Here is a 230,686-nt window from a genome sequence, read left to right as displayed (position 1 = left end):
AAAATCCGGATGGATGTAATTCAGATCGCGTTGCTGACAAAGAGCCGCGAGATCATCCTTTTGTGCATAATCCCCGCTCCAGGTGTGCAGCGAAATGATCAGGGGTTGCGGGCGCCCCGATCGGGTCTTGGAGAAATACGCTTTCTGAACCTGTCCATCCGCCGTAGACGGAATGCCGACCACTTCAAAATCGGCTGGCCAGGTGGCAGTCCGGGTGTCGTCGAACCGGATGTAGGGTTCTGGATTTCCCGGTTTTTGGGCGAACGAAGTGTGGCAATACCCTAGCAGGAGGAAACTCGTGACGACTCGGCAGAAAACCTTCATACGAAAACAAAATGAATGGAAAACGTTGCGATCGGGTCAGCCTTGCCCGGGCAGGAAACCGGTTTTTAACCCGTATGCAAGAAACACCAGCGCGGGTAAAATCCCAAGTTCTTACGGCCTCCAAAAGCCAATCTGCAGAAATACGATTTTGCATTGGGTAGCGCACGCCCGGCCATGGCTTTTACCGTTACCGAGCGGGAGTTGAAGCAAACGATCCGTATTCCCTTAACCGGGCCGTTCGGAGCGCCTTAATCCGATCAACCCATGACCTTTCTCTCTACCTCCGACAACGGTTTCTGTGTATTCCGGCGCCAGCGGTTTTTGCTGCTTTTGCTGGTGCTGACGATTGGGCTTGTCCAGGCCCAGCCACCAACGGACAAAGCGTCCTTCCCCGGCCAGTTGCCGCTGGACAAACGCCAGGGCAATGCCGTCCCGGCATTGCGGTCGGGCGACATCATCGCGTTTGCGGGGGGAGCCAACATAGCCGCCATGCGCAAAGACGGTATTCTGGAAACGCTGCTGTATGCAGCCCACCCCACGACTCAACTCCGCATCTGGAACCTGGGTTGGGAAGGCGACACGGTGTACGAACAATTCCGCGATGTTGGTTTTGGCAGCTGGAGCAAAAACCTCGACAGCCTGGGTGCTAACGTTGTATTTGCGCAATTTGGGCAAATGGAATCGCTGGAGGGTGAAAAGTCGATTCCCCAATTTATCGACGCCTACCGGCAACTGCTCGACAGCATCCGGAAACCGGATCGGCAGATTGTGCTGCTTTCGCCCGTTCCGTTCGAACCCGATCAACTAAATCGCACTCCGCTGGGAAAATCGGAAAATCCAATGAGTCGCGCGCCGGTCGAGAAATACGCCGAGGCCATCAAAACGCTGGCCGAAACCGAAGGGTATGGTTATATCGATCTGTATCACCCAATACGCACATCCTCTTCCGTTGGCTCATTGACCAATGACGGTTTGCATCTGAACCAGGTCGGACAGCAAGTAATGGCCAGCCTAATCCTGAAAACCCTGAATTTACCTGAACATTTTTCCCAGCAACTAACTACGCTTCAGCGGGAAGTGCTGAATAAAAACGTCCTGTGGTTTAACTACTGGCGGCCCAGCAACTGGGCGTTTCTGAACGGCGACCGGACAACGCAGCCGTTCAGCCACGACTGGCAGGACAAAACCCGCCGGATTTTTCCCGAAGAAATGAAAGCCTTCGAACCCCTGATCCGGGGCGCTGAACAACGAATTATGAATGAACAGCGCAAGCTGGCGCCGGTTCGATAAAACCGCTGCGTTGCGCAAGAATTATTTCCTACTCCCTGAATTTTGTGTCTGATGAGTCCTGTTCATAAAACCGTTATTTTCCCGTTAGCCATCTTCCTTTTTGTCGGCCAAATCAATTGGGGTCGGGCTCAGACCATTAACCCAATGTCGGTTTCTCCGGCGGAAAGCGATAATTCGGTGGCCGCCGAACTCAAATCCTTCCAGCTTGCCGATGGCTATAAAATCGAGCTGTTTGCGTCCGAAGAACTCGGCATTGCCGATCCCTGCGCCATGCGGTGGGACGAAAAGGGCCGCTTGTGGGTGCTGACCATTCCCTCCTATCCGCAACTGGAACCCGGCAAAAAACCGTTTGACAAGCTGATCATCCTCGAAGACCGTAACCGCGATGGGAAGGCCGACACGTCGTACGTTTTTGCGGACAATCTGATGATGCCCCTCGGTTTTGAACTTGGTCACGGCGGGGTTTATCTGGGTGAGCAAACCGAACTGGTGTTCCTGAAAGATACCGACGGCGATGGCAAAGCCGACACGCGGGAGGTGCTGATGTCGGGTTTTGGGACGCACGATTCCCACCAGACCATCAATTCGTTTCTCTGGAGCCCGGGCGGTGAGCTGTTTTTTTCACAGGGCCACAGCATTTACAGCCGGGTCGAAACCGCCTGGGGCGTCCAGAAAGCCGACCGGGCGGCCATCTGGCGGTATCGGCCGCTGCGCCGTCAGCTCGACAATTTTCTGGACGGTTCGACGGCCAGTGTCAATCCGTGGGGCATGAACTTCGGCGAGTGGGGCGAAATGTTCCACAAAGCCAACGACCCCGAATTGTTTTATACGGTTCCGGGCCTGGTCAAAACCGCCCACCGCGCCCTGCTCCCGCCCATCGGTAAGCTGGTGATCAAAGGCTCTATCATCGAAATGATCCGCACCAAACACCTGCCCGACGATCTAAAAGGCGATTTCATTCTGGCCGGTTATTACAACAACAAGATCGAGCGCATGCGGATAACGGATGATTCGTCGGGGTATGTGGCCCGGCAACTCGATCCCATCCTGAGTTCGGGCAGCCGCAGTTTTCGGCCCATCGACATTAAAGTCGGTCCCGACGGGGCGCTTTATGTGCTGGACTGGTACAACCCGATTATCGGCCACTACCAGGCTTCCATGCGCCACCCGGACCGGGATAAAATGCACGGACGCATCTGGCGCATCACGGCCACCGGTCGCCCGTTGGTTCAACCGCCGAAACTGGCCGGACAACCCGCTGCGGCTTTGCTGGATTACCTGAAATCTGACGAGCACTGGATACGGTATCAGGTGAAGCGGCTGCTGGCCGAAAAACCGCTCACGGAAGTTCGACCGGCTTTAGCCGAATGGGTTGAAAAACTAAACCGGAACGAGCCGAATTACGAGCATCATCTGATGGAAGCGCTCGGCGTTTTTGAAAGCCACGAACTGGTCCATGAAGCCCTGCTTCGGCAGTTGGCAACCGGAAAAGAACCGGGCGCGCGGGCCTATGCCGCCCACGTTGCCGGGCGCTGGGGCGACCGACTGCCGAATCCGCTGGCCGTGCTGGAACCGTTGATTCAGGACGAAAACGCGCGGGTTCGGCTGGAAGCTCTGGTAGCCGTCAGCAACGTACCCAAACCGGAAGCGATGGCGCTGGCAACGCAGGTATTAGACCATCCGATGGACAAGTTTCTGCGGTATGCGCTCAACAAAACCGCTTATGCGTTGCAGGAAGCCTGGGAACCGGCTTTGCAAACCGGTAAACTCATCTTTAAAAAACCGGCTCATCTGGCGTGGCTCGTAAGCGTTTTACCGCCGACGTGGTATGCTGCCGAACAATACCGGAAGCTGGCTGATATTGCCAATCTGGAACCGGATGTCCGGCGCAGTCTGCTGCTCAGTCTGGCCACCATTGGTAAAACACCCGATATCGAGTTTGTGCTGAGCCAGCCTTCGGCTCAGGCCGATGCGCGGCTGCTCGAAAGCCTGAGCAAACTGGACGCGCGAACCGTAACGCCCTTAGCCGCCAGTTACCTCCGGAAAAGCCTCTTGTCAAAAACCGCCGAGGTCACGATAGCTGCCATTCAGCTCGTCAAAACGTGGAAAATTCAATCCGTCGCGCCCACCATTCACACGCTGACGATGAACAGCCAGCAAAATTCGCGCGTCCGGGCCGAGGGGTTGAAAGCACTGGTTGAACTGAAAGGTCGCCCGGTTTTGCCTTTGCTGCAAAAGCTGGTTACTACGTCCGAAACCCCCACCCTGATCCGACTGGCCGCCTTACAGGGCATGAGCGAACTGGATGTGACGCAAGCCGCCGTTGCGACCGTGAATGCAATGCAGCGCACCGACCTGACCACCAACACCATGCGGGATGTCCTCACGCCACTCATCGATCAGCGGGGCGGAATTAAAGCGCTGGCGGCTCAACTGGGCAAAACCACGCTTTCAAAACCACAGGCCCGGCTGGCCCTGGAAGCCCTGGCGATCAAAGGCATCGACGCGCCCGAACTCAGCAACCGGCTGAATAAAATGGCCGAAGAACGAACGGTTCTTTCGCGGCCATACAGTCCGGAATACGTCGAAAAACTAGCCAAAGCCGTTCTGGAACGGGGCGACGCCAAACGCGGGGAGCTGATCTACCGCGCGAATCCAAGCTGTGCAGCCTGCCACGCGCTCAACGGAAAGGGCGGCACCATCGGCCCGAACCTGTCGGCGGTGGGCCGGGGGCTCTCGTCGCGGGAGCTGATTACGGAGGTGCTGTGGCCGAACCAGAACATCAAGGAGGGCTACAACCGGGTGCAGGTCGAAACAAAAAAAGGCGAACTGATTCAGGGCATCAAGGTATTCGAAACGCCGGAAGTGGTGCATATCAAAACCACGGATTCGCCCAAAACCCGGATCATTCCAAAGAAAGAGCTGGCGAAACAAACTGAAACCGGGTCACTGATGCCCACGGGGTTGCTGGATGCCTATTCGGAGGACGATGTACGGGATTTGATCCGGTTTTTGAGCGAACTCGGGAGTCAGTAGCCCGGCTTTCCAGCACGGTAACTCGCACAACATCAGGGCGGATTCAGCCGGCTTTTTGACCCGGCTTTTCCGTACCTTTGTTTTACGGTTCTCTGTTTTGCCTAAAAACGTCCGTCACCGTGCACTACCTGAAAAATCACTGGATCCGTTTGGCAGGCATTCTCTTCCTGACGCTGCTGAGCATCAGTTCGAGTGGGTATTTGCGCCCGCCAATCACGCCGTTGAAGCTGACCAAAATAGGTATTGCCCTGACCTTTATGACCGTCATTTGGGAAAGCAATCGTCTCTTGATTGGTTATTTTCTAAAACGGTATCCGAAACGCCAGCAGGTTGTCAAACGAATCGGGTGGACGGTTCTCAGCGGTTTACTGATAACCATCTGCCTTTTAGTGTTTGTGAGCGGTTTTGCGTCGTTGCTGTTCACGGGCCAGCTTTCGGTTCCGATCCGACAGCATCCTGTCCAGTGCCGCCACCTTAACATTTTGCATTTTAGGCATTTACGAAGCATTTCGCATTTCAACCCTTCTCCGTCAATCGGAAAAGGAAAAAGAGCAATTACAGATTGCCAACCTGCAAAGCCAACTGGAAGCGCTCAAGCAGCAGGTTAATCCGCATTTCCTGTTCAACAGCCTCAATTCGCTGGGGGCGTTGATCGAGGAAAATCCGAAACAGGCCGGCCAGTTTCTGGAAGAACTCAGTAGCGTCTACCGGTATTTGCTGCGTTCCAACGAACAGGACCTGATTCCCCTGACGACGGAACTGGATTTTATCCGTTCCTATTTCCACCTGCTGAAAACCCGGCATGGCGACGGGCTGGAACTCCAGCTGCGGGTCGATGACCAGTACCACACCCACCAGCTTCCTCCGCTGACGCTGCAACTGCTGGTCGAAAATGCCGTGAAACACAATATCGTGCTCCCCGACCAGCCGCTGATCATTGAAATTATCACGACTTCCGACGGCCAGGTGCAGGTCACGAATAATCTCCAGCGGAAAGCCTCGCGTGTGCTGTCCAACGGGGTTGGCATTTCCAATATTCTGCGGAAATACCAGATGCTGAGCCAGCCCAGCCCAACAGTTCGGGAAGTCGACGGTCATTTTTTAGTCACCTTACCGCTGATTCGGCAACCCTCCTGACTTTTTTTACGCTCATTCGCCCCGGCGGCTGAGCGATTATTTCCGGATGACCTGCCTATTTTTCACTCGTTATTTCCGTCCATCCATCCGGTTTTACCGACCATCCATCACCCCGGGCTTGTATCCTGCCAATTTGTCCTGTTCCTTGCAAATCAGAGAAGAGTTGTGGGGTAGGATTGATTTTTGCAGGGTCCTAAAACATTGGCATTAACTTTTTTATTATCAGTAAATAGTTAGTTGCCAACCTCCTAAACCCTTGATTGTATGTAACATTGCTACTCGTACCGCATCCATTTGGATGAAGCCTACGAAAAAAATGGATGCCTTTTCATTTTCATTTGTAATTTTATGACGACGATGCCCGAAATTATGTCAGATACGCAACTCCAAGGGTATACCGACGAACAGAAGTACCAAGTCTTCAACAAGGAGTTCATGCCCCACATCGACTCCATGTACAACTTTGCCTTCCGCCTGACGATGGACGAAGATGACGCGAACGATCTGGTGCAGGATACCTATTTAAAAGCATTCCGCTTTATCTCTTCCTTCGAACAGGGAACTAACGCGAAAGCGTGGTTGTTCCGCATTCTGAAGAACAGCTTCATTAATGACTATCGCAAGAAAAGCAAAGAGCCTGCGAAAGTTGATTACCAGGATGTTGAGACCACCTACAACTCCGATGAAGCATCAGAAACCGAACACACCACGGATCTGAGGTTCGAAACGGTGCAGGATATGATTGGTGACGAGGTGGCCTCCGCGCTCAACTCGCTGCCGGTCGATTTCCGGACGGTTATTATCCTCTGTGATATCGAAGGATTTACATACGAGGAAATGGCCAAGATCCTGGATATTCCGATTGGAACGGTCCGCTCACGGTTGCACCGCGCCCGGAATCTGTTGAAAGATAAGCTGAAAGAGTACGCAGCGTCAATGGGTTACAACAAAAATGATGAGTAATTGAAACTTTTTGGGATTGATCGTTGGTTATCAGGGCAAGACACAAATCATAGTATAATATTTTCTGGAATAAATTAAATTTTTCCAATGTCAGGCACATTGCATTCATCGACTACGGTTGGTATGGAGGGTAGGCAGAAGACTGCCCCTACGAAAGAATCCTGCGAACACCAGGCCAAATGCCTGAAGCGAATTCAGGCGATTCTGGACGGGGGAGCCACCGATGAAGAAAAAGAGTATTTTAAGCAGCATATCGAAATCTGCCAACCCTGCATCGATATGTATAACCTGGAAAAGTGCATCAAAGAAGCACTGCAGGGAAAAGTTGAAAAGAAGTGTTGCCCGGATAAAATTGCAGCCGCTATTCAGGCAGAAATCAATAAATAAGTAACATTGGAAGGCAAACTGATTATTTTTTCGGCCCCCTCCGGTTCAGGCAAAACCACCATCGTCAGACATCTGCTGGCTGCTAATTCAAATCTCGGTTTTTCCATCTCCGCCTGCACCCGCGACCGCCGGGGCCGCTCCGAACAAAACGGTAAAGATTACTACTTTTTGACTCCCGAAGATTTTAAGGAAAAAATTGATAACGACGAGTTCGTCGAATGGGAAGAGGTGTATGTCGGTGCCTTTTACGGAACGTTAAAGACTGAGATTCAGCGCGTCTGGGACAGTGGCAAACATGTGTTGTTCGACGTGGACGTGCAGGGCGGTTTAAAACTGAAAAAGTACTACGGCGACAAAGCCCTGGCGATTTTTGTAAAAGTACCGGACGAGGCAACCCTGCGGGAGCGCCTGCTAGGACGTGGCACGGAAACCGAAGACAGTTTGTCGAAACGACTCTTTAAGGTCCATTTTGAAATGAGCTTTCAGGACCAGTTTGATGTCATTCTGGTTAACGACGATCTCGACGAAGCGCTCAAAAAAGCGCAGAAACTGACGGATGACTTCCTGCAACACGGTCTTATTCCGGACAAAGCAACCGTCATCTAAGGGATACCGGCGCGTATGAAAATCGGCTTATTTTTCGGTTCCTTCAATCCGGTTCATATTGGCCACCTGATCATTGCCAACACCATGGCCACCACCACCGATCTGGAGCAGGTCTGGTTTGTGGTTTCGCCCCAGAATCCATTCAAGAAAAACAAAAGCCTGTTGCACGAATTCGATCGCATCGATTTGGTGGAACGCGCCATTGCCGACAATGCGAAGCTGAAAACGACAGACATCGAATTTTCGATGCCGCGCCCCAGCTACACGATCGACACCCTAATCCGGCTCCAGGAAAAATACCCGCAGCACCAGTTCAAACTCATCATCGGCGGTGACAATCTGGCCCAGTTTCCGAACTGGAAGAACTACGAAAAAATTCTGGAGTTCTACGGCCTTTATGTATATCCCCGACCCAATAGCGCGCCCAGCCCACTGGAGCAGCACCCCAACGTAAAATTTATTCAGGCTCCTTTATTGGACATTTCCGCGACATTCATCCGGGATTCGATTAAACAAAACCGGTCGATTCGCTACCTGGTGCCGGACGTGGTCGAAGAGATTATCGAGCGGAAGAAATTTTACATCTGATCTTTTCCCGGCATCAACAGAAGAAAACCACGGATCATTTTCCCGACGGGGAGTTACGCCCAGCCCGGAGACCAGCTACTGCAACGAAAAGAATTACGGCCGTCCCCGCTGAAACGTAATTTCCGTTACCAAACCGATGGCGCTCAGGCGCAGCGCAATGGAACGGCTGCCGGTTTTCACTTTTGGGTCCTGGCAGTGCGGGCCGCTTTCGAGGAAATAAATGTAAAATTTCTGGTTCCGGTCGTCGAGTTGTTCGCTGTCCGGCCGACCGAGTATTTTACCCACCTCATTCGCTGATTTCCCTTTTAGTTCCGACCGAATGGCTTTAAAATCATCAACCAGCGTCGTCCGAACGCCCTGGCAACCGCCCCGGTCCGCGCGCCATTTCACCAGATCCAGCGTTCCCAGCCGATCCGGCGGAGCGGAACAACTTTGCAGGAAAAATAAACCGTAAAAAAGGCTCGCAGACAGAAATAAACAACGGATTTTTCGCCAAATCGATCCCGCTGGCTGTCCATTTTTCATTCGGGGCCTCCCCTGCGGTTCATGCAGAAAATTACTGTTCATTATACAACGTTTGCAGCAGCACCTGACCGACGGCTTTGAGCGTGCTGCGGTCGATGTTTTCCATGCCGTCGCCGGTGGTATGCCAGCCGTCGAAGAAGCTCCCCGAGCTTACGTTCAGGTGAATAATGTCGATCATCGGAATTTTCGCGACCCGGTTGACCGGCAGGTGGTCGTCCGTGATGGCCGGTCCTGACTGGCCCGTATCGACAAAATACTGGTTGTAGCCCATGCGACTGGCGGTTTCCCAAATCGTGTTGACCACCGTGGGCGCATACTGCATCGAATTCCCTTCTTTCAGGAACGTGGCCCCTTTGGCACCGACCATATCCAGCAAAACACCGTAATAAGCCGTATAACCCGGTTTGTGTTTATTGGCCGCCCAATACTGCGATCCCAGACAAAAACCGCCATATTCGTCCCGGGCCAGTTCCGAATTTCCCCAGTCCTCGGCGTCGAAGAAAATAAAGTCGATGCCAACCTCCGGTTTGGTACCGGCGTTTTGAATGGTCCGGGCCATTTCGAGCAGAACCCCCACCCCACTGGCACCGTCGTTGGCACCCAGCACCGGTTTGGTTTTGGCCGTGGCCGTGCTATCCTGATCGGCAAACGGGCGTGAATCCCAGTGCGACGCCAGCAAAATCCGCTTGCTCGCCTGCGGATTAATGCTGCCGATGATGTTCCGGGCATTCAGCTTCAGGTTATCGTAGGTTGTTGCCGTAAAATCCTGTACGGTTACCTCACAACCGAATGCTTTCAGGGCCGCCACCAGGTAATCCCCGCAACGGCGGTGCGCATCGGTATTGGGCACCCGCGGGCCAAACGAAACCTGCCTGGCAACGTAAGCGTAGGCCGAATCGGCGTTAAACGACGGCGCCGTAACGGTTTTGACCTCGGTGGCCTGATTTTCCTGCTGGTCCTGTTTTTTACTTTTGCAGGCGCTAACGGTGATGACCGCAGCCAGCCAAAAAAGAATGAGTTTCCGATTCAGGTGCATGTTCTGACTAATAGATTACTCCTCGTAAGCCCAGTCGATCCGGTGCTTCATATCTTTGATGACCAGACCCTGTGCCTTGAAATAGGAACGGACCTGATCCACTTTATCGTATTGCTTCTGTTCTTTATACTCGCGGTATAAGGTCAGCATGCCGTCCAAAACCGCCTGGCTTTCAGACTTCTCTTCGCGCAGCCCCAGCACCTGTTCCATAAACTGCAGGAAGGAATCCTTCAGCAGGTTAAAAACGTCTTCGCCCAATGCCGCCGGCTGAAGCTGGTTCAGGTACAGCATATTCACGTACTTCAGCAAGGTAAACAACTGGGCAATGCCAACCGCCGTGTTCAAATCATCGTTCAGAGCGCCGTAAAAATCGTCAACGGCCTTCCGGATTTCCTGTTGTTTTTTCTCCTCCGCCGGGACATCCTCAAGGGCAGTATAATGCAGGGTCCGAACAATCCGCAAACCGTTCACGAGTCGTTTGTATCCTTTTTGCGCGGCCTTGAGAGCTTCGTTCGAAAAGTCGAGCGTACTCCGGTAATGCGATTGTAACATGAAAAACCGCACCGTCATGGGGCTATACGCCTGCTCGAGCAAATGGTGCGTCCCCGTCACCAGTTCGGAAGGCAGGAACGAATTGCCCAGCGATTTCGACATTTTCTGCCCGTTGACCGTTAGCATGTTCGAGTGCATCCAGTAGCGGGCCGGTTCTTCGCCGTAAATGCTTTTACCCTGCGCCACTTCGCATTCGTGGTGAGGGAACTTTAGGTCCATTCCCCCGCCGTGAATGTCGAACTGCTTACCTAAATACTTGGTACTCATACACGTACATTCCAAATGCCAGCCCGGAAAACCGTTGCTCCAGGGCGATGGCCAGCGCATCAGGTGGTCGGGGGCGGCTTTTTTCCAGAGCGCGAAATCCAGCGGATTCCGCTTTTCCGACTGCCCATCCAGATCGCGGGTTTCGTTCAGCAAATCTTCCAGCACGCGGCCCGATAACTTGCCGTAGTTACCGCCTTCCTGGTTGTACTGGGCAATGTCGAAATAAACCGACCCGTTCGATTCGTACGCCAGTCCCTTGTCGATCAAGGTACGAACGGCTTCAATCTGCTCGACCATGTGGCCGGTTGCCGTGGGTTCGATGCTGGGCGACCACATGTTGAACATCGTCGTCACCGAATGAAAATCATTGGTGTAGCGCTGCACAATTTCCATGGGTTCAACTTTCTCCAGCTTCGCCATCCGCCCGATTTTGTCCTCCCCTTCGTCGCCATCGCCGACCAAATGCCCAACATCCGTGATGTTCCGCACGTACCGAACTTTATAACCGATGTGCGTTAAATAGCGGAACAGCGTATCGAACGTCAGGAACGTCCGGACATTCCCTAAATGCACAAAATTATAAACCGTTGGCCCACAGACGTATAATCCAACATACGGCGAAACAATCGGCTCGAACAGTTCTTTCCGGCGGGTAAGCGTATTGTATAACTTCAGCGGCTGTGTCGGTGTTGTCATTCTTCAATCGGTCGATCCAACAATGCGGTTATTTGCAGCCACAAATCTACATAATGTTCGGCGGAAGTCAGCGAAATTATAATCAGCGGCAAATGCGGTACTTTTCCTATCTTCGCAACCCCCGGGCGACGCAACGGTTTGTCCGGCTGATTCATTGTTCACTTAGTATCCCTACGGCATGCAGCTGATCGAGGTTGGTGATAATCCTGCTTATCAGAAAGAATTTTTACAATTACCGGTTCGATTATACCGCAACAATCCGTGCTGGATTCGCCCGCTCGACAACGACATCGAAGACGTGTTCGATCCGGTCAAAAACAAATACTTCCAGCACGGCGAGTGCATTCGCTGGCTCTTGCTGGACGATCAGAAGCAGGTTATTGGCCGGATCGCGGCTTTTATCAACCGCGAAACCGCCAACCGCAACAACGACCAGCCCACGGGCGGACTCGGTTTTTTCGAATGCATCAACAATCAAACGGCGGCTTTTGCCCTTTTTGATGCGGCCAAAGACTGGCTCCAGCGCAAAGGGATGGAAGCGATGGACGGCCCGATCAATTTTGGCGAACGCGACCGCTGGTGGGGCTTGCTGGTCGACGGTTTTGACAAGGAACCCACCTACGGCATGCCCTACACCCAGCCGTATTACGTGCCCTTGTTCGAGCAATACGGTTTTCTGGATTACTTCCAACAACTGACGTTTCTGTTACCCATGCGGGAAGACCGGGTTCGGCAACTCATTCACCCGTCCATCTTTGAACGGTCGGTTCGGACGCTGAACGACCCCACCTACGATTTCCGGCACGTCACCAAACCCGAACTGGAGAAATACGCGGATGATTTTCGGTATATCTACAACAAAGCCTGGGCGCGGCACCTGAGCGTCGGCGAAATGTCGGAGGAACAATCCCGGGCGCTCATGCTGCGGATGAAACCGATTCTGGAAGAAGAACTCATCTGGTTTGGCTACCACAAAGGCGAACCGATTGCCTTCTTTATCACCCTCCCCGAATTGAATCAGATTTTTAAACACGTTAATGGGAAACTCAATCTCATCGGGAAATTGAAAGTGTTGTACCACAAGGTCATGAAAACCAATAAAAAAGCCTTTGGGGTCATTTTTGGTATCATTCCTGAATACCAGGGTCGGGGCATCGAATCGGCCATTGCGCTGGCATTTACGCGGGTTGCCTGGCGACCGGGCTACCAGTACGAGGAACTGGAGTTGAACTGGGTGGGCGATTTTAATCCGAGAATGATTCGGTTTGCCAAAATGCTGGGGGGCGTCGCCCATAAGAAGCACATCACGTACCGGTACCTTTTCGACCGGACGCGGGCGTTCAAGCGACACCCGGTTATTTGAAAAATCCAAAATTTTGCAGACTTTTGAGCCGTTAATGGCTTCACTTTTCTTTCGAATTCATTTCATCACCCTGTATTTATCCAATCAGCATGAGTTTGTTATCCGTTGGTTCCGTTGCGTTCGATGCACTGGAAACCCCTTTCGGCAAAACCGATAAAATCATTGGCGGAGCCGCTACCTATATCACGCTATCGGCTTCGTATTTCACGAATAAAAATAACCTGGTTGCGGTGGTTGGCGACGACTTCCCACAGGAAATGATCGACATTCTGAAAGGGCGTGCCATCGATACGACGGGGTTGCAAATCCGCCCCGGCGAAAAAACGTTTTTCTGGTCGGGGAAATACCATAACGACATGAACACGCGCGACACGGTGGACGTGCAGCTCAATGTCATGGGCGATTTCGACCCGATTCTTCCGACCGTCTACAATGACTGTGAATTCCTGATGCTGGGCAATATCTCCCCTTCGGTTCAGAAAAAAGTGATCGAGCGGCTGCCGAAACGCCCGAAACTGATCATGCTCGATACCATGAACTTCTGGATGGACACGGCCTGGGATGATCTGATGGATGTCATCAAGCTGGTGGATGTGCTGACGGTGAACGACGAAGAAGCGCGGCAATTGTCCGGTCAGTATTCGCTGGTGAAAGCGGCTGCCGCCATTCAGGCGATGGGTCCCCAAACCGTCATCATCAAGAAAGGCGAGCACGGCGCCCTGCTTTTCCACGGCGGCAGCATCTTTTTTGCACCGGCACTCCCGCTCGAAGAAGTCTTTGACCCCACCGGCGCGGGCGATACGTTCGCGGGCGGTTTTATCGGCTACCTGGCCAGCACCGGCGATGTGTCGTTCAACAACATGAAGCGGGGCATTATTTACGGTTCAGCAATGGCCTCGTTCTGCGTGGAGAAATTCGGGGCCGAACGGCTTTTCAACCTGACGATCGACGAAATCAACGAGCGCGTCGCGCAATTCGTGAAACTGGCAGCGTTCGAGATTGTATAGCCTTGAACGGGGATTACGCCGATTCAGGGATTAATAGCCCCTGTAATCCTTCCATCAGCGTAATCCCCGTTCAAAAACCGTTTCACTTCCCTCCCACAACCACTTCGATCAACGAGCCGTCGGGTAGATAGCGATGGGCCATTTCCTGCACCTGCCCGGCCGTCACGGCCCGGATTCGCTCGATGTAGGAATGGATGAAATCCGTGGGCAAGCCGTCGAACAGCATGGTTTTGTAGCGATCGGCGATTTCAAACGGGGTGTTAAGCGAGCCGACGTACGACCCCGCCATGTAGTTTTTTACCGTCTTCAATTCATCGGCCGGAACCAGTTCGTTCTGCAGCCGCCGGATTTCCTTGCCAATTTCGTCCAGTGTTTCCTGCGTATTTTCCCGCTTGACATCGGTGCCGATCAGCAGATACCCCTGACTTGGAAACATGGACAGATTCGACCAGATGCCGTACGTAAATCCTTTTTCTTCCCGAATGTTTTTCATCAACCGGGACCCGAAATAACCGCCCAGCACCTCATTGAACACGAGCATCGGGAAATAGTCCGGATGTTTGCGGTTGAACAGGAGCCGCCCCAGCCGGATCGACGATTGCAGGCTGTCTTCTTTTTCTACCAACACCGGGGTTGGATCGGTCGCTATGGTTTTTTCCGCTCCGTGGGCCGAAACCGCCACCTCAACGTTCTGCTGGCCAAAAAACTTATTAAGTAAAGCAATTTCCAGCTCGGTAACGTGGCCGGCCGCCACCACCCGGAACGGCCGCTGCCGGATGTGCTGATGGTAAAACTGTTCCACCATTTCCCGCTGAATGGCTTCCACGGTTTCCGGTTTCTGATTCGATCCGTACGGGTGATTCTTCCCGAACACTTTTTCCCGGATCAGTCGCCCGGCAACGAAATTGTTTTTCTCCAGATTGACGCGCAGGTGCTGGACCGTCATGTTTTTCTGGTGGTTCAGTTCTTTTTGCGGAATCACCGAATCCAGCACCATCTCCTGAATCATCGGCAAGAGGGCGGGCAAGTGTTTCGTCAGGCCGTAGACCATCAGGCTGGCCCGGTTGGTTCCGCTATGCTGCTCCAGAAAAGCCCCGTAGCGATCGAAGTATTCACTGATCTGCGCCGAGGTATGCGATCGGGTTCCCTCCGTCAGCATTTTCAGCGTCAACGCCGACACGCCCGGCATCGGTTCGTACCAGGCACCGGCATCGAAAACGATTTCCAGCCGGATAACGGGTTGCTGGCCGGCATTGACCCAATAAACAGGCTGGCCATTATCCAGGGTTTGCGTGGCTATAGCCGGAATTCTTACTTCTTCAATAAGCTTGTATTCAGGGGCTTCTGTTCGGTCTATCAGGTCCATTGGGCGGTCAGGCGGTAAAAAAGAATGGCACGCCCGAAGGGTGCCATTATCACTATACTAGTTATCGGAGTCTATTCGCGGTCGTCGCTCTCGTCATCTTCGGCCGAACGGGCCTTTTTATCCAGATCAATCACCAGCGAAATCCGGAACGTTTGCGCCAGCGGACTGCCCTGCGTGGTCGGAATCAGATACGCAAAGTCAATACCGTATTTCTCCTGCAGTCGGATTCCCAAACCGGTCGTAAAGAATTTCCGGTCGCCTTTCACGCGGGGTTCGTGGTAATACCCGATCCGCGCAGCGAACTGTTCGTTATACCAGTATTCGATCCCGGTGGCAATGTTGATTTCTTTTACTTCTTCCGAAAAACCGTCCGGTGCATCGGAGAACGAGCCAAAAATAGAGCTGAGCGTGGCCCGGTTCGGGTTTTTCCCCTGCGCAATTACCGGAACCCCGTTATTGTACTGAACAACGCCCCCGTTGGTTTTATACACCGGCGGAGTTGGTACCATCAGTTTGTTCAGATCGAGCGCAAAATTGAATTTGTTGAATTTATCGGTATACAGCGTCAGGGCCGTTCCCAGTTTCAGGTTGGTCGGAATGGGCGACCGTTCCGGCGTTCCGTAGGTTACTTTACCGCCAATGTTGGAAATAATCCCACCGAAGGCCCATTTGAAGCCCTTGCCGGTGATATCGTCACGTACTTCGTTCTGGTAGAACGCGCTGATGTCGAAAGCCGCCGTCGAAGCCGGTTTCAAGGACATGCCGTTCACGGAGTAATTGCCGGAGAGGTTCGAGTTGATGTACCGCAGGTTGACCCCCATCGAGAAGTTCTGAAACAACCGGCGCGAATAGGAGGCCGTGGCGGCATACTCCCGGGAATTGAACGAACCGGCGGGTTGCCCCAGAATGGTCGTAAAGTCAATCGTCCCCATGTCGAAATACAGGAGCGACAAACCGATCACGTCGTTTTTGCTGACCTTTTTATACCCGGATAAGTAGGTAAAAAACATATCGTCAACCCCTATACTCCGCAGCCAGGGCGTATACGATAACGCCAGTCCCTGGTCTTTCTGGGCAAATACCAGCTTGGCCGGATTCCAGAAAACCGCATTGGCGTCAGCACTCAGGGCAACGCCCGCGTCACCCAGCGCGGCACTCCGGGCATCCGGCGTAAAGTTCAGGAAGGGCACCGCCGTTTGCGGAATCCGAAACGCAACGGTGTCCTGTCCCGTCAACGCTCCGCCCGGACTCTGGGCGTTTGACAAAAGAGGAAGTGACAGGCAACCAAGTAAACAAATTGACGATAACGTACGTGTCATAAAAGAGGTTTATTAACTCCTAATCAGCGCGTTCGCCGGGGAATTACCGAGAGAACGCCAAAGGTACAATGTTTAAAAGAGAATATAAAAGGTCGTTTGGAATATATTTATATAACTATCTAACATAGAGTAACTTGCCCGACTGCATTACCACAGATCCGTCCGATTTTGACCGCAGTATAAGCCGGTATATATACATTCCGTGCGAGACGGCCGCTCCGCTGGCCATGGTTCCGTTCCAGCTCAGGCCGGTCAGCAGCGTTTCGCAACGGAGACACGGATAAACTCGTTCGTTCAAAATTCGGCCGCTCAAATCAGCTATCATTAGTGTGGCTTCCAACTCGTCGCCCGGGCGATTGTGCTGAACCCGGAAGTTGGCTTGTTCCTGAAATGGGTTGGGTGTTATCTCAACCGACTGAATAACCAGGGCCGGTTGCTCGGAAACTACAAAATTCAACGTCGTTTCCGCCGGATTATTGTAAACATCCCACGCTTTTAGCTTTACGGTATACGCCCCCGGTTTCAAATTCTCCCACATAAACTGCACCGTTCCGCTACGGTAGGTATTGAGATCCGGCGTGAAATACTCGTTCACGACCACCGCCGGATCGCTGTTTAACTGGACGGTTAGTTCGTGTCCAATACCATTCCGGGCAATATTGATGCCATTTTCGTCTTTTAATTTGGCAATCAGGGTCGTAACGGGTCCCAAAACCGTTCCACCGTTCACAAACGTGGTATCATTGATGAACAGCCGAATCGTCGGGGGGGTGGTATCCGCGACCGGATTCGGCACGCTAGTACCGATTAATAAATTGTTATAACTTCCGGCGGCTTCCACCAGACTATCCGCCCGAACGGCATAAAGATAGATTTTTCCCGCCCCAATCCGATAGTCCAGATCCTTGGGCATCACAAACTGGCACACAAATTTCCCGTTCTGCACCTGGGCTTTTCCGGTATACAACGGATTCCGGTATTCCGTATAACGCATCGGCGGGCTGTACTCCGTTCCGTTGGTTGCCAAGGTGTCCGCCTTATCGAAGATTGTTATTTTTACTTGTCCATTAAATGGATGCAGCAACAATCCCTGCTGCTGAATTTCACCTTCCAGCCGGACGGTTTCCAGCGCCCGGAGCGTATCCGGTTTGTCGCCGGCGGTTTTTCCATTGATACGGGTCAACATCGCTTTGGCCGACGGGAACGCCAGCTGCATCGACGGATCGCCCAGCAAGGTAAAGTTGCGGTTCAGGCTGCCACTCAGGCTATTGTTTTTCGTCAGCCGGATCAGATCGCCCAGCCGGGGCGCCGATTCGGCGGTCTGTTCGGCCAGCGCCTGGTAAAACGCGTTATTCAGCAAATAGTTGGTACTGGCATAAACCGGGCGCGCCGTGGTCAGCAACGCAATACCGCCCCCTTTCGGATTGAGGAGCGCAATTTCGGCCCCGGACGTCAGCCCCGGATCATCGTAGCGCCCAAACTGGCAGGTCGCCGTGACAAAAACCGGCAACCGCTGGTTGGTCCAGCCCAGAATATCCTGCAAGGTGACAATCTGCTCTTCCGCCCAGCCCGACTCGCCACCGTGACCGGTATAATTGACAATCAGACGTCCGTCGTTCAACGCCTTCGTAATAGCCTGATTAACAACCGGCGCTTTCTGACCGCTGGCGCTCGGCTCCTGCACAAAACTGTCCAGGTAGAGTTTTTCGGCCCGAAACGGTGGGCGTAATCCCGAAATAAGCTGGGCCAGTTTATCGGCATCGGTCTGGTGAATGTTCGGAAAATCCCGGTCGCCATCGTCGGCGACAAACGCTATTTTGGTCTGCCAGTCGCCGGGCAGGGTGCCCGTTGTCGAATACCGGATCAGTTTATCGACCATCGTGCGGGCTTCGGCCACCGACTTCACCGGCAAGCGGCCGACGCCGATATCCAGCGTATGATCGCCCGAAAAATCCTCCACCCATTCGCCCTCAGCGGTTTCCAGAAAACCAAAATAATCGTCGGAACTGTAACTCAATACCGGATGCAGCGATTCCCGGCTTTCGTAGGTGGGCAGCGTGGCGGCCAGTTGGGCGGGTGTCAGCAACTTGCCATAGTTTTTATAATCGAAGGTCGCATCACCCAGCAGCAGCAGGTATTTCAGTTTCCCGGGTGTCTGGGTATTCAAAAACCGGGACAGGTCCCGTATAGCCGTCGGATCGGGCTGTCCGGAGGCAAATTCATTATACACTTCCTGCGAACTGGCGACCAAAACCGCTAGTCCATCGGTTTTCCGGCGAAACTCCGCCAGCCGCTCGGCTTCGGATCGCCAGGGCGCGGAGGTCACAATCAGTAAGTCGGGCGTGGCACTCGCGTGTAGATTCTGATTCCCAATGGCGGTAACGGTTTCGGGCGTCAGGGCCTGTTCCGGCGAAAAAACGACGTATTCACGCAGACGGTTTCCTTCGGCTGCCACGCTTCCTTCCTGCCGGTCATTAACCGTGACCGCCATCTGTACGGGCGTCGGGCGGTTGGTTACGTCCCACACCTGCATCGAAGCGGTGGCCTGCTGAATAACGTACCGAACCGTCGCGTACCGGGCAGCGTCCAGCGAACGGAACAGCAAGGGTTCGCCGTACTGCCGGAGCGTCCGGCGGGTTTGAAGCGCCAGCGCCTGCAGGTAACCCTGTCCGGTTTTATCGTACGTCAGCGACAGCCGAACGGGGCTTTCAACGGAAGCCGGTTTTACGGTAAACGTCTGGCTGTTCAGTCGGCCCTTCCGGTCGTAGGTGTAGTCCGTTACGCTTTCAATCGGTTGCGTTCCGATGGTTTGTGTTCCCCACTTCAACTGAAACTGGGTGTTCACCAGCGCCCGGCCGACCACCTCGGACGTCACAAAGGCCGTCGAACCGGCCACCACCCCCGGCAGATTGAACGAAATCACTTTTTCCGTACCGGCACCGAGGTATTCCAGCCACTCCCGGCCCGACCGAATCGGATTGATCATTTCGCCGGCCGGTTTGTAATAGGCGTAATCGTCAAATTCGGTGATGACCGTGCCCGACGCCGGAACCGGCGGCTGGGGAGCAATGCGCTTGCCGGTTTTTTGCCCAATGGTCAGAAAATAATAGGTGGTATCGGTATACGGATTAATCCGGTTGGTCAATCGGCGGGTGGTCGAATCGTACGAAACCGGGTGCGGACTTTCGGCGAAGAAATAAACCGCATCGCCCGCATCGAAGCGGCCATCGGTTTCGCCGGTTACCCAAATCGCATTCTCGGTCAGGTCACGTGGGCGGTTTTTCTGGTTGGCCTGTGGCAGTGGAGCGCCCCCGTTGCCAAACAGCCGGATTGTCCGGGGATCGAGGGTGGCCGCATTGAGGCCCGCCTTAGTGAAAAAAGCCGCATCCAGCTTGTAAATACCGGTTTTTGTCAGTCCGATTTTCACCCACCTGCCTTCCGCCAACACCGACGGTTGCGCCCGTACGGTCAGGCCCCATCCGATTAGCATCAGGCAGATGACCCATCCGAATTTATTCCTCTTTTTCCACCCAAACATGCGCCCAGATCGACACTTTCAAGCCTGTAGTTTTCTCTGTACAAACGACGCGGGTCCGTCGTTTCATGCCCCGGATGTATTCTTTCTGCAAAAACCGGAACGTTTCGCCTTCCGGCATTTCAATCAGTAGCCGTTTCCCGGCCGGTTGTTCGTCCAGCTGGCGTAATGCACGGGTCAGGGCCGGGTGTGCGCCCGTCGATGCCGCCGGATTTTTCAGGTAATCTTTCAGCGGAGCCAATACCGACGCGGGAAAAACCGCTTCGTACAAGACGGGCTGCATGACGGTCCGGAAGGCTTTTTTCCAGGCCGGGCCATGTGGTCGCCCAAACCAGCGACTTTGCTGGTACACCAGCAGGTGAGCCACTTCGTGCAGATAAGTAATCAGAAAGGCGCACGGATTCAGGTCGTTGTTGACAGTAATGGTAAAGCCTTTGCCCGGTTCGGCCCGAAAATCCCCCAGTTTGGTATGCCGGGGGCGCGAAATCAGAAACGTAAAAGAATGGGTTTTCCACAAATCATAGCAATACGCAACAGCCGGTTCCGGCAGGTGTTTTTCAAACATTTGACGTACATCCATTCTCTGAGTCAGCAAACAAAAAAAGCCCTATCATAAAGATAGGGCTTTTTCGTCAGTTTCAGCGTATCTGATTACTTCGTGGTATCAGCAGCTGCGCTGTCGGCCGGAGCAGCGGTAGTGCTGTCGGTAACCGTTGCGCTATCCGCTGACATTACCGAAGTACTGTCAGTCGTGGTAGTTTCTTCTGTTTTCGGTTTGCTTTGGCAGGCAGCGAACGTCAGCATGCTGCCGACAAACAAAAGAGCGAATACTTTTTTCATTTTGTTCCGGGGCGTTTAAGGTTTGAGTGACAAATTTAACACAAAAACAAATAATACAATACTATCCTACCTTTCAACTAAGAAATTATAGGGCAGACTTCTAAATTTCACATTCGGGATGGGATTTATTCGGTACTTCGGTTCGGCCGGGGCCAGAATCGTTCATACATGCCGGTGCTGCGGAAGGTCAGCAGTTTGTGACCGAAATAATTCGCCAGAAAACTAAAACCCATACCCACCACGTGGGAGGTTTTTTCGCGCCAGAACAACGACGCGGTGGGGAAATGCGGATTGGCAACCCATTGGAGCGTCGCCACCGCCACGCCCACTTGTACGCCCCAGGCCACCAGCGCAATGGCCAGAAACTTTACCATTTCGCGGCCGGTATTGCCGGTTGCTTTGGCCGAAAAGGCATAGTTTTTTGTTGGCATGAAACTCACCACGGTTGCGGTGAGGTAACCCAGTAAGACGCTGGTATCGAAATTGAAGAATTTTCGGTAAATAATTTGTGAAATAAAGTTCACCGTAGCCCCCAAAAGTGCCGTTAAAAAGAATGTAAAGAAGCTTTTTACCTCCTTTTCGCTTTTTACTTCTTTCGTTTTCGGTTCGCTGCTATTCACACTGATCACCTGACGCAGGGAGTTTGGTTATCTGAAAAATCAAAGGTAAATAACTGCGTCTTTTATCCCCTTATTCACCAGTGGTTTATGAGCCTACGGCCTAAAGGACTACATCAAGCCCTGAAACAAACCGGGTACCAGGCCCAGAACAATCGTTAAAACCGTGGCCGCAATCAGCACAAACCGGTAAAACGGTGCCACCTGAATCCGGGTTGCCGAGCCTTCCCGGAAATACATGGCAATCACCACCCGGAAGTAATAGTAAATCCCTACCGCTGACATCAAAACTGCCAGAATCAGAATCCAGACCATGCCTTTATCGACAGCCGCCGAGAAAACCATGAATTTGCCCCAAAAACCGGCTGTCAGCGGAATACCGGCCAGTGATAACATTGAGACGGCCAGAATGAAGGCAAGTAACGGATTCTGACGCGATAATCCGTTAAAGGCCGTGTAGCTATCGTCCGGGCGGCCATCCACGGAGCGCTGTTTGGCCACCACCAGCAGAATACCGAAGGCCGCAATGGTGGCCACGGAATAAGCCAGCGAATAGAAAACCAGCGCCTGTTTCGACTGCTGGCCCAGCGCGGCCAGACCAATGAGCAGATAGCCCGCGTGCGAGATGCTGGAGTAGGCCATCATGCGTTTAAAACTGTTCTGGTAAGCCGCTGTCAGGTTACCAATCAAGAGCGTCAGCACCGTAATGACCGCCAGGATGATCCACCAGAAACCGATGATCGCGCTAAACGAAACCGACAGCAACTGGAGCAGGGCCGCAAAACCGGCGGTTTTCACCACCGTCGACATGAACGCCGTAAACAGCGTGGGTGCCCCTTCGTATACATCGGGCGTCCAGAAATGAAAAGGAGCCGCCGAAACCTTGAACAACATACCCACCAGCACCAGCAAGACCCCCATATAAAGCAACAGGGAAGGACGCCCCTGCGCCAGACTAATATATCCCTGAATATCGGTTAGCGTAAAAGAACCGGTTGCTCCGTAGAGCAGGGCCATTCCAAAAAGCATAATGCCGGTGGCAAACGACCCCATCAGCAGGTACTTCAGGGCGGCTTCGTTGGAACGCAGATTCCGCTTGTCACTGCCCGTCAGGATGTACATGGAAACCGACAGAATTTCGACCCCGACAAACAACATGATCAGGTTTTCGTACGCAATCATCATGATCGCGCCGACAATCGAGAAGAGCAGAATACCGTAGTATTCAGCCGGTTGTGCATCTTCATCATCCAGAAAATCACCCGAGAGTGCCACAACCATGAAGGCCGAAATCAGGACGATGCCCGTGAAAAGAATGGCGGTATTACTCATCAGCAACATATCGCCAAAATAGAGGTACGATTTGTTCCACTCCGTAAAACCGGCTCCCAGCGCAATGAGGATAGACAGCAAGGTTGCCGGTAATAGAACCGCCCGGGATTTCAGAAAGCCCAGATACAGGAGGACGATTCCAAAGACAGACAGGAGGATAATCGAAAGCATATAGTTTCTCGTTTGAGGAATCAGGTTTAAGGGGTACCGTTTCGTCTCTTTTCGGTTCTCTTAAACCTCAAACTGGTTTATTTTATAAACTGCAACAGATTTGTAACGGCCGGTTCGGTCAGTTTTAGAAACGAATTAGGCACCAGACCAATCCAGAAAACCATCACGCAAAGCGGAATGAACACCCAGCTTTCGCTGCCCGAAACGTCGTTGAAACCGGTCGTAAAATCGCTGGTTTTTCCAAACATGGTCTTCTGAAACATCCGAAGCATATAAACCGCCCCAAAAATGATGGTCAGCCCAGCCACGGCGCCCAGAATGTTGTGGTGCTCGAACACACCCGCCAGCAGCAGAAATTCCCCGACAAACCCGTTGGTCAGCGGCAGGGCCACACTCCCCAGCAGCAAAATCATGAAATAAACCGTCAATTTCGGCGTGTAGCGCGTAATACCGCCCAATTGGTCGAGCAGCCGCGTGTTGGTGCGGGCCAGAATAATGTCCGCGACGAAGAACAGACCGACGACGTTGATCCCGTGGGCCAGCATTTGCACCAGCGCACCCTGAATCCCGTACGACGTTTGCGAGAAAACCCCCGCGGCCATCAATCCCACGTGCGAGAAGGACGAGTAGGCGATGAGCCGCTTGATGTCCCGCTGCCGGATGGCAATGATGGCTCCGTAGACAATTCCGATGACCGACAGCACGATCGCCGTGGTGCCCCACTGATCAACGCCCTGCGGAACAACGGGCAGCAACAGGCGAATAACGCCGTAAACCCCCATTTTCAGCATGATGCCGGCCAGCAGCATGGTGGCCGGGGTGGGCGATTCCACGTAGGTGTCAGGTTGCCAGGTATGGAAAGGGAAAACCGGCATTTTGATGGCAAAAGCCACGAAAAAAGCCCAGAAAATCCAGGTCTGTTCGGTTGAACTAAGGTTCAGGTTATAGAGATCGACAATGGCCGCCGAATGCAGGCCCGTTGCGGGGGACGTTTTGAAATACAGATACACCAGCGCCACCAGCATGAACAAACTGCCGAAGATGGTGTACAGGAAAAACTTGAACGTCACCGCAATCCGGTTATCGCCCCCCCACGAAGCCGCCAGGAAGTAAATGGGAATCAGGGCTGCTTCGAAAAACAGGTAGAACAAAAACGCGTCCCGTGCGGTGAAAACGCCCATCAAAGCCGCCTGCATGAACAGAATCAGGGAATAAAAAACCGCCGGACGGTCGTAGGTCCGCTGGAAGGTCGACAGAATGATCAGGGGCGTCAGCAAACCGGTCAGCACCACCAGCAGCAGGCTAACGCCGTCGATCCCGGCACTGAAACGAATACCGCCCCCTGCCAGCCACGGATAATCAAAACTGAACTGCGAGGTCGCGTCGGGAACAAAGTTAAAGAAGGCAAAGCCCGACAGACCCAGTTCGACCAGCGCCCCGATAAAAGCAATTTGTTTCGCCTGTTTTCCTCCAATAGCCAGCACCAGCAAAGCCGCCAGAATCGGGAAGAGCAGAATAGAAAGTGTAAGCATCTACAAACTTAGAATAAGTGATTGATGATCAATCCGCCCATTAACTAAAACCGGATAAAAAACCGCAACCACAAAATTGCGGCAATACTGACAACCATCGCGAAGACGTAGAACCCGATGGAACCTGTCTGCAATTTGCGTAACTGTCCCGACGTTTCCTTCACGCCCCAGGCCGTTACATTCACAATGCCGTCGATGATGAATTCACCGAAACTGTAGAACGCATCCGACAGACCCCGGATCGGTTTCACAATAATCGCATCGTACAGTTCGTCGATATAGTACTTGTTGTACAGCACTTTCGCAACCACCGGCCGTTCGACGGTATCCGCTTCGGGCAAACTCACGCGCTGGATGTAAAGGACGTAAGCGACCACCAGCGACAGAATCGCAACTCCCGATGAAATACCCATCAGCATGTATTCTTCGCTATGGGTCAGCAGGGTTTCGCCAAACGCAGCCGGGTTTACTTTCCGGGATAAATCAAAAATCGGGCTTAGGAACTCCGCCAGATGGGCATTGCCGCCCAGCGCTTCCGGAACGTTGAAAAAACCGCCAATGACCGACAAAACCGCCAGCACCAGCAACGGAATCGTCATGGTCGCGGGCGATTCGTGCAGGTGTTCGCGGGTGTGTTCGCTCCCCCGGAACCGTCCGAAGAAGGTCAGGAACAGCAGGCGGAACATGTAGAACGACGTCATGGCCGAGCCAATGACCCCCAGCACCCAGAGCAGTTTGTTATGCTCGTAGACGTGCATCAGAATCTCATCTTTCGAGAAGAAACCGGCAAAGGGCGGAATCCCGGAAATGGCAATGGTGGCAATCAGGAATGTCCAGTACGTAACTGGCAGGTACTTGCGCAAACCGCCCATTTTCCGGATATCCTGCTCGTCGGCCATGGCGTGAATCACGCTCCCGGCCCCGAGGAACAGCAGGGCTTTGAAGAACGCGTGCGTCATGACGTGGAACATCCCGGAGGTATACCCCATCACGCTCAAGCCCAGGAACATATACCCCAGCTGGCTCACTGTTGAATAGGCCAGCACTTTCTTGATGTCGTTCTGGACCAGACCAATCGAAGCCGCCAGCAGGGCCGTGGCGATGGCAATACCGCCCATAATTTCCAGCGTAACCGGAGAAAGCGTGTACAGGACATTCGAGCGAACGACCATGTAAATGCCGGCGGTCACCATCGTGGCCGCGTGGATCAGGGCCGAAACCGGTGTTGGCCCGGCCATGGCGTCGGGCAGCCAGGTATACAGCGGAATCTGGGCGGATTTTCCCATCGCGCCCACAAACAGCAGCAGCGTAATGGCCACTACCGTAGGATCACCGATCGGAAAACCGGCGGCCTGTTCGAACACATCATGGTATTCGACAGAACCGAACGCGCCCATGATCATGAAAATCCCGAGCAGAAAACCGAGGTCTCCGATGCGGTTCATGACGAAGGCTTTCCGGGCCGCGTTGTTGTAATTCGTATTCTTATTCCAGAAACCGATCAGCAGGTACGAACACAGTCCCACGCCTTCCCAGCCGATGAACATGACGACGTAGTTGGAGCCCATCACCAGCAGGAGCATGAAAAACAAAAACAGGTTCAGGAAAGCCATGAACTTTCCGTACCCGTCGTCGTGCTTCATGTAGCCGATGGAATAAATATGGATCAGCGAGCCGACGCCGGTCACGATCAGCAGCATAATCAGCGAAAGCTGATCGATCTGGAACGCAAAGGGAATGTTGAAAGGCCCGACGGTAATCCAGTCGAACAAAACCGTCCGAACGGGCCCCGTAAAATTATTGAATAAGAGCAGGACGCAGGCAAAAGCGGCTAAAGGGCCTGCGGTGGCCAGCATTCCGACCAGACCGGTGGGTACCTTCCGAAACCCAATTCCGTTGATAATGAATCCGATTAAAGGCAACAGCGGAATCAGGAGTATCAGTAAATCCGTCTGCATGTTTGAGCTATAGCGTTGTTATGAATTATGAGTTATGAATTATGAGTTATGAATGGGCTGACGCATGTAATTCATAATTCATCATCGTGGTAGTTACCACTTCAGTTTATTGAGCAATCCGACGTCAATCGAACGGGTATTGCGGTAAATCATCACAATGATCGCCAGCCCGACGGCGACTTCGGCAGCGGCAACGGCCATGATGAAAAAGACAAAAACCTGGCCTGCCGGGTCGGACCGGTAGGACGAGAAAGCAATCAACATCAAATTGACGGAATTGAGCATCAACTCAATGGACATGAAAATGATGATGGCGTTGCGCCGGGTCAGAACGCCGATGATACCGATAACGAAGAGCGCCGTGCTGATGATGAGGTAATATTTCAAGTCGATCAGTTGGATGACTTCGGGAACTTGAAGCGGCACTTGGGTTGGCTGCATACGGTTCTGGGATTCGATGAGTACTGAATTACGGCTTTCGGCAGGAATGCCGGAAAAGACCCGACAAAGTTAAGTATTATTCCCGCTTACTCAAATGGTTTCCTAATTTGGCATCCATCCAGGTTCCGGGCAACGGTCTTTGGACTTCACCGCTTGTTGAACATCCGCAGTTTGATCTCCGTCAGCTTCCGTTTGGTGTCGAGCGGAAAGTCGCTTTTCAGAATCCAGTCGTAAAACGACGGCTCTTTTTGCAGTACATCGACCACCAGGGTGCCTTTGTGTTTCCCAAAATTGACCACTTCCTTGCCGTCTTTGTTGTACACCATATGCCCCCGCAAATCGACGTTATTGTTCAGCATGAGTTTGTTAAGCGTCTCAATATCGTTTCCGATGATGACTTCGTTGCCTTTTTCATCGGCCGCGATAGCCCCATCGTACCGCACCACCATCGACTCCAGTACTTCGAAGGTCGCCAGCGTATCGGCTTCGGCGCTATGGGCGTTAACCAGTTCTTTGCCGCAGTAGAATTTATAGGCGGCTTTCAGCGTTCGGGGTTCCATGACGTGAAAAATCCGCTGCACGTCGATGAGTCGGCGGTTTTTAAGATCAAAATCGACATTGGCCCGCAGAAATTCCTCGACCAGCAGGGGAATATCGAAGCGGTTGCAGTTGTACCCGCCCAAGTCGCACCCGTCCAGAAACTGGGCCAAGGTGCGGGCTACGGTTTTAAACGTAGGTTCGTTCTGAATGTCTTCGTCGTAAATACCGTGAATCAGACTCGTTTCGATCGGAATCGGAATCGTCGGGTTAATGCGCTGGGTTTTAACAATCACTTCGCCGTTGGGCAGTGCTTTGGCAATACTGATTTCCACGATCCGGTCCTTCATGGGTTCGATGCCCGTGGTTTCCAGATCGAAGAAAGCTATCGGTTTTTTCAGAATAAGCGTATGCGTCATAGCCGGTTTACGTACATCGTACGGGAATACGGCGACAAAAGTACGCAGGAGTAGGGGTTATGCCTTCCTGTGCAGACCGAATTAATTCAGCGCCAACCGCCCGGCTTACTGATTTTCCCAGCCAAAAGACCGTTCGACGGCTTTTTGCCAGCCGTGATACAGCCGCTGCTGATCGGTTTCCGGCATCACCGGCTCGAAGGTTCGGTCGATGCCCCAGTTCTGCCGGAGGTCGTCAAAATTACTCCAGTAGCCAACGGCCAGCCCGGCGGCATAAGCGGCTCCCAACGCCGTGGTTTCGGTCATTTTGGGCCGGATGACCGGCACGCCCAGCATGTCGGCCTGAAACTGCATCAGCAACTCGTTGATGGTCATCCCGCCATCGACCCGCAACGAACTCAGTTGAATAGCCGCGTCTTTTTCCATGGCCTTTACGACATCGAGCGTCTGGTAGGCCGTTGCTTCCAGAACCGCCCGCGCCAGGTGGCCTTTGTTGACAAACCGCGTCAAACCGGCAATAACGCCCCGCGCATCGGCTTTCCAGTACGGCGCGTATAAACCCGAAAACGCCGGAACGAAGTAGGCCCCGCCATTATCGGCGACCGTCCGGGCGAGCGAATCGATCTCGGCGCTGGTGGAAATAATGCCCAGGTTATCGCGCAACCACTGCACCAGCGCTCCAGCAATGGCGACACTGCCTTCCAGGGCGTACTGAACGGGCTGGTTACCAAACCGGTAGGCCACCGTCGTGAGCAAACCGCAGGTCGAATGGCGGAGTTCGGCGCCGGTATTCATCAGTAAAAAGCAGCCGGTACCGTACGTATTTTTGGCTTGCCCAGGTTCAAAACAGGTCTGGCCGACGAGGGCCGCCTGCTGATCGCCCAGAATACCGGCAATGGCAACGCCCGGCAATACTTCCGAACTAACGGTGCCGTACACTTCACTGCTCGAACGGATTTGCGGCAGCATGGCCCGCGGAATATCAAAAGCCTGCAGCAGGTCGTCGTCCCAGTCGAGGGTTGCCAGGTTCATCAACTGCGTCCGGCTGGCGTTGGTCACATCGGTAATGTGCTGCCCGTTGTAGGTGCCGCCCGTCAGGTGCCAGATCAGAAACGTGTCCATGTTGCCAAACAAGGCCAGTCCACGCTCGGCATCCTCGCGTACGCCCGGCACGTTATCCAAGATCCACTTGATTTTCAGACTGCTGAAATAGGTAGCGAGTGGCAAACCGGTTTGGGCCCGGAAACGATCCTGACCGCCGGCTTCGGCAAACTGGGCCACCAGATCGCCGGTGCGGGTGTCCTGCCAGACGAGGGCATTATAATACGGTTTGCCGGTTTTGCGGTTCCAGACCACAGTCGTTTCGCGCTGGTTGGTGATGCCGACCGCAGCAATGTCGCTGGCCTGGATCTGCGCCTTGATGCGCGCCAGGGCAATAACTTCCTGCGTATTGCGCCAGATTTCTTCCGGATCATGTTCCACCCAGCCGGGTTGCGGATAAATCTGGGAATGCTCTTTCTGACCAACGGAAACACTATTTCCCTGACGGTCGAAAATGATGCAACGCGAACTGGTTGTACCTTGATCAATAGCGGCAATGTAGGAGGGCATAGGGAACTTACCTTTTAAAATTCCCTGCAAAGGTCAAAATTTTCTGTATAAAAGGCAGAGACTCCCCGTTAATTCCGCGAAAAATACTGGACCAGCATGATCGTCACGGAGGTAAACAGCGTACTGGCGAGGATTTTGACCATCGCCGGCAAAAACAGCATAATGTTGTTGGCTTCGATCAGGAAGAGGGCAAAGTGATGAATGAACGTCAGAATCAGGACGTAATAAAAGAAGTTCCGCGAACCCATTTCGTGAATGGAGAAAACAAGCCGGTTTTCGAACCCGCGCTGGGCCGCCTGCAATCGCACCACCACCGGCCGGATGTAGGCCATCAAAACCGTTGCGGCTGCGTGCATTCCGAGGGTATTGTAGAAGGTATCCACCACAATACCGACCCCAAAAGCCGTCAGTAAAGTAGCCGACAGGCCCATTTCAACCGGTAATAGCAAAATGCAGGCTACGTAAATGAAGCAAAACGCAACGTCGAACAACACCAGATTCCGCACGATCAGAATCTGCAACGCCAAGTACAGGAAAAACAGGAAGGTGATGTTCAGTATTTCACGTAACGTCATGGGCTGGACTGGGGCTTTTCGGGCGGTTTTGGTGATTGACTCGGTTTCCGGCCCGGCTTATTTTCGTTCCGGTTCGGTGGCTTTTTCCAGCTTATCCTGTTCGCCCTGCAATTTATTCTCGACCACGTAAACGAAAGACAGGCTACTGAAATCGGTGCCAACGGATAGCGTTATGTCGTGAAACGTCTGATCCGGCATTTCGCGCACACCGATTACCCGGCCCACCAGAATCCCCGACGGAAAGATGGAATTAAATTCCGAGGTAACGACCGAGTCGCCCCGGTACATTTTCGTATTCCGCGAAATGTACAGCATCTTCATCCGGTTCGGGTTGATGCCATCCCATTTGACAGGACCGATATCATTTGCTTTCAGCAGCCGGGACGAAACCATAAAATCCGAGTGCAGAATGGACGTTACGATGGACATGTTTTCGGAACACTGCTTTACCTTCCCGACCACACCCGTTGGCGAAATCACCCCCATCCCGGGCTTGATACCGTCGGCGGTGCCTTTATCGAGCGTGATGTAATTGTTGGGATGCTGCGTCGTATTGTTAATCACCCGCGCAACCGTATACTGAAACCGGGTCGCAAAAATGGAGTCGGTTTTATAACTGGTTGGTGCCTGCGGTTTTAGCTGCTGGAGCTGCGTCAGCAGCGTGTGCAGCTGGCGGTTTTCTTCGGCCAGATCGGTGTTGACCTGCCGCAGCTGCGCGTATTCTTTCGCTTTGTTCGACCAATCCAGAATTTTGGCCGCGTAATAATTCGACGTATTGAAAAACCGGACGCTCCAGTAGTTGTTGGTATTGATAATAAAATAAAAGCTCAGCACCTCCAGCAGAACAAACAAAATGAAGTTCCGGCTTTTGATGATGAACTGAAATAACTCAAGCATACAGGAGTTAAAAGTTAAAAGTTAAAAATTAAAAGTAAGCTGCCGCATTCGCTCTTAATTTTTAACTTTTAACCGCACGGGCGGCCCCGTTTTAATTTTTAACTGATCAGAACGGATTTGTACATGTCGAGATTTTTGATCACCTCGCCGGTGCCTTTGACGACGGCTTTCAGCGGATCGTCGGCGACGTGGATCGGGAGCTTGGTTTTGGCACCAATCCGCTTGTCCAGACCGTGCAGCAACGCCCCGCCACCCGTCAGGTGAATACCGTTCGTATAAATATCGGCCGAAAGCTCCGGCGGTGAAATTTCGAGCGCCTTCATTACGGCTTCTTCAATCTTGGAAATCGATTTGTCGAGCGCGTAGGCGATTTCGCTGTACGTCACCTTGATTTCTTTCGGAATCCCGGTCATCAAATCCCGGCCCCGGATTTCGTAGTCGGCCGGCGGATTATCGAGTTCCGGCAGGGCCGAACCGACTTCCATCTTGATTTGTTCCGCCGAACGCTCCCCGATCAGCAGGTTGTGTTCCCGGCGCATGTAATCGACAATGTCGCGGGTAAACACGTCCCCGGCAATCCGGATCGACTGCTCACAGACGATGCCCGACAGGGCAATGACAGCAATTTCGGTGGTTCCTCCCCCGATATCGACAATCATCGTGCCATTGGGTTGCGTAATGTCGATTCCGATCCCGATGGCAGCCGCAATCGGTTCGTGCACCATGTATACTTCTTTGGCCCCGGCGTGTTCGGCCGAGTCCTTGACGGCCCGTTTTTCCACCTCCGTAATCCCCGATGGAATACAGATCACCATCCGGTGCGAAGGCGAAAACAGGCGGCTACCCGTATCTATCATCTTGATCAACCCGCGAATCATCAGTTCGGCAGCCGTAAAGTCGGCAATTACACCGTCTTTCAGCGGGCGGATTGTCTTGATATTTTCGTTCGTTTTTTCGTGCATTTGCATCGCCTTGTGACCGATCGCCAGGACTTTTCCGTTGATTTTGTCCATGGCGATGATCGAGGGCTCATCCACCACAATCCGATCCTTGTGAATAATCAGCGTATTGGCGGTACCGAGGTCAATCGCAATATCGCTGGAGAGAAAGTTAAATAGTGCCATTCGTTATTTTCGTGCAAGCACGGTAGCATCTGTTTTTTGAGGTGCAAAAATATAGATAATTTGAGATAACTTCCGCCACGTAAGTGCGTTTTTGTTACTTTTTATAGATGCAACTTCGTTAATAAATGACTTGAAGGCCACCGGGTCGCTCATCGGAATCAGCCGGTTTTCCGGAAGTGAGCGACCTGTCGCCCCGTACAGGCTACATTCGCATAAAACTTGTTAACTTTGCAGGCTATGGGAATCCGATCAGTTTTGAGCAAGCCGCTCGCGCAGTTTGTCGTTCAGCGGCAACAGGAATGGATGCACCGGCCCGGCGAAACCCAGCAACGGTGGTTCCGGGCGCTGCTCGACAGGGCAAAAGATACGGCTTTTGGCCGTGATCACCGGTTCAAAGACATTCATTCGTACCCTGAATTCCGACAGGCGGTTCCCGTCCGCGACTACGAAGAGTTAAAACCGTATATCGAGCGAATCCGGGAAGGTGAGCAGAATGTGCTCTGGCCCGGAAAACCGGTTTATTTCGCCAAAACCTCCGGGACTACGTCGGGGACGAAATACATTCCAATCACGCAGGAATCGATTCCCAACCACATCAATTCGGCCCGCGATGCGCTGCTGAACTACATTCACGAAACCGGCAAGGCGGGTTTTCTGGACAAGAAGCTGATTTTTCTGTCGGGTAGCCCGGAGCTGGTGGTCAAGAACGGCATTAACATCGGGCGGCTTTCGGGCATTTCGAATCACCACGTTCCGGCCTACCTCCGCACCAACCAGTTGCCGTCGTATGAGACAAACGTCATCGAGGACTGGGAAACCAAGCTCGATAAAATCATCGACGAAACGCTGACGCAGCCGATGTCGCTGATCTCGGGCATTCCGCCCTGGGTGCAGATGTATTTCGACCGGATTCAGGCCCGCACCGGCCGGAAAATCAAGGACGTTTTCCCGGATTTTTCGCTGTTCGTCTACGGCGGGGTCAACTTTGAACCGTACCGGGCCAAATTATACGAATCCATCGGCAAGAAAATCGACAGCATCGAAACCTACCCGGCTTCGGAGGGCTTCATTGCCTACCAGGATACGCAGACGGAAGAAGGCCTGCTGATGATGCTCAACAGCGGTATTTTCTTCGAATTCATTCCGGCCGACGATTATTTCTCCAAAAACCCCCGCCGACTGACCATCGAGCAGGTCGAGCTGGGCAAAAATTACGCGGTGGTTGTCAACAACAACGCCGGTTTGTGGAGTTATTCGCTGGGCGACACCGTCAAATTTGTCTCGAATGACCCGTACCGGCTCGTCGTCACGGGACGGGTCAAGCATTTTATCTCGGCTTTTGGCGAACACGTGATTGGCGAGGAAGTTGAAAAGGCGCTGCACTACGCGATGGACCTGCATCCGGAAACCGAAGTCGTCGAGTTCACCGTCGCGCCCATGGTAGCACCGGCCGAAGGCCTGCCCTACCACGAGTGGTTCATTGAATTCGCGACGCCCCCCCACGACCCGGATGCCTTCGCCCGCGACATCGATCAGCGTCTGACGAAATTAAACGTCTATTATGACGACCTGATTTCGGGGAGTATTTTGCGCCCCCTGAAGCTGACGGTTTTGCCCCGCGACACCTTCCGCAACTACATGAAAGCGCAGGGCAAGCTGGGCGGCCAGAACAAAGTGCCGCGCCTGGCGAATGATCGGGTGATTGGCGAAGGATTATTGCAAACCATGCAAACGGTGTAAGCGGTGTTCAAACTATATTCATCGACCACCTAACCAGAATAACCGCTGACAACCAGGCACTGGCAGGCCCGAATTGCCCTATCTTTGCTCTTTACAAAGTGAATTAAATGACTAACCCCAAAAAACGCCATATCGCCATTCTCGGCTCGACGGGCTCCATCGGAACGCAGGCTATCGACGTGGTCCGGGCGCATCCCGATGCGTTTGAAGTCGAGGTGCTGGTGGCGAACACCAACGCCGAACTGCTCATCGAACAAGCCGCGCTGGTGCGGCCGAACGTGGTGGTCATTTGCGATGAAAACCGCTACGATACGGTTTTTTCGGCCCTCGATCCCCTCGGTATCAAAGTTTACGCCGGGGCGAAAGCCGTGGCCTCGGTCGTGCAGATGGACCGCATCGACATCGTGCTGACGGCCATGGTCGGTTATGCCGGTTTGCTGCCGACCATCAAGGCCATCGAAGCGGGCAAACACATCGCCCTGGCCAACAAGGAAACGCTCGTCGTGGCCGGTGAACTGATCACGAAACTGGCGCAGGAAAAAGGCGTCAGCATTTTGCCGGTCGATTCGGAACACTCGGCCATCTTCCAGTGCCTGGCGGGCGAATTTCACAATCCGATCGAAAAAATCATTCTGACAGCCTCGGGCGGTCCGTTCCGGGGCAAGTCGCGGGATTTTCTGAAAACCGTCACGAAAGACCAAGCCCTGAAACACCCAAACTGGTCGATGGGCGCCAAAATCACCATTGACTCGGCGACGCTGATGAACAAGGGTCTGGAGGTGATCGAGGCCAAATGGCTGTTCGGACTGGAACCGGCACAAATCGAGGTGATCGTCCACCCGCAAAGCATCATTCATTCGATGGTGCAGTTTCGGGACGGCAGCATCAAGGCGCAGATGGGTTTGCCCGACATGCGGCTGCCGATTCAGTACGCGCTGGCCTATCCAAACCGGTTATCCGCCGATTTTCCGCGTTTCGACTTCGCAAAGTATCCGTCGCTCACATTCGAACAGGCTGATCTTGAAACATTTCGTAACTTGCAACTCGCTTTCGATGCGCTGGAGCGGGGCGGCAACGCTCCGTGTATCATCAATGCGGCCAACGAAGTAGCGGTCGACGCCTTTTTGCACGACGAAATCGGGTTTCTGGAAATCTCCGACATCATCGCGGAAGGCATGCAGAAAGTGGCGTTTGTGGCCCGGCCAACGTACGAGGACTACGTCCGGACCGATGAAGAAACCCGGCGCATTGCCACCGCCCGAATTAAAAGTTTCGTTTAATTGTTTCCCGGTAAACCCGCAATAAATTCGTGGGACCCCGGAAGTTTTTGCAGGAGTCGTCGTTATGGACATACGGACGTTAGAATCGGGTTCGGCGGTTTAAAACGGTTTTCGGGACGGCACCCCGGTTTTTGTTGAAGAAACAACAACGCAACAAATTATAATCAGTTAAAAAAAGCGCCGGTGCATCGGTGCAACCAGTTTAGACGAATGGAAATAGCAATCATGGCAGGGCAGCTCATTTTGGGCCTGTCAATTTTAGTGGGTTTGCACGAGTTGGGTCACTTGCTGGCGGCCAAGGCCTTCGGGATGCGGGTCGAACAGTATTTCATCGGGTTTCCGCCCAAAATTTGGAGCATCAAGCGGGGCGAAACCGAATACGGTTTGGGAGCCATTCCGCTCGGCGGTTTTGTCAAAATCTCCGGAATGATCGACGAATCGCTCGATACCAAATCCATACAGCAGGAGCCCCAACCCTGGGAGTTTCGCTCGAAACCGGCCTGGCAGCGTCTGATTGTCATGCTGGGCGGAATCATTATTAACGTCATTACCGGTATTGTCATTTTTGTGGCCCTGACCTATAAAAACGGCGAAACCTACCTTTCCGCCAAAGATGCCAAATACGGCATTGTGGCCTACGATCTGGCGAAGCAGATTGGCCTGAAAACCGGCGATAAAATTGTCAAAATCAACGGCAAACCGTTCGACGATTTCAGTGACATCCGTAGTTCGGACGTTTTCCTGGGCTCCGATAGTTTTTATACGGTCGAACGGACGGGTGCCGATGGAAAAACCGAGGAACTTACCATCGACATTCCGAACGATTTCATTGATAAACTCTCCGACAAAAAGAACGCCGGTCAGTTTCTCGAACCCATACAACCCTTCCGGGTGGGAGAGGTCGTACCGGGCATGCCCGCCGAGAAAGCGGGGCTGAAAAAAGGCGATCGGATTACCGCCGTCAACGGCCGGCCGACGCAGTTTTACCACGAGTTTCAGGAAGTAGTCAAAGCCAACGTCAACAAGCCCATCACGCTGACGGTACAACGGCCCAGCGTCCCGCAGCCGGTCGCACTGAAAACCACGGTGACGGACAAGGGCCAGATCGGTTTTGGTGCCGAAACGCTGCTGAAGAAAACCCATATCGACTATACGTTCGGGCAGGCCCTGACGAAAGGAACGGAACAGGCGTTCAGCGTCGTGTATGACAACATCAAGGGATTTCGTAAAATCTTCCAGGGTGACGTTTCAGCCTCGAAAGCCCTGAGTGGCCCGATTGGCATTGCGCAGAACTTATTCGGTGGCGTCTGGATGTGGGAACGGTTCTGGTTTGTGACGGGGCTGCTGTCCATGGCACTTGCCTTTTTTAACATTCTGCCGATTCCGGCACTGGATGGTGGTCACTCGACCCTGTTGCTGTACGAAATTGTATCGGGCCGCAAACCGTCGGACCGGTTTCTGGAAGGAGCACAACGTGTTGGAATGGTGATCCTGCTCGGATTGATGGCGTTTGCAATCTTCAATGATGTCTTCAAAGCGGTTTTTTAAGAAATTGTTAGGGTTATATCGCGGAGATAAGCGGAGTTTAAAGGAGTTAAGCGGAGGGGTTCTCGGTTTAACTCGGCCTTTCTCGGCTCACCTCCGCGGTATAACGTTTTTTCTCCTCCTTGTCCTCAGCCTTACCGCCAGCCGTCCGGCGCATCCGGTTCATACCAGTGTAACCCAGATGCAGTACAATGTGGCAGAAAAAACGTTTGAAGTGAGTTTGCGGATTTTCACGGATGATCTGGAAGAAGCCCTGACGAAGGAAAACAATAACCAGCGGGTTCATCTGAGCGACAAAGACACCAACGGCCCGCTGATAGAACGGTACCTCCGCAAGCATTTCGGTTTGACGACCCCCGGCCGGCAGCGAAAGCCGTTTAAGTATCTCGGCAAGGAAGCGGAAGTCGACGCTACCTGGATTTACGTGGAAATCCCTTACAGTGAACCCGTTCAGGGAAGTTCCCTGCAGCAATCGGTGCTGCTGGACCTCTTCGATGATCAGATCAATTTAGTCAATGTGTCATACCTTTCCGAAAAGAAAACCGTTTTATTCCGAAAAAACACTACGCAGCAGGTGCTGTCCTGGTAGACTACCCACGCATTGATTCCCCGCACGTTTTGAGTTTCATTTCCTTTTTTGTTACTTGTAATCGATACGGACCATGCAGCCTTTTTTTCCGTTGTCAACCGTTTGGCACACCCCTTGCTCGTTTATAAATCTTTGTTTTTCAGTACCCATTTAAGCCTGTATATTTCGATAAGACTGTCAGTTTGACAGGCACTTCACTATGAGTGTAACCAATAAATACGATACCCAACTATGGCTGGCGGAGTCGGATCTGGACAATCTGGAAATTGTTCCGCTGGGATCAGCGGATGATGCCGACGACGACTACATTGTGCCGAACGATCTGTCGATCCTGCCCGTGCGAAATACCGTACTGTTTCCCGGTATGGTCATTCCCGTAACGGTGGGGCGGCAGAAGTCCATCAAATTAGTAAAGAAAGCCTACAAAGGAAACCGCATCATCGGGGTGGTGGCCCAGTCAAATCAGCAGAAAGACGAGCCGACCGCCGATGATCTCTACCGCCTGGGAACGGTTGCGTACATTATCAAGATGATTACGCTGCCCGACGGCAATATCACCATCATCATTCAGGGCAAAAAACGGTTTGAAATTGTCAACTTCCTCCAGGAAGAACCGTACCTGACCGCCAACGTCCGCCAGATTGACGATCACTTCCCGAATCCGAACCGGAAAGAATCCAAGGCCCTGATTCAGTCGCTGAAAGAATCGGCGTATAAAATTCTGCGTCTGAATCCGGAAATTCCGCAGGAAGCCCGGATTGCCCTGGACAATATAGAAAATCCGATGTTCCTGATGCACTTCCTGTCATCGAATATCGAAGGCGAAGTGTCGGATAAACAGAAATTACTGGAAACCACCGAAGGCGCTCAGCAGGGAACCTTGCTGCTCGAATTCATGCTCCGCCAGATCCAGTTGCTGGAACTGAAACGCGAAATCCAGACCAAAGCCAGCTCGGACATCGATCAGCAACAGCGTGACTATTTTCTGCGTCAGCAGATCAAGGTGTTGCAGGACGAACTTGGCATGGACAGCCCCGACCGGGATCTGGAAGAAATCCGGCTGCGGGCCGCCCGCAAAAAATGGCCGCCCAATGTGCAGGCGCATTTCGAGAAGGAACTCAATAAACTCCAGCGGATCAACCCGATGGCACCGGAATATCCGGTGACGATGAACTACATCGAGTTGATGGTCGATCTGCCCTGGAACGAATTTTCCAAGGATAATTTCGACCTCAAGCGGGCGCAGAAAGTGCTCGACAGTGACCACTTCGGCCTGGAGAAAGTGAAAGAACGGATGATCGAATACCTGGCCGTTCTGAAACTGAAAAACGACCGCGCTTTCGAAGGCATGAAGGCCCCGATTCTGTGCCTCTACGGCCCTCCGGGCGTGGGGAAAACCTCGCTTGGTCGCTCGGTGGCCAAAGCCCTGGGCCGGAAATACATCCGGATGGCGTTGGGCGGGGTACACGACGAGGCCGAAATTCGCGGCCACCGCAAAACCTACATCGGCGCCATGCCCGGCAAAATCATTCAGAATATCAAAAAATCGGACTCGTCAAACCCGGTTTTTATTTTGGACGAAATCGATAAAGTCAGTTCCGATTTTCGCGGAGATCCGTCGTCGGCACTGCTCGAAGTACTCGACCCGGAACAGAACTCGACTTTCATCGACAACTACCTTGAGGTTGAATACGATTTGTCGAAAGTCCTGTTCATTGCTACCGCCAACTCGCTCGACACCATTCACCCCGCCCTGCGCGACCGGATGGAAATCATCGAATTGTCGGGGTATACGGTCGAAGAAAAAATTCAGATCGCCAAAAAGTACCTGATTCCGAAACAACGGAAAGAACACGGTTTGAAACCCAAGGATCTGATGGTGGACGACAAAGCCATCCAGCGGATTGTGGAAGGCTATACCCGCGAATCGGGCGTTCGGACCCTGGAACAGAAAATCGGGGCGCTGGTGCGGAAAATCGCCAAATCCATTGCGCTGGAAGAAGACTATCCGAAAACCATCAAACCGGCCGATGTGCTGAAACTGCTGGGGGCTGAGATCTTCGACCGGGATCTGTATTCCGACGATGATATCGCAGGCATCGTAACGGGTCTGGCCTGGACGCAGGTTGGGGGCGAGATTCTGTTTATCGAATCGAGCCTGAGCCGCGGAAAAGGCGGGTTGACGCTTTCCGGCCAATTGGGCGATGTCATGAAGGAATCCGCCGTCACGGCCTTGTCGTACCTGAAAGCCCATTCCGACCAGTTGGGCATCGATTACAACATCTTTAATTACTACGATCTGCACGTGCACGTACCGGCCGGTGCGGTCCCGAAAGACGGGCCGTCGGCGGGGATTACGATGCTGACGTCGATGGCGTCGATTTTCACCCAGCGCAAAGTACGGCCTTACCTGGCGATGACGGGCGAGATCACGCTGCGTGGCAAAGTACTGCCAGTCGGTGGTATTAAAGAGAAAATTCTGGCGGCCAACCGGGCGGGTGTCAAGGAAATTCTGCTCTGCTCGAAAAACCGGAAAGACGTAGAAGAAATCAACCGCGAATACATCAAGGACCTGACCATCCACTATGTCGATACCGTCGATCAGGTACTGGAAACTGCATTGCTTCCGCAGCAGGTTTCCAAACCGATGAAATTTGTGTTCCCGAAAGACAAAGAAAAGGACCCGCAGCCCAGCGCCGAGCAAGTGACGGTTCTGTAAACCGGGCCGATTCTACCCCATACAAAAGCCGCCGGTTTTCGAAAACCGGCGGCTTTTTTGTTGGTCTTTTCAGGCAGGAACGGTCACCACCAGCGGTGACCGTTCCTGGTGACAAAACTTAGTCAACGTCCCAGAACAAACGCGTCGTGAAGACGTCAACCGTACCTTGTGCGGTGACGTTGGCGCTGTTCGAACCGGCTTCCGTGTTGGGGTAAAACAGCCGCACCGGGCGTTTGTTATCCGGCACCTGAATGCTCTGGGGCGTCACCGGCAGATTGGTCCGGCGGTATTCCGTCCAGGCCTCAAAACCGCTGAAGTTGGTCAACGCAATCCATTTCTGGGTGGCAATGGCCGTCAGCTTATTGGTCGAAGCATCCCAGTCGTAGTTGTCGATTTTACTGCCAATATAAGCCGCAGCCCCGGCGGTATTGGCCCCGAACGTGCGGAATGACTGCGCAATACCGGCTTCAAAATACGCTTTGGCCGTATTCGGCAAGCTAACATCGCTGTACCGTTGTTTGGCTTCAGCGAGCAGAAACTGGATTTCGGCCGCCGTCATGATGATATATGGGCGGTTGTATTCGCCTTTCACGATCAGGCTGGGGCCCAGCGAGGTGGTATTGGCCGGGAGGTAGCCCGAGCTAACCCCAAACGGCGTTCCCGTATAATTCGCCGAAACTTCTTTCAGCGTACTGGTGCCCGGCGTTGTGCTGCTTTCTCCGCTGTTGGCGTAGGCAATCCGCTTCATCCGGAGCGTGTCGCCCGCGGTTTTCAGGCTATTGATCAGGAATTGGGTCAGACGTGGGTAGTTGTTCAACGCCCGTTTGGCACCGTTCGCATCGTAGCCCCAGCGGTCATAGACCGGGTTCAATTTACCGGCCGTAGCCAGGTAGAAGAAGGCCCCCCCGGCGCCCACATCTTCCCCCGTGATGAAACCGGATCCTTCGGTTACAATCTTGTTGATTTCCGTTTTGATGTACGCATCCCGGCCCGCGACTTTCGACTGACGAATCAGAATCCGCATCTTCAACGAGTTGGCGAACTGCGCCCATTTGGTAATATTGCCCCGGAAAACAATGTCAGAACCGGTAAAAGCACTGGCGAACGGATTGGCTTTGATCTCTCCGATGGCTTCGTCCAGCATCATAATCAGCGATTCGTAGATGGTTTTCTGGTCATCGAATTTGGGGGCTAAAACCGTACCGCCTTTCAGCGCTTCGGTGTAGGGAATATTTCCATACATATCCACCAGTTGCTGAAACATTAGGGCTTTCATCACCTTCGCCGGCCCTTTCAGGTACTTCTGGTTGTTGGCATCGGCGTTGTCGATCACATACTGATAATCCTGCAGGTTATCGTAGTAGCTGTCCCAGTAGTTGAAATCCCCGTTGGTAAACTGGTAGGCAAAGGTGGTGGTTGAAATAATGTAACCATTCCCCTGCGTCCAGTGGCCCGACCAGTATTCTCCGGTTTCGTTGATACCGAGCATGTTGGTTGTCGTGGTGTTCAGGGCATTGGTAAACACAAAGCTCGGTGAGGCCGTTGGCAGCGTGTTCGGGTTGGTATTGATGTCCAGAAAAGATTCTTTACAGGCACTCCCTACCAGGGCCACAAAGGCGAATATGAATAATGATTTGAATTTCATGTCAAAACAGTTTCGGTCCTATTAGAAAGTAATGTTAAGGTTAACCCCATACTGCCGAACGGGCGGAGTCTGGCCAGTCGAGTTGATCCCGATCCCAATGGCGGAATTCATCGTCGGCGTTGCCGTACTACCCGGCGACTGGTTGCCCTGGTAGCTGAATTCCGGGTCGGTGTAGTAGTTGAGCTTATCAACGATCGTGAACAGGTTCCGTCCGTAGACCGCGATGCTGGCGCCCGAAATGAATTTCGTTTTTGTCAGCAGGCCCTGCGGCAACCGGTACGACAGGTTTACATCCCGCAGTTTGATGAACCAGGCCGGGGCCACGAAGTTTTCGGAGATCAGCCGGTAGTTGTCTACCCACAGGGCGTATTCCGGTTCGCGCACCTGAACCGAGGTGTTCGGAACGACGGTTTTGCCGTCGGTGTCCAGATAAGCCGAGTTCGGGAAGATCTGCGGAGCCCGGTTTTCGGTCCATTTACCCGTTCCGGTGAAGGTCATCTGGCGGCCCAGGTCACTGAACATATAGTTGCCACCCCGGTATTCAAAGTTGAACGTAAAGGCCAAATCGCCGTATTCGACTTTAGAGCCCAGACCGGCAATGTGCCGTGGCAATACGCCCCCACGCGGAGACAGCGTCGTCTCACGCAGCGGATAGCCCGTCGTGGCGTTTACCAGCACCCGGCCCGATCCATCCGGTGCGTACTGATAGCCATCGGTTTTCAGAATCGGGAAACGTGAACCCTTGATTACGTTCGTGTTGGCATAGGCGTAACCGCCGTACTGGAACTCCGTAATGCCCGGATACAGGTCAATTACTTTGTTGTCGTTGTAGGAGTAGCGAACGCTGGCATCCCAGGAGAACTTGCCACCGCGGGCAATCAGGTATTTCAACTCGGCCTCATAGCCCCAGTTCTTGGTTTCTCCCACGTTGATCAGCAGGTTGTTAAAACCGGTCGAGTTCGGGATTTTAACCGTAATAACCTGGCCTTTCGAGGTTTGGGTATACGCCGATACATCGAGGTTGATGCGGTTGTTCAGCAACTGGAACTCGCCCCCGATTTCGTACGAATACACCGTCTCGGGTTTCAGGTTGGCATCCGGCAGGACGTTCCCCACCGTCAGACCGACCGTGTTGCCGTAGGGAAAGTTGGCACCGTTACCGTACACCAGATCCAGACCGTACAGCGGAATATTGTCGTTGGCGTTTTTGTTGGCATTCAACCGGATTTTCGCGTAGTTCAGGAACGAGCTCCGAATGGTCGGGAAGGCATCGGTCGGAATGAAGGACAAAGCCGCCCCGTAGTACGGATACGACCAGGTGTTGGCCGGGCGATCCGGTTTATAAAACCGGGAAGTGGCATCGAAGCGGAAGGTGCCGTTCAGAATCAACCAGTTTTTATAGTTGGTTGTCAAGTCGGCATAGTAGCCAAACCGGCGCTCCTGCGTGCTGATTTCGCCCCCCTGTAATTCACCCTGGCGGTTGGCCACGTTATACACATCGGGCACGACGATGGAGGTAGAACCCACGGCCATGCTCTTGGTGGTGCGCTGGTACACGCTGTTTCCCAGAATCAACTTATTCGAGAGCGGACCAAAGTCTTTCGTCAACTGAAGCTGAAATTCGTTGTTGATTACGTTTTCCGTACCGGAATAATCCAGGACCGAACCAAGAATATCCGTAATGGCCCGGTAGATGCCCGTTCCGTCGCCCTCCCGGAAGAAGGGAGCTGGAATAAACGATTTGGTTTTCGCCCAGTCTGAATACAGAAACTTACCGGTGGTATTTTTGCCCGTCCGCGAGTTGTTCATTACCCCCAGGCGGTTGGTCAGCGTCATCCAGGGGAGCGGCCGGAAATTCAGGTTCAGGTTCCCGTTCAGGTTGGCATCCTTGTATTTCATCCGGTTGTTGTCGGCATTGAAATACGGGTTGTTGTAGTAGTCGTTATAGTACCCGTTCGGATTCGCAAACTTGTTGGTCTGCCAGTCGCGCAAATCCGCCAGCGGCATGTTGGCGGGCTGGTTCAGGACGTCGTTGTAAAAATCCGAGGACGTCCGGTCGTAAGCGGCCTGGGTATAGGCGGCATTGAAGCTGGCCGTCACCTTGCCGTATTCTTTCGTGGCCGACAGCCGGGCACCGGTTCGCTCGCTTTTATCGCGGGGGACAATGCCGTTAATCTTCTGGTTTTCCAGCGACATGTAGAATGAACTGTTTTCGTCCCCCCCCTGGAAACTGATCTGGTTATTCATCGAAACCCCCGTGTTGAAAGCTTTCCGACGGGCATTTTCAATCGCGGCATACGGCAGCATCAACTGACCGCCATCTTCCGTCGTCCGGCCCTGCATCCGGGTTGAACCGTCGAACTGATCGCCATACTGCTGGTTTTCGTAGGAGCGCCAGTTGTCTTTCATCCGTTCCAGGTAGTCGGTTTTGTAGCCAGCCGCTCCGAACGAGGTTGAATAGTGGGAGCCCGAACCGAATTTATCCTGAAGCTGGGGCAGGAAACTGATCTGCTCGAAGTTCGTACTGTTCGAGTAGGCAATCTTCAGTTTGCCCTGCGCGCCTTTTTTGGTAGTAATAATAATGGCCCCGTTGATACCGGCCGATCCGTACAGGGTAGCGGCCTGACCACCTTTCAGAATGGAGACGCTTTCGATATCGTTCGGGTTAATCATCGCCAGCACCGTAGACGTCGTTTGCATCCCGTCCAAGACCACGAGGGCTTCGTTGTTACCCGTCAACGAGCGGAACCCGCGCAGGACGACCTTCACCGCCGGATCGACGCTGTTGTTAACGTTGTAGACCGCCAGACCCGTAACTTTTCCCGAAAGCGCCTGGGCGAGTTGGGGGGACCGGCCTACCGTAACGTCGTCGGTGTTTACCTTCGAGTAGGCATAACCGATTTCCCGCTGGTTTTTCCGAATACCCTGGGCGGTTACCACGATTTCCTGCAACTGCGACGCGTCGGCTTTCATGGAAATATCCACTTTGGCCTGGCTGCCGACGGTGACACTCTGGTTAGCAAAACCGATAAAGCTAAATTGCAAAACCGTTCCTTTCGGGACCGTGATCTGATAAACCCCGTCGGAGCTACTAGTGGTCCCTTTGGAGGTCCCTTTCACCACCACATTGACCCCCGGAAGCGGAGAGCCATCTTCGGCGGCTGTTATCCGGCCCGATACGGTAAGGTCCTGCGCCAGCAACGGCAGACAGAACACCAATGACAGTAGCCAGCTACTGAATAGAAATTTTTTCATGATAGAATAATCATTAATTAGTTTGATTAATACACGAATTGATTCATCGCTCATCCCTGAGCGTGCGTTCATTATTAATTTCTTATCACCCTGTATTCAACCCGGAGAGAAGGCTACAGTGTGATTTACTAGTGGATAGGATAGGATGGATAGGATAATACAGCATCCCGACGAAACGCTTAGGCGAATCATCGGCGTAATTTTCCTTGTGTGGAAATGGTACTACATACGACAGCCAGGGACCCGGAAATTCCAGGAACTATTCGGGTTGGCCGGAGCAAGACGGCGGGCCAAAGCCAGTAAAGAAAGGCGGAGCACCCGGTCCTTCAGGCGACGTCATCTGTGCCGGAAGATTATTGATCCGAAAATGCTCTTACTTGGGGAGGAGACGCTGATGCTGTACCGATGGGGCACAATACAGTAAGGAGTAAATGTTTCTTCATTGTTTAGCGTAGGTTAAAAAAGTTTGTGAATATACTGAAATACTATATTCATAAAAAAGCAAAACACTACTATTTTATTTGTTAATATGTAAAATTCACAGTACATAATACCCAAAAAAACCTAAAAACAAGAATTTATTGCACAATAACAGTACACTTGGTTGATCAGGGCGGTTTGGGGCGGAAAAAACCGCCCCGGTAAAAAACAAAAAAGCTTCTTCCCGAACGGATCGGAAAGAAGCTTCTCAGTATTAGCTGGTTATAGACCGTGCTTACGGTTTATCCCACCAGACGCGGGTATACGGAGTATCCGGGCCCTGGCTGGCAATGACAGCATTGTAGTTCGTCGTGTTCAGGGTTCCTTCGGTCGAAACCGGATACGCTAGACGACGCGGAATGGCGGTACCACCGTTTAGCGGAGCGGCTGCCGGTTTCAGCACCGGGAAACCGGTCCGGCGCCAGGAGTTCCAGGCGGAAGTTCCCTGGAAGAACAGCGCAATCCAGCGTTGGGTAGCAATCAACTCAATCGCTTTTGCATCGCTATACGCAACATCCGGTTGAGCAATGTAGGCCGTATAAGCCGCATCCGTGTAAGCCGCACCCATCCACTGTTGCAACGAAGCTTTGATCGCCGACTCGTACAGGGCTTTCGCATCGCCGGTGGTCCAGCCCAGTTTAGCGGCTTCGGCCTGTGCGAATAATACTTCTGCGTAGGTTACAATATTAACCGGTGCGTTCTGGGCAGACAGCGTTGAAGCCGCCAGTGAGAAGTTTTGCGACGGGCCAGTCGCCGGGAAAACCGCATAGGGAACACCGGCATACTCACCCCGCTGGTTGGTGGCCGCGATATAAGGCAAGCGCGGATCACTAACTTTCTTCAGGTAGTTCACAAACACATCACTGACCGCGAAATCCTTCCGGTTGCTGGTGATATAATTGTTATACAACGGGTTTTCGTTGTTAGCATCGGCCAGGAAAGAATACCGGACATTGTCGGCATTCGACGCCAAGACGCCATCGGCCAGAGCCGCAGCAAACTCGGTTTTCCCTTTCGCCGGATCTACCTTCGACAATTGCAGAGCTGCCAACAGACGTTGCGTAGCGGCAAATTTTTTCCAGCGGGCCGCATTCCCACTCAGCAGAATGTCCCCTTTTACCGTCGTACCGGCATCGAACTGGGCCGCAGCTTCTTTATATTCTTTAAACAGATCGTTGTAAATATCCTGCTGTTTATCGAAAGCCGGAGAGAAGTTCTGACTCCCTTTCAGGGCCTGCGAATACGGAATATCCCCCCAACGGTCGGTCATCCACTGGAAGATATACGCTTTCAGAATCCGGGCAATCGCAATCTGGTTGTTGTTCGACCCGGAAACCGCTACCGCATTTTTGGTAGCGTCATTGCTGTTCTGATCGATGATCGCCTGAAGGTTCACCAGCGGACCGGTATACAAGCCGTTATAACTGAAGTTAATCGTCTTATAGCGCGAATCCTCAATGTAGGTGACATCACCGAATTGCTGGACGTACAAAGCCGGAACAATATTAAAACCGCCCGGACCTACCTGGCTGTTCATCGCGCCTACGGTCCGGATAGCGCCCGTAAACATACTGGCGGTGTTGGACTGTGACGGGCTATTCGGACTGACGTTCATCTCCTCGAAATCGCTGCAAGCCACCGACGTCAGCATCAGCCCGGCAAAAAGAATGGACTTATATAGTTTCATGAGTGTCTGTTTTTGAAATGTTTTTTAGAGACCAAGACGCAAATTCACCCCAAACGAACGCACCGGTGGCAACTGACCACCTTCATACCAAAGCGTCTCGGATTCTGAAATGTCGATACCTCCACCGATGGCGCTGTAGATCAGCAGCGGGTTCCGTGCGATGAGCGAAATGTTGGCCGACTTGATAAATTTGCCCAGTACGCTTTTCGGCAAATTATACCCCAGCGATACTTCCCGCAGCTTGATATACGACTTGTTATAAATCCAGTATTCATTCAGGGCAAACAACCAGTTTTCATACAGGTTTTGGGCATCGACCCGCGTTGCGTTCGGTTTGCCATCTTCCGTCACCCCGTCGAGCAGAATACCACCACCCGTTGCCGGATCATCCCGCTTCGGTTTACCCAGTTCATTCAGACCAGCGGTTTCTGCACCCAGGCCGGAATAGTTGTTGAACATTTTGGTCGTCGAGAAGAATTTACCACCGGCAATGAAGTCGGCATTCACCCGTAACGACAGGCCTTTATACGTAAAGGTGTTCAACCAGCCCCCTTTGAATTTCGGCAGTACCGAACCCAGCGGTACGTTTTCTTCTTTGATGTACAAACCGGCATTGGGCCCACTTGCGTACACGAGCCGGTTGCCATTGGCATCTTTCTTGATACCCTGACCAACCAGCAAGCCCCAGTCTTCTCCTTCGCGGGCATTCAGGGTCAGCGTCCGCCACTGTGCTCCGTCAATCTGGTAGTTTTTCAGACCGTCCTGCAGTTTAACCACTTTCGAGCTGTTGCGGTCGAGGTTGATGTCGAATTCCCAGGTAAAACCGGACGCCGAACGAACCGGCACGACGTTGATGTGCAGTTCCAGCCCTTTGGTTTGAATCAGACCGGCGTTGATAACGGCATTACTATAGCCACTGGTGGGCGTAACCGGAATCGGAATGATCTGGTTTTTGTTGTCATTCTGATACGCCGTGAATTCCAGCCCTAAGCGGTTGTTCAGGAATTTCAGGTCAATCCCACCTTCGTACGATGACGACAAACCGGGTTGCAGATTGGCATTGGGCAGTGTTCCCGGCAAATACAAGGTCGCATCGCTTCCGTAAGGCGTACCGGAACTGTAGGTCAGCCCCGTCTGATACGGGCCGACGTCGGTACCCACCTGCGCATAACCGGCCCGGATTTTACCATAAGACAGAATGTTGTTCTGCGGAATCAGCTCGGAGAAGACCAAACCGGCCGACACAGAGGGATACAGGTACGAGTTGTTGGCTTTCGGCAGTGTAGAGGCCCAGTCATTCCGGATCGACGCTTCCACGAAGACAAAATCCTTGTAACCTACGCTCACGTTTCCGAAAAGGCTGTTCACCTGCCGTTCGTACAGATAGTTGTTAGACAGCGGACGGTTGATCGAAGCCGCAATGTTGTAGAAGTTCGGGGCCGAAAGACCACCTACCGTTGCCTGGAACGTAGCCTCAGTGCGGTTATAACGGATGTTCCCCCCGGCGTTGGCCACCAGTGACAGGTCACCCAGCTCCTGGTTATAGCTTACCAAGGCTTCGTAGTTATTTTCGCGGGCGTTGGCGCCCAGTACTGCGTAAGCACCCAGACCACCGGCGTTCAGGGTTCCCTGCGCTACGCGTGATTCCTGGTTAAAATAGTTCTGATCCCGACGAATGGTCGCTGAGGCTTTCAGGAAAGGCGTGAATTCGTACGTCAGACCAATATCCCCGAACAGCCTGTCACTCCGGTTGGTGTTGGTGTTTTCGTACACCTGCGTATACGGGCTATCCCAGTATTTCGGACGGGCGTCGGTTGGGCTTCCGATGTTCCAGCTCCGGTACGTTCCGTCCGGGTTTTTGTAATTGCGCAGGTCATCCATGCTCAGCTGACGCTGGAACCACTGGTTAAACATCCCGGCCGTTTGGTTATATCCATTCAGCGTAGCGTTCGAAATACCGATCGGGCTGTTGGTTGGCGTTGTTCCGCCCGATGATCCGTAGCGGTCGGCCGGCAGGTTGTTCGTTTTAAAGGCCGTATAATTAACGTTCAGGTTCGCCGACAATTTGTTCCCAAACTTGATCGTGTTTTTAGAACTAACGAAATCCCGAGTCTGGGATGAGTTCGGCACAATACCGTTATTAATAATATGCGTATACGAAATCCGGCTCTGGAATGCATCGGTTCCGCGAGAGAAAGCAATGTTCGTGTTGTTGCTGATAGGCTTTTCGAAGAAATCACGCACGTTATTCGGGTTGGCCGAATACGGCGTTAACTGACCGAAGCCTGGTCCCTGCTGCCACGAAGCGGCCGAGCGGTGCGGTTGGTTATCCAATCGGGGTCCCCAGCTTTCATCAGCCGAATAATCCAGAATGCGCTGACCGTCAAACGACGCCCAGGAGGTCGGGTGCAGTTTAGGATCATATTTAAAGGTCATCCATTCCTGCGAGTAGCCCCCGCCGTACTCATTCTGGTAATCAGGCAACATACCCACCATATCCAGCGTGGTGCTGTGGTTGATGTCCAGCTTGGTTTCACCCGATTTGGCGCGCTTGGTCGTAATGACGATAACCCCGGCGGAAGCCCGGTTACCGTACAGAGCGGTCGCCGAAGGCCCTTTCAGAACCGACAGGTTTTCGACATCGTCCATGTTGACCTGGCTCACATCCGTCGGGGTTCCATCTACGACGTAGAGCGGATCGCCACCGGTCAGCGAGTTGACCCCCCGAATCCGGATGCTCGGGCTACCGAATTTCGCAGCCGACTGACCCAGGATCTGCACCCCGGCAATTTTACCGGCCAGTGCGTTGGCCACGTTCTGATCGCGAGCGATGTTCAGTTTTTCCTGCTTGAGTTCCTGAACAGAATAGTTCAGGGCTTTCTTTTCCCGCGAAATACCGAGTGCCGTTACCACAATTTCCTGCAGCGTTGACGCATCCGGTTGCAGCACGAGGTCGATGACCGAACGATTGCCAATAGAAACGTCGGTGGTTTTAAAACCGATGAAGGAGAATGTTAGAGTTCCGGCATTATCGGGGACACTCAGGGTGTATTCGCCGTTCGTGTTGGTAGTAGCTCCGCGGGAGGTTCCTTTTACCACAATGTTAACGCCGGGAAGTGGAGAGCTATCCTCGGCCGAAGTCACTTTGCCCGTTATAGTACGCGACTGAGCAAAGGAGAAACTTACTGCGCCGAATAGGCACAATAAGCCAATCAGTAAACGTTTTAACATGTTTTTAGCTTAGGTTAATGAACTATGTAATCCATTTAAAAACGAAGTTACTACAAAATTTTCTTTTGTCAATAATCAATAAAACAGTAGTCTACTCCACAACATTTGCCAAAAGACCATACAATAGGCATAAAAGCATAGGCAAAAATAGTTAAGATACTGATTAACAGAATATTAACCTCAAATCAGGAGGGTTTACAAAATGATAAAATTCTGCGTATAAAAATCGAATTAAAAGGGTTAGCAACTTAGCTAAATTATATTTGTAGGATGATCGAGCTTTCTTTCCCCGCGAAATTCCGTTGGCAGATGGAGCACCAACTGGGTGCCAGTTATCCGGCCTTTATTGACGCGTTGCAACAACCGCTGCCCGTCAGCATTCGGGTTAATCCGCAGAAAAATGGGTTGCCAACCACGGCCCTTGAACCGGTTTTGTGGTGTGATACCGGTTTTTATTTGCCCGAACGCCCGGTTTTCACCCTTGATCCACGGTTTCAGGCCGGTGCCTATTACGTACAGGAAGCCTCGTCGATGCTGCTGGCTGAAGCCTTGCGGCAAACGGCCCGGCTGGAACGCCCGCTGCGGGTGCTGGATTTGTGTGCGGCACCGGGCGGCAAAAGCACCCTGATCGCGTCGCTGCTGACTTCGGAGAGCTTGCTGGTCTGTAATGAAGTGATTCGCAGCCGTGTGCCGGTTTTGAAAGAAAATCTGGAGAAATGGGGCTTGCCGAACGTCGTCGTCAGCAACCACGACCCGGAGGATTTCCGGGCGCTGCACGGTTTTTTCGATCTGGTGCTGGTCGATGCGCCCTGCTCCGGCGAGGGCCTGTTCCGGAAAGATCCGGAAGCTGTACTCGAATGGTCGGAGGAAAACGTCCGGATTTGTGCCGCCCGGCAGCAACGCATTCTGACGGCGGCCGCTCCGCTCCTGTGCGATGATGGCCTGCTGCTCTACAGCACCTGTACGTATAATGACGACGAAAACCGGCAGAACGCCCAATGGCTCGGCGAACATGGTTTTGAATACCTGCCACTCAATCTGCCGGAAGCCTGGGGCGTGGTCGATAAAACCGTAGGCTACCAGTGTTACCCGCACCGCGTCAAAGGCGAAGGTTTTTTTCTGAGCGTTTTCAAAAAGAAACAACGGTCGAGCCCGGAGATGGCGGTGCCGCGCGCCTTCCGGTCGCTGAAACCGGTGCGGAACTGGCAGATCAAGACGCTGCAACCGTTCCTGCAACAGCCCGACGACTTTTCGTTTTACGTCAAACCCAACGGCGACGTTTTTGCCATCCCGGAAGCCCTTTCGGCCGACCTGCGCGTGGTGGATGCGGCTCTGCAGAATAAAGGTTTTGGGCTGGAGATGGGCACGTTCAAGGGCGACGATTTCATTCCGTCGCACGCCCTGGCGTTAAGCACGGCGGTTTCCCGTCAGCTTCCCGGGATTGAATTGACGAAAGAAGATGCCATGCGGTTTTTCAAAAAAGAAAATCTGGTGCTGAACGAATCGGTAAAAGGCTGGTTGCTGGCCCGTTACGATGGCCTGAACCTGGGCTGGCTGAAAGGGGTTGGCAACCGGGTGAACAACTACCTGCCGAAAGAATGGCGCATCCGCATGGATATCAAAGAGTATTGACACCGGATAAACGGATTGGCATTCCAGCAAAAAAGTAGTTACTTTGCCCCCTTCTGAATCGACACGATCATCGAAAAAGCAACTCAATTCATGGCTTACGGATTATTGAAAGGCAAGCGAGGAATCATCACCGGAGCATTGGATGAAAAATCCATTGCCTGGAAAGTAGCACTGAAAGCAAAGGAAGAAGGCGCGACATTCACGCTTTCCAACGCCCCGATTGCAATGCGGATGGGGGCTATCAAGCAACTGGCGGAGCAGTGCGAAGCCGAAATCATTCCGGCGGATGCCACCTCGCTGGAAGATATTGAACATCTCTACACCAAATCAATGGACGTTTTGGGTGGCAAAATCGACTTCGTGCTGCACTCGATTGGCATGAGCCCGAACATTCGTAAAAACCGCCCCTACGGCGACCTGAATTACGAATGGTACCAGAAGAGTCTGGACGTGTCGGCGCTGTCGTTTCATAAAATGATGCAAACCGCCGAGAAACTGGACGCCATCAACGAATGGGGTTCGTTTGTCGCCCTGAGCTATATCGCAGCCCAGCGGACGTTCCCGTTCTATACCGACATGGCCGACGCCAAAGCGGTGCTGGAGTCGATCGCGCGGGGGTACGGATACCGGTACGGAAAACTCAAAAATGTGCGGGTCAATACCGTGTCGCAATCGCCGACGATTACCACGGCGGGTTCCGGCGTGGGCGGTTTTGATGTCTTCCACGAATACGCTCACCTGATGTCTCCGCTGGGAAATGCCAACGCCGAAGATTGCGCCAACTACGTGGTCACGCTCTTCAGCGACCTGACCCGCATGGTGACGATGCAGAACCTCTACCACGACGGCGGTTTTTCCAGCGTCGGTATTTCCGAAGAAATTGCCACGAAGCTGACCGAACTGCATCAGTCCTGACTTGGCTCTCACCGATTAAAGGATTAGCTGCCGCCGTGTTTCCTTTTATAACCGGGCTAATCCTTTAATCGGTGGAATCCCGGTTCTGAACCCTCAGAGTTCCAGAACCTTAATCTTACTTTTCCCGTCCATTCCCTTTTCCACCTGAATCTGCACGCTGATCCGCTCCTTGATCTCGTGCCGGTGGGAAATAATGCCGATCATTTTCTGGCTGTCGTGTTGCAGTTTTTCCAGCATCGCAATGGCCGTATCGAGGGCGTCGGGGTCGAGTGTTCCGAACCCTTCGTCGATGAACAGGCTGTCGATCTGCACGTTCCGGGATGCCAGATCGGATAACCCCAGCGCCAGCGCCAGACTGAGCGTAAACGTTTCGCCCCCCGACAAACTGGAAACCGTGCGTTCCGTGCTGCCCTGGTATAGATCCACCACGTATAGTTCATCCTGGCCATCGCGCGGTTTCAGCAACAGATACCGGTCTGACAACTCTTTCAAGCGCCGGTTCGCCAGGCCGATCAGCTGAACCAGCGTCAGGCCCTGCGCAAACTTGCTGTAATCGTCCCCTTTGGCGCTGCCGATCAGCCGATCCAGTTCGCGCCAGGGCCGGGCTTCGGCTTCGAGTTTTTCCAGTTCTTTCGTCAGTTGCTGGAAATTCCGGCGTTTCTCCTTATCTTCTTCCAGTTGCCGTTTGTAGTACCCGATATTTTCCCGCTCGCGGGCTTCTTCTTTCTGGGCTTCCCGCAGCTTTGTCGTCACCTCCTCCAGCGACCACTCGGTTTGGCAAGCAGCGACGGCCTGCTGGCGTTTCTGCGTTTCGTCGGCCTGTCGGCGGAGGATTTCGTTGGCTTCTTTTTCCAGGGCGGTTTTTAACTCCTGTAAGTACCGAACTTTCGAAGTTTCGAGCAAACCGGCGCGGGCGTCGGCCAGAGTTGCAAAACCGCGTTCGATCAAAACCGGCTGTAATTCGGCGGTCAGTGTTTGGTAGTTTCTATCCGAATCTGCATAGCTGGAGGTCGCTTTTTCGAGCAAACTCTGTTGCGTACTCATCCTGGCCTGAACCGTATTAAACTGATGGGCGAGCTGTTCGCAAGCCGCCCGGACATCGTCGCCCGGAAACAACTGTTCTTTTTGCGCTTTCAGAACATCGGCCTGTACCTTACTTTCCTGCACGGTTTTCAGATCGTCCGACAGCCGGCGCAGAACCGTCTCGTGCTCCCAGAGCATCCGGATCTCGTTGAGTTCTTCCCGCTGCTTCTGAATGAGTTGCTGGGCATCGGTAATCTCCTCCGGCGACAGTTCGGGGTCCAGCGCGAGCGTCGAGAGCCGGTTGGAAATCATCGTTTTCTTTTCCGAATACGCTCTCCGAAGCTGGTTCCGCTGCTCCGAATACGTTTCCAGTTCCGACTGAATTTTCAACAGCCTGCCGTGCAGGGCTTCGTACGCTTTTTTCTTTTTCTCCCAATCGTCCGTTACGAGTCGTAACTCCACTTCCAGCGTGCCGACCTGATTGATGTAATGCTGGGCGTAGGGATGGTCGAGAGAACCGCATAACGGGCAGGGCTCACCGTCTTTTAGCGCCTTCCGGAGTTCTTCCAGATCCGCTTCTTCGGCCAGCCGCCGTTTTTTGTGTTGCAGCTGGTCCATTCTCTGCTGAAGCTCCGCGATCCCGGCGACCAGGTCATTCAGCGGTTTTTGCTGCTGGTTCAAAAAAGCCGTATGGTCGTTAATTTTGCCGTTCAGGGCCGTGCCATCGAGCAGGCGTTCCTGCTGCTGAACCAGCAAGGTGCGCAGTTCGGCCAGGCTGCTATCCTGGTCCAGCAGCCGGTTTAGTTCGTACTGAATGGACGCTGGGGTTAGCGCCGGGTAATCCTGTTCGATCTGCACCAGTTGCAGGTTCACTTCGTGCAGCCGTTGGTTCACCCGCTCCGTCATGCCATCGACATCCCGTACATCGAGGGCCTTGAACCACGTCAGTTTGGTGGTTTCCAGCTCTTTTTTGATGGAGGTGTACGCCGGTTTGGCCTTATCCCGCTCCGCATTGTATTGGCTGATCAACGCCAGCACGGTTTCCCGAAAGTCGTTCAAATCTTTCCCGAACGTTTTTTCGGTCAATGCCGGATGCTGCGTCAACATCTGGGCTTTCCCGATCAAAACCGCCTGTTGCCGGGCCAGCTGGGCCAGCATCTCGCGGGCGGTTTGCTGTTCGGCTTTGGCGGTTTTTTGGCTGTTTTCAACATGGGCGATGTCGGCGAAGGTTCCGGCCAGATCGGCCACCAGTTCGTGCTGCTGTAGCCGCAGCGCATCCGGCACAAACGCCCGTTGTCGGGCTTCCAACGACGCCTGCCGTTTGGCCAGTTCCGTCAATTGCCGGTCGGCTTCGTCCCGCTGGCGCCGGTAGTTTTCTTCGTTCGTATAAAACAGAATCTCTTTCGCGAGTTCGTCCAGGCGGCTGCTGATGGCTTTCCGGCGACTTTTAAGTTCGTCGACCTGTTCGTCGCTCAAGAGTTTGATGAGGTCGGAGCCCTTCCGCTTATCCGCAATTTTCAGTTCGTAATCCCGGTTTACCTGGTGCGCCCGCTGCCCGAGCTGCCGGTAAATTTCGGTGCCCGTAATCCGTTCGAGCATCTTGCTCCGTTCGGCCGCCCGGGCTTTCAGGAACTGGTCAAATGCCCCCTGCGCCAGCACAATCGACCGGATAAACTGGTCGTAGGTCAGGCCAATGAGTTCTTCGTTCTTCTTTGGAAATTCGCTTAAGCCTTTGATCGGTAACAACTGGCCTTCGGTTTGCCCCTCGGGGAGAAAAGCAATTTCCATTTCGTAGTTGTTCCAGTTGCCGTTGCGGTTTTTCTTGATCGACCAGCGCGAGCGGTAGGCTTTGCCGCCCACTTCGTACTCAATCTCGGCATAAGCCGCCGTACCCGGTTCCAAAGCCGCCTGCTGGTTTACCAGAAGACCTTCGTCGATGATGCTGGTATTGGAAATGGCTCCCGAAATCCGGGGCACGCGGTTGAACAGCGCCAGCGTAATCACATCCAGCAGGGTCGATTTACCGGCACCGGTCGGGCCGGAAATAACAAATAAACCGGTGCTGCTCAACAAGCCTTCGTTGAACGGGATCGGCGGGTGTTCTCCGTAAAAGGAATTGATGTTACGAAAGCGTATTTGTCGGATTTTCATGCAGTTGTACGGGATGGAGCGCCTGTTCCGTCACCAATCGATACAATTCTTTATAAGCTTCTACCAGCTTCGTCCGCTCCTCCCCTTCCACCTGCGAAGCATCCAGCCGCCGACCGAACACATCGAGGTACGAAAGGTCTTGCAGGTTGGTATCGGCCACGTACAGCGCATCCAGCCCTTTGAGTTTATTGCGGAACGTCAGCCGGGTTTTGGCGATCTGAAAAGGCGCGTTGGTGTAGTCGCGTTGCAGTTTTTCAAATTGCTGCCGCACCACCAGGCTCTCCTGTTCTTCTTCTACCAGAATCTCTACCAGCGTGGTCAGATCGTCGGTTTCCTCCAGCTTTTCCAGCAACTCCTGTACCGTTTCGAGGGGGCCGGCGACCTGCCGCAAGGACCGGAAGCGCGGTACCGGAACGGATTCGACGGTTGTGATCTTCCCGTTTTCGACCGTCAGTTCCAGCACCTGATGCCGGTTGTTGCGCTCACCAAAACTCAGCGGCAGCGGAGAACCGCAATACCGCACGGTTTCGACCGCGCCGATGATCTGCGGAACGTGAATATGCCCCAGCGCCACGTAATCAAAACCGGGCGGAAAATGCTCGGACGAAAAAGCCGCCTGACCGCCCACGGCATGAATCTCGCGTTCGCTTTCGGGCGAAACCGTCGCCCCATTGACGTATAAATGCCCCATCGCCAAAACCGGCACATTCCGGTATTGCGTCTGGCAATGGTCGATGATGCGTTCGTAATGATTGCGAATACCCATCCGCACGGCTTCGATGCGCTCCTCGTACGTCTGCCCGGAAATCGACTGCCGCAAATCGCTGTCGCGCAGGTACGGAACGGCGGCCACCAACAGATCGCCCGCGCCGGTAGACAGCCGGATGATTTCGTCGGTGCAATCGCCGGTTGTGCAGCCGACCACGTGCATGTTCAGGTGCCGGAGCAGTTCGCGGGGCGCATTGAGTTTGCTGGGAGAATCGTGGTTGCCGCCGGTGATGATGATCTTTCGTTCCAGCGGAAGCATCCGGGTCAGAAACTGGTAATACAGCTGCATCGACCCGTCGTTGGGGTTGGTCGTATCAAAGACATCCCCCGAAATCAGCAGGACATCGATTTCGCGGCTTTCCACCGTTTCGGCCAGCCAGTCCAGAAACCGGACGTGGTCGTCGCGCAGATCGTGTTTGTAAAGTCGTTTGCCGAGGTGCCAGTCTGCGGTATGCAGAATTTTCATAATTGCCAGTGCTTCTCAACCGGAAGTTAACGAAAAATACCGGAAGCTGGCAAGTTCTTTTGCGGGGAAAATACGGGCTCAGGCGTGATGCAGTGCGGGCATCGACCCGGCTTTTTCGAGTTCGGTGCTATAATACAGGAGGTTCCAGTGCCCGTCGTGATCTTCGACCAGGGCGCTCAAGGATTCCACCCAGTCGCCGGAATTCATGTAAACGAACGCGCCAACTGGCCGGATCGCCGGGTGGTGAATGTGGCCGCAAATCACGCCGTCGCAGTTGCGGGCGTTAGCCAGTTCGGTCAGTTTTTCTTCAAAATCCGAAATATACCTGACTGCCTGCTTCACCCGGTGTTTGATTTTCTGCGACAGTGAGTAATACGGCAGGCCCCGCCAGGCGCGGTAGGTGTTGTAAAACCTGTTGAACCAGAGCAGAAACCTGTAGCCCATGTCGCCCAGATGGGCCAGCCATTTCATCCGGGTATTGATCGTATCGAAGACGTCGCCGTGGGTGATATAAAACCGCTTGTCGCCCGACGTTAACACATAGTCTTTCCGGATGGAAAAGAATTTACCCAGCCGGAGCGGCATGATCTGATCCAGAAAATCATCGTGGTTGCCGCGCAGGTAAATGACCCGCGTATTGTGCTTGTCCATGGCCTTCAACACCGCTCGCCAGAACGCCGTATGTTTCTTTTTCCATTCGCTCCCCCGGCGCAGTTGCCAGCCGTCGATGATATCACCGTTCAGAATTAATTTCTGACAACTGTAGTACTTTAAGAAGTCGGTTACTTCCTTTGCTTTCGAACCGCTCGTTCCCAAATGCACATCCGAAATGACGATCGTTCGGAAATGAGTGTTGTGTTTCATGTCCGAAAATACCGTTTACCTGTGAAGCGGTTATTGTCGCAATTTTACCGGAATGCAAACTTTTTCGGGCGCTTGGGCGGTTTGTTAACAATACCCTAATGTAATTCTTGACTATGGAGAATCCGGTACTCATTTTCGGAGCAGGCAGTTTAGGCGTCACGGCCCTGGATATTTTTCAGCGGAACGGCGTCGTCGTCTACGGTTTGCTGGATGACGATAAAAAATTACACGGCAAGGAGTTCGGCGATGTGTCGGTGCTGGGCGAAACCGACGACGACGGTTTTCTGAAACTGATCGGTCAGAAGTGTGAAGCGTTCGTGGCCGTGGATGATACGCGGGTCCGGAAAAAGCTCGTCAAGCTGCTCAACGACCGGCGGCACGTGCAGCCCGTCAACGCCATTCACGATACCGCTACGGTTTCGGCTTTAGCCAGCATTGGCCACGGTAACCTGATTGCTGCCCGGGTGGTGGTGAATCCGTTTGCCGAAATCGGGCAGCATTGCATCATCCAGTCGGGCGCGGTGATTGACGCTCAGGCCAAACTCGGCGACTACGTACACATCGGAACGGGAGGTTTCATCAATCCCGGTGTGACCATCGAAGAAGGAGCGTTCATCGGCACGGGCGTCACGGTTGTAGCCGGCGTCACGATTGGGAAGAACGCCCGGATCGGAGCGGGTTCCGTCGTGATCGAAAACGTCGAAGCCGGCACGACGGTTTTTGGGAATCCGGCAAAGAAAGTAGGGTAACGTTATTACACAGGGTTGATCAGGGATTTCTCTGATCAACCCTGTGTAATAACGAAATCTCACTCCACATACAGCTCCTCGTTCGCCAGGAAATCCTGGTAGGTCAGTTCCAGGCCGTCTTTCAGCGAAGTCGTGTGTTTCCAGCCCAGGGCGTGCAGTCGCGACACGTCCATGAGTTTGCGGGGGGTGCCATCGGGTTTATCGGTATTCCAGTGAACTTCGCCTTCGTAGCCCACCACCTGCTGCACCTGATCGACCAGTTCGCGGATGGTTTCGTCTACGCCGGTACCGATGTTCACAAACAGTTCGTCGTCGTAGTGTTCCATCAGGAAGAAACAGGCGTCGGCCAGGTCGTCGGCGTGCAGGAATTCCCGGCGCGGTGAACCCGTCCCCCAGACTTCGACCGCTGGCTGGTTGTTGACTTTCGCTTCGTGGAATTTCCGGATCAAAGCGGGCAACACGTGCGAATTCTGCAAATCGTAATTGTCGTTCGGGCCGTAGAGGTTGGTCGGCATGGCCGAAATAAAGTTGCAGCCGTATTGCCGCCGGTACGATTCGCAGAGCTTGATGCCGGTAATTTTGGCGATGGCGTAGGGCTCGTTGGTCTGTTCCAGAAAACCGCTCAGCAAATATTCTTCCTTCAGCGGCTGCGGAGCCAGTTTGGGGTAAATACAGGACGAACCCAGAAACAGCAGCTTTTTAACGCCCGTCCGGTACGACTGGTGGATGATGTTGGCTTCGATCAGCAGGTTGTCGTACAGAAAATCGGCCCGGTACGTATTGTTGGCCACAATACCGCCCACTTTAGCGGCTGCCAGAAACACATACTCCGGTTTTTCGGTGGCAAAAAAATCCTCCACGGCGGCCTGATTCCGCAGATCCAGTTCGGAAGAGGTCCGAACCAGTAGGTTTTCAAATCCTTCCGCCTGTAGTTTTCGAACAATCGCCGAACCGACCATGCCGCGGTGGCCCGCTACGTATATCTTCGCGTTTTTTTCCACAATTCGTTATTTTTGAACGAAGTTATGCACGGTTTTTGAGAAAATAAAACCCGATAAAAAGCGTTAAAGGAAAGGATTATTCCGTTCAGGCTGTTTAAGCTGATTTGATTGTTTCATGAAACGAATTGCGTTAACAGGGTTATTACTGGGAAGCGGTCTGCTGGGAATGGCGCAAACAACCACCTCGCCGGTCCAGAACTCGTTTACAACCGCCCAGGCGCCGGTTACCGAAAAATCGGCGAAAGACGACAAATCCGGGCCGTCGCTGGTCCCATCCGGTGTCGAAACGCTGGTGAGCGAAACGCTGCCGGATCTGGGCCTGAAAGTGAAGCAATTCAAGAAAGAACAGAAAGACAAAGCCGAACGCAAGAAAAAACAACGACTCGCCAAGACGGAATACGAAGGCCTGCCGATTGTGGAACAGTACACCAAGTTTGGCAGCGGGGACCGGACGATCATCGAGAAGTTCACGGTTTTGCGGCAATACCGGCAACCCAATCCGTACGTCCGCGAAACCTACTGGTTCGACCCCAAAGCCGGGCGTGTTTCGTCGGCGCTGATCAAAGACAAGGACAAGGTAATGATCCTGCACGGGCCGTATAAACGCTACCAGAACGGTATTTTGCTCGAAGAAGGTTTTTATTACGTCGGGGCCAAAGATGGTCGCTGGGAGAAATACGACGCCAATTTCATGCTGCTCGACAAGCAGAAATGGGACCGCGGTTTCCCGGCCGAAGCCGAAATCACCTACTACGATTCGGCGCATACGAAAGTGAAAGAAGTCGTGCCGAAAGAATACGGGAAAATTCACGGGCAATATATGGCCTTTTACGAAGGCGGCCAGCTGGCCGCCGAAGGCAAGTACGACCAGGGCGTAAAAGTCGGCCGCTGGACCGAATATTACCAGTTTCGGCGGCAACGCAAAAAAATCACGCAGTATGGCCGCGACCGCTGGACGGACGATTTTGAACCGTACGTCATCAGCGAGTGGGACGACAAAGGCAAAATCACCTACGAACGCCCGAAAGAAAAAGTAGTTGCCGAGGACGACGATCAATAACTTACCCCGCCCGACCCGGTTTTCGATCAAAAATCGCCGGAATAAAACGGGCTGAAGACGTAATAACTGCTGTCGCGCCGGGCGCGTTTCGGCGCAGTCTGGATGTAGAGTACGTACCGGGCCTCGCGTTTTCCGGCCCGCAGCCAGGCCGTATACGGTCGTTCCCGGGTATAGAGCCGATCGATCTCGCGGACGTGGACGGTTTCCACCTCTTTCACCGCCACCGGAAGGCCATTGATGTAAACGTCGATGTCGTTGATAAACTCGTCCTGCACCTTCAGATGCTGGTTCTTCAGTCGCTTGACGAACACATTTTTATACCCGAAAAAAGTCGCTTCCAGCACTTTATTCATCGTAAACGTATTGGAAGCGCCCAGCGGATGGTCGGAAAGGATGGCGGCTTCCAGCAGGTTGACCAACTCCTGCCGACCGGGTAAGAAGGCAATCGGCTGATCGCTGATCTGAAGCAGAACACGGTACGGTTTCGGATCGTACTCGTCGGCCCCCTCAAACTGGTGCAGCACAAACAGCTCTTCAATGTAATCGACCTTCAGGTTCGCCAGCAAATCTGCCGATGCTTCTTTGCCGTTCAGGTAAACCAGCGTCTGCTCGCGGTAGGGTTCGGTCAGCGTCAGCACCCCGTCTTTCAACCCCAGAATAAACGGTTCGCCGTATTGCAGCACGGATTCGGCTTTTCGCTTGCTTTTCGTTTGATGGTACGTCAGCAGCCGGCCCCAATGCACACTCGATTCAAGGTTGTCGACCATCACGCGCGTAGGGTTCGACAGCGGAATCGAAGGAGGTGCAACGACGGCCCGCTCCTCCTGCCGCCAGTTCTGACAAGCCATCACCAGCCCGACCGTGACGATCCAGAGCAGGAAATACCGCCACCAGCCCGCACCGGACGGAGTACTGTTCATCATCTGAATCCGGCTCTTCAAACCGGCATATTCAAAATGATTCGTGAACGAATAATGGTATTGGCGAGGCTTCATACGGTTAAAAAGGAACGATCCTGTCCCGACTTACGGGTTCAGAAAAAGCTGCACGTACCGTTTCTGCCGACCCGGGCCGGCGGTTTCGTCCCGAACGTCTTTCACAATAACGGTATGCAAATGCTCCGGCTGCACGCCATCTATTTCACTGGCATTCACCTCCTTGCCGTTGATCAAGAGCGTAACATTGTCCGGGTGGTAAAGCTGAACCCGGTTTTCGGCATTGATGAAAACGCCCATGCCTTCATTCCGGCGGCCCCGGTTTTCGAGTAGCCACTGGCCGGTGATTGTCCGGCTGCCGCCCGGGCCGGCTTTCTGATTTTTCAGGATGAAATACGCCATCCGGTTTTCGGCCACCCGCCCGGCAACGGCTTTTTCATCTAAAGCCGCTCCCCTTTCCGCATGGCGTACCGGCCCCGTTTTTCCGTCCCAATCACCGTAATTTCGGCCAGATCCTTCACCGAGTCCCCGGCAGCCACCGGTTCGGAAGCCAGCGCCAGCGCTGGGGCGGTTTTGCCGCCGGTTTTTGAATCGACGCTCGGAACGGTGCGTTTTCGGACCGTCGTGGGCCGGACTACGGCCGGTTTCGGCGCCGGTTCTTGTGTTTTCCAGATCAGGGGCGCGTTTTTGTGTTTTTCCACGGCGGCCATCGTCGTTACGAGAGCCGTCACCGCGAGAAGAAAGGTATACACCGGCCACGACCGGTGGTATTTCGTTACCTGATTCATCATCCGAATGCGGTTTTTCAGAAACCGGGAACCAAACCGGTTGACGAACCGAAACTGTTCGGGTTGTTGCGAAAAGGAAGGTCTGGGCTTCATACGCGTCGGAGAAAAGCGGTTATTGGGCCAGCAACTGGCGTTTTGTTGTGACAACGACCAGGACTTCGGTCTTGAAAAGCGGTTTGATCATTCCGATTTGATCCCGGTCAAAAACCGCAACCGCCAGCTTCTCGGTTGGGGCCAACTGGCGGAACTGGGCGTACGTTCCCGGCAGGCCATCGATCAAAAACGTTACGTCTTGCTGCTGGCTCACGGTCAGCGGCTGTTGCTCCCAGAGTCGACGCCCGAGTGCAAGAACAGGCGGCTTGACCGAGAAAATAGCATCGACAATTTTGCCATCGAGGGTCGTGGCTCCGTATTTCCCGGCCGGTCCAAAGCGCCGGATCGCTTCCTGCGCCGTCAGGGAACTGCGCTTAAAATCAGGGCGTGTTCCGAAACCGAAGGGCTGCCCGGGGCGCATTTTCAACAGCCGTCCGTTCAAGACGACAACCGGTTTTTCGCGTTCCCAAAGTGCGTACAGGGTATCGGGCAAGAGCATGGGCTGTTGGGTGGTTTCCACCACAAACGGTTGCGACGGATGGGCCTGATGAGCCGACAGCACGAAGGGTGGAAGTTGCCGGCTTGTTTTGGTGATCACGTTGTTGCCCCTTTTCACTTCCACCGAAATATAGTCGATCAAACCCGCCCGATTCCGATCCGCCCGATACTGCATCGTCATGCCTTTATCGGCAAAAGCGGCCTGCATTACTTCCAGATCCTGCGCTGTCGTCACCGAAGTGATCAGGCCAAAAACGCCAAACGGACCATCTACGACGTACTTGGACACGGTTTTGGGCACGTTGAAGGCGGTGCAGAAAAACAGCACCATCCCCCCGAAAAGCAGGTACAACCCGCCAACGCCCCGCGACCGCGACCGGTTCATCATCCGAATCCGGTTTTTCAACTGGTGCTGATTGAACGGGTTGGTAGCCGGCCGCACCGGCATCTGGCCGGACAGGCTCGCTTTCAGCAAATAATACTGGTACGCTTTTTTCTCGACCCCCTCCTCCAGCACTTCCCGGTCCACCAGGTATTCCAGATTTTCCTGCACCAGCTGCTGGTGCCACCACGCAAACGGGTTGAACCAGAAAACGATGCGCAGCACTTCTGCCGACAACATATCCAGACTGTGCCACTGGCGGCTATGCACCCGTTCGTGGTGCAGAATCTGCTCGAGTTCGTCCGGTTCGTACAAAACCGGGTTCAGCACAACCCAGCGAAAAAACGAAAATGGCGAACCGATTTTCGCATTGGTAACCAAGCAAATACCCTTGTCCCACGAGCGTTCCGACCGCATAATCAGCCGGGTCAGCGACGCGAGTTGAAGCCCTAACCGTCCCGCCAGAAAAATGCCCCCCGCCAGGTAGACCCACAACGCCAGCTTCGGCCAGTCGAACGGCGTTTCGACCGGTTCCGTGGTGATGAACTCATCGGGTACCCGGTTTTGCGGTTGCTGCCCCCCTGGAGCCACCTGCGCCGGTTTCAGCCGCGACCAGTCCAGAACGCTCCAGTCCGACACCCGCAGGTTCGGCACGGTTTGCTGAACCAGGTTCCGGACGGGCGCGGGCCGGAAATCGGGCAGCTCGACCAGCGGCAGCAGGAGCGCCAGCGCCACGTTCAACACCAGCAGATACCGGTTCAGGCCAAACCAGGTGGCCCGGCGGAGCAACAGCCGGTAGCAGAGCGTCAACACCGCCAGGATCAGGCCCGCTTGCAGGAGATAAATCAACAGGCTCATGGCTACTGCCCCTTCTCGATCATCGTAATGATTTCTTTCAGCTCATCCACCGAAATCTTATCCTTTTTGGCAAAATAACTCACCAGATTCTTGTAGGAATCATCGAAATAATCGGACACGACTTTCTTCAGCACGAAGCGGTTCTGGTAATCTTCCTTGCTGATGATCGGGTAGTATTCGTGCGTGTTGCCATACGCCTGATGGCCCACATACCCTTTTTCTTCGAGGTTGCGAATGATGGTTGAAACGGTATTGTAATGCAGCGGAGGATCGGTAAAGTAGGGCAGCATGTCTTTGACAAACGACTGCTCGACTTTCCATAACACCTGCATAATTTCTTCTTCTTTAGCCGTTAACTTTTCCATTGTGCTTGTTTTAGGTTATTTCGAAAGCAAATTAGTGTCCCGATGACGAATATAAAATGGTTTGGGTAGTTTGCAAACTATTTTCATAGTTTTTTATCATACTCAATCACCCCGGCGTTTCGTTTGAAACTTATCAGGACGGTCGTAGCTTTGTACAAAACCGTTTCTATTCCATGAAGAAATTAACGATAGGGTTACTGGCGGGTCTGGCGCTGTGGCTGGCTGGCTGCGATGAGAAGGCGGTTTACAAGGGAATTGACGACATCAAAGACGGCACCTGGTACATCAACAATGCGCCGGAATTCACGTTTGAGATTGCGGATACGACCCTGGCCTACAATATTTATTACAACATCCGCAACAGCGTTTCCTATCCGTACTATAACCTGTACATCCGTCGTTATCTGCTGGACGGCGACGGGAAAATGCTGGAATCGAAACAGGATGAACTGACGCTCCTCGACCCGAAAACCGGAAAACCGTACGGCGACGGCCTGGGCGATTTGTTCGATCACCGGATTAGTATGATCAAGAAATACCGGTTTCCGCGCAGCGGCAAATACACCATCCGCCTGCGCCAATACATGCGCCAGAACCCCCTGCCGGAGATTTACAGCGTGGGGGTGTCGGTGGAAAAAGATTTGTAGTATGGACATTTATTTGCCTTTATTCCCCCTGAACCTGGTTGTTTACCCCAACGAAGACCTCAACCTGCACATTTTCGAAGAACGGTACCGGCAACTGATCAACGAATGCCTGGAAACCGGCCAGACCTTCGGCATTCCGGCTTTTATCAACAACAAACTGCGCGGCTACGGCACGGAAATGAGCGTTACCACCCTGCATAAACGCTACGACGACGGCCGGATGGACATCAAATCGAAAGGGCACCGGATTTTTAAAATTGCCCACTTCGAAAACCCGGCGCCGGGCAAGCTCTATGCAGGTGGCAACGTGGAACTTGTGGAAACCGAGCCCGAAACCGGCAACCACCTGAACGAGCTGATCGTGAAACTAACCCGGCTTTACCGGCTGCTCCAGATCAAATCCGACCTTGACGAAGAAACGCCCCTGCTGTCGTTCCGGGTGGCGCACAAGATTGGCCTGTCGGTGGAAGAAGAATACGAGTTATTGACCTTTCCGCGCGAAAATGAACGCCAGCGGTTTCTGATCCGACATCTGGACCGGGTGTTGCCCGTGGTGGCCGAAATGGAACGGACCAAAGACCGCATCAAGATGAATGGGCATTTCAAAAACCTGGACCCATTGAAGTTTTGAGGGTCCGGGGCCGGATTAATCCACCAAATCTTTCACCTTCTTCGGCAATTTGTCCGTTAGCTCTTTTACGTTTAATGGCCTGGTTTTCTGCCGTTCGGCTTCACCAAGCAGATAACCGTACGGTTTGAGCGGCTCAATGGCGTCAAAAACCACCTTGAGAATGGCCGTCATCGGCAGCGCCAGAATCAGCCCGGTAACGCCCCATAACTGGCCCCACAGCAACAGGACGATGATGGCCGCCAGAGGGTTGATACTGACTTTCGAGCCGACAATGTACGGTGTAATGAAATTCCCTTCCAGAATCTGGACAAACGAAAATACCCCGATCACGCCCAGTGCGACCAGCGGATTGTCGTTGGTCAGCAGCGTAAACAGGGCCGGCAGCAAGGATCCGATCAAAATCCCGATGTACGGAATCAGGATCATGAACGCGCCCAGAAACCCGAAAAAGACGGCGTAATCGATGCCAAGAATCAGCAGCCCCACCGTGTTCAGGATACCGACAATAAGGATCACCGATACCAGCCCGACCAGGTAATCTTTCACAACATTATAAATCCGGGAAAAGATAACGTCGATTTTCGCCCGCTTCGTGCTCCGGAATACTTTATAGAAAAACGCCCGGAAAAAGTCGCGGTACAGCATCAAAAAGAAAATGTACAGCGGAACAATCGAGATCGTGGACAGGGTGTTGGTTGTAGCCAGCAGCGTGGAAGTCAGGAAGGACCCGCTCTCCCGAATCAGGTTGTTGAAGTATGTACGGGCCTCTTCGGCGATTCTGGTCCGTTCGATATGAAACCGGTCTTCGCCGAACGTTTGCAGCCGGTCCAGAATCTGATTTCCGCGTTCGATCAGCCGGGGCGCTTCGGCGGTAAAGCTGGCAATTTGCAGCGAAACCAGGTAGAAAAGCAGGTACAGAAAACCGATCACAATCACCAGACACACCAGAATGGCTGGTACGCGCGGCACCCGCCAGCGTTCGAGCCGGTGGTTGATCGGGTACAGAATCATGGCAAACAGTACGGAAAAAACCAGCGGTACCAGCAGTTCCTGCATGGCCGACAACCAGTAAACCAGAATGGTCGTGATGATCAGCACGCAGGCCAGCCGGACGTACGATGGTAAATTGACCTCAGGAACTTTGTTTTCCATATTTTTGACGACGGTATTCGGTTTACAGTATTCAGTTTACGGTTTTCGGTATACGGTTCACGCCGGGGCCTCGCGACGGTAGCTGACGTATTCCGGTTAGCGTATTGTGATTCACGAATCCGTCAGAAACAGAATTCCGTACCCCGAATACCTAAACCGTATACTGTCAATGAACTCCTTTCTTCTCTTCCTGTTCTCGCTGAAAGTAACGCTTTGCTCCTGCCACGCGGAAAACAAACGCAGCGGTTTTCGCAGCGGCCGTTCGCAGTACGCGGTTTCGCGGGTTGGTCGACTGGCTGCGGTCGTCAACGAAAGTTCGGGTCTGGTCTATCGGCCCAATCGCCGGACGTTCTGGACGCATAATGATAGCGGAGGCCGCCCCACGCTCTACGAGGTTTCCGGCGACGGATCGCTGGTTGATTCGCTGGCCCTGCCGATGCTCAAAAACCAGGATTGGGAAGCCCTGACGAGCCAGGACACGACCGTTCTGTTCATCGGCGATATCGGCAACAACGCCAACGCCCGGCGGCAGCTCAGCATTTACCGAATCAATCTCCACCATCCTAACGATTTTCAGCCCATAACGTTTCAGTATGCCCGCCAGCAAACGTTTCCCGCATCGAAAGATACACGTAATTTCGACAGTGAAGCCCTGTTTTTTGCCAACGACAGCCTGTTTCTGGTTTCTAAAAACCGTTCGAAGCCCCGGCGGCTGGTCAGCCTGTACGGTTTTCCCGCCCAAACCGGAAACCATACGCTGGAGCCCGTTGACAGTGTTTTCCTGAAAAGCATGGTGACCGATGCCACCCTCAGCCCCGACGGCCGGACGCTGGCGGTTTTGACTTACGGCAAGATTTTTCTCTTCGAACAAAAATCCAGTCGGATCAGTTTTCAGAATCCAACCCACTGCCTGCGAATTCCGCGCGGCCAGACAGAGGGCCTTACGTTCGTGAACAACACGGACCTGATAATGACCAACGAAAGCGGAAAGATGTATTTCATCAAAAAACGAACGAAGCATTCTGAATGAAAATCTATTCCCTGAAAACCTACGCTCCGGCTGCGGCTCCCCCTTTGGATGCGGAGCCGAAACCGGATTTTATCGCGTATTTGTATCGAAAGTTAGTTTTCGGTTAGCAAGAGGGGCAGAGCGTGTCGGATGTCATGCCACTAGACGCCGGTTACGGTTTCTGTCTGTCATGATTTAAAGGATTGTTTGACTGATTTAAAGATGTTAAATAAACTATGTTGTCCTGCAAAATAAACAGACAACCCTGGCATCCGTTTTGCTCGCGCAACTATCAGACAATTAAAGAAATAACTAAGCCGAAAGCACCAGAAAACCGCCTTTGACGGACTGGATTTTGTCTCAAAGCAAACCCTCCGTTCAGGATCGCAATCCTATTCACCACCGCTCCTTCAGTACCAACATTATGGGAGCTTAACTTTACTCAGGTTATGCTAATTCGAGGTTACTACTGTACCGAAAAAAAATGTCAGGTTTGGCTAAAGCATACGCCCCAGCCGGATTTAACGATTATTCCCGCTCACGTTCGCTCCCAATTGGGAGCCTTGGAAAAAATTGGCTCCGCCGAATTGATTGACGATTCCAATTTTGCCCGGACGATCGAAAAACAAGGGTACTGCCTGACAAAAAACACCGTCATTTTCGAAGCCGAGCGAAAGGCATTGGCCAGTGCTTACGCTTCATAGACTACGCCCTCGTAGCGTTGATTATAACCGAAAGGTCGTTTCACTTTATTCTTCTTTCTGAAAGCCGGGAATGTATGCAAAACCGTATGCTTCCCGGCTTTTTCAGGCATCAGCAATCGGCTACCAGCTCGCTTTAAACTCTAACCCATTTCCCCGAAACACAAAACCGGTTTTTCATTCCTCGATGGCTGGTTACTAATTGTTCGTATTTTTTATATTTGTACAACACACTCTTGTCTGTCTTTTTGAAGCCCTTATGAATCCTGTCGTAAACGGTCGGTTATCATGAAAAACAGCTTCTACTTTTTTCTGGCGCTTGTCGGATTGTTGAGCAGCCAGTGTACGCGCCACGAGATCGCAGCTCCCAATCCACGCACTCCTCGCATTGATTACGATCAGGTCAGTACGCAGCTCATGCAGGATCTGGCAACGAAAATCACCGGTACGTGGATCCTCCAGAAAGTGCTGGTTAAACACAATCCCAGGATTTACAACCGTACCTTCGTCAAGCTCACCCGCGACAGTACGTTTATCAATCTGGCCCGGTTGACCATCCGGCCGGCGGCTGTTCCCCGCAGTTCGCCCCGGGACCTGCGACGGGGAGAATACGACGGAGCGATTGAATACGGTGGCAAAACCTACCCGGTTCAGTTTGATATCCGGGCGCACCATACCTGGCTGGTCAATAAACAAGGGCCGCAGGGACTCTTTTTGTTTCAATACCGGTTTCCCGACGGTTCCTCGCATACCGTCGAGCCGGAAGAAGCCTTTCTGGCAGACCTGGGGTTGATCAACGACAATTTCTCGCTGGAGGTCGGCAACGAACAGTCTAAAATGGTCTGGCGGGGTCTGAACCGGGGCGTTGAACAAATTGACCTGGTGCGGCAGTAACCGCTTCGTTTTCGGCCGGCTGCCGGCCTTCTTTTCAGGCTCTCCGAATAGCAGGTCTACTACCGTCTTTTTGTATTAAGTTTTTGTTAACAATGCCGTTACGTTCGTAAAATTGCTGACATAGCACTTACCTTCGGGTCTGAATACACCAACAAACCTACGAATGAGTGCCGCCAAAACCGCTCAGCAACTTCACCGTGTGCTGGTTGTCGACGACGATCCGGACATTGTCGAGATGCTGCAATACAATCTGGAAAAAGAAGGCTACGACGTTCGCACCGCGCCCGATGGCCGCAAAGCCCTCGACATGGCCCGCACTTTTATCCCCGAACTGGTCCTGCTCGATATCATGATGCCCCAGCTCGACGGGATCGAAACCGGTCGCCAGCTCCGCACCATGCCCGACCTGCGCCAGACGTTTATTCTGTACCTGACGGCCCGCTCCGAAGAGTATTCGGAAGTGGCGGCCTTCGAAATCGGTGCCGACGACTACATTACCAAGCCCATCAAACCACGGGCGCTGATGAGCCGCATCAACGCCCTGTTCCGGCGCGAAGCCCAGAAAGCGGATCCGGGCGAAAAAATTGAGATTGGGGGCCTGGTGATCAACCGCCTGAACTACACCGTGACCACCGCCGACAAAACCGTGGTGCTGCCCAAAAAGGAGTTCGAACTGCTGTTTTTCCTGGCGTTGTCGCCCAACAAAGTGTTCGGTCGTGAAGAATTGTTGCAGAAAATCTGGGGTGTCGATATTTACGTGCTCGAACGGACGGTCGATGTCCACATCCGGAAACTGCGCGAGAAAATCGGCGAGAATTACATCAAAACCCTGAAGGGCGTCGGGTATATGTTCAATTCCGAAGGATAAGGGGTTATCTTTACTTCATGTCGTTCAGCCCCCGTGTTATTGCCTTTCTGCTGGCCGGTCTGATTTCGGCCCTGACCGTCGCGTTCCTGACCTTCGTGGAAGGCGTTACCACCAGTATGCTGTTTGTGGTGGCCATTTCGTCCCTGGTCGTTTCGTTCTTTCTGATTCTGTACGCCATCGAAATTCTGGTGTTTCGGGAAGTGAACAAACTTTACAAAACCATTCACAAACTGCGGATGCGGGATTTTTCGCTATCGCGCAGCACCATTGTCAAGAGCAACAACCCGTTCCGGAAGCTCAACGACGAGATTTTTGTCTACGTCGCCCGCAAGCAAAAGGAAATCGAGGAACTCCGGCGACTCGAACAATTCCGGCGCGAGTTTCTGGCCGACATTTCCCACGAACTGAAAACCCCGGTTTTTGCCGCGCAGGGGTTCATTCACACGCTGATCGACGGGGCCATCGACGACGAAAACGTGCGGGACAAGTTTCTGTCTAAAGCCGCCAAAAGCCTCGACGGTCTGGATGCCCTGGTGAAAGATCTGGTGGCCCTCTCGCAACTCGAAACCGGCGAAATCAAGATGAATTTCGAGCCGGTGGATCTCTACCAGATCACGCTGGAAGTGTTTGAACAACTGGAAAATACCGCCAAAGCCCGCAAAACGACGTTAAAAATCAAATCGGATCCGCCCGGTGCGGTGCTGGTGAAAGCCGATCCGCAGCGCATCACGCAGGTCCTGACCAACCTGATCGAAAACGCCATTAAATACGGCAACGAAGGCGGCAAGGTCAACGTCAGTTTTGAAGAAGAAAAGAAACAGTACGTGGTTCAGGTCCGCGACAATGGTCCCGGTATTCCGCCCGAGCACCTCAACCGCATCTTTGAGCGGTTTTACCGCGTTGATAAAAGCCGTTCGAAAGAACGGGGCGGCACGGGTTTGGGGCTGGCCATTGTGAAGCACATCCTGAACGCCCACAAGTCGAAAATCACGGTCATGAGCAAACCCGACAAGGGCACAACCTTCAGTTTCAAGCTCGAAAAAGCCGATTGATTCGCTATGTAGAATTTGCAATCCTGCATAACTCAGATGCGGATTTCAAATCCGCGACAGGTAGCGTCAGGACTGCAAATCCTGACGAGCAACACGAACAATGGCCCATACCGGTTTGGATTCCAGCACGTTGGCATACACCGCGCAGTCGGTCGAATGCGCGCCGGGCAGGAAACCGATGCTCATCAGAAACTCGTTGACGATTTCACCACCCGTAAACCGGAACGTCTTTTTGAAGACTTTCACCCATTCTTCTTTGGTTTTGGGGTGATGATGTTCCAGCCATTTCTCAAACGAACCGTACTCTTTTTGCAGCAGCAGAATGGTTCTGGCGTTTTCAATGGCAGCATTTATCTTCAGTCGATTGCGAATGATGCCCGCATCAGCCAGCAGCCGGTCGCGGTCGGCATCGGTATAAGCCGCTACGGTGGGGATATCAAAATTATCGTAGGCTTTCCGGAAACCGGCTTCCTTTTTCAGGATTGTTTCCCAGCTCAAACCGGCCTGGTTGATTTCCAGCACCAACCGGCAAAACAGCTCGTTATCGTCGTGGATCGGAAAACCGTACTGGTGATCGTGGTAAGCCTGGTGGAGCGCCTTTCGGTCGGCGGTCATGGTGTCAATAGCGCGGCAATAGGACATTTTTTCCGGAAGTTGTGATGGCAAAAATAAGCAGGATACGGGGGATTGATGTCGTTAAAACAATGGGTTTTTCTTGATTCATACCCCATCCCAACTCCCGTTTTGCCGCCGGGAATCTTTTTGGTTTGGATAGCATTCTGTTGTTCAGGACCTTTGTAGCATGAAACTGAATTTTGAAGATCTGATTCTGTTCGAGAACGACGATTATATTCTGATTAACAAACCGCCGAACATTGCCTCGCTCGACGAACGGAACGCCGATAAGTCGCTGAGTATCCTGCGGATGGCCAAAGCCTACCACCCGGATGCGCAGCTTGGACACCGGCTCGACAAAGGCACCTCCGGCATTCTGGCGATTGCCAAAAACCCGGCGGCCTACCGACACCTGGCGATGCAGTTCGAACACCGCGACGTGACGAAACGCTACCATGCCGTCGTGGACGGTGTGCATGATTTTGATGGCGTGTCGGTTTACCTGCCCATTTCGCCCATCAAAGATGGCACCGCCGTTAAAATTGACCGCCAGAAAGGCAAAGATGCCGAAACGATTTTTAACACCCTGAAAGTATTCCGGCTGCATACGCTCGTGGAATGTATTCCGATTACGGGCCGGATGCACCAGATTCGGGTGCACCTGATGTGCCTGAAAGCCCCCATTGCCAACGATCCGACCTACGGCGGCAAACCGGTTTTCCTATCCGAACTGAAGCGGAAATTCAACCTGAAAAAAGACACGGAAGAACAGTCGCTGATTCAGCGCGTGGCCCTGCACGCTCGTTCGCTCACCTTTGACCTGCTCAATGGCGAACGGACGGTTTTTGAAGCGCCCTATCCGAAAGATTTCGACGTACTGGTGAAGCAGTTGGAGAAAAATAGTTAGTTTTCCGACTCAAAACCCGTTACCACAAAACCGTACCGAAAACCGGTCGAACCGAAAAACCATGTTTGTTCATACCGTTTATTTCTGGCTCAACAACCCCGGCAGCGACGAGGATCGCCAGGCCCTGCGCGCCGGTCTCGAAACCCTCAAAGGCATTTCGCATTTTGAAGCCCTGTACATTGGAAAACCCGCCGAAACGCGCCGTCCGGTGATCGATCACACTTACGACTGGTCACTGACGTATATTTTCCGGGACCAGGCCGCCCATGACGCCTATCAGGAAGACCCCATTCACCTGAAGTTCGTGGAAGATTGCGCGCGCTACTGGCAGCGGGTGGTCGTATACGATGCCGTCGAATAAAAACCGTTTTCGAAAAACGACAAAACCCGGTTTTGAGCCGGGTTTTGTCGTTTTTCAGGAAGCTTTGCCTTTCTCCGGACGTCCGTTCGAAGCCGCCGGGGCTGCGTTTGGCCCACCCCCTGCTGCCGGTTTTTTCTTTTTCCGTTTCTTCTTCCGATCGCTCCGGTCGCTGAATTTCTTATCCAGTTTTTCCAGATCACTGTTGAGCGAGGTAGCTCCTTTGGCACCTTCCTTCTTTTCCGCCACCGGTTCCAGCAGATCGAACGATTCGGGAATGATGCTCTGTTTGTTCAGTTCCTGAATCTGGAGCACACGCTCGATCGACAACGGGTACCAGGTGCTTTCCGTATTATAGCCAAACCACATGATTCGGCGGAAAATATCGGTTTTCTGGAGCGATGCCCGGCCCTTCTGCGTTTCGAGCGGTTTTTCCACCTGCGGAATGTCCTTGAGCGCATCCATGTAAGTTTCCAGCTCGTAGTTCAGGCAGCACTTCAAGCGGCCGCACTGACCCGATAACTTACTGGGATTCAGCGACAGATTCTGGTACCGGGCCGCCGAGGTTGTGATGTTTTTGAAATCCGTCAGCCAGGTCGAGCAGCAGAGTTCGCGCCCGCAGGAGCCAATTCCGCCGAGCCGCCCGGCTTCCTGCCGCAGGCTGATCTGCCGCATTTCGACCCGGATTTTGAACTCTGCGGCCAGCATCTTGATCAACTCCCGGAAATCGACGCGCTCGTCGGACGAATAGTAGAACGTAGCCTTGGTGTTATCCGACTGGTATTCCACATCAGACAACTTCATGTTCAGTTTCAGCTCTTTCACCACTTCACGGGTGCGGTACATGGTCGTCAGGTCGCGGGCAATCGCCTGCTCGTGTTTTTCCATGTCTTTCGGCGTAGCAATCCGGTGAATCACTTTCAGATCGTCGGAAAACGGAATGTTTTTCTTCAGCATCTGCAACCGCACCAATTCGCCCTGCAGCGAGACGCAGCCGATATGGTAGCCAGTCTGCATTTCGCAGACGACAAAATCGCCGGTGGTCAGGTCCAGCTGGTGCGGATTCCGGTAGTATTCTTTGCGCCCTCCCTTGAATTTCACTTCCACGGCTGCGTCGTACCGGCGGGTGGAGGGCGTCTCCATGTTACTCAGCCAGTCGAACACATTCATTTTATTGCAGCCCCCGGTGCCACAGGCACCATTGTTTTTACATCCTTTCACGACTCCAGCCGCGTTTTTTGTGCCGCAACCGCCGGTCGTGCATGATTTGCATCCCATTACTCGATCTATCGTTAAGACGGGGCCGCCCGTACGGTTAGGAGTCAGGAATCAAGAGTACCACGTAAAACCGCATCGGTCAGCGCTTCCTTTACACGGGCGGCCCCGTCTTGATTCTCAACCCAATCTGACCCGGAATCGCATTTCATATAGATCCCGAACCCAGACAAATCTGCAATCCTTTCCCTGCTTCAGCAACGGAATTGCGGTTAAAATTGCCAAAAAGAACCCGCCTACTCCGCTCCGCAAGAACCTTCAATGATTGATTACGAATCGTTTACTGAACACGTTCCAGAGTAAATGTAGTCTAATTTAGTACAACGAAAATAATAAATTACAGGACATTTTTAGTGACTGGTTGTCCAAAGCCGGAAAATATAAAACAAAGGGCCGAAGTTTTCACCCCGGCCCACTGGATTCTTCCTGTTAAAATCGGCAAGCTGCTTACTTTTTGGCTTCAAATGTCGTCACGCTGACCCGAATGACGCGGTCGGGCCTTTCCTGCACTTCCATCTGAAAGGTTATCTTTTCTGCTTTGCCTTCCAGCGTGATCGTCGCGTGTAGTTGCTGGCCGGCATCCTCACTAAAGACCGCCTTCATAACCGTCCTGCCCTCCTTGTACGGAACGCTCCAGGCGCAGGTGTTGGACTCAATCTTGCCCGTCATGACCCGATCCGCGTTGCCCGGCCAGATTTTGATCTCGGTTTTGCCAATTTCGATGGTACTTTGCTCATCCACCGACCGTTGCACCGCCCCGGTATTGTCCAGGTATTCGGTTTTGGAAGTGGTAATCTTTACCTCCTGGTCGCATTGGCCGAAACTTGCCAGCGCACTGACCAGCAGCGGCAGAAATACTGCTAACGTTTTCATAAGTACTTGTTGGTTAAAGGTGAAGGGCCAAAGGTACAGTCTGTCAAGGCTATTATGCAAAACATAGTACCTTTTATTACAAGCCTATTTGACAGGAGGTTTTAGAACCGGATAAATGGCCGGGTTCAGGAAGGCGGTTTTCAATTTTTGACTTTCCCGCCCAGACTGGTTATCTTTCCGGGAAAATCAGAGTTGATCCCCTTCAGTTATCCTTAAATTTCCTTCCACATGAGTACTTCCCGTCGAGACATTTTAAAAATGACCGGCATGGCTTTAGCCAGCAGCGTTTTGCCTTCCATCACCATTTTGCACCCCAACCGCGCCTTTGCGGGTCCGAACAGCGACACGCTTAAAGTAGGTTTGATCGGATGCGGAGGACGCGGTTCGGGTGCCGCCATGCAAGCCCTGAAAGCCGATCAGAACGTGATCTTGCACGCGGTTGGGGATATTTTCAGCGATAAAATGGAAGATTCTCTGACGAACCTGCGGAAAATTCACGGCGACCGCGTTAAGGTGGATGACGGCCATAAATTTCTGGGCTTCGACGCCTACAAAAAAGTGCTGGAGTCGGGCGTTGACGTGGTGATCCTGGCTACGCCCCCGCATTTTCGGCCGGAACACCTGATGGCCGCCGTTCAGGCAGGCAAGCACGTTTTCTGCGAAAAACCGATGGCGGTCGATGCCCCCGGCGTTCGCAAAGTGCTGGAAGCGGCTAAAATCGCCAAGGAGAAAAAGACGTCGCTGATGTCGGGTTTCTGCTGGCGGTTTCACGAACCGAAACGGGCCACGTTTGAGAAAATTCAGGACGGTGCCGTCGGCGACGTCATCACCGCTTACAATACCTACAACACGGGTACGGTTTGGTCACACGCCCGTAAACCGGGCTGGACGGATGCCGAGTACGTATTCCGGAACTGGTATTACTACACCTGGCTGTCGGGCGACCACCTGGTGGAACAAGCTATCCACAGCGTCGATATGATGTCGTGGGCGTTCGGCGACAAACTGCCGCTTTCGGCCGCCGGAACCGGGGGCCGTCAGGTGCGGGTCGATCCAATTTACGGCAATATTTACGATCACTTTGCCATTACCTACGAATACGAAGACGGTGCGAAAGGGTTCCACTTCAGCCGCCAGCAGGTCAACTGCGAGGGTAGCTACATGTGCGAAGTCCTGGGCACGAAAGGCCGGGCCGTGGCGAACGTATCGCGGAACGTACACGAAATTACGGGCCGGAAAAAATGGAAGTACAACGGCGTTTCCAACGATATGTACCAGACCGAGCACGACGAACTGTTTGCGGCCATCCGGAAAGGCGATGTGATCAATCAGGGTGAAGCCATGGCCAACAGCACGCTGCTCGGTATCATGGGCCGGATGGCGGCCTATACCGGCCGGCGGATTACGTGGGATGAAGCCATGAATTCGACCGAAAAATTAGGTCCCGATACGTATAGCTTTGACATGACTCCGCCCGTTGTGGAAGTTGCCCGACCCGGTATTACCACCTTTTCCTAACCCCCATGCACCGTAGAGAATTTCTGAAAAACGGCTCGCTGGCCGCCGTAGGCGGTTTTGCAGCGATTGAATCGACGCCAACTCTTTTAAAACCTTTCGTTAATCCGACGGCTCCCGCCGGAGCTGCCCAGCCGATGGTAAAAAAAAGCCTGAAGTGGGGAATGGTGAAGGAAGATCTGTCGATTCTCGATAAATTCAAACTCCTGAAAGACCTGGGATACGATGGCGTGGAACTGGATACGCCCAACGACCTCGACATGAAAGAGGTCCTGAACGCCCGCGACAAAACCGGTCTGGAATTACCCGGTACGGTCAATTCGTTTCACTGGAAATCCCCGCTCTCCGACCCCGACCCGAAAGTTCGGGAAGCCTGCGTGGAAGCGATGAAAAAATCGTTGCAGGACACGAAGCAGTACGGCGGCACAACGGTTTTGCTCGTTCCGGGCGTCGTAAAAGCCAACGTCAGCTACGAGGACGCCTACAAACGCTGCCGGGAAGAAATCCGGAAACTGTTGCCGGTAGCCGAAAAAACCGGGGTCAAAATTGCGTTTGAAAACGTCTGGAACAGCTTTCTGATCAGTCCGCTGGAAGCCGCCCGGTTTGTCGACGAGTTTAAACACCCGATGGTCGGCTGGTATTTCGACGTGGGCAACATCCTGCGCTACGGCTGGCCCGCCCACTGGATCGAAACCCTCGGCAAGCGGATTCTGAAACTGGATCTCAAGGAGTTCAGCCTGAAAAAACAGCAGGAAGAAGGTCTCTGGAAGGGCTTCGATGTTGAGTTTATGGAAGGCGACTGCAACTGGCCGGAAGTAAACAAGGCTCTCCAGAAAATCGGTTATTCGGGCTGGGCCTCCGCCGAAGTCAACGGGGGCGACCGCACCCGGCTGCTCACCATCCGGGAGAAAATGGATGCGATCTTTAAAGCGTAACGCTTCTTTCTGTAGGGTTGAAACGGATACCGCCAGGGGTCGGGGCCTTCCGACCTTCTTCGGGCGGGCCCTCCTTCAACATCCGGAATAGATTTTAATGCAAAACGGGGTTATTGATGCATTCAATGGCCCCGTTTTTATAAGGGGCCGAAAAAACGTGTTCAAAAACCGGGAACCGTAAACTCTGAAACATCTCGTTGCCGGTCATGTCGTTGGCCGGGAGAAAAGTGACCGGTGATAAAGAGTGATTTTGCTGATCGAAAATCGCTAATCAGGATTTCCAAATTCCGATCCTAGCTGCTACGGATTTGCAATCCGAGCGAAATGAGTTTACTTACCAACAGAATTTATAATCCGTTAGCACCCATGACCAAACCGATTTATAACCTGCTCCTTCTTGCTGCGCTCCTGGTCCTGTGCTTCCAGTCGTTGCGGGCGCAGGACGAAACCAGTTCCAGCGTCGTTTTGCAACTGGACCCCGGCCCTGATAACCCGCGCAACAGCGAAGGCGATTTTGTAACCCTGAAAGACGGACGGATTTTGTTCGTGTACAGTCGTTACACCGGCGGCTCCACCAGCGACCACGCGCCAGCCTATCTGGCGGGGCGGTTTTCGAGCGACGGCGGCAAAACCTGGACGCCACAGGATCAACGGATTGTGGAAAGAGAAGGCGACATGAATGTGATGTCGGTCTCGCTGCTGCGGTTGAAAAATGGCAACATTGCGCTGTTTTACCTGAAAAAGAACTCCGAGCAGGATTGTATTCCGCAACTTCGGATTTCGGGCGACGAAGCCAAAACCTGGAGCGCGCCCATTCCCTGCATCACCGACAAACAGGGTTATTTTGTCCTGAACAATAGCCGGGTGATCCAGCTCAAAAACGGGCGGTTGCTCATGGCCGTGGCCCTGCACCGCTCGCTGAACGGCAAGTGGCAGAACAAAGCCACGCTCTACAGTTACTATTCCGACGACAGCGGAGCTACCTGGAAACCGGGCGAAGCCGTGCCCAACACCACCGACATCATTACGCAGGAACCGGGTGTTATTGAGCTGAAGAACGGTACGATCATGATGTTCATTCGGGCCAGCGGGGGCGTTCAGCAATTGTCGTATTCCAAGGATAAAGGCCATTCGTGGAGCCACATCGAACCGAGTACGCTGAAATCTCCGCTGTCACCCGCGTCCATTGCCCGGATTCCCTCAACCGGCGATCTGCTCGTGGTCTGGAACAACAACGACGGCAGCAATCCAGCCCTGAAAGACAAACGCACCCCGCTGACCGTCGGCATTTCCAAAGATGAGGGCAAAACCTGGCAGCACGTCCGCAACATCGAAACCGACCCCGATGGCTGGTATTGTTACATTGCGATTCATTTTGTGGGGAAAAAGGAGGTATTATTGGAATACTGCGCCGGTAGTCAGCAGAAGAAAACCCACTTGTCCGTGGCCCGGATCAACCGGCTGAGCCTGGCGTCGCTGTACCATTAACCCGATTTGGCCATGAAAAACTACTCGATTTCGCGCCGGAAATTCATCCGGGCAGCTGGCGTCGGAACCGCCCTGCCGTCGGTCTGGACCCCGGTTTGGTCCGAAGCCGCCCGGCACCCGAAAACCGTCTCGGATCTTGAATCCGTCAAAACGTTGCTGACCCGCAAAGAGCCGGGTATCTGGGTGTTTACGGGCGACAGTATCACCCATGGTGCCAAGCACACGCACGGTTTTCGGAGTTATCCCGAAGTATTTGCGGAACGGCTTCGCTGGGAATTGAAGCGGGTGCGCGATCTGGTGATCAACACGGGCATCAGCGGCAACACCACCACCAACATTCTGGATGATTTCGACTGGCGGGTAGCACAATTCAAACCAGCCGTCGTCTCGCTCATGATCGGCACCAACGATTGCGCCCGGAAGGGTTTGACAACGGCGGTTTTTGAGCAGAATCTGAACACGATTGTTGGGAAAATCCGCGATCTGGGCGCGGTTCCAATTCTGCATACACCTAACCCGATCATTCTGGCCAAAGCCCCGGAACGCAAAACCTTGCCGGAGTATATACCGGTGATTCGCCGGGTGACGGACGCGCAGCAGGTTATTCTGGTGGATAATTACGCGCATTGGGAAACCGCCACCGGCGTCGATGTAAACCGGGAATGGCTGAACGATCCACTGCATCCGGGCGGGCGCGGGCATCAGGAAATCGCCCGGTTACTGTTCCAAACCTTGTCCATTTTTGACGCGAAGGAACCCACCTGCGGAGGCCCGTATTACGAAGGAGATCATTGAAAGGATTGTGGCTGAACAACGAACCGGGCGTTTGCCGGGCCCATAGGGGCTGCTGACAGCGGGCGTCCACGGTGAAGAGTAACCCTATTTCTTCTCCCGAATCACCTTGAATTCCGAGCCGGTTTTCCAGCCGGGAAAGGAGGATTCGTTGCTCAGTCGGTAGCCGACGTTGAAGAGCAATTGCATGTCTTCGATGATTCCCGACAAGTCCCAGGACGACGAATATTCGTCGGAGGGCGCGTGGTAGCGGTTCAGGTTGTGGTCTTCGAGTTGCGCTTTGCCCCAGGCTTCACCGTTTTTGACCGAATTGACCCCGGTTTTTAAATACAGCGCCGGAACGCCCACCTTCGCAAAATTGAAGTGATCGGACCGAAAATAACTGCCCGCCGACGGGTTGAAATCACCCCGGATGGTCCGGCCCTGCTTCGTCGCTTCCGTGGCCGCGTAGTCTTCCAGGTCGGATTGCCCTTTGCCCACCAGCACCACATCCTTCGTCCGGCCGATGGGAATAAACGCATCCATGTTGAGGTTGGCGACGGTTTTGTTCAGCGGAAAAACCGGGTGCGTCGCGTAATATTCCGACCCCAGCAACCCCTGTTCCTCGGCCGTTACGGCCAGAAACAAAATGGAGCGCGCCGGTTTTTTCTTCCGTCTGGCGAACGTTTCAGCCAGTTCGAGCAAAGCCGCCGTTCCCGATGCGTTGTCCGATGCGCCATTGTAAATCGAATCGCCTTTGATGGCTTCGCCCTTGCCCAGGTGGTCCCAGTGCGACGTATAAACGATATATTCGTTTTTGCGACTTGTGCCGGGGAGCAATGCCAGGACGTTCTTTGAGGTCGATTTCGTAATCTCGTTGTCGATCACCAGCGAGGTCGTTACGCCCAGTTTGACGGGTTTAAAACCGCGTACGCCCGCTTCCCGGAACAGTTCTGGCGACACGCCCGCCAGTTTGAACAGACTTTTGGCCGCATCCAGCGTTAGCCAGCCTTCCACAATGGCTTTTGATTTGTTGCCATCGGCGGTTTCCAGATACAGTTTCGACTTGGAGAAACTACTCCGCACCACCGACCAGCCGTAGCTGGCGGCTTTCGACTCGTGGACAATCAACACCCCGGCGGCTCCTTGGCGGGCGGCTTCCTCGTACTTATACGTCCAGCGACCGTAATAGGTCATGGTGTTTCCTTTGAATAGGGTGCTATCGATCTGCCCCGGATCGTTCACCATCACGACCACTATTTTGCCTTTCACATCCAGCCCGGCATAATCGTTCCAGTGGTATTCGGGTGCCACAATGCCGTAGCCCACAAACACCAGTTCCGCGTCGGTGACTTTCACCTGCTTCTGAACGTGTGGCGTGGTGGCGACGAAATCATCCAGGTTTTTGAGCGAAACCGTCCCGGTTTTGCCTTTCAGCACCAGTGGTCCGGCCGGTTTGGACGCAATTGTCACCATCGGGACCTCCTGAAAATAGCTTTTGCCGTTGCCCGGTTGCAGGCCCGCTTTCTGAAAGGCGGTTTTCAGGTACTGCACGGTTTTCTCCTCCCCCGCCGTTCCCGGTTTTCGGCCTTCAAAGGCATCCGAAGCCAGCACCTGAATGTGTCGGGTAAACGCCTTGCCGTCAATTTTGACGCTGTCGGCGGTGGCAAACACCTGGTTTGCGGTTAACAACAGAATAAAAATAAGAAGTCGGTGCATACAGTATCCACGGACCGTCGGGCGGCCCATCGTCCGGGTTGAAGTCAGGAAAATTACCTCCTCCAAGTTACTATACACCAACCAAAGTAGAAAGAGGATCCGTAAACGGCCCCTCGCTTAAAAACACTATATTCCTCTCTGATCTTTTCTCTTTTGTCTGACCATCGACGATCTAGAACTCATTTTCGCCCGGTGTTTCATCCCGATCTCGGTCCTGATCGCGGTCTTTTTCACGCACGACCTGCTTGCTGAGCCGGTAGCTGAAACCGATGAAGCCAATGCGGCTTTCGCGTTTGTTGCGGCTGGTCGAGACGAAGTTGGGGCCGAAACTTTCGTTCCGGAACTGCATTGTGTTGAAGATATCGCTGACCCGCAAACTCACCGTTCCGCGCCCTTTCAGTACGGATTGTTTTACCCCGATATCAACGTTGGTGATGGCTTTGATGGTACCCTGGGCCACAATGAACGGCGAACGGTAATTGAACGCCACCTGAATATCGGTGCCCTTCCGGGGGTTCATGTTGGAGGTGACGCGGGCCGTCCAGCTCCGGTTGGTACGGGTCAGAATGCCCGGCACGTCGGCGCTGGCCTGAATGTTTCGCTGAAAAAACGAAAAGTTACCGTTGGCTTTCCACCAGCGCGTAATCTCCTGACTCAAAACCAGTTCCAGCCCGTAGTTCTGGGAGCGGTTCAGGTTCAGCGACGTTTGTTCGGTAATGCCATCGGGGCGCAAAACCCGGTAACTGGTGATTTCGTTGTTGGTCTGGCGGTAAAACAGCGTAGACGTCAGCGTGGTGTTTTTGCCATACAGCAAATGGCTGATCTCGAACGAATTGATCAGTTCCGGGTTCAGGTTCGGGTTCCCAAACCGGATATTCAATGGATCCGACAAATCGATAAACGGATTCAGCGACCAGGTCGAGGGCCGGTTGATGCGCCGGCTGTAATTGATCTGCATTTTCTGCGATTCGCTCGCGTTGTAATTCAGGAAAACGCTGGGAAACAGATACAGATAGTCGCGCCGGTTTTGCACATTGGTCGTTCGCTGGTCGGTTTCAATAGCCGTATATTCCGTCCGCAGGCCCACCTGATAACTGAATTTCTTAATCTCGTTGCTAAAATTGGCATAGGCGGCACTCGTCCGTTCGTCGTAGATAAAATTATTGCTGATGGCCGGATTAATGGTCCAGCCGCCATCCAGCAGGTTCTCGAAGGTGTAGTCCGACCCCAGCCGCCGGTACGTGTGTTTCAAACCGGCTTCCAATTTCTTTTTGTTCTTCATTGGCTCGACAAAATCCAGTTGCAAAACCGCCACCCGGTTATCCCGGCTGTTGTCGGCGCGTTGCTGGCCGATCAGAAAATTGGGCGTCACCAGGTTTTCGGGCAAGGTCGTCGTGTTGCTGAAATTTTGGTATTCGGTGCTACGGTTGTTCGACAGAGTGGCGTCGAAACTCAGCTCGCGGCCCTGTTTGTCGAACGTCCGGCGGTAACCAAAGGCGTAATCCAGGCCCCGCTCCGGTTCGGTTTCCAGCGTATTCCGGGTGGTTTGCCCGAGCGATGTCCGGCTGTCGTCCTGGGTATTAAACACTTCCACCTCCGTGTCGCGGCTGTATTCAGGCCGGTACATCACCGAAGCCGTGATGTTGTCGCGGGGTGACAGTGTGTAATCGAACCCAGCCCGCAGGTTGTTGTTCACCCGCCGACGAATGGCGTCGTTGCGCTGCGACAGGTAACTGACCGAATCCTCGAACAGGTTCTGCCGGTCCGAAATCCGGTACTGAAACCGCCGGTCCGCCCGGAAATTATAGCTACTGAACAGATTCAGTTTTTTAAACCGCGAATTCAGGTTGATTGATGCGTTGTATTTGTCGCGTGTTCCGACGTTCATCTGCACATTGCCGTTAAAACCGGCTCCCCGTTCTTTTTTCAGGATAATGTTGATGATTCCGGCAGCCCCATCGGCATCGAAACGCGAGGAGGGATTGGTAATCATTTCGATCCGCTCAATGTTGCTGGCCGGAATCTGGTCCAGAATCGCCTGCCGATCCAGCCCCGTCAACCCCGACGGTTTACCATCGACGAGCACAATGACGTTGCTGCTGCCGCGCAAACTCAGCGTTCCGTCCACATCCACCGTCACCGACGGCACATTCTGCAAAATATCGATGGCCGAACCGCCCTGGGCAATCGGCAACTGATCGACATTGACAATCTTGCGGTCGAGCGAATATTCATACGCCTGCCGCTGGCCCTGCACCGTTACCTCCTGAAGCTGCCGGGCGGTTTCGGTGAGCGCAATATTCCCCAGATCCACCACCGGTTTGTCGTCGCTGATCACGATGCGCGGAATGCGTTTGGCGGCAAAACCGAGGCTCTGGATGAGCAGGTAATAGGCATCCGGAGCCAGATTCGTGATCTGGAAAAAGCCTTTTTCGTCGGTCAGGGCACCGGTGACTGAACTCGAATCCCGCGACCGAAACAAGCCAATGCTGGCGAATTCTACGGGCTGGTTTTTCCCGCCCTGGGGTGTAATCAGTTTCCCGCTGATCCGGCCGTTCCCCACGGTAACGGAAGCCGCGCTGGCCGGACGGCGCCCGGGTGTCCCGGCGTTTTGGACGGGTGTTCCACTGGCGGGGAGCGTCGGCTGCGCAACCGGTTGCGGTTGTACCGAACGGACGGTATCAGGACGGTCGGCAACGTTGTACTGCGTCGTATCCGGTCGGGTTGGCGCAACGGGTCGGGTCGTATCCGGCTCCAGTCCGATCCCCTCCATCATAGCACTGGACACCGCCGGAGGCTGCTGCGCCTTGACCGTATTCGATACCCACCAACCGACCCAGACCAGAAAAAAAGCAACCAAAAAGGTTTTCATGATGCGGAATAAAGAAATTGTATTGATCTAATACCGAACCCTTCCAATGGCGATTTTCAGAAAAACCGCGTTTCGATCCCACCAGCCGGATTTTGTGCCTTTTCTTCAAAAAACCGGCACACAACCGCAAAAATTGGTAAAAAAGAGCCGATTATTCGTCGTATCTGAGTACTTGAGGCCCTAAAACAAAAAAGCCTGTCAGTTTGGAACCGACAGGCTTCAAGTTGTATAACTGGTGGTTACACCAAATTGTTTTCGACTAAATATTCAGCGATTTGAACGGCGTTGGTCGCGGCTCCCTTGCGCAGGTTGTCAGCCACGATCCAGAGGTTCAGCGCATTCGGCTGGCTTTCGTCGCGCCGAATCCGGCCCACGAATACCTCGTCTTTTCCGTGCGCCGTCAGCGGCATCGGATACAGGTAGTTTTTCGGATCGTCCTGCACGATTACACCTTCGGCTTCTGACAGGATTTTCGTCACTTCCGCTACGTCATAGTCCTGTTCGAACTCCACGTTCACGGCTTCGGAGTGCCCGCCAATGGTCGGAATCCGAACCGTCGTAGCGGTAACCTGAATGGTGTCGTCGCCCATGATTTTCTTGGTTTCGTTCACCATTTTCATTTCCTCCTTGGTGTAGCCATTGTCGAGGAAAACATCGATGTGCGGCAACACGTTGAGGTCGATCGGGTGCGGATACACTTTTTCCGTCGACTGATCGCCCGAACGTTCGGCAAACAGCTGATCCACGGCGGCTTTCCCGGTTCCGGTCACCGACTGGTAGGTTGAAACCACCACGCGTTTGATACCGTATTTTTTATGCAGCGGATTCAGGACCACCACCATCTGGATCGTCGAGCAGTTGGGGTTGGCAATGATTTTGTCTTCCTTCGTCAGCGTGTGGGCGTTGATTTCCGGCACGACCAGTTTTTTGGTCGGGTCCATCCGCCAGGCCGACGAGTTATCGACCACCGTAATGCCGGCTTCGGCGAACTTCGGAGCCAGTTTCAGGGAGGTGCTGCCCCCGGCCGAGAAAATCGCAATAGCCGGTTTGGCCGCGATGGCATCCTCGAAGCTCACGACCGTAACCTGTTTACCCTTAAACGTTACCTGTTTACCTACCGAGCGTTCTGACGCGACAGGAATCAGTTCCGTTACCGGGAAGTTACGCTCTTCGAGCACTTTCAGGATTTCACCACCGACCAGGCCGGTAGCGCCTACTACTGCAATTTTCATTTGTACCGAATGATTAAGTGAAACTATGGCTTAAAAATTGGGTGCAAAAGTACGGAGAAATGCCGAGAGATTAGGGAGAGTATTCTAAAAAATATCCGGATAATTCGCTCATTGTCAAAACCGCGCACTCAGCCCCAGGCCTGCATGGGTATAATTTGGCGCTCATCAAGATTTGTAATCTTGATGTTCTCTGTCGCGGATTTCAAATCCGCAGCAGATGAGTTCAGGATTGCAAATCCTGAACAGCGTCGAAATCCCGAACAGCCTATCACCAGAAGTTGCTGTACAAAACCGCCAAAACGGTCAGAATGATCGCCGAACCGGCAATGAACGATGGGGTTACCTTGAACATCCGCTGGTCGATTTCCAGTCCTTTTTCGTTGTGGTGACTGGCCGGGTCGGTGAGCGTCACGAGCACCATGATGGCCACGTCGATGCAGAACACCCACATTGTCCGGTGCAGAAACGGAATATCAGCCGCCTGAACGCCAAACGAACCCATGACTTCCGCCCAGAATTTCAGCAGGGTAGACAGCGGAATTGTCACAATGGCTACCGTCAGAGCCGCCCGCGTGGTGGTGCGTTTCCAGAAAAAACCAAGCAGGAAAATCGCGAACACGCCCGGCGTAATGAAGTTGGTGTACTCCTGAATGTATTGATAAACCTGATCGAACGAGCGCAACATCGGCGCAATCACGATGGCAATGGCGAAAGCCACCACCACCGCGTAGCGTCCCACCCGCACCAGCTTCTGCTCCGACGCGTCCTTGTCGAAGAATTTCTTGTAAATATCGAGCGTAAAAATTGTCGAGATGCTGTTGCACTTGCCCGCCAGCGAGGCCACTACAGCCGCCGTCAGGGCCGCAAATGCCAGCCCTTTCATCCCCTGCGGCAACAGATTCATCAAAACCGGGTAGGCATTATCCGGGCGTACAGCACCGTTGCTGGTCATTTCCTGCTGAAAAACCCCGTTCTGGTACAGCACATAAGCCGCAATCCCCGGAATGACGACAATCAGCGGAATCATCAGTTTCAGAAAGGCCGCGAAGAGAATCCCGCTCCGGGCGGTTTTCAGGTCTGCACCCAGCGCGCGCTGCACAATGTACTGATTACAACCCCAGTACGAGAAATTATTCACCCACATACCGCCCGTCACCAGCGCCATACCGGGCAACACGCTATAGTGCGGATGACCTTCGGGAAAATACATGTGGAAGTGTGAATCGGCCTCCGAGCGGAGCGACACCAGGCTGTTCCAGACCCCATCGATGCCCAGCTTCTCGCCCACCAGTTGCAGCGCCAGGTACGTAACCACCAAACCGCCCGTCACCAGCACAACCACTTGAATAACATCGGTATACCCAATCACTTTCATCCCACCCAGTGTGATAACAATCGCAAACAGGGCCAGCCCGATGGTGCAGGTCGTAAACGAAATGCCGGCCAGCGACTCGATGGCAATGGCCCCCAGGTACAGAATCGAGGTCAGGTTCACCAGCACGTACACCACCAGCCAGAAAATCGCTAGAATCGTGCTGACGGTATCGCTGTACCGCTGCGCCAGAAACTGGGGCATGGTATAAATGCGGTTTTTGAGATAAATCGGAATGAAGTAAACCGCCACCACGATGAGCGTCGCGGCCGCAATCCACTCGTAGGACGAAATCGCCAGCCCCATCGCAAAACCGGAGCCCGCCATGCCGATGAAGTGTTCGGCGGAAATATTCGAGGCAATCAGCGACGCGCCAATGGCCCACCACGTCAGCGATCCTTCGGCCAGAAAAAAGTCTTTGGTATTGGTTTCCGCCGATTTCCGCCGGCGGTAAATCCAGTAACCGTAACCGGATACAACGATAAAATACAGCAGGAACACCGCATAATCGGCGGGTTGGAGGTGATTCATTCCTCGGTGGGTTTATGTCAAAAGAACGGCAAAATAGAACTATTTCGACTTGTTTTCAACTGTCCGGACCGGATCGGCCTCAATATTGGCCAACAAAAACCGCAGCCAGAAGCGGTTGCGGTTTTACAAGGCTCAAAATCGGATCGGCGGTTTACGGCGAAGGCGCTTCCGTCGCCGTTTGCAGGCGTTGCGGGCCGGGCGCGGGCGGATAAATCACCTCGCACGGATAGCCAAACAGGCAGTTGTCCTTGATGATTTTGGCAACGCCTTCGGGCACCATCGCTTCCCAGCCATCCTCACCGGCTTTGACCATTTGCAAGACCCGGTCGGTCGAAATGTGCAGATTTTCTTCGTTGTAGTTGACAATATCCGCGATTTTATCGTTGGCGATGAGGTATTGGTACAACGGTTGCAGGTTGGGAGCCAATTGAAAATCCTGGCATTTGTAGATCACTCCGTTGGGCCGGAGCGTCGGATACACAAACAACTTCACTTTCCGGCTAAAAAGGGTGGCAAACGACTCCAGAATACCGCCGGGAAGATTCTTGTAATGTTGTTCTTCGAATATATACTCCAGGTTCGGAATGCCCAGAATCAGCCCGATTTTCAGCCGCGTCAGCCGCGACAGGTAGGCCACCAGCCGGTAATACTCCAAAAAGCTCGAGATCATCACGGTTTGCCCCAATGAGCAAAGAATATCGACGCGGTCCAGAAAATCCTTCTCGTCGATGCCGTGGTCGACATTGGCCGCCAGGTTGTGCAGCGTCAGTTCGGCCACCGTCACCACCCGGTCGGGGTCGATGTCCGGTTCTTCCAGAAATTGCTTGCGTCCGTTGCTGGCCATATCGACGTGAACGTTCGTCACCGGCCGTAACCGCCCCCGCAGCAGCAGAATATGGCGTTTATAGAGCGCTTCCGACGGCTGCAACACATTCCCGTCCGGGCCGAACAAAGCCGCGTTGGTAAACCCGTTCCGCACCAGATACAGACTCATCAGCCGGTTATCGACGCTGGCAAAATCCGGCCCGTTGAACCGGATCATATCAATCTCGATCCGCTCCGGCGACAGGTCGTCCATCAGCGACAACAGCAGCGTTTCCGGCGATTTGTAATAGTAATAGCACCCATAAATGAGATTCACTCCGATCACGCCCAGCGCCTGCTGCTGGAGCACATTCTCGTTGTCGAGCATCCGGACGTGGATCACCACTTCGTTATACGGTGCCTGGGGTTCCAGTTGAAACCGCAACCCGATCCAGCCGTGTGATTCGTTGGTTTTCTGGTAATTCAGCGCGACGACCGTATTGGCAAAAGCAAAAAACGTGGTCGTTTCACCACGTTGATCGGCCAGTCGTTTTTCCATCAGGCTGTATTCCTTGTTCAGCATCTTTGTCAGCCGTGATTCGACGACGTAGCGACCGCTTTCTTCGGGGCCGTAGATGGCATCACTAAAGGTCATGTCATACGCCGACATGGTTTTGGCAATGGTACCCGATGCACCCCCGGCTTTAAAAAACATCGCTGCGGTTTCCTGTCCGGCTCCGATTTCGGCAAACGAGCCGTAAATCCGCCGGTCCAGGTTAATCCGCAACGCTTTTTGTTTGGTACCAATGGTTTTATCGTACATAGGTTGGCGAGTATATGGGCGGGACGTAACCGTCCGGATTACTTATTGGTTTAAATTTACAAGAATCATTTCGAAAACCGCGTATCGAATGTCCACTTCTGAAACACCGCTTAGCCACATTTTCGTTTACGGAACACTGCTCAGTGCATCAAAAAAGCCAATGGCGCAGTATGTACGGCAACATAGTCAGCTCGTTGGACCCGGTTTTTCGCCCGGTCGATTATACGATCTTGGCACGTATCCCGGTGCGGTTTTCGACCCCGATGCGGAAACATGGGTTCACGGGGAAGTCTATTCGTTCCGGGAAACCGGCGCACCCGCCTTCCTGCGAACGCTCGACGACTACGAGGGCGCTGAATACGACCGGATCCTCGTATCCGTAAAAACCGCCAACGGCACCGTCGATTGCTGGACGTACCGGTTTATCCAGCCCGCGCAGTCGTTACCGCTCATCGCTTCCGGACGGTATTTTGGGTAAAAGCAAAAAACCGCCTTTGCTGACGGTTTTTTGCTTTTCAGGAATAATACTCCGCTCCGAATCGTCAGCGATTCAGCGTTTTCAGATCATCGAACATATTGCTGCCCCCGGCCCGGCGCTCCACCGACGAACCCAGCACGGGCAGTTGCGGCCCCTGATCCGTACCAATACGGGCGGTTCCGGCACCCGTAATCTGGGCCAGCGCCGTTGCCAGATAGACTTCCTCCACATCGCCCAGTGGTTTGACCGCCAGCGGTTCGGTTTTCGCAATGGTGGGTGTAAAACCGGTCGAATAATCCGACTGATTCAGTGCATTAAACGATTTGAACACAATGGGTTGCATCCCCCACCTGATTTTTCCCGAATCGTCCGAAATCGTGATGGACCCGACGTTCTTGCCGTAGGTTGTCTCGCCGATGGTAATCACCGGCATAAACGGTTTCAGCCCGTTAATGATCAACTCACTGGCCGAAGCCGTCCCGCCCGTCGTCAGGACAAAAACGCGCGACAGATTGGCCCCGATGTTTTGCACCTTGTACTGAAACCGGGTGATCAGGTTATCGGTCTGGCCTTCGCTGGCGATTTCGGCCATCACATTCTTGTTGTACTCCATCCGGTAGTACGTCTTGGTGTTATCAACACCCTTGCCAATCATACTCGCCAGTTTCACCGACGACGACACGTAACCGCCCGGATTGTAACGCAGATCGAGCACCAGTTCGTTGACGCCCAGCGCCTTGAACTTGCTGAAAATCTGCTCCAGTTTCTGGTCGTAAACCGGCGTTGTGCTGCCGTTCGGGCCAGGAATAAACTGATTATACACCAGGTAGCCAATGCGTTTGGTACCAACGACATAGACCGAATCGAGCAAAACCGGGTTTTGCTGGAACACCTCCGCCGTGACGGTTTTCACGGTTTGAGTATCCACAATTTTACCCGATTCGATTCGGCCCAGGCCGTAACGGAAAGTCGTCGGATCGGTCGCCAGCGAGGCATAGTTGCTGGTGGTCAGTTTCTGCCCGTTGATGGTCGTTATGATATCCCCCCGTTTCAGACCGGCTTTATCCGCCGGAGAACCGGGCAGCACATACAATACCGTACTAATCACGTCCGTCGAGCCGGATGCGCGCAGGTAATATTTAACTTCCAGACCGGTCGTTTTTTCTTCCCCGCTCAGCGACGACTTCAGTTCGGCAGCACTCTCCTGAATCCACGAAAACCGGTCGCGCTCCGGGTTGGCTTTGTTGGTATAATCGTACAGAAGGGAGTAAAAAAAGGCATTGGGCTCCAGCGTCGTGTCGGGACTAGCCGGCATTTTGTCATTCCAGTAATAAACCGCCCGCATATTCTCCAGAATCCAATTGTTAACCGATTGATCGGCTTTTGCAGGCGTCCCTTTCACCGGCGAATCGGGCGTTACGGCCGGATCTTTCGTACAGCCGCTTAGCCATAAACCAGCCCCCACTACCACCATCCAGGCCAAGGACTGCACATTCCAGGAAATTTTCATTAGGTCAGCTTTTGTCAATGAATCACTTTCACCGTTTTAACGCAGGATCGATTGCTATATTTTAAACGCATTACGGAGTGGATTATTCCACGAGTCTACCGGATTAATCCTCTTTTAATCGCAAGCCTGCATGGGCTTAACCGCATCCGTATGCCCTCCTTTCTTAAGAAAAAAAACGCCCTCCGGCGGGACAAACCGTGGTTTGTCCCGCCGGAGGGCGCACTGACCGATCGGGTCACTTTCCTTTCTTAGCGGCATCCTTGCCCCAGCTTACCTTAAATTTCCCGTCCGTGATGACGATTTCTTCTTTTCCTTCGGTCCGTTTCGTGTTATCGTGATCGTGCGGTCCCGATTTGGTCAGCATACCGCCACCGGCCGCCGTGATGGCTTTGTCTTCCAGATTCTGGCGAATCCCAAAACCGGAGATCGTCGCCAGCGCCCGTTTTTTATACAGCACTTCTTTCATCGTGGCTTCGAACGTGCCCTCGATGCTGTTGTCGGTGACGCTCGTAATGGTCACGGTTCCTTTCCACGATTCGCCGTCGCGGAACGCGTGGCCCAGCCCTTTCGATTCTTCCGTGTAATCGACCAGCGCCCAAATGACGTTGCCATTCGATTCTTTGTATTTCTTTTCCATTTCGCGGTCGTTTTCCGCAATAACCGGATACGTACCCGGTTTCAGTTGGTCGACATAGACAAACCGGATCCAGGTCTGTACGTCCGGGTTTACGTTCATTCCGGCAATGGCCAGGTACTTCACCCCGGTAAAGGGGATATTTAGTCGCTGGGCTTTGGCCTGCCACTCTTTCCCGTTAATTTTGGCAGAAACCACATTGTCCGATTCCTGTCCGTACGTCAGTACGCTCCAGCCGAAGGCCAGGAGAAGGGCGAAAATCTTTTTCATAAGTATGTGTATTAGTTGCAGTTACTATAAATCCAAACAAACATACAGGAAAGGAAAGCAAGTAGCCCTACCATTCACGAAATGCTGGATACAAAAATAGGCCACCCGCATCGGCCTGGTTTCCGAATCCCGACTGTATTGCCATTTTATCTCGATAAAACCGCTCTTTTCCCGTATGAAACTGCTTTGTTTTCTTCTGTTCCCTTCGCTACTGTTCGCGCAATGGCAACCCCAGACCAGCGGTACCGACGCCAATTTCCGGGCCGTCAGCGCGGTCAGTCAGAAGGTCGTTTGGGTGGGCGGCAGCAAAGGCACGTTTGTCCGCACGACGAACGGGGGCAAAACCTGGACCGCCGGAACCGTGCCGGGTGCCGAAGCCTGTGACTTTCGCGATGTGCAGGCATTTAGCGCAACGGAAGCCATTCTGATGGCCGCCGGACCCGCCGAGAAGGGACAGGCCCGGATTTACCGAACCAGCAACGGGGGCAAAACCTGGCAACTGGTTTTCCAAACGAACCAAACCGGGGTCTTTTTCGACGGGATCGACTTCTGGAACCGCTGGGAAGGCATGGTCTTCGGTGATCCGGTCGGCGGCACCTGGTATATACTGACCACCAGCAATGGCGGCAAAAGCTGGAAGCGCCTTCCGACAGACCGGTTACCGCTATTGCCCACGGGCGAAGCCGCCTTTGCCGCCAGCGGAACCAGCCTGATTACGCGGGGGTACAAATGGCGAACCCATAACTACCAGCGGGCCTGGATTGCCTCGGGCGGCACCGGCGTCGGACGGATTTATTCGACACCCTCCCGGGAGGGCAACTGGCAGGTTACCGAAACCACCATTCCGGCCGGACCCACCGCCGGAATCTTCGGCTTGTGGTTCGATGCGCGGGGCGAAAACGGTATGGCCGTTGGGGGTGATTACAAAAATGAAAAGGGAGACTGGGCAAATGTGTCCGTCACAACCGACGGAGGCAAAACCTGGACGGCCGGAACGCCCACCAATCCGCCGGGTTTGAAAGAAGGCATCGGGCGATTGACGGGCCAAACGCTCATCGCCGTTGGACCATCCGGAACCGGCTATACCACGGATTTCGGCAAAACCTGGACCCCAATCGACAACTCGGCTTTTCACTCCATTTCCTGCGCCAGCGGCAAATGCTGGGCGGTCGGTGCCCAAGGGGCTATTGCCGTTATCGAGAGCGTCCCGTAATATTCTTCAAAAAATTTAGCCCTGCTACCCCGATTTTCTCCTATTTTGTCTTTATTTCTTTAATAGTATGCTTGCATAATACCTATTAAAAAGTGTAGCTTTACATTCCCGACCCTTACGATCAGGAATGTTACTACCATGAAAAAAGAAAAAACCGTCGATTATCACATTAAACTGGGTTGGCATGCCATTTCGCGGATGTACAATGCTTATGCAGTCCGATACGACATGACGATGGCGATCGGTTTTGTACTGCTGAACATTGATCTGGAGCAAGGAACACCGGCCACGAAAATTGGTCCGCTTTTGGGAATGGAACCCCGCAGCCTGGTCCGGATGCTGAAAAGCCTGGAAGAACGCGGCTGGATCCGGCGGGTAGTCGACGAAAACGACAAACGGTTTGTCCGAATTCTGCTGACCGATGCGGGCAAAGAGAAACGTGAGATTGCCCGCGAGGGTGTGATTCAGTTCAATAACGTAATCCGGGAAAATATTCCGCTGGAGAAACTGGTGATTTTCTTCGACGTGATGAAGGACATTACCCGGCTGGTGGAAGACGAAAACGCCAAAATCAAAGCTACCGGAATCGACGAAATCATTCTAAACCGGGATTACGCCGAATAGTGGATTAACGGTGAGTGGCGGAGCAACGCAATTTGTATCCGATTATTTAACGGCAGGATCTCAGGTCAAGACTGTTCAGAATAGTTATAAGAACACCATGCAAACAACCCTTTCAAAACCACAATCTGAAGGCCGGACTCCGGCTACGAAAAACCGCAGCATCCGCCGGGTGGCCGTTCTGGGCTCCGGCATTATGGGTTCGCGGATTGCGGCCCATTTTGCCAACATCGGCGTCGACGTTTTGCTGCTCGACATCGTTCCGAACGCCCTGACGCCCGCCGAAGAAGCCAAAGGCCTGACGCTCGAAAAACCGGCCGTTCGCAATCGAATTGTGAACGATGCGTTTCAGAACCTACTGAAAGCCAGCCCGGCGGCTCTATACAGCCCAACGTTCGCCAGTCGGATTACACTCGGTAACTTCGACGATAACCTGAAGGATATTGGTCAATACGACTGGGTGATCGAAGTGGTGGTGGAACGCCTGGACATCAAAAAGTCACTCTACGAGCGCGTCGAACAATACCGCAAACCAGGTACGCTGATTACCTCGAATACCTCGGGAATTCCGATGCACCTGCTGACGGAAGGCCGGAGCGAGGATTTCCGGCGGCATTTCTGCGGAACCCACTTTTTCAACCCGCCCCGCTACCTGCGACTGCTCGAAATCATTCCCGGCCCGGATACCGACCCCGCCATCATTGATTTTCTGATGAAATACGGCGATTTGTACCTGGGAAAAACGACGGTTTTGTGCAAAGACACGCCCGCGTTCATTGCCAACCGGCTGGGTATTTACGCCATGATTCAGACCATCCGCGTGGCTGAAGAAATGGGATTGACCGTGGAGGAAGTCGATAAACTCACCGGACCGGTGGTGGGTCGCCCGAAATCGGGAACCTTCCGGCTGTCGGATGTGGTCGGGCTGGATACGACGGTCAATGTGGCTACCAACTTGTTGAACGTACTGACCAACGACGAGTCGAAAGACGGTTTTCAGTTGCCCTCGGTGATGCAGAAGCTAATGGAGAACAAGTGGCTGGGCGACAAAACCGGGCAGGGTTTTTACAAGAAGATCAAGGACGAAAAAGGCCAGTCGGTGATTCTGGCGCTGGATCTGAAAACGTTCGAGTATAAACCATCGCAGAAGGTCAGGTTTGCCACGCTGGAAAGTACTAAAAGCATCAATAATCTAAAGAAGCGGTTTTCGGTCCTGCTGGCGGGCCAGGACCAGGCCGGAGAGTTTTACCGCAAAACCTTCGCCGACCAGTTTCGCTACGCCAGTTACCGCATTCCCGAAGTAGCCGATGAGCTCTACCGCATCGATGCCGCCATTACCGCCGGTTTCGGCTGGCAACTGGGTCTGTTCGAAACCTGGGACGCTATCGGCGTTCGGAAAGGCATTGAACTGATTGAGTCGCTGGGGCAAAAACCGGCGCCCTGGGTGTACGAAATGCTGGAAGCCGGTTTTGAGAGCTTTTATAAAGTAGAGGGTGGGGTTCGAAAGTATTACGATATTCCGACCAAGCGCTACCAGGCCATTCCGGGCACCGAACAGTTTATCCTGCTGGAAAACCTCCGGGGAGACGGTCCCTCGAACAAGGTCGTTTGGGAAAATGCCGGTTCGGTGCTGTACGATCTGGGCGACGGAATTCTGAACCTGGAATTCCGCAGCAAGATGAACACGATGGGCGCCGAAGTGATCGAAGGTATCAACAAGGCCATCAGCATCGGGGAAAAAGAGTTTCGCGGTCTGGTAATCGGCAACGAATCGACGGAAGCGTTCTCGGCGGGTGCCAATCTGGCGACGCTGTTCATGTTTGCCATCGAGCAGGAATTTGACGAGATCAACCTGATGATTGCGCAGTTCCAGCAGACCATGATGCGGGCGCGGTATTCGGCGATTCCGGTGGTGGGCGCTCCGCACTCGCTGGCACTTGGTGGCGGCTGCGAACTCAACCTGCACTGCGACCGCGTGGTGGCGCATTCGGAATTGTACATGGGTTTGGTGGAAGTCGGCGTTGGACTGATTCCGGCGGGGGGTGGCACGAAAGAAATGGCCGCCCGTGCCAGTGACCTGTACCAGACCGGCGACCCCGAACTGAACATTCTGCAAAGCATTTTCATGAACATTGCCACGGCGAAGGTGTCGACTTCGGCGCAGGAAGCCCGCGAGATGAATTATTTGCTGCCCACGGCGCAGATTGTGCTAAACCGCAGTCGCCTGTTGGCCGAAGCCAAGCAGGTGGCCATCGAACTGGCTGAAAATGGTTACACGCAACCGAAACCGCGCAAGGATATCAAGGTGCAGGGAAAAACCGGGATTGCATTGTTCAAAGCCGGAATTACGGCCATGCGCATGGGCCGCTACATTTCGGACCACGACCAGAAAATTGCCGAAAAGCTGGCCTATGTCATCTGCGGGGGCGACCTGAGCACCCCGCAAACCGTCTCGGAGCAATACCTGATCGATCTGGAACGCGAAGCCTTTCTGTCACTGACTGGGGAAAGAAAAACGCTGGAACGGATGCAGGGATTGTTGCAGGGAGGCAAACCGCCGAGAAATTGATTTCATAGATGCGAGATGTGGGACAAGAGAAGAAAGACTTTTGTTATAATCTCACATACAGCTGGAAATACACAATTTTAGAAGTTTGAAAGTATGGCAAATGTCGGTAGACTTTGTGACACGTATTTAGGTAGTCACTGCCCAATTTCCCAATGACGAAAAATCTGGTTTGTTTTCTCAGATCAAACGAGCAGCTGTTTCAATCCCTTCCAATATTGCAGAGGGTTCTGGACGCGGAAGCAATAAGGAGTTTGCTCGATTTCTGTCTATTTCGCTTTCATCTTCTTACGAACTTGAAACGCAATTGATTGTAGCCAATCATCTGAAGTTTTTAACAGAAGTAATAGCAAAAGAAACAATAGAGAGATTGCACGAAATACAACGAATGCTATTTGTGCTGCATAAAAAGCTTGGAAGTCAAGTTGCAGATAATCAGTAGGTAGTCCCTTGTCTAATCTCTTTAATCTACTAAAAACATGGACGCATACATCGTAGCTGGATATAGAACCGCCGTCGGGAAGGCTCCCCGCGGAGGACTCCGACTGACCCGCCCGGACGACATGGCGGCAGAAGTCATTAAACATTTGCTGGCGCAGGTGCCGAATTTCGACCCCGCCCGTGTCGACGACCTCATCGTGGGGAACGCCGTGCCGGAAGCCGAACAGGGTATGCAGATCGCCCGGTATGTGGCGCTGTTGTCGTTGCCGCAGAGTGTGCCGGGCATGACCATCAACCGGTATTGCGGATCGGGACTGGAAGCCATCGCTATTGCGTCGGCTAAAATCCACGCCGGGCTGGCCGACTGCATCATTGCGGGTGGCACCGAGTCGATGTCGCTGGTGCCGGTGATGGGCTGGAAAACCGCCCTGAACTTTGAAATCGCGCAGAAACACCCGGATTACTACATCGGTATGGGCCTGACCGCCGAACAGGTGGCCGAGCAGTTCAAGATCAGCCGGGAAGCCCAGGATCAGTTTGCTTACGAGTCGCACCAGAAAGCCCTGGCGGCCCAGGCAGCCGGGAAGTTCGACGGTGAAATTGTGCCGATTTCCGTAAAGGAAACCTATTTCGATGCGGATTCGGGCAAGAAAAAAAACCGGGAATGGGCCGTTACCAAAGACGAAGGCCCACGCGCCGATACAAGTGTGGAAGCATTGACGAAACTGAAACCGGTTTTTGCCGCGGGCGGTTCGGTCACGGCCGGTAACTCCTCACAGACGTCCGACGGGGCGGCTTTTGTGATCGTCATGTCCGAAAAGCTGGTGAACGAACTGGGACTGACACCGAAAGCGCGGATGCTGTCCTACGCGGCCGCCGGGGTCGAACCCCGCATCATGGGCATCGGGCCGGTCAATGCGATTCCGCTCGCCCTGAAAAAAGCCGGTCTGAAACAGGATGATATTGATCAGATTGAGCTGAACGAAGCCTTTGCGGCCCAGTCGCTGGCGGTGATTCAGGAACTGGGGCTTGATCGGAACAAAATCAATCCGAATGGTGGAGCGATTGCGCTGGGCCACGCGCTGGGCTCAACGGGTGCCCGCTTATCGGTGCAGTTGATGAACGAAATGGAACGCCAGAACCAGAAATACGGCATGGTGTCGGCCTGCGTCGGTGGCGGGCAGGGCGTCGCCGGGATTTTCGAACGGCTTTAAGACACGAAGGGAGCTAACAACTCCCTTTATTTTTTCCGGATAATAAGACGCGCGCCAACCACCGCCGTCAGGTCGGGCAGGTTGTTCCATTGTTTCACTTGTTCCGGCTTTACTTTATACCGCAGCCCAATCCGGTACATGTTTTCACCCGCCTGCACAATGTGAATCAGTTCCTCGCCCGAATCAACCGGTGCGGCTGCCGGTTTTACCACAGGCCCTCCGGCGGAGGGCGTAGCTGCGGGTTTGACCGCCGGGGGCCGGGGGGCCGGTTTTATCACGGGCGGTTTACTCAAAGCCGGTTTGGCCGCCAGTGGAACCAGCCCTTTGCGGGTTGGGGATACCGACTGATCGATCAGCAAGGGCTGACCCGGGCGCAACGGTTTCAACGCCGACACATTATTCCAGAGGTACAACTGCTGAACCGTTACGTTATACTTACGGGCCACCGTTGCGTAGGTATCGGTTTTTTCGGCAATATGCATGATCAACGGGCCACTCACTTCCTCCGGCTCGTCGTCCATTTTCGTCCCAGCGGTTTTCTCTACTGGCACCGACGGGACAATCATTTTGGCGGCACCCGAGCGGAACGCGGGCATTTCTGATTTGTTTAGCGCAGCAATCAGGCTGTCCAGCGTAGCCAGCGTCCGCCCGTTCGGGACGGCGGATGATATTTTTTCCGCCGTTGCCAGTCGCTCTTTGGGGTTTCTGATGGAATCGGTTAGAGAAACCGGCGGATTTTTAGCCTCCGAATCCGGTTTGTTGACTGCCAGAACCGGTTTGGCCTGCGTCGTTCCCGGTGGTTGATCGGGCTGCCTGGGCGACCGGTAATATTCCACCGGTAAACTGGCTGGACGCTCCTTCTGAAGCCACAAAATCCGGGCGACGGCGGGTTGCTGCTCCGGATTTACAGCGTTGTAGGCAATCAGTTTTTGCAGTTTAATACCGTATTGCTGGGCAATAGCCCATAATGACTGCCCCCGCCGGACAATGTGAAACGGCACCCTGGCCCGTTTGCTTTTTTTCTCCAGGTAATAAATTTCGCCGGCCACAATCGGCTGATCGCTACGGAGGTCGTTATACGTTTCAAACTTCTTCACTTTCAATCTCCCACGGTAGGCCAGCGTAATCCGGTTATCGAACAATTGCGCCTGAATGCCTTTTTTCCCGTTGATCCGGTAAAACTGTCCCCCGCGAACGTCCGACGGGGCGGCACTTTTTTGCAAAACCGGAAAACCGGCATCCTGCATCGCCAGTTGGCTTTCCACGGAAGACCCGGTTTTTCGTTTTAGCTCGATGTACCGGTCCAGCGTGGTCGGAATATAAACCGTGTAATCCTCCGTTTCCGGTACACGGGGCGATTTCAACCAGGTATTATGCGGACTGACACTGCTTTCATCGACGCGACAGTTCCCGGCGATTTGCGATAGACTCATTCCCCTGGTTTCTTCGTACGGAAACAACACCTGCTGCGGTTGGGGTTTATAAACCGATAGCGCCCGTTCCAGCACCACCTTGGCAGCCAGCAACCGGATCAGAAATTCATCGCTGGTATCGTTCAAGGCGTAAAGCGCCCCATCAACCGGTTTTTTGTCGGCTAATTGGGTCGTATCCGCCCGCAAACTCCGTTCATAGTGGTGTATAACCGCCACCCAGTTCGGTTTTCGCTGATAAAGCCGATTCAACCGATTGACGGCCGCCAGCGTGGAGCGGACGGGGTGGAGCCGTTCATCAACAAAAGCGTCCATCCGGAGTTCAGCGGGTGTCGATTTTCCCAAGCCCCAAAAAGCAAGCGTGGGCTTGCCGGAAACCGGGGCGGGGTCGTGCAGCGCCAGAAACAGAAAATCGTCGGGTAAGCCCTGTTGCGCCAGAAAAGGCCGAATGATGGGGAAGTAAAGCGTCATCCGCTCCAGCCGGCTGGTCACCAGCGCCCGGTTGACGTACAGCAATTCGGCCTCCTGCTGAACCAGATGCTGCGTGGCGTCGGTCAGGTGAATCATGACCCCCGCAAATTCCAGTTGGTGACCGATCCGGGGCACACCCTGCGCATAAACCGGGCCGGACGAAAGCAGCAACCACAAGCTCAACATTACCAGCCGTTGAACGAATGACCGGGCGGGTCTGGGCTGGGCCATTTCGTACGTAAACTTATTTTCCTGGGTCATAACGACAAATCACGACGCAATCATAGCGAAAGGTACAATTTAATGATATATGTACAACCAAAATAAGTATAAATTTAAACGCTTTTGGTATCAGGAGCCCAAAAGACTGCCTTGCCTGAAGGCTCGTGTCCGATTGTGCTCTTTCGGAGTGGCTTTTCAGACAAAGCTGTCGACAAATTTTGACCGTATGCTTGCATACTATCCCCTTTCTTCCTACGTTTGTATTCCTGAAGTAGGTTTGCCCTGCAGGCGGCCTTGTACAACCCTATTGACCTATAACCATGACTACCACAGAACATAAAGCATCGCTTAAAGGCGGAGAGTTTCTGATCAAGGAAACCGATGCCGCGCAGGTGTTCATTCCGGAAGAGTTTTCGGAAGAACAACAGATGATTGCCGCTACGTGTCGTGAGTTTCTGGAGCGCGAAATCTGGCCCCGGCTGGATGAACTCGACCAGGCAAAATCGCCCGAACTGATTGCGTCGCTGATGGACAAAGCTGGCGAACTGGGATTGCTCGGCACCTCGGTACCGGAAGAATACGGCGGTTTTGGGATGAATTTTAACACGTCGATGCTGGTGACGGAGGTTACCGGTGCCGGTCATTCCTTTTCCGTGGCGCTGTCGGCTCATACCGGGATCGGAACGCTCCCGATTGTGTATTACGGCAACGAGGAACAAAAAGCGAAATACCTGCCCAAACTGGCGTCCGGCGACTGGAAAGCCGCTTACTGCCTGACCGAACCGGATTCGGGTTCGGATGCCAATTCGGGTAAAACGAAAGCTAAACTGTCGGCCGACGGCAAACACTACGTCATCAACGGGCAGAAAATGTGGATTACGAACGGCGGTTTTGCCGATCTGTTCATTGTTTTTGCCAAAATTGACGACGGTTCCGGGCAGGTCGATAAAAACCTGAGCGCGTTTCTGATCGAGAAAAGTTTTGGCGGCATTACGATGAACGAGCCGGAGCACAAAATGGGCATCAAAGGCTCCGACACCCGCCAGATTTTTTTCAATGATTGTCAGGTGCCCGTCGAAAACCTGCTCTCAACGCGGGGCAACGGTTTTAAAATTGCCGTCAACATCCTCAATATTGGCCGCATTAAACTGGGGATTGCCGCCGTGGGCGGTGCCAAAGAGGTGATTAACAACGCCGTGCGGTACGCCAACGAACGGAAACAGTTTGGAACGCTGATTTCGAGTTTTGGCGCGATCAAACACAAACTGGCCGAAATGGCCATCAAGGTGTATGCCTGCGAAACCGCCTGTTACCGCGCCGGACAGAACATCGACGACCTCATCGAAAGCCTGAAAGCCAATGGCATGACCGACGCCGACGCCAAGCTGAAAGCCCTCGAGCAGTTCGCCATCGAATGCGCCATGATGAAAGTTCACGGTTCTGAAACGCTGGATTATGTGGTCGATGAAGGCGTTCAGGTATACGGTGGGATGGGGTATTCCGCCGACGCCCCGATGGACCGCGCCTACCGCGACGCCCGCATCAACCGGATTTTTGAAGGCACCAACGAAATCAACCGGATGCTGACGATCGACATGATTCTGAAGCGGACGATGAAGGGTGAACTCGACCTGATGGGGCCGGCCATGGCCGTGGCGAAAGAAATCATGTCCATCCCGGATTTCAGCGCCGACGAAGACGACGTGCTGTTCGCGGCTGAGAAAAAGGTGTTGCGCAACCTGAAAAAAGCCATTTTGATGGTAGCCGGTGCCGCCGTGCAGAAATTCATGATGAAACTGTCGGACGAGCAGGAAATTCTGATGAATCTGGCCGATATGGTGATTGAGGTTTACGTGGCCGAGTCGGTACTGCTGCGGGTGGAAAAGCTCATCGGCACCCAAGGTGAATCCGGCGTTGCCCTACAAAAAGACCTGGCGCTGGCGTATCTGCACGAAGCCGTGGAGAAGATCAACAACGCCGGCCGGGCGGCCATCACTTCGTTTGCCGAAAGCGACGAGTTGCGGGTCATGCTAATGGGCCTGAAACGGTTTACAAAAATCGAACCGCTGAATCTGAAAGAAACCCGCCGTCGAATCGCCGATGCGATGATTGCGGAGAACAAATATAGTTTCTGAGACACCGCGGCAAGGCGGTTTTTCAAAACCGCCTGCCCAACGAGTAACTTCTAAACTAAAAACCATACTTGTATAAGCCGGCTGCGGATTCGCGGTCGGCTTTATTGTTTCTCGGCAACTATTTCGGCGGACGAATAGCCCAATTATGAACTTTTTTCGTATTGTGTTCAGGCTTAGTTTGTTGAATAGGTTCTGTGTGGGCTAAAAACCGGCTAACCGGATGGACCAGGACTCCTGTCGACGCTCAAAAACAGGCGCGAATTCCCTCATTTCTAAACCCCTTTTTCATGGAAGAAAAACCGTTGAATCCCGAAAATTCCAGCCGCCGGGATTTTCTGAAAACATCGTCACTGGCCGCCACCTCGTTTCTGATTGTTCCCCGGCATGTGCTGGGCAAGGGTTACGTTGCGCCCAGCGACAAGCTCAACATCGCCGGGATTGGCGTGGGCGGGAAAGGCAAAAGCGACCTGGCTTCGTTCGCCAAAAGCCCTAATGTCAACATTGTTGCCCTCTGCGATGTCGATGATCGCCAGGCGGTTGAATCCCGAAACCGCTTTCCGAAGGCAACGTATTACAAAGATTTCCGGGAGATGCTGTCGAAAGAGCGCAAGAACATCGACGCCTGTTCCATTTCAACACCCGACAATACCCACGCCGTGGCTACGCTGGCGGCCATGCAACTTGGCAAGCACGTATACACCCAAAAACCGCTGACGCACGACATTTACGAAGCCCGAATTCTGGGCCAGGCTGCCCGAAAATACAAGGTCATCACCCAGATGGGCAACCAGGGTGGTTCGGGGAATGGTGTTCGGCGGATGAAAGAAATCTACGATTCGGGCATCATTGGCGATGTTCATAAAGTGCTGGCGTGGACCAATCGCCCGGTCTGGCCGCAGGCCATTCCAACGGACCGGACGTTTGATATTCCGAAAGAGCTGGATTTTGATCTCTGGTTGGGCCCGGCCAAAAAAGTGCCCTACAATGAAGCCTATCTGCCCTGGAACTGGCGCGGCTGGTGGCCCTACGGTACCGGCGCGCTCGGCGATATGGCCTGCCATATTCTGGACCCGGTTTTCCGGATTCTGCCGGTCGAATATCCGAATTCGGTGGAATGCAGCGTGGCCGGCACCTGGACCTTTACGCTCCGCGAGCAGGATCACAATCCGGACTGGACGCCGTTTTCGTCGTCAATTCACCTGAATTATCCCCGGAAAGATGGAAAGAGTGACATCAAACTAAGCTGGTACGACGGCGGTATTCTGCCCGAACTCCCGGAAGAATTGCAGCCGGGCGAAGCTTTCGGGAATTCGGATGGCGGGGTTCTGTTTATCGGATCGAAAGGAAAATTGATGGCCGATTGCTACGGTGCCAACCCGCGTCTGTTGCCGCTGAAAGCCAACGAAAGTCTGAACGTACCCGAAACGATTGCCCGCGTGCCGAACGAAGACCATTATTTGCAGTGGGTGGATGCCTGCATCGCCGGTTATGGCAAAGGAAAGACCAGCTCGCCTTTCGAATACGCGGCCCCTTTTACGGAAAGCATTCTGATCGGAAACCTGGCCCTGCGAAGCTGGATGCTCCGCGACAACCCCACCGCGAAGAAAACCGCCGACAAATACAACGGTCGGAAAAAACTGCTGTGGGATGCGGCTAATATGAAGATAACCAATTACGACCTCGCGAATCAGTTTGTCAAACGGGAATACCGCGATGGCTGGACGCTAACGGTGTAAACAAACTGGCGGCATCATCCATACTGAACGGGTGATGCCGCTCTTTTTATCACTCCAGGACCGACGTTCCGTTCGTGATTCGGACCGGATAGCATTTCAGTTCGATACCGAACCGGTTTTGATATGCTTCCTGCATCCGGCTCACGAATGAATCGGCGGCTTCGCGCTTCACCAGATTGAGGGTACAACCCCCAAAACCGCCCCCCATCATCCGGCTGCCCAAAACCGCATCGTCTGCCCGGGTCTGATCGACCAGAAAATCCAGTTCTTCGCAGCTCACTTCGTATTCGTGTTGCAACCCGTCGTGGGTTTCGTACATTTTCCGGCCAAAAGCCACCAGATTGTTGGTCAGCAAATCCTGACAAGCCTCCCGAACCCGCTGGATTTCTTCGGTTACATACCGGCAACGCTGGTACACTTTTCCCGGCATCTCGTCGCGGTGAGCGTCCACCAGCGCCGTCGTCGCATCACGCAGCAGGTGAATCGAAGCGTCATACTGTTGGAGAATCGCAACCCCGGTTTCGCATTCCTGCCGCCGGGTGTTGTATTCGCTGTCGCCGAGGGAATGCTTAACGCCCGAGTCGCACAGAATTAAGGCGTAATCCGTCGTCTGAAACGGAAAATATTCGTGGTGGAGCGATTTACAATCCAGTTGGATTACAGACTGCGCGCGTCCGAACATCGACGCAAACTGGTCCATAATGCCGCAATTAACGCCGACAAACAGGTTTTCGGCCCGCTGGCTCAGTTTCACCATATCGAGCGTCGCCAGCCCCAGGTCATATAACTGGTTCAGGGCGAACGCCAGCCCGCACTCCAGGGCGGCCGACGACGACAAACCCGCTCCCACCGGAATGTTTCCGCCAAAAACCAGGTCAAAACCGCCGGGCTGAAAACCGGCTTTCTGCAGCTGATCGACGACGCCCATCAGGTAGTCCGGCCAGCCCAGAGGTGAGGGCGTCAACGCATCGAGCGGGAACGAAAACGTTTGATTGAGATTCTCGGCCACGATCCGGCCCGTTTGATCGTCGCGCCGGGCAATGACAAACAGGATTTCCTTGTCGATGCTGGCGGGCAATACCAGACCGCCGTTGTAATCGGTATGTTCGCCCAGCAGGTTGATACGCCCCGGCCCGCGCACCAGCAAGTCGGGTTCACGGTTAAATTCCCGGCGAAAAACCGCCAAAAGCTTCTGAATATACGCGTGTTGAGTTACCATAGTCATTGTTAGAAAAACCGTCTGCCGACAGAGACGCCAATTTTGCCCAAAGTTGGGGGCTTTTCAGCGTTTATAAAAGGGCGCGTGGTAAATCCGAGCGTTAAACACCCGTTTCGATTTACGCAATGCGCGAAAAACTGGGTACCGATGTATCCTTCCGGGCGGTTCCGCGTCTAACCACTAAAACCGAAACCTGTTTTCATGTTGTCCAAAACGTTCGGAAGCGCCGTTCACGGTGTCAGCGCGACCATTATTACGATTGAAGTGACAGTAGCTCAGGGGCTGCATTTTCACCTGGTTGGTTTGCCCGACAGCGCCATCAAAGAAAGCGAACAACGCGTCGAATCCTCCCTGAAATATTTTGGTTACCGGATGCCCCGGCAAAAAATCGTGGTCAACCTGGCACCGGCCGACATCCGCAAAGAAGGTTCTTCGTATGATTTACCAATCGGCCTTTGTGTGTTACAGGCCTCGGAACAGATTAGCCCCGAACGGAAACTGGAAGAGTACGTGATCATGGGCGAGCTGTCGCTCGACGGACGGTTACGGCCCATCAAAGGCGTATTACCGATTGCCATCGAAGCCCGTAAGCGCGGTTACAAAGGCTTTGTACTGCCCGCCCAGAACGCGCCGGAAGCCGCCATTGTCAATAACCTGGAGGTAATCGGCGTCGAAACCATGATGGATGCCGTAGAATTCTTTGAGGGAAAGAAAGCCATCGAACCGCTGGTGACCGATACGCGGGAGCTGTTTGCCAACACGCAGAATGCCTACGATGCCGATTTTGCCCACGTTCAGGGGCAGGAGAACATCAAACGGGCGATGGAAATTGCCGCGGCTGGTGGTCATAACGTGATCATGATTGGGCCACCGGGTGCCGGTAAAACCATGCTGGCCAAGCGATTGCCGACCATTTTGCCGCCCCTGACCTTACACGAAGCGCTGGAAACTACCAAGATTCATTCCGTCGCCGGCAAACTGGGCAGCCGGGCAACGCTGATTGCCACGCGCCCGTTCCGGTCTCCGCACCACACCATCAGCGATGCGGCTTTGGTGGGCGGGGGGAGTTTTCCGCAGCCCGGCGAAATCTCCCTGTCGCATAACGGCGTTCTGTTTCTGGACGAATTACCGGAATTCAAACGGACGGCGCTGGAGGTGATGCGGCAACCGCTGGAAGAACGGAAAGTGAGCATCTCGCGGGCCAAATGGGCGGTCGAATTTCCGGCCAATTTTATGCTGATCGCCAGCATGAATCCGTGCCCCTGCGGGTATTATAACCATCCCGAAAAAGAGTGCGTCTGCGGACCGGGCGTGGTGCAACGGTATCTGAACAAAATCAGCGGCCCCTTGCTCGATCGCATCGACCTGCACGTCGAAGTAACCCCGGTTTCGTTCGATCAGATGACGGCCAATCGTCCCTCGGAAAGCAGCGCGTCCATCCGCGAACGGGTTATCCGGGCGCGGGAAATCCAGACCGGGCGGTTTGCAAACCAGCCGGGGATTTATTCCAACGCCATGATGCCGTCGCAGATGGTAAAAGACGTTTGTAGCATCCATGAGGATGGGTTGGCGTTACTCAAAACCGCTATGGACCGTTTGGGATTATCGGCCCGCGCCTACGACCGGATTCTGAAAGTATCGCGCACGATTGCCGATTTGGCCGCCAGCGAACGCATCGAAACCGAACACCTGGCCGAAGCGATTCAATACCGGAGTCTGGACCGGGAAAACTGGGCGGGCTAGACTTTACCCCTCCGTCCGGAAATACGCCACATCAGCCTTCACAGCGGCCAGCAGGTCTTTTGTCCGGTCGGGCCGGGCATCGGTGATGAAAATCTGGCCGAAGGTGTGATGCTCCATCAACGTGATCAGTTTGTCGATCCGGCGGTCGTCGAGCTTATCAAAAATATCGTCCAGCAACAGCAGCGGTTTAACCCCCTTTTCGGCTTGTAACTGCTCGAACTGCGCCAGTTTGAGGGCAATGACGAACGTTTTCTGCTGGCCCTGTGAACCGAATTTCTTCAGCGCCACGCCATTGGCTTCGAACACGAAATCGTCTTTGTGAACGCCCTTGTTGGTGCGCTGCAACTGAATATCCCGCTGTCGGTTCCGGCGAAAATCTTTCGGAAACTCTTCATTTCCCACTTCCGATTCGTAAATAATATCAACAGCTTCGCGGGCTTCGCTCAGGTAGGCATAATGTTTCTGCACAATCGGCAAAAACTCCGCGATGAACCGCTTCCGGCGCGCGTAAATCTTCTGGGCCAGTTGCAGGAGCGGTTCGTTGTAGGTTTCGAGCAGTTCCTCGTCCAGGTAATTCCGTTCGGCAAAGAGTTTTAAAGTGCCGTTCCGCTGTTTCAGGATCTGCTGGTAAAACAGGTAATCGCGGAGGTAGTCGGCATCGAGTTGCGACAGAACGCCGTCGAAAAAATGCCGGCGTTCTTCGCTGTGCTCCCGCACCAGATCGGTGTCGTTGGGGGCCAGCATCACCACCGGAAACCGCCCGATGTGTTCGCTGATGCGCTCGTACGGTTTTTTGTCGGATAACAGCACCTTTCGCTGCCCGCGTTGGAGACTACAGGTAATCTGAACCGGTTTGTCGTCCAGCCGGAAAATACCGTCGATAATGAAGAAATCGCTCTGGTGGTGAATGCTTAAGGCATCCTGGTTATGGAACGCACTCTTGCTTAACGACAAAAAATAAACCGCATCCAGCAGGTTGGTTTTTCCGCTGCCGTTCGGCCCGACGATGCAATTGATCTGTTCGCTAAATGTAAAACTCCCTTCCTCGTAGTTTTTGAAGTTGGTCAGGTTGAGTTTTTCCAAATACATCGGTATGGTTGTTAGCAGGAATTGCGTATTTTCGCGGCATCGTGGCCGTAACAGCCGCGTGTTTAAGCAACAAAGATACAGGTCGTTTGTTATCGAAAGGCAGACCGCCTGTATTGCACATCGATTTCCGCTTTATTCGGTTATCCTTTTTTTACGCCCAAAAAAGATATATGGCAAGTGTAAAGGAAAAATCTAAGTCTTCGCCAGCCGCGGCCAAAACCACGCATCCCAAGGAGCGCTACCTATACTGGTATGAGTCGATGGTGCTGCAACGTAAGTTTGAAGAAAAAGCCGGCCAACTGTATGGCCAGCAGAAAATCCGGGGCTTCTGTCACCTCTATATCGGGCAGGAAGCCTGTTCCTCCGGGTCGTATTCGGCCCTGACGAAAGATGATAAATGGATTACCGCCTACCGGGATCACGGTATTCCGCTGGCGCTGGGTTCCGACCCAAAAGCCATCATGGCCGAGTTATTTGGCAAACAAACCGGCTCGTCGAAAGGCAAGGGCGGTTCGATGCACATTTTCGATAAATCGGTGAATTTCGTCGGCGGCCACGGCATTGTGGGCGGTCAGATTCCGGTTGGAGCCGGACTGGCTTTTGCCGAGAAGTACAACAAGACCACGAACCTCTGCATCACCTTCATGGGCGACGGTGCGGTTCGGCAGGGCTCGTTCCACGAAACGCTGAACATGGCCATGACGTGGAAACTGCCGGTTATTTTCGTGGTCGAAAACAACGGTTACGCGATGGGAACGTCCGTATCCCGGACCTCGAACGTAACGGATCTGTACACGCTGGGGGAAGCCTACGACATGCCGTCGGAACCCGTCGATGCGATGGACGTGGAAGCGGTCCACGAAGCCGTCAGCCGGGCCGCCGAGCGCGCCCGCAAAGGCGACGGCCCGACGTTCCTGGAATTCCGGACGTACCGCTACCGGGGTCACTCGATGTCCGATCCGCAGAAATACCGCACGAAAGACGAGCTGGAGCAGTACAAACAGCGCGATCCGATCGAAAACGTCCGGGCAACGATTCTGGAAAAGAAAATTGCAACGGAAGATGAACTGGCCGCTATCGACCAGAAAATCAGGGGAATCGTGGAGGAATCCGTGAAATTTGCCGAAGAATCGCCGTATCCGTCGCCGGATGAAGCGTTCAAGGATGTCTACATGCAGAAAGATTATCCGTTTATTACGGAATAAGGCCTTTAAGGCGGAGAGGAGAACGGGAGCAAAGGATGAAGAAAAGTAGCGATCCGCTTATTCTTCCTTCTTTCTTCCCTTTCTCCTTCTTTTTTATCCCTTTTTCCTTTAGTATCAAAACTTTGTCACGGTTTTTGCTTTCTATATTCCGGGGATTTGCTAAATTTGCACTCCCAAATTTGGATCATTCATTAAATGAGTAAGACACAAACAAGCTCCAAACTGGAGTTTCTGGAAGACCCCGCTACTCTGGCGGGTTCGTTAGGGAAGGCGGAGTTGTTTTTTGAGAAAAACCGGAATCTGGTTCTGGGACTGGTGGTCGCGGTTGTGCTGGTGATTGCAGGCTTTATAGGTTACCGGTATTGGGTCAGCAGCCAGGATGAGGAAGCGCAGACCGCCATGTTTCCGTCTGTCTACGAATGGGAAGCTGATTCGCTGAAAAAAGCCCTGAATGGGAACGGCGCTAACGAAGGGCTGATCGCTATTGCGGACGAATACAGTGCGGCACCGGCGGGCAATCTCGCCAGTTTTTACGCGGGCGTTGCGCTGCTGAAGCAAGGCAAATACGACGAGGCCATCGAAAAGCTGAAGGCTTTCAGTTCATCCGATTTGCTCGTTCAGGGTCGTGCGTATGCGTTGATTGGTGACGCTTACCTGGAAAAGAAAGCCTACAGCGACGCGATTGATGCGTATAAAAAAGCGGCTGATTACAAGCCAAACCAATATTTTACCCCCGGTTACCTGATAAAACTGGCACTCGCTTACGAGCAGAACAAGCAAAATCAGGAAGCCATTGAGACATATAACAAGATCATCGACAAATACCCGACTTCGGCAGAGTCGGCAAACGCCAAGAAGTATAAATCCGTCCTGGAAAGCACGGTCGGTGAGTCGTAAGCAGCGTTGATCAAACCCATTGCGAAAGGACAAAGCCGACCGAGGTTTTGTCCTTTCTTTTTGGACTCGGATGACCAGGATCAAAAAGATTCCTGCGACTGTGGTTATCGACTTCCAAACCTGTACCCTGAGTTTTTATCTTAGTTAATCTGTTAACCTGTGTAATTCGAGTTCCGATGGCCACCGACTTAAAAAATCTGAGCGTTTTTTCAACCAATAACCTCCCCGACATCAGCAAACGGCGGTTTGCCATTGTCGTGGCAGAATGGAATACCGAAGTAACCGAAGCCCTGTTCGAAGGCGCTTACCAGACCTTGCTGCACTACGGAGCCGCAGCCGAAAACGTGGTCCGGGGCAACGTGCCGGGCAGTTTTGAGCTGAGTCTCGGCGCCCAGTGGTTCGCGCAGCGCGACGATATCGATGCCGTCATTGCGCTCGGCTGCGTGATTCAGGGGGAAACCAAACACAATGATTACATCAACCACGCCGTCGCGCAGGGCCTGACACAGGTTGGCATCAAAACCGGAAAACCGGTCATTTTTGGCGTTCTGACGCCCAACAACCAGCAGCAGGCTATCGACCGGGCGGGCGGCATTCACGGCAACAAAGGCGATGAAGCCGCCATGACGGCCATCAAAATGTTAGGCTTACAGCAACACGTTTATAGTTATTCACCTAAAATCTAATTCCGAAAGAGTGAAAGAGCGAATAGCTCCGCCAGTGTTTATTAAATGCGAAGTTTTCACTCTTTCATTCTTTCACTCATTAAACCCATGCAAGTCTGGAAATTTGGCGGAACCTCGGTCGGCAAGCCCGAACGGATGCATTCGATCCGCAATTTGATTACCTCGGATGATCAGCAGAAAATTATCGTTCTGTCGGCCCTGTCCGGTACCACTAACGCCCTGTTATCCATCGCCGAATCCCTGAAAGCGGATCAGCCGGAGGAAGCGGCCGAGAAAATCGAGCACCTGAAGGCGCATTACGATTCATTCGTACGCGAATTGTATAAGACCACCGACGGTTTGACAAAAGGCCAGAAAATCATCGAAAACGAGTTCTCGTTCATTCGGTCGCTGACCCGGATTCGCCCGTTTACGCTGAAACAGGAAAAAGAACTGGTAGCCGAAGGCGAACTGCTGAGCACGCAGCTATTTCAGGCGTGTCTGGAAGAGTCTAATGACGACTCCGTTCTGCTGCCCGCCCTGGAATTCATGCGGGTGGATGCCGATGGTGAACCCGAACTGGATTTTACGGAGCGTAAACTGCGCGAACTGCTGCGGGCACATGGGGGTAAAAAACTGATTGTGACGCAAGGATTTATCTGCCGGAATCCGCGCGGAGAGGTCGATAACCTGAAACGCGGTGGTTCGGATTACACAGCCTCGCTGATTGGCGGAGCCATCCGGGCCGACGAAATCCAGATCTGGACCGACATCGACGGCATGCACAATAACGATCCCCGGATCGTGAAAAAAACCTTCCCGATCAGGGCACTGACGTTTGAAGAAGCGGCCGAACTGGCGTATTTCGGGGCCAAAATCCTGCACCCATCGACGATCACCCCGGCAAAGATGTTCGGTGTGCCGGTACGGTTGAAAAATACCATGGACCCACAGGCCGAAGGAACGCTGATTGCCAGCAAAACCTCCGATCAGGTGTTCAAAGCCGTGGCGGCCAAAGACGGCATTACGGCGCTGTACATCCACTCGTTGCGGATGCTGAACGCGTACGGTTTTCTGCGCCGGATTTTCGAGGTATTCGAGAAGTACAAAACGCCGGTCGATCTGATTGCTACCTCGGAAGTATCGGTTTCGGTAACAATCGACAAAACCGATAACCTGACCGAGTTGATGGCCGAACTGCGGACCTTCTGCGATCTGGAAGAACCGGATTACGACCAGACGATTGTCTGTATCGTCGGAAATTTCAGCGCCGACCACGCGGGCATCGCCCTGAAGGTGCTGAAAGCGCTGGAAGGCATTCCGATCCGGATGATTTCGTACGGCGGCACCGAACACAACATTTCACTGCTGATGCACGGCCGTTATAAAGCCGACGCCCTGAACGCCCTGAACGAAGGGTTGTTTAATCTGGTAGAAGCTTAGCCATATGCCCGACCGGTCAGGTTTTCAAATCTGACCGGTTTCTAAAAAGAACTACTTATAGCTGCCTGGGAGCAGTTGTTACCCGAATAACCATGCTTTTACTTCCCTTCATCCGCGATAATAAAGAGACTACCCTGGCGGGTCTGAACAAGAAACGGTTTGCGAATGCCGAAACCGTTGTCGAGCAGGTACTGGCGCTGGATCAACAACGGCGCGACACCCAGAAAGAGCTGGACGATGTGCTGGCCCGTTCCAACGCCAAAGCCAAAGAAATCGGAGCCTTGATGAAATCCGGGCAAAAGGCCGAAGCCGATGCGGCCAAAGCCGAAACCGCCGAGTTGAAAACGCGTTCGAAAGAACTGGAGGAAAGCCTGAAAACCGTGGAGCAGCAGTTGCAGGCGCTTCTGGTTACGTTACCAAACCTTCCGCACAGCAGTGTTCCCGAAGGCCGTACGGCGGATGATAATGAAGTGGTTCTGCAACACGGCGAAATTCCCACTCTGGCCGAAGGCGCGCAACCGCATTGGGAGCTGATCAAAAAGTACGACCGCGTCGGCGGACCGATCATTGATTTTGACCTGGGCAACAAAATCACGGGGGCCGGTTTTCCGGTTTATCGGGGTAAAGGAGCCCGGATTCAGCGGGCCATGATCAATTTCTTTCTGGACGAAGCCCTCAAAGCCGGTTATTTCGAGATTCAGCCGCCCATTCTGATCAACGAAGATTCGGGGTTTGGGACGGGTCAGTTACCGGACAAAGAAGGGCAGATGTATTACGCCGAGGCCGATAAGCTGTACCTGATTCCGACGGCCGAAGTGCCCATTACGAACCTGTACCGTGACGTGATCGTGTCCGACGATCAACTGCCCATCAAAAATGTGGGCCACACGCCTTGCTTCCGGCGCGAAGCCGGTTCCTGGGGTGCCCACGTGCGGGGACTTAACCGCCTGCACCAGTTCGACAAAGTGGAGATTTTGCAGATTCGCAAACCGGAAGAATCGTATCAGGCCTTGGAAGAAATGAGCCAGTATGTGCAAAGCCTGCTGCAAAAGCTGGAACTGCCTTACCGGGTGCTACGGCTTTGCGGGGGCGATATGGGCTTTGCCTCAGCGTTGACCTACGATATGGAAGTCTGGTCGGCCGCTCAGCAGCGCTGGCTGGAAGTAAGCTCGGTTTCCAACTTTGAAACCTTCCAGTCCAACCGTCTTAAACTGCGCTACCGGGTAGAGGGCAAAACCCAGTTGCTACATACCCTTAACGGTTCGGCGCTGGCGCTGCCGCGAATTCTGGCGGCCATTCTGGAAAACAACCAGACACCGGACGGAATCCGGATTCCGAAAGTACTGGTGCCTTATTGCGGTTTTGAAACCATTTAATAAAAGCAAAGCCGCTTCCGGTATCGGGAGCGGCTTTGCTTTTATTAAAACCGGCCGTTATACCGTAGTAGGCTGTTCTTCCAGCGCTTTCCGGAGCACGTTTTCATCGGTTAGATCGAGTCGCAGGGGCGTAATGGACACGTATCCCTGATCCACCGCCCAACGGTCTGTTCCTTCCTCGGCCGGCTCCAGGGGCGTTACCGTAAACCAGTAGTGCTTACGCCCCAGCGGGTCCATTCCCGGCACAATCGTTCCGTCGTAGAGCCGAACCGACTGCCGTGTCCATTTGATGTCGGTAGGATTGGGCGGGAAGTTGACATTATAGAGGGCCAGTTCTGTATCCTTCAATAACAGCTCCAGCGTTTTCTCCACATACGGTTCCAGCGCTTCAAAATCCGGCTCCGTTTTGCCAACGGGGGTGCTAAGGGCAATGCCTTTGATGCCCAGCAAAACCGCCTGTTTGGCGGCTGCCAGCGTGCCCGAGTGCCACATCGAATTGCCCAGATTCGGGCCCATGTTGATGCCCGACAATACCACATCGGTTTGCCCCCACAGGTGGGTTCCCAGCGCCACACAGTCGGCCGGGGTCCCATTGACGCGGTACGCATCGATGCCTTCAAACTTAATCGGGGAGCTTTTATAGGAAAGGGGCCGGGAATGCGTCACGGCATGGCCCATCGACGATTGCTCAACATCGGGCGCCACAACGCGAACCTCGCCAAACCGGGAAGCAATTCGGGCCAGAGCCGCAATGCCCGGGCTGTAAATACCGTCATCGTTGGTGATTAAGATTCTCATGGTAATGCCATTTTTGTCTCCTTATTCCAACAGAAAAACCCCGGGCGATGTTTAACATAGTGTTAAAACGGACTTTATGAAAATCGCTCAGCTTTTGCACAATCCCGGCGCCGGGGACGAAGAACATTCTAAAAAAGATCTCATGGCGCTTATTCAATCGGAAGGCTTTGCCTGTCGCTATGCTTCGACCAAAAAAAACGAATGGAAAGAGATAAAAACCGACGTTGACTTTCTGGTCGTGGCCGGGGGCGACGGAACCGTGCGTAAAGTGGCTAAGCACCTGCTCGACCGGAAGCTGATCGAAAAACCGTTTCCCATCGCCTTACTGCCCCACGGAACGGCCAATAACATTGCCGGGAGCCTGGGGATTCCGACCGACGATCCCCGCCCGATTGTACAAAACTGGCATTCGGGTCGACGCAAACGGTTTGATGTGGGTCTGGTGGAAGGCTTACGCCACCGGCAGTTTTTTCTGGAAGGAGCGGGCTATGGCATTTTTCCGGAACTGATGAAAGAAATGAAAGATCATCAGGAGAAATCGACCGATGCGCCGGAGGAGAAGCTGAAGATTGCGCTGGACGTGCTGGCCGGTATTCTGCAAACGTACGAACCCCGCCCTTGCCGAATCGACGTGGATGGCGTCGATTATTCGGGGGAGTATATGCTGGTGGAGGTAATGAACATCCGTTGCATCGGCCCTAATCTGGTGCTGGCGCCCACTGCCGACCCCGCCGACGGGCAAATGGAGGTCGTTCTGGTGGCGGAACAGCAGCGCCACGGCTTGTTAACGTATATTCAAAACCGGCTCAATGGCCAGGCAGGCGGTTTTTGGGGAACCGTGCTGAAAGGCCAGACAATTCGAATGCGGTGGGACGGCCCGGAAATGCACCTGGACGACCAGTTTATCCAATCGAAAAAGCCCAAAGACCTTCGCATCACGATCCACGAAGGTGCGTTGAGCTTTCTGGAAGGGCCAAAATGACCGGACCCATTCATTCCGTTGAAAATTGATCTCCGCCAATTACGAACCTATCAGGCCAGGTCCTTGCCAAATACCTCTCCTGTTAAAGTTTGTTAACCCCGCCGTTCTCTGCCGAAATTCTACTATTTTGCCCGAAATCAGCCCTTTATGCGTATCCTTCCTCTTCGGGCGCTTTTTCGGTTCTACCGAACCGTCTGGGTGTTCAGCAACGTCGTAACCTTGAGCCTGATCGGCTTTAGTCTAAACCGCATACTCCCATACTTTTCGCTTTTTCTGGTTTATTTCCTGTGGCTGAAGGTCCTCTCCAATCTCGGCATCGGGTATATAGCCCGGCAGAAATACCGGGATCAGTACTGGTTTTACCATAACCTGGGCCTATCGGAAACCGCCTTGTTCAGTGGGGCTTTTGCGCTTGATCTGTTGATTGCGTTCCTGCTGATCGGAAGTGTTTACCAAGTATTGCTCCTTCTATGAATCCCCCACGCAGCGTGCTGGAAGCCGATGGCATCGAACTCCACCTGAGCGGACGAAAGATTCTCCAGAGCGTGTACATAAAACTGGAAACCGGTCAGATCACCGGTTTACTGGGGCGCAACGGAAGCGGAAAATCCTGTCTCATGAAAAGTGTCATGGGCCTGATGCCGACCGGGAGCCAGTCGGTCCGGGTGGATAACAAATACATCGAAAAACCGTATCAAAAACCGGGTTTGATCCGGTATCTGCCCCAGCAGCCCTTTATCCCACCGTCGCTGACCCTGCAGGCGGCTTTTGACTGGTATGGCGTGAAAACTGAAGAAATTGCCCGTGACTACCCTACCCTTTACCAACGCCGGAACCAGAAAATCAGCACCTTGTCGGGTGGGGAGAAACGACTGGCCGGGGTGTTGCTCATCCTGACGTCGAACGTAGCTTTCGTGCTGCTCGATGAGCCGTTTTTACACCTGATGCCGGTGCAGATCGAACAAGTTGCCGCCACCATTCGGCAGGAATCCCGGCGTAAGGGCATTCTGCTCTCCGACCACCGCTACGAAACCGTCCTGGGCCTGAGCGATCCGGTCTATTACCTCAATACCGGCGGACGGACGATCCGGCTAACGACACCGGAACAGAATCTAAGAGACCTGGGCTATATCTACTGACTTCCACTTTACAGTTTTTGCAAAACCCGGCTTGTTTCGGTCGCGTAGCCGTTGATTTTCAGCCGGTCGGAATATACTTCCACGATGGCAAACCCATTCTCTTCCTGCTCGACGATGCCCTTAAACGTGACATAATGAATGCCGTGGTGCGTCGAATGGCTTTTCTGGTGAACGTGCCCGTTAAAATAGGCAAATACATTGGGATAGCTTTCGAGCAAAGTCCTGACCTCCCGGTCGTTCCAGATGTTGTGCCGGTCGTTTTCCGGCATGAGCGGATGGTGGCTGAGCACAATAACCTGCTCTTTTTTTCGGACGGCGGAAGCCAGCTCTTTTTTCAGCCACTGCAACTGTTTTTCTGAAAGACCGCCGTTCCAGGGTTGCGCATTCGGGGCATTCTGCGCTTTCAACGTGGCCAGATAGGCCACCGAAGCTTGTTCGTTTTTACTGCCCTTTGCATTCCCGTACGTGCTCAGATCGTTGGAATCCAGCACAATAAACCGCCAGCCTTGCCGGAAAAATGAGTAGTACCGGTTTTTCATGCCCAGTGTGGCTGGCACCTTGGCTAATTCGTCCGGGCCCACCGAAAAATCGTGATTGCCCAACACCTGATACAGCGGGCTATTCAGTTGCCGGACAAGGACTGTCAGCGTATCGAAACTCCGGAAATCGTGGTCGATGAAGTCGCCGAGGTGGGTGACAAACGCCACTTTCTGTTCGTTGAAGGTCTGCACGGCTTCGTTCAGCTTGCGCAGCGACGACCGGTAATGCCGCGTTCCGGCCGGATCGCAATCGCAATACTGCACATCGGTCATCACGCCAAACGTAAACAACGGCTCCGAACCGGCTTGCGAAAAAGCCCGGCTAGGGCTGAAAAAGAGCGAAACGAAGAAAAAGCAAAGGAACGGTTTGGACGACATGATTTCGGCAGATCAACACGGTTTTAATCCGATGAGCGCCCAAAGATAGTCTAAAATTTCAGCCCCAGATCGAGCGAAATTACGTGGTTTTTCGAAACCAGATTCCGCGCCCGGGCCACGTCCGTCAGGCCGCGCTGGTAACTGAGGCCCATGATCAGCGCCTGGCTCTGATTCAGGCGGTATTGAATGCCCGTCCCCAACAGCAGCGCCAGGCTGAAGCGGCTGTACTGACGGCTGTAATTCCCGCCGTCTTCCGCGTACTGAAACAAGGCATTATGGGCCGAGTCCAGCGGTTTTTCGGCGAGTTTGGTGTTAATCACGCCACCAGTCTGGATGTAAAACCGGGTGCTCGGAAACAGATTGTTGGCGTACATTTTTACCGAAACCGGGATTTGCAAATACTGCAAATTGTAGGAAGACTGCTGAATTTTAGCCCCGGGATCCCAGACCGGCTGCCCAAACTGCCCCGGAATCCGGTAGCCCGACCGCTGAATCGTGTACCAGAGGCCCGAACTGAGTGAATACCGGTCTTTGAAAAAGAAATAATCGACGCTCGGCCCGAGGCTCATCCGCAGGGCCGACCCGTTGGTCCGAAAACCGGCGTACGAATCGAACCCTTCGGCGGTGTTGAACGTCACGGACGGTGCCAGCCGAAAACTCATCTCAATCAGCTTTTGCGGGGGAGCATAATCAATCTCATCCTCCTGAAGCCGGCGAAAAACCCGGTCGGTTGTACGATTAGGGCGCCCCGCATCGTTCGTTCTGCGATTGCCTTTGCGGGGAGAAGGCTGCCCCCAGCCATCGTTATCCGACGATTGGTTCGACCGGTTGGGCTCCTGAACCGTTACCCGCCCCTGGCTGTGGGCGGTCCCGATCAATCCCAAAAGCAGGGCTGCCGTTGCAATCATCTGACCGGAACGCCAGTATGAACCCAACTTTTTCGTAAATTTGTATGTTTCCAAGAGAACGCCCATTAGTAAGGATGAAGATTTCACCTGTTGTTTTTGGTTTAGTAAGTATACTCATTTTCAATGCCTGTTCCAAAACGGAGGAACTGGTAACGATTGAACGGCCGGAACAGCAGCTCTTTGCCGCCCGAAAGCCCGAAGCAGTGCGCGAGTGGCTCAACGACCACAAGGCAATTGCCCAGGTGTATTTCGGCACGACTCAGTTCGGTCAGGACACGGCGCTGGTGAATGAATTATACAAACGAGTTAACGATAAGGAGCTTGACGTATTGTACAAGCAGGTTAACCAGGAGTTTGGAACAATGGGAAACATTCAGGACCAGCTCTCGGAAGCCTTTAATCGGATTCACGAAAACTTCCCGGCGTTTAAAGCGCCGAAAGTGGCCACGATGGTCTCCGGTTTTATGGGCCCGGATCTGGTCATCAGCGATAGTTTGATCGTAATTGGATTGGATTATTTCGCGGGGCCAAAAGCCAAATACCGCCCGAACGATGTACCCGCTTACATTCTGCGCCGGTATCAGCAGCCATTCATTGCCCCGACGATTGTTACCGCCATATCCGAACGGTTTAACAAAACCGATCAACAGGATCAGACCTTGCTGGCCGATATGATTTATTACGGCAAAGGGTACGTGTTCACCAAAACCATGCTGCCCGACGTTCCCGACAGTCTGATTATTGGGTACACCAACCAGCAACTCACCCAGACCTACAACGTGCAGGAAGCCATCTGGGCGTATTTCATCGACGCCAAACTGCTGTATGAAGTGAGTCCGGCGATTAAAAACCGGTATCTGTCCGAGCGCCCCTTCACCGCCGAAATCAGCAGCAAAAGCCCCGGCGCGATTGGTCGCTGGCTCGGCTGGCGGATTGTCGGAAAATACAACGATGAAAAAGATCCCGGCATTAAAGCCTTGATGGGCAATGCCAACGCCCGGCAAATTTTTGAACAATCGGGTTATAAAGGCTTCAAAGACGACGAATAGCACAATAAACCCGGCGGTTAGCCGACCCTACAGGAAAAAGAATAGAATGGCAAAGCGAGGATGGAGTTCCGACGGGAACGAAGCAGATAAAAAAGTAAAAGTGACCCGGGATGCCCTGCAAAAATCGCTGCGGCTGTTCCGGTTTATCAAACCGTATCGGGGGTATTTCATTGTCGGGCTGGTGTTTCTGCTGCTGTCGTCGGCCACGACCATGGTGTTTCCGAAGCTCCTGGGCGACATTCTGAAAGTTGTTGAAAACAAGCTTCAGGCCGGAGACCTTAACCAGCTGACGTTGCTTCTGTTCGGTTTGCTGGTTATTCAATCGGTGTTTTCGTTTGCCCGCGTCTACCTGTTTGCGCAGGTCAGCGAACGCTCGATGGCCGATGTCCGGCGGGCGGTTTACAAAAAAATCATTACGCTGCCGGTTTTTTTCTTCGAGCAACGGCGCGTTGGGGAGCTGACCAGCCGGATTTCGTCAGACGTGACGCAATTGCAGGATGTTTTGTCGACCACCCTGGCCGAATTCCTGCGGCAGATCATCACCCTGTTTGCCGGGATCGCCCTGATTTCGTTTACCTCCCTGAAACTCACCGGTTTCATGCTCGCAACGGTGCCGGTGATCATCGTGGCGGCCATCTTTTTCGGGCGGTTTATCCGGAAAATCTCGCGGAAGGCGCAGGACGAGCTGGCCCAGGCCAACGTCGTAGTCGAAGAAACCCTGCAGTCGGTCAGCGTTGTGAAAGCCTTCACGAACGAACCCTACGAAGTCCGGCGGTACTCGACGGCCCTCGATAAAGTGGTGCAAAATGCCCTGCGGGTCGCCAATTACCGGGGCGGTTTTGTGTCGTTTGTTGTCTTTGCCCTCTTTGGCGGGATTGTTGGGGTGGTTTGGTACGGGGCGCAACTCATGCTGGCGGGTGAACTGAGCTTCGCGCAACTCGTCACGTTTGTTATCTACACGATGTACATCGGCGGGGCCGTGGGCGGTTTGGGTGATCTGTACGCCCAGATTCAACGCACCATCGGTGCTTCCGAACGGATTCTGGACATTCTGGAAGAACCCTCGGAACTGGAACTTCCCGCCACCGAACCGGCCCAACCGGCCCTTCCGTTGCAGGGTGACGTCAAGTTTACCAATGTTCATTTTTCGTATCCGTCGCGCACCGATATTGAAGTCCTGAAAGGCGTTTCGCTGGAGGTTCCGGCCGGTCATAAAATTGCGCTGGTGGGCCAGAGCGGGGCCGGAAAATCGACGATTGTGCAGTTGCTGCTGCGGTATTACGGCATCAACGGTGGTTCCATTACGGTGGATGGAAAACCGATTCAGGACATTGATATCCGGTATTTGCGCCAGAACATCGCCGTGGTCCCGCAGGAAGTCATGCTGTTTGGGGGCACAATACTGGAAAACATCGCGTACGGAAAACCGGGTGCTACCGAAGCCGAAGTGCTGGATGCCGCCCGCAAAGCCAATGCGCTGGACTTCATTGAGTCGTTTCCCGAGAAGTTCCAGACGGTGGTTGGCGAACGGGGTGTTAAACTGTCGGGGGGCCAGCGGCAGCGGATTGCCATCGCCCGCGCCATCCTGAAAGACCCGGCCATCCTGATTCTGGACGAAGCCACCAGTTCGCTCGATGCCGAGTCGGAACGGCTGGTGCAGGAAGCCCTCGACGAGTTGATGCAAAACCGGACGACGATCATCATTGCGCACCGGCTGGCCACGATTCGGAAGGTGGATACAATCTACGTCCTGCGCGAAGGCCAGATCAGCGAAACCGGCACGCACGAAGAACTGAGCCTTCTGGAAGATGGTTTGTACGCAAATCTGGTTAAATTGCAATTTGAAACAACGGATAGTTAAAACGCCGGATCGGCTTTTCAATCGATGAACGCTGCCATTAAACAGACTTTGGACGACTTTCACCTGCGACATACAAGTTGCCGGGAGGGCGTGCTGGATACGTTTTTTGCCGCCAATTACGCCCTGGCGCACCACGACATCGAAGATAGTCTGAAAGATGATTTCGATCGGGTAACCATTTACCGGACCCTGAAAACCTTTGTCGATAAAGGCATTCTGCACAAAGTACTGGACGACGAAGGCGGTTTGAAGTACGCCCTCTGCCGGGAAGCCTGCGCCCATAACCACCATCACCACGACCACGTTCATTTCAAATGCGAACAGTGCGGTCAGACAACCTGCCTCGAAAATACGCTGATTCCGGCCGTTAGTTTACCTTCCGGCTACAGTCGCAAAGAAACCAATCTGCTGATTCAGGGCGTTTGTTCGCTTTGCAATAAAAACGCTGCGTAATGCCCAAATCGACTTTTGCGGAACGTGAAACCCGGTTTTTACAGGACGAATTAAAAGCCCGCGCGGCTTATAATCGACTCTCCATCATCCGCGTAGCCTGGTTTGTCGCGGCCGCTTTCGGGATTTATTTCCTGATCGATCGGGCGCAAACCGGAGCCGCCCTTGTTGTGGGTCTGCTGGCCGTGATCGGTTTTCTGATTTTATTGAAACGCCACCAGGCCGTGCAGCGCCGACGGGACCGCGCCCGCTGGCTGGCCTTCATCAACCGCGATGAAAATAACCGGCTGGAGCGGAAATTTCTACGGCCCGAAACCGGCCTGGGATTTGCCGATGCCAACCATCCGTACGCGGGCGACCTCGACATTTTCGGGAATCATTCCCTCTTTCGGCTGCTGAACCGGACGCATACGTTCGAAGGAAGCCGCAAACTGGCGGCCTATCTGCTCTCGCCCGCTCCCATCAGCGAGGTGCTGCTCCGGCAGGATGCCGTTGCCGAATTGAACCCGCTGCTCGACTGGCGGCAGGAACTCGGAGCCCTGGCGTACCTGAACCCAACCGTCGGAGATTCGCCCGAGGCCTTGAAAACCTGGGCCACCAAACCGACAGAACCGCTGCCGGTCTATTTAACGATTGCACGCTGGCTGTTCCCGGCGATTACGCTCACGCTGATCGGGTTCTGGCTTTCGGGAGCCTTGCCGGGCTGGGCGGTTACGGTTTCCCTGCTCGTACACGGGGTGATTCTGGGGCAGGTCGCCGAACGGGCTAAAAACGCGAGCGAGCAGACATTTGCCATGTCGCAGGCCCTGAAAACGTACCGGGATTTACTGAAACACCTCGAAACTCCACCGTTCAAAGCCGCCATTCTGCACCGGATTCAAACCATTACGAAACTGGAAAACCGCACGGCTGCGGACGCCATCGGACACTTGAGCCGGTTGGTGGAAAACCTGAATTTTCGCCGAAATCCGTATTTCTTTCTGCTGTTCGGCATTATCACGCTCTGGGACATTCACTATCTACAGGCGCTCGACCGCTGGAAAAAGGTATACGGTCCACACCTGGCCGACTGGCTCGATGCCCTGGCCGAAGCCGAAGCGCTGAACAGTCTGGCGGGTCTGGCCTACGCCCAGCCCGAATATGCCGTTCCCGAATTCAAGGAAACCGCCCTGCAACTCGACGCCCGCCAGGCCCGGCATCCGATGCTGACCGCCAGCCGAAGCGTCGCCAATTCGCTGACCATCACCGGAAACGGCCAGACGATCCTGATTACCGGTTCGAATATGTCGGGAAAAAGCACGTTCCTGCGGACGATCGGCACCAATGTCGTGCTGGCGCTGGCCGGTTCGGTGGTGGCCGCCGACCGGTTTACCTGCTCGCCGGTGCAGGTGTTTACGAGCATGCGGACGCAGGATTCGCTGGAAGAAAATACGTCGTCGTTTTACGCCGAACTGAAGCGTCTGAAAACGCTCATCGACCGGACGCGGCAGACGAGTAACTGGCCGGTTTTGTATTTCCTCGACGAAATTCTGAAAGGCACTAATTCCGCCGACCGCCACCGCGGGGCGCGGGCCTTGATTTTCCAGTTACACGAAACCACGGCTTCCGGTTTTGTTTCGACCCACGATGTCGAACTGGGCGAACTGGCTGCTTCCCATCCGTTTGTCCACAATTACAGTTTTAATTCCGACGTAATCGATGGCAAGCTGCACTTCGATTACCAGTTGCGAACGGGCATTTGCCGCAGTTTCAACGCCAGCCAGTTGATGGAAAGCATCGGCATCGAAATGCACAAGTTTCAGGAGGATTAATTGGTCGGCTTATCCGGAACGGGCGCCGACGCGTGGTAGTCCCGGTAAATGCGTTGCATGTAATCGTCGAGCAACTGCAACACCCGCCCCCGGTCGGGCGATTGGACAATAAAACCGACATGGTGTTCCTTGTTCATGCGCCACGCAATTTCCGGATCTGTAAAACCGCTGGTATCGGGCCACGGCTGGCGGGCTAATGAGATGATCAAACCGGCATACTTGTTCTGACTATCCGGCAATTGATACGCTTCTTCCCGCGCCAGGGCATTTTCGAGCCGCGCCCATTCGCGCCACAGGTTAATACCCGACGCCATTTCCACCAGTTCGGCAATGTTGGCCCCGCCCACCCGCGAGGAGGTTTCCAGAAAATAAAATTCCCCGTCGTGATCCCCGCGAATGTATTCGGAATGCGACGCACTGTCCTGCATCCGAAACGCCCGTAAAACCGCATCGTTCAGTGGGTACAGGCTTTTCGTTTCGTCGGAATCGAACGGCAAAACCGCCGTCCGGAACACGCCCCCGCCGTGGGCCACCTCCATCGGTGTGGCCAGGTACTGACTCGCCCGGGTGAAGATGACCTTCCCAGCCTTCGACAGCGAATCGACGTGAAAAACCCGGCCCGGCTTGAACTGCTCGATCAAAAACTGGTGGCGGTTATCACCCAGCGAATGAATGACCTGCCAGGCTTCGTCCAGGGAATAGACCTTTTTAATGCCCGTTGCCGAGGCTTCGGAACGCGGTTTGATGAGCCAGGGCGCTTCGGTCCGGCGCAGAAAATCCGTAATCGTTTCGTCGTGGAACAAACTGCTGAAGGCCGGAACCCGGATGCCTTCGGCGGCTGCCCGCATCCGCATCGCCAGTTTGTCGCGGAAAAACCGGGCTGTCGTCTGGCCCATACCCGGAATCCGGAAGGTTTCGCGCACCAGGGCGGCTTTTTCCACGTCAAAATCATCCATTGCCACCACCCGGTCAATCTTCCGCGACCGCATTGTGTGGGCCAGCCCGTTGATCATGATGTCCAGATTCTGCGAGGAGTTGTCCTGCGACGGCAGGTAGAAAAACTCGTCGATGGCTTCCCGCGGCCACGGCTGGTCGGCCAGTTGCTCGTACGTCAGCAAATAAACCGTGTTGCCGGCTTCCTTACAGGCGCGTAGAAACGCTTCGCCTTTGAAATACGTTGAGATGCAGAGAAACGCTAAGGGCTGGGGCATCAGCATGAGAAAGTTGTTGATGGTTGCACTGGTTTTAAGGGCTAAAGGGTGATTTAGCCCCGGTTTTTATCAACCGTTTCAACGGTTCGGGGTTAATTTCGCAATTCTTTGCCCCCGATTAAAATCCTGGGCTGAAATTCTTACGTAACGTGCGTGACGGTGCTAACTTCGGCGGACTTGGCGGTAAAAATAGTACCCAGGGCAAAGAATAACGTTAATTTGTAGTTAGCAGCTCATAGAGCTTTTTCACGGCTTTCTTTTCATAGGCTTCTTTGAGAGAAATAATCATAATCGTTCGTCTCATGTTTTTTCCTTTAATGGGGATAGCCACGACGTCCGGATCGTTGATACTGGTGTCACTCAAAATGGTATGCCATTGCCCGGTTTTGACAATTTCAAATAAAGTAGGGATATCATTTATTTCCATGCAAATATTCGGGTTCAGGTTTTTCTGGCTGAATACCTCCTCAAAAAACTGTATCGTACTATAACCACTAAAAGGTAAAGCCAGGGGCAACTTAGCCACTTCATTCAGCGATAGCATACTTTTTTGGGCCAACGATGATTTTTTAGCCGTTACCAATACCATATTGGAGCTTAAAAGGGGGTGATAATTCAGATGGGATTCTTTGGCTTTTTCATGGAATGTGAGCACAAAGTCAAATTGATGCAGATTAAGTTTTTCGAGCAGGTCTTTTGTCGTTCCAAAGACAACCTGAATTTTGATATTTGGATAGTGCGTTGCAAACTGTATCAATGTTTTGGCAAAAGGAATGCGCATCGAATAAATCACGCCGATGGTAATTTTCCCCGTATTCAGGTTTTTCAGATCTTGTAAAAGCAGAAATCCTTCATTCGCTCTATGGATGCTCTGCAACGCATATTCACTAAACAGATTACCCGCTTCGGTCAATGTAATTCGTTTGCCAATGCGATTAAACAGCGGGACATCTAACTCATTTTCCAATTGTTTAATCTGCTGAGATAGCGTACTCTGGCTAATATTCAAAACCCTGGCAGCTTCCGTAAAATTTAATAACTCTTTGGCTTTCAAAAAATACTTGAGCTGTCTTAATTCCATTTTTATAAATCGATTTTATCGATTGTTTTCATCGAAAAATAGCGTTTTGCAAATATAAACACTGTCCGGATATTTGCGGAACAGGTTTCAAAACGCACATTTTTATCCCTTAAATAAATGAACTATGAAAGGCACACTGATCGCATCGCTTTTGTTTTTAACCGCTTTTTCGGCTGCGTTTAGCCAAGCAAAACAACCTCGTCAATCGGCAGAGTCCAACCCGGTTGTTGTTGAAAAAGGCTTAATTAAAGTATCCATCATGTACCCTTATGCCGAAGGAAAAACCTTTAATATGGAATACTATGAAACCAAACACATGCCGATGGTAGCCGGTTTTTTAGGGTCAAATTTGGTGAAATATACCATTGAAAAAGGGCTGGCGAGTGGCATCCCGAACCAGCCCCTGCCATTTATGGCAATTGGCACCTTTTATGTAAAAAACATAAGCGACTATCAAGCGGCTATCGGGCCAAACCGAGACGCCATTCGTGCCGATTTTCCAAATTACACCAACACCACTCCTGTCATTTTGGTGAGTGAGGTGGTAAAGTGAACAGGTATGTAACCACAAAAAGGTATGTACCAGTCACTCCAGGCCAATTTCATGGCTGAAAACCGTCTTCTCCCGAATTACGCTAACATTTTGGGGTTTGCCCGTGAAGTGGGCGTTATGCAACAGCCCCGTGCGTAACGAACCTATTCATTGTCAGCCGTAAACACATTCCGCAAAAAATCAATCAACAGGCGAATCCCAAAACCGGTGGCGTTTTTCTGCGTACCGAACTCGGTATCGGCGAAGGCCATTCCGGCAATATCCAGATGCGCCCAGGCCGGATGCCCGTCCGTGAACACTTCCAGAAATTTGGCGGCACTGATGGCGCCCGCCATCGGTTTGCCGCTGAAATTCTTCAGATCGGCCACATCCGACTGAATATCTTCCTGGTATACATCCCAGAGCGGCAGGGGCCACAGCGGCTCCCCGGTTTGCCGGGCCGATTTCAGCAATTGACTGGTCAGTTCGTCGTTGTTGCTGAACAAACCGGCGGCATGATAACCCAGCGTGGCGATGACGCTGCCCGTCAGCGTGGCCAGATCGATCAGGACGTCGGGCTGAAAATTACGGACCATGTAGCCCAGCCCGTCGGCCAGAATGATGCGCCCTTCGGCGTCGGTGTCGATCACTTCGATGGTTTTGCCCAGGTACGAGCCGATAACATCACCCGGTTTGGTGGCCTGCCCGTCTACCATGTTTTCCGTCGAGGGCACAATCCCGATCAGATGCACCGGCAACCGGAGTTTCGCGGCTACCTCCAGCGTACCCAACACCGCAGCCGCCCCGCCCATGTCGCTCTTCATCAGGTGCATATTGGTGGAAGGCTTGATCGAAATGCCGCCCGTATCGAACGTAATTCCCTTCCCCACCAGACCCACTTTTTTGGCGTTCGGCTGATCGGCGGGTTTGTATTCGGCAATGATAAAAACCGGCGGGTTCGCGCTGCCCTGGTTGACGCTCAGCAAGGCCCGAAGTCCCTGCCGCTCGATCTCGGCCCGATCAAAAACCGTCACCGAATACCCGTATTGTTGGCCGGACGCGACCGCCCAATCGGCCAGCGTCTGCGGAATTTTGTAGTTCGACGGCGCATTCATCAGATCCAGCATCTGCCGGTGCGTGTCGGCGATGGCTTCCGCGCGCTGGAGCGCCGTTTCCGCTTGGGTCAGTTGCCCGTCCGAAACCGCAATGACCAACTGGCCCTCTTCAGCATAAAAACCGCTGACCGTCGGGGTATCGGTCGCGTGCTGTTTCAATACATAGCCGCCCCAGCGAATGCCGAGCACCACGGCTTCCACCACTTCGCCCGCAAAACCGCCCAGTTCAACGCCGACGCCGGTCGTTAACCGGTCTTTTTGCCGGAAAAAGAGCTCGCGAAAGGCCCGCAGCCAGCTTATCGCCGTGGGTTCTTTCCCCAAACCGAGCAGGAACACCTTTCGGCCATCGGGCTGGTATACCGGCAAAACCTCCTTAAAATCAGCTTTAAAATCGTGTTGAAGCGTTTCCGGAAGCAGCTGGAGCCGGTTAGCTAATTCGGTCAACGTGGCCGATAAACCCTCAGTTTGGGCAACCGGTATCACAACGGTTTGGGCCGAAAGCGGTGGGTGGGTGGTAAGTTGTATTTGCATAGTCGGGAGTGATTCCGTAAAGGTAGCGAATCAGAAAAATAACCATTCCAGCGCCCGCGGAAATTCCCGGCCCCAGCGGTTTTCGGTATGTTCCCCGTGCGGGTCAACCACCATTTCAATCTGCACGGTTTTGTTATCCTGTTTTTGCAGCAACGATTGCTGTAACCGCTCGATCGCGGGCACCATGTAGCGGGACTCCCGTTCTCCGCCGTACAGATACGCCCGGACCGGTTCCGGGCAGGAAAACCGCAGCGCATCGCCGTAGGCTTTCGGCGTCGTCCAGAGCGCCGGTGAAAAAATGAGCAACCGCCCGAATACCGTGGGATGTAGCAGGGCCGCGTACAGACTAATTAAACCACCCATCGAGCTACCGCCCATGCCGGTTTTCGCTCGTTCCGGTCGGGTCCGGTACCGCGCATCAATGAACGGTTTCAGAGTCTGAACGACAAAATCGAGGTAGGCGCGCCCCCGCCCCTCGGCCAGCCGCGTGTTGTAGGGCTGGTATTCTGCAATGCGTTCCTCCTCGCCGTGGTCGATGGCAACCACAATGACGCCGTGATGATGCCGGTGCGCCAGAATCGCCAGTTTCTGATCGATGGTCCAGTTGCCAAACGGGGAGCCTTCACCGAAGAGATTTTGCCCGTCGTTCAGATACAAAACCGGGTAACGGGCGTCGCCTGCATCGTAATCATGCGGCAACAAGACCCGTATTCGGCGCGTGGTACCGAGTTGCGGCACCGCAAATTCCTCGCTGACAGTTTCCACTTTGGGCAGAAAATCCGGATTGAATGGTTGCCCGTTCCAGCGCTAGTGCAGAACCTCGTCCCGGTGAAGGCCGGTTTTCCGGCGAATTATGCGGTTGGGGACGCTTTCACCGGCTCCGGTCAACTCCACCGACTCCCAGCTTCCACGCGTGTATTTGTATTCCAGCGGAAGAGTCAGATCCGCCGGCAATTCGATAAAAAACCGTCCGGCTGCGTTTTGTTGCAATCGAAATCGTTCGACGTCCGGCTGCCACTGGCAAAATGGACCGGCAACATACACGGGCCGGTCGTCGTCAACGGGGGTTGTCAATTCTAACCGAATGGGGGGCATACGGGATTTTGTTGGATTATTTTGGTTCCTATACTTCCGTTTTCAAGCGTCAATTCTCAACTTTACTACCTATTATTGTTCTTCAACACAAATGGTTTGATTCGATCAGAGAACGGTCCGCTTTGGCCAGCCGTTCCCATTAGTTAGCAGGCCAGATGAAATAGAAAACCCATGAAAAACCTCTTGATCCTGACGGTATCAGCCGTTTTAGCCGCCCACCTGGTGGATGCCCAGTCGGGCAAATCTGCGGCCCCACAGGTTAAAACCGCCAACGGACTGGTAGAAGGCGTGACCGAAACCAGCGGTATCCGCGCCTTTAAAGGCCTTCCGTTTGCCCAACCGCCCATCGGCGAACTCCGCTGGAAAGAACCGCAGCCCGTCAAAAACTGGTCGGGCGTCCGGAAAGCCGATCAGTTTGGCCCGCGCGCCATGCAGCTTCCGGTTTTTGGGGACATGAATTTCCGTTCCAACGGCATGAGCGAAGACTGTCTGTACCTGAACGTCTGGACACCCGCCAAATCGGCCAAGGAAAAATTGCCGGTGCTGGTGTATTTCTACGGGGGCGGTTTTATTGCGGGCGACGGTTCGGAAGGCCGCTACGACGGCGAAAGCATGGCAACGAAAGGCATCGTAGCGCTGACGGTCAACTACCGGCTGGGTGTGTTCGGCTTCATGGCCCATCCCGAATTAACGAAGGAATCGCCCCATCAGGCGTCGGGGAATTACGCATATCATGACATGGCTGCGGCTTTGCGCTGGGTCCAGCAGAACATTGCGGCTTTTGGGGGTGATCCCAAACGCGTGACCATCGCCGGCGAATCAGCGGGTTCGATTGCCGTGAGCGGTCTGATGGCTTCTCCCCTCTCAAAAAAACTGATGGCCGGAGCCATTGGTGAAAGCGGTTCGCTGCTCGGTGGCTTGCCGCCGGTTCCGCTGGCGAAGGGCGAAGATGCGGGCGTTGCCTTTGCAAAAGCCGTCGGAGCCAATTCGCTGGCCGATCTGCGGGCCATGCCCGCGCAGCAGTTGCTCGAAGCCACGGGCAAACCCGGTGTACCCCGGTTCAGCGCGACCGTCGATGGCTATTTCTTCCCCAAACCGCCCCTGGAAATCTTCAATGCGGGCGAACAGGCACAAGTTCCGCTGCTGGCGGGCTGGAATTCGGAGGAGATGAACGGGCGAGCCATTCTGGGGCAGGAAAAACCGACCCCCGAGAATTACGCCAATGCGGTTAAAAAGCTCTACGGCGACCGGGCCGAGGAAGTGCTGAAACTCTATCCGGCCACCACGGAGGAAGAGGTGCTGGAATCGGCAACGGCCCTGGCGGGCGACCGGTTTCTGGCCTACAGCACCTGGAAATGGGCCGATTTGCAGAGCAAAACCGGCGGTGGCAAACCAGTGTACCGGTACTACTATTCGCGCCCCCGACCGCCGATGGTTCCCGAAATGGGAAATGCAACTCCCGGCCTGGCCGGTGGTGTCGTGAAATCGACCGACCCGAACGCCATTAAAATTCCGCCCGCCCGCGGGGCCGTTCATTCCGCCGAAATCGAATACGCGATGGGCAATTTGTCAAAAAACAAGGTGTTTGCCTGGACCCCCGACGACCATAAAGTGTCGGAGGTCATGCAGACATACTTCGCCAACTTCGTCAAAACCGGCAACCCGAACGGGGGCGGTTTGCCCAACTGGCCCGCCATCAACAACGCCAACCCCGTGCCGTTCATGCAGATCGACGTGAATACCCGGCTGGAAACGGAGAAAAACCGGGCCCGCTACCTGTTTCTGGATCCGTATTATACGAAACAGTAACTCGTTGGAGAATACGATAGGCAGATTAAAGAAGAAAGAGAATAGACAAGCAACTAATTAGCTAAAAATCAATAAAGTACTATTTCCTCTTTTGTCTAACTATCTACTATAAAAACCGGGGTTTGGCAGGAGAACAGGCCCCGGTTTTTGTATAGATGCCGTGCGCTCAGTCAACCGTTGGCAGCTTCGCCGGGTCAGCCAGCAGCAGGGCCGGGTCGATGCGGGCATTGTGCCAGCGGACACCCAGGTGTAAGTGTGGGCCCGTGGCCCGGCCGGTTTCGCCCACCTCACCTATTTTCTGCCCTTTTTTCACTTGATCACCCTTTTTGACCGCAAAACCGTTCAGGTGCAGGTACATACTCACCAGGCCGTTGCCGTGATCAACAAAGACGGAATTGCCGCCAAAAAAGTGGTTGGCAACCAGCACAATCCGGCCCTCGGCCATGCTCAACACCGGCTGACCGGTGCCAATCGGGTAATCGGTTCCCGTATGGCGGTTGCGGGGTTGACCATCGAAAGTGCGGTAGACACCGAAGTTACCTTCCGTGGCCGGGAGCGGCCGGGCCGGTTGGCCCAGCGGAAGCGTAAACGACGGGGCGGTTTCGGGTCGGGAAAAGAGCGGCCATATCTGGGCCTGCTCCCGACGCTGGCGTCGCACGTTAGCCGCCGACACATTGACGTATTCTTTCTTCTCGAAATCCTTAAAATCTTCGTTTTTGAACTCGCCTTTTACCACCTGAATCGTCCGGTACTGCCGCCGACCGGCTTTGGTCCAGCGGTAGATCCGGTGATAACCGGTTGCTTTCACCAGGTCGATCGGATAATAACAGGTGCCGCCAACGGCCCGCCAGCGCTGGTTACCCATCGCACAGCGAATGCAATGGTCGGCCCAGCGGACGACACCGCCCTGTTTTACCGAAACAAATGAGTTGGAAGCTGGCGTTTGTCCGTTACTCAGGAGCGTACCGCCGAAGAAAAGGGCAAGGAGGAGAATCGGGAACTTCATAAACGGGTAGCCGGAGATGTTGGCCGGGCCATACCCTTTGGAAGAATAAAGTCCCCGATTGTCACAGGCAACGGGGACTTTATTTGCGGTTTTGATCCAGTTACGACCGAATTCCGACCAGGTTCAGCACAAAGGCGTACTCCAGTGCGATTTCCTTCAACGCCTGAAACCGCCCCGATGCCCCGCCGTGGCCCGCTTCCAGGTTGGTTTGCAGCAGCAGTTCATTGGGATCGGTTTTGAGCGTGCGGAGCTTGGCCACCCATTTGGCCGGTTCCCAGTATTGCACCTGCGAATCGTGCAACCCGGTCATGACCAGCATATTCGGATACGCCTGTTCCTTCACGTTGTCGTACGGCGAATACGACAGGATGTAATCGTAGTACTTTTTGATCTTCGGATTGCCCCACTCTTCAAACTCACCCGTCGTCAGCGGAATGCTTTCGTCGAGCATCGTTGTCACCACGTCGACAAACGGCACCGACGCCACCACGCCCCGGTAGAGTTCCGGTTTCTGGTTAACCACCGCACCCATGAGCAAACCGCCCGCGCTGCCGCCCATTGCAAACAGCCGGTCGGCACTCGTATACCGGTTTTCGATCAAATAGGCCGAGACGTCCACAAAATCGTTGAAGGTGTTTTTCTTCTTGAGCATTTTGCCGTTGTCATACCATTTCCGGCCCATTTCCTGCCCACCCCGAATGTGGGCAATGGCGTACATAAAACCGCGATCGAGCAGACTCAGGCGGGTTGAACTGAAGGTCGGGTCCAGCGAATAGCCGTAGGAACCGTAGGCGTATTGCAGCAGCGGAGCCGAGCCGTCTTTGGGCGTCCCCTTGCGGTACACCATCGAAACCGGCACCTTCGCGCCATCGCGCGATTTCACAAAAAACCGCTCCGAGGTGTAATTCGCCGGGTCAAAACCGCCGAGTACCTCCTGCTGCTTCATCAGCGTTTTTTCCTTCGTATCCATGTTGTAATCGAAGGTCGAGTTGGGCGTCGTCAGCGACGAATACCCAAACCGCAGGATATTGGTATTGAAATCCGGGTTGTAGCCAATCCCGGCCACGTATGCCGGTTCGCCGAAATCCAGGTAATGTTCCTGCCGGTTTTTCCGATCGAGCACGCGCAGGTGCATTAGCCCCTCCTTCCGTTCGCCCAGCACCAGGTGATTTTTAAAGGCATCCAGCTGTTGCAAAAACACGTTGGGCCGGTGTGGAATGACTTCTTTCCAGGCCGAGCGGTCGTCGGTTTTGTTTTCCTTGACCTCCATCAGCCGGTAATTCGGGGCCTTCCAGTTTGTGCGGACGTAAAAGGTGGTTTCCAGATGCTGCACATCGTACTCGTGCCCCTTTTCGCGGGGCAGAAACACCACAAAGTCGCCCGTCGGATTGCTCGCTTCCAGCAGCCGGTATTCCGTCGCCACCCCGTTGTGGTCGGACACCACCGCGATGTATTTCTTCGACTTCATCCGGCCCAGCCCCATGTAATACTGGTTGTCTTTTTCTTCGTACAGCAAGACGTCCTCCGCCGGATCGCTGCCCAGCGTATGGCGGTAGACCTGATACCCCAACAGCGTTTGCGCATCTTTCCGGATGTAGAAAAGCGTCTGGTTATCAGCCGACCAGGCATAACTACCGCCTTCGGTATCCGGGATGGCATCGGGGTAAATCTCACCGGTTTTCAGGTTTTTGATCCGCAGGGTATACATCCGCCGACTCACGGTATCTTCGCCGAATGCGACCAGTTCTTCATTATCGGATACTTCGAGCCCGGCGACATCGTAGTAAGCATGCGGTTTGGCCAGTTCGTTCACGTTCAGGACAATTTCCTCGGCGGCTTCGAGCGAACCCGGTTTCCGGCAATAGATCGGGTATTCGCCCCCTTCCACAAACCGGGTGTAGTAGTAATAGCTCCCTTCTTTATACGGCACCGATTCGTCCTGCTGTTTAATCCGGCCTTTCATCTCTTCAAACAACGTTTCCCGGAACGCCTTCACGGGTTCCAGCACCTGTTCGAGGTAGTCATTTTCGGCCTTCAGGTAATCGAGTACTTCGGGATTTTCCCGGTCGTTAAGCCAGTAATAATTGTCGATGCGGGTGTGGCCGTGGGTGGTCAGCTCCGTCGGTTTGATGGCCGCCCGGGGCGGATGAACGTTTGTCATAGACGCAATTTGAACAAAAGACTAAACTCAGTAAACACCATTTTTGCCGGATTCGTTGGGCTGTTTCGGCCCGCAAAGAAACTGAAAGTTTTTTAGGTGTTGGCAAATGGCATTCAGCGGCTTTTTTGTTATTTTGAGGAGTTATACGGTTATCCTCACTATGCGCAAAAAAGTTTACGTGTATTTGCTGCTTTCGGGCGGCATTTATTTGTTGAGTGCCCACACCCTGAGACGATTCGACGACCGGATTCCCGGCGAAACCAGCCGCCCGTCGTTGCAAAAAGTGTTTGCCAAAATCAATCAGGAAGTTCTGCAAAACAGCCGGGCCTTCGAAACGCTGACCGAAGCTACCCAAAAAATTGGTCATCGCTTAACGGGCAGCCCCAATGGCAGCCGGGCGGAGGAATATTCCTATAATTTACTGAAACAGTACGGGTACTCGGACACCAAATACGCGCCGTTCGAAGTGGAATCGTGGATGCGCGACACGGTGACGCTGGCGGTGGTTCCCTACAAAAGTGATAATTTCCGGGATGTGGAGGTTGTTTCGCTGGCCCATTCGCCCGTCGATGCCCACGTTCAGGGCGAGATTGTCGACATCGGTAACGGACTGGAAGGCGATTTTGCCGCCGTGAAAGACCGCCTGAAGGGCAAAATCGCGCTGGTGAACATCGGTTTGTCGGCCCCTACCAAAGGAGCCCGGAACCTCCACCGCTCCGAAAAAACCGCCCTGGCAATCCAGCACGGCGCTGCGGGTGTCATTATGGTCAATCTGGTCCCGGGTAACGTGCTGCTGACCGGCACGGCTTCCGTTACGGGCAAGCTGATTCCGATTCCGTCGGTCTGCGTTTCGATGGAAAGCGGCCACGAAATCCGGCAGTGGATGCAGGCTGAAAAAAAACTGCACGCGCTCATCGATATGAGCAACATCAGCCGGAAAATCCGGGCGCGGAACGTGGTAGCCACCCTGAAAGGTTCGGAGTATCCCGACGAAAAGATCATCATCGGCGGCCACCTCGACTCCTGGGACCTGGCCACCGGTGCCATCGACAACGGCCTGGGATCGTTCTCGGTGCTCGACATTGCCCGCACCTTCAAAGCCCTGAAAATCAAACCCAAACGCACCATCGAATTTGTCATGTTCATGGGCGAAGAACAGGGGTTACTCGGTTCGCGCAGTCTGGTGGAAGACCTCAAAAAAACCGGGCAACTGGACAAAGTGCGCTGCATCCTGAACCTGGACATGACCAACGATCCCAACGGCCTCAATGCGTTTGGTCGCAACGAAATGGTGCCCTTCCTGACGACTGTGGGCGAAACCATCAAACAGGTCGAGCCCTCGTTCCAGAATACCTTATCCAATCAGGCCGGTTTGCACAGTGATCATCAGCCGTTTATGATGGAAGGCGTGCCAGTGGTGGGCATGAGCGGCCACCTCGAACGCAACGTCCTCGACTGCTACCACGCCAATTGCGACAACATCAATCTGGTGAACAAAGACCAGATGAAAAATACGGTTCGGTATTCAGCCATGCTGCTGTATGCCCTCGCCAACGCCGACGAGATTCCGACCCGGCGCATGGACGATTCCAAAACCCGCGAATTTCTCATCACCCAGGGTTTGCGGACTCCGCTGCAAATCGCCAATGAATGGCGCTGGAAAGAGTAAGCTCCCATTTGATGGACGACCAGTCAACCGCCACACGAGCCGAAAACCGCTTCGTGTGGCGGTTTTTGTTGGTTGCTATTCCAAAGTCGTGCGCCTTTTACAGGCCGCATAGCGTTCGATTTCGGTCTGTCAATACCCAACCACCTCACCAACTCCACTGATTATTAGACCGAAACGACCATTTGTTCATTCGGCTTGAAAAATTCCAACTATTTTTAAGACCTTTCGCCGTTCTTCTTTGCCATACATCAAACCCATGAAGACGTTCCTGCGCCCGCTTGCCGCCCTCGCGGCTCTTTTTCTGTTCACCACCTGTTCCCATTTAAGCAATTCGGTTCGGCTCATCAACCAGAATTTCGAGGATGAAGTGGCCCGGAACCAGAATCTGGTGTTTACTTTCAGCAAGGATCTGGTGTCGGAAGGGCGGCTCAACGAGTGGGATTCGACGCAGTATGTCACCTTTGAACCAGCAGTCGCCGGTAGTTTCAAGTGGACGGCTTCTAACGAACTGGTGTTCTCGCCCGCCGTGGCGTTCAAACCGGCCACGGAGTACAAGGCCGAGCTGAACAACGAACTGGTTCGCCAGCGGACGGATGCGAAATTAACCCTTGACAAGGAAACCATTACCTTTCATACCCCGTATCTCCAACTCACCGATTCCGAATTCTGGTGGACGCGCGGAGAAACCGGCAAACCGGTTGCCAAAGCCAAACTGAATTTCAATTACCCGGTCAGCGGAGCGGAACTGGCCGGTTTGCTGAAAATCGAAACGGAAAAAGACAAACCGCTGACGACGCAGGTGCTGCAAACGACGCTGAACGAAACCATTCCGGTTACGCTGGCGAACGCGCCGTCTTCCCGCAACGAAACCCCGCTGAAAATCCGCATCGGAAAAGGATTGAAAGTACCCAACACGGCCTTCAGCACGAAAGAGGAGTTTGAACAGACAACGGAACTGCCGTCGCCGGACCACCTCGAGGTGGTCGATGTCAAAACCGGCTTTGAAAACAACGAGGGCGTTATCCGGGTCATCACCACGCAGGAATTGCAGGACAGCGAATTGAGTACGTATTATACACTGTCGCCGGAGGCCGAAACCCGCACCGAACCCACCGAGAACGGTTTTGTCATCCGGGGTAATTTCAACGAAACCGAAACCTACGTGCTGACACTCACCGACCGGATGAAGGGCGTACTGGGCGCACGGCTGGACGAAGCGGTTTCGAAAGATGTGTTTTTCGGAAAAATGCCCGCGGGCATTTCGTTCGTCAACAAGCGGGCGGTTTACTTGTCGTCGAAAGGCGCGAAAAATGTGGGGGTTAACATCGTCAACGTGCCCAGGGTGGACGTAAAAATCGCCAAGATTTACGAAAACAACATTCTGCATTACCTCCGCTCGGGCCGTTACGAAGAACACGGCGAAATCGACGGGCAGTGGCAGCCGCTCGGTACGCACGTTTACTACGAAGACGAACAGCAGCATTACAGCGACATCCTGGTCCATAAAACCGTCGAAACCGCCAATTTGCCCAAAGCCCGGGGCGTTTCGGCCCTGAACCTGTCGCTGCCCGACCCAGCCGCTTCCGGCCCGAATCCGCCCCGTGGTATTTACCTCGTGACGGTCAGCTCAAAAGACGATGCGTATATCAGCGCCACCAAACTGGTTTCGGTATCCGATATTGGCCTGATGACCAAGCAGGGCGCTGATGAGGTCTGGGTGTTCGCCAATTCGATCAAAACCGCCGAACCGCTCGCCAATGTGGACATTACGCTGGTGAGTAGCAACAACCAGATCATGGCCACGGTGCAGACCAACGGCAAGGGAGTGGCGCATTTCGAAAAAATGACGGCAAAAAATCCCGGTTCGCGGCTGGCGCTGGTGTCGGCCAAAACTGAGGATGACTTCAATTATTTGCTGTTGCAGGATGCGCGGGTCGAAACGTCCCGGTTTGAGGTGGACGGCAAACGGGATAACCCAACCGGTTTTGATGCCTTCGTCTACGGCGACCGTAATATTTACCGCCCCGGCGAAACCGTCCATTTCAACACGGTGATCCGGAACCCGGTTTGGGAGAGCGTAGGCGAGATACCCCTGAAGATCAAAGTATTATCACCCAACGGAAAGGAATACCGGGTGCTGCGCCAGACGACCAACGCGCAGGGCGCCGTCGCCACCGACGTGCCCATCGATCCGGCCGCCGTAACGGGAACGTACGTTACGGAGATTTACAACGCGAACGAGGTGTTGCTGGCGTCGCGGAACATCAGCATCGAAGAGTTTATTCCCGACCGGATTCGGGTCGAAGCCCGCACGGAACGCGACGTGTACCGGACCGGCGAAACCATCACGATGACGGCCACGGCCACCAACCTGTTTGGCCCACCCGCCACCGGCCGCACCTACGAAATGGATCTGCAACTGAAGCAGCGGGCGTTCAAAGCAAAGCAGTTTCCGGACTACACCTTTGCCATCCAGAGCAATGCGTCGTTTGAGAAGAACCTACGGCAGGGCGTCACTGACGCCAGCGGCCAGGCCATCGAGCGGTTTCCGGTTCCGGCCGGTTACCGCGACATCGGCGTGCTGGAAGGCAATCTGTTCGTGACGGTTTTCGACGAAAACAGCCGCCCGGTCAACCGCTTAAACCGGTTCAATGTGTTCACGCAGGAAACGTTTTTCGGAATTAAACTGGCCGATTCGTACGTCGGAACCAACGCCCCGCTGCCGGTGGAAGTGGTGGCCGTGGACCGGAACGGCAACTTGCAGAAAGGAGCCACGGCCCAGGCCGAAGTGGTGCGGTTTGAGTACCAGACCGTGATCGAAAAGCAATATGACCAATTGCGGTATGTCTCGAAGAAACGCGAAAAAGTCGTTTACACGAATAATTTGACGTTTGGCGACGGAAAGGCCGGGTTCAGTTACGTACCGACGGTTTCGGGCGAATATGAAATCCGCATCCGGCGAACGGACCGATCGGGCGATCGGTCGGCCGCATACACAGCGGTTTCGTACTACGCCTACGGCTTTGGAACTACGCAAAGTTCATCGTTTGAAGTCAGCACGGAAGGCCAGGTGCTGATGGAGTTTGACAAAGAACAATACCAGGTAGGCGATAAGGCGAAAGTGCTGTTCAAAACGCCGTTTGAGGGAAAATTGCTGGTGACCCTGGAACGGAACCAGGTGCTGGAAACGCAGGTGCTGGAAACCGACCAGAAAGCCGCCGAGCTGACCTTCAGCCTGAAAGAGGCCTATTTGCCGACGATATACGTCACGGCGACGCTCATCCGGCCCGTCGATGGGTCGAACCTGCCGCTGATGGTCGCCCACGGTTTTGCCCCGATCCACGTGCAGGACCCGGACACGAAGCTCCCGGTAGAGATTACCGCCCAGGCCCAGTCGCGCTCCAAAACCAAGCAGCATATTTCGATCAAAACTAAACCGAATGCCGAACTGACGGTGGCTGTGGTCGATGAAGGAATTCTCCAACTAAAGAATTACCAGACACCCGATATTCACGGGTATTTTTACCAGAAACGCGCTTTGGAAGTCAACAGCCACGATTTGTATTCGTTCCTGTTCCCCGAACTGACCATTGCCGGAAGCTCGTCGTTTGGCGGTGACGGCTACAATCTGGGCAAGCGCATCAATCCGTTGAGCAACGGGCGGGTAAAACTGGTTGCGTTATGGAGCGGGGTTCTGAAAGCCGACGGCAGCGGAAATGCCAGTTTCGACGTGGCGATTCCGCAGTTTTCGGGCGATTTGCGGGTGATGGCCGTCGCCTACAAAGACAAGGCGTTTGGTTCGGCAACCAGGAACATGAAAGTGGCCGATCCGCTCGTGATCAGCACCGGCGCCCCCCGGTTTCTGAGCCCGGACGACGAACTGAACCTGCCGGTTACGATCAGCAACACAACCAAAAAACCGGCAACGGTCACGGCTTCGCTGAAACTAAGTGGCGCGTTACTCGCCAGCGGAAGCACCACCCAGCAACTCTCCATCCAACCGGGGCAGGAAGCCCGCGCAACCTTTAACGTGAAAGCCAAAACCGCCATTGGAACGGGAAATATGACGGTACTGGTGAAAGGGTTGAACGAAACGTTCAGCGAAAGCATCGACCTGACGGTTCGACCGGCGACCTCGCTGCTGAAAACCGCCCAGTCGGGCGTAGTGGCCGCCAATCAAACGCAAACCATCGACCTGACGAATGCATTCATTCCCGGCACCGTGCGGACTCAGCTCCTGGTGAGCCGCTCGCCGATGATTCAGTTAAGCAAGGAACTGTCGTATCTGCTCGGCTACCCGTACGGCTGCATGGAGCAAACCATTTCCAAGGCGTTCCCACAGTTGTATTTTGCCGAAGTACTCAAGACGATGGGAAAACCGGGTACGTATTTTGTCCGCTCCGGCGAAAGCGACCTGAATCCGACCTATACCGTTCAGGCCGCGATCCGGCGCGTGGAATCGATGCAACTGGCCGACGGCGGTTTCAGCATGTGGCCCGGTTCGCCGACGGAAGACGGCTGGGCCTCGGCCTATGCGGTGCATTTCCTGACCGAAGCCCGTCGTGCCGGTTTTGAAGTCAGTCCGTCGGTCTACGGCAAAGCCCTCGACCGGTTAACCGTCCGGACGAGCAGTCCCGCCACGGAGGATGAAATTGTGTACCAGGAAACCGGGAACTCGGTGCGGAAGATTATCAGCCGGCAGCATCTGTACGGTCTGTATGCGCTGGCATTGGGTGGTCAGCCAAACCGCCCGGCGATGAATTATTACAAAACGGCGGCCCTGCGTCCAAACGAAACAATGTTTACTTCCGACAGTCGGTATCTGCTGGCGTCGGCGTTTTCCCTGACCGGCGACACCCGCAGTTATGAAGTCCTGTTGCCGAAAAAATTCACGAATACGACCAACCGGCGGCAATCGGGCGGGAGTTATGCCTCGCCCATTCGCAACCTGGCATTGGTGCTGAATACCCTGCTGGAAACCGATCCGGATAATTTACAGATCCCCGCGCTGGCCCGGCAACTGTCACAGGCACTCAACACCAGTTCGTACCTGAACACCCAGGAGTCGGTTTTTGCGGTATTGGCGCTGGGCAAGATCGCCAAAAAAGCCGCCACCTCGACGGCCACGGCCACCGTGACGGCGGACGGGAAAACCGTTGGTCAATTGACCGGCCAGAACCTAAGCCTGACAACCGGTATCGCCAACCGGACGCTAAAGTTGACGACGCAGGGCAGCGGCAGTCTGTACTGGTTTGCCCAGACGGAAGGGCTGAGCGCCACGGGCCAGTACACGGAAGAAGATGCCGGTTTGCAGGTTCGCCGGGAGTTTCTCAACCGCGACGGTGCGCCGATGACATCGTTCAGGCAGAATGATCTGGTAGTTGTCCGCATCACCCTGGCGAGCGAAACCGGGATTCCGGTCAACAACGTGGTTGTGACGGATATGCTGCCCGCCGGTTTTGAGATCGAAAACCCGCGCCTGACCGAACCGCGCGAAATGCCGTGGATCAAAAACGCATCGACGCCCGAGCATTTCGATGTCCGTGATGATCGAATTCATTTTTTCACCTCGGCGGGCCATGCGATGAAAACCTTCTATTACCTCGTACGGGTGGTTTCGAAAGGACAGTTTGCGCTGGGGCCGGTATCGGCCGATGCCATGTACGACGGCAGTTTACGGAGTTATTCGGGTGGTGAGCGGCTAACCACAAACTAACAAAAAAAATCGGAAAGTGACTTTTGGAGTTAAGTTGCGTCTATTAAGTATATCTCCCCAGCGGTATAAACGGCATTGTTACCGTCCAAGTCGGTTAACCAACACGTTTCTCCCTGATATGGAGTGGGTTGACCCTAAGAATCTGTTTGAACGGGTTGGAGTACGTCCATTTGTAGCGTAACTTTGTGTCACTGTAAAGTTTAAGTAAACCTCATGCAATACAATCGTTACTACCTCCTCTCCAGCATGATGGGCGATGAAATTTATCGCCAACACTCCTCCAAGAAGGGGCAACCCGTCGAAGAACGAGAAAATCTGGAAAAGCGTTACAATTTGCTTTCCGAGATTCCGCTGGACCAATTTATTCGCAGTGGGATGCCGTGGCTACGAATTCTTGAAATGCTCGAACGGCGTTATTGATGTCCCTTTATTTTTTTGTTGCGTTACCAGTTAGATACTATATCCCTCCAAAAACCCATTCCGGACGCTTTTGAATAAAAGTCGGGGATGGGTTTGTTTCATTTTGGAATCCCGTCGTCGGCAAACGGTAAAAATTGTAAATTGCCTAGCGATGAGGAAATTGTTTTTGCTGCTTGGAGTATTGCTAGGCATTGCCGCATTCCGATCGATGGATGGTGAGCAGGCCTGGATCCGAATTAACTACCTGGGCTACCGACCGGAGGGCACCAAAGTAGCCGTCTGGGCCGGGAAAACCGACGAACCGCCCGGGGCGGTTTTTCAGGTTGTCGATGCGGCCACCGGGAAAGTTGTTTATGAAAACGCCGTGGGGAAAGATTTTGGCACCTACGGCCCATTTATTCAAACTTACCGTCTTGATTTTTCGGGCGTTCGCAAACCGGGTTCCTATTATCTCAAAACCGGTACCCTGCAATCGCCGGAGTTTCGGATTGCGGACAACGTGTACGACGGAACCGCTGATTTCTGCCTGCGGTACATGCGCCAGCAGCGCAGCGGCTATAATCCGTTTCTGAAAGACTCCTGCCATACGCACGACGGCTATACGATGTACGGCCCCATGCCCGACAGTACGCACATCGACGTGTCGGGCGGCTGGCACGATGCCTCCGATTACCTGCAATACGTCCCGACGTCGGCCAATGCGACGTACCATTTGTTGGCCGCTTTCCGCGATTTCCCGAATGTATTCGGTGATAAACATCAGGCCAACGGGCTGGAAGGGGCCAACAGACAGGCAGATGTGCTGGACGAAGCCCGCTGGGGCCTCGACTGGCTGCTGAAAATGCACCCCAAGGACGACTGGATGTTCAACCAGTTGGCCGACGATCGGGACCATTCCGGCCTGCGCATTCCCAAGCTGGATTCGGCCTACGGAAAAGGCTACGAACGCCCGGTGTACTTTGCCTCCGGAAAACCGCAGGGCCTTTTCAAGCATAAAAACCGGACGACCGGTGTGGCTTCCACCGCCGGTAAGTTTAGCAGTGCGTTTGCGCTGGGCTTTCAGGTCCTCCGCCGGCGCGATCCGGATTATGCCGACAACCTATGGCAACGGGCCCAAACCGCCTATACGCTGGGGTTGCAAAAACCGGGCGTTTGCCAGACCGCCCCGGGCCGATCTCCCTATTTTTACGAAGAAGACAATTACGTCGACGACATGGAACTGGCGGCCGTGGAGATGTACAATGCCGCCCGGGTTCAGGGGTACAAAGCCGCCGATTACCTCAACAGCGCCTATGCCTACGGCCTGATTGAACCGGAGACGCCCTGGTTCGGAGCGGATACCGCCCGGCACTACCAGTGGTACCCGTTCATTAACATCGGCCATTTTGAAGTGGCCAAGCGACTGCCTGATGCCCGTCGGCAGCACATTATCGGTTTTTACCGGAGCGGTATCGAAAAAATCTGGCAGAAAGCGCAGCGTAACGCGTTTTACCGGGGTATTCCGTTCATCTGGTGCAGCAACAACCTGACGACCTCCTTTGCGATTCAGTGCTACTGGTACCGCAAGCTGACCGGCGACAACCGGTATCTGGCCCTCGAACAGGCCTGCTTCGACTGGTTGTTTGGCTGCAATCCGTGGGGAACCAGTTTTGTGTACGGTTTACCCGCCGGAGCCGACACGCCCGCGGATCCGCACTCGGCCTTTACGTACCTGAAGAAGTATCCGATCGACGGCGGTTTGGTCGATGGGCCGGTGTATGGCAAAATTTATAAGAGCCTGATCGGGATCGAACTGAAGGAGCCCGACGAATACGCCGAGTTTCAGAGCGATCTGGTGGTATACCACGACGATTTTGGCGACTACAGCACCAACGAACCGACGATGGACGGCACGGCCTCACTGATTTATCTGCTGGCGTCTAAAGAAGGTGAAACCGCCGTAACCGCTACTATTGCCCCTCCGGCGAAAGCGAAAGTTGTTAAAAAGGTTGTAAAAGGGAAAAAGAAAGCCTCATCCCGGAAAGCAACCGTTCGGAAGAAATCAACGAGCCGGAAAAAACCGGCGGCCCGGGCCTCATCGGGCAAAAGCAAGAAAAAAAGACGGCGGTAAAACCGGCTCCCTGATGATAGCAATGCGCACCATTTTCTGTTCAACACTCTTTCAGTAGCAGCGTACTTCAAAACATCACTTCAATTCCAAAATCGTTAATTTGCACCATCGATGGGGCTTGCTGGTTGCGGAGTTCGGCGGCAATACGATGGATGATTTCGCTTCGGCGCAGGGCTGCGGTTTGGGCTCGGGAACTCCGGCAATAGGCCGACCATTGCTCATCGCCCGGCACGAAAATATAGATCGACGTCAGCATGCGTTCGTAGGCAAACCGCAGGGTCAGCAGCGGCTCGCGGTAGCTGATCCAACCGGACAAACCGGTTTGTTCCATTTCGACGGTGTAAGTGGTCAACGGCGTGGCCATAGGGGTCCGGGTAGCCCAAGTGTTCACTAAATTCATGATACGGTATTTTGGAAAGTAATGGTGCCCCGCTATGTTGATCGTTTGGTGGTTGCTTCAGACCTGGTTCGTTCCCCAGAAAATCGATAACTGCCTGAAAGATGCAGTTCCCATTCCCGGCGTTGCACGCGGTTTCGCAAATCCGCAAAAAAATCTTTTCAATCAGGGGGCTATTATCCGGGGCGATACGACGATCCGGCAACTGGCCCTTGTTTTTACGGGCGATGAATACGCCGGGGGCGGGGAGAAAATCCGGCAGACCTTGCGACGCCACCGGGTTCCGGCTTCGTTCTTCCTGACCGGGCGGTTTTACCGCAACCCGGTTTTCCAGAACCTCATCCGGTCGCTGAAACAAGACGGGCATTACCTGGGTGCCCATTCCGACGAACATTTGCTGTATTGCGACTGGACCAAACGCGATAGTTTGCTGGTGAGCCAAACCCGGTTTCAGGATGATCTGACGCAGAATTACCGGGCAATGCAACGGTTCGGGATTCAGTCCGCCGACGCCCGGTTTTTCCTGCCCCCTTACGAATGGTACAACGACACCATTGCCGCCTGGACCCGAAAGGCCGGTTTACAACTCATTAACTTCACGCCCGGCACCCTCAGCCACGCGGATTATACCACCCCCGATCTCAAAAATTACTGCAGCAGCCGGGTCATTCTGCAATCCATCTACGCGTATGAACAACGCAAATCCGCCGGTTTGAACGGTTTTATCTTGCTCCTGCACATCGGTACGCACCCCGCCCGAACCGATAAATTGTACGACCACCTGGACGACTTGCTGACGCATTTGCAGCAGAAAAAATACCGGCTGGTGCGGGTCGATCAATTATTATGACGAACGGTATATCACTAAGTATATTTTCGCCGTTTTGCCCATGATCGGTGCAACATCTTTTTGATTCCCATTGTCTTTCCTGCATTTCCAAGAAGGGTTTATCATGTATTAATCCATCAGCGTAACTATAAAAATAATTTTTTAACTATTTATATAGTTTAAACTATTAAAAAATGTTAACTTTCAGCAACGGATGTTAATTCTTTCCAACTTGCTGAGCCTTACTCGTCATTGTCAATTGTTCCTTACTCCATGAAAAAATCTCTCCTGCTGTTCTTGCTGCTGGCGTGCTGTACGGTTTTTGCCCAACAACCCGGTCGCATCACCATTCGCGGTTCGATTACGGATACCACCCAGACCCCGATGCCGGGCGCTACCGTCATGTTGCTGACGCCCAAAGATTCGGCGCTGGTCAATTTCGGACGCACAAACGACAAAGGCGGTTTTGAATTCCGCAACGTGCGACGCGCTCCGTATATCCTGAAGGTATCGTACGTCGGTTTTCTGCCGCTGCAAAAGGATGTGACACCCGGCGACGGTGAATTGACCGATCTGGGCGTGTTGCCGATAAAACCCATTCAGAAAGAATTGCTGGAGGTGGTCATCAAAACCGCCCGGGCGCCACTCACCATCCGGGGCGACACGGTGGAGTATAACGCCAGTTCGTTCAAGGTGCCGCCCGGCTCGACGGTGGAGGAACTGCTGCGGAAACTGCCGGGGATGCAGGTCGATCAGGACGGAAACATCAAAGCACAGGGCGAGGATGTCAAGAAAGTGACCGTGGATGGCAAGACCTTCTTCGGTTCGGATCCGAAACTGGCGACCAAAAACCTGCCCGCCGACGCCATTTCGAAGGTGCAGGTATTTAACGATAAAACCGAAGCGGCCAAAACCACAGGCATCGACGACGGCAAACGGGAGAAAGCCGTCAATCTGGAGTTGAAAGAAAGCCATCGCAAAGGCGGTTTTGGGAAAGTGACGGCGGGCGCCGGCACCAAAGACCGGTTTCAGTTGCGGGGCAATTACAACCGGTTTAATACCAAAGAACAGATGTCGGTGCTGGGGTTCGGCAACAACATCAACCAGACCGGTCTGTCGTTCGACGATTACCAGGATTTCCGGGGGAGCCAGTCGTTCAACTGGGAAGATCAGGGTGATTTCGGATTCTACAGCGGGGGGGTATACTTCTTCGGCGGTGACGATGGCATGGGCGTTCCGATCACGGGCGGGAGCAGCAACAACCGCGGTTTTTCTCGTAACTACGCCGGTGGTGCCAACTATAATTACGATACGAAGAAGACCAAGCTCAGTTCCAACTATTTCTACAACCAGAGCGGTTTGACACTGAACTCCGATCTGGATAAAGAAACCTTTCTGCCCAACAGCTCCTTTTTGAACACGGATCACAAAAGCCAGGGCAGCCTGACCCGTAACCACCGGGGCAGCGCCCGGTTTGAGCAAAAACTCGACTCCCTGAATACGCTGGTTCTTATTGGTAACTTACGCGCCAACAACGGGAACACCACCCTGTTCAGCGATCAGAATTTCTTTCAGGGCGCTAATCTGCAAACCCGGACCAGCCAGACGCTATTCGATAACCGCAACCAGTTCAACGGGTTGCAACTAGCTACGACGGCCATTTTCCGGCATTCGTTCCGGAAAAAAGGACGCAATTTTGCCGCCAGCCTGGCCTATAACCTGAACGATACGGACGGTTCGGCCCAGCAGCGCTCGACCAACACGTATTTTAACGACACCACCGCCACCGGTAATCCGCTGGTGATTCGCATCAATCAGGATAACGTCACCAACAGTTTACGGACCGAAATCAAGTCCAGCCTGGATTACATCGAACCGCTGTCGAAAACCACTTTTTGGGAAACCTTCTACAACATCAGCTTCCGGAACGACAAAGTCGATCGCGATGTGTTCGACGTGGGTGATCAAGGATCGGTTCGGAACAACACCCTCAGCCGGTATTACACCAATGATTTTACCTACAACCGGGTTGGTTCGTTAATCCGGTATTCCGATAAGGGCTTCAACGTGTCGGGAGGTCTGGCCGCTTTGTGGTTTCGCCAGACCGGGCAATTTTCATCGGATCAAACGTCTTCCAGCGTGACCAGTGTCGACCGGAGTTTCTTCTCTGTCGTTCCTAACGTCAGCCTGAATTACAACAAGAAGAATAAGCGGTTCAATGCCGGTTATAACGTCAACGTCAATCAACCCCAGACCAGCGATTTGCAGCCGGTCGTCGATAACAGCAACCCCCGGTTTATTCGGGAAGGAAACCCTAATCTGTTACCGGCCCTCACCCACCGGGCCAGCGCCGGTTTCGGGGTCTTTGATCCGGGTAGTTTCGTCAACGTGTTTATCAATGTAAACTACGGTTATAACATCAACCAGATTGTTTATAATCAGACGATTGACTCGTTACTAATTACCACAACCCGTCCGGAAAACATCAGTGGCGGAACCAGCAAGGGCGGGAGTATTTATTTCAGTTTTCCGCTGAAAAAGACGAAGGCGGTTTTGAACACGAATTTTTACACGAATCTCAATAAATTCCCGGCCTACATCAATGGGGTTCGGAACCAGACCAACAGCAACAACTACAACGCCTGGGTTAGCCTGGATTTGACGCCCAGTGAGAAGTTTACGTTCTACCCGACCTTTAACTTTGGAATCACTGATACAAAGTATTCGGTTAATACAGCGCAAAATCTGAAGATTTACAATTACAACTACGGCGGTAACCTGAACGTCCAGTTGCCAAAGGGTATTTTCTTTAACGGGCGGATGAGCTATATGATTTACAAGAATCCGAAGTTTGACTTCCGGCAGGAGTTGCCAATTCTGAACCTGGCCATTTACAAACTCTTCCTGAAAGACAACAAAGCGGAGGTGCGGCTGACGGCCTACGACGTGTTCAACAAAAACCGGGGCATTACGCAACAGGCTTATCAAAACTACGTACAAACCGAACGGGTTCAGACCCTGGCGCGGTATTTTATGCTCTCCTTTTCGTATAACCTCCGCGGCCTGAAATCGCAAATGCGGCAGAATAACTACATTTATTGATCCCTAACAATGATGATGAAAAAGCTCTTACTCCTTCTTTTCGCAACGATTGGCATTCAGGCTGTAGCGCAAAAAATGGAAGGGATGGTTACGTACGATCGTACGCAGGATTATGTAAAAATTATGTCCCGAATGACGTTTCTGAGTCTGGATCAGAAGGAACGGATGAAGGCCACCAACAAGAACTACAGCAGTAAGCCGACGCAAATGGTGCTGTATTTTAATGAAGACCAGAGCCTTTATACCAACGCAGAGGAATACTGGCGGAGCGACAACGGGCAGTGGTCGTACCGAAACAGCGATTACATCATCCGCCGGGATTTTAAACAGGAAACCAAATCGGATGTCATCGAAATGTTGGGGCGGACGTACCTGATCGACGACTCGCTGCAAACGCCGAAGTGGAAGATTCTGAACCAGTTGAAAGACATTGCCGGTCACATTTGCATGAAGGCCGAAACCGAAGACCCCATCAAGCAACAAAAAGTGGTGGCCTGGTTTGCGCAGGACATTCCGGTTTCGGCGGGTCCCGAGCAGTATTTCGGCCTACCCGGTTTAATTCTGGAACTGGATCTGAACGACGGTGATGCCGTCGTAACGGCCGTTAAAATCGAAATGAAGGACGTGTCGAAAGAGTTAACCGCCAACAAAAAAATAAAAGGCAAGAAGATCAAAACCGCCGACTACGACAAGATCATCAAAGACCATATTCAGACCAGTATGAAAGCCCAGGAGAACCCCTACTGGTCGATCCGGTATTAAAAGGCGGAGTTATGAATTAAGCGAGATGAATTGGCTGGGCAGAAATAGACTGCGTCAGCCAACTCATCTCGCTTTTACAGGTGATAATCCGTGACCGGTTTTCCGGCTGGCCACCCCTTATTCCACCGGCGAATCGATCACGCGCACAATTTTCCAGATGCCGCGAATGTCTTTCAGCGGAACCGTCACGCTGCCACCGTTCGGGTTGTCGGAATGGAGAGTCAGCCGTTGCTTGGTGAGCAGTTCGTTGTCTTTGATCCGTTTTACCACAAAGAAATCACGGTAAATCACGGCGAAAATACCGCCCGACTGATACTCCCAGTTGGTCGGGTCCACCAGAATGGCCAGCACTTTCGCGCCGTTGGCCAGTTGCGGACTCATACTGTTACCGGAAACCTCAATCACGACGGGGTCCTTATGATTGCCAATCAGATTGGTCGGTACGCGGTAGGTCTCCATCTGCGCCATGCTGATTCCCTCAATGTACGTCTCGATAAAACTGGCGTAGAAGCGCGTCGGGACGAACGGAAGATCGGTATACCGGACTTCCAGTTCGATAATTTTGCCATTCTGTTCCGGCTCATCCAGTACGGGTTTCTGACCCCGCAGCAGGAAATCCGCCCGGACCTGCGGATACTGTTCCAATAATCGCATGATGGTATCATACGATGGTTTGGCACGTCCATTCAGAATGTTGTAAAACTTGGACGAATTCTCGCCCAGGTCTTTCGCGGCCTGGTAAATGCTGATTTCCAGCGCATCGAACACCTGCCGCAGCCGCTCCTGAATCGGCTCCAAACCCTCCTCAAACGATTTCCCCAGTTCGTTCAGCATGATATAGTTATTGACTTGTATAATACAACTATTATATATTGTGATCAAATTTACTAAATAAAATAACAAATCCGACGAAACCTGCCAGAATAATATTATACACAACCTGAAAATACGAAGAGAATGTGGGGAGATTCAGCGGAACCGGCGGTTTTATTCGTCGCTATGAATAGTTTTTATGCCAGTTGCGAGCAACAGGTAAACCATACGCTGCGCGATCGCCCGGTGGCGGTTTGTATTCATACCGGTAAAAACAGCAGTGTGATCGCGCCCTCCATCGAAGCCCAAAACCGGGGCATTCGGGCTGGCATGCGACTCGATGAAGCCCTCCGGCTTTGTCCGGAACTGATTCCGGTGGAAACCAACGTCGAACGGTACCGCGAATTTCACGTGGCAATCATCACGGTCCTGCGCCAGTTTACGCCCGATGTGGTACCGAAAAGCATCGATGAAGCCGTGGTCGATCTGACCCGGTGCCAACCAGGCGATGGCAAGGAAGTGGCCCGGCAGATCAAGAGCGATATTCGGACGAAAGTCGGCGACTGGTTGCGGTGCAGCATCGGCATTGCCCCCAACGCTTTACTGGCCAAACTGGGCGCGGATTTGTATACGCCCGACGGTCTGGTTGTGATCACGCCCGAGACCATCGACGATGTGTTAAAAAGGTTAACATTGACCGACTTGCCCGGTATGGGCCACCGCATGGCCCGACGGCTGGAAGAGCAGGGTATCCTGACGCCCCTGGAGCTGCGGTATGCATCGCCGGAACGGCTGCGGGCGGTTTGCAAAAGCATCATCGGCTGGCACTGGCACCTGCGGCTCAATTTTGGCGATGAAATGGCGCTGGACACGGGCGTTTATCAAAGCCTGCAAGCCACGCGGACAATGGCCGCCAACCAGCGCGAATCTGCCGAACGGCTAGACGAACAGCTGCAATCGCTTTGCCTGACGCTCGAGCGCCGGATGGTAAGACAGGCGGTTTTCTGCCAGGTCGTTGTGTTTGCCTGCCGATACCGCGATGGCCGGCACTACGGCGACGAGATCAAACTGCCGGAACCGAAGCAGGACAGCCGGGCGCTTTATCACCTCATCCGGCAGCGTTTCGAGCAGTTTCAGCGCACCCATCCGGGCGAACCGGTTCTGAACCGATCGATTCGCAGCCTTAGCGTCAGGGTTTTCCGGTTTATACCCGCCCAGGCTGTTGCCATTCCTTTATTTGAGGACCCTGTCCGCAAAAACGCCCTACGAAAAACCCTGTATGACGTAAAAGAACGGTTTGGCAGTGACAAGCTGATGCGGGCGGCCGATCTTGGCAAGGACCCGGTTTTCCGGGATGGCGCCGGTTTCGGAGCCGTCAGGGATCTCCACGACGACCAAAATCCCTTTTAAGAGCGAAAGTTGGTACGTTACTATCGTTTTTTGGCTTGAGCCTGTTACCCTTCGGCGGTTTTCGAGTCAAAACAGGGAACAGGAACTTAGCGCCCCGGCATATGGTTCCGGCAGTACTATTCGTTATATTGTTGGCATTCCCATTCGCGAAATCCGTTTCGCCCAAATGATCCGATCATGAAATTATTCACGTTTATCGTCGCCACGCTGCTGATTGCGGTCACGCTGATCTCGTTTCGCCCCCAGACAGTTCCCAAAGAAACGGGCAAAATCAAGTGGATGACCATTGAAGAAGCCTTTGCGCAAAATCAGAAAAAACCGAAGAAGGTGTTTATCGACGTGTATACCGACTGGTGTGGCTGGTGTAAGGTCATGGACCGGGAAACGTTTACGGATCCTTCGGTGGTTGATTACATCAGCAAGAACTATTATGCTGTGAAGCTGAACGCCGAACAGAAAGAGGACATCGTGCTCGGAAAAGATAAATTTGTGTACGTCGCGCAGGGAAGCCGGGGCTATCACCAGCTGGCGGCTGCCTTATTGCGCAATCAGCTCAGCTACCCGACGGTGGTGTTTATGAACGAAAAATTTCAGGCTATCCAGCCCATTCCCGGCTACATCAAAGCCCCGGAATTTCATCAGATCATTACATTCATCGGCGGAGATCATTACAGCAAAGAACCGTTTGATCAGTTCAAAGCCAAAACGTATCCGCAGAAATATTCCGTCAAGCTCTAACAACCGCAGCCACGGCGATAATCAAAAAACCGCCCCGTTCCGGGGCGGTTTTTTGATTATGAATGCCTATTGATTTAGCGCACGGTCATCTTTCGCTTGCCTTCCTGAATCAGTTCGAGGGCTTTTTCCAGATCCCGGTCACGCTGTTTGATCCGGTCCTGCACGGTGTAATCAATCGGATAATCAGGCATGACGCCCCGGCCCTGATCGGGGTTCCGGCTGGCCGTGGCAATCCAGAAAACCGGGAACCGCACCCGCAGCCGTGTTTCGGGTAATGTCATCGTCTGAATGATGCCGCCGTTGCAACCCGCTTCGCCCCCGCCCGTTTCCTGCCCGATCACCGTTACGGGCCGCTGGGCTTTCAGGCTGGCCGTGAAAATGGAAGCCGCCGAGAACGTCCGGCCGCTGGTCAGAATGTAGATTTTGCCGCTGAAGCGGTGGTCCGACGCCGGTTTGTTCCAGCCAACGTTCGATTTGCCAAACTGATACCGCCCTCCTTCCGCTTTCATAAACCGGAAATTCTGCCGCAAAACGCGTTTCTCTTTCCGGTCGAAATACGAACAGGAGTTGGGTCGACGCACGCGGCATTCGGCCCGATCGACCTGCCGGAAGTCCGATTTCATCAGGTACGACATCAGATCCGAGCCAATTTCGGCATTGCCGCCGGTATTTTGCCGCAGGTCGATCACCAGATCCTGCACTTTCCGTTTTTCCAGCGTCTCGAAAACCTCCCGGTGAAACGACGCGTAGCGGTCATATCCGAAACTATTGATAATGAGCATGGCCGCGGTCGAATCGCTGTTCAGAAAATGCAGCGAACGAATCAGTTGAAGCTTCGCATCCTCATCAAAAGACACCTCGGTTTTATGCCGGTTTTTCTTATTCCGTTTAACGGTGGTGGGGGTTGTGGTCGTTGGAATATCACCCGAACTGACAGGACGACGGCGAACGGTGGTGATGCGCTCGGCCGCGGTCGTGTCGCGCACGGTCAGCGTCCAGGGTGAACGGCCCTGAAAATGCCGCCAGTAGGTTTCTTCCAGGTGGTATAATTCCAGAAAGTAGGTCTTGAAAGTCTGGTTATACCCGTCGGAGGGCCAGCGGTCGCGGGCGGCCTGAATCACTTCTTTGACGGGATAATTGCCTAATTTCAGAACTTCTGTGCCGCAAACCAGCGTAGAATCCGTGCTGCGGTTTCGTCCGATAAACATCCGATCGTTCTGGATGATAATATCAAACGGGAGCCATTCCGGTTGCGGTTTTCGGGTCGACCGGCTGGAGGTGAGCGACTCCTGCACATCGGTATGGCCGCAGCGAATCTGGACGATCAGGGGACGGAGCAGTTCGCGGTATTCCACTTCGGTCATCGGGCGGTAAAGCTGCCGGAAAACCGCATCAAAATTCCGGTTCATTTCCTCCCGCGAGGCATACCGGTACAAACTCGGATGGCGCTCTTCCAGCGTCTTCCGAAGCACCATAAAGTCGCTTCGCAACTGCTCGACCGTATACACCCGGGGGCGATAGGTCGCTCGTTTCGGATGGGTCGGAAAACAATAAGCCGTGCTGATGGTCAACGCCATCAGCAGCACGAGGAAACGCATACTGTTTTTCTGAATGAATCACTCAATTCTGTTCCCGAAGCTACCGTTTTTTTCGTGGGAAACAAAATTAGTAAAAGGCATCTTCGATATGCCGGATCGTTACGCTTTCGGGTGATACCGTAACGGCAACGATGTCGAAACGAACATCGTAGGGCCAGTCTTTGGCGAAAATATACTGTTCGGCGGCTTTCATCACCAGCCGCGCCTTGGCGTAGGTTACAAACTCCTCGGGCTGGCCAAAGCGGGTGTTGCTGCGGGTTTTAACTTCCACAAAAATGAGCAGTTTCCCTTTCTGCGCCACCAGATCGATTTCGGCATGCTGGTGCCGGTAATTGCGCTCCCGAATTTCGTACCCTTTCTGTACCAGGTACCGAACGGCTTCGTCTTCGCCCTGTTTTCCCGTCTCGTTATGTTGTGCCATCGTCTTTTTTAGAACTTAGACGCAAAACCGCCGGAACGGATACGAACGAAACAGACAACATTTGGTGTTTTTCCCGTAAGGATGTTATAAAAATGAACCACCATTGCACTAAACAGGTTGAAATACAGCACCTGGGACTCGTTGATTATCAATCGGCCTGGGATTATCAGGAGCGCCTGCTGGCCGGTGTGGTCGCTACCAAAATTTCGAACCGAAACCGGCCGGCCGACGAGCAGCTTCCAACCGCCAACTACCTGTTATTCTGTCAGCATCCGCACGTTTATACGCTGGGCAAGAGCGGCCAGCCCGAACATTTGCTGGCAAACGACGCCTTTTTGCAAACCATTGGGGCTACGTATTACAAGATTAACCGGGGCGGTGACATTACCTACCACGGGCCGGGGCAACTGGTGGGCTACCCGATTCTGGACCTGGATAATTTTTTTACGGACATCCACCGCTACATGCGACTGCTGGAAGAAGCCATCATCCGGACCCTGGCCGACTACGGCCTGGATGCGGGGCGAATCGATGGCCTGACGGGGGTCTGGCTGGGTTATAACACCGATGAAAACCGGGGCAGCGGTCCGCGCAAAATCTGTGCAATGGGCGTGAAAGCGAGCCGCTGGGTAACGATGCACGGTTTTGCGTTGAACATTAACACGGATTTGAGTTATTTTAATCACATCGTGCCTTGTGGCATTGCCGACAAAGCTGTGACCTCGATGCAGGCCGAGTTGGGCCGGGAGGTGGCCATGGACGAAGTAACCGACCGCGTCAGTCACCATCTCGCCGATTTATTTGACATGGAGTTAACTCAAAGCCCGGTACAGCAGTACGGTATTACAACAGAATGAAGAGAGATATTTCGTTTTTGCCGGTAGAAGGCGTTCAGGTCGTGATTGCGCGAAAACTGACCGAACTGAATGCGTACGAATGGCAGGTTTATCTGATCAATCAGAACCCGGTCGGCATCCGCAACGTGTTTGTGACCTCGAAAGGATACGGTTTTCGGGATGAGTCGCAACAGCCGCAAGCCACGTCTACGCTGCGGCATTATTTTGCCGAACTGAAACCGGGTGAGTATGTGGTGGTCGAAACCATCATGCCCGATGTGTTTCACCTGAACAATCAATATTGGGTCAGTTACTACATTGGCGACCAGATTTTTGACAAAAAGTTTATCTTCGTGCCCGACAGCATTACCGAACAGAACCTGATTCCCATCCAGGAATTAGGGCTGGAAGGAATCGTACACGCCTGACCTTTGTCATCCCACTGCTATGCCCGTATCCTGGAAGAAACGACTCAAAAACCTCTTATTCATTGACATCAAAACCGTTGCCGGTGCCCCTTCGTACAACGAACTCGACGAACGTATCCGGCAGCAGTGGGGGCAGAAAATCAGTTATTTCCAGAACGAAGAAAACTGGTCGGCGGCCAAGTGGTACGATAACCGGGCGTCCTACTACGCCGAATACGGCAAGATCGTCTGCATCGGCATCGGCGGTTTATACTGGGACGACGACGATAATATCTTTTTGAAAGTAAAAACGCTCGCCAATAACGACGAAGCGGCTTTGCTCGGCGAGTTTATCAACCTGATTGAAAAATACCCGACCAACGAACTTATTCTCTGCGCCCATAACGGCAAGGAGTTTGACTATCCGTATTTGTGCCGCCGGATGCTGGTTCATGAGCACCAGCTCCCGGCCACGCTGCGGCTGTCGGGGCGCAAACCCTGGGACATTCCGCACCAGGATGTCCTGGAAATGTGGCGGTTTGGCGATAGCCGTCACTTTGTTCCGCTCGATTTGCTGGCTGCGGTCCTGAATTTGCCCACCCAACCCCTCGAACTGACAGGCGACCAAACGAGTTTAGTATATTACCAGAAGCAGGGAATGGCCAAAGTGCGCGAATACGCCCGTGCCTCCATCGTGACGCTGGTGCAGGTTTACCTCCGGCTGCTCGGCGCTCCGCTCGTAGAAGAACAACGCATCACGCTTCTGGAGTAAGACAAAGAGAGGATTTCGCAGAGTTAAGCGGAGGTTTCAGGAGCTAAGCGGAGCCTCTGTGTATCTCTTTAAAACTCTGCTTAACTCCGCGAAATAATCCACTCAGATTTAGAAAACATGAGAAATAATCGAAATAAACCAAGAGAACACCATAACCGGAAAAGCCCGGTTCAGTCGGCCCATTCGTTTCTCGACGAAATGAAGAACGACATTGCGGCTTTTTTTGAAATAAACAGCAAGGAATCGTTTTCGCAGGCCGACGTCCTCGAAAATTTTGACGTCTACGACCGCAAAACGAAATTGCTGACCCACGGCCTGATTGGTGAACTGACCGACGAAGGAATTATAACCCGCCACCCGGACGGCACCTACCAATACAACGAAACCGACCGATCCATCGTTGGCACCGTCGATCACGTTAACCCCCGGTTTGCATTCGTCAGCACCGGCTCGGGCGACCGTGACGATGATATTTACGTCAGCACCGACGATCTGAACGGTGCCATCGACGGCGATAAAGTGAAAGTGACGCGTCTGAGTGGCTCTTCGAATGCCGGTAGTTTTTCGCGCGGTTCGCAAAACCGCAACCGCCGAACCGAAGGCCGGGTGACGGAAATTGTGGAACGCGGCCGATCCGAACTGGTGGGCCGCATCGAAACCTGGCCGAATTACGGACAGGTGATTCCCGACAGCAAGCGGATTTACGAGGAAATTTACATTCCAAAGGATAAACTGGGCGACGCCAGGGACGGTGACAAAGTGATCGTCCGGCTGACCCGCTTCCCCGACGATCGGCACCGGCCCGAAGGCGAGGTTACGGCGGTGTTGGGCCAGGCCGGTGAACATAACACCGAGATGCACGCCATTCTGGCCGAATTCGGCCTGCCGATTCATTTTCCGGCAGCCGTCGAACAGGAATCGGAACGGATTTCGGAACAAATACCGGACGAGGAAATTCAGAAACGGCGTGACCTGCGCGGGGTCACCACCTTCACGATCGACCCCGAAGATGCCAAGGATTTCGACGATGCGCTGTCGGTTCAGATTCTGGAAAACGGCCATTACGAAATCGGGGTGCACATCGCCGATGTTACGCACTATATTCAGCCGGGCACGGCACTGGAAGATGAAGCCTTCAAACGTGGCACGTCGGTGTATCTGGTGGATCGCGTGGTGCCGATGCTGCCCGAGAAGCTGTCGAACAACCTCTGTTCGCTGCGGCCCAACGAGGACAAACTGACCTTTTCGGCGGTTTTTGAACTCACGCCCGACGCCAAAATCAAAAAGGAATGGTTTGGCCGGACGGTTATTCATTCCGACCGCCGGTTTGCCTACGAGGAAGCGCAGGACGTGGTTGATCGCGGACAGGGTGATTACCTGGAAGAACTCCGGCTCCTGAACGAACTCGCGTTCAAACTACGCGATGAGCGGTTTCGGCACGGCGCAATTAATTTCGAAACCGTTGAAGTGAAATTCAAACTGGACGAAAACGGCGTACCGCTGTCGGTGTATCCGAAAATCCGGAAAGATGCCCACAAACTGATCGAGGAATTTATGCTGCTCGCCAACAAGCGGGTCGCCGAGTTCGTCCACGGTTCGTCGCGCGGAGACCACCCGAACGTGATGGTCTACCGGGTGCACGATTCGCCGGATTTCGAGAAGCTGCGCACCTTTGCGGTTTTTGCGAACCGGTTTGGCTACAAGCTCAAGGTCGATGACCAGAAGGAGTTGTCGAAATCGTTCAACACGATGATGGACAGCCTCGAAGGGCAGCCCGAGCAGAATGCCCTGCAACAGCTCGCCATCCGGACGATGGCCAAGGCGCGGTACAGCACCGAAGACATCGGCCACTTTGGGCTCGCTTTCCGGCGGTATTCGCACTTTACCTCGCCGATTCGTCGCTACCCCGACATGATGGCGCACCGCCTGTTGCAGCATTACCTCAACGGCGGCAAATCGGTGGACCGGGAGGAATTCGAAGCCCGGTGCAAACATTCCTCCGACCGCGAACGCGTGGCCGTGGAAGCCGAGCGGGCGTCGATCAAGTACAAGCAGGTGGAGTTTATGAGCCGGATGGACCGCGACCAGCCGTTCCAGGGCGTAATTACGGGCGTAACCGACTTCGGTTTTTTTGTCGAAATCACCGAAACCAGCGCCGAAGGGCTGGTCCGCATGACCGATCTGGAGGACGATTTCTACGAATTCGACAAGGACAATTACCGGCTGATTGGCAAACGAAACAAGAAGATTTTTGCCTTCGGTGACGCCGTGACGGTGCGCGTGAAAGAAGCCAATCTGGCCCGCCGAAGCCTGGATTTATGGCTGGTTGAGGACAAGGGAGCAGTCAAGCTGACCCTTAAAAACCGCCTGACCCGCCGGGAAAACAACGATGGTGAAAGCCGTTCCAAAAGACGTTCCGGCACATCATCGGGTGACAAACGCGCCAAAACCGTAAAAGCGCCCAAAGACCGGAAACGGCGTTAATGGTACCCCCGGTTGATTGATGCCCATTGCTTTCGCGGTGGGCAAAGAAGCCGGCGGACCCTCAAACCGTTAAAACGGTTTCTAAAAAAATCTAACCATATAGCAGGCCCACGGTTTAAACCGTGGGCTGATTTATAGAAACCCGGTTTTATGATGAACGATGAATTCATGCAGGAAGCCATTCGGCAGGCCCGGAAGAGCCTGTCGGAGGGCGGTATTCCCATCGGCTCGGCGCTGGTGAAGGACGGTAAGCTGGTGGCTTCGGGCCACAACAAACGAGTGCAGGAAAACAACCCGATTCTGCACGGCGAAATGGATTGCCTCAACAACGCCGGGCGCGTCGGTTCGTTCCGCCAGACCGTCATTTATTCCACGCTCATGCCGTGTTACATGTGCGCCGGCACCATCGTGCAGTTCAAAATTCCGAAGGTCATCGTGGGCGAATCGCGAACCTTTGCCGGAGCGCGGGAGTTCATGGAACAACACGGCGTCGAAGTCATCGACCTCGATCTGCCGGAATGCGTCGACATGATGAACCAATTTATCGCTCAAAAACCGGAAGTCTGGAACGAGGATATTGGGGAGTTGTAATCGCGCAGCGCAATTTCAAGTAACCCAATGATCATGTACAACCTGAAGATTATTAACTCGACCGTCCGGCCCAGTCGAAAAGGCCCGCTGGTCGTTAACTGGATGGCGGAACTGGCCCGGCAACACGGTGATTTTGCCGTTGAAGTGCTGGATCTGGCGGAAATCAACCTGCCAATCATGAACGAACTGGCCCACCCGCGTTTGAAGCAATACGAGCATGAACACACCAAACAGTGGAGCGCCCGGATTGAAGAGGCCGATGCGTTTATTTTTGTCACGGCGGAATACGACCATAGTTACCCGGCCCCGCTGAAAAATGCCCTGGAATACCTGGTTCAGGAATGGGGCTACAAAGCCGCCGGCATTGTCAGCTACGGCGGCATTTCGGCCGGAACCCGGGCCGCTACGGCGCTGAAGGCCGACCTGATTGCTCTGAAAGTCGTTCCGCTGTTCGAAGCCGTCAATATTCCGTTCTTCGAGCAGTTTATCAACGAAGAGTCCGGATTCACCCCCAACGAAATCAGCCATAAATCCGCTCACGTCATGCTCAACGAATTGGCCCGCTGGACGAAAGGAATGCTGGTGATTCGGGGCATTGAGAAGGCCGAGATGCGATAAAAGAAGTAAAACAGGAGCGGTGAGACGAGAGAAGCAAGACCGGTTTTACCGAAAACCAGCGTAGTCTTTTTTCTTTTGTCTCACCGCTCTTGTCTAAACCGCTTCTTCAATTCTCCGATCACTTCCCGCGTTTCGGCAATCCGGGTTTTAAGCCCCTTTTTGTAGTGCCATAACTGGAATTCTGGTTGATCACGTTCCTTTTCCAGTTCCTGCTCAATTTCCCGCAAATAGCTTTCACTCAGCTTCAGGTAGCGGTCAGCGGTTTCTGGATTGTGAAAACCGCCCCCCTCGACGGTTACGTAAATGGGCGTAGTATGAGCCGCCTGCTGTGGTCCGGCAAAACAGCGGGCCGCCAGCCAGATGCCCCGCGTCAGGGTGTCGACCTCGAGTTGCAAACTCAACCGACTGGCCGACTGCCCCGGCTGGTTGTTCGTGGCGCTGGCTAATACTTTTCCGTGTCCCACCAGTTCGATGCGCTCCAAAGGAACCTGTTTCTGATGGCCGAAAGCCTGAACGGAAATCGTTAATTTTTCGCCTTTTTTTACGTTTAATCGGTCACCGGGCCGGGCATTGTTGATCCGGAAATCGAGCATTGGCCCGCTCGTGACGACGGTATGACCGGCTTTTAAACCTTCCTTCCACGATTGACTGGTCAGCGGTTGTTCGGTGAAAACATAAAACCGGGCGTTGCCAATCCGCGCCGAATGTTCCGGCGAACCGTGGTCGTGATCCTGCCCGCACCACGGGAAATCCGAGCCCGCCGTGGCCGTGACCGGAAAACCCAGATCCAGCAGATGGTAATAATGCGCCGTTCGCAAGGGATTGGCGTCCACGCAGTACTGTAAAATCTCCAATACATCCACTTTGCCCCGCAGCCCGTCGAGCGTCAGGCCCCGGTAGCCGTGAAAGGTTTCGGCGTGGTGGGCATAACCGGTTAAGCCGCCCAACTGGTGGAGTCGATCAAAAACCGTATCGTAATAGTAGTATTCCTTCGAAAACCGCACCTTGTCGGAAGCGCCGTAGCCCAAAGCGTGGCCGAGTTCGGGCGTTCGGGGGTCTTCCTGACCCGAAACGAGCAGGTAGTTATTTTGCTGATAAACGCCCGGTTCGCCAAAGGCATACTGCGGATAATAGGTTTCCCAGAAATCGCCCATGCGGAGCAGCACGCCCACCCGCACATCTTCGGCCTGGAGCCAGCTCATCAGCAGCGGGTTTTCGCGCGGGGAACGCCGGATATGAATGTGACCATCGGTCGAATACCAGCCCCGGGCCGCCATGTCGATCCAGCGCGTCAGCCGAAAGGTCTTTTGCTGCGTTTTCCCGGCGGTAACGACCACCTGATGGTATTGATCGAGAAATTCCGGCCCTTTCGAAAGCGTTAGCTGGTAGGTTCCTGCGGGCAATTTCAGACGAAACCGGCCATTGACGTAAAACGAGCTGTCGGGTTGAAAGGCAAACCCGTCGGCATGGTCCCATAAACCGTACATGACGCCGATGGCTTCCGGCGGCAACTGCCTGACCACCCGGCCCAGCTGCGTCAACCGAACCCGTACGGGCGTTGGTTTCGCGGGCGTTCCCGTGACCACCTCCACCCGTAATTCGCCGGATTGGGCGGTTTGCGCAACCACCGAAACCAGGCTCAGCCAACCGGCCAGCAGACCCGCCACCAGCGAGCAGCTCCACCAGCGGTTTCGACTCGAAACCGGAAATCTGTTCATTTTTTAGCGGTTGTCGAACGATACGTTTACGGACCTAAAACACATTAATTTTCTTCATATACTCCGCTTTCTCAATTTCTTTTGCGTACTTACCTGTCACCTTTTTTCGTCAACGAAGCAATCTATCGCCTACCGGAGCGTTTTTCCGTTTGGGTCACAAGAAGGCTATCGTTTGTTTTAATCCAGGTTCGGCATGTCAGTAGTACCAGCGATTCGAAGCAAATACGACCTGTATCGGAAACTGCTGCGGGAGCATAAATACGTGCTCCGGGATACGGTCGATGTCGTTAAAATAGACAGAAATAGCCCCTTTCTGGAGGGAAAAGCCATCGTGTCGCACTGCGATCTCGATGCAGAAATCACGCTGGCGGTTCGCGTAAAAGCCAACGATCACGACTTTTTCCGGTTTGAATTACAGTGTGAAGACTTGAGCGAAGAACCGTTTTTTCAGTTTCACAGCGACGGCTGCGCCCACCGCAACGCCGATGAAGCCATTCCGCTCGCGAACCAGCGCGTCACCACTCCGCATTTCAATCATTTTAGCGCACAGGGAGCGGCTGTCACCTACAAAATGGTGTTGCAACCGGGTGAAAAGGAACCCAATACGGTGGAAGACATCAACCGCAGCCTGGTTTATTTCTGCCAGGAAGCCAGACTGAACCTGCGCGACGACGAGTTTCCGCTGATCCGGGTTTTGCCCCATGCCCTGCCGCTGCACGTGACCCAGAAAGACCCCAACTCAACGGTTTTGTTTTTGTAATGGTATTCGAGGAAATCTACAACGACATTAAAAACGCTTTCGGCCAGCTCTGGACGTTCAAGGAACGGGGAAAATCCCTGGAAATTATTACGCCGTATACGACGACGACGCAGAAGTTTATTTCGGTTTTCCTCTCGTACAAAGACGATGAATACATCGTTTCCGACGGTGGCTGGGTCGATAACGGTTTTTACGAAAACGGCTTCAACCTGGAAGACGACACGTTTCGAAAAATCCTGCATCACTACTTTAACGCTTTCGGAATCAAGGAAATAAAAGGACCAAGCCAGAAAACCTATTTCTACAAAAAGACCATCACGCCCGTGGCCGTTCCCTCACTGGTGTTCGACCTCTCGAATTTCATTGCCGCGATGGTCAGCATGTCCGAAATTGAGTTTGTGGAGAAAGAAGAACGCGAAACCAAGGAGCAGTTCCGACGATCGGCCAACGACTACCTACAGACGGTTTTTCCGAAAGAAAAAATGGATCTGGGCGTTTACCTCGACGCCCAGAAGCAAATCCGGCTCCACGCCGTGGTCAAGGAATCGTCGTCGCGACTGATTCTGATCAACTACATTACCGGCAGCAATCCGTATTTTTTCAATAACAGCATCACCAAAACCAATTTTCTTTTCGAACTGGCGGATAAATCGCTGGTTGGGAAATTTGTAAAACGGAAAATCTCCCTGATCGACAACACGGCGGCCGGTTACGTTCCGACCCGGATTGCGACCTTCATCAACCACCTGCTGGAAAATACCGGTTCCGAAAAAATCGACTGGTCGGAGCGGGAAAAACTGAGCAGCATTCTCTGATGTAACCGGATTCTGATCAAGGTGTTATACCACCTCAACCAGGGAGGAGGAAAGCCTACCATTGCTGAATAACAATCCCCAGTTGAGTATCCCTCAACGCGAATTCCTTCGCGCCCCAGGGCCGAAGCGTAATTGAACTCAGGTTGGGATGCAGAAAGTCAGGATGGGTCGTGGCTATTTTTTGATACACCTCCTCGATATCATCAGTTTCTAACCTGAATTCCGGATTGTGTTCATTTGCTAAGGCTGCATTTTCAAACAGGTTAATCCGTAACCCATTTTTTCCAAGGACACAAAATGGATGATTTGTATCCAATTCGTCGTGTTCAATCGTGAACTCAAGGCACTCCACAAATAGCTTTAAGCCATCGTTGATGTCCACGTAAAACACGTTCGGAACTAGTTTGGTAAAGTTCATACGGGAAGGCGGTTTTAGAAATCCTCACCCTTCGCTGAGAGAATCCTTGATTGAAGATGGCAGACGAACATTTTGTACACATCACTTAAGCACCCCCGAAACCTCGAACGTGCTCTGCTGACTCCCCACCCGACCGTCGGCGGAAATCCCGTTGACAACAACCCGGTATTTTCCATCTTCGTCGGAGGTATAAAAGTCAAGCCGGGCTTTCCCCTCCGCATCGGTTTTCAGCGCGGGCGTCCAGTACAGCAACGTGCGCAGGTCGGGCAGACGGCTGTTGGCCTGCTGGGCCGTTTCGTAACGCGGGGCGTAAAAATCGCGCGGAATCTGCAAGCCTTCGTAATCGGCCAGCAGGGCTTTGGCGTCGGGCCGGTAGCCCGCCAGATCACCTTTGTAGCTCGTAAAGCTAATGATGCCGTCGAACACCAGCGGGCCGACGATGTATTTCCGGGTCACCACCTCCAGCCGCTGCACTTTTCGCGGATCGATGGTCATCACCTTGTCCATGTTGAAAATCGGAAGCCCGTCGAGCAGCACCAGCGGATTGTCCGCAAAAAACTCCTTATGCGGCGTATCGAGCAGCCGGATGCGGTACCCATCCCGGTTTTTGCGGGCCATCACGCCCGGCACATACTCCCGGAACACCTCTTCCATGACCGGAAACCGGGTAAAATCGTCGAGCCGATATTGCTCATCCGGTTTTCCGTAGAACGGTATACTATCGACTTTCGGGTACTGATACCGGACCAGGTTTTCGCGGTAATACGCGTTCTGGGCCTGCATCGGAACACTGCGTGCCACCAGCGTTTCTTTCTGCGCAGGCGAAAAATCAAAAACCGGCAGGCGGGTGGCCGAAAACCGCTCCAGAAATGGATTCTGGAACTCAAGCCGGTAGATGCTGTCTTTCGGATTTAAGAGCGCTACAATATCTTTCGGGCCATAAAACGCCTTCATCTCGAACTGAACCCGGCCGTCGTGATCCGACCGCGAACCATACAACAGAATGTGTTTGCCCGGAACCGTCAGGTACGCTCCCATATTCTGGCCCGGCTGGCCGGTTTCGCCATGAACAACTTTGCCGCGAATAAAATGGCCGTTCACTTCCGGTACGTATTCATTCGTTATGGAATTGGAATTCAGGACCGTATCCCACCGAAACCGGCGCCAGCCCTGCGTCAGCATCAGGTTGTCGGTGGCTTCGGTCACCTCGGTCCCGGTCGTCGTAAAGTAATAGTCCGGCGATTCGACAACACCCCGCAAATCGGACGTCAGCATCAGGTAGGTCGAAATATCGCCGGATTCGGCCATTTGCAGCGAATCGATCCGGTACACCGCCACGGAAAGATCCGCCAGGGCGGGTTGCCCGGTTTCGTCCTTCGCCGTCACTTCAAAAACCGCTTTTTCGCGCGTCGATAAAAGCCCGCTGGTCTGTTTGGTATCGATCGCCAGCCGACGCTGGGGCCGTTTGAAATACAGCCGTTCGGAAACCGGTTTTCGGTTGGCGTCAAAAACCGTCAGGTGCGAAATGCCTTCGCCGAGGGCTTTTTTGTCGATGACGAACGAGGCTGTATGATCGCGTAGCGTCTGCTGATCGGCCCGAATGGCGGCCAGGCGCGTGTGCGTCAACAGGTAAACCGGGGCTGCATCCGTGCTGGCCTTCACCGTCACCCGAAGCTGCTCGTTCCCGGCTTCTTCCACCTGCATGGTGTACCCCTGCGCCTGAACCGTCGGCAGCGGTCGTGTAAAGGTCCGTCCGCGCCCGTCAGTCAGCACCGCCCGGTATTGTCTGCCTTCGGCGGGGGTCAGCGCAAACCGCCCCATACCAAATTTGAGCGGTTTTAGCCGGGCCACTGTATCATTGGCCTGATCAATAACAACACCCTGCAAGTCAATACCTTTTCCGTCAGCACCAACAATTTTGAACGCCACGTTGCCGGGCAGGTTGCGGACCAGGTTGCCACCTTCCGCAAAAAACTGTACATCGTAGGCCAGTGTATCTTTCTGCACCGGCAGTTCCAGTTTCCGGAACGAATTGACAATCGTGACCGGTTTTTCGAAGAAATAGTCCGGGCTGAAATTTTTCATCCAGTTCGTATACGCCCGCACCAGATAATGGCCCGACGCCAGCGTGGTGGGCAGAAACAACGAGCCGCTGCCCGTGCCATCGGCCAGCGCCACTTTGGCCTGCAAAACCGGGCGGTTTTCGCGATCGAGCACTTCCAGATACGCGACCTTGCTCAGCGACAGCGGTTTATGAAACGTCCCATCCACGTAATTGATCTTGAACCAGAGTAGTTCGCCCGCGACGTAAAACGAGCGATCGGTATGCACAAAAAGCTTTTCCTGCAACATCCGGTTTCGGTAGGCATCGAGTTGCTGCCGGATCGGGTTCTGCGGGTCGGGCTGAGCCCAGGCGGTTTGGGGAACGACCTGTGTCAGCAAAACCGCGACCGTGGATAGGACTATTTTTTTTATCGACTTCATAGCTGTGTAGCAGCGCGTTTTCTTTTACCAGAAACTTGGTTTGACATTGGTCCCTACTAGTCGGCAGTCAACGCAGTCCGGGGGCCCCAGCCGGTACGCATAAACGATGCCCTGGGGCGAAATAATCGCATCAATCGGCAGCCAGCCGGCTTCCGCCATGGGCTCGGCTCCCACCTCCTCCGGCGGGGGATTCAGCAGGAAGGTATCGGCTTCGCAGCCTTCATAACCGGTCGGAACCCGCCAGGACGGCAATTCCAGGGGAGAGACGAAAAGGCGTTTCTCCTCAACGGAATAACCGCTCAGGTACCCCACCACGAATTCGTTCGGATCCGTGACGCCGTGAATATTGCCGATGGTCTGAAACGGCTGCGGATCAAACAACGACCCTAAACTTTCCGTGTTCTTTTTCAAATTCAGCCAGTACTCATACGCTTCGTTGGTCAGGGCGTACTGTTTGACCAACAGGCTATACCGGACCTTCAGCCGATTGGAGGCCGAATGGGAGACGAACACCAGCGGCAGTTGGTTGATGACATCCTGCGTCAGTTTGACCGATGAACCGACCGAAATACCCGTTGATTTTTCCGTTCGCCAGCAATGATTAATATTTTCCGGCCGGTACACAAACTCCCGGTTCAGGTATTCAAACTGGGAGTAAAAAGCCGAATAATATTCCCAGGTTTCTTCGTATTCCCAGCGGTAGTATTTCGTACTATTGGTCGGATCGTGCGTGGTCACGTAAAACTGGACTCCTTCACGTTGCGGTTTCCAGGTCAGGCTGTCGATTTTTGGCGTCCGTTTAATGGTTACATAGTCCGACAAGTAGCTACGCCCATTGGCGGTTTTAATCCGCAACCGGTAGTTCTGGCCAAACTGCAACCCGCCGTCGGTCAGCGTATAGGTGCCGTCGCCTTTATCCACAAAGTTTTGCGAACCGCCTTGCTCGGCTTCCACCTGCACCAGCGCGTTGGTTTCCACGGGCGGTTTCCGGTTTTCCGCCAGGTTCTGGGTGCGCGACAGCCGGATGGTGCTGGTGCCGGCCCCGTTCAGAAAACCGTCGACCACCAGGTACGTATTCGGAGCCGATACTTCCGGGGGCTGGTACAGATCGACGCAGCCATCGAAAACGAACACCAGCAACAGCAACACCCCGACCCAGTTATATCGTTTACTTCCAATCATTTCCGTGAGAACTAAGCCCCGGTTTCGACTACCAGAAACTGGGTTTAACATTGGTTCCGACCGTGCGGCAGTCGACGCAGGACTCCGAACTCATCCGGTAGGCAATCACCTGACCCGACATCGAAAGAATTTCATCAATGGGCTCCATCCCGGCCTCCGCCATTTCGGCCGCCGACGGTTTTTCGCGCGTGGGTCTTATCGGCAACGTATCTTCCACGCAGGATTCGTAACCGGTTGGGATCCGCCAGGACGGCAACTCCTGTACAGTGACAAAAATGCGCTTTTCCTCGACGGAATAACCGCTCAGGTAGCCCACCACGGTTTCGTTCGGATCCGTGACGCCGTGAATATTGCCAATGGTCTGAAACGGCTGCGGATCAAACAACGACCCTAAACTTTCCGTGTTCTTTCGCAGGTTTTGCCAGTATTCGTAAGCTTCGTCGGTCAGGGCGTACTGTTTGACCAGCAGGCTATACCGGACTTTCAGGCGGTTGGACGCCGAATGGGAGACAATAACCAGCGGATATTGATTGATCACGTCCGACGTTAATTTCACCGACGACCCCACGAAAATGCCCGTCGATTTACCGCCCCGCCAGCAATGATTGACATTATCCTGGCGGTACCGAAAGGCTTTGTTCAGGTATTCGACGTGGGAGTAAAAAGCCGAGTAATACTCCCAGGTTTCTTCGTAGTCCCAGCGGTAGTATTTCGTATTGTTGGTCGGATCGTGCGTGGTCACGTAAAATTGCAAGCCCTCGTCCAGCGGTCGCCAGCTTACGCTGTCGATCTTCGGCGTTTTCTTGATGACGACATAGTCCGACAGGTATTCGCGCCCGGCGCTGGTCCGGATGCGCAACCGGTATTTCTGGCCAAACTGCAACCCGCCGTCGGTCAGTGTATAGGTGCCGTCGCCTTTATCCACAAAGTTTTGCGAACCGCCTTGCTCGGCTTCCACCCGGACCGTTGCTTTGGTTTCCACGGGCGGTTTCTGGTATTCCGACAGGTTCTGGGTACGCGATAGCCGGATGGTGCTGGTGCCAGCCCCGTTCAGAAAACCGTCAACCACCAGGTACGTATTGGGAGCCGATATCTCCGGGGGCCGGTACGGATCGACGCAGCTTCCGATGACGGCAATGAGGATGATGGATAGATACTTTCGCATGCTCCCTTAAAATTTGAAATTATAGGTAATGGTCGGGATAGCCTGCCCAAAAATGGACAACTTATACCCCCGAACCACCCCGCCCAGCGACGTAAAGTAGACCGAGTAGGCATTCCGGCGACCGGTCAGGTTATAGACCGCCACCGTCCAGGAACTATGTGCCAGCTTCCTGATCTTGTGATTGCCCTCGATATTGAGTGACAGGTCGGCGCGGTAATAGTCCGGAATCCGGTATTGATTCCGTTCCGAGTAAAAAACCCTGGGCGAACCCGCCAGTTCGTACTTGGCCAGCGGCAGCGTAATGGGTCGCCCGGTGCTGTACGTAAAGTTGAGCGAAACACTGAACCGGCGGTTGATGCGGTAATTGCCTACCCAGGTAGCGTCGTGCGGTTTGTCGAAGTTACTCGGGTAATAGTCGCCCTTGTTAATTTTCTCCTGCGGAACACTCTGATCGACGCGCAGGAACGTACGGGAATACGTGTAACTCAGCCAGCCGTTAAACCGCCCGGTCAGCTTTTTGATCAGAAATTCCACGCCGTAGGCCAGCCCTTCCGCCCGGACCACCTCCGTTTCCGGGTGATGGTTCATGATCAGCGTCGCCCCGCTGCGGAAATCGAGCACGTTCTGCATCGTTTTGTAATAGCCCTCAACCGACAGTTCGACCGTGTTGTTTTTCAGATTCTTATACAGTCCGAGTGAAAACTGATCGCCCACCTGCGGCAAAATATTGGGGTCGCTGAGCTTCCAGATATCGGTGGGCGACATGGCCGTAGTGTTCGACAGCATGTGCAGATACTGGCGCATCCGGTTGAAGCTGACCTTGATCGAGGCATCGGGCGAGAACGCATACCGCGCCGAAATCCGGTATTCCGGGCCGTGGTAGGTCTTGATATTTTTCCCGGCACCGTACGACAGCGTATCCTGAATGTTGCTTTCGGTTCTGGGCGAACCGTTCGGATACACATACACATTCTTCGGCCCGAGGTAATTGAAGAGCGAATACCGCAACCCGAAATGAATCGACAGCCGCGGTGAAATGTCAAACCGGTCGCCTACATACACCGCGCTTTCCAGGGCCTGCTCGCTGCTGACCACATCGGGCCGCACCAGCGACTCCGCGCCCACCGGCTGGAAACTACCCGGTCGCAGTTTGTAGAGGTTCGAACTAACGCCAAAATCCAGCGTGTGTTTGGCCGTCGGGTAATAGTTGAAGTCGGTTTTGAACGTCGATTGATCAACCTGAAACTTCAACCGGTAGGCATTGACCGGATTCTGTTCGCTTGATACCGAATAATTGTAACGGCTGGTCGTAGCCGTAAAAACGCTGTAGAGTTTCGGGTTGAAAATGTGTTTCCACTTGACCGACGCGTTCAGATTGTTGTACTGATACGTGGTATCGCTGTTGAGCCGGAACTGGTCCTGGCTGTAATAACCGGTGAGGTAAATCGTATTTTTCTCGCTGAATTCGTGGGTAATATGGGCGTTCAGGTCGTAAAAACCGGCCCGGCTGTTGCGGAAAGCCTGGTTTTTCAGATTTTTTAACAACCAGTCGGAATAGGTCGAGCGGGCTCCGATCAGAAACGAGGACTTTTCCTTGATGATCGGTCCTTCCAGCGTCAGACGGCCCGTCAGCACGCCGATACCACCTGAGCCGGCCAGCTTTTTCTTGTTCCCGTCGCGCGTGGTTACTTCCAGCACCGACGACAACCGACCGCCATACCGCGACGGAATCCCGCTTTTGTACAACTCCACGTTTTTAATCATGTCGGGATTGAACGCGGAGAAAAAACCGAACAGGTGCGAGGGATTATAAATCGTCGCGTCATTGTACAGAATCAGGTTCTGATCCGTCGAACCGCCCCGCACGTTCAGGCCAACGTTACTCTCGCCCACCGATTTCACGCCCGGCAGCGTCAGCACCACTTTGAGCAGATCGGCCTCGCCAAAAGCCGTCGGCACCTGCTTCAGCGTCCGGATGTCCAGCCTTTCGAGCCCCATTTGCAGCCCCGACACGTTCACGTCCTTCTCGGCCTCGATCACCACTTCCTTCAGCGCAATGACGTCGTCCTCCATTTCGATCTCCAGTTTGCCGTCGGAATAGAGCATGATCTGCCGCTTTGTGTCCTTCATCCCGATGCTCCGCAGGTGCAGTTCGTGCCGCCCGCGCGGCAGTGTAATCGAGTAATACCCAAACTGGTCGGTAATAACCCCAATGCGCGGTTTGTCGATGTAAACGGCCGCACCGATCACCGGTTCGCCGGAAGCCGCGTTGCGGATGTGGCCCGCCAGGTTGGCATTTCCGGGCCGCAGCGGACGGCGGCCAATATTAAACAGACTGGTTTCCAGCGTCAGCCGTCGTTTTTCTTTTTCGGCCAAATAATCGACGATACCCGTATCGCTTTCCGTGGCCGCGCCCCGGTCAAAAAAACCGATGGGTAAATCCGTCCGGATACCGCGTTCCGTCGTAATGAAAACCCGTTTTTTGGCGTCGATGGCGTAGAACAGACCGGTTCCTTCCAGCACTTGCTGCAATACGATGGGGAGCGGTTGAGGGGTGTTGTTCGGATAATCGACCCGGACGCTATCGACCCGGCGTACATCATAGAAAAACCGGTAAGGCGTCTGGTTCTCCACCTCCTGCATAAACTGCACAAACGATCCGGTAAACGGTCCACGAACGGGCTTATCGCTGACCGACTGGCCGAAACCGTCGGTCAGCCAAAGCACAAAACAGGATACGAGCAAAGAAATTCGGTACAGTTTCGTCATATTAGCGGGACAAGGCGTCGTATTGCTGCGTTAGTTTTACGAGTGCGGTTTCGCGGTTAGCTCTGAAGTTGATGCGGTTTTCACGCATATATTTTCGGAGCAGCTTTTTCTGATCGGCCAGTAAATTCAGCACGGATCGTTTGGTTTTAACGGGAAAATAGCGACCGTTTTTCCCGATATAGTAGTTATTTTCCGATAAATACTCCTCCTTGACAACGTTCTGGGAATAGTCGGTTTTGATGGTTTTAACCCGCCGGGCCACCACTTTCGAGCGACCGTCGTAGAGTTGTTCATAAAAACCGGTTCGCAGGCCAATGTCCCGGGTCGTGGTGTCGTTGACAATCCGGACGACCGTATGGTTGGGGATGGAAAACCGGCTAACTTTGATGCTTTGCAACTGGATGCGGTAGACGCTGTCAATGTGCGTAACCACCACGACATCGTTTACCAGATCATACTGTAAACCGACATTCTGGTACGTAACGCCATCGTACGTCAGCGTTCCAACCTGCCAGAGTGAATCGAGGTAAGGGTGCCCTTTGATCCGCGACAAGTGTCCCACGTATTCCGCCCCGTTGTAAAACCGGGCCTGATCTTTGGTGGAACGTACGTAACTGGTGTGCGCGTACTGAATGGCATGGGCTCGAAATGCGCTATCGGCTGGAGCGATTTGCCCGAAAACGGCGCATCCCGGAAGAACGGTTATCAGCATAACCATGAGGGCAATACGATTCATTGGCAAGGGTTATAAGTTCGATCGTTTAGGTCGTAAGCGAACTGAATTAACTTAGCAATTATACTATTATTTCGGAGTTTTCCCGTTATTTCCTGAAGCCCTTTCATTACTAGACATTTTTTTACGCCAATCCGTTGGAAAACACCGCCATAAAATTCTCTCTCGGTTTTCAAAAGACTCTTTCCACCCAGCTTGCGTTAAACGCATTTGTCCCTTCAATTGATACGCCCTTTTCCCTTTTCCGGGTGGCCGAAACGCCCGTTCTTCTGCATTGCATCGATTTTGACACCTATCGCCATTTTTACCAGCGGCCCGACGCCCAGCTCTTTTTTCAGCAACTCAGCGAGCGGTTTTCGGCCGACGGCTGGCGGCTGATTCACATCTGGGAGGATGTCTGGCGTCAGAAACCGGACATTGTGCTGTCGCGGCTTCGGGCCCTGGCCGGTCTTTCGGAGCGCATTCCGGCCCGGCTGACGCAGGTCCGGCGGATCGACAAGCCGACCACCGAGCGGTTTTTACAGGCCAATCACCTCCAGGTCGTTACCCAGGTCAAATACAAGTACGGTCTGTTCCTGCCGGAACGGTATTTCCGGGTTTTATCGGCGGACTTTCTGGCCAAAACCCGTCCGGAACCGGAACTACTCGTTGCCGTCGCCACCTTCAGTCACCCGCGCCGGATTGCCCGCAACGGGCTATTGCACCGCTCGGTCGAACTGGTGCGGTTTGCCAACCGGCTAAACTGTACGGTCGTCGGCGGGCTGGACAAACTCCTCAAAGCGTTTATTACGGCGGTTCAACCCGATGACCTCATGACGTATGCCGACCGCGACTGGTCCGACGGCCAGAGTTACGAAAAACTGGGGTTCACGCGGCTGGAACTCACCGAACCGCAGGCCTTCTGGCTCCGCCCGGACGAGTGTATCCGGTATTATCCGCACCATCTGCCGGGCGGTCTGGCCGAAAGCGACCTGTCCGCCCAGGGGTACATTCCGGTTTATAATGCGGGGAGTCGTAAGTTTGTGAAGATTTTGTGACGGTATCCGGTTTTCAGTATTCGGTTTACAGTGGCTGACGCATTCTGAATAAAAGTGCGTCCCAGTCCGGCGGGAAACCGTACGATAAACCGAATCCCGTAAACCGAGTACTCAAACCCGTAAAAACCCGCTATGCAAAAAATGATCGTCATTCTGGGGCCGACGGCGAGCGGCAAAACGCGGCTGGCGGTGGAGGTTGCCCGGCGGTTGAATGGCGAAGTCGTGAGTGTGGACTCCCGGCAGGTATACCGGGACATGGACATCGGCACGGGCAAAGACCTGGACGAATACCGTACTGACAATCAAACCATTCCCTATCACCTCATTAACATCGTCGATGCGGGAGCGGAGTACAATCTGTACCAATTTCAGCAGGATTTCAACCGGGTTCTTCCTTCCATCCTCGCACACGGCCGCGTTCCGGTTTTGTGCGGAGGCACCGGTTTGTACCTCGAAGCCATTCTGAAAGGACATCAATTCACCGCCATTCCGCCGAATACGGCCTTGCGCCTTGAACTGGATGATTTTACCAACGAGGAATTGCGGGAGCGGTTTCGGCAAACGCCTTCTACCTATACTGACTTGGCCGATACGTCCACCCGAAAGCGCCTGATCCGGGCGATTGAAATTGCTACGCATTTAGCCGAAAACCCTCAAACCGCACTTCCCGACTCGGTGACCTTGCCCGCTGCGACGGTTTTTGGTCTTGATTTACCCGTTGAACGGCGTCGGCAGCGAATCACCGAACGGCTGCACCACCGGCTCCAAACCGGGTTGATTGAGGAAGTACACCAGTTACTGGCCCGTGGCATTCCGGCAGAAAAGCTGATTTTTTACGGCCTGGAATATAAATTTATTACCCAGTACCTCCAGGGCGAACTGGATTATCCGACGATGGTGGCCCGGCTGGAAACCGCCATTCATCAGTTTGCCAAACGCCAGATGACCTTTTTCCGCAAACTGGAACGCGACGGACTGAACATCCGCTGGCTTGACGGGCAGCTACCAACCGCTGCTTTAGCCGACACCATTATTGCTGACTTTCAGAAACTTACCCCTTAAAAACGCAACTCTTCACTCTTAACTCTTCACTCGTACCTTCTATTCAGGCAGTTTTCCGTATTTTTGAGCCATGACCCAAACGACCAACCCGCTTGTCTTTCTAGAAGCGCTTCATCAGGAGATTCAACAGACGGAATACGGCCAGCAACCGGTGGAATTATACGAACCCATCCGATACATCATGAATCTGGGCGGTAAGCGAATGCGGCCGCTGCTGACCCTCATGGCTACGTATCTTTTCAGCGATGACTGGCGGAAAGCCCTGAAACCCGCTATCGCCGTGGAGGTATTCCATAATTTTACCCTCATGCACGACGATATCATGGACCAGGCGCCCCTGCGCCGGGGCCAGCCAACGGTGCACGAAAAGTGGAACAACAACAGCGCGATTCTGTCGGGCGACGTTATGCTGGTGAATGCCTACGGTTTGCTGCTGGATGTAGAAACACAGTACCTCAAAAAAGTACTGACCCGTTTTAACCGTACGGCGGCCGAAGTTTGCGAAGGCCAGCAACTGGACATGAACTTTGAAACCCGCTGGGATGTCACGGAGGCCGAATACATTGAAATGATCCGGCTCAAAACATCGGTTTTGCTGGGTTTTGCGCTCGAAATGGGCGGTATTATTGCCGGGGCCGACGACGAAAACAGCGCGTTGCTACGCGAAGGCGGCATCAACATCGGACTCGGTTTTCAGCTGAAAGACGATTTGCTGGATGTGTACGGCGATCCGGCAAAATTCGGGAAACAGGTCGGGGGCGACATCATCGCGAACAAAAAAACGTTCTTGCTCATCGAAGCCCTGCAACAGGCGCAGGGTGATTTGAAAACGGAACTGTCCGGCTGGCTCAGTGCGACGGAGTTCGACAAAACGGAAAAAGTTCGGGCCGTGACGGCCATTTATGACCAGCTGGGTATTCGGCAACTGACCGAAGCCCGGATCAATGATTATTTTACGCGGGGCTTCGCCAGCTTCGGACAAGTGGCCGCCGACCCGGCCCGGAAAGCACTCCTGACTGAGTTTGCCGAGCAACTCATTGGCCGGGAAAGCTGATTCCTCAACCCCATTACTCACCGACCAATCTATATGAATGTTACGCTTGCAATAATCGTCATTACCATTATCGTTAGTCTGTACGGTTGGCAAAACGATTCGTTTTTGGAACGTCTGCTGCTGAATCCTCAGAAAATACTCCAGCGGGGGCAGTGGTACCGGATGCTGACTTCGGGCTTTATCCATGCCGATTTGGGCCATTTGGCCTTTAATATGATCACGCTCTTTTATTTCGGAGGTACGCTCGAACAGGTGTTCCGGGCGTTGTTCGGCGAAGCGGGAGCCCTTTATCTGCTGATTTTCTACCTGGTTTCGATTGTGGTTTCCGATATTCCGACCCTGATTCGGCAGCGCAATCGCTCAAACTACAACTCACTGGGCGCATCGGGCGGGGTGTCGGCGCTGCTGTTCGGCTCGATCATGTTTCAGCCCACCGCCCAGATTCTCATTATGGGCATCATTCCGATTCCCGGTTTTATTTTCGGAGCGCTTTACATGGGCTATTCCTTCTACGAATCGCAGCGGGGCCGGGGTCGCATCAACCACGACGCTCACTTATACGGTGCCATTTTCGGGGTGACGGTGGTCATCCTGCTCTACCCGCCGGTTATTCCCTATTTTATCGATCAGATTTCGAACTGGAAGTTATTCTAACGAATAGATAAGGGAGTAAAGTCAAAAGCATACCCCTTTGTTTTTGGTCTTTACTTGCTTGTCTCTCCTCGCCTGTCTGGTATGCGGCACTTGCTGAACCAACCGTATCCGTGCGAAGATTCACTCCGTCGAAGGTGGATCAAAGCCTTCTGGATTGGGGTTTTTGTGGGGCTGTTTCTGCTCATCTTTCAACCTTTTGGCCTGACGCTTTGGGACACCCCGTATAAAACCGCCAAAATTCTGGGCTTCGGCCTGATTTCGTTTCTGGTGACGGCTTTCGTGACGGTTGTCACGCCGGTTCTGTTTCCGAAACGGTTCACTAACGAACACTGGACGGTGGGCCGCGAAATTCTTTGGATCACCATTCATATTACCCTGATCGGCGTTGCCAACTACCTGTATCTTCACTGGCAACTCCGTACGTCGGCCTATAGCCCCGATTTGCCCGGCATGCTGCTGGTTACGTTCGTAATCGGGGTTTTTCCAGCGACGGGGTTGGTGGTGGTCAATTACATCATCCGGCTCAAAAAATACAGCCAGTCGGCCCGGGAGCTGGCGGTTCGTGAACATCCCGAAAAAACCGCCCCAATTGAGGCCGAAAAACCGCGGCTTACCGTAACGGCCGAAAACGAAAAAGACCGCCTGAGCCTGCTGGCCTCCGATCTGCTGTACATCGAATCCAGCGATAATTATTCAACCGTTGTTTATCTGAAAGACCGCCAGCCGGTCAAAACCCTGCTCCGCAGCAGCCTCAGCCGCCTGGAAACACAGCTCCATGCGCACCCAACGCCCCACAGCCCGGTCCCGGTTCACCCTACGATTGTCCGGTGCCACCGGTCTTTCATCGTCAATCTGGAAAACGTTGAGAAAGTGACGGGCAATGCCCAGGGCTACAAACTCCACCTGCACCACGGTTTGTTCCAGATTCCGGTGGCCCGCAAATACAACGACACGCTCGTGGCGCATCTCAAAGCACTGACGTAATCCTTGCCAAACGTCCCGGCGGCTTTGTCAACGCTCCCAGCCTTTGCCAAACGCCCCAAATCAGGACGGTCTACCCCCAAAATTTGTCCCGCCACCAGACTCCGACTAGGTTTGTTTCAACGAACTGAACACCTCCAAACGCTGTAAGAGTCATGAACCTTCTCGTCAAACTCACGCTAATGCTCCATATCGCGGCCGGTTTTCTAGCCTTGTTCGTCGGTCTGGTTCCCATGCTTACAAAAAAAGGAAACCGCCTGCATACCGTTTCCGGCCGGATATTTTACTGGTGCATGGGCGCCGTCTGCCTGACGGCCATCTACCTGGTATTTTTCAAACCCAGTACGGTTTTTCTGCTGTTCATTGCCCTGTTGAGTTTTTACTTCTGCTTCACGGGTCGGCGGATTCTCCGGCTGAAAAAATCGAAGGTGCCCTTTTCACGGACCGATCAGGTGGTGGCTTATCTGGCGCTGGGTTCGTCGCTGGTCATGGCCGGTTTGGGAGTTCAAGCCGTTATGCATTGGTTTTCGACGGGAACGTTATCGGTTTTTGGCCTGCTGTATTTCTTCTTTGCGGGACTGCTGTTTGCCAATGCCCGCTACGATATCATCCTGTTTCGGCATCCGGAGAAAGCCCGCAATGGCAAAATGGAGTGGTTTTACGGACACATCACCCGGATGTCGGGTTCCTACATCGCCACGGTAACGGCTTTCATGACGGTGAACACCCGGTTTTTGCCCGTCCATCATTTTCTGGTCGATCTAGCCGCCTGGACACTACCGGGCCTTATCGGTGGCATCCTGATCGGACGCACGATCCGGTATTACAAAGAGAAAAAGAAGGGAGATCCCCGGAAAGCGCAGACAGCGATGGCCTAAAGACCCACGGTCTAAAATCCGTGCTGACCAGCCTGTGACAGACTATTCAAAAGGGCGGCACCGGGGTACACTATTTGAAGAACCCTTTCGGATCGGGCGCTTTCTGGAGCAATTCCTGGAGATACGAGAAATCAACGGCCGACAAATCCATCGCCAGCGCACGGGCTTTGTGCAGATTGTCCCAGGCGGCCGCATACTCGCCTTTGGCAAAGCTGGCCCACGACAAGCGCATGAAGGTATTCGGATTCGTCTGGTCGTATTTCAGCGCTTTCTGAAGTACCTGAATTGCGTCGTCGAGTTGTTCGCTGTCTTTGTTTTCCTTGTAGTATTTGAGCTGCACCGTAGCCAGATCGGTCATCAGCACGGCGTTCGTATCGGCGACTTCCAGCCCTTTTTTCAGCAGACGAATTGCTTCGGGGTCTTTATCCTGCTGGTAACAGATCACCCCCAGGCCCCAGTACGTATCGGCATTTTTATCGTCCAGCAGCCACGCCAGGTTGAAGCGGTAGGCCGCCGTATCCAGTTGCCCTTCGGTTAGGTATTCCCAGGCCCGGGTCGAAAAAAACTGGCTGGCTTCCTTCCGGTTGCTGAAGTTCTGGTCACATTCGGTCAAAAACCGGATTTCCCAGGCGATGTGCTCCTTTGTCTTGGCTTTTTCGCCAAATAAAGGGGCCACCAGCAGGTTAACGGTGGCCTGATTGGGTGCTTTTGAAACCTCAACAACCGTATCTCCTTTTCCCGCTTCTACATTTCGGGCCGAACTGGCCAGATGTCCGGATTGGGCAATAACGCCCATCGGAAGACAAAGCAACAGGCTTAAAAACCGCAATCCTTTTGTCCGATTATTCATGTAACGTTAAACGTACTACCTGTGATAGAACGTAAAGGGGCATCAATTTAGTACAAAATCCTTACAATCGGTTACGTGCGACGGCGACGCGGTGGGCCGGACTTGGTTTTTTGGCCCCGTGCGACCGGCGATTTGGAGAATTTGCCCCGGTTTGGAGCGGAATGTCCTTTGGTCGGCGCGTTTTTCTTTTCGTGAAACGCCCCTTTGAACGTCGGGTCTTCTTTTTTGCGCTGGTTATCGATTTCGCGCAGGTATTCCTGTTGCTCGTCGAACGGCGTTTCGGTGATCAGATTGGCTTCGGGAATGGATTCACGCGGAATTTCCATCCGGATAATCTTCTCGATTTTGGCAATGTGGTACTCCTCGGCGATGGTCATGAAGGTGATGGCTTCGCCGGTGCGGTTGGCGCGGCCCGTCCGGCCAATGCGGTGTACGTAATCTTCGTAAATCAGCGGTACATCGAAATTTATGACGTGGCTGACCTCGTTGACATCGATGCCCCGCGCCGTCACATCGGTCGTCACCAGCACACGGATGTTGCCCTCTTTAAATGCTTCCATCGCGTTGATCCGCGTATTCTGGCCTTTGTTGGCGTGTAACACCCGAATCCGGTCGTCGGCAATGACTTTGCGGGCCAGAAATTTATAAATATTATCGGCGGTTTCTTTCGTTCGCGCAAACACAATCACGCGGTTGGCGGTTTCGTCGCCCAGCAAATGCGCCAGCAGATTGATTTTAGTTCTGAAATTGGGAACGGCATAGAGTTTCTGCGTCACCCGATCGGCGGTCGATGCCTGGGGCGTCACCTCCACCCGCATCGGAAATTCCAGAAATTCGTAGGAAAGCTCTTCCACTTTGGTCGGGAACGTCGCCGAAAACAGCATATTCTGCCGTTTGACCGGAATTACTTCCAGAATTTTCCGGATTTGCGGCATGAAGCCCATGTCCATCATTTTGTCGGCTTCGTCCATCACCAGCGTATTCAGGTGTTTCACCACGATTTCGCCCCGCCCGTAAATATCCGAAAACCGCCCCGGTGTTGTCACCAGAATATCGACCCCTTTCTGAACGGCTTCAATCTGCGCTTTCGGGCCAATGCCGCCATAAAGGGCCACGTGCCGGATGTCGGTGTATTTTCCCAATTCGGCAATGGCCTTGTCGATCTGCATCACCAGTTCGCGCGTCGGGGCCAGAATCAGCACCCGGGGATGGTGGCCCTGCGCGTATTTGGTTTTCATGAGCAGGGGCAAAATATAAGCCGCCGTCTTTCCCGTACCGGTTTGCGCAATACCCAGCACATCATGCCCCGCCATCGCCAGCGGAATGGCCTGCTGCTGAATGGGTGTCGGCTGCTCATAACCTGCTTCCGCGACGGCGTTCAGTAACTGCCGGTTGAGCTTAAAGTCTTCGAATGAGTTAATTTCCATATATACATACCGTCTTGAACCGGGAAAGGAGTCAATGATTAACGAAGATTCTATTTTATATCCTGGCTAATCATCAAGCTGTGGAATCCCCGTTCAGACCCTTCAGAATCTTTTCAATACCCGCTCAATTCCGCTCAGATACCCGGTTCCAAACAGATTCAGATGCACCAGCAGCGGATACAGGTTATAAATCGGAATGCGTTCCTGAAAACCGTCTTCCAGCGGAAAGGCTTCGTCGTAGGCGTCATAAAACCGCTCGTCGAAACCGCCGAAGAGGGTTGTAAAGGCCAGTTCGGCTTCGCGCAATCCGTAATACACCGCCGGATCGATCAGCGCCACGTCGCCGTGTTCGTTTACCATGACATTACCCGACCATAAATCGCCGTGCAACAGCGCCGGCCGTTCAACGGGCCATAAATTGGGCAAATGCTGGTATAACTTTTGAAACTGACCGTATAATTCCTTGGAAAGAAGCCCTTTATACAGTGCCATTCCGGCCAGTGGCTGAAGTCGCTGCTCCACGTAAAACGTGATGCCGTTGTCCGTTAATTGATTGCTCTGCGGAAGCGATCCGATAAAATTATCAAAACCGAGCCCGAATTTCGATTGTGTGTGTGAGTGTAGTAACGCCAGCGACTGCCCGAATGATTCCCAGTAGTTGTTTTTTGGTACAACCGGGTCAATGTATTCCAGCACCAGATAAGACTTATCGCGGTACTGCCCGTAGCCCATCACTTCCGGAATGTAGATCGCTTCCGTCGAGCGGAGCAGTTCCAGCCCGCGGGCCTCGCAACGGAACATCTCCGCATTCTCGTCGGGGTTCCACTTGACGAAATACAAACCTTCCGACGAGAAAACCTGCGCGGCCGTGTTGATGCTGCCTCCGCCTAAATACCGCGCTTCCAGAACCTCAACCGACCGGCCCAGCGTTTGAAAAAATACGCCTTCAAAAAAATCAAACTGTTCTTCTCCCAGCCACATTGCCGTTTACTGTTTTCGGTTGTCGTGGTTCACCGCTTCGATTTCCAGTTTCCAGTTGGTACTTTTGCCAACCCAAGCCCCGCTATGAATATCCAGATACAACGCCTTTATGAACTGGCGCAACGCGCCGAACGCCGGATCATCGGACTCATGTCGGGCACGTCGATGGACGGTCTGGATGTGGCCCTGTGTCACATCAAAGGATACGGTCCCGAAACCAGCGTTTCGCTGACGCACTTTGAAACCGTCCCGTATACCGACGACCTGAAGGCGGAAATACGGAAAGTTTTTGCCAAAAAAGAAATCGATTTTCAACATCTGTGTCTGCTGAATGCCTGGATTGGACGGATTCACGGCCAAATGGTCACCGATTGCCTGCGTCGGTGGAACCTGGCAGCCACCGAGGTAGACCTCGTGGCCAGCCACGGACAGACGGTTTTTCACGCGCCCAAAATCCTGCACCGGCTCGACAAATTTCCGAATGCCACGCTTCAGATTGGCGATGGCGACCACGTAGCCGTGACCACGGGTATCATCACGCTCAGCGATTTCCGCCAGAAACACATTGCCAAAGGGGGCGAAGGCGCTCCACTGGCAGTTTACGGCGATTATTTTATTTTCTCGAAAAAAGGCGAAAACCGGTTGATGCTCAACATGGGCGGGATTGCCAATTTTACGTACCTGCCCGGCAATTTGAGCGCCGACGAAGTGTTTACGACCGACACCGGCCCCGGGAACACACTCCTCGATGCCTTTACGCGGCAGCTTTTCAACCAGCCCTACGACGCCGATGGCCGGATTGCCGCGCGCGGAACCGTTCATCCCGGTTTGCTCCAAAGCCTGAAAAATGATCCGTTTTTCAAGGCCCCCTTTCCCAAAACCACCGGCCCGGAATTATTCAGTCTGGATTATGTCCACCAGGTCCGGCAACGCAGCCAGACCGATGCTGTGCCGCCTGAAGACCTGATCGCGACGCTGACCCGGTTCAGTGCCGAAACCATTGCCGAAGCTATTCAGAACGTAATCAAACCGGGGGATGCCTACACGGTTTACTGGAGCGGGGGCGGCATGCATAACCCGGTTTTGACCGGCGCTATTCGCGAACTATTGCCCGGTTTTCATTTCGCCCAAACTGACGAACTGGGAATTTCCGGCGACGCCAAAGAGGCCGTTTTGTTTGCGGTGCTGGCGAACGAAGCCGTCGCGGGCGGTCACACCTCGTTCGGAAACCGGCAGGGCGTCCCGACGGTCACGATGGGTAAAGTTTCTTTTCCAACTTAATGTAAGACAACATGACGGATATCATTATCATCGGGGGCGGCATCGTAGGACTGGCGACGGCCTTGCAGATCAAGCGACAACGGCCCACTCTTTCGGTCATTGTGCTGGAAAAAGAAAACCACCTGGCGGCCCACCAGACCGGCCACAACAGCGGAGTTATTCATTCGGGCCTGTATTACAAACCGGGGAGCCTGAAGGCGACGAACTGCATCCGGGGATACTGGATGCTGCTCGAATTCTGCGAACAGGAGAACGTGCCCTACGAGCTTTGCGGCAAAATCGTCGTTGCGACGAAACCGGAAGAAGTCCCGCTGCTGAACAATCTGTACGAGCGCGGTCGGCAAAACGGACTGGAAGGGCTCAAAAAGCTGACGCAGGCGGAAATGAACGAAATTGAGCCCCATGTCCGGGGCGTCGAAGGCCTATGGGTGCCGCAGACGGGCATCATCGATTACGGGCAGGTCTGCGAAAAATACGCCCAGAAAGTGCGCGAACTGGGGGGCGAAATCCGGCTGGGTGAAAAAGTGATCCAGATTACGACGGGCAACACGCTGTCGGTGGTGGTCACCGAGAAAGCTACCTACGAAACCAGGCTGGTGATCAACTGCGCCGGGTTGTACTCCGACAAAATTGCCCAACTGACCCAGCGGCAGCCGCTCGATCTGCGCATCATCCCGTTCCGGGGTGAGTACTTCAAAATCCGGCCCGAAAAACAATACCTCGTCCGCAACCTGATTTATCCCGTTCCTGATCCGAACTTTCCGTTCCTGGGTGTTCACTTCACCCGCATGATGCGCGGGGGCATCGAAGCGGGTCCGAATGCGGTGCTGGCCTTTCAGCGCGAAGGCTACCGGAAGTCCGATATCAACCTGAAGGAGTTGTTCGAGACCCTGAGCTGGTCGGGTTTTCAGAAAGTGGCCGCCAAATACTGGGAAACCGGGCTGGGCGAAATGTACCGGTCATTCTCGAAAGCGGCCTTTACCAAAGCGTTGCAGGCGTTGATTCCGGCCATTCAGGAAGACGATCTGATCGAGGGCGGAGCGGGCGTACGGGCGCAGGCCTGTGACCGGACGGGCGGTTTACTCGATGATTTCGCAATCCTGGAAACCGAGCGGGCGATCAACGTTTGCAATGCTCCGTCACCAGCCGCAACCTCGTCGCTTTCGATTGGACAGACCGTATCGGAAAAAGCATTGGCCCGGTTTTAATGGATAAAATCATTAGAAAAAACTTAAAAGTGGAAATAATCCAAAAATCTATTTGTTACCTTCCCTAATTGCTTCGTAACTTGCAGAGCGTAAGCATTTATCCCAAAATAATTTTTTTTTCCTAACTAGTCACATGAAGAATATCCTGTTTGCTTTTGCCATCGTAACCGTTATTTCATCGTGTTCGAGCAAGAAGCGTTTAGCTGAATTGCAGACCGTTCACGATAAAATGAAACTTGAACTGGAAGATTGCGGCAAAAAAACCGCTAGCCTGCAAAGTACCATCGGTACGAAAGATGCCGAATTAACCACGAAAAACGGCCAGATTTCCGATTTACAAAGTCAGCTGGACTATCTGAAAAAAACCAACACGAACCTGCTGGATCGGATGGCTGACCTGTCAATTGTGAGCAAAGCCGGTGCCGAAAGCATCCGGAAATCGCTGGAAACGCTGTCAAACGTGTCTTCGTCGGCCCAACGCCGGGATTCGATCAACCTGCTGCTGGTAAAAAACCTGAAGCGCTCGCTTTCGGACATCAACGACAGCGATGTACAGGTGGAAGTGAAAAAAGGTGTTGTTTACGTTTCTATCTCTGACAAACTGCTGTTCCCCTCAGCCAGCTACGTCGTAAACAAACAGGCAGAGACGGTTCTGGGCAAAGTAGCCCAGGTGATCAACGACCACAACAACCTGGATGTCCTGGTAGAAGGCCACACGGATGTGTACCCGATCTCGACCCAATTCCTGAAAGATAACTGGGACCTGAGCGTTATGCGCGCTACATCCGTAGTCCGGACCCTGCAAACGCAGTTTGGCGTGGCTCCGACCCGTCTGACCGCCGGTGGCCGTTCGGAATTTATCCCCAAAGCTGAAAACACCACCGAAGCTGGTCGTCAGGCCAACCGCCGGACCGAAATCGTGCTGTTGCCGAAACTGGATGAGTTCTTCAACCTGCTGACGGAAAAACGCTAAGAGTTGACAAAGAACAGTGGAGACGGAACGGCTCATACTGTCCTAAATATCGTTCGATGAAGCGGTCGGGAAGAAATTTCTTCCCGACCGCTTCTGTTTTAGACACCAATTGTAAAACCGGTTTCGAAAAAACCGTTCGGCTCCACGGTTCGAATGGCTTCTTTTTCTTCGAATGGCCGGAGCGTTCCTTCGTGGTCGGCGTAACCCAGCCAGGGTTCGATGCAGACAAACGATGCGCCCGGTTTTGCCCAGATGCCCAGGTACGGAAACGCCGGAAAACTGACCGTCACGGCCCGATCGTGGTTGCGGCTCCGAATCGTCACCACCCGCGAATCCAGGTTTTTGAACACCAGCGCGTCGTTATCGAATAAGTCCGTTGTAAGTGGCAACTGATTCCCGACCGCTAAAACCGGTTCGGTTTCGCCCGTAAAATAGCCTTTCGGCGATAGCAGGTGTCGTTCCAGCGCTTCTTCCTTCTGAAATTCCAGGTAATAGTCGTCGTATTTTTCGTTCGGCAGAAAGGGCACCGCAAAAGCCGGGTGCGCGCCCACCGCAAAATACAACGGCCTGGCCTCCGGGTTGATCACCCGGTAGACAATCGTCAATACGGTATTCTCGATCCGGTATTCAATCTGAAATTCAAACCGATACGGATAAACGGCCAGCGTTTTTTCATTGGCCGTGAGCGCGAAAACCGCCTTCGTCGGCGTCGCTTCCAGCACCGCAAAGTCGGACTGGCGGGCAAAACCGTGCCGCTCCATCGGATACGGTTTTCCGTCGACCAGAATCTGGTTGTCGATTGTGCCGCCCACAACCGGAAACAAATTGGGCGCGTGCCAGCCCCAAACCGCCGGATCGGCCTGCCAGAGGTGTTCGATACCAGTTTGTTTGTTATAAATCGAAGTTAATTCGGCCCCTTTCGGGCGAATGCTCACTTTCAGAACGTCGTTTTCGAGTGTTGTCATGTGGGAAATGGTTTCAGCTACTTCGTGACAAAAATGGGCAGAAAGCCGTAACTTTGGGCAAAATTTTACCGCATGGCTCCACAACGCAACCGGGCGCTGACGTTCATCTTCATTACCATTCTGATTGACTGCACGGGCATCGGGGTGATTGCTCCCATCGTTCCCCGCCTGATTGAGGAGCTAACCGGCGGAAACATCAGCGAAGCTTCGGAATATGGCGGCTGGCTTACCTTCTCGTACGCCATCATGCAATTTATTTTTGCGCCGATTCTGGGCGGTTTGAGCGACCGCTTCGGTCGGCGGCCCGTTTTGCTGATTTCACTGTTCGGACTGGGAGCCGATTACATTTTCTGTTCGTTTGCTCCCAGCATTGCCTGGCTGTTTGTAGCCCGGTTTGTAGCGGGCGTTTGCGGGGCCAGTTTCACGACGGCATCGGCCTACATCGCCGACGTGAGTCCGCCGGAGAAGCGGGCGCAGAATTTCGGGCTGGTCGGGGCGGCTTTTGGGCTGGGCTTTATCGTGGGGCCGATTATTGGCGGTATTTTCAGCCAGTACGGCAGCCGGGTTCCGTTCATGATTTCGGCGGGCCTGTCGCTTCTGAATTTCATCTATGGGTATTTTATCCTGCCCGAATCGCTGGCCCCGGATCACCGCCGGGCGTTCGACTGGAAACGGGCCAATCCCATCGGTTCGCTGAGCCGCCTGAAACGCTATCCGGCCATTGTCGGACTGGTGGGTTCGATGTTCTTACTGTACGTTGCTGCCCAGGCGCCCCAATCGATCTGGACCTATTATACCATCGAAAAATTCCACTGGAACGAAGCCTGGGTGGGCTATTCGCTCGGGTTCATCGGGCTGACGGTAGCCATTGTGCAGGGGGGCGTCATTCGCGTTGCGATTCCGAAGCTGGGCCAACGCCGGGCCGTTTTTACGGGCCTGGCCTTTTCGACGATTGGGTTTACGCTGTTTGCCTTTGCCAGTGAAGGCTGGATGATGTTTGCGTTCATGCTGCCGTACGCGCTGGGCGGTTTGGCCGGTCCGGCGGTGCAGGGCCTGATTTCATCGCAGGTGCCGCCCAACGAACAGGGCGAACTGCAGGGCGCGTTAACGAGTCTGGCAAGCATGACGTCCATCGTCGGCCCCTTGCTAATGACGCATCTGTTTGCGTATTTTACCAAACCCGAAGCGCCGGTGTATTTTCCGGGAGCACCCTTTCTGATGGGTGCGGTGTTGACGCTCATCAGCGTCTTTTTAGTTGCAAAGGCCTTGGGGACTTACCACGCATTGGTACCCAAACCGGAAGAAACATCTTCCCGCCTTTAATTTTTATGCAATACACCACCGTTTACGACCTCGCGGCCGAAGGCTATGAAGAGTGGCTTTGGGCGTACATTTCGGCCGGTTTCGTAGTGGCTACCCTCATCGTTTTCCTCTTTTTCCGTTCCTGGAAATACCGCTACGGTTTTCTGACCATCACCAGCATCCTGGTGGCCGTGACGTTCGGGATTCCTTACTGGGATTACACCCACCTGAAAAACAAGCTTGAAGCCCCGGACTGTCTGAAAGCCGAAGGCCGGGTATCGGGTCATTGGGAGCAAGAATGGCGCGACAGGAAGGCCGATGGCAAATGGCAGAATTATCAGTATGAAGGTTTTAAGGTCGATACCGTTACATTCGGCTATTACATCCGGGGCGGGGGCAGCGCGGCCGGTTTTCAAAACAACGGCGACACGAAAATTCCGATCCGGGACGGGATGCAGATGCGTATCCATTATTATGCCGAACCGGTGATTACGGATGGAACGATTAAAAACCGGATTCTGAAGATTGAGGTGGTGCGGTGAAACCATCATTTTCTCCCGCTCCGGACAGGCTCTCAACTAGAAAGGCGCAGGTCATCAACCCGCGCCTTTCTAGTTTGGTTGTTCTATCTTTTATTGCTTTACCACTTTCACCGTCACGGTTTTCTGTCCGCTGCTCACCCGCAGAAGATACAAGCCTCCCGGTTTGTCCTGCACCGAAAACGATTGCTGCTCCACGGGTTTAGCCGCTTCAATCTGCCGCTGGTCCACCAGCCGACCGCTGGCATCGCTCAATTGCAGCCGCAGCGACTGACCTTCCGCTCCCCGGATGTCAACCAGAAGCTGGGTTGAAACCGGATTACCCAACACCCTCACCTGCAGCTCCGAACCCGCTTCCGCCGACAAGCGGGCCGGGTTATTACACGTCAGCGGTTTGCCCGAATCCTTCAAATCGTAGGTTGAACCCAACACCCGCGCCCGGATCGAGCGCGTCACCCCGTCTTTCAACACCGCCGGGACCTCGAAGCTGTAGGCATGTACCCCGTTGCCCTTCCCCGCATTCAAGAGATCCACCCGGTAAATGTTGGCCACCGTGCTGCCCCAAACCGTGCTGCCGGTGTAAAACTCCACCGACACCGGCGTGTTGGGTTTGTTCCGGTCCCACACCCACCCCACCCCCGGATCGTGCCACACTCCACCTTGTCCAGATACCCCTCGAAACTGCCCGTCACCGGGGTGCTGGCCGCCGGATGCACCGTCAGATTGAAGCTCACCGAGTTGGTCGCTCCCGGCTCATCGGTCGCTGAATAGCTCAGCACAAATACCCCGATCTGGGTGGGCGTACCAGCGAGCTGCCGCGTGGCGCTGGTGAAGCTTAAACCGGTCGGCAAGGTGATGAGTCCGTAACTGAGTGTGCTGCCTTCCGGATCGGTGAACACCGGCAACACAGTGCTGAAAGCCACCCCCTGCTGGGCCGTCAGGGCCGACACCGTCGGGGCCACGGGGGCTTTGTTGGGCGGACTCGTTGTTCCTCCGGCACAGACCAGCGCCTTGGGCGAATCTTTCAAATAGAAACTGCTGCCGGCCACCCGCGCCGACAGGTAATGCACCTGCCCGTCTTTCAAGGATTCGGGGATGTTCCAGCGGAAGGCGTGGATGCCGTTGCCCTTGCCGGCATCTTTCAGGTCCTGACGGAACTCGTTGGCGGGGATGGTTTCAATGAAGGTGGCCCCATCGAGGATATCGACGCTCTGGACGGTGTTGGGTTTGCCCCGGTCCCAGGTCCAGCCCCGGAAGGTGCCGCAGTCGGCGCCGTAGATGTAACCATCGAAGTTGCCGGTGACCAGAGGAGGGCTGATGGTCACCGTGAAGGAACCAGCCGGACTGACGCAACTATTCAGGGTGCAGGTGGCCGAGTAGACCAGGGTTCCGGTGGTGGAGGTAGGCACCGAAATGGTTGTGCCGGTGCCGCTGGCGCTGGTGGGTCCCTGCCAACTGATGGTGCCGCCCGCGCAGCCGGTCACCGTCAGGCTAACGGCGGGAGTGTTTTGCAGAATGGGCTGAGGGATGCTGGGGGCCAGGCTCAGGACGGGGGCGTCTGGACTGGGATTAACCGTCAACTGAAAGGCGGTGGTGGTCAGTGACTCGCAGGCGGTGGTGAGCACCAGCACATAACTGCCCGCATCCTGGGGTTGCACCCCGGTGAGGCTGAGGGTGGCGGTGGTCTGGGCGGGCGTCAGGGGGCTGTTGTCTTTGAACCACTGGTAGGTGATGGCGGTGGTGGCGGTGGCGGCCACGGGCACGGTGATGGTGCTCCCGGCGCAGACGGAAGTGGCCGAAACGGGGGTTTGGGTGATGGCCAGCTCGCCCGGAAACTCAAAGGCCCCGATGTCGATGCGGCCGCCGACGAAGCGCGGGTTGCCGTCCAGGTCGGTGGTTCCGCTGGTGGCGGTGGTGCTTTCGGGGTCGCCCGCATTGACAGCGGGGGAGCAGAACGTCAGCTGGGGGTTGGTTTCACTTTCGAAGGGCCGGGTAGTGGCCGTCAGGTTGCCATCGCCGGAGTAGCCTGTTACCGATTCGTCAAACAGACAATTAGTGGCAGTTAGAAAAACGCCATAGAAGGTATTTGCCCCGCCATTGCCCCAGAACAGGCTGTTGGTGGCTTGTAATGTCGCCTGAATATTAGTAGTACTTGGCTGGACAGCTCCTCCATCCATGGCGGTATTACTCACAAATGTACAGTTAGTGCTGATGAGAAAGGATCCTCGAATTGGTTGGTTGATATCCAGGTAGATGGCGCCGCCCATTCCACGGGGAGCGGTGTTCCCCTGAAACAGGCAATTGACGAAGGGGAAGCTCGGAAGGCTGGATGCTAAAGTGATAAAAACGGCTCCTCCCAGGGCTCCCGCATTCTGATCGACATACGCGAGATTGTCGATAAAACTACAGTTGGATACCTGGGGGGAGGCACCAAAATTATACACCCCCCCCCCTAGGTAGGCTTTGTTGCCTTGAAACGAGCAGTTGCGGATCACCGGCCGACAGGAGGTCCCTACATTACGGATACCTCCCCCTGTAGAATAATCCGCATTCCCTCCGCTCACCACAAACCCATCCAGGATGGCCGATTCGCCCAGGGTGATGTCATCATTATTTATCACATGGTACGTATTATCACCCCGGTTGCCCGGCTCCCCAATGTCACCACTCAGGGTGGTGCTGGAGGGCTGGCTCAGGGTGATGGGCGGGCGCTGGCTGAGGGCGGTTTCAGTACCCACAAAACCGCCGTAGATACCCACGTGGTCGCGCATGGTAAAGCTGATGTTTCGGTTGTTGTCGGTGGTGGGTTTATAGACCCCGGCGGCCACCCAGACCATCACCGTCTGGTCCTGGTGAGCTTGCCAGTAGGTGCTGGCCGCATCGATGGCGTTTTGCAACTGAGTGCCCGCGTAGGCGGTGGCCCAACTGCTGCCGTCGCTGGCCCCCGAACCGCTGGGGGTGACATAAAATACTTTCTGGCTCCGGGCCGGAAAACTCAGCAGCAGCGCTGCCAGGAGCAGTAGGCTGAGGATACGTAAAATGTGGAACATAGAACCGGGGTGTTTAGACGATAAAACCTGCCCCAAAGGTCCGCAGCGGTTTGCAGACCGATTGTTAATCCTGTACCAAAAGCTGTTAATCCTGTGCCAACGGATGAAAAAATGAAGTTTTTTCGTTCAAATAGGCAGCTATCCGGGTTTCTCTCCCGGAATACCCCTTCGGTACGTAGAAGTACCTGTTTTTACAAAACCGTACATTCCCTCTACCAAAACGCGGTTTGATCTGCCAACTTTGTAGCGTCGAAAGACAAACAACAACACTACTGAACAACAAAGAACAACAACGAGTACTAATGGAAAAGCAAGTCTGGGCAGCATCGCGGGAAGCATCCAACGCCCGCTTTCACCGCCAGGACGTTCATCCGTACGTACTGAAACACCTGACGCCTTTTGCGTTGATGGAAAAGACGGTTTTTGTGCCGCTCTGCGGCCGATCGCTCGACCTGGTGTATTTCAGTCAGTTTGCGGATCGTGTCGTCGGGGTGGAACAGGCCGAGCGCGTTATCCTGCAATTCTTTGCGGACAACCAGCTTGCGTATGAAAAAGTGGGGGAGCGGTATATTTCGAACAATCTGACCATTTTTTGCAAAGATCTGTTCGCGCTAACGCCCGAAGAAGTCGGTGAGATTGACCTCGTTTACGACCGGGCTTCGTTGGTTGCGTTACCGCTTCCCTTGCGGGTCGGGTACCTGCAGAAAATGGAAGAACTGACCTCGCCGGGCACGCAGTACTTCCTGACCACGCTGGAATACGCGCCGGAAATGGATTCGGCGCCCTACAGCATTGCCCCGGACGAGGTATACGGTTATTTCCCGAACTACCTCATCGAACACGTGGAGAGTCCGGAGGTGCCCCACCATCGTCTGGTGCGGAAACTCGGCCTGCATTACCTGAAAGAACACGGTTTCAGCATGCGGAAACTGCACGAGGCCACGTTTGCATCACTGGTGGAATTGAGCCACCGCAGTTTCTACGAATTTTCGTAACGCTTACGGAAACTGGCGATTGATTTCGGTCAGCAGGTAGCCTTTCGGATCGTTAAAATACTCCCAGAACATCACCCCGGCCATGCCCTTTTTACGGGTATACCGGCATTTGTACCGTACCGATTCTTCGTCGTCGTAGGAGATGAAAAACTTCTGCTCCGGCTGGTAGAGGTACGGTGCTTTTGCTTTTTTGTCCCAGTACCGAACAAATGCCGGATTGGTCAATAGGCTGTCTTTGATAAACGTGAACCCGCCAACGCGGTTGGTTTTCACAGCCTGCCGGGGCACTTCCTGGTGATTATCAGTGGTCAATTGCCAGCCGCGCCCGTAGAAAGCAAGCCCTAAAACGAGCTTCTCCATCGGAACACCCGCTTCCCGGTAAAGCTGAACGGCCCGATCCCCCGAGGGTTCATTCGCGACACCACCGCCCGGAAACAGATTGGTGTGATGCCCCACGGTTGGGCCGCTGACGTAGAAATCATACGACATGACGTTGATGAAATCGAGGTACTCCTGCACCTTTCCCATTTCCGTATGCGTAAAAATTTCTTTAAACCCGGGTAGGGCCGTTGTCACCAGATACGGTTTTCCGGTTTGCTGTTTCAAACCGTCCAGCTGTTCGCGCAGGGCTTTGAACATGAGCGTGAAATTCTCCTTGTCTTCGGGCCGGAACACATTGTCTTCCCCTTTCATTCCGGGGTATTCCCAGTCGATATCGACGCCATCCAGGTCATACTGCCGGACTATATCGACCGCCGAACGGGCAAACGCCTGCCGGGAAGTATCGCTCAAAACCGCATCCGAAAAATTCTCGCTCCAGGCCCAGCCCCCGATCGAAATCAGGATTTTCAGCGCCGGATTGCGTTTCTTCAACCCGTTCAGTTTCCGAAAATTGGTCGTATCTGTCGCCAGATTGTGCAGCCAGGCTCGGTTATTTTTGACATCGACAAACGCATAATTAATGTGCGTCAGTTTTTCGGCCATGATGTTATCCGCATCGACCACGCCCCGGAAACCGCCCACATACGCCAGCACGATCGGTTTGGGCGGTTTCAGAAACGTCATCCCACCCAAAACCGGCATGGTGAGACATAGCAAAAGTCGAAGGGCGGTTTTGAGCATCGCTAAACCCGAATAAACAGTTTCTTTTTGTACATCCAGTATAAGAGCAACCAGAACACCAGCAGGGCAGCTCCCCCGCTCACCAGTGTTTCGTACGGCCCGAATTGTTCAAAAACCGTTTGCCCCAGGTGCGTCTTGAACGTATCAATGATAAAATGGTCGATGAGATGGACCAGGCAGTAAATGGCGATGGAATTCATTCCGATCACGACGAGCGGAAACGCCCAGCCACGCCATTGCCGCACGTCGATGATGTAGTAGAAAGCCGCCAGCAGCAGGAAACACCAGCCCCCGCTGAAAAACACCCAGCCGGGCGTCCAGATCCGTTTGATAGAGGGGCTAATGCCGGTGATGGTCAGCAACCAGCCCATAGCCAGACCGACGACGCCCGCGATCAAAAACCGCTTCAGAAGGTCGGCATTGGATAAACCGCTGCGTAGCCACTTCCCGGCCTGTAAACCCAGAATCATGGTCGCGAGTGTCGGAATAAAACTCAGCGTCGCGTAGCCCCCGCCGTTGTAGAGAAACGTTTTAGCGCGCGGAAACAGGTTCAGAAACCAGGTATCGAAGGCCCAGGCCAGGTTGCTGTTTTTGTTGAAATGAGCGGCAATACCGGTTTGATGGTAAGGCCAGTCGGCGGGTACTCCCACGGCTTCGTACGAAAAATCGGGGCCGGGCAGGGGATACAAAACAAACGCCAGCCAATAGCCCACGACAATGACACCGAACGCCAGCCAGACCGTGCGGGCCGACCGGAAACCGAGCAAGAACAGAAACGGATACCCCAGGCCAATTTGGGTCAGCGTGTCTTCAAACGTGAAATTGGTTTGTTTACGGCCCACCGAGCGCAGAAAAATCCCGAGCAGAATGAGCGTCAGGGAACGACGCAGGGTTTGCAGAAACATACGGCCAAACGAAGCCTCCCTCGTCTGCCGGCTGGCGATGGAATACGGCAGTGCAACCCCCACCAGGAACGAAAAAGACGGCTGAATCAGATCGTGCAGCGTGCAGCCAAACCACTCGACGTGGTCCTGGTGGTGGGCCATGAAGCGCCAGAAACCGCTATCGGGCAGGGCTTCCGAAATGCGTCCGTAGTGGAGGATTTCGGCGGCCATCAGAAACATGACGAAACCGCGGTAGGCGTCCATCGACATCAGCCGACCCGCGCGAAATTCAGGAAGTACAGTAGCCAAGGTGGTTCAAGGATTAGGAAGTCGCAAGAACGGTATTTTTTCCGATTTTCCGCACTCACAGACCGGAGTCCGTACTTTTCGCCCCTGGTTTAACCGCAGAATCTTCACGGACCGGAGGGAATGGGTACGTTAAAGCCGTTGTTCGTTCGGGCAGAAGTAGGTGGTCCGGCCGCCTACTTCGGATTTGGTGATCCGGGTTTGGCAGCGCGGGCAAAATTTGTGGGCTTCCACGTCGTCGTACGGCGAATCGTCCCACTCCCGAACGTGGATCAGAAAACCGACCGGAAAATCCCGGTATTGCGCTTCATGCCGGATGGCAGTTTTTAGGACGAACTGAATCGCTTCGTGCAGATGCCGGATTTCATCATCGGTTAGTTGATCCGACGGTTTTTCGGGATGAATCCGGGCCTGAAACAGCACTTCATCGACAATCCAGTTGCCCAGACCAGCGACGGTCTGCTGATCCATTAAAACCGGCTTGATCAGCGCTTTTTTCCGATGGATCTGTCCCGTTAGCTCAGAAAACGTAATCTCCAGACCGTCCTTGCCAATCTTTTTTCGTTTCAAGTAAGTATCTATGTTTTCAATCAGGCCAATCCGCTCGAATTTTCGGGGACAGATAAAGCCCAGGTTGAAGCCATTCCGGAAGTGAAAAACGATGCGGGCATACTTAGGCCGGTCGAGGGATGAATGGTAATATTCGAGATCGCCGGTCATTCCGAAATGCATGTGCACCACGACCGGTTCGCTGGAATTATCCGGGCCGTCGGTCAGCACAAACAGGTTTTTGCCCACCCGTTCGGTGCCGGTAAACCAGCGTCCGACGAGCGCTTCCTGCAAGGTCGAAAACGGCGTTGTCAATAGGTTAACATCTTCGACTTCGATGGCTTCGATGGGCTGGTGTAACGAGGACGTTTCGAGGTAACGACGGTAAATTTCAACTTCGGGTAGTTCGGGCATAATCGGGAGGCAGGAACCTTCTTGGGTTCTTTTGATGTTTTACATAACATTTACGGCATAAAGACGGTTATATTGGATAGTTTTTCCCGAAATCGAACGAAAGTAAACCCAAAGAGCATTTTAATAAAATTTAATTCGGTAATACACTAACTTTATAAAACCTCCCGTTATGGATACAATGTATTCGCGTTGAGGATAATTCAGGCGAGTTGATTTAACCCTAACATGATTGAATGACAATTTTTTACACATTTTTTGTTTAATTCTGTCTAATTCATTTCAAACCGCACAAAGTAGTTATGGAAAACAATAAGCCAAGAGCCAATGGCGCGCTCGTAGCCGCCTTAGTGATCATGACCATACTGGCAGGTGTGTCTAGTTACCTGTTGTACGAACAGAAAGAAGTCGGCAAAAACCAGGAGGCAACAATTGCCAGCCGCGTTGAAGAGTTGGCCACAACCCGTACGCGACTGGATTCTATTTCGACCGCGCTGGATGCTAAAATTGCCGAAGTTAAGAAACTGGGGGGCGATATCACGGATCTGGAGCGCGTAAAAGCTGATCTGGAACGCGATAAAGCCAATCTGCGCAAAGGTCAACGCATTTCGATTGCGAAGTACGAAGCGAAAATCAAGCAATACGAAGCCTACCTGGTTGAAAAAGACACGCTGATCGCTCAGTTGCGCAATGAAAACCAGCTATTGGTTACCAACAACCAGACCCTGGCGGACGCTAACACCACGTTGCAAACCGAGAAACAGTCTTTGCAGGACTCCGTAAGCACGATTGCGACGGTTAACAAAGATTTGTCGGAAAAAGTGACGCGCGCAGCCGCCCTGAAGGCGCAGAACGTTCGCGTATTCGCGCTGAATGCCAAGGGCAAACAACGCGATGCGACCGAGGATGAAGTCAAATCAAAACGCGTCGATAAACTAAAAGTCGTTTACACGCTGCCCGAAAATCCGCTGACGAAGCAGGAAGAAAAAGAAGTCTATGTTCGGGTTCTTGATCCCTCCGGCGCGGTAGTTTCCGATATGGCCAACGGCTCCGGCACGTTCCAGGTGAACGGTGAAGAACAGATTTATACGGTTAAACAAACCGTTCCATTTACCAACAATAACCAGAATGTGGAGCTAACCTACAACCGGGGCACGGTTCCTTACAAACCGGGTAAATACACCATTGAGTTTTACTCAGAAGGGTTCCGGATCGGTGAAGGCTCGTTCGCCATCAAATAAGCCGGGTCAACAACCGGGTTGATTTGTCACAAAAAAGCGCGATATCCAACGGTATCGCGCTTTTTTGTGCTTGTATTGTAGGTTTCTCAGGATAGAATGGACCGCTGCAACCGATTCCATTTCTGGAGAACGGTTTTGGTTTTCCGGCGACTTACGGCAAACGTACGTCCTGTAATGAGTTCGATCAATGGCAGCGGGAAATGCGGTAGTTCGGCCGGATGAAACCGGTAAATCAAGGCCGGGTTAATCAGATACGATTCGTTGATTCGCCAGAATTCAGGCAATTGCTTTTCCCAGTTTTCTAGGGAGCCTGAAACCGACACACACTGTTGCGTAGTATCGTCCATGAAAACGATCCACGGCGTCTGTTTTTCAGTATAAATATAAACGATGTCTACTAAATGAATCGGGCGCTGGAGTAATGAGTCGTTGATGAGCAGCATGATTTATAATTCTGACAGAGAAAAGGGATTCTGGTACGCAACTGACCGGACTGGCCGGTTTTGTTATTTAATCGGCACAGTAGCCAGCACATTGGTAATAATTTCCCACCGGCGACGCGAAATGGGCAATACCGTTCCATCGATCAGATGAACGGTTCCGGCACCGGTTTTTGATCGTTCCAGGCTTTCGACGTACTGGCAGTTGACAATGCTGTTCCGGTGGACACGGGCAAAGCGGTCGGCAGGCAGCATGGAAGCCAGTTGTTTCAAGGTTTTAGGCATAATGATGGAAGGCTGGTTGCGCCAATGCAGCCAGGTATAATTACCATCACCCTGCAAACAAATTAAATCAGACGTCTGAAAAAAATGTTGGCGGGAGCCTCGAAAATACAATTGTAAAACTGAATCAGACGGAACCGAACTCGAAGTAGTAGGGACAGGAATTAACATACTCTACAATTCTGGTAAAAGGTGCAAATACAGTTACTTACAAAATAATTGTACAAATATAATTCTCCAAAAAATAGATGCTGATAAATGGCTACTAACGACTTATATTGGTACCTGAACGGCTGATTTTGGTAATGGAAGAAAAAGTATTCAAATAGAATATATGAAACTTTTTATATCACTAATATTCTGGTAATTTACCAATATTTCCCGGGAATAGCATGGAAAGAAGCCAAATCCAGATTTTAGTAATTGAAGATGAAGCGATTCTGGCTATGGATCTTTCCGATACGCTTGAGGAAGAAGGCTATTACGTTGTCGGAATTGCCAATAACGGCCGAAAAGCGCTGGAATTGTTTAAAACCCAACGGGTTGATCTGGTCATTTGTGACATTCAGTTAAAGGGTGACTGGGACGGGATTGAAACCATCGCGCAAATCCAGGCAGTTCGGCCCGTACCGGTTATTTATACAACCGCCTTGTCTGATAAACAGACGCTGGACCGGGCGAAACCGACCCTGCCCTCGGCTTATCTTACCAAACCGGTCCTCATCAACAATCTCCGGATTGCCATTGAACTCGCGCTTTATAACTTTTCTCACAAGCTGGAGCTGGCCCCGGCGGATGAAAGCGTGGAGCTTAATAGTATTCTGGAACGGGATTCGCCCTCGCGGGAGACGATTCTGCGCATCGATAATCTTATCTTTATAAAGCATAATTATCAATTCGTTAAAATATTACTGGAAGATATTCTGTATCTGGAAGCCGACGGCGCTTATACAACCATCGTCACCCACGACCGAAAATACGCCATTCGCCTTACAATCAGCACCTTACTCGACCGTTTAAGTGAGATGCAGCTAGCGCGGGTTCACCGGTCTTATGCCGTTCATATCAAAAAAGTTGAGGGCTTTTCGGACCGGGAAATTACGGTTGGCAAGTATACCGTACCGCTGGGCCGGCAATATAAACAACTCTTTATTCAACAATTTCAGATCTGGTAAGCTAACCTTTTTCCGGCCATCTAGATGAGCCCCTTCCTGACGATAAAACAGTGTGTCTGCCTTTGGGCCGGTTTTTTCTTTTTGCACTTAACGCAAGCCCAACCCCCTTTACACACGGCTTACGATACACTAAAAACCAGCCTGGCCCAAAAACCGGATACTGTCCAGCTTCTGGAATACCGGAATTTTGCCCACGCGATGCTGCAAAAGGGGCGGGTTGGTGAGGCTCAGATGGCTCTCAAGGAAGCCCTGACCATTGCTGAACAGGTCAAGAATGCCGAACAGATCAGTAAGGTATTCACCTCGCTGGGGATGCTGGAAATCGATCAGGGAAATTTTGCGGAAGCGCTGAAGTTTTTCCAGCAAGCACTTGATCACCTGGAGAAATCCGCATTCGCGAGCCAGAAAATATTGGTTTTGTTACGCATCGGGCAGGTGTATTTTTCATCGAACAATCTAAAGCTGTCTGAGCAGTATTATCGTCAGGGACTCCGGTTAGCCCAGCAGCATAACAAGCCTGTTCTGATGGCGGATGCTTACGCGGAACTGGCCAATCTGGAAGATAGCCGCTCCAACTCCCAGCAAGCACTGGCTTATAATGCAAAAGCGATTGCCATTTATCAGGCCAGCGGAGAAGAATACATTTCCGCCCTGTTCAATCGCGCCATCGAATATAAAAATGCCGGTCAGTATGCCCAGTCGGAGCGCGTTTATCGGCAGTGCCTCCGGTACGCGGAAGAGCATAAAGACGATTATCTGAAAGGGTACGTCTACGTCAACCTGCCCAATACGCTGCTCTTGTTAAACCGCCCGGACGAAGCCGAAAAATACGCCCAACTGGCACTGAAATGGAGCGAAAATGGCCCGGAGCGGCTAAAAATCCGGGAGGAAATTTATGACATTTTAACGCGCATTTACGAGAAACGCGGGCAGGATCGGCAGGCGCTGGCATTTTTTCGTCAAAAAACCGCCTACCGCGACAGTGTGCTAAATGCCGAGAAATCCCGTCAGTTGATTATGGCCGAAAGCCGTTATCAGGCCCGGGAGAAGGAAAATCAGATCCGGGAACTCGATAAGGAAAACAGCCAGAAATCCGCCCAGTTGAGCTGGTTGAGTGGTGGGCTGGCTATTCTGATCGGACTGCTGGGGCTGTTGTTCTGGCAATACCGGACCATCCGGCGCACAAACGCCCGGCTGATGGAAAATAACCGGATTATTTCGGAAAGCCACCAGAAGATTTCGGACCAATCGAAACAACTGAAAATTCTGCTGCGTGAATTGAACCACCGGGTCAAGAATAACCTGGCCATTGTTTCCAGTCTGCTCCGGCTACAATCAAAGCGGTTGGGCGATGCAGGAGCGCTACAGGCTGTACGGGACGGGCAACAGCGAATTGAAGCGATGGCGTTGATTCATCAACGGCTTTATATGACCGACAATGTATCGGCCATCAATATGCGGGAGTATATTACCGACCTGTTCGACGGGTTGCTCCTGGCCTACGGGTACGATCGCTCTTCTTTCGACTGGGAATTGCTTATTGAGCAGGAAGAACTTGATGTCGATTTGTCGGTTTTGCTCGGACTGATCCTGAATGAAATCCTGACCAATGCCTTTAAATATGCTTTCAGCCAAGCCAAGCGGCCTTTTTTGCGAATCCGGTTATCAGCCGATACGTTTAATCAGCCGAATCTCGTGCGTCCCCAGTTAACGCTGGAAGTGCAGGATAATGGTGCCGGCCTGGATCTCCGGCGCTGGGAGCAACCGACCCATTCGTTTGGCAAGCGATTAATTATGTCGCTGAGTGAACAAGCGGGCGGACAGCTGGAAGTCAGCAACCGCAATGGCACCTACTACCGACTGGTGATTCCGCCGGTTTATGGGACCTCCTCCGAAGCGGCCTAGGGTTTCGGTTTACGGCCACTGAAAACCGAAATCCTAAAATGCGTACAAAAAGCCGATGGCCAGCCCCTGGCTGTATTGAATGGCGTTGTCCTGATCCTGATCATATAACACGATACCCGTCAGATTGACATTCACATACTTATTAATTTTCGCCGTCAGCGACACATCAAGTCGGTGATCGATGGCGTTCAGGGTGGCGTAATTGGCAAAAAGCTGGTACCGTGCTTTCAGGTTCAGGTTCTCGGCGATGTTACGGTCGAAGTTGGCAATCAGTTGAAAGGCGAATTCGTTGCGGACGGTTTTGCCGGGGGCGACGCCGTAGCGCGTGGGTTCTCCAACCGTAACCGCATCATCGATCACAAACGTTTGCCGGATGGTTCCCAGGCCAAACTGCAAATTGAAATACGTCGTGGGCTTATATTCCAGACCGATGGATTCAGTCAGATAACCGGGCGCTAAGAAATTAGAAATCAACACATTTCGCTCACCCCCGCTGGGCAGTGTTTCATACCGATAACCGGTGGCAAACTGCGATTGAAAATTGATGTTTCCAAAAGCCAGCCAGACCGGGCTCAGCCGATGCCCGACTTTGGTATCCAGAAAGATCCGGTCCACGTTTTTGCGGGAGTCCTGCCCTTCGTTTTTTACGATCCCGTATTGCAGGGCCACTTCGCTCGTCCAGTTAAAGCGCCGTTGCATGTAATCCGATTTGGCGTTGAAAAACGCCCCTAATGCTACCGAATTAACACCGCCACCTTTCCAGTTGCTGCTAAAGGATCCCTGATTGAGATTGATCCCAACCTGGGCAGAACGCTTCCAATAAACCGTATCGATGGGTACAATTTTGATCGAGTCGAGCCGGGTTTGGGCCCTTGCTGCGGTAGTGCAACTCACGGCAAGAAACAGGACGAAAAGCTTTTTCATAAAAGAAACAGATCGGTTAGCTAAACTACCGGATCGATTAATCAAATACCTCTATGTTATTCGATTGAAGACTTTGCAACGGAATGATGGTGACGGTATCGCCCGTCTGGAGAGTTAACGAGGTCGTATCAATCCGGATAATGGTCCCTCTTGTTTCGCCAATTCGGATCTGTTGGCCTTCGTAGAACCGGTTTTTACTATAAAACGACGAAAGGATGTTTGCCATGACATCGCGGGAGGCAATCCCGTAGCCGATAGCGAAAGCGAGAATAATACCGCCAATCAACAAGTTAAAACTGGATTCGAGCAACTCGGTATTGATGCCTGCCTGCCCCAGCGCACTGATCAGCGTAATGATCAGGAAGAAAAAGAAGACAATCATGCCCAGCAGCTTTCCCGACGCAATATTGAACGACTGACAAAGCGTCACTACGGCTCCCTTCAACGCATCGGCAATCAGAACGCCAACCTGTAGCATAATGGCCGCAGCAATCAGACGGGGAATGAAATCGACCAGCGATTTGACCATTTCGGTAATCGCCGAAACCCCGAGCGTTTCGGTGGCCGCCATCAGAAAGATCAGTAATACAAAGTAATACAGTACCTTGCCAATGATGTCGCTCAGTTTGATTTCGGTTTTCAGCCGTTTGATGAAGTCGATTTCAATCAGCCGATCCCCAATTCGATTGATTCCGACACGTTCCATGACTTTTGAGACCAGCAGAGCGATTGCCTTGGCCACCCCAAAGCCGACCGCGATGATGAAAGCTGCACCAATAATTCGGGGGACGAAATCGATAAATTGGTTGATCAACGTCGTAAACGTATTGATCAGAATATCGATGAAAGCAGGAATGCGATCCATAGAAAAGTATCCTTGTTACGGTTTGGCAGGCAGATTAAAAACGGAAACCAGGGCGGAGGCAACCCCAACCAGATCATCGACGTACACGCCCACGACGGAGAGCGAATTACGGATCAGATCGATTTCCGATACTAATTCATCTTTTACATTGGGTGGACAGGCATCAGGTAGCTCAATCTCTTTAAAAACGTTATACAACGATTCCATTGCGTGATTTAATCAACTTTGTAGGCCAACTTATTTATTCAATTTTGTCCAGGCGATCAATTTAGCCAGCAGCAGCGTCAGGAAAATCAGGGTTTCCAGGTAGCGTTTCTTCAGTTTTTCCTTCGCCCGTTTCAACCGCATTTTAACGGCACTTTCGCTCAGGTTATGAATATCGGCAATTTCCTTGATGCTCACCTCATCCTGGTATTTCATCAACAGTAAACTCTGTTCTTCTATCGTGAGATAACCCAGGGCCGACTTGAGCCGCTGGGCTTCCATTTCCACCAGATCCTCATCCGGGCTGTCGTCCAGCACCTCCAGGTCATCATCCATCGCGACTTCGGCCTTTTTGCGGTTGGTCCGCATCTGGTCGGTGCAATAGTTGTACGTAATCGAAAAAAGCCAGGTCGAAAACCGGGATTGTTCCTTAAAACTCCCCAGCCGCATGATCAACCGCAGAAAAATGTCGTGGGTAAAATCTTCGGCTTTGACCGGGTCCTTGGTAAACATCAGACATTTCCGGTACACCTTATCGCTGTATCGGCTGTAAAGAAGTTCAAAGTAGCGGTTACTCTGCTTATCCACATAGAGCCTGACCAGCTCTTCATCAGACATTCGCTTGACATCTACCGATGCAATCATATATAAGACGCTTAAAAATGATAAAGTAACGCCCACAACCTATTTTGCTGCGAAAAATATCTTTGTTGTTACTATATAGACGCAAAGACGCATTGAGTGTACAAATAAAAATAAAAACCAGTATATATCATAAAAAAAGGCTCAGCCTGCCTGGCTGAACCTTTTTTATACTAAACCCGAAAAACCGTATGCGGCTGTTAGCCGATCGCAATGCGTTTGAACGCTGAAACGGTTAATCCTTTGCTGGTTTTCGCCAGGAGCTGAGCAATGGTCAGCGACGAATCCTTCACGAATTCCTGGTTCAGCAGCGTATTGTCTTTGTAGAATTTCTGCAGCTTACCCATGGCAATTTTCTCCAGCATGGCTTCCGGTTTTCCTTCGGCGCGGGCCTGATCTTTACCAATTTCGATTTCGCGCTCTACAATGCTGGCATCCACGCCGTCTTTGTCAATAGCGACCGGTTTCATGGCGGCAATCTGCATGGCAATGTCTTTGCCTACCTCGGTTACTTCCGCACCGTTGGCATTGTCCAGACCGACCAGTACACCCAGTTTACCGTTGGAGTGGTTATAGGCCACTACCTGCTCCGCCGTTACCACTTCGTAAGCGATCAGGTCCAGTTTTTCACCGATCTTCCCAATCAGTTCCGTAATATGCTCCTGCAACGAACGACCGTCGCCCTGCGGCAACGCCAGCAGCTCTTCTTTGGTAGCGGGTTTGGCAGTTACGGCATTATCCATTACTGCCATGGCCAGGTTCTGGAAATCGGCTACTTTCGATACCGGTTCGGTTTCGCAGGCCAGGCCAATTACGCGGCCGGTTTTACCGTCCGGGCTAACGTGCGTCAGTACGATGCCTTCCGATGTGGCGTTATCGGCCCGTTTGCTGGCAATTTTCTGACCCTGCTTCCGCAGAATGTCTTTGGCTTTTTCAAAATCGCCATCGGCTTCCGTAAGTGCTTTTTTACAATCCATCATTCCGGCACCTGTTTCCTGCCGGAGTCTGTTAACGTCTTGTGCGGTAATTGCCATTGTTTGTTAAGTAATTGTCAGTTCTTGATCAAATTAGTTGTGGTCGTGGCGTGAACGGTTTTGGCGTAAGGTTCCGAACCGTTACTCCGAAACGGAATAGCCCATAGCGAGGCTACGGGCTATCCGATATTTATAGGCTTGGCAACATCGTTGCTCTTCGATAGTCTTAATCCTGCTGATCTTCTGAATCTTCCGCGACAACCGGGCTGACTTCTGCATCTTCCACAGTGCTTTCTCCCTCAGCCTGTGCCAGCTTAACATCCTCAGCACGTTTCGCTTCTTCTTCTTCCTGCAGACGCTGATCGTCTTTATCCTGCTTCCGCTCCAGCAAACCTTCTTCAATTGCTTTACCAATGGCCAGCGTGATGAGACGAATGGATTTGTACGCATCGTCATTAGCCGGGATCGGGAAATCGACTTCGTCCGGGTTGGAGTTGGTATCGCACATGGCGAAAACCGGGATGCCCAGTCGTTTGGCTTCGGCAACGGCAATGTGCTCGCGCTTCACGTCAACGATAAACAAGGCGGCCGGCAGACGGGTCAGATCGGCTACCCCGCCCAATACACGCTCCAGTTTATCTTTTTCGCGCGAAACCGTCAGGCGCTCCCGCTTGGCCAGCGTTTTGTACGTCGTCTCATCCTTCATCAATTTTTCGATGCCCTGCATCTTCTTCAATGATTTCCGGATCGTAGCGAAGTTGGTCAGCATCCCACCCAGCCAGCGGTCGGTTACGTACGGCATCTTCAGGCGACGCGCTTCTTCCGTAACGATTTCCTGAGCTTGTTTTTTGGTAGCGACGAACATGACCTTGCGGCCAGAACGGACGATGCCTTTCATAGCAGCGGCTGCTTCGTCGATCGACGCCAGCGTTTTGTTCAGGTCAATGATATGGATACCGTTTTTCTCCATGAAGATATACGGTGCCATCCGGGGATCCCATTTCCGGGTAAGGTGACCAAAGTGTACACCCGCATCCAGAAGATCTTTGTACTCTACTTGTGCCATTTTAAGAGTTGAAATAAAAGAATGAAAAAAGGAATACGCAGCACCGCACGTCGGCATCAGGCAAGTGCGGCCTGGACAAGATTCGTTTAAGGTCTGACGTTTAAAGTTTAACGGATTTGCCCGCTAGTGCGGAGCTCCCCAGCCCTTAAACGCTCAAACATTAAACGATAAAAATTAACGTTTCGAGAACTGGAACCGGCGACGAGCCTTGGCGCGACCGTATTTTTTCCGTTCTACCATGCGGGAATCGCGGGTCAGGAAGCCTTCTTTTTTCAAAGCAGGCCGGAACTCCGGATTCAGTTCGCACAGCGCCCGGGCAATCCCCATCCGGGTTGCCTCCGCCTGACCGGAAATACCACCCCCGCGAACGTTCACTTTTACGTCGTAGCCTTCCGGCGCATTGATGGTTGCCAGCGGCTGCTTCAGAACGATTTGCAGAACCTCCGTAGGAAAATACTGTTTGTAATCTCGGCCGTTAATCACAATGCTGCCCGTACCGATTGACAGGTACACGCGCGACACGGCGGTTTTCCGGCGACCTAATGCGTTGATTCGTTCCATTGTTTAAGACATGAGACGAAAGACGAGAGAAAAGAGACGCTGTCGATGGATTCTTTTGTCTCTTGCCTTACGTCTTACCTCTATTATTAATAATCCAGTTTAATTTCTTTCGGTTGTTGCGACGCGTGGGGGTGCTTGTCACCGGCGTACACATGCAGGTTGGTAAACAACCGGCTGCCCAGGCGGTTTTTCGGCAACATGCCTTTGATGGCGTGCTCCAGAATGAAGGCCGGATTTTTGGCCATCATTTCGCGGGGCGTCCGGAAGCGTTGACCACCCGGGTGTCCCGTGTGACGAACGTACACTTTGTCGGTCAGTTTCTTACCGGTCAGTTTAATTTTCTCGGCATTGATGATGATGACATTGTCACCGCAATCAGCATTCGGCGTAAAGTTGGTCTTGTTCTTGCCGCGGATGATTTTTGCGGCCTGGCTTGCCAACCGACCCAATACCTGATTTTCCGCGTCAATGACCACCCAGTCTTTCTGCGCCGTCGCTTTATTGGCCGAAATGGTCTTGTAGCTTAACGTATCCACTTGATTATGGGAGATTATATATTGATAGACAAATACTTGCGCTATACACAAAAACTCCCGTCCGAAAACGGGAGTGCAAATATAGAGTCTATATTTCTGAATTACAACAGAATATTAAGAAAAAGGAGGAAAGGACAGGCAGAGGAGCTGTTATGAGCCTTTGGGCTTACTTCAGGTGTTCTTTCAATACCAGCAAAATAAGCTCCTGCGTCTGGTCCACTTTCTCCAGGCGGGTCTCAAAGCGATCAAACCGTTGTTCCAGTCGATTCTGGCCTTCTTCGAGCCTGCCTTGCCGCTGCTCCAGATTACTTTGGCGCTGTTCCAGGCCGCTTTGGCGCTGCTCAAATTGTTCAAACCGCTGGTTCAATCGGTTTATGTCAAGGGTCACTGTGGCCAGCCCGTTGGCCAGTGAATCAATTTTCTTTTCGGTACTGTTCACCGTCGGGTCAGATCGTCCAGCCGCACGGTATGCAGCGATACCTGGTCAACGATCATGCCGATCTGACCGAGCATCCGGTCCTGTTTGAGGGCAATTTCGGCCACTAAAGGTTCCGCGTTCTTTTTCAATGTCGTCAGGAATTTGAAGTGTTACAAACCTCTGACGTTATCGAAGCTTCAACGTCACTAAGCAAATAACGGCCAAAATAATTCCGACGATCCAGAACCGGGTGACAATTTTGGCTTCGTGGTAGCCTTTTTTCTGAAAATGGTGGTGCAGGGGCGACATCAGGAAAATCCGGCGGCCCTCCCCAAATCGTCGTTTGGTGTACCGAAAATAACTGACCTGCATGATGACCGACACCAGCTCGACCAGGAAAATACCGCACATAATCGGAATCAGAAGCTCTTTCCGGGTCGCCAGCGCCAGCACCGCAATGATACTGCCCAGCATCAAACTCCCCGTATCACCCATAAAAACCTGCGCCGGATACGAATTATACCAGAGAAAACCGACACAGGCCCCCACAAAAGCCGCGCAGAAAATCACCATTTCGCCCGAATTCGGGATGTACATGATGTTTAGGTACTGCGAAAACAGTTTGTTGTTCGACAGATACGCAAATACGCCCAGCGTCAGACCGATGATGACGGAGGTTCCGGCCGCCAGCCCGTCGATTCCGTCGGTGATGTTGGCCCCGTTGGAAACCGCCGTAATGATGAAAATTACGATCGCAACGTAAAGAATCCAGGTGTATTCGTCGGGAATAAAGTCCGGAATTAAAGCGTTGTAATTGAAGTCGTTGTTTTTCAGAAACGGCACCGTCGTCGACATGGATTTTATGTCCTGAAACGCCCCGTTTTCAACCTGCCCGATCGACGTGTTGATCAGACCCGGTTTATAAACCCGGATTTTGACGTGCTCGTTAAAATACAGCGTCAACCCCACAATCAGCCCCAGCCCGACCTGCCCGACCACCTTAAATTTACCCTGTAACCCTTCCTTATTTTTCCGAAATACCTTGATGTAATCGTCGATAAACCCGATCAGACCGGTCCAGACCGTCGAAACCAGCAGCAGCACAATGTATACGTTGGTCAGTTTGGCAAACAGCAGCGTCGGAAAAACCAGCGATGCCAGGATGATAAAACCGCCCATCGTCGGTGTACCGCGTTTCTGCATCTGCCCTTCCAGCCCCAGATCCCGAATCTCTTCGCCAATTTGCAGGTTCCGCAGCATATCAATGATTTGTCGGCCATACACCGCCGCAATCATCAATGACAACGTAATGGCCGCGCCCGCCCGAAACGATAAGTACTGAAAAACCCCGGCGCCCGGAAAATCAAAATGCTGATCGAGGTAGGTAAAAAGGTAATAGAGCATACAGTTGGAGTAGTTGAATGGCTTTGATGATGAAAGGGCTGGTTGACTGGGTTGATGGCTAACGGCTCCTCAATGCGGTTCGCTGTTTAACCCTTCAGCCACTTAACCATCTGACGATCAAAACCACCCGGTTATTTTTCTGATATCGATTGTTGAAAGGCCTCGCGGAGCACCTGGCGGTCGTCGAAATCGTATTTTACGCCTTTTATTTCCTGATAGGTTTCGTGCCCTTTTCCGGCTACCAGCACAACATCGTGCGGGCCAGCCAGCGCAACGGCCTGAAAAATGGCTTCGTGCCGATCCACGATGGTCTGGGTTTTCTTGAAATGAATCGGCGGCACACCGGCCTGCATCTGCTCCAGAATGGCCATCGGGTCTTCGTTGCGCGGATTGTCGGACGTCAGAATCACCCGGTCGCTGAATTTACAGGCGATTTCGGCCATTATAGGGCGTTTGGTAACATCCCGGTTACCGCCACAACCGACCACCGTAATCACCTGCTCGTTGCCCTGCCGCAGTCCGGCAATGGTTTCCAGGACGTTCTGCAAGGCGTCGGGCGTGTGGGCATAATCGACAATGCCGACAATCTTGTTGTCGGAAATCACCATCTCGAAGCGTCCCGGCGGACTGGCCAGACTGGAAAGCTGCGTCAGGACCTCCTCCGCATCTTCGCCCAGTAAAACCGCAGCGCCGTAAACCGCCAGCAAATTATAGGCATTAAACCGGCCCGTCAGTTTGAACCATACCTCCCGCCCGTCAACGTCCATCTGCATGCCAAACAGGCCTTCCGACAGAATCCGGCCCTTGAACGAACCCAGCGTTTGCAGCGAATAGCTTTCCTTGCGCGCGGCCGTGTTCTGCAACATCACCAGACCGCGCTTGTCGTCGAGGTTTGTCAGGGCAAAGGCCGACGCCGGTAACTGGTCGAAAAAGCTCTTTTTAGCCTTGATGTAATTATCAAACGTCTCGTGAAAATCGAGGTGATCGTGGGTAATGTTTGTAAAAATCCCTCCGGCAAAGTGCAAGCCCACCACCCGGTGCTGCACCATCGCGTGCGAACTGACCTCCATAAAACAATGGCTGCAACCGCGCTGAACCATCTGGGCCAATAGTTCATTGAGCGCAATGGTGTCGGGCGTTGTATGCGTCGCCGGAATCACCGTTTCGTCAATCTGATTCTGGACTGTGGAGAGCAAACCGGTCCGGTAACCGCGCTGCCGGAACAACCGGAACAGCAGGGTCGCCGTTGAGGTTTTGCCGTTGGTACCCGTGACGCCGACCAGCTTTAGTTTTTGGGAAGGATGCTCATAGAAATTGGCCGCCATCAAGCCCAGTGCGTAACTGGTATCCTGCACCTGAACGTAGGTGACATCGTTGGCCCGGTTGTCGGGCAGTTCCTCGCAGAGAATGACCGTAACACCCTGTTCAACGGCTTTGTCGATAAACTGGTGGCCGTCGGTTTGCGTCCCCCGAATGGCGGCAAATAAACTCCCCGGACCCGCCTGCCGCGAATCCATCGTCAATTTCATCACATCGACGCTCATGTTTCCCGAGGTCGATTGCAGTGGTACTTTATACAAGAGATTGGTTAACTGCATAATACGATTGAAAGATCGGCCCGTCTAACCTATCTTCCGGCTTGATTTTTTTTAGTGAGGGCCACCACCAGCGTATCCGGTCGCGCACTTTGCCGTAAAGTTAACGTGATTTTTCGCGGATGCGGCAACGGGTCGCCCGGCGGAACCGATTGGTCGATGACTTTGCCGTAGCCTTCAAACCGCACCCGGAACCCCCGGTTTTCGAGCAGATGCAGGGCATCGCGCAGTGTCATGCCGCGCAGGTCAGGCACCCTGTTTTCCGCCGGCTGGTTCACCCAGCGGGTGGTTCGTCCCTGCGAATCGGCTTTCACCCAGCCATCCGGACCGGGTTGGGCGTCCATGTTGAGTTCGGCACCGATGGTGCGAATGTCTTCGGCAAAACCGGCCCGGATGCCTTTCCCCGACTGCCGGGGAGCCTTGGAAGCCAGGGCAATGGGCCGGTGCATTTGAATGTCATACGCAAAAATCCGGTCGGCAATTTCCCGAAAAACCGGGGCCGAAACGCTGCCCCCGTATAACAGATCGATATTGGCCCCGCGGGGCGAATCGACCACGACGGCAATGCTGTATTTCGGCTTTTCGGCGGGAAAATACCCGATGAATGACGTATAATATTTCCCGACCTGGTACCGCCCGTTGATGAGCTTCTGAGCCGTACCGGTTTTTCCGGCAAACCGGTAATGCGGACTCTGGCTCTTCTTCGCCGTCCCGCGTTCAACGACGCCTTCCAGCATTTTTTTCACCTGCCGGATGGTCGTCTGGCTGCAAATGGGTTCCTGGGCCACGTACGGTTCGTATTCTTTGACCACCTCGTTGGCCCGCCGGACCTGCTTGACCAGCATGGGCTGCACCCACTTGCCGTCGTTGGCGACGGCATTGTAGAACGTCAGCATCTGCAACGGCGTCAGTTTCAGTTCATACCCGATTCCCATCGAGTTCAGTGACAGGCGGCTCCAGCCCGGCGACTGCGGATTGGGCACCACCGGCTTGGTTTCCCCGTTGAGTTTCAGCCCAATCGGTTTATCGAGCCGAAACCGGCGCATGTAGCGGCAGTAGGTTTCGGGCCGGTTGTAGAAATTATACATCAGCATGTGAATGCCGACGTTCGATGATTTTTCAAAAACCTGCTGCACGGTAATGCTGCCGTGCCCCCCCCGTTTGGCGTCGGAAATCCGACGGCCGTAGTACGTAACCACGCCCCCACCCGTATGCACCATCTGATCGGGCCGCACGGCTTTCTCTTCCAGCAAAGCAATCATCGTCGGCAGTTTGAACGTCGAACCGGGGTCGGTGCCGCCCGCCAGCGCGTGGTTGAAGTTTTCGACATACTTGTCATTCTTCCGGGTCAGATTGGCCATCGCCCGGATTTCGCCGGTTTCCACTTCCATCACAATCAGGCACCCCTGTTCGGCTTCGTATTTTTCCAGCCCGTGCAGCAGGGCGGTTTCGGCCATGTCCTGAAAATTAACGTCGATGGTCGTGTAAATATCCAGCCCCGGCTCCGGTTTGATATCGGAACCGTCTTCGACCGGCATCTGCACTCCGCCCGACAACACCTCGACGAGCCCGACGCCGTCTTTACCCGCCAGTTCGGGCTGAAAACTGGATTCCAGCCCCACCAAACCGCGGCCATTTTCCGGGTTCAGGTAACCAACCGTCCGCAGGGCCATCCGGCCGTAGGGATGATACCGCTGGTAAACCGGGTCAAATTTCCCGCCCCCCAAACCGCTTTTCGAGCGATCCCGGCGAAAAAACGGCCAGGTCTGCATTTCCATCCGTTCCTGAAAGGTGATTTTTTTCCGACTCAGTAAAACATATTTGCGGCCATTTTCCCGGGCTTTCCGAATCATGTAGGTGTATTCATCCCGCGACCGTTCGCCGAATTTGCGAGCCAGCAGCATCCCCAGCGAGTCAATTTTTTTGTCGAATGAGTCGGCCTTTGCCACGCGGGGATCAATACCGACATAATAATACGGTAAGGACGTGGCCAGAAAACTCCCGTCGCGCGAAATAATATTGCCCCGGGTGGCCCGGAGTGTATCTTTCTTGATATGGTACTGCGCAATATGGTCTTTCCACAAACGCCCATCCTGTTTTTCAAAATACTGCACCCGCACCAGCTTGCCAATCACGGCCAGCGCGAACAGGCAAATGGCCACGGAAGCCAGCGTTGCCCGGCGTAAAATGGCTTTTTTGACGTTCATGGTTGCGTTTCCTCCTGTTTAACCACGATTTTCAGCGGTGGCGTCACCGGCTCCGTCAAACCGGTCGCGATCACGTGTTTGCTGATTTCGGACTGTTTCCCGCTCTTCATAAAGTCGGCCTGGAGTGTCGTGTATTTGGCCCGTTTCTCGTCCACCACGGCTTTGACCCGCTGGATGTTCCGCACAAGCCGTTCGGCGTTATGGTTGAAACCGATGTAGACAATCAGCAGAAACGAAATCCACATGATGCGTTCAAAATGTTTAATCGGCCAGGCGTTATCTTCCCCGAAAAGCCGGTCGAACCCAACGGTCTGGTTCAGGTAATTGAGCACCCGGTTTTCCTTTTTTTTCTTTTCAATGGGTGCCTTAGGCGGTCTTTTGTACGTGTTTTGTGCCATATCGGTAACCAAGTTTCTTCTCGTCTTTTCGCCCGGCCCTTTCCCGGTGGTTGGCCTTCCTACACCTTTTCGGCAATCCGGAGTTTGGCACTGCGGGCCCGCGGGTTGCGATCCACTTCCTCCGCCGACGCTTCCACCGGTTTGCGGGTGATCGACCGCAGCGGTTTCAGTTCGTTGCCGTACAAGTCCTTCTCAATATCGCCCCGGAAATTTCCCGACTTGATAAAGTTCTTCACCAGCCGGTCTTCCAGGGAATGATAGGCCATCACCACCAGCCGCCCGCCCGGCGCCAGCACCTCCGGAACCTGCGTCAGAAATTCTTCTAAAATAACCAGTTCCTGATTGACCTCAATGCGCAGCGCCTGAAAAACCTGCGCAAAATATTTATGCTCTTTCCCCCGGGGGGCGTAGCGCTGCAAAACCGCCTTCAGGTCGTTGATGGTTTCGATCGGGCGGTTCACCCGGCTCGACACGATGGCCCCCGCCAGCGTCCGGGCGTTGATCACCTCGCCGTACATGCCCAGGATCTTGTGCAACTGATCCTCCGGGTAGTCGTTGATCACTTTGCGGGCCGTCAACTCCCCCGACTGGCTCATGCGCATGTCGAGATCGGCATCGAACCGGGTCGAAAAACCGCGTTCGGGCGTGTCGATCTGGTGCGACGAAATCCCCAGATCGGCCAGAATCCCGTCGACCTGCTCGATTTTGTACAACCGTAAATACCGCTTCAAATGCCGGAAATTAGCCGCCAAAAAGGTCAGTCGTGGGTCGTCGATGGCGTCGGCATTGGCCCGGGCGTCGGGGTCCTGATCAAAAGCAATTAACTGGCCGGACAAACCCGGTGCCGACGGCAACTGCCGCAGAATTTCGCGCGAATGGCCCCCGCCCCCAAACGTTACATCGACGTAAATGCCGCCGGGTTTGAGGTTCAGCCCCTCTACGCAAGCCTGCAACAAAACCGGTTCGTGGTAATTGGTCACTGTCATTATTTCCGTAATCGGCTTATCGATCAGAACTTACGTAAAAATTACAGAAGATTTTCGATCTTTTTGGGTAGAATTCCAATTTACCGTTTGTTTCAAAATCCTTTTCGGAACTAAAACAAAATCTTCATCCGTTACAAACTTAACAAAACCGCCCCTATTTCTACCCCCCGAAAAAACGGATCTGCTTTTTTTTATTGTATGAAGAAAATCGTTGTGTTGTTGGCTGTCGTCCTGGGCGGGATTCCTTTTCTGGGTCAGGCCCAATCGGGTTCGTCCCTCAAAACCGGGGTCTGGCGGGCGGTTTTGCAGAGCAAAGGCGGGGCGTTACCCTTTGGGCTGGAAATTACCGCAGCCGGTTCGGGCTACACGGCTTTCGCGCTCAACGGCGCGGAGCGGCTGCCGTTCGATAACGTGACGCTGAAGGGTGATTCCATTCGGCTGACCATCGATATTTTTGAGGCCGAAATCCGGGCCAAAGTGACGGGCAATACGCTCCGGGGTTTCTGGCGCCGACGGCGGATCGCCCAGAACTACACCTCGTTGCCGTTTGAAGCCCGGCACGGTCTGACCTACCGGTTTACGCCCGATACGCAGCCGCCGAAAATCGACGTTAGCGGGAAATGGGCCACGATGTTTCGCTCCGGGACGGACTCGACGGAAGCGGTCGGAATTTTCGAGCAGAACGGGTCGAAACTGAAAGGAACCTTTCTGACCACCACGGGCGATTACCGGTTTCTGGAAGGAAACGTAGTGGGCGACAGCCTGCTGCTTTCCACCTTCGACGGGACGCACCTGTACCTGTTTAAAGCCAGACGGAAGGCCGACAATACGCTGGAAGGCGGTTTCTGGTCGGGCGAAAGTGGGTACGAAAGCTGGACGGCGCGATTTGATCCGAAAGCCGAACTGCCGGATGCCACGAGCCTGACGTATTTGAAACCGGGTTATAAAACCATCCAGTTCACATTTCCGGACCCCGGCGGCAAACCGGTTTCGCTGACTGACGCCCGGTTTAAGAACAAAGTTGTCGTCGTGCAGATTCTCGGTTCCTGGTGTCCGAACTGCATGGATGAAACTAATTTCCTGAGTCCGTGGTATAAAAAGAACAAAATCCGGGGCGTCGAGATTGTGGGCCTGGCCTACGAAAAATCGGCGAACCTGGCCGAATCCGCCCCGAAACTCAAACGCCTGATCGAACGCTTCCAGATTGAGTATCCCGTCGTGCTGGCAGGAACAAGCGACAAAGCCGAAGCGTCGAAAACCCTGCCCATGCTCAATCGCGTCGTCGGTTTTCCGACGACTATTATAATCGACAAAAAAGGCGTCGTCCGTCAGATTCATACCGGTTTCAGCGGACCCGGCACCGGAAAATACTACGACGAATTCGTCGCAGATTTTAACCGATTGATTGATAAGTTAGTAGCTGAGTAAACGCGTACCCGTAAAACAACAAATACACGCCGGAGAAGATAGAATTGAGCGAAACAGCAAGCGACCGAAGGAGGGTCTGCGTCTTTTATCGTTGGTCGATCTTCTCACATCATGAACAAAAATGTCCCGCCAGGAAAAAATTCTGCTCTTTATTCTTGCGTGCATCAATTTCACGCACATTGTCGATTTCATCATCATGATGCCGATGGGGCCGCAACTGATGCGGCATTTCGGCCTGAATCCGCAGGAATTCAGTTTTATTGTCTCCGCCTACAGCCTGAGTGCCGGAATTTCCGGTTTTCTGGCGGCTTTCTACGTCGATTATTTCGACCGGAAAAAAGTCGTGCTCATTTCCTACATCGGTTTTGTCATCGGCACCCTGGCCTGCGGGCTGGCACCGACCTTCGGCCTGCTCGTCGTAGCCCGGACTACGGCCGGTTTGTTCGGGGGCATTCTGGGCGCACAGGTATTTTCCATCGTGGCCGACGTGGTTCCGTACGAACGCCGGGCGACGGCGATGTCGTTTATTTCGACGGCCTTCTCGGTGGCTTCGGTGGTGGGGGTTCCACTGGGGTTGTACCTGGCCAGCGAAATTAGCTGGCACGCGCCGTTTCTGGCCATCGGTGGCCTGGGGGTTCTGGTCACGGGCCTGATTATCCGGTTTGTGCCCCGGTTGGATGGGCACCTTCAAAACCACCACGCCAGATTCAATCCATTGGAAACCGTGACATCCATTCTGCGAAGCCCGAACCAACTCCGGGCGCTCTGGCTGACGACAACCATCATGCTCGGCCATTTCAGCCTCATTCCGTTGTTGTCTCCCTATCTGGTCGCCAACGTCGGACTGGATGAACAGCAGTTGTACCTGATCTACCTCGTCGGCGGCCTGGTGACCATTTTTACGGCCCCGCTGGCCGGACGGCTGGCCGACCGATATGGAAAATACCCGGTTTTTGTGTGTTTTGCCGTATTATCGATGGTTCCGATGTTTCTCCTGACCTCCATGCAGCCCTCGGGCCTGATCTACCTGCTGTCGGTAAACGCGCTCTTTTTTATCTGCGCGAACGCCCGGTTTATTCCCGTTCAGGCGATGGTGACGGCGGTGGTCGATCCGCAGCACCGGGGCGGTTTTATGAGCATGAATTCGTCGGTTCAACTCCTGGCGCAGGCCGCAGCGACCTACGGCGCGGGGTTGCTCGTGACCAAAACGGAAAGTGGACAACTCATTCATTATTCGTGGGTCGGTTACCTGGCAATGGCGGTTATTTTCGCGAGCATTTTTATCGCGCGCCAACTGCGCCCGGTAGAAACCGGCCCGATGCCTCAACCCGCCCCGAAACCGGCTGAGCCCGAAGAAACGGAACACTTGCCCTCCCCCGTCAGCCGCGTGGCCGAAACGCCTTAACCGTTTCCTAAATTATACGGGCAAAAATTTGGTGCGAATTACTTTCATTTTCTATATTTGCACATATCCTATTGACAAAGTATAGTAATGCTTTCTTCCGCCCGACATACTACCCCCTACCGATTTCAGTCGGTTTCTGCCTCGAACTCTGTTTTTAGGGGTGGCTGTTGTTGGATGCTCGCCAGGATGGGCTATTAACCACGCCCTTCTCTTACATTCCCCTAACCCTATTCATTTCCGTTTCTTTAAACGGCTTCGGTTTCAGCCGACGGGGTTCGCTTGATTTAAAAACATAGATAGTCTATAAACTTACTAAGTATATGATTGCCTTTTTCGACACCGTACACGAAGACACCGATCTGTATTCCACCCCACAGGTATTCCGGAAACGGGTTCCGGTTTCGCCCCTGAAACCGGGGGAGAAAGCCCCTCTGTTTGGCGTTCATCGCCAGCGGACGATCGGGCAATACATTACCTGGCAAACCGACTATTCGAAAACCGTTCACCTGCACGACTGGCTGCAAACCGGCCCGCTGGTGGTGGCCTTTTACAGTTCCGGCTGGAACGCCTACGGCAAAACTTACCTGCAAAAACTGACCCGGCTTTATGCGCACATCCGGGAAGCGGGCGGCAATCTGCTGGTGATTTCGCCGGATTCGACCGATTCGCTGCAAACGCTGGTCGACCAGCACGATTTGCCGTTCACGATCGCGCAGGACGCTGAGAACCAGATTGCGGCCAAATTTGGCGTTCATTCGGCAGACGATCCGGTCTGGAACTGGATTGCTGGCATTACCGAAGATGTTCCCTATCCGGCCCTGTTTCTGGTCGCCCCCGATCGGCAGCTTGCGTTCAGCTTCCTTGACAAGGATTTTACCGAGGAATTTCCGGCGGAACAATTGCTGAACCGGATCGACGAGCAACTGGGCGTTGAACTGGCTTTTTATAACCGCAAAGCCGCCTAACCTACCCCCGAAAGATCCTTACGATTTCGAGCGTTTCTCTGGTGCCCGGAATTGCCCGGTCTTCAGGGCGCGATCCGTGGTTCGGATCTCCGCACATCCGCAACTTTTTTAGTAGTTTTGAATGTTATTTCAAGATGAACAAACACTGAAGCGGAGGAGTTGTGACGGATTATATTTCGACCTTAAATGAACCCCAGCGGCAAGCCGTGTTGCACGACAGCGGACCGCTGATGATTATTGCCGGTGCGGGCTCGGGAAAAACCCGGGTGCTGACGTACCGGATCGCGCATTTGATTGAAAAAGGCGTCGATCCCTTCCGGATTTTATCGCTGACCTTTACCAACAAAGCCGCCGGCGAAATGCGCCACCGGATCGAGAGCGTGGTTGGTTCGGAAGCCCGCAACATCTGGATGGGCACCTTCCACTCGGTTTTTGCCAAAATCCTGCGGATTGAGGCCCAGGCACTCGGCTACACAAGCAATTTTTCCATTTACGATACCGACGATTCCAAATCCCTGCTGAAAAGCATCATCAAGGAATTTGGCATGGACGACAAGGTCTACCGCCCGAACATGGTTTTTTCGCGGATCTCGGGCGCGAAAAACCGGCTCGTCGGTTGGGCCGACTACCTGGCCAACCCCCTCATCCAGGCCGACGACGCAGCCGCCCGAATGCCCGAAATTGGCCGGATTTACAAGGCCTATTCGCTGCGCTGTTTTCAGGCCAACGCCATGGATTTCGACGATCTGCTCTACAACACGAACGTCCTGTTCCGCGATCACCTCGATATTCTGAATAAGTACCAGCATAAATTCAGACACGTGCTGGTCGATGAGTTTCAGGACACCAACGTCTCGCAGTACCTGATTACCCGGAAGTTATCGGCGGTCAACCAGAACATTTGTGTCGTGGGCGACGACGCCCAGAGTATTTACGCGTTCCGGGGGGCCAACATCGAAAACATCCTGAACTTCGAGAAGGATTTTCCGGATGTAACGACGATTAAACTGGAGCAGAATTACCGCTCGACCAAAACCATCGTCAACGCGGCCAACTCGATTATTGCCCGTAACCGGGCGCAGTTGCGCAAAAGTGTTTTTACCGACAACGAAGACGGTACGCTGATCGATGTCATCAAAGCCGCTTCCGACAACGAAGAAGGTCGCCTGATCGCGACCTCGCTCTTCGAAGCCAAGATGCAGGATGGGCTGCGCAACACCGATTTTGCCATTCTGTACCGCACCAACGCCCAGTCGCGGGCATTTGAAGAAGCCCTCCGACGCCTGAGCATCAAATACCGGATCATCGGCGGTTTGTCCTTCTACCAGCGGAAAGAAATCAAGGATTTGCTGGCGTACCTGCGGTTTACGGTCAACCAGAACGACGAAGAAGCCTTCAAGCGGATCATCAACCTGCCCAAACGCGGCATTGGGGACACGACGGTGGCCAAGATTTCGGTCGTAGCCGCCGAAAACCAGGTCCCGATCTGGGAAGTCGTCAGCAACGTCAGCAAATACGTGGCCGGTCGGGCCGGCATTGCCATCGAAGCGTTTGCCGACCTGATCAAGAGCTATCAACTGCTCCTCGACAAAAAAGATGCCTATGATGTAGCCGCGCACATCGCCAAAACGTCGGGGATCCTGAAGGAGTTATACGACGATAAAACCGTGGAAGGATTGTCGCGCTACGAAAACGTCCAGGCGCTGCTCAACTCCATCAAGGAATTTGTCGATAATCCCGATAACGACGACAAGAGCCTGAGCGCCTTTTTGCAGGTGGTTTCGCTGCTGACCAGCGCCGACGAAAAAGACGACGATGGCGACAACGACAAAGTAACCCTGATGACGATTCACGGGGCCAAAGGGCTGGAATTCCGGAACGTGTACATTGTCGGGCTGGAGGAAGACCTGTTTCCGTCGCAGCTGATGCTCGAAAGCCGGGCCGATCTGGAGGAAGAACGACGGCTGTTCTACGTGGCCATCACCCGCGCCGAAAAGAAACTGACGGTTTCGTACGCCGAATCCCGGTACCATTACGGTCGGCTGAAAGTCTGCGAACCCAGCCGGTTTTTGATGGAAATCAACCCGGATTTTCTAAAAATGGCCAAAATCCGGCACACGACCCGGGAAGACCGCGACGATTTCAAGCGGGAAACCCCGTCGGGCGGATCCATGAGTTTTGTCAAGAGCCTGGCGCAGAAAACCGCCAGTCGGCAGACTCCGCAACCCACCGTAGCCCACGTACCATCCAGCGATTTTGCCCCCAGCGACACCTCGAAGCTCGCGGAAGGTATGCGGGTTGAGCACATGAAGTTTGGGTTCGGGCAGGTGCAAAAAATCGACCAGAACGGCAACGACCGCAAAGCCGTTATCAAGTTCGAAACCGCCGGGGAAAAAACGTTATTGCTGAGCTTTGCGAAGTTGAAAATTGTTTCCGGATAACCGGACCAAAGCCGCTGCTGCGTACGAAACGCGTGTAGCAGCGGCTTTTCCATCAGTATACGGGCTGGCATTGAGCCTTTTAGGCATAACACTATTCCTAGCCCGCTATGCTCACCGATCCCCAAACCGATTCAGCGCCGTCTCCGGTTGCGACCGAAACGGCCACGAAGCCCCAACGCCTGCTTTCCATCGACGCGCTCCGCGGCTTTGACATGCTGCTGATTGCGGGTGGCGGTACGTTTCTGGTTCTGCTAAAAGGAAAAACCGGTCTGGCCTGGGTCGACTGGATGGCGAACCAGCTAACGCACCCCGCCTGGCACGGTTTTACGTTTTACGACTTCATTTTTCCCCTGTTTCTTTTTATTGCGGGGGTATCCCTCTCTTTTTCACTGACTGCCGGTCTGGCCAATGGGCTGGAAAAACCGGTTTTGTACCGCAAGGCCTTCCGGCGGTTTTTGATTCTGTTTCTGCTCGGTATTCTCGATAAGAATATTCCACTGGACATATTCGACCCGGCGCAGATTCGCTTCGGAACGGTTTTGGGGCGCATTGGAATTGCCAGTTTGGCCGCCACGTTTTTGTTCCTGAATCTCGACTGGAAACAGCGGCTGTACTGGGTAGCGGGGGTTTTGGTGCTCTATTACGCGGCCTTGTTTCTGATTCCGGTACCCGGTTTTGGCGCGGGCGATTTATCGTTTGAGGGCAACCTGGTCGGCTGGTTCGACCGGACGTTTATGCCGGGGCGGCTCCTCCAGAAAACCTACGATGAAAACGCTTTGCTGACGCAGTTTCCGGCGCACTGCCTGACGGTCATCGGCACCGTAGCGGGTCAGTTGCTGCAGTCCGATAAATCCGACCGCACCAAGCTCCTGTATCTGGTGGTGCCCGGCCTGTACAGCATTGCCCTGGGCGTGATCTGGGGGCTGCATTTCCCGATCAACAAGCATTTGTGGAGCAGCTCGTTTATCCTGCTGACGGCGGGCATGGCGCTCAATTTCCTGGCGCTTTTTTACGGGATCATCGACGTGCTGGGTTACCGCAACTGGTCGTTCTTCTTCAAAGTGATCGGCATGAACTCGATCGTTGTGTACCTGGCCTACCGGTTTATCGACTTCGACCATACGTCCAAACTCCTGTTTGAGGGCTTTTATAAGTATGCGGCCGAACCCTGGCACGAAACCCTCCAGGCGCTGGGGGCGCTGGGGCTGGTCTGGACGATGCTGTATATCCTGTACCGGCACCGAATTTTTGTAAAAATCTAACCGCTAAAAACCGCATCCGGGCCTGGGTTGACGGTTTTTAGTCGGAAAATACAAATAAGCTGAGCGCCTGGTTATTTTTGCGCTATGATTCGATTTTTCACAGAAGACACGCCGTTCAATCTACCGCACAAAATACCGACCCGTCAATGGCTTACTGCCCTGGCGAAAGGCGAAGGTTTTACCGTCGGCGAACTGAATTATATTTTCTGCTCCGACGACTATTTGCTCCAGGTGAACCGCGAATACCTGGACCACGATTATTACACGGATATCATCACGTTTGATAATTCGGACGAAGAAAACCGGCTGGAGGGCGACATTTTCATCAGCATCGACCGTGTGCGCGACAACGCCCACCAGTTGAACGTACCCGACGAGCAGGAACTCCGGCGGGTGCTGACGCACGGTTTGCTGCACCTCTGCGGCTATGGCGACAAAACCGAGGAAGAAGCCCTTCAGATGCGCCGGAAAGAAGACGAAAGCCTGCTGGCCTGGGCCAACCGTTCGCGCAATGCGTCCGACGGTTCCACCGGCCCTTGATCAGCTACCAAGCCGTGATGAACCCGGTGGAATTCCGGCCCGTTGGGAGGCTCACGAAGTTGTTTTCGAAGTTCGTATTTAATGGCTTGATTGAGTACGACAAATTTTCGAATTTGCCACCTGTACAAAACCGCATTCCATACTGAATTCATTTATGCAATTCACCGAACAAGATCAGCATCAGATTCTGGCGCAGGGCGCGACCCTCGAGCAGGTTGACGAACAGATCCAGCATTTTATCAATACCTTTCCGTTTCTGCCCGTTATCAAGGCCGCTACCGTCGGCGATGGCCTGATTCGCGTCGATGAGCAGGCTTTAGATAACCTCGTGGCGCAATTCGACCGCAAGGCCCCTTCCCTGTCATTGCTGAAATTTGTTCCGGCTTCGGGAGCCGCCACCCGGATGTTCAAGTCGTTGTTTGCTGCGCTGGAGGGAAAAACCGATAAGTCGGTGGAAGACTTCTTTGCGCGGCTGTCCGATTTTGCCTTTTACGACGCGCTGAAAGGCGTTTCGGGCGAAACCAACCGGCACGTACTCAGTGCGTTGCTGACCGACGAAGGACTGGATTACGGCAACCTGCCGAAAGGGCTGCTGCTGTTTCACCGGTATCCCGAAGGCCCGCGCACGCCGGTGGAAGAACACCTGGTGGAAGGCGCTGCCTACGCCAACTCGAATGGCCGCGTCCGGATTCACTTCACGGTTTCGCCCGAACACCGCAGCCGGTTTGAAGAACTGATCGACCGCGTGCTGCCGGATTACGAAGCGAAGCTGGGCGTTACGTTTGAAATTACGTTTTCCGAACAGAAGAAATCGACGGATACCATTTCGGTGAATCCCGACAATACGCCGTTCCGCAACGCCGACGGCTCGCTGCTGTTCCGCCCGGCGGGTCACGGGGCGCTGATCGAAAACCTGAACGACATTGACGCCGACGTGGTCTTTATCAAAAACATCGACAACGTCGTGCCGGATGCGCTGAAAGATAATACGTTTATCTACAAAAAAGTGTTGGGCGCGATTCTGCTCGATATTCAGCAGCAGATTTTCCGGTTTCAGGAATTGCTGGACGATGACATGATCAGCGAGGGCTACCTGGCCGAACTCGATGAGTTCCTGCGGAATACACTCTGCATTCTGCCACCCGACGGTTTCGACAACTGGACGCAGGACGAAAAAGTGGACTATTTCCTTCGGAAACTCGACCGCCCGCTGCGGGCCTGCGGCATGGTGAAAAACGTCGGCGAACCGGGTGGAGGGCCGTTCTGGGCCAAAAATGCCGATGGATCGGTTTCCCTGCAAATTGTTGAGTCGGCGCAAATCGATCTGGACAACGCCGAACAAAAGCAGATTTTCGATACGGCTACCCACTTCAACCCGGTCGATCTGGTCTGTGCGCTGAAAAACCGCAACGGCGAAAAATACAACCTGCCCGCTTACCGCGACCCGCAAACGGGTTTCATCACGTCGAAATCGAAAGACGGCAAAGAACTCAAAGCGCAGGAGCTACCCGGTTTGTGGAACGGCGCGATGGCCGACTGGAATACGGTTTTTGTGGAAGTGCCACTGATTACGTTCAACCCGGTCAAAACCGTCAACGACCTGTTGCGGAAGGAACACCAGCCGGCGTAGGGTTTCGGTTTACGGTTTTCAGTTTATGATGCGGGACTAGCGCGTGCTTATTCCTACATCAGTAAGCGCGCACGCGAAGCTACCGAACCGGCGGCCCGGCGTAAACTGAAAACCGTAAACCGTATACTATTTGTTCTGCGTATCGACCAGGTTGACGACCACATCCTGGTGTTCGGCTTCCCGGCGGGCAAAAGCCGATAAGGTAGTCTGTTCGTAAACCGCCAGATTCGCGTCCCTGACACGCTGCATAATCGGGCGAATGGCGCAGGTAACTTCGTCGGTGCAATCGTCGCAGCGCACGTAAAAATTCAGCGAAACGCAGGGCGTGGGCGCAATGGGGCCATCGATCACCCGCAGGACCTGCGCCAGATTGACCCGCTCGGGATCGACCCGCAGCAGATAACCGCCCCCTTTCCCTTTCTGGCTTTGTAAAATCCCGTGATTACGCAGTTCGAGCAGGATCGCTTCCAGGAATTTTTTAGGAATATTTTCTTTGGTCGAAATATAAGAGATCAGAATAGGGCCTTTTCCGAATTCTTCGGTCAGTACTTTTAAGGCTTTAATAGCATACTTTGCTTTTTTCGAAATCATTGTGCTTCAGTATTAGCGTGATCAGGTGGCGGTTTAGCGGCTTTTCATATTGTATCATCTATGGCACTATCAACAGCATCTCCGCCGAATTCGTGCGGAGGCTCTAAAAATACGGCTATGGCGGAGAATCTATTTATTGGTAATCTGGTCGTAGCGAACAACGAAAGGCCCTGACCGTGCCATTCGTATCCTGGACAGCCATCCGTTCGTTATCATTCCCTGAAAATCCGTCTACCGGTCTAGCCACCTGGCAAGGTACGCTTTTTCCACTCCCTAGTCAAGTATACCAATGGATTTTGTAGACAAAAGCCTTTCCTTAAATGAACCTGCTAAAATAAGAAAAAAGCCGGAGCAAAGCCCCGGCCTTTTCGTGCGACACCAAATATAAAGAATTGACTTATTTCAGCGTGTAATCGGTATTTTGCGGATCGAAGTTGGTCCAGGTTTCCGTCCAGTCGGTCGTTCCAAAAGCGCCAATCACCGTGTTTGCTTCCAGGCCCGACGGCAGCGTGACACCGCCGGTCAGCAGGGGCGAACCGCTTTGGGGCAACACCCCCGGTTTGCCGGTCAGAGAGTTGTAGTTGGCCGCCAGTTTCAGGCTGGCTTCCGACACACCCAGCAGGTTTTTGCGTTCGGCGGCTTTCAGTCGAACCGTATCACCCGTTACAACGGCCTTTGAAGTGACAATGGCCAACCCGCGGTAATCGCTCTTGCCGTTGATAAAATTGTTCTGCGAATCCGTGCCTTCCAGTTCCAGCCCGCCTTTCGGATACGCACCGACTACGACGGAATTGAAAATGCTGATGGCCGAGTTCCGGCGAATCCGGAACGCCGAGCGGTATTTGGCATTCACCGTTCCCGGCGCAATGAACATACTGATGTTGGCAAACCGGGCCGCCGTCTGGGGCGCATCCTGCGAGCCGGTTCCGTCGTTGTCCGACTCAAAACCGTTCGAGTCCGAACAGGTACACTGATCCGCCACGGCCGGGTCGCGCAGGGCCAAACCGTACTGAACCGTACCCGAAAAACCGTAGTCCGTATCGAAGTCGTCGTCGAGTGTGCGGTACGAAATCAGGTGTTTGGCATTGACGGTTCCCCCGAACCACTCGATGGCGTCGTCACCGCTGTAGGAAACCTGGATGTAGTCGATCACGGTTCCGCTGCCGACGCCCGCCAGCGTCAGGCCGTTGATTTCTTTATCCGTCTGAAAACCAATCCCGGCAAATTCGATCCGGAGATAGCGCAGAACGCCCGAGTTATCAGCCGCATCGCCCGTCGGCCCACCCGGCACGACCGACACTTCTTCCCCTTCAATTTTAAAATCTTTCTTGTTGGCCGGTGCTTTCCCCATGATAACCAGACCACCCCAGTCGCCAGCCCGACGTGAGCCAGCCGCCTGGTTGGAGGTAAAGACGATGGGCTTTTCTTTCGTTCCGTCGGCGATGATTTTCGCCCCCGGCAGAATAAACAACGACGCCTTGGAAACCTGATCGCCTTTGATGATGGTACCCGGTTCGATGGTCAGCGTAACACCCGGTTGTACGTAAACAAACCCTTTCAACAAGTACTGGTTTTTGGCCGCCCAGGTCGTGTTGGTCGTAATGTTACCGCTCACTTCCGTCACCTGACCCGGCACCGGTGCGGGACCCAGATCATCGTCTTCATCGTCTCCATTGGTACAGGAAACCATCAGTCCCAGTGTCACCACGCTCAGCAGCAGAGCCAACATCCAGGTTGTTAACTTTTTCATGTGTATTGATTGAATTGATTGGTTGATTGATTGCACTCGAAAAACTTAGAATTTGTAGCTAATCCCCACCGTCGAGTACGAACCGCGTTTGAACCGCTGGTATACCTCGTCGCTGTCCGTAATTTTCTTGTCGAGGTTCGAATCCTGAATCAGGCGGAACGGCTGGTTCAGCAAATCCTGTACCCCGGCCCGAACTTCCAGATGGTCACCCACTCGTTTGGTCACCGTCAGGTCGATGGCATTGCGCGGCATTTCGTAGATCGTCGGCTGCACCGAGCGGTCACCCACCGCAAAAATCCGGCGGCCAATCACGTTGTAGAGTAAGTTCACCTGCCAGCCCTGTTTCTCGTCGGTATAATACAGCCCGGCGTTGATCAGGTACGGCGATTGCCCCTGCAACGAGCGGTTATTTTCCTGACCGACAAAGGAGTTGATCACCGAGCTTTTGATCAGGGCGGCATTCAGCAAGACCGTCAGGTTATCCAGAAAACCGGACCCGCTCACCCCGCGCAGCGACTTCCGGGCTTCCAGTTCCAGCCCCATGCTGTAGGCGTTGTTGGCGTTGTCGACGGTGTAGGAAACCCCGCTCCCCGAGTAGTTGATTTTCGCTTCGATCGGGTCGATGAAATACTTGTAGAAAGCCGCCAGCGAGATCAGCTGGCCTTCCGACGGGTAAAATTCGTAGCGAGCGTCGGCGTTGTGAATCCGGGCGGTTTTCAGATTCGGGTTTCCCACCCGCGACACGTCATAGTTGAAGTCATAGTAGGAAAACTGCGCCAGTTCGCGGAATTCCGGCCGGTTGACCGACATACTGTAGGCCAGCCGAATCAGCGATTTATCCGTCAGGTGGTACGAGGCATTGACCGACGGCAGCGGGTTGAAGATCGGATTATCGACCCGGATTTTCTGCACGCCGTTCACGACGCTTTGCAGTTGCTGCCGGTTGTATTCCCCCCGGAAACCGATCGTCGCGTTGAGCCGCTCCGAGAACGGAATATACGCCCCCACGTAACCCGATAACAGCGTATTCTGGGCGTCGTATTTATCCTGCGTATTGGTTCCCTCGTTGTAATACAACCCTCTCGTCGACAGGTTCGAGGCCTGGAAAAATTGCGCCGGGGGCAGCGACAGGATTTCGGCGCTGACGTTATTGGGGTTCACGATCCCGAAATACCGTGCCCGGAACGTCCGGTCCTTGTATTCGCCGTACAGACCGGCGCGTAGTTTCAGAATCTGTTTGTCGGCGGTTTCGGCGGAAGCGGCTTTTTTGTATTCGTAATCGACGCGGCCCGTGGTCACATATTCGGTCAGGTTCGAGTAAAACCGGGCGGCATTCTGGAAGGTCGGGCTGGGCTGCTGCGGAACATCGATACGGAACGGTTCGCTGCTGCCCTGCGGACGGCTCGACGTGAACCGACGGTAATCCGGCTCCTGGCGGTTGGTAAACCCAAAACCACCCGTCCAGCGCAGACGACTCTGGCCGTTCAGTTCGTGCGTCCCGTTCAACTGGCCGGTGTAAATGCTTTTCTGCTCGTAGCGAAACGCGTAATTATTCAGTTCCAGGTTGTTATCGTTGTACCCGCCCCGCAGCGTCGTTTCTTTCGTTCCCAACTGGTTGAACAGGTTGCGAAACTCGAATTTCGTGCGCGAATTCAGGATGAAGGCCCAGTTGGTCAGCACCCCCAGCCTCGTGTTTTCGGTCAGCAACTGGTCCTTGTAGGCGTATTGAATGTCGCTATGGCCGGTGGTCGGGTCAGCGGCAAAATACCGGTATTGTTCGACGTTCGAAAATGTGTGCGTATTCGTATAATTGATGTTCGTAAAGTTGGTCAGTTCCTTGCTGCCAATGTAAAACCGCTTGCTGAACCCCAGTTGCGCCCGCAAATCCGGCGACATCATGCGGTTTTGCAGCGTGAAATAGGGTGACAGTGCTTTGAACCTGTTAATCACTGGCTCGGAGGATGCTCCGAAGGTATTGATCCGGCGCTGTGACGGGAAATTGGACGGCAATCGGCGCGTTCCGTCATCGAAACCGAGCCAGTCGGTTTTGCCGCCCTGGTACGAATGGTGGTTCTGGAAGGTCGTTCCGGCGCGGTACGAGGTAGAAATTCCGGCGTAGAAACTGTTGGCGTCCGGGATGGTTTTGGTATAGATTTTGATGATTCCGCCCCCGAAGTCGCCCGGCAGTTCGGCGGCTCCCGACTTGAAAATCAGCATCCGGTCGATGGCCGAACTCGGAATGAGGTCGAACGAGAACGACTTGATATCCACCTCCGTCGAGGGTGTAATGATGTCGTTCAGCATCACCGTGTTATACCGTTCGTTCAGTCCGCGCACGATCACGAAGCGGTCGTCCTGAATCGAAATGCCCGGCACCCGGCGAATCACCTGCGACGCGTCGCGATCCTGGCTGCGGGAAATCTGCTGGGCCGAAATCCCGACGGCCACCTGCTCGATCTGCTTGATTTCGGTGATGACGGCCATTTCGGTGTTCGTGCCGCGCTGGCCTTTGACGATCACCTCCGCCAGCGTTTTGTTGTCTTCGTCCAGCGCCGAGTTGATCAGCGTGGTTTTGCCCGCTTCGACCCGCACGTTGTCGATGGTTTTGGTGGCGTAGGAGACGTAGCTGATTTGCACTTGGTGAACCCCGGCGGAAACGTTGGCGATTTCGAAATTGCCTTCAACGTCGGTAACCGCGCCGATGACGGGATTCGAACCGACGAGTTGAATGGTGGCGCCGATGATGGCTTCGTTGTTTTTGGTGTCTTTAACCGTTCCTTTGAGGGAGCCACTCTGGGCGAGGACGGCAAAATGGAATACGAACAGGGTGATGCCGGTGAGAAAAAATTTCATGGTTTGGTGTCGTTATTTGACGACCCAAAGGTAGAATGGCTATATTACCTCAGTGTTACGGGAAGATTATGAGAGGGTTGTGATTTGGGGGAGGAGGGGAAATAAGGGCGGTTGTGTTTATTTAATATAAAAACGATGAAAATTGAAGTAGTGAGTGAATTGTAAAGCTACTACTAACATTGGCTTGGCAATATGGCGGCTGAAGTGCTTCTATGAAACATTTGAGTAAGGTTTAACAGCAGTAATTCTATTGAACTTTTTTGCTAATATTCCGCTACATTGCCAAGCCGTCAACCGTTAGCTGTAATGCAAAAAACAATCGGGTAAAAAATGTTGTCCCACTTTAAAAGAGCCTTCGTGTAATCCTGAGACGAAAAAAAATAGGCATATGACTATATCTTTCCCACCCAGTATTTTTGGTGCTCGCTGCGACGTTTTAATGGATATTGTAGTGATTTCAATGGCCATTATATTGCCTCTCCTTTGGTATTCTTATAAAAAAGTAAAAGTTGAGCGTAACTACCGGCTACATAAAAACATACAACTCACCATGTTTATCATTTTGTTTTTCGTTGTACTACTTTTTGAATACGACATGAAACAACATGGAGGAATTTTTGCCATGGTAAAAGGTTCGGCGTATGAAGGAACCTTCTTCCTGAATTTTATGATTTATTTCCATACCTTTTTATCGATAACCACCTCCTTAATCTGGATACTCCTGATACCAATTTCATTCAATAAATTTGGCAAAAACCCCAAGCCCGGAAAATTTAGCAAGACCCATAAACTTTGGGGTAAAATTGGGATGTGGGACATGGCATTAACCTGTATCACCGGGTTAATACTCTATATTTTTGGGTTTTTACTTTAAAAAGGATTCGGAATACTTGCTATAAAAAGTTCAAACAAATCTAAACTGCCCTACAGCAAACTTCCGTTGTCGCTCGCGGGCCGCGAGCGACAACGCCCCCAGGGCTCCGGCCCGTAATCCTTTGACATTTACGTTAAAAACCGGCTTTGGACGGGAAGCACTTCCGGCTATTGCTCACGCTCGACATGCATGCGAGAACGGCGGAATCATGCCTGTTTAGCGTCCTACGGAGACATTGCTACGTCCCTTTTGGGAACACGGTTCGATAAACGAGCAGGAAGACGAGAGTAACGCACTGGTTTATTAGCCTGATGGTTCGTCAGTCTATGTCCTTTTTTCTGCGTATCATGAGACCCTCATGAATCCGAACAGCTGCACGTCCAGCGATTATCGGGATTGGCCGGAAAGACCAGGAATACTTTATTCGGGCGATCTATTTTCTCCGCCTTACCGCCATCGAAATAGCCATCTTTGAAATGCAAATTTCCTTGTTGATCCACACTAAACTTCCCCGTACTCTCTTTCTGAAAACCCGAATAGCTGTACTTGCCTTCTTTAGTAATCACAAAAGAGCCCCGGGCGATGTATTCGTAAAAACCGTTGCGGTATTTTGAGGCCGTGCAATCATATTTTGTAAATTTAATTGGGGTCGGCTTTTCCTGGGCACTCATTCCAAAAGGCAAGGCCGCAAGCAAGCCGAGCGCAACGATGCTGGCGAGAGGAGAACGGAGTTTCATCACTATAAATTATCAGGAATGTTGGTTACGGGTTACGTCAGCGAAGGTAATGCGTTACGAATTAAAAAATCGCCCGAATGAGCTAATTTAACAGCATGGTGTGCCAAAAAACGCTGCGAATCCATACCGGACAACGATTTAACAGGAACTGTTATGGAACAGGGTTTAAATTTCAGGATTAGTCCTTATCTTGAACGTTTTATTTTCATAGGACCTTGGTGACAAATCTTGACCCCCAACACACTCCCTACCCCCGCAACCACTTAACTATTGGAACGAAACCAGGCCATCCCTTCAACCCGCTGGCATACAGTTGCAACCCCGTTTTTAACAATCTGGTTAATCCACCATTTTTAGCAACAAAACATGAACGCATCCATTGAATCTTACAACGACACACAAACAGCAGCAGACAAAGAAATTTGCGACCTGCTCGCCCGTACGATCGACGGGGAATTAACCGAAGCAGGCTGTAAAATCTGGCACGCGCACCCGGTTTGGTTTTTAGACGGAAATCCGATCGTTGGGTACAGCAAACAGAAAAAAGGAATCCGGTTTATGTTCTGGAGCGGAGCAGACTTTGACGAAGAAAATTTATCAATAAGGGGCGATAAATTTAAAGACGCTTCGGTTTATTATCATAGCGTAGATCAGGTCCAAACGACGGATTTAATTCGATGGCTCCGCAAATCAAGAGAGATCCAATGGGACTATAAAAACCTGGTGAAAAGGAAGGGGCAATTAGAAAAGTTAACCTAGTATGAAAGCAACGCCCGAACACGATGAGAGGATCGCTAAGAAAGTGTTGGGAAATATTATTTGGTCATTTTGCTAATCGGTTCAACATCAAAGCACAATTAGCCCACAATAACCAAGTTTCTGCACTGCTGGTCGTCTGCTCGTAGTCTTTAGTGATCCTGCGAAACCGGGCCGATTTCCATGTGCGTAGAATATAAAAAATAGCGTTCGTCACCTGCCGAAGGCAAAGCCGACGTTTACGTTGTGTGGGCAGGTAGTTTTCAATAACTTGCCACAGCGCCGGCTGCCCGGTGGGTGTCTGTAAGCTCATTAAATTGAGTGATCATACCGCACGGATTTCCATGGTTTATGCAAGTAATGAGACATAATTTTTGTCATATTTCTGCTGCCGGTGGACGACCGAGCAGACCCGATGAATCAGCTTATTGCGAACGGCATTGAGAACAAGCATTTTGTTCTTGCCTTCGGCCACTTTGCGTCGGTAATAGTCCTGGAGTTCGCCATTCATGCGGATGGCCGACATGGCCCCTAAGTGGA

Annotated in this window: 191 protein-coding genes and 2 pseudogenes (1 of these 193 cut by a window edge); 95 read left to right on the top strand and 98 right to left on the bottom strand. The window is 53.3% G+C overall.

The genetic code is table 11. The features are described from left to right. Positions 1–324, bottom strand: partial view of an alpha/beta hydrolase family protein gene (locus tag ACFPMF_RS19140; RefSeq protein WP_379848341.1) — the start only. 669 nt of this gene lie to the left of the window's left edge; only the first 324 of its 993 coding nucleotides appear in the window; its start codon is at positions 322–324; the stop codon falls past the left edge of the window. A gap of 264 nt (positions 325–588) precedes the next feature. Here ACFPMF_RS19140 and ACFPMF_RS19135 point away from each other — a divergent pair, with 264 nt between their 5' ends. From ACFPMF_RS19135 to nadD, 7 genes are all read left to right on the top strand, one after another. Beyond that, a complete protein-coding gene (locus ACFPMF_RS19135) occupies positions 589–1,614 on the top strand; it encodes an SGNH/GDSL hydrolase family protein (protein ID WP_379848340.1) in 1,026 nt (341 codons plus the stop codon). 144 nt (positions 1,615–1,758) lie between these two features. Next, on the top strand, positions 1,759–4,650 hold the full coding sequence (locus tag ACFPMF_RS19130; protein WP_379848339.1) for a PVC-type heme-binding CxxCH protein: 2,892 nt from the start codon (positions 1,759–1,761) through the stop codon (positions 4,648–4,650). Positions 4,651–5,055: 405 nt separating this feature from the next. After that, positions 5,056–5,787: a sensor histidine kinase gene (locus ACFPMF_RS19125; protein ID WP_379848338.1), complete on the top strand. Its 732-nt coding sequence runs from the start codon at positions 5,056–5,058 to the stop codon at positions 5,785–5,787. Positions 5,788–6,135: 348 nt separating this feature from the next. After that, positions 6,136–6,750 carry a sigma-70 family RNA polymerase sigma factor gene (locus ACFPMF_RS19120; protein WP_134024909.1) on the top strand — a complete coding sequence of 205 codons (615 nt, stop codon included), beginning with the start codon at positions 6,136–6,138 and terminating at the stop codon, positions 6,748–6,750. A 123-nt stretch (positions 6,751–6,873) separates the two neighbouring features. Then, positions 6,874–7,137, top strand: a complete 264-nt coding sequence (locus tag ACFPMF_RS19115; RefSeq protein WP_379848337.1) for a zf-HC2 domain-containing protein — start codon at positions 6,874–6,876, stop codon at positions 7,135–7,137. Between the two features lie 6 nt (positions 7,138–7,143). Next, a complete protein-coding gene (gmk, locus tag ACFPMF_RS19110; protein ID WP_379848336.1) occupies positions 7,144–7,743 on the top strand; it encodes a guanylate kinase in 600 nt (199 codons plus the stop codon). 15 nt (positions 7,744–7,758) lie between these two features. Further along, positions 7,759–8,331, top strand: coding sequence for a nicotinate (nicotinamide) nucleotide adenylyltransferase (gene nadD, locus ACFPMF_RS19105; protein ID WP_379848335.1), 573 nt, complete (start codon positions 7,759–7,761; stop codon positions 8,329–8,331). A 93-nt stretch (positions 8,332–8,424) separates the two neighbouring features. Here the strand turns inward: nadD and ACFPMF_RS19100 are convergent, their stop codons facing one another. The 3 genes from ACFPMF_RS19100 to cysS are packed head-to-tail and all read right to left on the bottom strand — an operon-like array spanning position 8,425 to position 11,407. Next, entirely contained in the window at positions 8,425–8,856 is a 432-nt protein-coding gene (locus ACFPMF_RS19100) for a hypothetical protein (protein WP_379848334.1), read from the bottom strand. 31 nt (positions 8,857–8,887) lie between these two features. After that, a complete protein-coding gene (locus ACFPMF_RS19095) occupies positions 8,888–9,892 on the bottom strand; it encodes a M28 family peptidase (RefSeq protein WP_379848333.1) in 1,005 nt (334 codons plus the stop codon). 15 nt (positions 9,893–9,907) lie between these two features. Beyond that, positions 9,908–11,407, bottom strand: a complete 1,500-nt coding sequence (cysS, locus tag ACFPMF_RS19090; RefSeq protein ID WP_379848332.1) for a cysteine--tRNA ligase — start codon at positions 11,405–11,407, stop codon at positions 9,908–9,910. Between the two features lie 178 nt (positions 11,408–11,585). On the opposite strand from cysS, the gene ACFPMF_RS19085 reads away from it, so the two are divergent. Next, a complete protein-coding gene (locus ACFPMF_RS19085) occupies positions 11,586–12,770 on the top strand; it encodes a GNAT family N-acetyltransferase (RefSeq protein ID WP_379848331.1) in 1,185 nt (394 codons plus the stop codon). Between the two features lie 89 nt (positions 12,771–12,859). After that, entirely contained in the window at positions 12,860–13,777 is a 918-nt protein-coding gene (locus ACFPMF_RS19080; protein ID WP_379848330.1) for a PfkB family carbohydrate kinase, read from the top strand. Between the two features lie 82 nt (positions 13,778–13,859). On the opposite strand, the gene ACFPMF_RS19075 is transcribed toward ACFPMF_RS19080, so the two are convergent. The 15 genes from ACFPMF_RS19075 to ACFPMF_RS19005 form a co-directional block, all read right to left on the bottom strand. After that, complete coding sequence (locus ACFPMF_RS19075) at positions 13,860–15,143, bottom strand: M16 family metallopeptidase (protein ID WP_379848329.1); 1,284 nt, start codon at positions 15,141–15,143, stop codon at positions 13,860–13,862. 71 nt (positions 15,144–15,214) lie between these two features. Next, entirely contained in the window at positions 15,215–16,462 is a 1,248-nt protein-coding gene (gene porV, locus ACFPMF_RS19070) for a type IX secretion system outer membrane channel protein PorV (protein ID WP_379848327.1), read from the bottom strand. A 115-nt stretch (positions 16,463–16,577) separates the two neighbouring features. Continuing rightward, on the bottom strand, positions 16,578–19,952 hold the full coding sequence (gene porU / locus ACFPMF_RS19065; RefSeq protein WP_379848326.1) for a type IX secretion system sortase PorU: 3,375 nt from the start codon (positions 19,950–19,952) through the stop codon (positions 16,578–16,580). A 22-nt stretch (positions 19,953–19,974) separates the two neighbouring features. Then, entirely contained in the window at positions 19,975–20,577 is a 603-nt protein-coding gene (locus ACFPMF_RS19060; RefSeq protein ID WP_379848324.1) for a SprT-like domain-containing protein, read from the bottom strand. Positions 20,578–20,648: 71 nt separating this feature from the next. Beyond that, a complete protein-coding gene (locus ACFPMF_RS19055) occupies positions 20,649–20,837 on the bottom strand; it encodes a hypothetical protein (RefSeq protein WP_379848322.1) in 189 nt (62 codons plus the stop codon). Between the two features lie 125 nt (positions 20,838–20,962). Then, positions 20,963–21,457, bottom strand: coding sequence for a GtrA family protein (locus tag ACFPMF_RS19050; protein WP_379848320.1), 495 nt, complete (start codon positions 21,455–21,457; stop codon positions 20,963–20,965). A 108-nt stretch (positions 21,458–21,565) separates the two neighbouring features. Next, positions 21,566–22,957 carry an NADH-quinone oxidoreductase subunit N gene (locus ACFPMF_RS19045; RefSeq protein ID WP_379848318.1) on the bottom strand — a complete coding sequence of 464 codons (1,392 nt, stop codon included), beginning with the start codon at positions 22,955–22,957 and terminating at the stop codon, positions 21,566–21,568. 77 nt (positions 22,958–23,034) lie between these two features. Beyond that, on the bottom strand, positions 23,035–24,489 hold the full coding sequence (locus ACFPMF_RS19040) for a complex I subunit 4 family protein (protein WP_379848316.1): 1,455 nt from the start codon (positions 24,487–24,489) through the stop codon (positions 23,035–23,037). Between the two features lie 44 nt (positions 24,490–24,533). Beyond that, the gene (gene nuoL / locus ACFPMF_RS19035; protein WP_379848314.1) at positions 24,534–26,447 is read right to left on the bottom strand and encodes an NADH-quinone oxidoreductase subunit L; all 1,914 of its coding nucleotides are present in this window, start codon (positions 26,445–26,447) and stop codon (positions 24,534–24,536) included. Between the two features lie 93 nt (positions 26,448–26,540). Continuing rightward, positions 26,541–26,888: an NADH-quinone oxidoreductase subunit NuoK gene (nuoK, locus tag ACFPMF_RS19030; RefSeq protein ID WP_379848312.1), complete on the bottom strand. Its 348-nt coding sequence runs from the start codon at positions 26,886–26,888 to the stop codon at positions 26,541–26,543. 146 nt (positions 26,889–27,034) lie between these two features. Then, complete coding sequence (locus ACFPMF_RS19025) at positions 27,035–27,844, bottom strand: exonuclease domain-containing protein (RefSeq protein WP_379848310.1); 810 nt, start codon at positions 27,842–27,844, stop codon at positions 27,035–27,037. Positions 27,845–27,949: 105 nt separating this feature from the next. Continuing rightward, positions 27,950–29,452: a glycerol kinase GlpK gene (gene glpK / locus ACFPMF_RS19020; protein ID WP_379848308.1), complete on the bottom strand. Its 1,503-nt coding sequence runs from the start codon at positions 29,450–29,452 to the stop codon at positions 27,950–27,952. Between the two features lie 68 nt (positions 29,453–29,520). Further along, positions 29,521–30,027, bottom strand: coding sequence for a hypothetical protein (locus ACFPMF_RS19015; RefSeq protein WP_379848306.1), 507 nt, complete (start codon positions 30,025–30,027; stop codon positions 29,521–29,523). 57 nt (positions 30,028–30,084) lie between these two features. Next, on the bottom strand, positions 30,085–30,924 hold the full coding sequence (mreC, locus tag ACFPMF_RS19010; protein WP_379848304.1) for a rod shape-determining protein MreC: 840 nt from the start codon (positions 30,922–30,924) through the stop codon (positions 30,085–30,087). 98 nt (positions 30,925–31,022) lie between these two features. Continuing rightward, the gene (locus ACFPMF_RS19005) at positions 31,023–32,048 is read right to left on the bottom strand and encodes a rod shape-determining protein (protein ID WP_379848302.1); all 1,026 of its coding nucleotides are present in this window, start codon (positions 32,046–32,048) and stop codon (positions 31,023–31,025) included. 237 nt (positions 32,049–32,285) lie between these two features. Between ACFPMF_RS19005 and ACFPMF_RS19000 the strand changes: the two genes are divergently transcribed. The 5 genes from ACFPMF_RS19000 (at position 32,286) to lon (ending at position 39,921) form a co-directional block, all read left to right on the top strand. After that, positions 32,286–33,788: a GH3 auxin-responsive promoter family protein gene (locus ACFPMF_RS19000; RefSeq protein WP_379848300.1), complete on the top strand. Its 1,503-nt coding sequence runs from the start codon at positions 32,286–32,288 to the stop codon at positions 33,786–33,788. A 107-nt stretch (positions 33,789–33,895) separates the two neighbouring features. Further along, positions 33,896–35,068: a 1-deoxy-D-xylulose-5-phosphate reductoisomerase gene (locus ACFPMF_RS18995; RefSeq protein WP_379848298.1), complete on the top strand. Its 1,173-nt coding sequence runs from the start codon at positions 33,896–33,898 to the stop codon at positions 35,066–35,068. A 210-nt stretch (positions 35,069–35,278) separates the two neighbouring features. Continuing rightward, positions 35,279–36,616 carry an RIP metalloprotease RseP gene (rseP, locus tag ACFPMF_RS18990; protein ID WP_379848296.1) on the top strand — a complete coding sequence of 446 codons (1,338 nt, stop codon included), beginning with the start codon at positions 35,279–35,281 and terminating at the stop codon, positions 36,614–36,616. Next, positions 36,591–37,202 carry a DUF6702 family protein gene (locus ACFPMF_RS18985; protein ID WP_379848294.1) on the top strand — a complete coding sequence of 204 codons (612 nt, stop codon included), beginning with the start codon at positions 36,591–36,593 and terminating at the stop codon, positions 37,200–37,202. The genes rseP and ACFPMF_RS18985 overlap by 26 nt, the downstream gene beginning before the upstream one ends. 199 nt (positions 37,203–37,401) lie before the next feature. Continuing rightward, positions 37,402–39,921 (top strand): endopeptidase La, encoded by a 2,520-nt coding sequence (gene lon / locus ACFPMF_RS18980; RefSeq protein WP_379848293.1) that lies wholly within the window; start codon positions 37,402–37,404, stop codon positions 39,919–39,921. A gap of 118 nt (positions 39,922–40,039) precedes the next feature. Here lon and ACFPMF_RS18975 read toward each other — a convergent pair whose 3' ends face one another. The 4 genes from ACFPMF_RS18975 to ACFPMF_RS18960 all read right to left on the bottom strand — a co-directional run bounded on the left by ACFPMF_RS18975 (position 40,040) and on the right by ACFPMF_RS18960 (position 50,219). Then, positions 40,040–41,566, bottom strand: a complete 1,527-nt coding sequence (locus tag ACFPMF_RS18975; protein ID WP_379848291.1) for a SusD/RagB family nutrient-binding outer membrane lipoprotein — start codon at positions 41,564–41,566, stop codon at positions 40,040–40,042. A gap of 21 nt (positions 41,567–41,587) precedes the next feature. Then, complete coding sequence (locus ACFPMF_RS18970; protein WP_379848289.1) at positions 41,588–44,821, bottom strand: SusC/RagA family TonB-linked outer membrane protein; 3,234 nt, start codon at positions 44,819–44,821, stop codon at positions 41,588–41,590. A 715-nt stretch (positions 44,822–45,536) separates the two neighbouring features. Further along, on the bottom strand, positions 45,537–46,988 hold the full coding sequence (locus ACFPMF_RS18965) for a SusD/RagB family nutrient-binding outer membrane lipoprotein (RefSeq protein WP_379848287.1): 1,452 nt from the start codon (positions 46,986–46,988) through the stop codon (positions 45,537–45,539). Positions 46,989–47,012: 24 nt separating this feature from the next. After that, a complete protein-coding gene (locus ACFPMF_RS18960) occupies positions 47,013–50,219 on the bottom strand; it encodes a SusC/RagA family TonB-linked outer membrane protein (protein WP_379848285.1) in 3,207 nt (1,068 codons plus the stop codon). A 270-nt stretch (positions 50,220–50,489) separates the two neighbouring features. Between ACFPMF_RS18960 and ACFPMF_RS18955 the strand changes: the two genes are divergently transcribed. Both ACFPMF_RS18955 and ACFPMF_RS18950 read left to right on the top strand, forming a co-directional pair. Next, positions 50,490–51,851: a methyltransferase RsmF C-terminal domain-like protein gene (locus ACFPMF_RS18955; protein WP_379848283.1), complete on the top strand. Its 1,362-nt coding sequence runs from the start codon at positions 50,490–50,492 to the stop codon at positions 51,849–51,851. A 90-nt stretch (positions 51,852–51,941) separates the two neighbouring features. Continuing rightward, entirely contained in the window at positions 51,942–52,766 is an 825-nt protein-coding gene (locus tag ACFPMF_RS18950; RefSeq protein WP_379848281.1) for an enoyl-ACP reductase FabI, read from the top strand. Positions 52,767–52,859: 93 nt separating this feature from the next. On the opposite strand, the gene ACFPMF_RS18945 is transcribed toward ACFPMF_RS18950, so the two are convergent. The 3 genes from ACFPMF_RS18945 to ACFPMF_RS18935 form a co-directional block, all read right to left on the bottom strand. After that, entirely contained in the window at positions 52,860–55,940 is a 3,081-nt protein-coding gene (locus ACFPMF_RS18945) for an AAA family ATPase (RefSeq protein WP_379848279.1), read from the bottom strand. Continuing rightward, a complete protein-coding gene (locus tag ACFPMF_RS18940) occupies positions 55,912–57,174 on the bottom strand; it encodes an exonuclease SbcCD subunit D C-terminal domain-containing protein (protein ID WP_379848277.1) in 1,263 nt (420 codons plus the stop codon). Before ACFPMF_RS18940 ends, ACFPMF_RS18945 begins: the two co-directional genes overlap by 29 nt. Positions 57,175–57,252: 78 nt before the next feature. After that, positions 57,253–58,038 carry a UDP-2,3-diacylglucosamine diphosphatase gene (locus tag ACFPMF_RS18935; protein WP_379848275.1) on the bottom strand — a complete coding sequence of 262 codons (786 nt, stop codon included), beginning with the start codon at positions 58,036–58,038 and terminating at the stop codon, positions 57,253–57,255. 113 nt (positions 58,039–58,151) lie between these two features. Here ACFPMF_RS18935 and ACFPMF_RS18930 point away from each other — a divergent pair, with 113 nt between their 5' ends. Continuing rightward, positions 58,152–58,787, top strand: a complete 636-nt coding sequence (locus ACFPMF_RS18930) for an acetyltransferase (RefSeq protein WP_379848273.1) — start codon at positions 58,152–58,154, stop codon at positions 58,785–58,787. Positions 58,788–58,846: 59 nt separating this feature from the next. Here ACFPMF_RS18930 and fcl read toward each other — a convergent pair whose 3' ends face one another. Beyond that, on the bottom strand, positions 58,847–59,788 hold the full coding sequence (gene fcl, locus ACFPMF_RS18925; RefSeq protein WP_379848271.1) for a GDP-L-fucose synthase: 942 nt from the start codon (positions 59,786–59,788) through the stop codon (positions 58,847–58,849). Between the two features lie 115 nt (positions 59,789–59,903). Between fcl and ACFPMF_RS18920 the strand changes: the two genes are divergently transcribed. Then, entirely contained in the window at positions 59,904–60,848 is a 945-nt protein-coding gene (locus tag ACFPMF_RS18920) for a toxin-antitoxin system YwqK family antitoxin (RefSeq protein ID WP_379848269.1), read from the top strand. Positions 60,849–60,874: 26 nt separating this feature from the next. Here ACFPMF_RS18920 and ACFPMF_RS18915 read toward each other — a convergent pair whose 3' ends face one another. Genes ACFPMF_RS18915 through ACFPMF_RS18895 form a run of 5 tightly spaced genes read right to left on the bottom strand, consistent with a single transcriptional unit; the run spans position 60,875 to position 64,767 of the window. After that, positions 60,875–61,843 (bottom strand): hypothetical protein, encoded by a 969-nt coding sequence (locus ACFPMF_RS18915; RefSeq protein ID WP_379848267.1) that lies wholly within the window; start codon positions 61,841–61,843, stop codon positions 60,875–60,877. 30 nt (positions 61,844–61,873) lie between these two features. After that, the gene (locus tag ACFPMF_RS18910; RefSeq protein ID WP_379848265.1) at positions 61,874–62,185 is read right to left on the bottom strand and encodes a hypothetical protein; all 312 of its coding nucleotides are present in this window, start codon (positions 62,183–62,185) and stop codon (positions 61,874–61,876) included. A gap of 38 nt (positions 62,186–62,223) precedes the next feature. Continuing rightward, complete coding sequence (locus tag ACFPMF_RS18905) at positions 62,224–62,664, bottom strand: hypothetical protein (RefSeq protein WP_379848263.1); 441 nt, start codon at positions 62,662–62,664, stop codon at positions 62,224–62,226. Positions 62,665–62,683: 19 nt separating this feature from the next. Next, positions 62,684–64,402: a M56 family metallopeptidase gene (locus ACFPMF_RS18900; protein WP_379848261.1), complete on the bottom strand. Its 1,719-nt coding sequence runs from the start codon at positions 64,400–64,402 to the stop codon at positions 62,684–62,686. A 2-nt stretch (positions 64,403–64,404) separates the two neighbouring features. Continuing rightward, the gene (locus ACFPMF_RS18895) at positions 64,405–64,767 is read right to left on the bottom strand and encodes a BlaI/MecI/CopY family transcriptional regulator (protein ID WP_134024829.1); all 363 of its coding nucleotides are present in this window, start codon (positions 64,765–64,767) and stop codon (positions 64,405–64,407) included. Between the two features lie 173 nt (positions 64,768–64,940). On the opposite strand from ACFPMF_RS18895, the gene ACFPMF_RS18890 reads away from it, so the two are divergent. Continuing rightward, positions 64,941–65,414, top strand: coding sequence for a gliding motility lipoprotein GldH (locus tag ACFPMF_RS18890; protein WP_379848259.1), 474 nt, complete (start codon positions 64,941–64,943; stop codon positions 65,412–65,414). Between the two features lies 1 nt (position 65,415). After that, positions 65,416–66,045, top strand: coding sequence for an LON peptidase substrate-binding domain-containing protein (locus ACFPMF_RS18885; protein WP_379848257.1), 630 nt, complete (start codon positions 65,416–65,418; stop codon positions 66,043–66,045). 15 nt (positions 66,046–66,060) lie between these two features. On the opposite strand, the gene ACFPMF_RS18880 is transcribed toward ACFPMF_RS18885, so the two are convergent. Continuing rightward, positions 66,061–67,197 carry an AI-2E family transporter gene (locus ACFPMF_RS18880; protein ID WP_379848255.1) on the bottom strand — a complete coding sequence of 379 codons (1,137 nt, stop codon included), beginning with the start codon at positions 67,195–67,197 and terminating at the stop codon, positions 66,061–66,063. A gap of 169 nt (positions 67,198–67,366) precedes the next feature. Here ACFPMF_RS18880 and ACFPMF_RS18875 point away from each other — a divergent pair, with 169 nt between their 5' ends. From ACFPMF_RS18875 to ACFPMF_RS18855, 5 genes are all read left to right on the top strand, one after another. Then, on the top strand, positions 67,367–68,227 hold the full coding sequence (locus tag ACFPMF_RS18875) for an SdiA-regulated domain-containing protein (RefSeq protein ID WP_379848253.1): 861 nt from the start codon (positions 67,367–67,369) through the stop codon (positions 68,225–68,227). 428 nt (positions 68,228–68,655) lie between these two features. Beyond that, positions 68,656–68,910: a hypothetical protein gene (locus tag ACFPMF_RS18870; RefSeq protein WP_379848251.1), complete on the top strand. Its 255-nt coding sequence runs from the start codon at positions 68,656–68,658 to the stop codon at positions 68,908–68,910. A gap of 285 nt (positions 68,911–69,195) precedes the next feature. Beyond that, the gene (locus ACFPMF_RS18865; protein ID WP_379848249.1) at positions 69,196–69,801 is read left to right on the top strand and encodes a hypothetical protein; all 606 of its coding nucleotides are present in this window, start codon (positions 69,196–69,198) and stop codon (positions 69,799–69,801) included. Positions 69,802–69,964: 163 nt separating this feature from the next. Further along, the gene (locus ACFPMF_RS18860; RefSeq protein WP_379848247.1) at positions 69,965–70,669 is read left to right on the top strand and encodes a response regulator transcription factor; all 705 of its coding nucleotides are present in this window, start codon (positions 69,965–69,967) and stop codon (positions 70,667–70,669) included. Between the two features lie 17 nt (positions 70,670–70,686). After that, positions 70,687–71,721: a sensor histidine kinase gene (locus ACFPMF_RS18855; RefSeq protein WP_379848245.1), complete on the top strand. Its 1,035-nt coding sequence runs from the start codon at positions 70,687–70,689 to the stop codon at positions 71,719–71,721. Between the two features lie 66 nt (positions 71,722–71,787). Here the strand turns inward: ACFPMF_RS18855 and ACFPMF_RS18850 are convergent, their stop codons facing one another. Beyond that, entirely contained in the window at positions 71,788–72,363 is a 576-nt protein-coding gene (locus tag ACFPMF_RS18850) for a DNA-3-methyladenine glycosylase I (RefSeq protein ID WP_379848243.1), read from the bottom strand. Between the two features lie 160 nt (positions 72,364–72,523). On the opposite strand from ACFPMF_RS18850, the gene ACFPMF_RS18845 reads away from it, so the two are divergent. Continuing rightward, positions 72,524–73,243, top strand: a complete 720-nt coding sequence (locus ACFPMF_RS18845; RefSeq protein ID WP_379848241.1) for an RluA family pseudouridine synthase — start codon at positions 72,524–72,526, stop codon at positions 73,241–73,243. 61 nt (positions 73,244–73,304) lie between these two features. Continuing rightward, complete coding sequence (locus ACFPMF_RS18840; protein WP_379848240.1) at positions 73,305–73,604, top strand: Dabb family protein; 300 nt, start codon at positions 73,305–73,307, stop codon at positions 73,602–73,604. Positions 73,605–73,658: 54 nt separating this feature from the next. Here the strand turns inward: ACFPMF_RS18840 and ACFPMF_RS18835 are convergent, their stop codons facing one another. Beyond that, a complete protein-coding gene (locus ACFPMF_RS18835; RefSeq protein ID WP_379848238.1) occupies positions 73,659–74,879 on the bottom strand; it encodes a PSP1 domain-containing protein in 1,221 nt (406 codons plus the stop codon). 444 nt (positions 74,880–75,323) lie between these two features. Further along, positions 75,324–75,749 carry a hypothetical protein gene (locus ACFPMF_RS18830; protein WP_379848236.1) on the bottom strand — a complete coding sequence of 142 codons (426 nt, stop codon included), beginning with the start codon at positions 75,747–75,749 and terminating at the stop codon, positions 75,324–75,326. A gap of 228 nt (positions 75,750–75,977) precedes the next feature. Here ACFPMF_RS18830 and ACFPMF_RS18825 point away from each other — a divergent pair, with 228 nt between their 5' ends. The 4 genes from ACFPMF_RS18825 to ACFPMF_RS18810 all read left to right on the top strand — a co-directional run bounded on the left by ACFPMF_RS18825 (position 75,978) and on the right by ACFPMF_RS18810 (position 80,482). Further along, on the top strand, positions 75,978–77,267 hold the full coding sequence (locus ACFPMF_RS18825; RefSeq protein ID WP_379848234.1) for a Gfo/Idh/MocA family protein: 1,290 nt from the start codon (positions 75,978–75,980) through the stop codon (positions 77,265–77,267). Between the two features lie 5 nt (positions 77,268–77,272). Next, a complete protein-coding gene (locus tag ACFPMF_RS18820; RefSeq protein ID WP_379848232.1) occupies positions 77,273–78,199 on the top strand; it encodes a sugar phosphate isomerase/epimerase family protein in 927 nt (308 codons plus the stop codon). Between the two features lie 366 nt (positions 78,200–78,565). Then, positions 78,566–79,687 carry a sialidase family protein gene (locus ACFPMF_RS18815; protein ID WP_379848230.1) on the top strand — a complete coding sequence of 374 codons (1,122 nt, stop codon included), beginning with the start codon at positions 78,566–78,568 and terminating at the stop codon, positions 79,685–79,687. Positions 79,688–79,699: 12 nt separating this feature from the next. After that, complete coding sequence (locus ACFPMF_RS18810; protein ID WP_379848228.1) at positions 79,700–80,482, top strand: SGNH/GDSL hydrolase family protein; 783 nt, start codon at positions 79,700–79,702, stop codon at positions 80,480–80,482. 84 nt (positions 80,483–80,566) lie between these two features. Here ACFPMF_RS18810 and ACFPMF_RS18805 read toward each other — a convergent pair whose 3' ends face one another. From ACFPMF_RS18805 to ACFPMF_RS18785, 5 genes are all read right to left on the bottom strand, one after another. Beyond that, a complete protein-coding gene (locus tag ACFPMF_RS18805; protein WP_379848226.1) occupies positions 80,567–82,177 on the bottom strand; it encodes a M28 family metallopeptidase in 1,611 nt (536 codons plus the stop codon). Positions 82,178–82,349: 172 nt separating this feature from the next. Beyond that, complete coding sequence (locus ACFPMF_RS18800; RefSeq protein WP_379848224.1) at positions 82,350–85,049, bottom strand: TonB-dependent receptor; 2,700 nt, start codon at positions 85,047–85,049, stop codon at positions 82,350–82,352. 239 nt (positions 85,050–85,288) lie between these two features. Further along, on the bottom strand, positions 85,289–86,281 hold the full coding sequence (locus tag ACFPMF_RS18795) for an aspartate-semialdehyde dehydrogenase (protein WP_379848222.1): 993 nt from the start codon (positions 86,279–86,281) through the stop codon (positions 85,289–85,291). Between the two features lie 268 nt (positions 86,282–86,549). Further along, complete coding sequence (locus tag ACFPMF_RS18790) at positions 86,550–88,184, bottom strand: sodium/sugar symporter (protein WP_379848220.1); 1,635 nt, start codon at positions 88,182–88,184, stop codon at positions 86,550–86,552. A gap of 151 nt (positions 88,185–88,335) precedes the next feature. Next, positions 88,336–89,811, bottom strand: a complete 1,476-nt coding sequence (locus ACFPMF_RS18785) for a TonB-dependent receptor (RefSeq protein WP_379848218.1) — start codon at positions 89,809–89,811, stop codon at positions 88,336–88,338. 88 nt (positions 89,812–89,899) lie between these two features. On the opposite strand from ACFPMF_RS18785, the gene ACFPMF_RS18780 reads away from it, so the two are divergent. Continuing rightward, positions 89,900–90,289, top strand: coding sequence for a gamma-glutamylcyclotransferase family protein (locus ACFPMF_RS18780; protein WP_379848216.1), 390 nt, complete (start codon positions 89,900–89,902; stop codon positions 90,287–90,289). A 64-nt stretch (positions 90,290–90,353) separates the two neighbouring features. Here ACFPMF_RS18780 and ACFPMF_RS18775 read toward each other — a convergent pair whose 3' ends face one another. Together ACFPMF_RS18775 and ACFPMF_RS18770 are read right to left on the bottom strand one after the other, a co-directional pair. Continuing rightward, positions 90,354–91,799, bottom strand: a complete 1,446-nt coding sequence (locus ACFPMF_RS18775) for a S41 family peptidase (RefSeq protein ID WP_379848214.1) — start codon at positions 91,797–91,799, stop codon at positions 90,354–90,356. A 235-nt stretch (positions 91,800–92,034) separates the two neighbouring features. Continuing rightward, positions 92,035–92,703 (bottom strand): hypothetical protein, encoded by a 669-nt coding sequence (locus ACFPMF_RS18770; protein WP_379848212.1) that lies wholly within the window; start codon positions 92,701–92,703, stop codon positions 92,035–92,037. A 175-nt stretch (positions 92,704–92,878) separates the two neighbouring features. Between ACFPMF_RS18770 and ACFPMF_RS18765 the strand changes: the two genes are divergently transcribed. The 5 genes and pseudogenes from ACFPMF_RS18765 to ACFPMF_RS18745 all read left to right on the top strand — a co-directional run bounded on the left by ACFPMF_RS18765 (position 92,879) and on the right by ACFPMF_RS18745 (position 98,758). Next, a complete protein-coding gene (locus ACFPMF_RS18765) occupies positions 92,879–93,916 on the top strand; it encodes a WD40/YVTN/BNR-like repeat-containing protein (RefSeq protein WP_379848210.1) in 1,038 nt (345 codons plus the stop codon). Positions 93,917–94,054: 138 nt separating this feature from the next. Continuing rightward, entirely contained in the window at positions 94,055–94,540 is a 486-nt protein-coding gene (locus ACFPMF_RS18760; protein WP_379848208.1) for a MarR family winged helix-turn-helix transcriptional regulator, read from the top strand. A gap of 97 nt (positions 94,541–94,637) precedes the next feature. Then, complete coding sequence (locus ACFPMF_RS18755) at positions 94,638–97,106, top strand: 3-hydroxyacyl-CoA dehydrogenase/enoyl-CoA hydratase family protein (protein ID WP_379848206.1); 2,469 nt, start codon at positions 94,638–94,640, stop codon at positions 97,104–97,106. 145 nt (positions 97,107–97,251) lie between these two features. After that, positions 97,252–97,545 (top strand): annotated as a pseudogene (locus tag ACFPMF_RS18750) (four helix bundle protein); the annotation flags it as partial. A gap of 37 nt (positions 97,546–97,582) precedes the next feature. Continuing rightward, a complete protein-coding gene (locus tag ACFPMF_RS18745) occupies positions 97,583–98,758 on the top strand; it encodes an acetyl-CoA C-acyltransferase (RefSeq protein ID WP_379848204.1) in 1,176 nt (391 codons plus the stop codon). A 26-nt stretch (positions 98,759–98,784) separates the two neighbouring features. On the opposite strand, the gene ACFPMF_RS18740 is transcribed toward ACFPMF_RS18745, so the two are convergent. Further along, positions 98,785–100,920 carry a LysM peptidoglycan-binding domain-containing protein gene (locus ACFPMF_RS18740; RefSeq protein ID WP_379848202.1) on the bottom strand — a complete coding sequence of 712 codons (2,136 nt, stop codon included), beginning with the start codon at positions 100,918–100,920 and terminating at the stop codon, positions 98,785–98,787. A 281-nt stretch (positions 100,921–101,201) separates the two neighbouring features. Between ACFPMF_RS18740 and ACFPMF_RS18735 the strand changes: the two genes are divergently transcribed. Then, positions 101,202–103,016, top strand: coding sequence for an acyl-CoA dehydrogenase family protein (locus ACFPMF_RS18735; protein WP_379848200.1), 1,815 nt, complete (start codon positions 101,202–101,204; stop codon positions 103,014–103,016). A 287-nt stretch (positions 103,017–103,303) separates the two neighbouring features. Continuing rightward, positions 103,304–104,752: a Gfo/Idh/MocA family protein gene (locus tag ACFPMF_RS18730; RefSeq protein ID WP_379848198.1), complete on the top strand. Its 1,449-nt coding sequence runs from the start codon at positions 103,304–103,306 to the stop codon at positions 104,750–104,752. A gap of 49 nt (positions 104,753–104,801) precedes the next feature. Here ACFPMF_RS18730 and galK read toward each other — a convergent pair whose 3' ends face one another. Further along, positions 104,802–105,971 (bottom strand): galactokinase, encoded by a 1,170-nt coding sequence (gene galK / locus ACFPMF_RS18725; protein WP_379848196.1) that lies wholly within the window; start codon positions 105,969–105,971, stop codon positions 104,802–104,804. Positions 105,972–106,172: 201 nt separating this feature from the next. Here galK and ACFPMF_RS18720 point away from each other — a divergent pair, with 201 nt between their 5' ends. Next, on the top strand, positions 106,173–107,714 hold the full coding sequence (locus ACFPMF_RS18720; RefSeq protein WP_379848194.1) for a YifB family Mg chelatase-like AAA ATPase: 1,542 nt from the start codon (positions 106,173–106,175) through the stop codon (positions 107,712–107,714). Positions 107,715–107,717: 3 nt separating this feature from the next. Here the strand turns inward: ACFPMF_RS18720 and recF are convergent, their stop codons facing one another. Beyond that, positions 107,718–108,803 (bottom strand): DNA replication/repair protein RecF, encoded by a 1,086-nt coding sequence (gene recF, locus ACFPMF_RS18715; RefSeq protein ID WP_379848192.1) that lies wholly within the window; start codon positions 108,801–108,803, stop codon positions 107,718–107,720. Positions 108,804–108,973: 170 nt separating this feature from the next. Between recF and pdhA the strand changes: the two genes are divergently transcribed. The 5 genes from pdhA (at position 108,974) to serS (ending at position 114,389) form a co-directional block, all read left to right on the top strand. After that, positions 108,974–110,008: a pyruvate dehydrogenase (acetyl-transferring) E1 component subunit alpha gene (gene pdhA / locus ACFPMF_RS18710; protein ID WP_379848189.1), complete on the top strand. Its 1,035-nt coding sequence runs from the start codon at positions 108,974–108,976 to the stop codon at positions 110,006–110,008. Between the two features lie 195 nt (positions 110,009–110,203). Then, positions 110,204–110,905 (top strand): tetratricopeptide repeat protein, encoded by a 702-nt coding sequence (locus ACFPMF_RS18705; RefSeq protein WP_379848188.1) that lies wholly within the window; start codon positions 110,204–110,206, stop codon positions 110,903–110,905. Between the two features lie 176 nt (positions 110,906–111,081). Beyond that, on the top strand, positions 111,082–111,591 hold the full coding sequence (gene ribH / locus ACFPMF_RS18700) for a 6,7-dimethyl-8-ribityllumazine synthase (RefSeq protein ID WP_379848186.1): 510 nt from the start codon (positions 111,082–111,084) through the stop codon (positions 111,589–111,591). A gap of 87 nt (positions 111,592–111,678) precedes the next feature. Continuing rightward, positions 111,679–113,013 carry an aspartate kinase gene (locus ACFPMF_RS18695; protein WP_379848184.1) on the top strand — a complete coding sequence of 445 codons (1,335 nt, stop codon included), beginning with the start codon at positions 111,679–111,681 and terminating at the stop codon, positions 113,011–113,013. Between the two features lie 92 nt (positions 113,014–113,105). After that, positions 113,106–114,389 (top strand): serine--tRNA ligase, encoded by a 1,284-nt coding sequence (gene serS, locus ACFPMF_RS18690; protein ID WP_379848182.1) that lies wholly within the window; start codon positions 113,106–113,108, stop codon positions 114,387–114,389. Positions 114,390–114,446: 57 nt separating this feature from the next. Here the strand turns inward: serS and surE are convergent, their stop codons facing one another. After that, entirely contained in the window at positions 114,447–115,187 is a 741-nt protein-coding gene (gene surE, locus ACFPMF_RS18685; protein ID WP_379848180.1) for a 5'/3'-nucleotidase SurE, read from the bottom strand. A gap of 76 nt (positions 115,188–115,263) precedes the next feature. Here surE and ACFPMF_RS18680 point away from each other — a divergent pair, with 76 nt between their 5' ends. The 3 genes from ACFPMF_RS18680 (at position 115,264) to ACFPMF_RS18670 (ending at position 117,308) form a co-directional block, all read left to right on the top strand. Beyond that, entirely contained in the window at positions 115,264–116,169 is a 906-nt protein-coding gene (locus ACFPMF_RS18680; protein WP_379848178.1) for a diacylglycerol/lipid kinase family protein, read from the top strand. A 147-nt stretch (positions 116,170–116,316) separates the two neighbouring features. After that, positions 116,317–116,643: a hypothetical protein gene (locus tag ACFPMF_RS18675; protein ID WP_379848176.1), complete on the top strand. Its 327-nt coding sequence runs from the start codon at positions 116,317–116,319 to the stop codon at positions 116,641–116,643. Continuing rightward, the gene (locus ACFPMF_RS18670; RefSeq protein ID WP_379848174.1) at positions 116,640–117,308 is read left to right on the top strand and encodes an ATP-binding cassette domain-containing protein; all 669 of its coding nucleotides are present in this window, start codon (positions 116,640–116,642) and stop codon (positions 117,306–117,308) included. The genes ACFPMF_RS18675 and ACFPMF_RS18670 overlap by 4 nt, the downstream gene beginning before the upstream one ends. An 8-nt stretch (positions 117,309–117,316) precedes the next feature. On the opposite strand, the gene ACFPMF_RS18665 is transcribed toward ACFPMF_RS18670, so the two are convergent. Continuing rightward, positions 117,317–118,225: a metallophosphoesterase gene (locus ACFPMF_RS18665; RefSeq protein WP_379848172.1), complete on the bottom strand. Its 909-nt coding sequence runs from the start codon at positions 118,223–118,225 to the stop codon at positions 117,317–117,319. Positions 118,226–118,275: 50 nt separating this feature from the next. Next, positions 118,276–119,199, bottom strand: coding sequence for an outer membrane beta-barrel protein (locus ACFPMF_RS18660; protein WP_379848170.1), 924 nt, complete (start codon positions 119,197–119,199; stop codon positions 118,276–118,278). A gap of 8 nt (positions 119,200–119,207) precedes the next feature. Between ACFPMF_RS18660 and gldB the strand changes: the two genes are divergently transcribed. The 4 genes from gldB to ACFPMF_RS18640 are packed head-to-tail and all read left to right on the top strand — an operon-like array spanning position 119,208 to position 124,304. Beyond that, the gene (gene gldB, locus ACFPMF_RS18655) at positions 119,208–120,182 is read left to right on the top strand and encodes a gliding motility lipoprotein GldB (protein WP_379848168.1); all 975 of its coding nucleotides are present in this window, start codon (positions 119,208–119,210) and stop codon (positions 120,180–120,182) included. A gap of 46 nt (positions 120,183–120,228) precedes the next feature. Continuing rightward, positions 120,229–122,043, top strand: coding sequence for an ABC transporter ATP-binding protein (locus tag ACFPMF_RS18650; RefSeq protein ID WP_379848166.1), 1,815 nt, complete (start codon positions 120,229–120,231; stop codon positions 122,041–122,043). A gap of 24 nt (positions 122,044–122,067) precedes the next feature. Next, entirely contained in the window at positions 122,068–122,496 is a 429-nt protein-coding gene (locus ACFPMF_RS18645) for a Fur family transcriptional regulator (RefSeq protein ID WP_379848164.1), read from the top strand. Beyond that, the gene (locus ACFPMF_RS18640; protein WP_379848161.1) at positions 122,496–124,304 is read left to right on the top strand and encodes a MutS-related protein; all 1,809 of its coding nucleotides are present in this window, start codon (positions 122,496–122,498) and stop codon (positions 124,302–124,304) included. The genes ACFPMF_RS18645 and ACFPMF_RS18640 overlap by 1 nt, the downstream gene beginning before the upstream one ends. On the opposite strand, the gene ACFPMF_RS18635 is transcribed toward ACFPMF_RS18640, so the two are convergent. Both ACFPMF_RS18635 and ACFPMF_RS18630 read right to left on the bottom strand, forming a co-directional pair. After that, entirely contained in the window at positions 124,301–125,515 is a 1,215-nt protein-coding gene (locus ACFPMF_RS18635; protein WP_379848159.1) for an ATP-grasp domain-containing protein, read from the bottom strand. The two genes, ACFPMF_RS18640 and ACFPMF_RS18635, sit on opposite strands and share 4 nt — an antisense overlap. A gap of 214 nt (positions 125,516–125,729) precedes the next feature. Continuing rightward, positions 125,730–126,596 carry a LysR family transcriptional regulator gene (locus tag ACFPMF_RS18630; RefSeq protein WP_379848157.1) on the bottom strand — a complete coding sequence of 289 codons (867 nt, stop codon included), beginning with the start codon at positions 126,594–126,596 and terminating at the stop codon, positions 125,730–125,732. A 124-nt stretch (positions 126,597–126,720) separates the two neighbouring features. Here ACFPMF_RS18630 and ACFPMF_RS18625 point away from each other — a divergent pair, with 124 nt between their 5' ends. Then, complete coding sequence (locus ACFPMF_RS18625; RefSeq protein ID WP_379848155.1) at positions 126,721–127,149, top strand: EthD family reductase; 429 nt, start codon at positions 126,721–126,723, stop codon at positions 127,147–127,149. A 143-nt stretch (positions 127,150–127,292) separates the two neighbouring features. Here the strand turns inward: ACFPMF_RS18625 and ACFPMF_RS18620 are convergent, their stop codons facing one another. Genes ACFPMF_RS18620 through ACFPMF_RS18610 form a run of 3 tightly spaced genes read right to left on the bottom strand, consistent with a single transcriptional unit; the run spans position 127,293 to position 129,869 of the window. After that, a complete protein-coding gene (locus ACFPMF_RS18620; RefSeq protein ID WP_379848153.1) occupies positions 127,293–128,774 on the bottom strand; it encodes a leucyl aminopeptidase family protein in 1,482 nt (493 codons plus the stop codon). A gap of 30 nt (positions 128,775–128,804) precedes the next feature. Further along, positions 128,805–129,539, bottom strand: a complete 735-nt coding sequence (locus ACFPMF_RS18615) for an alpha/beta hydrolase (RefSeq protein ID WP_379848151.1) — start codon at positions 129,537–129,539, stop codon at positions 128,805–128,807. A gap of 42 nt (positions 129,540–129,581) precedes the next feature. Continuing rightward, the gene (locus ACFPMF_RS18610) at positions 129,582–129,869 is read right to left on the bottom strand and encodes a hypothetical protein (RefSeq protein ID WP_379848149.1); all 288 of its coding nucleotides are present in this window, start codon (positions 129,867–129,869) and stop codon (positions 129,582–129,584) included. 171 nt (positions 129,870–130,040) lie between these two features. Here ACFPMF_RS18610 and ACFPMF_RS18605 point away from each other — a divergent pair, with 171 nt between their 5' ends. Further along, positions 130,041–131,678, top strand: coding sequence for a carboxylesterase/lipase family protein (locus ACFPMF_RS18605; RefSeq protein ID WP_379848147.1), 1,638 nt, complete (start codon positions 130,041–130,043; stop codon positions 131,676–131,678). Positions 131,679–131,844: 166 nt separating this feature from the next. Here the strand turns inward: ACFPMF_RS18605 and ACFPMF_RS18600 are convergent, their stop codons facing one another. After that, positions 131,845–132,684, bottom strand: a complete 840-nt coding sequence (locus ACFPMF_RS18600) for a M23 family metallopeptidase (RefSeq protein WP_379848145.1) — start codon at positions 132,682–132,684, stop codon at positions 131,845–131,847. A gap of 100 nt (positions 132,685–132,784) precedes the next feature. Continuing rightward, positions 132,785–134,845, bottom strand: a complete 2,061-nt coding sequence (locus tag ACFPMF_RS18595; RefSeq protein WP_379848143.1) for a S9 family peptidase — start codon at positions 134,843–134,845, stop codon at positions 132,785–132,787. Between the two features lie 160 nt (positions 134,846–135,005). On the opposite strand from ACFPMF_RS18595, the gene ACFPMF_RS18590 reads away from it, so the two are divergent. The 4 genes from ACFPMF_RS18590 (at position 135,006) to ACFPMF_RS18575 (ending at position 144,760) form a co-directional block, all read left to right on the top strand. Further along, complete coding sequence (locus ACFPMF_RS18590; RefSeq protein ID WP_379848141.1) at positions 135,006–136,514, top strand: M20/M25/M40 family metallo-hydrolase; 1,509 nt, start codon at positions 135,006–135,008, stop codon at positions 136,512–136,514. A 256-nt stretch (positions 136,515–136,770) separates the two neighbouring features. Next, the gene (locus tag ACFPMF_RS18585) at positions 136,771–142,230 is read left to right on the top strand and encodes an alpha-2-macroglobulin family protein (protein WP_379848139.1); all 5,460 of its coding nucleotides are present in this window, start codon (positions 136,771–136,773) and stop codon (positions 142,228–142,230) included. Between the two features lie 213 nt (positions 142,231–142,443). After that, positions 142,444–142,650 (top strand): hypothetical protein, encoded by a 207-nt coding sequence (locus ACFPMF_RS18580; RefSeq protein WP_379848137.1) that lies wholly within the window; start codon positions 142,444–142,446, stop codon positions 142,648–142,650. Between the two features lie 151 nt (positions 142,651–142,801). Further along, positions 142,802–144,760: a glycoside hydrolase family 9 protein gene (locus ACFPMF_RS18575; protein ID WP_379848135.1), complete on the top strand. Its 1,959-nt coding sequence runs from the start codon at positions 142,802–142,804 to the stop codon at positions 144,758–144,760. A gap of 67 nt (positions 144,761–144,827) precedes the next feature. Here ACFPMF_RS18575 and ACFPMF_RS18570 read toward each other — a convergent pair whose 3' ends face one another. Further along, positions 144,828–145,124 carry a hypothetical protein gene (locus ACFPMF_RS18570; RefSeq protein ID WP_379848133.1) on the bottom strand — a complete coding sequence of 99 codons (297 nt, stop codon included), beginning with the start codon at positions 145,122–145,124 and terminating at the stop codon, positions 144,828–144,830. Positions 145,125–145,194: 70 nt separating this feature from the next. Here ACFPMF_RS18570 and ACFPMF_RS18565 point away from each other — a divergent pair, with 70 nt between their 5' ends. The 3 genes from ACFPMF_RS18565 (at position 145,195) to ACFPMF_RS18555 (ending at position 149,850) form a co-directional block, all read left to right on the top strand. Next, positions 145,195–146,007 (top strand): polysaccharide deacetylase family protein, encoded by an 813-nt coding sequence (locus ACFPMF_RS18565; RefSeq protein ID WP_379848131.1) that lies wholly within the window; start codon positions 145,195–145,197, stop codon positions 146,005–146,007. Between the two features lie 252 nt (positions 146,008–146,259). Beyond that, positions 146,260–149,088, top strand: a complete 2,829-nt coding sequence (locus ACFPMF_RS18560; RefSeq protein WP_379848129.1) for an outer membrane beta-barrel protein — start codon at positions 146,260–146,262, stop codon at positions 149,086–149,088. 15 nt (positions 149,089–149,103) lie between these two features. Then, entirely contained in the window at positions 149,104–149,850 is a 747-nt protein-coding gene (locus tag ACFPMF_RS18555) for a GLPGLI family protein (RefSeq protein ID WP_379848127.1), read from the top strand. A 117-nt stretch (positions 149,851–149,967) separates the two neighbouring features. On the opposite strand, the gene ACFPMF_RS18550 is transcribed toward ACFPMF_RS18555, so the two are convergent. Beyond that, on the bottom strand, positions 149,968–150,684 hold the full coding sequence (locus ACFPMF_RS18550; RefSeq protein WP_379848125.1) for a S24 family peptidase: 717 nt from the start codon (positions 150,682–150,684) through the stop codon (positions 149,968–149,970). Positions 150,685–150,849: 165 nt separating this feature from the next. Between ACFPMF_RS18550 and ACFPMF_RS18545 the strand changes: the two genes are divergently transcribed. Then, on the top strand, positions 150,850–152,073 hold the full coding sequence (locus ACFPMF_RS18545) for a DNA polymerase Y family protein (RefSeq protein WP_379848123.1): 1,224 nt from the start codon (positions 150,850–150,852) through the stop codon (positions 152,071–152,073). A 177-nt stretch (positions 152,074–152,250) separates the two neighbouring features. Continuing rightward, the gene (locus ACFPMF_RS18540; RefSeq protein ID WP_379848121.1) at positions 152,251–152,811 is read left to right on the top strand and encodes a thioredoxin family protein; all 561 of its coding nucleotides are present in this window, start codon (positions 152,251–152,253) and stop codon (positions 152,809–152,811) included. Positions 152,812–152,885: 74 nt separating this feature from the next. On the opposite strand, the gene ACFPMF_RS18535 is transcribed toward ACFPMF_RS18540, so the two are convergent. Together ACFPMF_RS18535 and ACFPMF_RS18530 are read right to left on the bottom strand one after the other, a co-directional pair. Beyond that, on the bottom strand, positions 152,886–154,409 hold the full coding sequence (locus tag ACFPMF_RS18535; protein ID WP_379848119.1) for a S41 family peptidase: 1,524 nt from the start codon (positions 154,407–154,409) through the stop codon (positions 152,886–152,888). Positions 154,410–154,476: 67 nt separating this feature from the next. Further along, on the bottom strand, positions 154,477–154,830 hold the full coding sequence (locus ACFPMF_RS18530) for a YraN family protein (protein ID WP_379848117.1): 354 nt from the start codon (positions 154,828–154,830) through the stop codon (positions 154,477–154,479). A 92-nt stretch (positions 154,831–154,922) separates the two neighbouring features. Here ACFPMF_RS18530 and lipB point away from each other — a divergent pair, with 92 nt between their 5' ends. The 6 genes from lipB (at position 154,923) to ACFPMF_RS18500 (ending at position 160,538) form a co-directional block, all read left to right on the top strand. Further along, positions 154,923–155,687, top strand: coding sequence for a lipoyl(octanoyl) transferase LipB (gene lipB / locus ACFPMF_RS18525; protein WP_379848115.1), 765 nt, complete (start codon positions 154,923–154,925; stop codon positions 155,685–155,687). Continuing rightward, the gene (locus ACFPMF_RS18520) at positions 155,684–156,094 is read left to right on the top strand and encodes a hypothetical protein (RefSeq protein ID WP_379848112.1); all 411 of its coding nucleotides are present in this window, start codon (positions 155,684–155,686) and stop codon (positions 156,092–156,094) included. Before lipB ends, ACFPMF_RS18520 begins: the two co-directional genes overlap by 4 nt. 19 nt (positions 156,095–156,113) lie before the next feature. Beyond that, entirely contained in the window at positions 156,114–156,845 is a 732-nt protein-coding gene (locus tag ACFPMF_RS18515) for a 3'-5' exonuclease (protein ID WP_379848110.1), read from the top strand. 117 nt (positions 156,846–156,962) lie between these two features. Beyond that, the gene (gene rnr / locus ACFPMF_RS18510; RefSeq protein WP_379848108.1) at positions 156,963–159,329 is read left to right on the top strand and encodes a ribonuclease R; all 2,367 of its coding nucleotides are present in this window, start codon (positions 156,963–156,965) and stop codon (positions 159,327–159,329) included. Positions 159,330–159,479: 150 nt separating this feature from the next. After that, a complete protein-coding gene (locus ACFPMF_RS18505; RefSeq protein ID WP_379848106.1) occupies positions 159,480–159,920 on the top strand; it encodes a nucleoside deaminase in 441 nt (146 codons plus the stop codon). Between the two features lie 33 nt (positions 159,921–159,953). Then, positions 159,954–160,538 (top strand): NADPH-dependent FMN reductase, encoded by a 585-nt coding sequence (locus tag ACFPMF_RS18500; RefSeq protein WP_379848104.1) that lies wholly within the window; start codon positions 159,954–159,956, stop codon positions 160,536–160,538. An 80-nt stretch (positions 160,539–160,618) separates the two neighbouring features. Here the strand turns inward: ACFPMF_RS18500 and ACFPMF_RS18495 are convergent, their stop codons facing one another. Continuing rightward, entirely contained in the window at positions 160,619–162,256 is a 1,638-nt protein-coding gene (locus tag ACFPMF_RS18495) for a CehA/McbA family metallohydrolase (protein ID WP_379848101.1), read from the bottom strand. Positions 162,257–162,449: 193 nt separating this feature from the next. On the opposite strand from ACFPMF_RS18495, the gene ACFPMF_RS18490 reads away from it, so the two are divergent. Further along, positions 162,450–163,016 (top strand): hypothetical protein, encoded by a 567-nt coding sequence (locus ACFPMF_RS18490; protein WP_379848099.1) that lies wholly within the window; start codon positions 162,450–162,452, stop codon positions 163,014–163,016. Continuing rightward, on the top strand, positions 163,016–163,831 hold the full coding sequence (locus ACFPMF_RS18485; protein ID WP_379848097.1) for a hypothetical protein: 816 nt from the start codon (positions 163,016–163,018) through the stop codon (positions 163,829–163,831). The genes ACFPMF_RS18490 and ACFPMF_RS18485 overlap by 1 nt, the downstream gene beginning before the upstream one ends. A gap of 55 nt (positions 163,832–163,886) precedes the next feature. Here the strand turns inward: ACFPMF_RS18485 and ACFPMF_RS18480 are convergent, their stop codons facing one another. From ACFPMF_RS18480 to ACFPMF_RS18455, 6 genes are all read right to left on the bottom strand, one after another. Next, positions 163,887–164,249 carry a VOC family protein gene (locus ACFPMF_RS18480; RefSeq protein ID WP_379848095.1) on the bottom strand — a complete coding sequence of 121 codons (363 nt, stop codon included), beginning with the start codon at positions 164,247–164,249 and terminating at the stop codon, positions 163,887–163,889. An 81-nt stretch (positions 164,250–164,330) separates the two neighbouring features. Continuing rightward, a complete protein-coding gene (locus tag ACFPMF_RS18475) occupies positions 164,331–166,733 on the bottom strand; it encodes a hypothetical protein (protein WP_379848093.1) in 2,403 nt (800 codons plus the stop codon). Positions 166,734–166,757: 24 nt separating this feature from the next. Next, complete coding sequence (locus ACFPMF_RS18470; RefSeq protein ID WP_379848091.1) at positions 166,758–167,915, bottom strand: DUF4249 domain-containing protein; 1,158 nt, start codon at positions 167,913–167,915, stop codon at positions 166,758–166,760. A gap of 28 nt (positions 167,916–167,943) precedes the next feature. Then, positions 167,944–169,080: a DUF4249 domain-containing protein gene (locus ACFPMF_RS18465; protein WP_379848089.1), complete on the bottom strand. Its 1,137-nt coding sequence runs from the start codon at positions 169,078–169,080 to the stop codon at positions 167,944–167,946. A gap of 6 nt (positions 169,081–169,086) precedes the next feature. Next, on the bottom strand, positions 169,087–171,849 hold the full coding sequence (locus ACFPMF_RS18460; protein ID WP_379848087.1) for a TonB-dependent receptor: 2,763 nt from the start codon (positions 171,847–171,849) through the stop codon (positions 169,087–169,089). 1 nt (position 171,850) lies between these two features. Then, positions 171,851–172,585 (bottom strand): hypothetical protein, encoded by a 735-nt coding sequence (locus tag ACFPMF_RS18455; RefSeq protein WP_379848085.1) that lies wholly within the window; start codon positions 172,583–172,585, stop codon positions 171,851–171,853. 245 nt (positions 172,586–172,830) lie between these two features. Between ACFPMF_RS18455 and ACFPMF_RS18450 the strand changes: the two genes are divergently transcribed. From ACFPMF_RS18450 to ACFPMF_RS18425, 6 genes are all read left to right on the top strand, one after another. Further along, entirely contained in the window at positions 172,831–173,619 is a 789-nt protein-coding gene (locus tag ACFPMF_RS18450) for a PDDEXK family nuclease (protein WP_379848083.1), read from the top strand. 132 nt (positions 173,620–173,751) lie between these two features. Further along, positions 173,752–174,681: a tRNA (adenosine(37)-N6)-dimethylallyltransferase MiaA gene (gene miaA / locus ACFPMF_RS18445; RefSeq protein WP_379848081.1), complete on the top strand. Its 930-nt coding sequence runs from the start codon at positions 173,752–173,754 to the stop codon at positions 174,679–174,681. A gap of 70 nt (positions 174,682–174,751) precedes the next feature. Further along, a complete protein-coding gene (locus ACFPMF_RS18440) occupies positions 174,752–175,735 on the top strand; it encodes a polyprenyl synthetase family protein (protein WP_379848079.1) in 984 nt (327 codons plus the stop codon). Between the two features lie 33 nt (positions 175,736–175,768). Then, positions 175,769–176,389 carry a rhomboid family intramembrane serine protease gene (locus tag ACFPMF_RS18435; protein ID WP_379848077.1) on the top strand — a complete coding sequence of 207 codons (621 nt, stop codon included), beginning with the start codon at positions 175,769–175,771 and terminating at the stop codon, positions 176,387–176,389. 81 nt (positions 176,390–176,470) lie between these two features. Continuing rightward, positions 176,471–177,373 carry a LytR/AlgR family response regulator transcription factor gene (locus ACFPMF_RS18430; RefSeq protein ID WP_379848075.1) on the top strand — a complete coding sequence of 301 codons (903 nt, stop codon included), beginning with the start codon at positions 176,471–176,473 and terminating at the stop codon, positions 177,371–177,373. A 152-nt stretch (positions 177,374–177,525) separates the two neighbouring features. Next, positions 177,526–178,248: a DUF2306 domain-containing protein gene (locus ACFPMF_RS18425; protein WP_379848073.1), complete on the top strand. Its 723-nt coding sequence runs from the start codon at positions 177,526–177,528 to the stop codon at positions 178,246–178,248. Between the two features lie 70 nt (positions 178,249–178,318). Here the strand turns inward: ACFPMF_RS18425 and ACFPMF_RS18420 are convergent, their stop codons facing one another. The 3 genes from ACFPMF_RS18420 to ACFPMF_RS18410 all read right to left on the bottom strand — a co-directional run bounded on the left by ACFPMF_RS18420 (position 178,319) and on the right by ACFPMF_RS18410 (position 181,506). Continuing rightward, positions 178,319–179,098 (bottom strand): tetratricopeptide repeat protein, encoded by a 780-nt coding sequence (locus ACFPMF_RS18420; RefSeq protein ID WP_379848070.1) that lies wholly within the window; start codon positions 179,096–179,098, stop codon positions 178,319–178,321. Between the two features lie 71 nt (positions 179,099–179,169). Next, positions 179,170–180,525 carry a DEAD/DEAH box helicase gene (locus ACFPMF_RS18415; RefSeq protein ID WP_379848068.1) on the bottom strand — a complete coding sequence of 452 codons (1,356 nt, stop codon included), beginning with the start codon at positions 180,523–180,525 and terminating at the stop codon, positions 179,170–179,172. 102 nt (positions 180,526–180,627) lie between these two features. Further along, complete coding sequence (locus tag ACFPMF_RS18410) at positions 180,628–181,506, bottom strand: fructosamine kinase family protein (protein WP_379848066.1); 879 nt, start codon at positions 181,504–181,506, stop codon at positions 180,628–180,630. 84 nt (positions 181,507–181,590) lie between these two features. On the opposite strand from ACFPMF_RS18410, the gene ACFPMF_RS18405 reads away from it, so the two are divergent. From ACFPMF_RS18405 to ACFPMF_RS18395, 3 genes are all read left to right on the top strand, one after another. Next, complete coding sequence (locus ACFPMF_RS18405; RefSeq protein WP_379848064.1) at positions 181,591–182,787, top strand: anhydro-N-acetylmuramic acid kinase; 1,197 nt, start codon at positions 181,591–181,593, stop codon at positions 182,785–182,787. A gap of 11 nt (positions 182,788–182,798) precedes the next feature. Next, on the top strand, positions 182,799–183,995 hold the full coding sequence (gene lhgO, locus ACFPMF_RS18400) for an L-2-hydroxyglutarate oxidase (protein WP_379848062.1): 1,197 nt from the start codon (positions 182,799–182,801) through the stop codon (positions 183,993–183,995). Positions 183,996–184,128: 133 nt separating this feature from the next. Further along, positions 184,129–184,968, top strand: coding sequence for an OmpA/MotB family protein (locus tag ACFPMF_RS18395; protein WP_379848060.1), 840 nt, complete (start codon positions 184,129–184,131; stop codon positions 184,966–184,968). Between the two features lie 98 nt (positions 184,969–185,066). On the opposite strand, the gene ACFPMF_RS18390 is transcribed toward ACFPMF_RS18395, so the two are convergent. Continuing rightward, the gene (locus ACFPMF_RS18390; protein ID WP_379848058.1) at positions 185,067–185,933 is read right to left on the bottom strand and encodes an aldose 1-epimerase family protein; all 867 of its coding nucleotides are present in this window, start codon (positions 185,931–185,933) and stop codon (positions 185,067–185,069) included. Positions 185,934–186,005: 72 nt separating this feature from the next. Between ACFPMF_RS18390 and ACFPMF_RS18385 the strand changes: the two genes are divergently transcribed. Both ACFPMF_RS18385 and ACFPMF_RS18380 read left to right on the top strand, forming a co-directional pair. Then, positions 186,006–187,256 (top strand): TCR/Tet family MFS transporter, encoded by a 1,251-nt coding sequence (locus ACFPMF_RS18385; RefSeq protein ID WP_379848056.1) that lies wholly within the window; start codon positions 186,006–186,008, stop codon positions 187,254–187,256. Positions 187,257–187,261: 5 nt separating this feature from the next. After that, positions 187,262–187,777: a hypothetical protein gene (locus tag ACFPMF_RS18380; RefSeq protein ID WP_379848054.1), complete on the top strand. Its 516-nt coding sequence runs from the start codon at positions 187,262–187,264 to the stop codon at positions 187,775–187,777. Positions 187,778–187,867: 90 nt separating this feature from the next. Here the strand turns inward: ACFPMF_RS18380 and ACFPMF_RS18375 are convergent, their stop codons facing one another. Then, positions 187,868–188,365, bottom strand: coding sequence for a T9SS type A sorting domain-containing protein (locus tag ACFPMF_RS18375; protein ID WP_379848052.1), 498 nt, complete (start codon positions 188,363–188,365; stop codon positions 187,868–187,870). Then, positions 188,296–190,824, bottom strand: coding sequence for a putative Ig domain-containing protein (locus ACFPMF_RS18370; RefSeq protein ID WP_379848050.1), 2,529 nt, complete (start codon positions 190,822–190,824; stop codon positions 188,296–188,298). Before ACFPMF_RS18370 ends, ACFPMF_RS18375 begins: the two co-directional genes overlap by 70 nt. A 302-nt stretch (positions 190,825–191,126) precedes the next feature. Between ACFPMF_RS18370 and ACFPMF_RS18365 the strand changes: the two genes are divergently transcribed. Then, a complete protein-coding gene (locus tag ACFPMF_RS18365) occupies positions 191,127–191,819 on the top strand; it encodes a class I SAM-dependent methyltransferase (RefSeq protein ID WP_379848048.1) in 693 nt (230 codons plus the stop codon). A 3-nt stretch (positions 191,820–191,822) separates the two neighbouring features. Here the strand turns inward: ACFPMF_RS18365 and ACFPMF_RS18360 are convergent, their stop codons facing one another. The 3 genes from ACFPMF_RS18360 to ACFPMF_RS18350 form a co-directional block, all read right to left on the bottom strand. Further along, the gene (locus tag ACFPMF_RS18360; protein WP_379848046.1) at positions 191,823–192,917 is read right to left on the bottom strand and encodes a glycoside hydrolase family 18 protein; all 1,095 of its coding nucleotides are present in this window, start codon (positions 192,915–192,917) and stop codon (positions 191,823–191,825) included. A 26-nt stretch (positions 192,918–192,943) separates the two neighbouring features. Further along, on the bottom strand, positions 192,944–194,134 hold the full coding sequence (locus ACFPMF_RS18355; RefSeq protein ID WP_379848044.1) for an acyltransferase family protein: 1,191 nt from the start codon (positions 194,132–194,134) through the stop codon (positions 192,944–192,946). 129 nt (positions 194,135–194,263) lie between these two features. After that, complete coding sequence (locus tag ACFPMF_RS18350) at positions 194,264–195,094, bottom strand: Fpg/Nei family DNA glycosylase (protein WP_379848042.1); 831 nt, start codon at positions 195,092–195,094, stop codon at positions 194,264–194,266. A gap of 299 nt (positions 195,095–195,393) precedes the next feature. On the opposite strand from ACFPMF_RS18350, the gene ACFPMF_RS18345 reads away from it, so the two are divergent. After that, entirely contained in the window at positions 195,394–196,332 is a 939-nt protein-coding gene (locus ACFPMF_RS18345) for a hypothetical protein (RefSeq protein WP_379848040.1), read from the top strand. 86 nt (positions 196,333–196,418) lie between these two features. Here the strand turns inward: ACFPMF_RS18345 and ACFPMF_RS18340 are convergent, their stop codons facing one another. Continuing rightward, positions 196,419–196,775 carry a LytTR family transcriptional regulator DNA-binding domain-containing protein gene (locus ACFPMF_RS18340; protein WP_379848038.1) on the bottom strand — a complete coding sequence of 119 codons (357 nt, stop codon included), beginning with the start codon at positions 196,773–196,775 and terminating at the stop codon, positions 196,419–196,421. Positions 196,776–196,838: 63 nt separating this feature from the next. Continuing rightward, the gene (locus ACFPMF_RS18335) at positions 196,839–197,225 is read right to left on the bottom strand and encodes a LytR/AlgR family response regulator transcription factor (protein ID WP_379848036.1); all 387 of its coding nucleotides are present in this window, start codon (positions 197,223–197,225) and stop codon (positions 196,839–196,841) included. Between the two features lie 221 nt (positions 197,226–197,446). Between ACFPMF_RS18335 and ACFPMF_RS18330 the strand changes: the two genes are divergently transcribed. Next, a complete protein-coding gene (locus ACFPMF_RS18330; RefSeq protein ID WP_379848034.1) occupies positions 197,447–198,229 on the top strand; it encodes a response regulator in 783 nt (260 codons plus the stop codon). 81 nt (positions 198,230–198,310) lie between these two features. Continuing rightward, positions 198,311–200,134 carry a histidine kinase dimerization/phosphoacceptor domain -containing protein gene (locus ACFPMF_RS18325; protein WP_379848032.1) on the top strand — a complete coding sequence of 608 codons (1,824 nt, stop codon included), beginning with the start codon at positions 198,311–198,313 and terminating at the stop codon, positions 200,132–200,134. A 33-nt stretch (positions 200,135–200,167) separates the two neighbouring features. On the opposite strand, the gene ACFPMF_RS18320 is transcribed toward ACFPMF_RS18325, so the two are convergent. The 15 genes from ACFPMF_RS18320 to rsmH all read right to left on the bottom strand — a co-directional run bounded on the left by ACFPMF_RS18320 (position 200,168) and on the right by rsmH (position 212,908). Beyond that, complete coding sequence (locus ACFPMF_RS18320) at positions 200,168–201,058, bottom strand: DUF3078 domain-containing protein (RefSeq protein WP_379848030.1); 891 nt, start codon at positions 201,056–201,058, stop codon at positions 200,168–200,170. Between the two features lie 37 nt (positions 201,059–201,095). Beyond that, positions 201,096–201,923 (bottom strand): mechanosensitive ion channel family protein, encoded by an 828-nt coding sequence (locus tag ACFPMF_RS18315; protein ID WP_379848028.1) that lies wholly within the window; start codon positions 201,921–201,923, stop codon positions 201,096–201,098. A gap of 15 nt (positions 201,924–201,938) precedes the next feature. Further along, entirely contained in the window at positions 201,939–202,130 is a 192-nt protein-coding gene (locus ACFPMF_RS18310; RefSeq protein WP_379848026.1) for a hypothetical protein, read from the bottom strand. A 30-nt stretch (positions 202,131–202,160) separates the two neighbouring features. Next, positions 202,161–202,772, bottom strand: coding sequence for an RNA polymerase sigma factor (locus ACFPMF_RS18305; protein ID WP_379848024.1), 612 nt, complete (start codon positions 202,770–202,772; stop codon positions 202,161–202,163). Positions 202,773–202,969: 197 nt separating this feature from the next. Continuing rightward, a complete protein-coding gene (gene tsf / locus ACFPMF_RS18300) occupies positions 202,970–203,803 on the bottom strand; it encodes a translation elongation factor Ts (protein WP_379848022.1) in 834 nt (277 codons plus the stop codon). A gap of 166 nt (positions 203,804–203,969) precedes the next feature. After that, on the bottom strand, positions 203,970–204,809 hold the full coding sequence (rpsB, locus tag ACFPMF_RS18295) for a 30S ribosomal protein S2 (protein WP_379848020.1): 840 nt from the start codon (positions 204,807–204,809) through the stop codon (positions 203,970–203,972). A 174-nt stretch (positions 204,810–204,983) separates the two neighbouring features. Beyond that, positions 204,984–205,370: a 30S ribosomal protein S9 gene (rpsI, locus tag ACFPMF_RS18290; protein ID WP_379848018.1), complete on the bottom strand. Its 387-nt coding sequence runs from the start codon at positions 205,368–205,370 to the stop codon at positions 204,984–204,986. A gap of 86 nt (positions 205,371–205,456) precedes the next feature. Further along, entirely contained in the window at positions 205,457–205,906 is a 450-nt protein-coding gene (rplM, locus tag ACFPMF_RS18285; protein ID WP_379848016.1) for a 50S ribosomal protein L13, read from the bottom strand. 166 nt (positions 205,907–206,072) lie between these two features. Beyond that, on the bottom strand, positions 206,073–206,345 hold the full coding sequence (locus ACFPMF_RS18280) for a hypothetical protein (protein WP_379848014.1): 273 nt from the start codon (positions 206,343–206,345) through the stop codon (positions 206,073–206,075). Continuing rightward, positions 206,342–206,473, bottom strand: coding sequence for a hypothetical protein (locus tag ACFPMF_RS18275; RefSeq protein WP_379848012.1), 132 nt, complete (start codon positions 206,471–206,473; stop codon positions 206,342–206,344). The genes ACFPMF_RS18280 and ACFPMF_RS18275 overlap by 4 nt, the downstream gene beginning before the upstream one ends. A 37-nt stretch (positions 206,474–206,510) precedes the next feature. Beyond that, positions 206,511–207,728: a phospho-N-acetylmuramoyl-pentapeptide-transferase gene (gene mraY / locus ACFPMF_RS18270; RefSeq protein ID WP_379848010.1), complete on the bottom strand. Its 1,218-nt coding sequence runs from the start codon at positions 207,726–207,728 to the stop codon at positions 206,511–206,513. A gap of 131 nt (positions 207,729–207,859) precedes the next feature. After that, the gene (locus tag ACFPMF_RS18265; protein WP_379848008.1) at positions 207,860–209,326 is read right to left on the bottom strand and encodes a UDP-N-acetylmuramoyl-L-alanyl-D-glutamate--2,6-diaminopimelate ligase; all 1,467 of its coding nucleotides are present in this window, start codon (positions 209,324–209,326) and stop codon (positions 207,860–207,862) included. A gap of 29 nt (positions 209,327–209,355) precedes the next feature. Further along, a complete protein-coding gene (locus tag ACFPMF_RS18260) occupies positions 209,356–211,530 on the bottom strand; it encodes a penicillin-binding protein (protein ID WP_379848006.1) in 2,175 nt (724 codons plus the stop codon). Continuing rightward, positions 211,527–211,928 carry an FtsL-like putative cell division protein gene (locus ACFPMF_RS18255; RefSeq protein WP_379848004.1) on the bottom strand — a complete coding sequence of 134 codons (402 nt, stop codon included), beginning with the start codon at positions 211,926–211,928 and terminating at the stop codon, positions 211,527–211,529. The genes ACFPMF_RS18260 and ACFPMF_RS18255 overlap by 4 nt, the downstream gene beginning before the upstream one ends. A gap of 59 nt (positions 211,929–211,987) precedes the next feature. Continuing rightward, positions 211,988–212,908, bottom strand: a complete 921-nt coding sequence (rsmH, locus tag ACFPMF_RS18250; protein ID WP_379848402.1) for a 16S rRNA (cytosine(1402)-N(4))-methyltransferase RsmH — start codon at positions 212,906–212,908, stop codon at positions 211,988–211,990. Positions 212,909–213,112: 204 nt separating this feature from the next. On the opposite strand from rsmH, the gene ACFPMF_RS18245 reads away from it, so the two are divergent. The 7 genes from ACFPMF_RS18245 (at position 213,113) to ACFPMF_RS18215 (ending at position 222,585) form a co-directional block, all read left to right on the top strand. Then, positions 213,113–214,342, top strand: a complete 1,230-nt coding sequence (locus ACFPMF_RS18245; RefSeq protein WP_379848002.1) for a TlpA disulfide reductase family protein — start codon at positions 213,113–213,115, stop codon at positions 214,340–214,342. A 121-nt stretch (positions 214,343–214,463) separates the two neighbouring features. Continuing rightward, a complete protein-coding gene (locus ACFPMF_RS18240) occupies positions 214,464–215,747 on the top strand; it encodes an MFS transporter (protein WP_379848000.1) in 1,284 nt (427 codons plus the stop codon). A gap of 320 nt (positions 215,748–216,067) precedes the next feature. After that, positions 216,068–216,712: a redoxin domain-containing protein gene (locus tag ACFPMF_RS18235; protein ID WP_379847998.1), complete on the top strand. Its 645-nt coding sequence runs from the start codon at positions 216,068–216,070 to the stop codon at positions 216,710–216,712. 161 nt (positions 216,713–216,873) lie between these two features. After that, entirely contained in the window at positions 216,874–219,153 is a 2,280-nt protein-coding gene (locus ACFPMF_RS18230) for an ATP-dependent helicase (protein ID WP_379847996.1), read from the top strand. A 107-nt stretch (positions 219,154–219,260) separates the two neighbouring features. Continuing rightward, positions 219,261–220,415 carry an acyltransferase family protein gene (locus tag ACFPMF_RS18225; RefSeq protein ID WP_379847994.1) on the top strand — a complete coding sequence of 385 codons (1,155 nt, stop codon included), beginning with the start codon at positions 219,261–219,263 and terminating at the stop codon, positions 220,413–220,415. Between the two features lie 84 nt (positions 220,416–220,499). Next, entirely contained in the window at positions 220,500–220,955 is a 456-nt protein-coding gene (gene ybeY / locus ACFPMF_RS18220; RefSeq protein ID WP_379847992.1) for an rRNA maturation RNase YbeY, read from the top strand. Positions 220,956–221,109: 154 nt separating this feature from the next. Beyond that, positions 221,110–222,585 carry a DUF4301 family protein gene (locus ACFPMF_RS18215; RefSeq protein WP_379847990.1) on the top strand — a complete coding sequence of 492 codons (1,476 nt, stop codon included), beginning with the start codon at positions 221,110–221,112 and terminating at the stop codon, positions 222,583–222,585. 126 nt (positions 222,586–222,711) lie between these two features. Here the strand turns inward: ACFPMF_RS18215 and ACFPMF_RS18210 are convergent, their stop codons facing one another. The 3 genes from ACFPMF_RS18210 to ACFPMF_RS18200 all read right to left on the bottom strand — a co-directional run bounded on the left by ACFPMF_RS18210 (position 222,712) and on the right by ACFPMF_RS18200 (position 227,779). Continuing rightward, on the bottom strand, positions 222,712–223,176 hold the full coding sequence (locus tag ACFPMF_RS18210; protein ID WP_379847988.1) for an RrF2 family transcriptional regulator: 465 nt from the start codon (positions 223,174–223,176) through the stop codon (positions 222,712–222,714). A 397-nt stretch (positions 223,177–223,573) separates the two neighbouring features. Continuing rightward, positions 223,574–224,926 (bottom strand): T9SS C-terminal target domain-containing protein, encoded by a 1,353-nt coding sequence (locus ACFPMF_RS18205; RefSeq protein ID WP_379847986.1) that lies wholly within the window; start codon positions 224,924–224,926, stop codon positions 223,574–223,576. 45 nt (positions 224,927–224,971) lie between these two features. After that, on the bottom strand, positions 224,972–227,779 hold the full coding sequence (locus ACFPMF_RS18200) for a TonB-dependent receptor (protein WP_379847984.1): 2,808 nt from the start codon (positions 227,777–227,779) through the stop codon (positions 224,972–224,974). 388 nt (positions 227,780–228,167) lie between these two features. On the opposite strand from ACFPMF_RS18200, the gene ACFPMF_RS18195 reads away from it, so the two are divergent. Continuing rightward, a complete protein-coding gene (locus tag ACFPMF_RS18195) occupies positions 228,168–228,653 on the top strand; it encodes a DUF420 domain-containing protein (protein ID WP_379847982.1) in 486 nt (161 codons plus the stop codon). Between the two features lie 356 nt (positions 228,654–229,009). Here ACFPMF_RS18195 and ACFPMF_RS18190 read toward each other — a convergent pair whose 3' ends face one another. After that, the gene (locus ACFPMF_RS18190; protein ID WP_379847980.1) at positions 229,010–229,390 is read right to left on the bottom strand and encodes a hypothetical protein; all 381 of its coding nucleotides are present in this window, start codon (positions 229,388–229,390) and stop codon (positions 229,010–229,012) included. 366 nt (positions 229,391–229,756) lie between these two features. Here ACFPMF_RS18190 and ACFPMF_RS18185 point away from each other — a divergent pair, with 366 nt between their 5' ends. Continuing rightward, on the top strand, positions 229,757–230,149 hold the full coding sequence (locus ACFPMF_RS18185) for a DUF1801 domain-containing protein (protein WP_379847978.1): 393 nt from the start codon (positions 229,757–229,759) through the stop codon (positions 230,147–230,149). A gap of 346 nt (positions 230,150–230,495) precedes the next feature. On the opposite strand, the pseudogene ACFPMF_RS18180 reads toward ACFPMF_RS18185, so the two are convergent. Continuing rightward, positions 230,496–230,686 (bottom strand): annotated as a pseudogene (locus ACFPMF_RS18180) (IS110 family RNA-guided transposase); the annotation flags it as partial.

Source organism: Larkinella bovis (assembly GCF_042655385.1).
Taxonomy (GTDB): domain Bacteria; phylum Bacteroidota; class Bacteroidia; order Cytophagales; family Spirosomataceae; genus Larkinella; species Larkinella bovis.
Note: the sequence above shows the minus strand (reverse complement) of the source record. Positions and strands in the feature narration are given on the sequence as shown.

Bases quoted from the DNA above. Each gene is read 5' to 3' on its own strand.
- ACFPMF_RS18315 (WP_379848028.1), bottom strand. From the start codon at position 201,923: ATGGATCGCATTCCTGCTTTCATCGATATTCTGATCAATACGTTTACG.
- ACFPMF_RS18365 (WP_379848048.1), top strand. From the start codon at position 191,127: ATGGAAAAGCAAGTCTGGGCAGCATCGCGGGAAGCATCCAACGCCCGC.
- ACFPMF_RS19120 (WP_134024909.1), top strand. From the start codon at position 6,136: ATGACGACGATGCCCGAAATTATGTCAGATACGCAACTCCAAGGGTAT.
- ACFPMF_RS18340 (WP_379848038.1), bottom strand. From the start codon at position 196,775: ATGCTGCTCATCAACGACTCATTACTCCAGCGCCCGATTCATTTAGTA.
- ACFPMF_RS18405 (WP_379848064.1), top strand. From the start codon at position 181,591: ATGAATATCCAGATACAACGCCTTTATGAACTGGCGCAACGCGCCGAA.
- ACFPMF_RS18820 (WP_379848232.1), top strand. From the start codon at position 77,273: ATGCACCGTAGAGAATTTCTGAAAAACGGCTCGCTGGCCGCCGTAGGC.
- ACFPMF_RS18225 (WP_379847994.1), top strand. From the start codon at position 219,261: ATGCTCACCGATCCCCAAACCGATTCAGCGCCGTCTCCGGTTGCGACC.
- ACFPMF_RS18805 (WP_379848226.1), bottom strand. From the start codon at position 82,177: ATGCACCGACTTCTTATTTTTATTCTGTTGTTAACCGCAAACCAGGTG.
- ACFPMF_RS18975 (WP_379848291.1), bottom strand. From the start codon at position 41,566: ATGAAATTCAAATCATTATTCATATTCGCCTTTGTGGCCCTGGTAGGG.
- ACFPMF_RS18235 (WP_379847998.1), top strand. From the start codon at position 216,068: ATGATTGCCTTTTTCGACACCGTACACGAAGACACCGATCTGTATTCC.
- ACFPMF_RS18755 (WP_379848206.1), top strand. From the start codon at position 94,638: ATGCAAACAACCCTTTCAAAACCACAATCTGAAGGCCGGACTCCGGCT.
- ACFPMF_RS18850 (WP_379848243.1), bottom strand. From the start codon at position 72,363: ATGTCCTATTGCCGCGCTATTGACACCATGACCGCCGACCGAAAGGCG.
- ACFPMF_RS18880 (WP_379848255.1), bottom strand. From the start codon at position 67,197: ATGGAAAACAAAGTTCCTGAGGTCAATTTACCATCGTACGTCCGGCTG.
- lhgO (WP_379848062.1), top strand. From the start codon at position 182,799: ATGACGGATATCATTATCATCGGGGGCGGCATCGTAGGACTGGCGACG.
- ACFPMF_RS18590 (WP_379848141.1), top strand. From the start codon at position 135,006: ATGCGCAAAAAAGTTTACGTGTATTTGCTGCTTTCGGGCGGCATTTAT.
- ACFPMF_RS18560 (WP_379848129.1), top strand. From the start codon at position 146,260: ATGAAAAAATCTCTCCTGCTGTTCTTGCTGCTGGCGTGCTGTACGGTT.
- nuoL (WP_379848314.1), bottom strand. From the start codon at position 26,447: ATGCAGACGGATTTACTGATACTCCTGATTCCGCTGTTGCCTTTAATC.
- ACFPMF_RS18490 (WP_379848099.1), top strand. From the start codon at position 162,450: ATGTCAGTAGTACCAGCGATTCGAAGCAAATACGACCTGTATCGGAAA.
- ACFPMF_RS19085 (WP_379848331.1), top strand. From the start codon at position 11,586: ATGCAGCTGATCGAGGTTGGTGATAATCCTGCTTATCAGAAAGAATTT.
- ACFPMF_RS18535 (WP_379848119.1), bottom strand. From the start codon at position 154,409: ATGCGTTTCCTCGTGCTGCTGATGGCGTTGACCATCAGCACGGCTTAT.
- ACFPMF_RS18480 (WP_379848095.1), bottom strand. From the start codon at position 164,249: ATGAACTTTACCAAACTAGTTCCGAACGTGTTTTACGTGGACATCAAC.
- ACFPMF_RS18870 (WP_379848251.1), top strand. From the start codon at position 68,656: ATGCTAATTCGAGGTTACTACTGTACCGAAAAAAAATGTCAGGTTTGG.
- ACFPMF_RS18475 (WP_379848093.1), bottom strand. From the start codon at position 166,733: ATGAAGTCGATAAAAAAAATAGTCCTATCCACGGTCGCGGTTTTGCTG.
- lon (WP_379848293.1), top strand. From the start codon at position 37,402: ATGAGTGTAACCAATAAATACGATACCCAACTATGGCTGGCGGAGTCG.
- lipB (WP_379848115.1), top strand. From the start codon at position 154,923: ATGAACCACCATTGCACTAAACAGGTTGAAATACAGCACCTGGGACTC.
- ACFPMF_RS18190 (WP_379847980.1), bottom strand. From the start codon at position 229,390: ATGAAACTCCGTTCTCCTCTCGCCAGCATCGTTGCGCTCGGCTTGCTT.
- ACFPMF_RS18455 (WP_379848085.1), bottom strand. From the start codon at position 172,585: ATGAATCGTATTGCCCTCATGGTTATGCTGATAACCGTTCTTCCGGGA.
- ACFPMF_RS18320 (WP_379848030.1), bottom strand. From the start codon at position 201,058: ATGAAAAAGCTTTTCGTCCTGTTTCTTGCCGTGAGTTGCACTACCGCA.
- ACFPMF_RS18950 (WP_379848281.1), top strand. From the start codon at position 51,942: ATGGCTTACGGATTATTGAAAGGCAAGCGAGGAATCATCACCGGAGCA.
- ACFPMF_RS18920 (WP_379848269.1), top strand. From the start codon at position 59,904: ATGAAACGAATTGCGTTAACAGGGTTATTACTGGGAAGCGGTCTGCTG.
- ACFPMF_RS18845 (WP_379848241.1), top strand. From the start codon at position 72,524: ATGAAACTGAATTTTGAAGATCTGATTCTGTTCGAGAACGACGATTAT.
- ACFPMF_RS18935 (WP_379848275.1), bottom strand. From the start codon at position 58,038: ATGAAACACAACACTCATTTCCGAACGATCGTCATTTCGGATGTGCAT.
- recF (WP_379848192.1), bottom strand. From the start codon at position 108,803: ATGTATTTGGAAAAACTCAACCTGACCAACTTCAAAAACTACGAGGAA.
- ACFPMF_RS18550 (WP_379848125.1), bottom strand. From the start codon at position 150,684: ATGCTGAACGAACTGGGGAAATCGTTTGAGGAGGGTTTGGAGCCGATT.
- ACFPMF_RS18545 (WP_379848123.1), top strand. From the start codon at position 150,850: ATGAATAGTTTTTATGCCAGTTGCGAGCAACAGGTAAACCATACGCTG.
- ACFPMF_RS18555 (WP_379848127.1), top strand. From the start codon at position 149,104: ATGAAAAAGCTCTTACTCCTTCTTTTCGCAACGATTGGCATTCAGGCT.
- cysS (WP_379848332.1), bottom strand. From the start codon at position 11,407: ATGACAACACCGACACAGCCGCTGAAGTTATACAATACGCTTACCCGC.
- ACFPMF_RS18245 (WP_379848002.1), top strand. From the start codon at position 213,113: ATGAAGAAAATCGTTGTGTTGTTGGCTGTCGTCCTGGGCGGGATTCCT.
- ACFPMF_RS18855 (WP_379848245.1), top strand. From the start codon at position 70,687: ATGTCGTTCAGCCCCCGTGTTATTGCCTTTCTGCTGGCCGGTCTGATT.
- rpsB (WP_379848020.1), bottom strand. From the start codon at position 204,809: ATGGCACAAGTAGAGTACAAAGATCTTCTGGATGCGGGTGTACACTTT.
- surE (WP_379848180.1), bottom strand. From the start codon at position 115,187: ATGAGAATCTTAATCACCAACGATGACGGTATTTACAGCCCGGGCATT.
- ACFPMF_RS18335 (WP_379848036.1), bottom strand. From the start codon at position 197,225: ATGTTAATTCCTGTCCCTACTACTTCGAGTTCGGTTCCGTCTGATTCA.
- ACFPMF_RS18350 (WP_379848042.1), bottom strand. From the start codon at position 195,094: ATGCCCGAACTACCCGAAGTTGAAATTTACCGTCGTTACCTCGAAACG.
- ACFPMF_RS18195 (WP_379847982.1), top strand. From the start codon at position 228,168: ATGACTATATCTTTCCCACCCAGTATTTTTGGTGCTCGCTGCGACGTT.
- ACFPMF_RS18915 (WP_379848267.1), bottom strand. From the start codon at position 61,843: ATGAAGCCTCGCCAATACCATTATTCGTTCACGAATCATTTTGAATAT.
- ACFPMF_RS19025 (WP_379848310.1), bottom strand. From the start codon at position 27,844: ATGACGCATACGCTTATTCTGAAAAAACCGATAGCTTTCTTCGATCTG.
- porV (WP_379848327.1), bottom strand. From the start codon at position 16,462: ATGACACGTACGTTATCGTCAATTTGTTTACTTGGTTGCCTGTCACTT.
- ACFPMF_RS19115 (WP_379848337.1), top strand. From the start codon at position 6,874: ATGGAGGGTAGGCAGAAGACTGCCCCTACGAAAGAATCCTGCGAACAC.
- ACFPMF_RS18770 (WP_379848212.1), bottom strand. From the start codon at position 92,703: ATGAAAAAGATTTTCGCCCTTCTCCTGGCCTTCGGCTGGAGCGTACTG.
- ACFPMF_RS18505 (WP_379848106.1), top strand. From the start codon at position 159,480: ATGATGAACGATGAATTCATGCAGGAAGCCATTCGGCAGGCCCGGAAG.
- ACFPMF_RS18600 (WP_379848145.1), bottom strand. From the start codon at position 132,684: ATGAAGTTCCCGATTCTCCTCCTTGCCCTTTTCTTCGGCGGTACGCTC.
- ACFPMF_RS18345 (WP_379848040.1), top strand. From the start codon at position 195,394: ATGGAAAACAATAAGCCAAGAGCCAATGGCGCGCTCGTAGCCGCCTTA.
- ACFPMF_RS18760 (WP_379848208.1), top strand. From the start codon at position 94,055: ATGAAAAAAGAAAAAACCGTCGATTATCACATTAAACTGGGTTGGCAT.
- miaA (WP_379848081.1), top strand. From the start codon at position 173,752: ATGCAAAAAATGATCGTCATTCTGGGGCCGACGGCGAGCGGCAAAACG.
- ACFPMF_RS18930 (WP_379848273.1), top strand. From the start codon at position 58,152: ATGGAGAATCCGGTACTCATTTTCGGAGCAGGCAGTTTAGGCGTCACG.
- ACFPMF_RS19100 (WP_379848334.1), bottom strand. From the start codon at position 8,856: ATGAAAAATGGACAGCCAGCGGGATCGATTTGGCGAAAAATCCGTTGT.
- ACFPMF_RS18620 (WP_379848153.1), bottom strand. From the start codon at position 128,774: ATGCAAATACAACTTACCACCCACCCACCGCTTTCGGCCCAAACCGTT.
- serS (WP_379848182.1), top strand. From the start codon at position 113,106: ATGCTTTTACTTCCCTTCATCCGCGATAATAAAGAGACTACCCTGGCG.
- ACFPMF_RS18670 (WP_379848174.1), top strand. From the start codon at position 116,640: ATGAATCCCCCACGCAGCGTGCTGGAAGCCGATGGCATCGAACTCCAC.
- ACFPMF_RS18720 (WP_379848194.1), top strand. From the start codon at position 106,173: ATGTTGTCCAAAACGTTCGGAAGCGCCGTTCACGGTGTCAGCGCGACC.
- ACFPMF_RS18530 (WP_379848117.1), bottom strand. From the start codon at position 154,830: ATGGCACAACATAACGAGACGGGAAAACAGGGCGAAGACGAAGCCGTT.
- rseP (WP_379848296.1), top strand. From the start codon at position 35,279: ATGGAAATAGCAATCATGGCAGGGCAGCTCATTTTGGGCCTGTCAATT.
- ACFPMF_RS19055 (WP_379848322.1), bottom strand. From the start codon at position 20,837: ATGAAAAAAGTATTCGCTCTTTTGTTTGTCGGCAGCATGCTGACGTTC.
- ACFPMF_RS18970 (WP_379848289.1), bottom strand. From the start codon at position 44,821: ATGAAAAAATTTCTATTCAGTAGCTGGCTACTGTCATTGGTGTTCTGT.
- tsf (WP_379848022.1), bottom strand. From the start codon at position 203,803: ATGGCAATTACCGCACAAGACGTTAACAGACTCCGGCAGGAAACAGGT.
- ACFPMF_RS19015 (WP_379848306.1), bottom strand. From the start codon at position 30,027: ATGACGTTACGTGAAATACTGAACATCACCTTCCTGTTTTTCCTGTAC.
- ACFPMF_RS19005 (WP_379848302.1), bottom strand. From the start codon at position 32,048: ATGGCACTATTTAACTTTCTCTCCAGCGATATTGCGATTGACCTCGGT.
- rpsI (WP_379848018.1), bottom strand. From the start codon at position 205,370: ATGGAACGAATCAACGCATTAGGTCGCCGGAAAACCGCCGTGTCGCGC.
- ACFPMF_RS18650 (WP_379848166.1), top strand. From the start codon at position 120,229: ATGGCAAAGCGAGGATGGAGTTCCGACGGGAACGAAGCAGATAAAAAA.
- ACFPMF_RS18385 (WP_379848056.1), top strand. From the start codon at position 186,006: ATGGCTCCACAACGCAACCGGGCGCTGACGTTCATCTTCATTACCATT.
- ACFPMF_RS18370 (WP_379848050.1), bottom strand. From the start codon at position 190,824: ATGTTCCACATTTTACGTATCCTCAGCCTACTGCTCCTGGCAGCGCTG.
- mraY (WP_379848010.1), bottom strand. From the start codon at position 207,728: ATGCTCTATTACCTTTTTACCTACCTCGATCAGCATTTTGATTTTCCG.
- ACFPMF_RS18680 (WP_379848178.1), top strand. From the start codon at position 115,264: ATGAAAATCGCTCAGCTTTTGCACAATCCCGGCGCCGGGGACGAAGAA.
- ACFPMF_RS18410 (WP_379848066.1), bottom strand. From the start codon at position 181,506: ATGTGGCTGGGAGAAGAACAGTTTGATTTTTTTGAAGGCGTATTTTTT.
- gldB (WP_379848168.1), top strand. From the start codon at position 119,208: ATGAAGATTTCACCTGTTGTTTTTGGTTTAGTAAGTATACTCATTTTC.
- ACFPMF_RS18900 (WP_379848261.1), bottom strand. From the start codon at position 64,402: ATGAGCCTGTTGATTTATCTCCTGCAAGCGGGCCTGATCCTGGCGGTG.
- ACFPMF_RS18570 (WP_379848133.1), bottom strand. From the start codon at position 145,124: ATGGCCACGCCGTTGACCACTTACACCGTCGAAATGGAACAAACCGGT.
- ACFPMF_RS18515 (WP_379848110.1), top strand. From the start codon at position 156,114: ATGCCCGTATCCTGGAAGAAACGACTCAAAAACCTCTTATTCATTGAC.
- ACFPMF_RS18955 (WP_379848283.1), top strand. From the start codon at position 50,490: ATGATCGAGCTTTCTTTCCCCGCGAAATTCCGTTGGCAGATGGAGCAC.
- ACFPMF_RS18835 (WP_379848238.1), bottom strand. From the start codon at position 74,879: ATGGGATGCAAATCATGCACGACCGGCGGTTGCGGCACAAAAAACGCG.
- ACFPMF_RS18995 (WP_379848298.1), top strand. From the start codon at position 33,896: ATGACTAACCCCAAAAAACGCCATATCGCCATTCTCGGCTCGACGGGC.
- ACFPMF_RS18205 (WP_379847986.1), bottom strand. From the start codon at position 224,926: ATGAAAAAGTTAACAACCTGGATGTTGGCTCTGCTGCTGAGCGTGGTG.
- mreC (WP_379848304.1), bottom strand. From the start codon at position 30,924: ATGCTTGAGTTATTTCAGTTCATCATCAAAAGCCGGAACTTCATTTTG.
- ACFPMF_RS18495 (WP_379848101.1), bottom strand. From the start codon at position 162,256: ATGAACAGATTTCCGGTTTCGAGTCGAAACCGCTGGTGGAGCTGCTCG.
- ACFPMF_RS18790 (WP_379848220.1), bottom strand. From the start codon at position 88,184: ATGAATCACCTCCAACCCGCCGATTATGCGGTGTTCCTGCTGTATTTT.
- ACFPMF_RS18795 (WP_379848222.1), bottom strand. From the start codon at position 86,281: ATGAAAATTGCAGTAGTAGGCGCTACCGGCCTGGTCGGTGGTGAAATC.
- ACFPMF_RS19130 (WP_379848339.1), top strand. From the start codon at position 1,759: ATGTCGGTTTCTCCGGCGGAAAGCGATAATTCGGTGGCCGCCGAACTC.
- ACFPMF_RS18735 (WP_379848200.1), top strand. From the start codon at position 101,202: ATGACTACCACAGAACATAAAGCATCGCTTAAAGGCGGAGAGTTTCTG.
- ACFPMF_RS18215 (WP_379847990.1), top strand. From the start codon at position 221,110: ATGCAATTCACCGAACAAGATCAGCATCAGATTCTGGCGCAGGGCGCG.
- ACFPMF_RS18595 (WP_379848143.1), bottom strand. From the start codon at position 134,845: ATGACAAACGTTCATCCGCCCCGGGCGGCCATCAAACCGACGGAGCTG.
- ACFPMF_RS18395 (WP_379848060.1), top strand. From the start codon at position 184,129: ATGAAGAATATCCTGTTTGCTTTTGCCATCGTAACCGTTATTTCATCG.
- ACFPMF_RS18260 (WP_379848006.1), bottom strand. From the start codon at position 211,530: ATGAACGTCAAAAAAGCCATTTTACGCCGGGCAACGCTGGCTTCCGTG.
- ACFPMF_RS18630 (WP_379848157.1), bottom strand. From the start codon at position 126,596: ATGGAATTAAGACAGCTCAAGTATTTTTTGAAAGCCAAAGAGTTATTA.
- ACFPMF_RS19040 (WP_379848316.1), bottom strand. From the start codon at position 24,489: ATGCTTACACTTTCTATTCTGCTCTTCCCGATTCTGGCGGCTTTGCTG.
- ACFPMF_RS18645 (WP_379848164.1), top strand. From the start codon at position 122,068: ATGAACGCTGCCATTAAACAGACTTTGGACGACTTTCACCTGCGACAT.
- porU (WP_379848326.1), bottom strand. From the start codon at position 19,952: ATGCTAATCGGATGGGGCCTGACCGTACGGGCGCAACCGTCGGTGTTG.
- ACFPMF_RS18985 (WP_379848294.1), top strand. From the start codon at position 36,591: ATGATGTCTTCAAAGCGGTTTTTTAAGAAATTGTTAGGGTTATATCGC.
- ACFPMF_RS18185 (WP_379847978.1), top strand. From the start codon at position 229,757: ATGAACGCATCCATTGAATCTTACAACGACACACAAACAGCAGCAGAC.
- ACFPMF_RS18420 (WP_379848070.1), bottom strand. From the start codon at position 179,098: ATGAATAATCGGACAAAAGGATTGCGGTTTTTAAGCCTGTTGCTTTGT.
- ACFPMF_RS19075 (WP_379848329.1), bottom strand. From the start codon at position 15,143: ATGGACCTGATAGACCGAACAGAAGCCCCTGAATACAAGCTTATTGAA.
- ACFPMF_RS18865 (WP_379848249.1), top strand. From the start codon at position 69,196: ATGAAAAACAGCTTCTACTTTTTTCTGGCGCTTGTCGGATTGTTGAGC.
- ACFPMF_RS18910 (WP_379848265.1), bottom strand. From the start codon at position 62,185: ATGGCGTATTTCATCCTGAAAAATCAGAAAGCCGGCCCGGGCGGCAGC.
- ACFPMF_RS18840 (WP_379848240.1), top strand. From the start codon at position 73,305: ATGTTTGTTCATACCGTTTATTTCTGGCTCAACAACCCCGGCAGCGAC.
- ACFPMF_RS18960 (WP_379848285.1), bottom strand. From the start codon at position 50,219: ATGTTAAAACGTTTACTGATTGGCTTATTGTGCCTATTCGGCGCAGTA.
- ACFPMF_RS19135 (WP_379848340.1), top strand. From the start codon at position 589: ATGACCTTTCTCTCTACCTCCGACAACGGTTTCTGTGTATTCCGGCGC.
- ACFPMF_RS18470 (WP_379848091.1), bottom strand. From the start codon at position 167,915: ATGATTGGAAGTAAACGATATAACTGGGTCGGGGTGTTGCTGTTGCTG.
- ACFPMF_RS18640 (WP_379848161.1), top strand. From the start codon at position 122,496: ATGCCCAAATCGACTTTTGCGGAACGTGAAACCCGGTTTTTACAGGAC.
- ACFPMF_RS18765 (WP_379848210.1), top strand. From the start codon at position 92,879: ATGAAACTGCTTTGTTTTCTTCTGTTCCCTTCGCTACTGTTCGCGCAA.
- ACFPMF_RS18780 (WP_379848216.1), top strand. From the start codon at position 89,900: ATGTCCACTTCTGAAACACCGCTTAGCCACATTTTCGTTTACGGAACA.
- ACFPMF_RS18890 (WP_379848259.1), top strand. From the start codon at position 64,941: ATGAAGAAATTAACGATAGGGTTACTGGCGGGTCTGGCGCTGTGGCTG.
- ACFPMF_RS19000 (WP_379848300.1), top strand. From the start codon at position 32,286: ATGGGAATCCGATCAGTTTTGAGCAAGCCGCTCGCGCAGTTTGTCGTT.
- ACFPMF_RS18440 (WP_379848079.1), top strand. From the start codon at position 174,752: ATGACCCAAACGACCAACCCGCTTGTCTTTCTAGAAGCGCTTCATCAG.
- ACFPMF_RS18255 (WP_379848004.1), bottom strand. From the start codon at position 211,928: ATGGCACAAAACACGTACAAAAGACCGCCTAAGGCACCCATTGAAAAG.
- ACFPMF_RS18460 (WP_379848087.1), bottom strand. From the start codon at position 171,849: ATGACGAAACTGTACCGAATTTCTTTGCTCGTATCCTGTTTTGTGCTT.
- ACFPMF_RS18565 (WP_379848131.1), top strand. From the start codon at position 145,195: ATGTTGATCGTTTGGTGGTTGCTTCAGACCTGGTTCGTTCCCCAGAAA.
- nadD (WP_379848335.1), top strand. From the start codon at position 7,759: ATGAAAATCGGCTTATTTTTCGGTTCCTTCAATCCGGTTCATATTGGC.
- ACFPMF_RS18825 (WP_379848234.1), top strand. From the start codon at position 75,978: ATGAGTACTTCCCGTCGAGACATTTTAAAAATGACCGGCATGGCTTTA.
- glpK (WP_379848308.1), bottom strand. From the start codon at position 29,452: ATGCCCTCCTACATTGCCGCTATTGATCAAGGTACAACCAGTTCGCGT.
- ACFPMF_RS18390 (WP_379848058.1), bottom strand. From the start codon at position 185,933: ATGACAACACTCGAAAACGACGTTCTGAAAGTGAGCATTCGCCCGAAA.
- ybeY (WP_379847992.1), top strand. From the start codon at position 220,500: ATGATTCGATTTTTCACAGAAGACACGCCGTTCAATCTACCGCACAAA.
- galK (WP_379848196.1), bottom strand. From the start codon at position 105,971: ATGGTAACTCAACACGCGTATATTCAGAAGCTTTTGGCGGTTTTTCGC.
- ACFPMF_RS19045 (WP_379848318.1), bottom strand. From the start codon at position 22,957: ATGCTTTCGATTATCCTCCTGTCTGTCTTTGGAATCGTCCTCCTGTAT.
- ACFPMF_RS18895 (WP_134024829.1), bottom strand. From the start codon at position 64,767: ATGGAAAAGTTAACGGCTAAAGAAGAAGAAATTATGCAGGTGTTATGG.
- ACFPMF_RS18430 (WP_379848075.1), top strand. From the start codon at position 176,471: ATGCGGCACTTGCTGAACCAACCGTATCCGTGCGAAGATTCACTCCGT.
- ACFPMF_RS18830 (WP_379848236.1), bottom strand. From the start codon at position 75,749: ATGAAAACGTTAGCAGTATTTCTGCCGCTGCTGGTCAGTGCGCTGGCA.
- ACFPMF_RS18810 (WP_379848228.1), top strand. From the start codon at position 79,700: ATGAAAAACTACTCGATTTCGCGCCGGAAATTCATCCGGGCAGCTGGC.
- ACFPMF_RS18740 (WP_379848202.1), bottom strand. From the start codon at position 100,920: ATGACCCAGGAAAATAAGTTTACGTACGAAATGGCCCAGCCCAGACCC.
- pdhA (WP_379848189.1), top strand. From the start codon at position 108,974: ATGGCAAGTGTAAAGGAAAAATCTAAGTCTTCGCCAGCCGCGGCCAAA.
- ACFPMF_RS18940 (WP_379848277.1), bottom strand. From the start codon at position 57,174: ATGAAAATTCTGCATACCGCAGACTGGCACCTCGGCAAACGACTTTAC.
- ACFPMF_RS18330 (WP_379848034.1), top strand. From the start codon at position 197,447: ATGGAAAGAAGCCAAATCCAGATTTTAGTAATTGAAGATGAAGCGATT.
- ACFPMF_RS18885 (WP_379848257.1), top strand. From the start codon at position 65,416: ATGGACATTTATTTGCCTTTATTCCCCCTGAACCTGGTTGTTTACCCC.
- ACFPMF_RS18965 (WP_379848287.1), bottom strand. From the start codon at position 46,988: ATGAAACTATATAAGTCCATTCTTTTTGCCGGGCTGATGCTGACGTCG.
- ACFPMF_RS18660 (WP_379848170.1), bottom strand. From the start codon at position 119,199: ATGGGCGTTCTCTTGGAAACATACAAATTTACGAAAAAGTTGGGTTCA.
- ACFPMF_RS18415 (WP_379848068.1), bottom strand. From the start codon at position 180,525: ATGGAAATTAACTCATTCGAAGACTTTAAGCTCAACCGGCAGTTACTG.
- ACFPMF_RS18605 (WP_379848147.1), top strand. From the start codon at position 130,041: ATGAAAAACCTCTTGATCCTGACGGTATCAGCCGTTTTAGCCGCCCAC.
- ribH (WP_379848186.1), top strand. From the start codon at position 111,082: ATGGCCACCGACTTAAAAAATCTGAGCGTTTTTTCAACCAATAACCTC.
- ACFPMF_RS18305 (WP_379848024.1), bottom strand. From the start codon at position 202,772: ATGATTGCATCGGTAGATGTCAAGCGAATGTCTGATGAAGAGCTGGTC.
- rnr (WP_379848108.1), top strand. From the start codon at position 156,963: ATGAGAAATAATCGAAATAAACCAAGAGAACACCATAACCGGAAAAGC.
- ACFPMF_RS18465 (WP_379848089.1), bottom strand. From the start codon at position 169,080: ATGCGAAAGTATCTATCCATCATCCTCATTGCCGTCATCGGAAGCTGC.
- ACFPMF_RS18945 (WP_379848279.1), bottom strand. From the start codon at position 55,940: ATGAAAATCCGACAAATACGCTTTCGTAACATCAATTCCTTTTACGGA.
- ACFPMF_RS18540 (WP_379848121.1), top strand. From the start codon at position 152,251: ATGAAATTATTCACGTTTATCGTCGCCACGCTGCTGATTGCGGTCACG.
- ACFPMF_RS18705 (WP_379848188.1), top strand. From the start codon at position 110,204: ATGAGTAAGACACAAACAAGCTCCAAACTGGAGTTTCTGGAAGACCCC.
- ACFPMF_RS18575 (WP_379848135.1), top strand. From the start codon at position 142,802: ATGAGGAAATTGTTTTTGCTGCTTGGAGTATTGCTAGGCATTGCCGCA.
- ACFPMF_RS18520 (WP_379848112.1), top strand. From the start codon at position 155,684: ATGAAGAGAGATATTTCGTTTTTGCCGGTAGAAGGCGTTCAGGTCGTG.
- ACFPMF_RS18435 (WP_379848077.1), top strand. From the start codon at position 175,769: ATGAATGTTACGCTTGCAATAATCGTCATTACCATTATCGTTAGTCTG.
- ACFPMF_RS18310 (WP_379848026.1), bottom strand. From the start codon at position 202,130: ATGGAATCGTTGTATAACGTTTTTAAAGAGATTGAGCTACCTGATGCC.
- ACFPMF_RS18665 (WP_379848172.1), bottom strand. From the start codon at position 118,225: ATGTCGTCCAAACCGTTCCTTTGCTTTTTCTTCGTTTCGCTCTTTTTC.
- ACFPMF_RS18265 (WP_379848008.1), bottom strand. From the start codon at position 209,326: ATGCAGTTAACCAATCTCTTGTATAAAGTACCACTGCAATCGACCTCG.
- ACFPMF_RS18635 (WP_379848159.1), bottom strand. From the start codon at position 125,515: ATGCCCCAGCCCTTAGCGTTTCTCTGCATCTCAACGTATTTCAAAGGC.
- ACFPMF_RS19060 (WP_379848324.1), bottom strand. From the start codon at position 20,577: ATGGATGTACGTCAAATGTTTGAAAAACACCTGCCGGAACCGGCTGTT.
- ACFPMF_RS18380 (WP_379848054.1), top strand. From the start codon at position 187,262: ATGCAATACACCACCGTTTACGACCTCGCGGCCGAAGGCTATGAAGAG.
- ACFPMF_RS19095 (WP_379848333.1), bottom strand. From the start codon at position 9,892: ATGCACCTGAATCGGAAACTCATTCTTTTTTGGCTGGCTGCGGTCATC.
- ACFPMF_RS18610 (WP_379848149.1), bottom strand. From the start codon at position 129,869: ATGCCCCCCATTCGGTTAGAATTGACAACCCCCGTTGACGACGACCGG.
- ACFPMF_RS18815 (WP_379848230.1), top strand. From the start codon at position 78,566: ATGACCAAACCGATTTATAACCTGCTCCTTCTTGCTGCGCTCCTGGTC.
- ACFPMF_RS18860 (WP_379848247.1), top strand. From the start codon at position 69,965: ATGAGTGCCGCCAAAACCGCTCAGCAACTTCACCGTGTGCTGGTTGTC.
- ACFPMF_RS18775 (WP_379848214.1), bottom strand. From the start codon at position 91,799: ATGAAAATTTCCTGGAATGTGCAGTCCTTGGCCTGGATGGTGGTAGTG.
- ACFPMF_RS18485 (WP_379848097.1), top strand. From the start codon at position 163,016: ATGGTATTCGAGGAAATCTACAACGACATTAAAAACGCTTTCGGCCAG.
- ACFPMF_RS18730 (WP_379848198.1), top strand. From the start codon at position 103,304: ATGGAAGAAAAACCGTTGAATCCCGAAAATTCCAGCCGCCGGGATTTT.
- ACFPMF_RS18875 (WP_379848253.1), top strand. From the start codon at position 67,367: ATGAACTCCTTTCTTCTCTTCCTGTTCTCGCTGAAAGTAACGCTTTGC.
- ACFPMF_RS18200 (WP_379847984.1), bottom strand. From the start codon at position 227,779: ATGAAATTTTTTCTCACCGGCATCACCCTGTTCGTATTCCATTTTGCC.
- ACFPMF_RS18905 (WP_379848263.1), bottom strand. From the start codon at position 62,664: ATGAAGCCCAGACCTTCCTTTTCGCAACAACCCGAACAGTTTCGGTTC.
- ACFPMF_RS18785 (WP_379848218.1), bottom strand. From the start codon at position 89,811: ATGTACGATAAAACCATTGGTACCAAACAAAAAGCGTTGCGGATTAAC.
- ACFPMF_RS18580 (WP_379848137.1), top strand. From the start codon at position 142,444: ATGCAATACAATCGTTACTACCTCCTCTCCAGCATGATGGGCGATGAA.
- ACFPMF_RS18585 (WP_379848139.1), top strand. From the start codon at position 136,771: ATGAAGACGTTCCTGCGCCCGCTTGCCGCCCTCGCGGCTCTTTTTCTG.
- ACFPMF_RS18500 (WP_379848104.1), top strand. From the start codon at position 159,954: ATGTACAACCTGAAGATTATTAACTCGACCGTCCGGCCCAGTCGAAAA.
- ACFPMF_RS18800 (WP_379848224.1), bottom strand. From the start codon at position 85,049: ATGAAAACCTTTTTGGTTGCTTTTTTTCTGGTCTGGGTCGGTTGGTGG.
- ACFPMF_RS18675 (WP_379848176.1), top strand. From the start codon at position 116,317: ATGCGTATCCTTCCTCTTCGGGCGCTTTTTCGGTTCTACCGAACCGTC.
- ACFPMF_RS19080 (WP_379848330.1), top strand. From the start codon at position 12,860: ATGAGTTTGTTATCCGTTGGTTCCGTTGCGTTCGATGCACTGGAAACC.
- ACFPMF_RS18425 (WP_379848073.1), top strand. From the start codon at position 177,526: ATGAACCTTCTCGTCAAACTCACGCTAATGCTCCATATCGCGGCCGGT.
- nuoK (WP_379848312.1), bottom strand. From the start codon at position 26,888: ATGCAGCCAACCCAAGTGCCGCTTCAAGTTCCCGAAGTCATCCAACTG.
- ACFPMF_RS18240 (WP_379848000.1), top strand. From the start codon at position 214,464: ATGTCCCGCCAGGAAAAAATTCTGCTCTTTATTCTTGCGTGCATCAAT.
- ACFPMF_RS18625 (WP_379848155.1), top strand. From the start codon at position 126,721: ATGAAAGGCACACTGATCGCATCGCTTTTGTTTTTAACCGCTTTTTCG.
- ACFPMF_RS18745 (WP_379848204.1), top strand. From the start codon at position 97,583: ATGGACGCATACATCGTAGCTGGATATAGAACCGCCGTCGGGAAGGCT.
- ACFPMF_RS18695 (WP_379848184.1), top strand. From the start codon at position 111,679: ATGCAAGTCTGGAAATTTGGCGGAACCTCGGTCGGCAAGCCCGAACGG.
- ACFPMF_RS18210 (WP_379847988.1), bottom strand. From the start codon at position 223,176: ATGATTTCGAAAAAAGCAAAGTATGCTATTAAAGCCTTAAAAGTACTG.